The sequence below is a fragment of the Methylobacterium sp. E-045 genome (assembly GCF_022829685.1).
In the GTDB taxonomy this organism is placed as follows: Bacteria; Pseudomonadota; Alphaproteobacteria; order Rhizobiales; family Beijerinckiaceae; genus Methylobacterium.
Window position 1 is genome coordinate 110,591 of the sequence record NZ_JAKSYE010000086.1, and the last position, 181,181, is coordinate 291,771.

The 181,181-nt window shown below is 68.1% G+C and carries 192 protein-coding genes, 1 tRNA gene, 6 pseudogenes and 3 riboswitches (1 of these 202 cut by a window edge); of the genes and pseudogenes, 85 read left to right on the forward strand and 114 right to left on the reverse strand.

Features of this window, described 5'->3' with window-relative positions:
- The 3 genes in view from MKK51_RS15990 to MKK51_RS16000 are tightly spaced (at most 8 nt apart) and all read right to left on the reverse strand, a layout consistent with a single transcriptional unit that may run on beyond the window.
- A protein-coding gene (locus MKK51_RS15990) for a hypothetical protein (protein WP_147842680.1) crosses the window boundary here: on the reverse strand, positions 1-118 show its beginning. It extends 386 nt beyond the left edge of the window; 118 of the gene's 504 nt are visible here — the first part of the coding sequence; the start codon lies at positions 116-118; the stop codon falls past the left edge of the window.
- Between the two features lie 5 nt (positions 119-123).
- A complete protein-coding gene (locus MKK51_RS15995; protein WP_187274963.1) occupies positions 124-282 on the reverse strand; it encodes a hypothetical protein in 159 nt (52 codons plus the stop codon).
- Between the two features lie 8 nt (positions 283-290).
- The gene (locus MKK51_RS16000; RefSeq protein WP_243924974.1) at positions 291-809 is read right to left on the reverse strand and encodes a GcrA family cell cycle regulator; all 519 of its coding nucleotides are present in this window, start codon (positions 807-809) and stop codon (positions 291-293) included.
- Between the two features lie 125 nt (positions 810-934).
- Between MKK51_RS16000 and MKK51_RS16005 the strand changes: the two genes are divergently transcribed.
- Positions 935-1,813 carry a hypothetical protein gene (locus MKK51_RS16005; RefSeq protein WP_147842682.1) on the forward strand — a complete coding sequence of 293 codons (879 nt, stop codon included), beginning with the start codon at positions 935-937 and terminating at the stop codon, positions 1,811-1,813.
- Between the two features lie 56 nt (positions 1,814-1,869).
- A complete protein-coding gene (locus tag MKK51_RS16010) occupies positions 1,870-2,556 on the forward strand; it encodes a hypothetical protein (RefSeq protein ID WP_147842683.1) in 687 nt (228 codons plus the stop codon).
- Positions 2,557-2,631: 75 nt separating this feature from the next.
- Here the strand turns inward: MKK51_RS16010 and MKK51_RS16015 are convergent, their stop codons facing one another.
- On the reverse strand, positions 2,632-2,967 hold the full coding sequence (locus MKK51_RS16015) for a hypothetical protein (RefSeq protein WP_056250418.1): 336 nt from the start codon (positions 2,965-2,967) through the stop codon (positions 2,632-2,634).
- Positions 2,968-3,275: 308 nt separating this feature from the next.
- On the opposite strand from MKK51_RS16015, the gene MKK51_RS16020 reads away from it, so the two are divergent.
- The gene (locus tag MKK51_RS16020) at positions 3,276-3,611 is read left to right on the forward strand and encodes a hypothetical protein (RefSeq protein ID WP_056250420.1); all 336 of its coding nucleotides are present in this window, start codon (positions 3,276-3,278) and stop codon (positions 3,609-3,611) included.
- A 107-nt stretch (positions 3,612-3,718) separates the two neighbouring features.
- Here MKK51_RS16020 and MKK51_RS16025 read toward each other — a convergent pair whose 3' ends face one another.
- On the reverse strand, positions 3,719-3,964 hold the full coding sequence (locus MKK51_RS16025; protein WP_147840812.1) for a hypothetical protein: 246 nt from the start codon (positions 3,962-3,964) through the stop codon (positions 3,719-3,721).
- A 187-nt stretch (positions 3,965-4,151) separates the two neighbouring features.
- Between MKK51_RS16025 and MKK51_RS16030 the strand changes: the two are divergent.
- Together MKK51_RS16030 and MKK51_RS16035 are read left to right on the forward strand one after the other, a co-directional pair.
- Positions 4,152-5,222 (forward strand): annotated as a pseudogene (locus MKK51_RS16030) (IS630 family transposase).
- A 245-nt stretch (positions 5,223-5,467) separates the two neighbouring features.
- On the forward strand, positions 5,468-8,074 hold the full coding sequence (locus tag MKK51_RS16035) for an AAA family ATPase (RefSeq protein ID WP_147840813.1): 2,607 nt from the start codon (positions 5,468-5,470) through the stop codon (positions 8,072-8,074).
- Positions 8,075-8,303: 229 nt separating this feature from the next.
- On the opposite strand, the pseudogene MKK51_RS27575 reads toward MKK51_RS16035, so the two are convergent.
- The 5 genes and pseudogenes from MKK51_RS27575 to MKK51_RS16055 form a co-directional block, all read right to left on the reverse strand.
- Positions 8,304-8,713: pseudogene (locus tag MKK51_RS27575) on the reverse strand (SDR family oxidoreductase).
- A gap of 96 nt (positions 8,714-8,809) precedes the next feature.
- The gene (locus tag MKK51_RS16040; RefSeq protein ID WP_243978896.1) at positions 8,810-9,523 is read right to left on the reverse strand and encodes a hypothetical protein; all 714 of its coding nucleotides are present in this window, start codon (positions 9,521-9,523) and stop codon (positions 8,810-8,812) included.
- 198 nt (positions 9,524-9,721) lie between these two features.
- Positions 9,722-10,387: a hypothetical protein gene (locus MKK51_RS16045; protein WP_147840816.1), complete on the reverse strand. Its 666-nt coding sequence runs from the start codon at positions 10,385-10,387 to the stop codon at positions 9,722-9,724.
- Positions 10,384-10,986 (reverse strand): type II TA system antitoxin MqsA family protein, encoded by a 603-nt coding sequence (locus MKK51_RS16050; RefSeq protein ID WP_147840817.1) that lies wholly within the window; start codon positions 10,984-10,986, stop codon positions 10,384-10,386. Before MKK51_RS16050 ends, MKK51_RS16045 begins: the two co-directional genes overlap by 4 nt.
- On the reverse strand, positions 10,983-11,300 hold the full coding sequence (locus MKK51_RS16055) for a type II toxin-antitoxin system MqsR family toxin (protein WP_187275328.1): 318 nt from the start codon (positions 11,298-11,300) through the stop codon (positions 10,983-10,985). Before MKK51_RS16055 ends, MKK51_RS16050 begins: the two co-directional genes overlap by 4 nt.
- Before the next feature lie 387 nt (positions 11,301-11,687).
- Between MKK51_RS16055 and MKK51_RS16060 the strand changes: the two genes are divergently transcribed.
- The 3 genes from MKK51_RS16060 (at position 11,688) to MKK51_RS16070 (ending at position 16,790) form a co-directional block, all read left to right on the forward strand.
- Entirely contained in the window at positions 11,688-12,086 is a 399-nt protein-coding gene (locus MKK51_RS16060; protein ID WP_243924975.1) for a hypothetical protein, read from the forward strand.
- 139 nt (positions 12,087-12,225) lie between these two features.
- Positions 12,226-13,533 (forward strand): efflux RND transporter periplasmic adaptor subunit, encoded by a 1,308-nt coding sequence (locus MKK51_RS16065; protein ID WP_147840819.1) that lies wholly within the window; start codon positions 12,226-12,228, stop codon positions 13,531-13,533.
- Positions 13,534-13,544: 11 nt separating this feature from the next.
- The gene (locus MKK51_RS16070; protein WP_147840820.1) at positions 13,545-16,790 is read left to right on the forward strand and encodes an efflux RND transporter permease subunit; all 3,246 of its coding nucleotides are present in this window, start codon (positions 13,545-13,547) and stop codon (positions 16,788-16,790) included.
- 222 nt (positions 16,791-17,012) lie between these two features.
- On the opposite strand, the gene MKK51_RS16075 is transcribed toward MKK51_RS16070, so the two are convergent.
- A complete protein-coding gene (locus MKK51_RS16075; protein ID WP_147840821.1) occupies positions 17,013-17,414 on the reverse strand; it encodes a MerR family transcriptional regulator in 402 nt (133 codons plus the stop codon).
- A 99-nt stretch (positions 17,415-17,513) separates the two neighbouring features.
- Here MKK51_RS16075 and MKK51_RS16080 point away from each other — a divergent pair, with 99 nt between their 5' ends.
- On the forward strand, positions 17,514-19,697 hold the full coding sequence (locus tag MKK51_RS16080) for a heavy metal translocating P-type ATPase (RefSeq protein ID WP_147840822.1): 2,184 nt from the start codon (positions 17,514-17,516) through the stop codon (positions 19,695-19,697).
- Positions 19,698-19,701: 4 nt separating this feature from the next.
- Positions 19,702-20,229, forward strand: a complete 528-nt coding sequence (gene lspA, locus MKK51_RS16085) for a signal peptidase II (protein WP_056250438.1) — start codon at positions 19,702-19,704, stop codon at positions 20,227-20,229.
- Positions 20,230-20,376: 147 nt separating this feature from the next.
- On the opposite strand, the gene MKK51_RS16090 is transcribed toward lspA, so the two are convergent.
- From MKK51_RS16090 to MKK51_RS16110, 5 genes are all read right to left on the reverse strand, one after another.
- A complete protein-coding gene (locus MKK51_RS16090; protein ID WP_147840823.1) occupies positions 20,377-21,123 on the reverse strand; it encodes a phosphatase PAP2 family protein in 747 nt (248 codons plus the stop codon).
- Between the two features lie 572 nt (positions 21,124-21,695).
- Positions 21,696-23,609, reverse strand: a complete 1,914-nt coding sequence (locus MKK51_RS16095) for a potassium transporter Kup (RefSeq protein WP_147840824.1) — start codon at positions 23,607-23,609, stop codon at positions 21,696-21,698.
- Positions 23,610-23,680: 71 nt separating this feature from the next.
- Entirely contained in the window at positions 23,681-23,881 is a 201-nt protein-coding gene (locus MKK51_RS16100) for a Na+/H+ antiporter NhaA (protein ID WP_243924977.1), read from the reverse strand.
- Between the two features lie 142 nt (positions 23,882-24,023).
- On the reverse strand, positions 24,024-24,425 hold the full coding sequence (locus MKK51_RS16105) for a DUF190 domain-containing protein (protein WP_147762561.1): 402 nt from the start codon (positions 24,423-24,425) through the stop codon (positions 24,024-24,026).
- Positions 24,422-25,825: a voltage-gated chloride channel family protein gene (locus MKK51_RS16110; protein ID WP_147840825.1), complete on the reverse strand. Its 1,404-nt coding sequence runs from the start codon at positions 25,823-25,825 to the stop codon at positions 24,422-24,424. The genes MKK51_RS16105 and MKK51_RS16110 overlap by 4 nt, the downstream gene beginning before the upstream one ends.
- Before the next feature lie 23 nt (positions 25,826-25,848).
- Positions 25,849-25,921, reverse strand: a riboswitch (Fluoride riboswitch).
- A gap of 192 nt (positions 25,922-26,113) precedes the next feature.
- Here MKK51_RS16110 and MKK51_RS16115 point away from each other — a divergent pair.
- From MKK51_RS16115 to MKK51_RS16125, 3 genes are all read left to right on the forward strand, one after another.
- Positions 26,114-26,719, forward strand: a complete 606-nt coding sequence (locus MKK51_RS16115) for a TMEM165/GDT1 family protein (RefSeq protein ID WP_147840826.1) — start codon at positions 26,114-26,116, stop codon at positions 26,717-26,719.
- Between the two features lie 50 nt (positions 26,720-26,769).
- A riboswitch (Fluoride riboswitch) is annotated at positions 26,770-26,841 on the forward strand.
- Positions 26,842-27,523: 682 nt separating this feature from the next.
- Positions 27,524-29,338: a lanthanide-dependent methanol dehydrogenase XoxF5 gene (gene xoxF5 / locus MKK51_RS16120; protein WP_147840827.1), complete on the forward strand. Its 1,815-nt coding sequence runs from the start codon at positions 27,524-27,526 to the stop codon at positions 29,336-29,338.
- 94 nt (positions 29,339-29,432) lie between these two features.
- Positions 29,433-30,068: a 2,3-bisphosphoglycerate-dependent phosphoglycerate mutase gene (locus MKK51_RS16125; RefSeq protein WP_409565425.1), complete on the forward strand. Its 636-nt coding sequence runs from the start codon at positions 29,433-29,435 to the stop codon at positions 30,066-30,068.
- On the opposite strand, the gene MKK51_RS16130 is transcribed toward MKK51_RS16125, so the two are convergent.
- The 3 genes from MKK51_RS16130 to MKK51_RS16140 are packed head-to-tail and all read right to left on the reverse strand — an operon-like array spanning position 30,058 to position 31,843.
- A complete protein-coding gene (locus tag MKK51_RS16130; RefSeq protein WP_147840829.1) occupies positions 30,058-30,861 on the reverse strand; it encodes a phosphatase PAP2 family protein in 804 nt (267 codons plus the stop codon). The genes MKK51_RS16125 and MKK51_RS16130 overlap by 11 nt on opposite strands.
- Positions 30,858-31,070 carry a hypothetical protein gene (locus tag MKK51_RS16135; protein WP_147762555.1) on the reverse strand — a complete coding sequence of 71 codons (213 nt, stop codon included), beginning with the start codon at positions 31,068-31,070 and terminating at the stop codon, positions 30,858-30,860. The genes MKK51_RS16130 and MKK51_RS16135 overlap by 4 nt, the downstream gene beginning before the upstream one ends.
- A gap of 8 nt (positions 31,071-31,078) precedes the next feature.
- Complete coding sequence (locus MKK51_RS16140) at positions 31,079-31,843, reverse strand: COG4280 domain-containing protein (protein WP_147840830.1); 765 nt, start codon at positions 31,841-31,843, stop codon at positions 31,079-31,081.
- A gap of 148 nt (positions 31,844-31,991) precedes the next feature.
- Between MKK51_RS16140 and MKK51_RS16145 the strand changes: the two genes are divergently transcribed.
- Positions 31,992-32,840, forward strand: a complete 849-nt coding sequence (locus tag MKK51_RS16145; protein WP_187275329.1) for a MurR/RpiR family transcriptional regulator — start codon at positions 31,992-31,994, stop codon at positions 32,838-32,840.
- A 49-nt stretch (positions 32,841-32,889) separates the two neighbouring features.
- Entirely contained in the window at positions 32,890-33,657 is a 768-nt protein-coding gene (locus MKK51_RS16150; protein ID WP_147840832.1) for a hypothetical protein, read from the forward strand.
- 416 nt (positions 33,658-34,073) lie between these two features.
- Here the strand turns inward: MKK51_RS16150 and MKK51_RS16155 are convergent.
- Positions 34,074-34,652: pseudogene (locus MKK51_RS16155) on the reverse strand (STAS domain-containing protein); the annotation flags it as partial.
- A gap of 206 nt (positions 34,653-34,858) precedes the next feature.
- On the opposite strand from MKK51_RS16155, the gene MKK51_RS16160 reads away from it, so the two are divergent.
- The 6 genes from MKK51_RS16160 to MKK51_RS16185 all read left to right on the forward strand — a co-directional run bounded on the left by MKK51_RS16160 (position 34,859) and on the right by MKK51_RS16185 (position 41,298).
- On the forward strand, positions 34,859-35,956 hold the full coding sequence (locus MKK51_RS16160; protein WP_147840833.1) for a YeiH family protein: 1,098 nt from the start codon (positions 34,859-34,861) through the stop codon (positions 35,954-35,956).
- A gap of 44 nt (positions 35,957-36,000) precedes the next feature.
- On the forward strand, positions 36,001-37,197 hold the full coding sequence (locus MKK51_RS16165; RefSeq protein ID WP_243978897.1) for an adenylate/guanylate cyclase domain-containing protein: 1,197 nt from the start codon (positions 36,001-36,003) through the stop codon (positions 37,195-37,197).
- 194 nt (positions 37,198-37,391) lie between these two features.
- Positions 37,392-38,615: a molybdopterin-dependent oxidoreductase gene (locus MKK51_RS16170; protein WP_147840835.1), complete on the forward strand. Its 1,224-nt coding sequence runs from the start codon at positions 37,392-37,394 to the stop codon at positions 38,613-38,615.
- A gap of 11 nt (positions 38,616-38,626) precedes the next feature.
- Positions 38,627-38,965: a c-type cytochrome gene (locus tag MKK51_RS16175; RefSeq protein WP_147762548.1), complete on the forward strand. Its 339-nt coding sequence runs from the start codon at positions 38,627-38,629 to the stop codon at positions 38,963-38,965.
- Positions 38,966-39,149: 184 nt separating this feature from the next.
- A complete protein-coding gene (locus MKK51_RS16180) occupies positions 39,150-40,133 on the forward strand; it encodes a beta-propeller fold lactonase family protein (protein ID WP_147840836.1) in 984 nt (327 codons plus the stop codon).
- 79 nt (positions 40,134-40,212) lie between these two features.
- The gene (locus MKK51_RS16185; protein ID WP_147840837.1) at positions 40,213-41,298 is read left to right on the forward strand and encodes a sulfite oxidase; all 1,086 of its coding nucleotides are present in this window, start codon (positions 40,213-40,215) and stop codon (positions 41,296-41,298) included.
- A 3-nt stretch (positions 41,299-41,301) separates the two neighbouring features.
- On the opposite strand, the gene MKK51_RS16190 is transcribed toward MKK51_RS16185, so the two are convergent.
- Genes MKK51_RS16190 through MKK51_RS16210 form a run of 5 tightly spaced genes read right to left on the reverse strand, consistent with a single transcriptional unit; the run spans position 41,302 to position 44,299 of the window.
- Positions 41,302-41,673 carry a YidH family protein gene (locus MKK51_RS16190; protein WP_056203338.1) on the reverse strand — a complete coding sequence of 124 codons (372 nt, stop codon included), beginning with the start codon at positions 41,671-41,673 and terminating at the stop codon, positions 41,302-41,304.
- Positions 41,670-42,560 (reverse strand): LysR family transcriptional regulator, encoded by an 891-nt coding sequence (locus tag MKK51_RS16195; RefSeq protein ID WP_147840838.1) that lies wholly within the window; start codon positions 42,558-42,560, stop codon positions 41,670-41,672. Before MKK51_RS16195 ends, MKK51_RS16190 begins: the two co-directional genes overlap by 4 nt.
- Positions 42,557-43,366, reverse strand: coding sequence for an anti-sigma factor family protein (locus MKK51_RS16200; protein WP_147840839.1), 810 nt, complete (start codon positions 43,364-43,366; stop codon positions 42,557-42,559). Before MKK51_RS16200 ends, MKK51_RS16195 begins: the two co-directional genes overlap by 4 nt.
- A complete protein-coding gene (locus tag MKK51_RS16205; protein WP_243924979.1) occupies positions 43,363-43,872 on the reverse strand; it encodes an RNA polymerase sigma factor in 510 nt (169 codons plus the stop codon). Before MKK51_RS16205 ends, MKK51_RS16200 begins: the two co-directional genes overlap by 4 nt.
- 43 nt (positions 43,873-43,915) lie before the next feature.
- Positions 43,916-44,299, reverse strand: coding sequence for a hypothetical protein (locus MKK51_RS16210; RefSeq protein WP_147840841.1), 384 nt, complete (start codon positions 44,297-44,299; stop codon positions 43,916-43,918).
- 181 nt (positions 44,300-44,480) lie between these two features.
- Between MKK51_RS16210 and MKK51_RS16215 the strand changes: the two genes are divergently transcribed.
- Entirely contained in the window at positions 44,481-44,936 is a 456-nt protein-coding gene (locus MKK51_RS16215) for a DUF305 domain-containing protein (protein WP_147840842.1), read from the forward strand.
- The gene (locus MKK51_RS16220) at positions 44,933-46,369 is read left to right on the forward strand and encodes a YncE family protein (protein ID WP_147840843.1); all 1,437 of its coding nucleotides are present in this window, start codon (positions 44,933-44,935) and stop codon (positions 46,367-46,369) included. Before MKK51_RS16215 ends, MKK51_RS16220 begins: the two co-directional genes overlap by 4 nt.
- A gap of 225 nt (positions 46,370-46,594) precedes the next feature.
- Here the strand turns inward: MKK51_RS16220 and MKK51_RS16225 are convergent.
- Positions 46,595-47,364, reverse strand: a protein-coding gene (locus MKK51_RS16225; protein WP_147840844.1) for an IS5 family transposase whose coding sequence is annotated in 2 segments (ribosomal slippage) — positions 46,595-47,049 and positions 47,049-47,364 — 771 coding nt in all. Because the reading frame shifts where the segments join, the coding sequence is not laid out codon by codon here.
- 181 nt (positions 47,365-47,545) lie between these two features.
- Between MKK51_RS16225 and MKK51_RS16230 the strand changes: the two genes are divergently transcribed.
- Complete coding sequence (locus MKK51_RS16230; protein WP_187275330.1) at positions 47,546-47,956, forward strand: response regulator; 411 nt, start codon at positions 47,546-47,548, stop codon at positions 47,954-47,956.
- A gap of 170 nt (positions 47,957-48,126) precedes the next feature.
- Here MKK51_RS16230 and MKK51_RS16235 read toward each other — a convergent pair whose 3' ends face one another.
- The 8 genes from MKK51_RS16235 to MKK51_RS16270 form a co-directional block, all read right to left on the reverse strand.
- Entirely contained in the window at positions 48,127-51,294 is a 3,168-nt protein-coding gene (locus MKK51_RS16235; RefSeq protein ID WP_243978899.1) for an efflux RND transporter permease subunit, read from the reverse strand.
- On the reverse strand, positions 51,291-52,796 hold the full coding sequence (locus MKK51_RS16240) for an efflux RND transporter periplasmic adaptor subunit (RefSeq protein WP_147840847.1): 1,506 nt from the start codon (positions 52,794-52,796) through the stop codon (positions 51,291-51,293). Before MKK51_RS16240 ends, MKK51_RS16235 begins: the two co-directional genes overlap by 4 nt.
- Positions 52,793-53,188 (reverse strand): FixH family protein, encoded by a 396-nt coding sequence (locus MKK51_RS16245; protein ID WP_056251379.1) that lies wholly within the window; start codon positions 53,186-53,188, stop codon positions 52,793-52,795. Before MKK51_RS16245 ends, MKK51_RS16240 begins: the two co-directional genes overlap by 4 nt.
- 82 nt (positions 53,189-53,270) lie before the next feature.
- The gene (locus MKK51_RS16250) at positions 53,271-53,666 is read right to left on the reverse strand and encodes a hypothetical protein (protein WP_147840870.1); all 396 of its coding nucleotides are present in this window, start codon (positions 53,664-53,666) and stop codon (positions 53,271-53,273) included.
- A gap of 44 nt (positions 53,667-53,710) precedes the next feature.
- Positions 53,711-54,874 (reverse strand): MFS transporter, encoded by a 1,164-nt coding sequence (locus MKK51_RS16255; protein ID WP_147840848.1) that lies wholly within the window; start codon positions 54,872-54,874, stop codon positions 53,711-53,713.
- A gap of 7 nt (positions 54,875-54,881) precedes the next feature.
- Positions 54,882-56,177 carry an arsenic transporter gene (locus tag MKK51_RS16260; protein ID WP_147840849.1) on the reverse strand — a complete coding sequence of 432 codons (1,296 nt, stop codon included), beginning with the start codon at positions 56,175-56,177 and terminating at the stop codon, positions 54,882-54,884.
- Between the two features lie 36 nt (positions 56,178-56,213).
- A complete protein-coding gene (gene arsC / locus MKK51_RS16265) occupies positions 56,214-56,639 on the reverse strand; it encodes an arsenate reductase (glutaredoxin) (protein ID WP_055959023.1) in 426 nt (141 codons plus the stop codon).
- The gene (locus MKK51_RS16270; protein WP_056251363.1) at positions 56,639-56,986 is read right to left on the reverse strand and encodes an ArsR/SmtB family transcription factor; all 348 of its coding nucleotides are present in this window, start codon (positions 56,984-56,986) and stop codon (positions 56,639-56,641) included. The genes arsC and MKK51_RS16270 overlap by 1 nt, the downstream gene beginning before the upstream one ends.
- Before the next feature lie 47 nt (positions 56,987-57,033).
- On the opposite strand from MKK51_RS16270, the gene arsH reads away from it, so the two are divergent.
- Positions 57,034-57,786, forward strand: a complete 753-nt coding sequence (gene arsH, locus MKK51_RS16275; RefSeq protein WP_147840850.1) for an arsenical resistance protein ArsH — start codon at positions 57,034-57,036, stop codon at positions 57,784-57,786.
- A gap of 517 nt (positions 57,787-58,303) precedes the next feature.
- Here arsH and MKK51_RS16280 read toward each other — a convergent pair.
- From MKK51_RS16280 to MKK51_RS16290, 3 genes are all read right to left on the reverse strand, one after another.
- The gene (locus MKK51_RS16280) at positions 58,304-58,462 is read right to left on the reverse strand and encodes a hypothetical protein (RefSeq protein ID WP_156629667.1); all 159 of its coding nucleotides are present in this window, start codon (positions 58,460-58,462) and stop codon (positions 58,304-58,306) included.
- Between the two features lie 795 nt (positions 58,463-59,257).
- Complete coding sequence (locus MKK51_RS16285) at positions 59,258-60,496, reverse strand: hypothetical protein (protein WP_147840851.1); 1,239 nt, start codon at positions 60,494-60,496, stop codon at positions 59,258-59,260.
- Between the two features lie 802 nt (positions 60,497-61,298).
- Positions 61,299-61,562: a helix-turn-helix transcriptional regulator gene (locus MKK51_RS16290; RefSeq protein ID WP_147840852.1), complete on the reverse strand. Its 264-nt coding sequence runs from the start codon at positions 61,560-61,562 to the stop codon at positions 61,299-61,301.
- Between the two features lie 204 nt (positions 61,563-61,766).
- Here MKK51_RS16290 and MKK51_RS27395 point away from each other — a divergent pair, with 204 nt between their 5' ends.
- Both MKK51_RS27395 and MKK51_RS16300 read left to right on the forward strand, forming a co-directional pair.
- A complete protein-coding gene (locus MKK51_RS27395; protein ID WP_243978901.1) occupies positions 61,767-62,399 on the forward strand; it encodes a hypothetical protein in 633 nt (210 codons plus the stop codon).
- Positions 62,396-63,262: a BRO family protein gene (locus tag MKK51_RS16300; RefSeq protein WP_187275331.1), complete on the forward strand. Its 867-nt coding sequence runs from the start codon at positions 62,396-62,398 to the stop codon at positions 63,260-63,262. Before MKK51_RS27395 ends, MKK51_RS16300 begins: the two co-directional genes overlap by 4 nt.
- Positions 63,263-63,526: 264 nt before the next feature.
- Here the strand turns inward: MKK51_RS16300 and MKK51_RS16305 are convergent, their stop codons facing one another.
- From MKK51_RS16305 to MKK51_RS16330, 6 genes are all read right to left on the reverse strand, one after another.
- The gene (locus MKK51_RS16305) at positions 63,527-63,847 is read right to left on the reverse strand and encodes a hypothetical protein (RefSeq protein ID WP_147840854.1); all 321 of its coding nucleotides are present in this window, start codon (positions 63,845-63,847) and stop codon (positions 63,527-63,529) included.
- 1 nt (position 63,848) lies between these two features.
- Positions 63,849-64,640, reverse strand: a complete 792-nt coding sequence (locus MKK51_RS16310; protein ID WP_147840855.1) for a metallophosphoesterase — start codon at positions 64,638-64,640, stop codon at positions 63,849-63,851.
- Between the two features lie 320 nt (positions 64,641-64,960).
- A complete protein-coding gene (locus MKK51_RS16315; protein WP_147840857.1) occupies positions 64,961-65,560 on the reverse strand; it encodes a hypothetical protein in 600 nt (199 codons plus the stop codon).
- 52 nt (positions 65,561-65,612) lie between these two features.
- Positions 65,613-65,858, reverse strand: a complete 246-nt coding sequence (locus tag MKK51_RS16320; protein ID WP_147840858.1) for a hypothetical protein — start codon at positions 65,856-65,858, stop codon at positions 65,613-65,615.
- A gap of 26 nt (positions 65,859-65,884) precedes the next feature.
- Positions 65,885-67,564, reverse strand: coding sequence for an AAA family ATPase (locus MKK51_RS16325; RefSeq protein WP_147840859.1), 1,680 nt, complete (start codon positions 67,562-67,564; stop codon positions 65,885-65,887).
- Positions 67,565-67,750: 186 nt separating this feature from the next.
- The gene (locus tag MKK51_RS16330; protein WP_187275333.1) at positions 67,751-68,044 is read right to left on the reverse strand and encodes a helix-turn-helix domain-containing protein; all 294 of its coding nucleotides are present in this window, start codon (positions 68,042-68,044) and stop codon (positions 67,751-67,753) included.
- A gap of 136 nt (positions 68,045-68,180) precedes the next feature.
- Between MKK51_RS16330 and MKK51_RS16335 the strand changes: the two genes are divergently transcribed.
- The 7 genes from MKK51_RS16335 (at position 68,181) to MKK51_RS16365 (ending at position 71,374) form a co-directional block, all read left to right on the forward strand.
- The gene (locus tag MKK51_RS16335; RefSeq protein ID WP_056251323.1) at positions 68,181-68,402 is read left to right on the forward strand and encodes a hypothetical protein; all 222 of its coding nucleotides are present in this window, start codon (positions 68,181-68,183) and stop codon (positions 68,400-68,402) included.
- 299 nt (positions 68,403-68,701) lie between these two features.
- A complete protein-coding gene (locus MKK51_RS16340; protein ID WP_147840861.1) occupies positions 68,702-69,061 on the forward strand; it encodes a hypothetical protein in 360 nt (119 codons plus the stop codon).
- Complete coding sequence (locus MKK51_RS16345) at positions 69,058-69,234, forward strand: hypothetical protein (protein ID WP_187275334.1); 177 nt, start codon at positions 69,058-69,060, stop codon at positions 69,232-69,234. Before MKK51_RS16340 ends, MKK51_RS16345 begins: the two co-directional genes overlap by 4 nt.
- Positions 69,231-69,536, forward strand: a complete 306-nt coding sequence (locus MKK51_RS16350) for a hypothetical protein (RefSeq protein ID WP_147840862.1) — start codon at positions 69,231-69,233, stop codon at positions 69,534-69,536. The genes MKK51_RS16345 and MKK51_RS16350 overlap by 4 nt, the downstream gene beginning before the upstream one ends.
- A gap of 252 nt (positions 69,537-69,788) precedes the next feature.
- On the forward strand, positions 69,789-70,580 hold the full coding sequence (locus tag MKK51_RS16355) for a hypothetical protein (RefSeq protein WP_147840864.1): 792 nt from the start codon (positions 69,789-69,791) through the stop codon (positions 70,578-70,580).
- Between the two features lie 97 nt (positions 70,581-70,677).
- Entirely contained in the window at positions 70,678-70,878 is a 201-nt protein-coding gene (locus tag MKK51_RS16360; protein WP_243925038.1) for a hypothetical protein, read from the forward strand.
- A gap of 34 nt (positions 70,879-70,912) precedes the next feature.
- The gene (locus tag MKK51_RS16365) at positions 70,913-71,374 is read left to right on the forward strand and encodes a hypothetical protein (protein ID WP_147840866.1); all 462 of its coding nucleotides are present in this window, start codon (positions 70,913-70,915) and stop codon (positions 71,372-71,374) included.
- A 333-nt stretch (positions 71,375-71,707) separates the two neighbouring features.
- Here MKK51_RS16365 and MKK51_RS16370 read toward each other — a convergent pair.
- The 3 genes from MKK51_RS16370 to MKK51_RS16380 all read right to left on the reverse strand — a co-directional run bounded on the left by MKK51_RS16370 (position 71,708) and on the right by MKK51_RS16380 (position 73,086).
- A tRNA-Gly gene (locus MKK51_RS16370) sits at positions 71,708-71,782 on the reverse strand.
- Between the two features lie 129 nt (positions 71,783-71,911).
- Positions 71,912-72,391: an NUDIX domain-containing protein gene (locus MKK51_RS16375; protein ID WP_243978903.1), complete on the reverse strand. Its 480-nt coding sequence runs from the start codon at positions 72,389-72,391 to the stop codon at positions 71,912-71,914.
- Positions 72,388-73,086 (reverse strand): fumarylacetoacetate hydrolase family protein, encoded by a 699-nt coding sequence (locus MKK51_RS16380; RefSeq protein ID WP_243978905.1) that lies wholly within the window; start codon positions 73,084-73,086, stop codon positions 72,388-72,390. The genes MKK51_RS16375 and MKK51_RS16380 overlap by 4 nt, the downstream gene beginning before the upstream one ends.
- Before the next feature lie 169 nt (positions 73,087-73,255).
- Here MKK51_RS16380 and MKK51_RS16385 point away from each other — a divergent pair, with 169 nt between their 5' ends.
- The 3 genes from MKK51_RS16385 (at position 73,256) to MKK51_RS16395 (ending at position 76,680) form a co-directional block, all read left to right on the forward strand.
- Positions 73,256-74,701, forward strand: a complete 1,446-nt coding sequence (locus MKK51_RS16385) for an FAD-binding oxidoreductase (protein WP_243978907.1) — start codon at positions 73,256-73,258, stop codon at positions 74,699-74,701.
- A gap of 316 nt (positions 74,702-75,017) precedes the next feature.
- Positions 75,018-75,311: a DUF2218 domain-containing protein gene (locus tag MKK51_RS16390; RefSeq protein WP_227435966.1), complete on the forward strand. Its 294-nt coding sequence runs from the start codon at positions 75,018-75,020 to the stop codon at positions 75,309-75,311.
- A 103-nt stretch (positions 75,312-75,414) separates the two neighbouring features.
- Positions 75,415-76,680, forward strand: coding sequence for an aminopeptidase (locus tag MKK51_RS16395; protein ID WP_243978909.1), 1,266 nt, complete (start codon positions 75,415-75,417; stop codon positions 76,678-76,680).
- Positions 76,681-76,711: 31 nt separating this feature from the next.
- Here MKK51_RS16395 and MKK51_RS16400 read toward each other — a convergent pair whose 3' ends face one another.
- The 9 genes from MKK51_RS16400 to MKK51_RS16440 form a co-directional block, all read right to left on the reverse strand.
- Positions 76,712-77,461 carry a DUF1223 domain-containing protein gene (locus MKK51_RS16400; RefSeq protein ID WP_409565696.1) on the reverse strand — a complete coding sequence of 250 codons (750 nt, stop codon included), beginning with the start codon at positions 77,459-77,461 and terminating at the stop codon, positions 76,712-76,714.
- A 4-nt stretch (positions 77,462-77,465) separates the two neighbouring features.
- Positions 77,466-78,485 (reverse strand): lipid A biosynthesis lauroyl acyltransferase, encoded by a 1,020-nt coding sequence (locus MKK51_RS16405; RefSeq protein ID WP_243978912.1) that lies wholly within the window; start codon positions 78,483-78,485, stop codon positions 77,466-77,468.
- 97 nt (positions 78,486-78,582) lie between these two features.
- Positions 78,583-79,608 carry a zinc-binding dehydrogenase gene (locus MKK51_RS16410; protein ID WP_243978913.1) on the reverse strand — a complete coding sequence of 342 codons (1,026 nt, stop codon included), beginning with the start codon at positions 79,606-79,608 and terminating at the stop codon, positions 78,583-78,585.
- Positions 79,609-79,899: 291 nt separating this feature from the next.
- Positions 79,900-80,175: an SH3 domain-containing protein gene (locus MKK51_RS16415; RefSeq protein WP_243978914.1), complete on the reverse strand. Its 276-nt coding sequence runs from the start codon at positions 80,173-80,175 to the stop codon at positions 79,900-79,902.
- Positions 80,176-80,188: 13 nt separating this feature from the next.
- Positions 80,189-80,953, reverse strand: a complete 765-nt coding sequence (locus MKK51_RS16420; protein WP_243978915.1) for an SDR family NAD(P)-dependent oxidoreductase — start codon at positions 80,951-80,953, stop codon at positions 80,189-80,191.
- The gene (locus MKK51_RS16425) at positions 80,950-82,251 is read right to left on the reverse strand and encodes a beta-ketoacyl-ACP synthase (RefSeq protein WP_243978916.1); all 1,302 of its coding nucleotides are present in this window, start codon (positions 82,249-82,251) and stop codon (positions 80,950-80,952) included. The genes MKK51_RS16420 and MKK51_RS16425 overlap by 4 nt, the downstream gene beginning before the upstream one ends.
- Positions 82,252-82,380: 129 nt before the next feature.
- Positions 82,381-83,532, reverse strand: a complete 1,152-nt coding sequence (locus MKK51_RS16430) for a beta-ketoacyl-ACP synthase (protein WP_243978917.1) — start codon at positions 83,530-83,532, stop codon at positions 82,381-82,383.
- Positions 83,529-84,026: a 3-hydroxyacyl-ACP dehydratase FabZ family protein gene (locus MKK51_RS16435; protein WP_227435950.1), complete on the reverse strand. Its 498-nt coding sequence runs from the start codon at positions 84,024-84,026 to the stop codon at positions 83,529-83,531. Before MKK51_RS16435 ends, MKK51_RS16430 begins: the two co-directional genes overlap by 4 nt.
- Positions 84,027-84,100: 74 nt before the next feature.
- On the reverse strand, positions 84,101-84,403 hold the full coding sequence (locus tag MKK51_RS16440) for an acyl carrier protein (RefSeq protein WP_243978918.1): 303 nt from the start codon (positions 84,401-84,403) through the stop codon (positions 84,101-84,103).
- 360 nt (positions 84,404-84,763) lie between these two features.
- Here MKK51_RS16440 and MKK51_RS16445 point away from each other — a divergent pair, with 360 nt between their 5' ends.
- A complete protein-coding gene (locus tag MKK51_RS16445; RefSeq protein WP_243978919.1) occupies positions 84,764-85,888 on the forward strand; it encodes an AI-2E family transporter in 1,125 nt (374 codons plus the stop codon).
- 151 nt (positions 85,889-86,039) lie between these two features.
- Here the strand turns inward: MKK51_RS16445 and acnA are convergent, their stop codons facing one another.
- The gene (gene acnA, locus MKK51_RS16450; RefSeq protein ID WP_313898816.1) at positions 86,040-88,739 is read right to left on the reverse strand and encodes an aconitate hydratase AcnA; all 2,700 of its coding nucleotides are present in this window, start codon (positions 88,737-88,739) and stop codon (positions 86,040-86,042) included.
- 299 nt (positions 88,740-89,038) lie between these two features.
- Between acnA and MKK51_RS16455 the strand changes: the two genes are divergently transcribed.
- From MKK51_RS16455 to ccmB, 3 genes are all read left to right on the forward strand, one after another.
- Positions 89,039-89,257, forward strand: coding sequence for a CopG family transcriptional regulator (locus MKK51_RS16455; RefSeq protein ID WP_243978921.1), 219 nt, complete (start codon positions 89,039-89,041; stop codon positions 89,255-89,257).
- A gap of 424 nt (positions 89,258-89,681) precedes the next feature.
- On the forward strand, positions 89,682-90,338 hold the full coding sequence (gene ccmA, locus MKK51_RS16460) for a heme ABC exporter ATP-binding protein CcmA (RefSeq protein WP_243978922.1): 657 nt from the start codon (positions 89,682-89,684) through the stop codon (positions 90,336-90,338).
- 8 nt (positions 90,339-90,346) lie between these two features.
- Positions 90,347-91,003 (forward strand): heme exporter protein CcmB, encoded by a 657-nt coding sequence (gene ccmB / locus MKK51_RS16465; RefSeq protein WP_056427716.1) that lies wholly within the window; start codon positions 90,347-90,349, stop codon positions 91,001-91,003.
- Positions 91,004-91,343: 340 nt separating this feature from the next.
- Here the strand turns inward: ccmB and MKK51_RS16470 are convergent, their stop codons facing one another.
- Positions 91,344-92,249: a LysR substrate-binding domain-containing protein gene (locus tag MKK51_RS16470; protein ID WP_243978924.1), complete on the reverse strand. Its 906-nt coding sequence runs from the start codon at positions 92,247-92,249 to the stop codon at positions 91,344-91,346.
- Between the two features lie 163 nt (positions 92,250-92,412).
- Here MKK51_RS16470 and MKK51_RS16475 point away from each other — a divergent pair, with 163 nt between their 5' ends.
- The gene (locus MKK51_RS16475; RefSeq protein ID WP_409565703.1) at positions 92,413-93,615 is read left to right on the forward strand and encodes an MFS transporter; all 1,203 of its coding nucleotides are present in this window, start codon (positions 92,413-92,415) and stop codon (positions 93,613-93,615) included.
- A 101-nt stretch (positions 93,616-93,716) separates the two neighbouring features.
- Here MKK51_RS16475 and MKK51_RS27580 read toward each other — a convergent pair.
- Both MKK51_RS27580 and MKK51_RS16480 read right to left on the reverse strand, forming a co-directional pair.
- A pseudogene (locus MKK51_RS27580) lies at positions 93,717-93,929 on the reverse strand (zinc-binding dehydrogenase); the annotation flags it as partial.
- Positions 93,930-94,054: 125 nt separating this feature from the next.
- Positions 94,055-94,945 (reverse strand): LysR family transcriptional regulator, encoded by an 891-nt coding sequence (locus tag MKK51_RS16480; protein ID WP_243978926.1) that lies wholly within the window; start codon positions 94,943-94,945, stop codon positions 94,055-94,057.
- A gap of 124 nt (positions 94,946-95,069) precedes the next feature.
- Between MKK51_RS16480 and MKK51_RS16485 the strand changes: the two genes are divergently transcribed.
- The 3 genes from MKK51_RS16485 (at position 95,070) to MKK51_RS16495 (ending at position 97,214) form a co-directional block, all read left to right on the forward strand.
- The gene (locus tag MKK51_RS16485) at positions 95,070-95,468 is read left to right on the forward strand and encodes a DoxX family protein (protein WP_243978927.1); all 399 of its coding nucleotides are present in this window, start codon (positions 95,070-95,072) and stop codon (positions 95,466-95,468) included.
- Between the two features lie 111 nt (positions 95,469-95,579).
- Positions 95,580-96,617 carry an Atu2307/SP_0267 family LLM class monooxygenase gene (locus MKK51_RS16490; RefSeq protein WP_243978928.1) on the forward strand — a complete coding sequence of 346 codons (1,038 nt, stop codon included), beginning with the start codon at positions 95,580-95,582 and terminating at the stop codon, positions 96,615-96,617.
- Positions 96,618-96,833: 216 nt separating this feature from the next.
- The gene (locus tag MKK51_RS16495) at positions 96,834-97,214 is read left to right on the forward strand and encodes a glutathione S-transferase N-terminal domain-containing protein (RefSeq protein WP_243978929.1); all 381 of its coding nucleotides are present in this window, start codon (positions 96,834-96,836) and stop codon (positions 97,212-97,214) included.
- Positions 97,215-97,244: 30 nt separating this feature from the next.
- Here MKK51_RS16495 and MKK51_RS16500 read toward each other — a convergent pair whose 3' ends face one another.
- Positions 97,245-98,138, reverse strand: a complete 894-nt coding sequence (locus MKK51_RS16500) for a LysR family transcriptional regulator (RefSeq protein WP_243978930.1) — start codon at positions 98,136-98,138, stop codon at positions 97,245-97,247.
- A 104-nt stretch (positions 98,139-98,242) separates the two neighbouring features.
- On the opposite strand from MKK51_RS16500, the gene MKK51_RS16505 reads away from it, so the two are divergent.
- From MKK51_RS16505 to MKK51_RS16525, 6 genes are all read left to right on the forward strand, one after another.
- A complete protein-coding gene (locus MKK51_RS16505; protein ID WP_243978931.1) occupies positions 98,243-99,115 on the forward strand; it encodes an NmrA/HSCARG family protein in 873 nt (290 codons plus the stop codon).
- A gap of 514 nt (positions 99,116-99,629) precedes the next feature.
- Positions 99,630-100,502: a type 1 glutamine amidotransferase gene (locus MKK51_RS16510; protein WP_243978932.1), complete on the forward strand. Its 873-nt coding sequence runs from the start codon at positions 99,630-99,632 to the stop codon at positions 100,500-100,502.
- Between the two features lie 146 nt (positions 100,503-100,648).
- Complete coding sequence (locus MKK51_RS16515) at positions 100,649-101,119, forward strand: regulator (RefSeq protein ID WP_243978933.1); 471 nt, start codon at positions 100,649-100,651, stop codon at positions 101,117-101,119.
- Positions 101,120-101,491: 372 nt separating this feature from the next.
- Positions 101,492-101,737, forward strand: coding sequence for a hypothetical protein (locus MKK51_RS16520; RefSeq protein WP_243978934.1), 246 nt, complete (start codon positions 101,492-101,494; stop codon positions 101,735-101,737).
- Positions 101,738-101,865: 128 nt separating this feature from the next.
- Positions 101,866-102,327: a MarR family winged helix-turn-helix transcriptional regulator gene (locus MKK51_RS27585; RefSeq protein WP_409565698.1), complete on the forward strand. Its 462-nt coding sequence runs from the start codon at positions 101,866-101,868 to the stop codon at positions 102,325-102,327.
- Positions 102,328-102,400: 73 nt separating this feature from the next.
- Positions 102,401-103,597 carry an FAD-dependent monooxygenase gene (locus MKK51_RS16525; protein WP_243978935.1) on the forward strand — a complete coding sequence of 399 codons (1,197 nt, stop codon included), beginning with the start codon at positions 102,401-102,403 and terminating at the stop codon, positions 103,595-103,597.
- 306 nt (positions 103,598-103,903) lie between these two features.
- Here MKK51_RS16525 and MKK51_RS16530 read toward each other — a convergent pair whose 3' ends face one another.
- Positions 103,904-105,343: a PLP-dependent aminotransferase family protein gene (locus MKK51_RS16530; RefSeq protein WP_243978936.1), complete on the reverse strand. Its 1,440-nt coding sequence runs from the start codon at positions 105,341-105,343 to the stop codon at positions 103,904-103,906.
- Positions 105,344-105,702: 359 nt separating this feature from the next.
- Between MKK51_RS16530 and MKK51_RS16535 the strand changes: the two genes are divergently transcribed.
- From MKK51_RS16535 to MKK51_RS16605, 15 genes are all read left to right on the forward strand, one after another.
- Positions 105,703-106,185 (forward strand): MSMEG_0572/Sll0783 family nitrogen starvation response protein, encoded by a 483-nt coding sequence (locus tag MKK51_RS16535; RefSeq protein ID WP_243978937.1) that lies wholly within the window; start codon positions 105,703-105,705, stop codon positions 106,183-106,185.
- 65 nt (positions 106,186-106,250) lie between these two features.
- Positions 106,251-107,327 carry a Nit6803 family nitrilase gene (locus tag MKK51_RS16540; RefSeq protein ID WP_243978938.1) on the forward strand — a complete coding sequence of 359 codons (1,077 nt, stop codon included), beginning with the start codon at positions 106,251-106,253 and terminating at the stop codon, positions 107,325-107,327.
- Positions 107,281-108,384 (forward strand): MSMEG_0568 family radical SAM protein, encoded by a 1,104-nt coding sequence (locus MKK51_RS16545; protein WP_243978998.1) that lies wholly within the window; start codon positions 107,281-107,283, stop codon positions 108,382-108,384. The genes MKK51_RS16540 and MKK51_RS16545 overlap by 47 nt, the downstream gene beginning before the upstream one ends.
- Positions 108,381-108,926, forward strand: a complete 546-nt coding sequence (locus MKK51_RS16550; protein ID WP_243978939.1) for an MSMEG_0567/Sll0786 family nitrogen starvation N-acetyltransferase — start codon at positions 108,381-108,383, stop codon at positions 108,924-108,926. Before MKK51_RS16545 ends, MKK51_RS16550 begins: the two co-directional genes overlap by 4 nt.
- Positions 108,926-109,921 carry a sll0787 family AIR synthase-like protein gene (locus MKK51_RS16555; RefSeq protein ID WP_243978940.1) on the forward strand — a complete coding sequence of 332 codons (996 nt, stop codon included), beginning with the start codon at positions 108,926-108,928 and terminating at the stop codon, positions 109,919-109,921. Before MKK51_RS16550 ends, MKK51_RS16555 begins: the two co-directional genes overlap by 1 nt.
- Positions 109,918-111,093, forward strand: a complete 1,176-nt coding sequence (locus tag MKK51_RS16560; protein ID WP_243978941.1) for an MSMEG_0565 family glycosyltransferase — start codon at positions 109,918-109,920, stop codon at positions 111,091-111,093. The genes MKK51_RS16555 and MKK51_RS16560 overlap by 4 nt, the downstream gene beginning before the upstream one ends.
- Complete coding sequence (locus tag MKK51_RS16565) at positions 111,086-111,367, forward strand: MSMEG_0570 family nitrogen starvation response protein (RefSeq protein WP_243978942.1); 282 nt, start codon at positions 111,086-111,088, stop codon at positions 111,365-111,367. The genes MKK51_RS16560 and MKK51_RS16565 overlap by 8 nt, the downstream gene beginning before the upstream one ends.
- A gap of 38 nt (positions 111,368-111,405) precedes the next feature.
- Positions 111,406-112,674, forward strand: a complete 1,269-nt coding sequence (locus MKK51_RS16570) for an MSMEG_0569 family flavin-dependent oxidoreductase (protein WP_243978943.1) — start codon at positions 111,406-111,408, stop codon at positions 112,672-112,674.
- 337 nt (positions 112,675-113,011) lie between these two features.
- Positions 113,012-113,944 carry a transporter gene (locus MKK51_RS16575; RefSeq protein WP_243978944.1) on the forward strand — a complete coding sequence of 311 codons (933 nt, stop codon included), beginning with the start codon at positions 113,012-113,014 and terminating at the stop codon, positions 113,942-113,944.
- Between the two features lie 161 nt (positions 113,945-114,105).
- A complete protein-coding gene (locus MKK51_RS16580) occupies positions 114,106-114,948 on the forward strand; it encodes a Pnap_2097 family protein (protein WP_243978945.1) in 843 nt (280 codons plus the stop codon).
- Positions 114,949-115,557: 609 nt separating this feature from the next.
- Entirely contained in the window at positions 115,558-115,857 is a 300-nt protein-coding gene (locus tag MKK51_RS16585; RefSeq protein WP_243978946.1) for a hypothetical protein, read from the forward strand.
- Between the two features lie 303 nt (positions 115,858-116,160).
- Entirely contained in the window at positions 116,161-117,423 is a 1,263-nt protein-coding gene (locus MKK51_RS27225; protein ID WP_279601176.1) for a methyl-accepting chemotaxis protein, read from the forward strand.
- Between the two features lie 169 nt (positions 117,424-117,592).
- Entirely contained in the window at positions 117,593-118,369 is a 777-nt protein-coding gene (locus tag MKK51_RS16595) for a heme ABC transporter permease (RefSeq protein ID WP_243978947.1), read from the forward strand.
- A gap of 3 nt (positions 118,370-118,372) precedes the next feature.
- The gene (gene ccmD / locus MKK51_RS16600) at positions 118,373-118,528 is read left to right on the forward strand and encodes a heme exporter protein CcmD (RefSeq protein WP_243978948.1); all 156 of its coding nucleotides are present in this window, start codon (positions 118,373-118,375) and stop codon (positions 118,526-118,528) included.
- Positions 118,525-119,127 carry a DsbE family thiol:disulfide interchange protein gene (locus tag MKK51_RS16605; protein WP_243978949.1) on the forward strand — a complete coding sequence of 201 codons (603 nt, stop codon included), beginning with the start codon at positions 118,525-118,527 and terminating at the stop codon, positions 119,125-119,127. Before ccmD ends, MKK51_RS16605 begins: the two co-directional genes overlap by 4 nt.
- 18 nt (positions 119,128-119,145) lie before the next feature.
- Here MKK51_RS16605 and MKK51_RS16610 read toward each other — a convergent pair whose 3' ends face one another.
- The 3 genes from MKK51_RS16610 to ftsY form a co-directional block, all read right to left on the reverse strand.
- Positions 119,146-119,769, reverse strand: a complete 624-nt coding sequence (locus MKK51_RS16610; protein ID WP_243978950.1) for a septation protein A — start codon at positions 119,767-119,769, stop codon at positions 119,146-119,148.
- 150 nt (positions 119,770-119,919) lie between these two features.
- Positions 119,920-120,237 carry a DNA-binding protein gene (locus MKK51_RS16615; protein ID WP_243978951.1) on the reverse strand — a complete coding sequence of 106 codons (318 nt, stop codon included), beginning with the start codon at positions 120,235-120,237 and terminating at the stop codon, positions 119,920-119,922.
- 87 nt (positions 120,238-120,324) lie between these two features.
- Positions 120,325-121,758 carry a signal recognition particle-docking protein FtsY gene (ftsY, locus tag MKK51_RS16620; RefSeq protein WP_243978952.1) on the reverse strand — a complete coding sequence of 478 codons (1,434 nt, stop codon included), beginning with the start codon at positions 121,756-121,758 and terminating at the stop codon, positions 120,325-120,327.
- 41 nt (positions 121,759-121,799) lie between these two features.
- Between ftsY and MKK51_RS16625 the strand changes: the two genes are divergently transcribed.
- Complete coding sequence (locus MKK51_RS16625; protein ID WP_243978953.1) at positions 121,800-122,525, forward strand: RluA family pseudouridine synthase; 726 nt, start codon at positions 121,800-121,802, stop codon at positions 122,523-122,525.
- Between the two features lie 275 nt (positions 122,526-122,800).
- Here the strand turns inward: MKK51_RS16625 and mtaB are convergent, their stop codons facing one another.
- On the reverse strand, positions 122,801-124,048 hold the full coding sequence (mtaB, locus tag MKK51_RS16630) for a tRNA (N(6)-L-threonylcarbamoyladenosine(37)-C(2))-methylthiotransferase MtaB (protein ID WP_243978954.1): 1,248 nt from the start codon (positions 124,046-124,048) through the stop codon (positions 122,801-122,803).
- Entirely contained in the window at positions 124,049-124,936 is an 888-nt protein-coding gene (gene dapF, locus MKK51_RS16635; RefSeq protein WP_243978955.1) for a diaminopimelate epimerase, read from the reverse strand.
- Between the two features lie 252 nt (positions 124,937-125,188).
- Between dapF and MKK51_RS16640 the strand changes: the two genes are divergently transcribed.
- Positions 125,189-125,899: a GyrI-like domain-containing protein gene (locus MKK51_RS16640; protein ID WP_409565699.1), complete on the forward strand. Its 711-nt coding sequence runs from the start codon at positions 125,189-125,191 to the stop codon at positions 125,897-125,899.
- A gap of 26 nt (positions 125,900-125,925) precedes the next feature.
- Here MKK51_RS16640 and MKK51_RS16645 read toward each other — a convergent pair whose 3' ends face one another.
- From MKK51_RS16645 to MKK51_RS16665, 5 genes are all read right to left on the reverse strand, one after another.
- Positions 125,926-127,590 carry a cyclic peptide export ABC transporter gene (locus tag MKK51_RS16645; RefSeq protein ID WP_243978956.1) on the reverse strand — a complete coding sequence of 555 codons (1,665 nt, stop codon included), beginning with the start codon at positions 127,588-127,590 and terminating at the stop codon, positions 125,926-125,928.
- Between the two features lie 179 nt (positions 127,591-127,769).
- Positions 127,770-128,282 (reverse strand): methylated-DNA--[protein]-cysteine S-methyltransferase, encoded by a 513-nt coding sequence (locus MKK51_RS16650; protein ID WP_243978957.1) that lies wholly within the window; start codon positions 128,280-128,282, stop codon positions 127,770-127,772.
- 114 nt (positions 128,283-128,396) lie between these two features.
- On the reverse strand, positions 128,397-128,858 hold the full coding sequence (locus MKK51_RS16655) for a GNAT family N-acetyltransferase (RefSeq protein ID WP_243978958.1): 462 nt from the start codon (positions 128,856-128,858) through the stop codon (positions 128,397-128,399).
- A gap of 177 nt (positions 128,859-129,035) precedes the next feature.
- Positions 129,036-129,299: a hypothetical protein gene (locus MKK51_RS16660; RefSeq protein ID WP_243978959.1), complete on the reverse strand. Its 264-nt coding sequence runs from the start codon at positions 129,297-129,299 to the stop codon at positions 129,036-129,038.
- A gap of 171 nt (positions 129,300-129,470) precedes the next feature.
- Entirely contained in the window at positions 129,471-130,373 is a 903-nt protein-coding gene (locus MKK51_RS16665) for a LysR family transcriptional regulator (protein ID WP_243978960.1), read from the reverse strand.
- Positions 130,374-130,514: 141 nt separating this feature from the next.
- On the opposite strand from MKK51_RS16665, the gene MKK51_RS16670 reads away from it, so the two are divergent.
- Positions 130,515-131,282 carry a glucose 1-dehydrogenase gene (locus MKK51_RS16670; RefSeq protein ID WP_243978961.1) on the forward strand — a complete coding sequence of 256 codons (768 nt, stop codon included), beginning with the start codon at positions 130,515-130,517 and terminating at the stop codon, positions 131,280-131,282.
- 24 nt (positions 131,283-131,306) lie between these two features.
- On the forward strand, positions 131,307-132,479 hold the full coding sequence (locus MKK51_RS16675; RefSeq protein ID WP_243978962.1) for an aldo/keto reductase: 1,173 nt from the start codon (positions 131,307-131,309) through the stop codon (positions 132,477-132,479).
- A gap of 323 nt (positions 132,480-132,802) precedes the next feature.
- Here the strand turns inward: MKK51_RS16675 and gcvP are convergent, their stop codons facing one another.
- From gcvP to gcvT, 3 genes are all read right to left on the reverse strand, one after another.
- Positions 132,803-135,649 carry an aminomethyl-transferring glycine dehydrogenase gene (gene gcvP, locus MKK51_RS16680; RefSeq protein WP_243978963.1) on the reverse strand — a complete coding sequence of 949 codons (2,847 nt, stop codon included), beginning with the start codon at positions 135,647-135,649 and terminating at the stop codon, positions 132,803-132,805.
- A gap of 373 nt (positions 135,650-136,022) precedes the next feature.
- Entirely contained in the window at positions 136,023-136,385 is a 363-nt protein-coding gene (gcvH, locus tag MKK51_RS16685; protein WP_243978964.1) for a glycine cleavage system protein GcvH, read from the reverse strand.
- A gap of 49 nt (positions 136,386-136,434) precedes the next feature.
- Complete coding sequence (gene gcvT, locus MKK51_RS16690; RefSeq protein ID WP_243978965.1) at positions 136,435-137,565, reverse strand: glycine cleavage system aminomethyltransferase GcvT; 1,131 nt, start codon at positions 137,563-137,565, stop codon at positions 136,435-136,437.
- 50 nt (positions 137,566-137,615) lie between these two features.
- Positions 137,616-137,722, reverse strand: a riboswitch (glycine riboswitch).
- Positions 137,723-137,950: 228 nt separating this feature from the next.
- On the opposite strand from gcvT, the gene nth reads away from it, so the two are divergent.
- Positions 137,951-138,712: an endonuclease III domain-containing protein gene (nth, locus tag MKK51_RS16695; protein WP_243978966.1), complete on the forward strand. Its 762-nt coding sequence runs from the start codon at positions 137,951-137,953 to the stop codon at positions 138,710-138,712.
- 73 nt (positions 138,713-138,785) lie between these two features.
- Here the strand turns inward: nth and MKK51_RS16700 are convergent.
- Together MKK51_RS16700 and MKK51_RS16705 are read right to left on the reverse strand one after the other, a co-directional pair.
- Positions 138,786-139,028: pseudogene (locus MKK51_RS16700) on the reverse strand (type II toxin-antitoxin system RelE family toxin); the annotation flags it as partial.
- Positions 139,018-139,251, reverse strand: coding sequence for a type II toxin-antitoxin system Phd/YefM family antitoxin (locus tag MKK51_RS16705; protein ID WP_243978967.1), 234 nt, complete (start codon positions 139,249-139,251; stop codon positions 139,018-139,020). The gene MKK51_RS16705 and the pseudogene MKK51_RS16700, both read right to left, overlap by 11 nt.
- A gap of 243 nt (positions 139,252-139,494) precedes the next feature.
- Here MKK51_RS16705 and trpS point away from each other — a divergent pair, with 243 nt between their 5' ends.
- The 3 genes from trpS to tam are packed head-to-tail and all read left to right on the forward strand — an operon-like array spanning position 139,495 to position 142,074.
- Positions 139,495-140,565, forward strand: a complete 1,071-nt coding sequence (trpS, locus tag MKK51_RS16710) for a tryptophan--tRNA ligase (protein WP_243978968.1) — start codon at positions 139,495-139,497, stop codon at positions 140,563-140,565.
- A complete protein-coding gene (locus tag MKK51_RS16715; protein ID WP_243978969.1) occupies positions 140,562-141,263 on the forward strand; it encodes a haloacid dehalogenase type II in 702 nt (233 codons plus the stop codon). Before trpS ends, MKK51_RS16715 begins: the two co-directional genes overlap by 4 nt.
- Before the next feature lie 28 nt (positions 141,264-141,291).
- The gene (tam, locus tag MKK51_RS16720) at positions 141,292-142,074 is read left to right on the forward strand and encodes a trans-aconitate 2-methyltransferase (RefSeq protein WP_243978970.1); all 783 of its coding nucleotides are present in this window, start codon (positions 141,292-141,294) and stop codon (positions 142,072-142,074) included.
- 27 nt (positions 142,075-142,101) lie between these two features.
- Here the strand turns inward: tam and MKK51_RS16725 are convergent, their stop codons facing one another.
- Together MKK51_RS16725 and MKK51_RS16730 are read right to left on the reverse strand one after the other, a co-directional pair.
- Positions 142,102-143,790 carry a thiamine pyrophosphate-binding protein gene (locus MKK51_RS16725; RefSeq protein ID WP_243978971.1) on the reverse strand — a complete coding sequence of 563 codons (1,689 nt, stop codon included), beginning with the start codon at positions 143,788-143,790 and terminating at the stop codon, positions 142,102-142,104.
- Positions 143,791-143,924: 134 nt separating this feature from the next.
- The gene (locus MKK51_RS16730; protein ID WP_243978972.1) at positions 143,925-144,578 is read right to left on the reverse strand and encodes a pyridoxamine 5'-phosphate oxidase family protein; all 654 of its coding nucleotides are present in this window, start codon (positions 144,576-144,578) and stop codon (positions 143,925-143,927) included.
- 258 nt (positions 144,579-144,836) lie between these two features.
- On the opposite strand from MKK51_RS16730, the gene MKK51_RS16735 reads away from it, so the two are divergent.
- Together MKK51_RS16735 and MKK51_RS16740 are read left to right on the forward strand one after the other, a co-directional pair.
- On the forward strand, positions 144,837-145,127 hold the full coding sequence (locus MKK51_RS16735) for a type II toxin-antitoxin system RelE/ParE family toxin (protein WP_243978973.1): 291 nt from the start codon (positions 144,837-144,839) through the stop codon (positions 145,125-145,127).
- A gap of 56 nt (positions 145,128-145,183) precedes the next feature.
- Positions 145,184-145,483 (forward strand): helix-turn-helix domain-containing protein, encoded by a 300-nt coding sequence (locus MKK51_RS16740; RefSeq protein WP_243978974.1) that lies wholly within the window; start codon positions 145,184-145,186, stop codon positions 145,481-145,483.
- 185 nt (positions 145,484-145,668) lie between these two features.
- Here the strand turns inward: MKK51_RS16740 and ilvC are convergent, their stop codons facing one another.
- The 7 genes from ilvC to MKK51_RS16775 all read right to left on the reverse strand — a co-directional run bounded on the left by ilvC (position 145,669) and on the right by MKK51_RS16775 (position 151,095).
- Positions 145,669-146,688, reverse strand: a complete 1,020-nt coding sequence (gene ilvC, locus MKK51_RS16745; protein WP_243978975.1) for a ketol-acid reductoisomerase — start codon at positions 146,686-146,688, stop codon at positions 145,669-145,671.
- Positions 146,689-146,715: 27 nt separating this feature from the next.
- On the reverse strand, positions 146,716-147,360 hold the full coding sequence (locus MKK51_RS16750; protein WP_243978976.1) for a TetR/AcrR family transcriptional regulator C-terminal domain-containing protein: 645 nt from the start codon (positions 147,358-147,360) through the stop codon (positions 146,716-146,718).
- A 94-nt stretch (positions 147,361-147,454) separates the two neighbouring features.
- A complete protein-coding gene (locus MKK51_RS16755; protein ID WP_243978977.1) occupies positions 147,455-148,093 on the reverse strand; it encodes a glutathione S-transferase family protein in 639 nt (212 codons plus the stop codon).
- A gap of 18 nt (positions 148,094-148,111) precedes the next feature.
- Entirely contained in the window at positions 148,112-148,477 is a 366-nt protein-coding gene (locus MKK51_RS16760; RefSeq protein ID WP_243978978.1) for a type II toxin-antitoxin system PemK/MazF family toxin, read from the reverse strand.
- Complete coding sequence (locus MKK51_RS16765) at positions 148,458-148,697, reverse strand: MazF family transcriptional regulator (RefSeq protein WP_243978979.1); 240 nt, start codon at positions 148,695-148,697, stop codon at positions 148,458-148,460. Before MKK51_RS16765 ends, MKK51_RS16760 begins: the two co-directional genes overlap by 20 nt.
- A 54-nt stretch (positions 148,698-148,751) precedes the next feature.
- A complete protein-coding gene (gene ilvN, locus MKK51_RS16770; protein ID WP_018044192.1) occupies positions 148,752-149,294 on the reverse strand; it encodes an acetolactate synthase small subunit in 543 nt (180 codons plus the stop codon).
- A gap of 25 nt (positions 149,295-149,319) precedes the next feature.
- Positions 149,320-151,095 carry an acetolactate synthase 3 large subunit gene (locus MKK51_RS16775; RefSeq protein WP_243978980.1) on the reverse strand — a complete coding sequence of 592 codons (1,776 nt, stop codon included), beginning with the start codon at positions 151,093-151,095 and terminating at the stop codon, positions 149,320-149,322.
- A 450-nt stretch (positions 151,096-151,545) separates the two neighbouring features.
- On the opposite strand from MKK51_RS16775, the gene MKK51_RS16780 reads away from it, so the two are divergent.
- From MKK51_RS16780 to MKK51_RS16820, 9 genes are all read left to right on the forward strand, one after another.
- On the forward strand, positions 151,546-153,129 hold the full coding sequence (locus MKK51_RS16780; protein WP_243978981.1) for a sensor domain-containing diguanylate cyclase: 1,584 nt from the start codon (positions 151,546-151,548) through the stop codon (positions 153,127-153,129).
- A 124-nt stretch (positions 153,130-153,253) separates the two neighbouring features.
- Positions 153,254-153,760: a chemotaxis protein CheW gene (locus MKK51_RS16785; RefSeq protein WP_243978982.1), complete on the forward strand. Its 507-nt coding sequence runs from the start codon at positions 153,254-153,256 to the stop codon at positions 153,758-153,760.
- 40 nt (positions 153,761-153,800) lie between these two features.
- Positions 153,801-155,288, forward strand: a complete 1,488-nt coding sequence (locus tag MKK51_RS16790) for a CheR family methyltransferase (RefSeq protein ID WP_243978983.1) — start codon at positions 153,801-153,803, stop codon at positions 155,286-155,288.
- Complete coding sequence (locus tag MKK51_RS16795; RefSeq protein WP_243978984.1) at positions 155,285-155,881, forward strand: chemotaxis protein CheW; 597 nt, start codon at positions 155,285-155,287, stop codon at positions 155,879-155,881. The genes MKK51_RS16790 and MKK51_RS16795 overlap by 4 nt, the downstream gene beginning before the upstream one ends.
- A 55-nt stretch (positions 155,882-155,936) precedes the next feature.
- The gene (locus tag MKK51_RS16800) at positions 155,937-157,607 is read left to right on the forward strand and encodes a methyl-accepting chemotaxis protein (protein WP_243978985.1); all 1,671 of its coding nucleotides are present in this window, start codon (positions 155,937-155,939) and stop codon (positions 157,605-157,607) included.
- Between the two features lie 26 nt (positions 157,608-157,633).
- Positions 157,634-159,931 (forward strand): response regulator, encoded by a 2,298-nt coding sequence (locus MKK51_RS16805; protein ID WP_243978986.1) that lies wholly within the window; start codon positions 157,634-157,636, stop codon positions 159,929-159,931.
- 65 nt (positions 159,932-159,996) lie between these two features.
- Positions 159,997-161,070 carry a chemotaxis-specific protein-glutamate methyltransferase CheB gene (gene cheB / locus MKK51_RS16810; RefSeq protein ID WP_243979001.1) on the forward strand — a complete coding sequence of 358 codons (1,074 nt, stop codon included), beginning with the start codon at positions 159,997-159,999 and terminating at the stop codon, positions 161,068-161,070.
- On the forward strand, positions 161,067-162,803 hold the full coding sequence (locus MKK51_RS16815) for a response regulator (RefSeq protein ID WP_243978987.1): 1,737 nt from the start codon (positions 161,067-161,069) through the stop codon (positions 162,801-162,803). The genes cheB and MKK51_RS16815 overlap by 4 nt, the downstream gene beginning before the upstream one ends.
- Positions 162,804-162,805: 2 nt before the next feature.
- Positions 162,806-164,671 (forward strand): response regulator, encoded by a 1,866-nt coding sequence (locus tag MKK51_RS16820; protein WP_243978988.1) that lies wholly within the window; start codon positions 162,806-162,808, stop codon positions 164,669-164,671.
- Between the two features lie 122 nt (positions 164,672-164,793).
- Here the strand turns inward: MKK51_RS16820 and rplQ are convergent, their stop codons facing one another.
- The 29 genes and pseudogenes from rplQ to tuf all read right to left on the reverse strand — a co-directional run.
- Positions 164,794-165,204 carry a 50S ribosomal protein L17 gene (gene rplQ / locus MKK51_RS16825; RefSeq protein ID WP_243978989.1) on the reverse strand — a complete coding sequence of 137 codons (411 nt, stop codon included), beginning with the start codon at positions 165,202-165,204 and terminating at the stop codon, positions 164,794-164,796.
- Between the two features lie 187 nt (positions 165,205-165,391).
- On the reverse strand, positions 165,392-166,411 hold the full coding sequence (locus tag MKK51_RS16830; RefSeq protein ID WP_018044204.1) for a DNA-directed RNA polymerase subunit alpha: 1,020 nt from the start codon (positions 166,409-166,411) through the stop codon (positions 165,392-165,394).
- Between the two features lie 119 nt (positions 166,412-166,530).
- Positions 166,531-167,406, reverse strand: coding sequence for an MBL fold metallo-hydrolase (locus MKK51_RS16835; RefSeq protein WP_243978990.1), 876 nt, complete (start codon positions 167,404-167,406; stop codon positions 166,531-166,533).
- Between the two features lie 45 nt (positions 167,407-167,451).
- The gene (gene rpsK / locus MKK51_RS16840; protein WP_018044206.1) at positions 167,452-167,841 is read right to left on the reverse strand and encodes a 30S ribosomal protein S11; all 390 of its coding nucleotides are present in this window, start codon (positions 167,839-167,841) and stop codon (positions 167,452-167,454) included.
- Between the two features lie 172 nt (positions 167,842-168,013).
- Positions 168,014-168,382 (reverse strand): 30S ribosomal protein S13, encoded by a 369-nt coding sequence (gene rpsM / locus MKK51_RS16845; RefSeq protein WP_018044207.1) that lies wholly within the window; start codon positions 168,380-168,382, stop codon positions 168,014-168,016.
- A gap of 211 nt (positions 168,383-168,593) precedes the next feature.
- Positions 168,594-169,196, reverse strand: a complete 603-nt coding sequence (locus MKK51_RS16850) for an adenylate kinase (protein ID WP_243978991.1) — start codon at positions 169,194-169,196, stop codon at positions 168,594-168,596.
- A gap of 115 nt (positions 169,197-169,311) precedes the next feature.
- Positions 169,312-170,649 carry a preprotein translocase subunit SecY gene (secY, locus tag MKK51_RS16855; RefSeq protein WP_056251141.1) on the reverse strand — a complete coding sequence of 446 codons (1,338 nt, stop codon included), beginning with the start codon at positions 170,647-170,649 and terminating at the stop codon, positions 169,312-169,314.
- Positions 170,650-170,797: 148 nt separating this feature from the next.
- Positions 170,798-171,295: a 50S ribosomal protein L15 gene (gene rplO / locus MKK51_RS16860; RefSeq protein ID WP_027172977.1), complete on the reverse strand. Its 498-nt coding sequence runs from the start codon at positions 171,293-171,295 to the stop codon at positions 170,798-170,800.
- An 11-nt stretch (positions 171,296-171,306) separates the two neighbouring features.
- A complete protein-coding gene (gene rpmD, locus MKK51_RS16865) occupies positions 171,307-171,498 on the reverse strand; it encodes a 50S ribosomal protein L30 (protein WP_018044211.1) in 192 nt (63 codons plus the stop codon).
- 12 nt (positions 171,499-171,510) lie between these two features.
- Positions 171,511-172,098: a 30S ribosomal protein S5 gene (gene rpsE / locus MKK51_RS16870; protein WP_018044212.1), complete on the reverse strand. Its 588-nt coding sequence runs from the start codon at positions 172,096-172,098 to the stop codon at positions 171,511-171,513.
- 93 nt (positions 172,099-172,191) lie between these two features.
- Positions 172,192-172,554, reverse strand: coding sequence for a 50S ribosomal protein L18 (rplR, locus tag MKK51_RS16875; RefSeq protein WP_018044213.1), 363 nt, complete (start codon positions 172,552-172,554; stop codon positions 172,192-172,194).
- Between the two features lie 12 nt (positions 172,555-172,566).
- On the reverse strand, positions 172,567-173,100 hold the full coding sequence (gene rplF / locus MKK51_RS16880; protein WP_243978992.1) for a 50S ribosomal protein L6: 534 nt from the start codon (positions 173,098-173,100) through the stop codon (positions 172,567-172,569).
- A gap of 22 nt (positions 173,101-173,122) precedes the next feature.
- Positions 173,123-173,518 (reverse strand): 30S ribosomal protein S8, encoded by a 396-nt coding sequence (rpsH, locus tag MKK51_RS16885; protein ID WP_018044215.1) that lies wholly within the window; start codon positions 173,516-173,518, stop codon positions 173,123-173,125.
- Between the two features lie 12 nt (positions 173,519-173,530).
- Entirely contained in the window at positions 173,531-173,836 is a 306-nt protein-coding gene (gene rpsN / locus MKK51_RS16890; RefSeq protein WP_018044216.1) for a 30S ribosomal protein S14, read from the reverse strand.
- Positions 173,837-173,875: 39 nt separating this feature from the next.
- On the reverse strand, positions 173,876-174,442 hold the full coding sequence (gene rplE, locus MKK51_RS16895; RefSeq protein WP_027172974.1) for a 50S ribosomal protein L5: 567 nt from the start codon (positions 174,440-174,442) through the stop codon (positions 173,876-173,878).
- A complete protein-coding gene (gene rplX / locus MKK51_RS16900) occupies positions 174,435-174,752 on the reverse strand; it encodes a 50S ribosomal protein L24 (protein ID WP_018044218.1) in 318 nt (105 codons plus the stop codon). The genes rplE and rplX overlap by 8 nt, the downstream gene beginning before the upstream one ends.
- A complete protein-coding gene (rplN, locus tag MKK51_RS16905) occupies positions 174,752-175,120 on the reverse strand; it encodes a 50S ribosomal protein L14 (protein ID WP_018044219.1) in 369 nt (122 codons plus the stop codon). The genes rplX and rplN overlap by 1 nt, the downstream gene beginning before the upstream one ends.
- 538 nt (positions 175,121-175,658) lie before the next feature.
- A complete protein-coding gene (gene rpsQ, locus MKK51_RS16910) occupies positions 175,659-175,925 on the reverse strand; it encodes a 30S ribosomal protein S17 (RefSeq protein ID WP_243978993.1) in 267 nt (88 codons plus the stop codon).
- Between the two features lie 10 nt (positions 175,926-175,935).
- Positions 175,936-176,151 (reverse strand): 50S ribosomal protein L29, encoded by a 216-nt coding sequence (gene rpmC / locus MKK51_RS16915; protein ID WP_018044221.1) that lies wholly within the window; start codon positions 176,149-176,151, stop codon positions 175,936-175,938.
- A 12-nt stretch (positions 176,152-176,163) separates the two neighbouring features.
- Complete coding sequence (gene rplP, locus MKK51_RS16920) at positions 176,164-176,577, reverse strand: 50S ribosomal protein L16 (protein ID WP_018044222.1); 414 nt, start codon at positions 176,575-176,577, stop codon at positions 176,164-176,166.
- A 49-nt stretch (positions 176,578-176,626) separates the two neighbouring features.
- Positions 176,627-177,367 (reverse strand): 30S ribosomal protein S3, encoded by a 741-nt coding sequence (gene rpsC, locus MKK51_RS16925; protein WP_018044223.1) that lies wholly within the window; start codon positions 177,365-177,367, stop codon positions 176,627-176,629.
- A 10-nt stretch (positions 177,368-177,377) separates the two neighbouring features.
- The gene (gene rplV, locus MKK51_RS16930; RefSeq protein WP_018044224.1) at positions 177,378-177,764 is read right to left on the reverse strand and encodes a 50S ribosomal protein L22; all 387 of its coding nucleotides are present in this window, start codon (positions 177,762-177,764) and stop codon (positions 177,378-177,380) included.
- Between the two features lies 1 nt (position 177,765).
- Complete coding sequence (gene rpsS / locus MKK51_RS16935) at positions 177,766-178,044, reverse strand: 30S ribosomal protein S19 (RefSeq protein WP_018044225.1); 279 nt, start codon at positions 178,042-178,044, stop codon at positions 177,766-177,768.
- Positions 178,045-178,049: 5 nt separating this feature from the next.
- On the reverse strand, positions 178,050-178,886 hold the full coding sequence (gene rplB / locus MKK51_RS16940) for a 50S ribosomal protein L2 (RefSeq protein WP_018044226.1): 837 nt from the start codon (positions 178,884-178,886) through the stop codon (positions 178,050-178,052).
- Between the two features lie 25 nt (positions 178,887-178,911).
- Positions 178,912-179,208 carry a 50S ribosomal protein L23 gene (locus tag MKK51_RS16945; protein ID WP_018044227.1) on the reverse strand — a complete coding sequence of 99 codons (297 nt, stop codon included), beginning with the start codon at positions 179,206-179,208 and terminating at the stop codon, positions 178,912-178,914.
- Complete coding sequence (rplD, locus tag MKK51_RS16950) at positions 179,205-179,825, reverse strand: 50S ribosomal protein L4 (RefSeq protein WP_027172970.1); 621 nt, start codon at positions 179,823-179,825, stop codon at positions 179,205-179,207. Before rplD ends, MKK51_RS16945 begins: the two co-directional genes overlap by 4 nt.
- Positions 179,825-180,568, reverse strand: coding sequence for a 50S ribosomal protein L3 (gene rplC / locus MKK51_RS16955; RefSeq protein WP_018044229.1), 744 nt, complete (start codon positions 180,566-180,568; stop codon positions 179,825-179,827). The genes rplD and rplC overlap by 1 nt, the downstream gene beginning before the upstream one ends.
- A 50-nt stretch (positions 180,569-180,618) precedes the next feature.
- A complete protein-coding gene (gene rpsJ, locus MKK51_RS16960; protein ID WP_018044230.1) occupies positions 180,619-180,927 on the reverse strand; it encodes a 30S ribosomal protein S10 in 309 nt (102 codons plus the stop codon).
- Positions 180,928-181,012: 85 nt separating this feature from the next.
- Positions 181,013-181,181 (reverse strand): annotated as a pseudogene (gene tuf, locus MKK51_RS16965) (elongation factor Tu); the annotation flags it as partial.

Below are 181,181 nucleotides of genomic sequence, written 5' to 3' on the forward strand. Positions count from 1 at the left end.
GCCGGGTGAGCTCCTGCAGCGCGATCTGGCGCCACATCGGATCGCGGACCATCGGGCCAGGATCCGGGACGTAATCCCAGAGGGTCATGAACTCGTCGGCGGGGGGCTGCTCGGGCACGGGGATCACTCCGGCTTGGCGAGGTCGGTGAGCAGCGCCTCGACGTGGGCGCGGTGCTCGGCGGCGAGGCGGTCCGGATCGAGGTGCGGGGGCAGCGCCTCGTCCTCGTCGTCCGGCTCCATCACCTGGTGGTTGTGCTGAAGGTCGATGGCACGGTCGCTCATGCGGCTCATCAGGCGGCCTTCCGGAAAGCGGGGACGTAGGCGGCCTCGCGCGACCTCGGCGCGACGGTCCGGTGCGCCGGGCAGTAGGGCGAGCCGAGATCGGCCGGGTGCCCGCAGGCCGTCGGGTCCAGACGGGGATCGCCGGCGATCCAGCGGCAGACCCCGTCTCGGACGTCGAGGATCGAGACGCGGCGGGACTCCGGCAGGAGAACGTCCGATGCGGCCGGGCGGGGCGCGGGCTTCGGCGGGGGCGGCGGCGCCTTAACCACGAGGGCCTTCGGGGCCTTCCGCGGGCCCTCGTGGGGCTTACGTGCAAGGGGGGTCCTGCTGGCCCCGGGGCCCTGGAAGCTGACGTTCTCGCGCCGCATCCGGCCGATGACCGAGCTGTGGCTACGGGCGATGCCCTCGGCGGCGAGCGTGGCCGAGATGGAGCGGGCGGACACGCCGGCGAGCCACAGCGCTTTGACGCGCTCGACCAGGTCGGGCGACCAAGTGTGGGGATGGAGGGGCATGGGGGTACGAGGCACCGGGGGTCTCCTAGCGAACGCAGATCAACATGCAGCCAATGCACCAGCTTTGTCAACAAGACTATTGGCCGGGCTTATTTCGGAGCATAATCTTGCGTTAACCATTTCCCCTGTGGACACGCCCCATGCCCCGGTTGACCGCTCCCCCGCTCGATTTCGACGGCTTCCCTTGGCGCCACGTCGGCGAGCGCCTCCGCTACGGCCACGCCATGGCGCTCTTCGTCATGGACGAGGCCCCGCAGACCTTCTCGGACGCCTACCGAGCCGAGCGCGGCTTGATGGTCGCGGCGGTCTTCTCCTGGACGGACCGCGCCGGCACCCCGAACCTGCTGCCGTGCTGGTGGGGGATCTCGGCCGAGGACGTGGACGTCCCGGCGCTCAGGGCGGCGGCCGACGCCGCAATCGCTAAGGCCCGCGCCGCCCGTGACGAGGCCAACGCTCGGGCCGAGGAACGCCGGCTCGCCGCGCAGGCTCGCGTCGACGAGATGGCGGGACCGATTCGCGAGCGGCTTCAGGCGCTCGTCGGGGCGGCACCCTGGCAGTTCGGCCGGTCCCTGACGGAGGCGGCCGAGACCGCGCACCGGGCCGAATGGGGGCCCTACGATCTTGAGCGTGCGGAGCGCTGGCTGTCCAACGCCGAGGCCAACCGCGTCCGCGCGGAGCAGAGGATCGGGCGCCCGGCGATGCCGCACTTCTACGCCCGGTCAGAGGACCCGGCGGTGCGCGCTGCGACCCTGGAGGGGCTGCGCTACCTCGCCTCCCTCGACGAGGACTGGGCCGCCATCCAGAACGGCGAGGGTTTCAGCCAGACCACGACCTGGAGCGGTCACGTCCTCGCCGAGCGCGAGGTCCTCGACCGGGGCGAGGCCGCCCACGGGCTCGCGCTGATCTATCAGCACAGGCTGCAGCTGCCCGACGAGCTCTGCGAGCGCGCCCTCGGCGAGGCCCCGGTGCGCCGAGGCCGGCGCCGCCTCCCAGCTGGCGACTTGCTAGCCCCGGCCTGACGATACCCTCGCCCCTGTCTCTCCGTCTCCCTCAGTTCAACTTAGGCAGTCCCGCAATGATCGACCTCAAGAAAATCCTGGCCTTCATCGCCGCTCTCATCGCCGCCATTTTTGGCGACGCCCGCGAGGCCGCCGTGTCCCTGTACGGGGACGTGAAGCGCGTCGCCGGCGTCGCGAAGGCCGCGGTCGACCGCACCGCTACCGCCGTCGGAGCCGGCCTGGAGGGCCCGGCTCGGGGGCTGGATCTCACGGCTTCCGGGATCGGCGGTGTCCTCGGGGCCCTGCTGCCCCGTCCGGCCGTCCACGCGTCCGACGTCGCCGAGGTCGCCCTGGCCAACGACAACCGCGCCGCGGCCGGCCCGCGCCCGGTCGCGCTTGGCCTCGGAGAGCTCGTTATCGCGCACAACCGAGCCGCGATGGACCCGACTGGCCGCTCCGGCAGGGATCTCGCCCCGCTCCCGCGGGACGTCGCATCCTGGCTCGCCGGCCTCGACACTGGCGCCCGGTGCAATCTGGCATTCGTGCCCGCGTTCCGCGTCGAGCAGCATCTCCGCGCCGAGTCCCTCTCGGAGATCCATGGGGGCCTGCCCCTGATGCCGTCCCTTCAGGCGCGCCTTGATGCCGAGGCCCCGAAGCCTCGCCCCGGCGAGTACGACGCAGACGACAAGAGGGTCATTGAGGAGGCCTACAGGCTCCTGGAGACCCCCGAGGCCCACGCCCGCGTCGCCGCCTGCCGCATGTGACGTGTCAGCGACCGAACGACGAAGGGCCCGCCGGTCATCCCGGCGGGCCCTTCGCATGTCTGGGGGGGCTTGAGGCTAGACGAGGCCCTGGCGCCGGGCGGCGGCGACGACCGCGCGCTCGGCCCGCTCGGCCCGGGCCTCGGCCGCCGCGGCGCGCTGCAGGGCGGCCCCGAGGAGGAGGCGGAGCTCGGCGGCCTCAGCGGCAAGGGCATCGGCCTCGGCCTCGACCGCGACGGCATCCCGGCGGGCTTGCCCGAGGCGGCCGGCGAGGCGCGAGACGGCGTGCCGGTCCGTGTCCTGCCGAGCGCGCAGGCCGTCGAAGGCACCCTGGATCGCGGAGTGCCCGAGAGCCAGGCCCTGGCCAACGCGGATGCTGCTGTCGATCGCGAAGCTGCGGGTCTGGTGCGACATGGGCGTCTCTCCTGGCGGGGCGGATCTCACCGCCCAATTCGCGCCTGGGCGGGACTCCCCGTCAACCCGGTGCCACGTGGATCCACATGGGATGGTGAACACCCCGTTTCCGGGGGGGCTGCAGCATGCGTCCTGAACGGATCGCGATTTCGCTCTTGATGAATCGCCGATCATGCAGACTGAAACGCCCAAAAATATGCTGAGGAAATGCTGAGCTCAGCACGACGTGCGCACGAGGGAGTGCCGAGCGAGTGCCGATGCCGTGACATGTCATGGTGCCTTGCACCTCGTCACGGCATCCTACGCCCATGACCGCACCCCGCACCTCATCCTCGGCCGCCCGTGCACGCGAGGCAAACCGCGCCGTCAAGGCGGCCTCCCGCGCCCGGGCGGCGGAGGCGGGCGCGCCCGACCCGGCGACGCTCGACCGCGCGATCGCTGACGGGCTGGCGGTCGTCATCGCAGGCGCGCCCAAGGGGTACCGCCTCGCGAGCCCGATCGACGCGGGAAGGGTTCTGCTGGCGGCGGCCGCCGCGCTCAAGGCCCGCACGGAACGGGCCATCGCGGCCGGAAAGCCGGCGGTCGTCTACCGGCGCGAGGCCGTCGCGACCGCCCTCGCGGCCCGCCTCGGACTGGATCCCTGAGGTCCGGGAGTTCGCAATTCCCGCGTTACACCGGATAGGAGTAACGGGGGGAGGAGATGGCCTGGTCGAAAACACTCGACTGACGCGACGCCCCTTCGGAGGGGTTCTCAGCCCTTGGAGCGCGGCTTCAGCGTCACTTCGAGATCGCAGCCCATCGCGTCGGCCACGGAGCAGAGCCGGGCCCAATGCCAGCCCGCCAGGTGCCCTGCCCTGAGCTCCGTCCGGACGTGGCTGTCCTTCATCCCCTCGGGGTAGCTGAGGCGGCAAGGCTTGGCGGATGGGGCGGCCGGCTTCACCCGCTCGCAGAAGGCCTCGATGGTGCCGGCGTGGGAGACTGCGATCTGCTGGGCCACCCCGTCGCGGGCCCGATCGGCGATCGCCGCGCCCCGGGCGGCGTCGTAGCGCTCGATGATGCGGTCGCTCCGGATGCCGAGGAGGCGGTCAGTGGCTAAATGGCCCGGGCGGCTTGGGCGCGGGCGACCTAGTGCACTGACGCGATCAGAGGATTCACGTGGTGGGTGACGTGTGCGAGTCTGTGCGATGGCTCAGACCGTTTGCGTGCTCCTCGATGACACCGCCCAGTCACAGCTGACCGAGATCGCCGGGGATCGATCACGGCCCCTCAAACACATCCTGCGGGCCCGTATCGTTCTGCTCTCGGCCGAGCGTCTCAACGTACAGGACGTGGCCCGGCAGGCCGGTGTCAGTCGGCCCGCCGTCTGACGCTGGCAGCAGCGCTTTGCTGAGGAGGGCGTCGAAGGCTTGCTGCGCGACAGGACCCGCCCGCCAGGCATCCCACCCCATCCGACCCGAACGGTGGCCAAGGTGCTGGCGCTGACCTGCTCGGAGCCCCCCGGCGAGGTGACCCACTGGACCGGGCGCGCCGTCGCCCAGCAGACCGGGATCTCGTTGCGCTCCGTGCAGCGGATCTGGCAGGCGCATCGCCTGCAACCGCATCGGGTTCGCACCTTCAAACGATCCCACGATCCGGCCTTTGCCGAGAAGGTCGAGGATGTGGTCGGCCTCTACATGGATCCGCCCGCCCATGCGGTCGTGCTCTCCATCGACGAGAAGAGCCAGATCCAGGCCCTGGAGCGCACCCGTCCCGACCAGCCGCTCGGACCAGGGCATCCCGCCGCCCAGACCCATGACTACAGCCGTCACGGCACCACAACCCTGTTCGCCGCCTTGAACGTCTTGGAGGGCACCGTGCTCGGCCGCTGCATGCAGCGCCATCGCCATGGCGAGTTCATCCGCTTCCTGAACGCGGTCGAGGCCGCCGTGCCGGCGGGCAAGGTGATCCACGCGGTGCTCGACAACTACGGCAGCCACAAGCACCCGAAGGTCCGCGCCTGGCTCGCCCGCCATCCGCGATGGACTTTCCACTTCACCCCGACATAGGCCTCATGGCTCAACGCCGTCGAGGGCTTCTTCTCCGCCCTCACACGCCGCCGGTTGCGACGCGGGACCTTCACCGGACTCGTCGACCTGCAGGCGGCCATCAAACGCTACATCGTCGAGCACAACCAAAGGCCCAGACCCTTCGTCTGGACCAAACCCGCCGCTGCCATCTTCGACGCTCTCAACCGAACCCTTGAACCATCCGTCTGAGTCAGTGCACTAGTCGACGGAGCTTGAGTAGCATGGCGCTCCACCAAGAAGGCCATTGACGCTCTATTGCCACGCAAGAAGATAGAGATGCGCTTGAGCCACGGGAACTTCTCCAACAAAGTGGACAAGGCCTACAGGCGGCGTCCCGAGGACTGACGGGTCGGAGCCAGCGACGCCGCCGGCGCCCCTTACGGATCCGAGGGTTCTGCTGCTAAGCTCGAACCCGTGCGGGGGAACGAGTCTCGATGGCGGCGACGGGTTCGGTCTTCGAGATCATCCTGCAATGGTCGAGGAATAAGCCTGACTGGCAGCGGGACGCCCTACGTCGCATAGTGGCCAAGCGCACCCTCGACGCCGACGATCACCAAGAGCTTGCACTGCTCTGCAAGAGGGGATGTGGCTTTCCCGGTATCGAGGTGACACCGTCGCCCTTGGGCGCCGAGCATGTTCCGTCCATGGCCACCGCCGGTGAGAAGGTAGCGCTGACCTCGATCAGGGATGTCATGGGCGTCAATCGGCTCGCTCCCGGCCAGGAACTCTCGTTTGAACCCGATGGAATTACGATCGTCTACGGCGACAACGGGGTAGGAAAATCCGGGTATGCCCGCATCCTGAAGCGGGCGTGCCGGGCACGTTCCCCCGGCGAGATCCTGCCGAATGCCTTCGGCGGCGGTGCCGATGCGGGATCCGCCACGATCGGATGCGTCGTATCGGGCGATCCGATCGCGCCGCTGGCCTGGACCGACGCGGGCTCTCCCCACGCCATCCTTTCCAGCGTCAGCGTCTTCGACCGCGAATGCGGAATGGTCCATGTGCGCGAGAGGAACGAGGTCGCGTTCCGTCCGTTCGGGCTCGACATCCCCGATGAGCTCGCCGGTGTCTGCCAAGCGATCCGCACGGCGCTGACGGCGGAACAGGGGGCGCTTGAGCAGGCGCGGGATTCGGCGTTCACGGAACCCGCGTTCGGGTCTGGGACCCGGGTCGGGCGGCTTCTCGGCGCGCTCGCTCCGGGTACCGACCTCGGACCCCTGGAAAAGCTGTCGAACCTGTCAGCGGAGGAGCGCGCAAGGCTTCGCCGGCTTGAGGAGGACCTGGCCCGCGACCTGGTCCGGGCCTCAGGGGAGCAGCGCGAGCTGGCCCGGGCCGTACGCCGCCTCTCCGAGGAGCTTGATAGGGTCTTCGGGGCGGTGTCGGATGCGGAGCTCGCGCAGCTTGCGGCGCTCGCCGGGACCGCCCGCTCCAAACGCTCCGCCGCCTCGCTCGCGGCCGAACGCGCCTTCGGCGGAAGCGCCCTGAAGGGGGTCGGGGAGGCGACCTGGCGAGCCCTATGGGACGCGGCGCGGCATTACTCGGAGCATGTCGCCTACGAGGGGCACGACTTCCCGCGGACGGACGCGGAAGCGGTCTGCGTGCTCTGCCACCAGCCGATCTCCGAAGGGACCGGGGATCTGAAGCTGACCTTTGAGGAGTTTGTGAAGGCCGACAGCGAGCGCGAGGCGCGGAAGGCCGAGGTCGCCTACGAGGAAGCCCTGGGGAAGCTGTCGGGTCTGTCGCTGCGGATGTCCGGGTTTCCGCTGCGCCGCCAGCTGTCGGTGACCCATCCAGATGTCGCCGCCGCGATCCTGCGCGGGCTGGCGACCGTCCGGCTTCGGCGATGGATCTGCACGCGGGCACTCGCCGACCGCGGGGCGGGTCCAATGCCCGTGGTTGCGGCCGGCATCATCGGCACGCTGACGACTCTTGCGGATGATACGCAGGCCTATGCCAAGGAGCTTCTGACGGCGGTCGATCCCGCCGGTCGGGTACGGCTGGTTGCGGAACGGGACGAGTTGCGTGACCGCGCACTCTTGGAGGCACTGCTGCCGAAGGCGAGGATCGAGGTGGCACGGCTGAGCGAGCTGGCGGGTTTGAAGGACTGCCTGTCCGAGATGGCGACGAATGCCATCACGACGCTCGGCAACACGATCGCCGACAAGGTCATCACGCCGAAGGTCCGCGATCGCTTTCAGGAAGAAATCCAGAAGCTGGCCGCCCACAGGGTGAGGGTCGACATCGTCCGTTCGGGCGGCAGGTACGGCTCCCCGCAGTACCAGGTCCGGCTGTTCGCCAACGAGAGGGCGAAGGTCGGCGAGATCCTGAGCGAGGGCGAGCAGACCTGCGTGGCCCTGGCCGCCTTCCTGACCGAGCTCGCTACCGCGGCTCATGGATCGACGCTGGTCTTCGACGATCCGGTCTCCTCGCTGGACCATCGGTGGCGGCGCAAGGTCGCCGAGCGGCTGGTCGAGGAAGGGGGCGTCCGGCAGATTATCGTCTTCACGCATGACCTCGTCTTCCTGAACGACCTGCATGCGCTGTCAATCGACGGCAGGATCCCGGTCTCCCTGATCTCGCTCACCCACACCTCTGCCGGCGCGGGCGTCGTGAACCAGGGACTGCCCTGGATCGGGGCTAAGGTCCGGGAGCGCCTCGACGCTCTTGAGAAGGACGCACGGGCGGCCAAGGTCCTCTACGACGACAATCGGGATGATGAGTACGGGGCTGCGGCCTCCCACTTCTTCAGCAGGTTACGAAGCACGTGGGAACGGGCCCTTGAGGAGGTGGCCTTCAACTGCGTCATCCAAAGGCACCGCGACTACATCAGCACCAAGGACCTGAGAAAGGTGGCGAGCCTGACCGTTGCCAACGTCGAGGATTTCGCCGCCGGCTTCAAACGGTGCTGCGATCAGACGGAAGCCCACGATCCATCTCCCGGGCGGAACGCTGCTCCCCTGCGCCCAGACGAACTGCTCAAGGCCGTCGGGGACCTGAGGGCCTGGGTGGACCAGCTTCGTGAGCAGCAAAAGGGCGTTTGACGGCCTTCTGTCATCGTCGCCTACCGCAGTAGGTGCCGCGGCCACCTGGTTGAGATCGACGGCGCCCTCCGCCGCGGCAGCCTGGCCCTGCTAGCCCCCGACACCATGCAAGGCCCCTTTCTAATGATCGCCGAGCGGATCCCCGACGCGCTGACCACCTCGACCTTCGAGCGGGATGCCGACCGGAACATCGCAGGCCGCGACGAGCCCTGATGCGCCTTAACGGTTTTCACCTATCAATCGGATTTGGAGGTACGGGCCCCGGCCTACCGCCGATAGGCATCGTGCCAGGAGTGGTCGTCCCACCATCGACGAGAAGGGTGTCGCCGACGATGTAGTCGGACAGGTCGCAGGCTAGGAACGCGATGGCTGAGGCGATGTCCTCGACCCGTCCGATGCGACCATACGGGATCTGCGACACCGCACTGCGCAGATTTTTACCCTGCATCTGGCCCGCGTTAATGCCGGTCCTCACGGCGCCGGGTCGATGGCGTTCACGCGCAACCCGCGCGGGGCGAATTCCTGGGCGAGGGTGCACATCAGCGTCGTCGTGCCGCCCTTCGAGGCCGCGTAATTAACGTGATCGCCCCACGGGATGCAGTCGTGTGACCTGAAGGCTCCCGACGCGATGGGAACCAGCGTCGTCGGCTGACTTCCCGGCTATTGAGCCAGCCCCGGCTTCTGTTCACTTCCGGCCGTTTGTAGTTCGCGCCGATCAGTGTAACAGGCAATTTTTCAAATATCAAAAATCGCCTTTTCATCGTCTATCGAAGGTAACCGGGGGCTCCTAAGCAGTCTCAATCTTTCATGTCTTACATATGCTGCCCTTTCAATTTGTCCTCTTAGTGAACTTTGCATGATTTCACCGGGGACAGTTTCGAGAATATCTGAAATTGTTTGATATTTTATTGGTAAAAACAACCTCTTTTTCAGGACGCTTTTATTGAGAGGTTCCTTCCCCCAATATGTTTTTAAATCACGAATGACAGGCTGGATTTGATCGAGCACGGCTGCTCCGTGTAATCGTGTGAATTCTAAGTGATCCATATCTTGATCGTCATCGTGCATCCGATTTATATCTCTCAAACAACATGCAGGAAATCCGTTTACATACAGATTCGACTCTGGTCTTGACAGACTAAATCTGAGATCAGTTGATATTTCTTGACAGTCAACTATTCCGAATGCGACGGCCTTAACGAGTAGGTCAACATCTTCAGTAAGTCGCTTGGGTCCAATTTTTATGAAAGGTAGCTTCTGTTCTCGCTGATACATACAGGCTTGTACGAAGCCGACAGCATCCAAATCAGAATTATGCCCAGTGAAGATTGCGCGAATTCTGAGTTCGATGTCGGACGGCGCAAGCTGATTTATATCAGCAAATACTCGAGGTTTTTCTATTTCCTCGTGAAATATTTTGTAGAATTCTGCGCTTCCGATACCTATCATGCCATTATTATCTCTCGTTGAGAGTTTCGCGTAGCGAATGCGTGATAATTAGTCCGGGATGGATATGTACAAGTACAATACAATCCGATGAGATAGATCGCGTGACAACGCTTATAGCTTCTTAGATGCGCTTTCATCAAAACCCCGTCACCAAGGTTACAGCAAATCGCCGCGGCACACCGAAACTGATGCCCGGGCTCAGGCCTTGAGCGCCTCGATGCTGTCGAGGAGGTCTGGGCCGCCGGTCCGGCGGGCGCTCCACTTGCGGAAGATCGCGAGGACACTGCGATCGGTGATGCCGTGGCGGGCTGGGTTGTTCTCGTCCAGGACGCGCCGGAGCCGGGCGGGGACGTCGCGGTGCCAGAACTTGGTATGGTTCGGGCCGACCTCGCGTCCGAGTTCCTGGTAGGCGCCGTTGCCCGCCCAGCGCAGGCCCTTGGCGCCGAGCAGGGTACCGATCTCGCTGGCGCGGAAGTCGAGCTTCCGGCCGATACTGCCCGCGGTACAGATGTAGACCACTGCGGACTCCGCGGAGACGGTGGGCAGGTCCGGGGCGGCGCTCTCGCCGCCGACGCGGGCGAAGGCCTCCTCCGCCTTGCCGGTCCGGACGCCGTGCATCTCGGTGACGAGGAGCTCGACGCCGCGGGTGAGCCGCTCAATGAGCTCGCCTTGCCGCTGGAGGCGCTCATCCTGTTCCCGGACACGCGCTAGATGCTCACCGCGCTCGGCGCGGAGGATCTCGTTCTGCTCCCGGAACTGTGCCGCGATGGTCTCTCCCACGTCGCGCCGGAAATCCTCCATATCCGCGAGGGGTTTCCTCGGCGGAAGGTGGTGGAGCACGCCCATGGGAGGCTTCTCGCTCATGCGGCGACGGCTTCCGGGTTCGCGTGGTTACCGTGGAAGGCGTCGAAGGCCGCGTCGGCAGCGAGGGCGGCGAAGCGCTCGTGGTCGATCTCGGTGCGCCGCCCGAGGGCGTCGCGCATGACGGCGTGGGCGCGCTTGCGATCGTCAAGCTCGATCTGGGCGAAGACGCCCTCGGCCTCCGGGTTTACGACCCCGGCCGCAAGCATCTCGCGGCGGGCGAGGTAGGGGTCCCGGGCTAGGGCTCGGATGTAGCGGTCGGCGACCTTGCTCTGAGGAACCTTGCCGCGCTCCCAGCGGGTCCAGGTCTTCGGGCCGGTGGAGAGGATCTGTTCCATGTCGGCCTGGCGGAGCTTGTACTTGAGGCGGATGGCGTTGAGCTCGGCGGCGGACAGGAGCCCGTCCATCTCTCGCACGGCGTTGGCGACGGCGAGCTCGTGCTCGGAGATCTGAGAGCCCTGATAGCTGACGTTCCCGCATTCGGCACAGGCCATGCGACGGTCCTGGATGGCGAGGCTCTTCCCCGACCGTTCGACCACGAAGGGCTCGACGCGCTCGCAGACCGCGATCGCCTCGCAGGCTTGGCAGGCCTCCATCGTCATCGATCGATATCCTTCTTGAATGAGGTGACGACCAGGACGTCAGCGCCGGTGACCAGCAGCTTCAGGAACATCCAGTCGGCGCAGTCGTCGACCCAGATCGAGTAGTAGTCCGACACGGTGGTCGGGTGGTGTCTTCGCGTCGGCTCGGACTTGCTGAAGTGCGCCTCGCCCAATTCCGTCTGGATGATCGCCCGCAGGTCGTCCGTGTCGAGCTTACGGGTCCTGAGCTCTTCGAGGACGGGAGAAAAGAACGAACAGGCCTCCTCGTCGGCGGCGAGCGCGCGGACCTTTGCCAGGGGATTGTGCGGCGTCATCCAGCCTCCAAGAGGTAGCACCATGCTACCCGAACTTCAACCGCGGCATTCTGCTGAGGCTGGCGGCCCGGCTCCCTTGGTTGATCCCCGGTAAGCGTGGCCTGGAGGGTTTTACGCATGGGCCGGTGCGCGGTTCCGTCCCTTCGTGGAAGGGGCCGCCCGTGCCTAACCCAGCTCCATCTTCGGCTTGTCGGACGATCGCCAGGACCGGTTCCAAACTAGGTGCGCAGCATGTCCGATGCCCGGTCCCGCTCCTCGCCGACCTGCTCGGGCGGCCGGGAATCGCGACGCTACGGCGACCCCAGACGCAGAGGGGGGCGACGTCTCCGCGGACGCACCCCCGAGCATGTCGGCATTCGGATAGGCGCCCTGGGACGCCCGTCCGGCATGTACGAGCGCCTCCGGATCGTCCATAAGGCAGTCATGAGCGCGGGATTCCCGATCAGGGCCTACGAGGCGTCGCGCGGCTGGTGGGCGACCGCCGTCCGCCTGCTGTCGTTCGTCCTCCTCCTGGCGCTCATGGCGCCCTGTGCGATTTCCTCCGCCGACGCCCATCGCCTTCCTGATCACGCGCCCGCGTTCGCCACGTCCTCGCATAAGGGTGCGCCGGACCAGCCCGACGGGTGCCCGGCCTGCCATGCGACCTGCGGCTGCCATCTGGCCATTGGCATCGAGGCGTCACCCGGGATTCCGATCGCCACCGCCGGACGCCCGTCCTATGCCACGGCCGACGTCACCGTAGCCTCGATCTCCGCCGGTCGCCTTCCAAGGCCCCCTCGCGCCTGAGGCGGCACCGCCACGGCCGTGGCGGATGCAGACCGGACATCCCAGCGGATGCCGGCTCCTTGAGCGAGCTTGACTTGAACCGGACCGTCGACCCAGCCCCAGGCGGTGACCGCGGTCCTATGCGAACGGCCTCCCTTCCATGCGTGCAATCATATCCGTGGCCCTCCTGGCCATAGGCGTCGCCATCGGCGGTGCCGTCCCCCGCGTGTCCGAGACCGTGCGGGGCGCGCTGGCCGCCGCCGGCCTGTCCTCCACCGCGGCCAAGACTCCGGCGACCAACGCGGCCGTGACCGGGGCGCAGGCCACCAAGGTCGACGGCGACCACAAACACGCCGAGGGCGAGGCGCACGGCCACGACGAGGCAAGCGAGGGCAAGATCAAGATGACGGCCGAGCAGGCCGCCGAGCAGGACATCAAGCTGGCGCATGTCGAGGGCGGCATCCTCTCGCGCCATCTCCTGGTGCCCGGCACCATCACCCAGGACGCCGACCGGATCGCCCGGGTGCCTGCGCGGGTCGCCGGGACAGTGGCGGAGATGCGCAAGCGTCTCGGCGAGGACGTCGCCAAGGGCGAGATCGTCGCCGTCCTGGACAGCCGCGAGGTCGCGGATGCCAAGAGCGACTTCCTCACCGCGACGGTCAAGGCGGATCTGGAAAAGACCAACTTCGACCGGCAGCAGGCCCTCTGGGACAAGAGGATCTCGGCGGAATCGGCCTTCCTGAACGCGAAGGCCGCCTACTCCGAGGCGGGCCTGCGGGTCGATCTCTCCCGCCAGAAGCTATCGGCCCTCGGGCTGAACGCGACCGAGGTCGCCGCCGCGGCCAAGAAGGACGAAACCACTCCGAACTTGTCGTCGCTTCGCCGCTTCGAGCTCAGGTCCCCCCTCGCGGGGCGGATCGTGGAGCGCAAGGTCGACGTCGGAACGAAGGTCGGCAGCGAGGGGGACCCGGCCGACGTCTATACCGTGGCCGACCTCTCCTCCCTCTGGATCGAGCTCCCCGTCCCCACCACCGAGCTGTCCAAGGTCCGCGAGGGCGCCAGGGTGACTATCGTCGGGGGCGAGGACGCTCCCCGCCCCGAGGGCAAGGTCGTCTTCGTCAGCCCGATCCTCAACCCGGAGACGCGCTCGGCCCGGGTCATCGTCGCCCTGCCGAACAAGGACATGTCCTGGCGCCCGGGCACCTTCGTCACGACCGAGATCGAGATCGCCCAGGACAAGGTCGCGGTGCGGCTGCCGAAGTCCGCCATCCAGACCATCGGCGGCGAGAAGGTGGTGTTCGTGCGGACCGAGGAGGGCTTCTCGAAGCGAGAGGTGACCCTCGGCAAGGCGGACGACGATGCCTACGAGGTCGTCGCCGGCCTGGAGCCCGGCGACGAGGTCGCGGTGGCCAACTCCTTCGTCCTGAAGGCCGAGCTCGGCAAGGCCGAAGCCGACCACGACCACTGAGGGCGGCCGCCATGATCTCGAAGATCCTCGACTTCTCCGTCCGCCAGCGTTGGCTCGTGGTGCTCCTGTCGCTGCTCGCGGCCGGGTTCGGCGTGTTCTCGCTGACGAAGCTTCCCATCGACGCGGTGCCGGACATCACCAACAACCAGGTGCAGATCAACACCACTGCGCCCTCGCTCTCGCCGAACGACATCGAGCGCATCATCACGTATCAGGTCGAGACCGCGCTCGCAGGCATCAAGGGCCTGGAATACACCCGCTCGCTATCCCGGAACGGGTTCTCCCAGGTCACCGCCGTCTTCTCCGAGGCGACGAACATCTACTTCGCCCGCCAGCAGGTCGCCGAGCGTCTTCAGGAGGCCGAGGCGGCGATGCCGTCCGGGGTCGAGCCGCGCATGGGGCCGATCTCGACGGGCCTGGGCGAGATCTACATGTGGTCGGTGCACTACGCGAAACCTGCTGAGCGCAAGGTCTCGAAGCCCGGCAAACCCGGTTGGCAGCCGGACGGCAGCTACCTCACACCCGAGGGCCAGAGGCTCTCGACGGAGCTCGAACGCACGGCCTACCTGCGCACGGTCCAGGACTGGATCATCCGCCCACAGGTGAGGACCGTCCCGGGCGTGGCCGGCGTCGACGGCATCGGCGGCTTCGAGAAGCAGTACCACGTCCAGCCCGATCCGATGAGGCTGACGGCCCTCGACCTGTCCTTCGCCGACATCGGGCGGGCGCTGGAGGCTAATAACGCCAACCAGGGTGCGCGCTACCTGGAAGACAACGGCGAGGGCTACGTCGTGCGCGCCGCCGGCCGCTTGGAGAGCATGGAGGACATTGGCTCCGTCGTCGTGACCACGCGCGGCGGCGTGCCGGTCCGCATCTCCGACGTCGCCGAGGTGCGGATCGGGCGCGATCTGCGCACCGGGTCAGGCAGCGAGGACGGGCAGGAGGTCGTCATCGGCACCGCCCTGATGCTCATCGGCGAGAACAGCCGCACCGTCGCCGCCGCGGTCGACGCGCGCATGACCGGCATCCGGCGCACGCTCCCGCCCGGCGTCGAGGTCCAGACGGTCCTCAACCGCACGGTCCTGGTCGAGGCCACCATCCGGACGGTCGCCAAGAACCTGGCCGAGGGCGCGGCCCTCGTCGTGGTCATCCTGTTCCTGCTGCTCGGCAACATCCGCGCGGCCATCGTCACGGCCCTCGTCATCCCGGTGGCGATGCTGATGACCATGACGGGCATGGTCCAGGGCCGCATCAGCGCCAACCTGATGAGCCTTGGGGCCCTCGATTTCGGCCTCATCGTCGACGGGGCAGTCATCATCACCGAGAACGCCCTTCGCCATCTCGCCGAACGCCAAGGGGAACTCGGGCGAAAGCTCGACCTGGAGGAGCGCCTCGCCACCGTGCGGGCCTCGGCCGAGGAGATGATCAAGCCCTCCCTCTACGGGCAGGCCATCATCATCCTCGTCTACGTGCCGCTCCTCACCTTCACCGGGGTCGAGGGCAAGATGTTCGAGCCGATGGCGCTCACCGTCATCATCGCCCTGGTCGCGGCCTTCGTCCTGTCGCTCACCTTCGTCCCGGCGATGATCTCCATCGTCATCACCGGCAAGGTCACCGAGACCGACAACCTCTTCGTCCGGGCGATCAAGGCCGCCTACCGCCCAGTCCTCGGGGCCGCCCTGCGCGTGCCCATGCTGTTCGTCGCGGTCGCCCTGGTGTTGCTTGTCGGGGCAGGCATCCTGTTCAGGGGTCTGGGGCAGGAGTTCATCCCGCAGCTCGACGAGAAGAGCATCGCGTTGAACGCCCAGCGCATCCCGTCGACGTCCCTGTCGCAATCGCAGGCGATGCAGCTGAAGGTCGAGCAGGCCATCGGCCGGTTCCCCCAGGTCGCCTACGTCTTCTCGAAGACCGGGACCGCCGAGGTCGCCTCGGACCCGATGCCGCCGAGCTCGTCGGACACCTTCGTCATCCTGAAGCCGCAAGCCGAATGGCCGGACCCGGACCTGTCCAAGGCCGAGTTGCAGGAGAGCATCGAGAAGGCCCTCGGGGCGCTCGCGGGCAACGTCTACGAGTTCTCCCAGCCCATCCAGCTTCGCTTCAACGAGCTGTTGGCCGGCACACGCGGCGACCTCGCCGTGAAGGTCTTCGGCGATGACCTAGGCGCGATGACCGCGGCCGCGAACCAGATCGCCGGCATCCTGCGCGGGGTCGAGGGCGCGGACGACGTGAAGGTCGAGCAGACGGCTGGGCTGCCGTTCCTGGAGATCGGGATCAACAAGGCCGAGGCGGCCCGCCTGGGCCTGAGCACGTCCGCGATCCAGGACGTCATCGGGGCGGCCATCGGGGGCCGCGAGGCGGGCGTCGTCTTCGAGGGCGACCGGCGCTTCCCCATCGTCGTGCGCCTCAACGACAAGGTGCGCGAGGACCGCGAGGCCCTGGAGAACATCCCGGTGCCGTTACCTCCCGGACCGAACGGGCGCGCCGCGTCCGTGCTCCTGAAGCAGGTCGCGAGCTTCTCGGTGACGGAGGGCCCGAACCAGATCTCGCGCGAGAACGGCCGGCGCCGGGTCGTGGTCACCGCCAACGTGCGGGGCCGCGACATCGGCTCGCTCGTGGCCGAGGCGCAGGACAAGGTAACCTCGGGGGTGTCGCTCCCGGCCGGCTACTACGTGACCTGGGGCGGACAGTTCGAGAACCTGGCTTCCGCCCGCCAGCGCCTGATGGTGGTCGTCCCGGTGTGCTTCTTCCTGATCTTCCTGCTGCTGTTCTCGGCCCTGAACTCGGCCCGGGACGCGCTCCTGGTGTTCAGCGCGGTTCCTTTGGCGCTGACCGGGGGCATCGCCGCCCTATGGCTGCGGGGCATGCCGTTCTCGGTGCCCGCGGCCGTCGGCTTCATCGCCCTGTCCGGGGTGGCGGTGCTCAACGGCTTGGTGATGCTGACCTATATCAAGCAGCTCATCGCCGAGGGACGGCCAAGGCGCGAGGCCATCATGGAGGGCGCCATGACCCGGCTCCGTCCAGTGGCGATGACCGCGCTGGTGGCATCCCTCGGGTTCGTACCGATGGCGCTGGCGACCGAGACCGGGGCAGAGATCCAGCGCCCCCTGGCGACGGTAGTCATCGGCGGCCTCATCTCGGCGACCCTTCTGACCCTCGTGGTCCTGCCGGCCCTCTATGCCAGGTTCGCCGGTGCGGTCGCCCCCGAGAGGAAGGATCGGCCCAAGCCGGTCCAACCGCATCTCCGCGCCGCCGAGTAGGAGGGTCGGCATGAGCAAGAAGGTCGCCCGAACCATCGCCGACTGGGGCGGCGGCGGCCCACGTCGCCGACGCCGCGTCAGGCCCCACGTCCGTCGCGCGGCCGGCCGGGCGTTCGCCCTGGCCCTCATCGCCATCCCGGCCTGCGTCTACGTTCTGTACTGCCTCTGCAACATCGGCGGGAGGACGCACTTCCACCTGATGCCGACGGGGCCGATCCATCCTCAGGACGGATCCCCGTGGGGAGACAAAGCCTCGATGATGCGGCAGTCGGCGACGGACCCGCAGCCGCACTGACCGATGACGTCACGCAGCTCATGCGCCAACCGGGTCAGGTCGGCCAGCTTGCGCTCGACCTGCGCCAGGTGGGCGCGGGCGATGGTGTCGACCTCGGCGCAGGACCGGTCGCGGTCGTCGGCCATGGCGAGAAGCTCCCGGATCTGGTCGACCGTGAAGCCGAGGTCCCGTCCCCGCCGGATGAAGCTCAGGCGGCGCAGGTGCTCCGGACCGTAGAGACGGTAGTTGCCCGCCGACCTTTCCGGCGCCGGCAGGAGCTTCATCTTCTCGTACCACCGGACCGTCTCGACGCGGGTGTTCGTCGCCGCGGCCAGGTCGCCGATGGTCATGGGGGGTGCCTGCGCCATGGCCTTGACCCTGTAGTTGCTACAGGGTGCATGTAGGGCCTCAGACCCTTCGGCGCGAGGCCCGGGTCGACGGAGCTTGCCATGTCAGGGCCAGGAACATCGGGAGCGGTCCCCGCGGGCGCCGCGCTGCGCTACCGCGTGAAGGGCATGGATTGCCCGAGCTGCGCGACCAAGATCGAAACGGCGGTAACCCGCCTGCCCGGCGTCCGCGACGTGCGCGTGAACTACACGGCCCAGGTCCTCGACCTCGTGCTCGACGAGGGCTCGACGCCCAGGGCGGACCTGGAGAACCGGATCACGGGGCTCGGCTATGGCGTCGGGTCCCTGCCGACCGCGGCCGACCTCGCCCGCTCGCAGACGACGGGCATCGCGGCCCCGGCCATCGTCGAGGAGGAGGCGGAGACCCCCGCCTGGCGCAGCCGCAAGGGGCTTTTGGCGCTGGGCATCGCCGTCCTGTTCGCAAGCGGATTTCTCCTGCAGACGGTTCGGCCCGGGCTGGCCGGGGAATACGCCTACTGGCCCGGCGCGCTCCTGGGTCTCGCCTTCTACGGACGCCGCGCCATCGCCGCCGCCCGCAACGGCTCGCCCTTCTCCATCGAGATGCTGATGTCGGTCGCCACCATCGGGGCGCTCGCCATCCATGCCGCCGAGGAAGCGGCGGTGGTGGTCCTCCTCTTCACCGTTGGCGAGATGCTCGAAGGCTTTGCGGCCGGCCGGTCCCGGGCCGGCATCAAGGCCCTCGTGGGCCTGGTGCCGAAGACGGCGCGCCTGGTCGAGGGGGACGGCGCCGTGCGTGAGGTGGCGGCCGCCTCCCTGGTGATCGGCCAAACCGTGCTGGTGCGCCCGGGTGACCGCGTCCCTGCGGACGGCGAGGTCACGGACGGCACGTCGAGCCTCGACGAGTCCCCGATCACGGGGGAATCGGTGCCCCGGCCAAAGGAGGTCGGGGACGCCGTCTATGCCGGCAGCGTCAATGCGGACGGGGCCCTGCAGGTCAGGGTCACCCGGATGCCGTCGGACAACACCGTCGCCCGCATCCTGCACATGGTGGAGGAGGCGCAGGCGTCGAAGTCGCCGACCGCCCGGTTCATCGACCGCTTCAGCGCCGTCTACACCCCGGTCGCCTTCGCGGTCGCCGCGCTGGCGGCGCTTGGCCCGCCGCTGCTGCTCGGCGCCGACTGGGGCACCTGGATCTATCGCGGACTGGCGTTGCTCCTCATCGCCTGCCCCTGCGCCCTCGTGCTCTCGACCCCGGCCGCCATCGCCTCGGGTCTTGCCGCCGGAGCGCGGCGGGGACTGCTGGTGAAGGGCGGCGCCGCCCTGGAGACCATCGGACGGGTGCGTACCGTCGCGTTCGACAAGACGGGGACGCTCACGGCAGGGCGTCCAAGGGTCACCGACGTCCTCCCATTTGCCCCGGACATGACGGATCGCACCCTGCTCGGGCTCGCGGCGACGGTGGAGGCCGGATCGAGCCACCCCATCGCTCGTGCGATCCTCGAACGTACGGAGGCCGACGCCATCCCCCTGCGCCCCGTACGCGATGCCCGTGCGGTTCCCGGCAAGGCCGTCCAGGCCACGGTCGCCGGTCGCACGGTCGCGGTGGCATCCCCGCGCCACGCCGCGACGCTGGCCAGCCTCTCGCCGGAAGCGGAAGCGACGGTGCAGGCCCTTGAGGAAGCCGGCAAGACCGCCGTCGTCGTGGTTCGGGACGGAGAGGCGCTCGGCGCCGTGGCGGTCCGGGACGAGCCCAGACAGGATGCGGCCGCCGGCGTCGCGGCCCTGCGCCGGCTCGGGGTCGAATGCGTGATGCTGACCGGCGACAACCGGCGCACCGGCGAGGCCATCGCCAAGGGCCTGGGACTATCGGTCCGGGCCGACCTGCTGCCGGCCGACAAGCTCGCCGAGATCGGCGCGTTGAAGGAGGTCGGCCCGGTCGCTATGGTCGGCGACGGCATCAACGACGCCCCCGCGCTCGCCTCCGCCAGCGTCGGCATTGCCATGGGCGGCGGCACAGACGCGGCACTGGAGACGGCTGACGCGGCCATCCTCAACGACCGGGTCTCGGACGTGGCCGCCCTCGTGGCGCTGTCCCGGGCGACGCTCGGCAACATCCACCAGAACGTGGCCATCTCGCTGGGGCTTAAGGCCGTGTTCCTGGTGACGACGCTCGCAGGCATCACTGGGCTATGGCCGGCCATCCTGGCGGATACCGGGGCGACCGTCCTAGTGACGGCCAACGCCCTTCGCCTGCTCCGGGCTTGAGCCGATGCGTCTCATACGGGAAAGGGCCGAGGTCGGCGCCCTCGTCGTAATCGCTGTGACCGCGGCGGGCACCGACCTGTGGACCAAGGCGCTGGCGGTCGACAGGCTTTCCGACGGAACCGTGCACGCGGTACTGCCGATGCTCGACCTCAGGCTCGCGTTCAATCATGGCATCAGCTTCAGCCTGCTTCCGGCGCATGACGCGACGTCCCTGGTCGTCCTTCTTGCGCTTCAGGGAATGCTGACGGCCCTCGTTGCCGGGTTGGCATTCCGCGCGACCGGAGCGTCGGAAGGAGTTGGTTTCGCCATCATGACCGGCGGTGCCCTGGGAAACCTCATCGACCGATGTGCGGACGGCCGCGTCACGGACTTCCTCGACCTGCACCCGGCGGAGGTGCATTGGTTCACCTTCAACATGGCCGATATCTGGATCAGCCTCGGGGCCGCCTTGATAGCTTGGGAGGCAGTCGGCAAGCCGGGCCGGCCGAGACCACCAGCGCCGCTTGATCCGGCCGCCCTACGGGCCCCCTAACGGCATCATTTCGGTCGTGCCCGTAATGGTCGGACGGCCTGGCCGCAGGCATCGACGATGCGGTCCTGCTAATCGAACGAATACTGGGATGCGTCCGTTCCTTCAGTCAGGCGGAGGATGCGTTTAGGAAGAACGACGCATGGGGTCCTATGCCTCGATGCCGGCCTCGCCCGCGACATGGTCGGGCTTCTCGACCTTACCGCGTCGCTGGAGCTGGAGGGCCACGACCCAGCACAGGACCGCCCAGGCCGACCCCACGCACCAGCCCGCCAGCACGTCGGTCGCGTAGTGCACCCCGACATAGACCCGGCTCATCCCGACCACCACCGTGAGGAAGACGGCCAGCCCCATGAAGTATGCCTTGAGGCGAGCGCCCGCCGCCACGCGCGTCATGAGGGCACCGAGCGTCAGGTAGGTGACGGCGGAAAGCATGGCGTGGCTGCTGGGGAAGCTGGCGGTAAACACCTGGATGCCGCCGGGGATCTCGGGTCGCGGACGGTTGAAGAGGAGCTTGAGGCCAAAGCTGATGACCGTCCCGCCCAGGATTGAGCCTACCACCAGGACCGCTGCCCCCTGCTTGCGGATCAGGAGCAGGTAGCCTGCCACAGCCGCGATGAGAAAGCAGAGAACCACCATGCTGCCCAGGGAGGTCACGTCCCGGGCCATCTCGTGCAGCCAATCCGGTCCAATCGGACCAGCCGCGCCGGGTGGACGGAAGAAGTGGGCGACGCGGGTGTCGAACCCCATCGTGCCGCCCTCCATGACCTTGTCGGCCAGGAGACCAAACCCGAGGATGAGGGCGGCGACGCAAAACAGCGTCACGGGCAGACCAATCTCCCGTTTGCCGAGGCGCGCCATGATACCGGCACGGGCGGACGGAGAGGATTGGTTCATGCGCCCGAACTCCTGGATCGGTCCCTTGACGGTTGCTGGCTCGGGACACTCACCGCCTCATGCGGCAGAGCCGAAGAACCCGTTCGGATCCTCGCCCGTTCCCCCGCGGTGAGCGGCGAGCCAAGGAGAACCCGCACCTTTGTTGCCCGCAATGGTCGCATCCACGCCGAGATCCCTGCGGAGGAGGACCTGAAACGTCGGATATCGACCCCGAGGCCTAGTGGTCGAAACCTGACGCTTGATACCGTCCGCTTCCGACCCTTCTCGGACCCTCAGAGTGTCCGCTTCCGGGCAGCCTGATAGACCAGATGCTTATGACCGGGATGGGTGGAGAGCAGTCTGGCCGCTTTCGGCGGCGTGCTGTGCTAAGACAGACATAGGTGGCCCTGCCGACCGTGGAAGCACCGCGGTGCTACCGCGCGAACGGACTACGAGCCGAAGTCTGCCGGTCATCCAGGATGGCCAAGAGATGCGTAGGGCGAAGGAAACAGCCTGATCTGACGCGTGGCGAGCACGACCGCCGCTGGCAATGGATCGAAAACAATCTCGACCGCACTCGGACCTCCCCGGGATCAGATGTCGATCCGGGCGCCGATCTCGACGGCACGGTCGACCGGGATGCGGAAGTAGCGGGACGCGTCCGTGGCCGCACGGGCCATGGAGATGTAGAGCCTGTCCTGCCACACCGGCATGCCGGTCTCCGGCGAGGCCACCAGCACCCGCCGCGTCAGGAAGTACGACAGGTCGCCCTTGTCCAGGCCCGCGGCCGCAAGGGCGCGCGGAAGGTCGGGCAGTTCGGTGAACCCGAAGCGCACCGTCACGCAGGAGAAGGCGTCGGACAGCTTCCTCACGGCGACGCGCTCGGCGTCTGCCACGCGCGGCAGGTCCTCGGTGACCACGTGCAGGATATAATTGTTCGCGTGCATCACCCGGTTGTGCCTGACGTTGTGCATCAGGGCCCCTGGGGTATCGCCGGGCGTTCCCGTCAGGAACATGGCCGTTCCCGGCACCCGTTGGATCGAGCCGGTCTCCACCATCCGCGTGAACTCGGAGAGCGGCACGCGCCGACGGTGGATCTCCTCGGCGATCAGGGCCGAGCCGCGCCGCCAGGTCCACATCGCCGTGACCAGGGCGGCGCCGATGGTCAACGGCACCCAGCCCCCGTGCAGGATCTTGAGCGCGTTGGCCGAGAGGAACACCAACTCGATGAGTAGGAACGGCGCGATGACCGCGGCCGCGACCGCAGGCGACCAGCGCCAGACCTTCCAGGCGACGACGAACAGCAGGCAGGCGGTGATGACCATGTCGCCGGTGACCGCGATGCCGTAGGCGGCCGCCAAGCCGCTCGACGACTTGAACAGCACCACCACGAACACGACCGCGACGAGCAACCACCAGTTCACCCGAGGGATGTATATCTGCCCCTTCTCGGTCTCGGAGGTGCGCAGGACCCGCATGCGCGGCAGCAGGCCGAGTTGCATCGCCTGCTGGGTGATCGAGAAGGTGCCGGTGATCACCGCCTGGCTGGCGATGACCGTCGCCACGGTGGCGAGTAGCACCATCGGCAGCAGAGCCCAGGACGGATAGAGCAGGAAGAACGGGTTCTCGGCCCGCTCGGGGTGGGCGAGCAGCATGGCGCCCTGGCCGAGATAGTTCAGGGCGAGCGCCGGCAGCACCAGCCCGAACCAGGCCGCGCGGATCGGCGTGCGACCGAAGTGTCCCATGTCGGCGTAAAGCGCCTCCGCGCCGGTCACAGCGAGGAACACGGCACCGAGCGCCAGCAGGCCGGCCGTGCCGTGGCTCAGGATGAACGAGACGCCGTGGGCGGGGTTAAGCGCACCCAGAATGCTCGGGTCGTCGACGAGGTGGCCCAGGCCGCCCAGCGCCATGACGATGAACCAGAACGCCGTGAGGGGGCCGAAGAAGGTCGCCACCCGCGCCGTCCCGTGGCTCTGCAGGGCGAACAGCCCGATCAGGATGGCGAGGCTGATGGGCAGGACGTACGGGTCGGTGGCCGGGGTCACCAGCTTCAGCCCTTCGACCGCAGAGAGCACTGACATGGCCGGAGTGATGATGGCGTCGCCGAAGAACAGTGAGACGCCGACCATGCCCAGCACGATCACGAACCCGCCGGAATGGCCCAGCGCCCGCTGGGCGAGCGCCACGAGGGACGGCGTGCCGCCTTCGCCGTCGTTGTCGGCCCGCATCACCAGCAGCACGTACTTGAGCGTGACGATGAGGATGAGCGCCCAGAGGATCAGCGAGACGACGCCGAAGACCATCTCGCGGGTCGGCGCGTGCCCCCCTCCGGCGGTGGCGTGGAGGGACTCCTTCAGGGCGTAGAGCGGGCTGGTGCCGATGTCGCCGTAGACTACGCCGACCGAACCGAGCGTCAGCGCCCAGAACCCCGCCCTCGGGCCATGTCCCTCATCGGAGGGCAGCGGGGTCTCGGACTTCGCGAACTCGGTCCTGGCGATTGCGGGCATCCACTGGCTCCACGTCAGCGAACGCGGGAAGCTCGCAAGGCAAGCCTCCAACGGCCTGGGGCCGGGAACGTTCAGGTAACACGAAGACGAATGTCCCCGTTCAGGCAGGCCGTCGCGACGTATGTCTTGAGGACTGAGAAGTAGACGCCCGACCAGCCGGAGTTCGCGATGGCCAGCGCCAGGGCGGCGCTCGCCATCAGGATCAGGCCGCCTGAGGCCTCGCCCCGGAGGACGTTACGCAGGGCCGAGGTCGGGCGAAGGCGCCGCGGCATGGGCATAGATCTCCCGCGCTGGCGGCCCGACCAACGCTGAAGCCTGCCGGTCCGAAGGTCGGACCGCGCACCCATGGCCGGCTATCGCATTCGTTGGCCTATCCGGCAATCCGAAGCCCGGAGCGTCCCGGGACGGTTCATGTCATGCAGCCCGGCCCGCCGCACCGACGCCGACTTGGCTGACGCTCCAGTGCTCCAGGTGCTTGTAGACGATGACCTTGTTCGCGAGTTGGGCACCGTGCCGGCTGCAGAAGCCTTCGAGCTGCTCGCGGGTGCCGATCAGTTCGACGCACATGGTCAGCTCGGGGTTGAGCGACTCGGCGCCGTCGTCCTGGATCGGCCCATGGTTGCTGTAGCCGTGGTGGGACTGGTGGGCGACGGCGTTCATGAGGCCCTCCGCCTTGGCCTGGGCGACGAGCTCCCGATAGAGCGGCTTCGAGCCAGAGAACCACCGGCCCTTGCCGGCGCCGCCGCGCTCGCCCGGCTTCATGTAGATACGGATCATGCCGGTGTCGGCGGCGACGACGCGATGCGATGGGGTCATGACGTCTCCTCGGTGATGGGGCGCTCGGCCAACGGTGCGACGGTCGGCACCCGGCCCGTACGGGCCTGGCGCAGGGTCATGCCGTCCGGGATGTTGGCCGCCGCCGACTTCGGGACCGCGATGCGCTGCGACAGGTAGATGCCGTTGTGACCCGAGCAGAGGTAAGCCAGGAAGCACGCGACGGCGAGATAGACCCCGTGCGTCGCGCCGAAGAGCTCGATGCCCATCAGCGTGCAGGCGAGCGGCGTGTTGGCTGCGCCGGCGAAGACCGCGACGAACCCCAGCGCCGCGAACAGGTCCACCGGCGCGCCGAGCAGCCCGGCCAGGGCGTTGCCGAGCGCCGCGCCGATGAAGAACAGCGGCGTGACCTCGCCGCCCTTGAACCCGGCGCTGAGGGTCACGACCGTGAACAGGATCTTCAGGGCCCAGCTCCAGGGATGGATGTCCGGCCCGAAGAAGGTGTTGATGGTCATCCCGCCGGCGTCGGCGGCCGAGACGCCGAGCCCGAGGTAGTCCCGCGTACCAAAAGCGTAGACGAGGCCGATGACCGCGAGGCCGCCGATCACCGGGCGGAGCGGCCCGTACGGGACCAGGCGCTTCAGCCAACCACCGAGGAGGTGGTTGGCTTCCGCGAACAGCAACCCGACAAGGCCGAAAGCGACGCCGGCGAGCGCGACCTTGGCAAGGAGCAGCGGATCGACGGTCAGGGCCTTCGCGCCGCCGGCGAGGAAGTCCACGTGGTAGAAGCCGTGGTGGATGCCCCATGCCTGGCAGGTCCAGTCGCCGACCACCGCGGCGAGGAGGCAGGGCACCAGCGCGGCGTACTCGACGCGACCGACCGCGAGCACCTCCAGCGCGAACACCGCGCCGGCGATGGGCGTGCCGAAGACTGCGCCGAAGCCGGCGGCGATACCCGCCATCAGGAGGACCCGGACCCCGGCCGCATCGACCCCGAAGAGCTTGCCGAAGGCGCTGGCAAGGCTGCCTCCCATCTGGACGGCGGTACCCTCGCGCCCGGCCGACCCGCCGAACAGGTGCGTGACGATGGTGCCGAGGAAGATAAGCGGCGCCATCCGGAGCGGCACGCCGCCGTCCGGCTCGTGGATCTCCTCGACGATGAGGTTGTTGCCGCCTTCAACGCTCTTGCCGAACAGGTGGTAGAGCAAGCCGACGGCACAGCCCCCGAGCGGAAGCAGGAACAGGAACCAGGGATGGTCGAAGCGCGCCTGGGTGGCCGCGTCGAGGCTCCACAGGAAGGCCGCGCAGAGGGTGCCGACCGCCGCGGCCATCGGCACGAGGATGGCCGACCATCGCGCCACCGAAACGGCATGGGCGTGCCGCGTGCGGACGAACGCCGCGAGGTTCAGGCTGTCGAAGAGATTTTGGAAGGTCGCGCGCATGAGTCCCCCTTGTTGCGGCGCCGCAAAAGGTAGGAGTCATTAGCCCAGGGGGCGGTTTGGCCGAAAGGCCCGGCAGATTCCATTGCCGTGGACGGGAGATGCCTTCGCCTCGCCCGTTCGTCAAGATCCAACTCCCGCGCGCCCGGGCCCCATCCCGAGTGGGGATGGGGCCCGGGTCGTTCGAAAGCATCACGAAAGACGGTGGCTGGTCCAGGGCCCGGGGCATGTCTATGCCCTCCGCGGCCGAGGCCGGCGCGTTCGACGCCGGCCCGGGGCGGAGCGCATCCCATGACCCTTTCCTGGCTCGGAGCCGTCATCACCTTCCAGGTGACCTTCACCGAACTCTTCATCGCCGCGACGGTGATGATGGCCGGGGCGTACCGGTTCGGATGGCGCAGCGTCCTGGCGGGCTCCATCCTCGGCGGGCTGGCGGTGTCGATCCTCGCGGTCGTCCTGCGCAAGGCGGCCTACCTCCTGGCCCTGAACGTCCTGGATTGGATCTCGGCGGTCTTGCTGCTCGGGTTCGGCCTGTACCTGCTCTACGAGTTCATCGACGGGCTCTCGAAGCGCGATGCCGGCACGGCCCCCGGCTCGACGGACGCGAACTGGTCGCGGCCGATCAACGCCGCGGGCCTCGGCGTCGCCGCCTGGGCCCTGGTCGCCGAGGGGCTTGAGATCCTGGTGGTCTGGCTCGGCGTCTCGCTTCGGGAGGGCGCGGGAACGGCGACCCTCGGGGTCGGCATCGGGGTCGTGCTCGTGGCGACCTTGGCTTTCGCCCTCGGCGGCACCGGGATCTTCCGGAAGGTGCCGCCCTACGTCCTCGACGGGGTCGCGGCCCTCATGGTGACGGCCTACGGCGCCTATTTCCTCTCCCTTGCCGTGACCCGCGCGTGATCGGTCGACGAAGGGATTGACCCGGACGACGGATTAATCCACGTTGCCGGACGTGGGATGGGGATGAAGCTCCCCGATAACTGCCGGCCCCCTATGGGCCGGACGATAGCTTCTACCGAGCGCTTCGGCGCGGGTAGAGCTATGTGTTGACCCGCACCGTCACGCTCATGACCGCAACCGGATCGCCGCAAGGCGGCCCCTCATGAGCCGACCGATGACCCTGCCCGATCCAAGACCGTCCTGATGCCCGCCGTCGCCCACCAGGCGCGGTCCGGGCCTTTTCCCGTTCGCGCACGAAAAAAAAGGCGGAGCCATAAGGCTCCGCCGCGACCAGGACACATGCCTCCGAGCGGTCACAAGAATACATGTGCTTAGGTCTAGTCTGTCGCAGGAATAAGGATAGCCACTCGATAGTCTGAGTCAACGCAAAAAAGCGATGTCTCGGAATAATAAAGAGCGGCATCTTTATTTAAAAAACAGCACTATTTGCGCCCCTGATAAAGCCATGGCTTTTTCGGGCGACGTCGTATTGGTTAAATCAGCATCTGCATGATAATGACTGGATAATTCTGTCGCACTTAGAAAATGCTTATTGCGCTGATCTTATAATTCGATACTTCTACCGGCGCTCCACTTGGGCTCCCGGACGATGATCTTGGGGCTCGAGGGGAATGCAGCCCCGGTCCGGGGCCCGGCGCGGAAGCGCGCAGGGCCGACACGTCGCCGCCGACGGACCGGGATGCGGTGAGGAGACCCCTGGCGGACACAACGTCCGGGTTCGAACGCTCAAATGGAGGAACACCTATGAGGAAGATCGCCCTTGCGGCGTCCGTCGCCTACGCCGCGACGCTCCTGCCGGCCGCCATGCCGGCCATCGCGAACGAAAACCTGATGAAGCTGATGCAGGACCCCAACCAGTGGGCGTTCCCGGGCCTCGACTACACGAACCAGCGCTATTCGAAGCTCGACCAGATCAACAAGGACAACGTCAAGAACCTCCAGGTGGCCTGGACCTTCTCGACCGGCGTGCTGCGCGGCCATGAGGGCGCCCCGCTCGTCATCGGCAACATGATGTACGTCCACACCCCGTTCCCGAACATCGTCTACGCGCTCGACCTCGACCACGAGGCCAAGATCGTGTGGAAGTACGAGCCCAAGCAGGACCCGTCGGTGATCCCGGTGATGTGCTGCGACACGGTCAACCGCGGCCTGGCCTACGCCGACGGCGCCATCATCCTGCACCAGGCCGACACCACGGTCGTCTCGCTCGACGCCAAGTCCGGCAAGGTGAACTGGTCGGTCCAGAACGGCGATCCGAAGAAGGGCGAGACCAACACCGCCACCGTGCTGCCGGTGAAGGACAAGGTCATCGTCGGCATCTCGGGCGGCGAGTTCGGCGTACGCTGTCACGTGACCGCCTACGACCTCAAGTCCGGCAAGCGGGTCTGGCGCGCCTACTCCGTCGGCCCGGACGACGAGATGCTCGTCGACCCGGAGAAGACCACCTACCTCGGCAAGCCGGTGGGCAAGGATTCTTCGCTGAAGACCTGGGAAGGCGACCAGTGGAAGACCGGCGGCGGCTGCACCTGGGGCTGGTACTCGTACGACCCCAAGCTCGACCTGATGTACTACGGCTCGGGCAATCCCTCGACCTGGAACCCCAAGCAGCGTCCGGGCGACAACAAGTGGTCGATGACCATCTGGGCGCGTAACCCCGACACCGGGCAGGCCAAGTGGGTCTACCAGATGACCCCCCACGACGAGTGGGACTACGACGGCATCAACGAGATGATCCTCACCGACCAGAAGGTCGACGGCAAGGAGCGCCCGCTCCTGACCCACTTCGACCGCAACGGCTTCGGCTACACCCTGGACCGCGCCACCGGCGAACTCCTCGTCGCCGAGAAGTTCGATCCGGTCGTCAACTGGGCCTCCAAGGTCGACATGGACAAGGGCTCCAAGACCTACGGTCGCCCCCTCGTCCAGGCCAAGTTCTCCACCGAGCAGAACGGCGAGGACACCAACTCCAAGGGTATCTGCCCGGCCGCGTTGGGTTCGAAGGACCAGCAGCCCGCCGCCTACTCGCCGAAGACCAACCTGTTCTACGTGCCCACCAACCACGTCTGCATGGACTACGAGCCGTTCCGGGTGACCTACACCCCGGGCCAGCCCTACGTCGGTGCGACCCTGTCGATGTACCCCGCGCCGAACAGCCATGGCGGCATGGGCAACTTCATCGCCTGGGACGGCGTGAAGGGTAAGATCGCGTGGTCCGATCCCGAGCAGTTCTCGGTCTGGTCGGGCGCCCTCGCCACCGCCGGCGACGTTGTCTTCTACGGCACGCTGGAAGGCTACCTGAAGGCCGTCGACTCCAAGACGGGTAAGGAACTGTACAAGTTCAAGACCCCGTCGGGCATCATCGGCAACGTGATGACCTACACCCACAAGGGCAAGCAGTACGTCGGCATCCTGTCGGGTGTCGGTGGCTGGGCCGGCATCGGCCTCGCGGCCGGCCTGACCGACCCGAACGCCGGCCTCGGCGCGGTGGGCGGCTACGCCGCCCTGTCGAGCTACACCAACCTCGGTGGCCAGCTCACCGTGTTCGCCCTGCCGAACTGATCGGTCGCGAACACCAAGGAGCCTAGGGTGCCGGCGCGGGTCCTCCGCGCCGGCATTTCCCTGTCCGCACCACCCTTCGCCCGGAGCCCGCGTGATCGCCTCCCCAGTACCCCCGCCGGGGCGATGTCTCGTCCTCGTCCGCCATGGCCAGAGCCAAGCCAACGCCGACGGCCTTTTCACGGGACTGCTCGACTCACCCCTCACCGAGCGGGGCCGACAGGAAGCCTGCTCGGCCGGGCTGCGGCTCAAGGACGAAGGATTTCGCTTCGCCTCAGCCTTCACGTCGACCCTCGCGCGGGCCATCGCGACCTCCCGGCTGGCGCTCGATGCCCTGGGGCAGGCCGATCTGGTGCCCCTCCGGGATGCCGCCCTGGACGAGCGCGACTACGGCGACCTCAGCGGCCTTGGCAAGCAGGGCGCCTACGAACGTTTCGGGGCGGAGCGGATCGAGGGCTGGCGGCGCTCCTACAAGGGTCAGCCGCCGAACGGCGAGAGCCTCCGGGACACCGTCGCCCGGGTCGTGCCCTTCCACCTAAGGCATATCCAGCCGGCGGCGATGCGCGGTCCAACGCTGGTCGTCGCCCACGGCAACTCGTTGCGGGCCTTGGTGATGGTGCTCGAAGGACTGGGCCCAAGGGAAATCGAATCCGTCGAGATCGCGACCGGATCGATCCGGGTCTACGAGTTCGGTCCGGATACCACCATCGCATCCCGCCGCATCATCGACTGAGCTCCGGCTCCGTGCCCGTTCCGGATCGAGCCGGTGCGGCCTCGGCTACTTCCCGCTCGATCTCGCCGCGGGATTGAAGCCAGAGGGCGAGGATCCAGCAGGACACCGCCCAGGCCGCGCCCACGCACCATCCGGCGAGGACATCGCTCGGGTAGTGCACGCCGAGGTAGATCCGGCTCAGCCCAACCGCCACCGTCAGGAACACGCTCAGGCCCATGAAGTACGACTTCATACGGCGGTCGGCGCTCCCTCGGGTCAGGAGGACGCCGAGTGTCAGGAAGGTGACGGTTGCAAGCGTTGCGTGACCGCTCGGGAAGCCCGGCGTGAAGACCCGCACCGCGTTCGGGAAGTCCGGCCTGGGCCGGTCGATGCCGTACTTGAGCAAGGTGCTTGCGATTGCGCCGCCGAGGACCGCGGCCACCATCACCATCGCGAGGCCGCGCTTGCGGACCAGCATGAGGTAACCAACGGTCGCGGCCGAAAGGAAGCCGAGGAAGACGAAGCTTCCCAGCGCGGTGACGTCCCGTCCCGTCTCCTGCACCCAGGCCGGTCCTATGGGGATGGCGAGATCCTTGCCCGTTCGAAGCGCGGTGAGCACCGCCAGGTCGAACCGTGCTGTTCCGCCCTCGATCACCTCGTCGGCGAGAAGCCCGAAGCCGAGGAGCAGTGCCACGACGAGGAAGGCGCCCGCCGCCAGCCCGAAGTCGCGCTGCCCCATGCGTGCTAGGAGCGATGGGGTGATCTCGGCGGCCTTGATCTCATCGGTCGCGACCGGCAGCGAGGGCCGGGTCATCGCGGCGCCCCGGAACGCCTGAGGACGCTTTCCACCAGGATCAGGCCTAGCCCTCCGAACAGGAAGATCGCGGCCGATGTCGTGCCGGCCTGTCCGTAGGCGCGCACCAGCCAAGCCGCCCCGACCCAGGCGACGATGGAGGCGGCGAAGCCGACATCGTCCACGACCAATCCCAGGAGTTCGCGAAGGACGGTTCCGAGCCAGTGCATGCGGATGCCTAGAGGTTGGGAAGGGGACGAAGGGCGGCGGCACGTCGACGGCACGTCGGCACGGCCAGAACCGAGAGGCCGAGGAAGCCCGCGGTCAGCGCCGCGACCGCCCAGTCGCCGCCGGGCCAGTCGAGGCCGATGCCCTCGCCGACCCAGAACGCGCCGAAGGCCGACAGGAGGACGCCGACCGTGAACTTGAGCGTGTTCTCCGGCACCATCGACAGGGGGCGGTGAAGCGCGACGCCGAGCGCCACCACGACGATCAGGGCGCCGAGCGCCCCGAGGCTGGCGGGGACCAGGAGTCCCGCCCCGCCCGCACCGACGGCGACGACGATGAAGACGACTTCCAGGCCTTCGAGCATGGTGATCTTGAAGGCGGTGGTCACGGCCACCGCATCCCATCGAAGGCGGCCGCCGCCTCCGGTGCCCAGCGCGGCCGCCTGCTTGCCGTAAGCCTCGTCCTCGTCGTGCAGGGCGATGACCCCGGCGGAGCGGAGGATGGCCTTGCTCAGCCAACGCATGCCGAACAGCAGCAGCAGGCCGCCGACGACGAGTTGTACGTCCCGCAGGGGGATGCGGGTCAGCAGTGGGCCGAAGAGCAGCACGATGGCAAGGAGGACGGCGAGGGCGCCCGCGGCGCCCGCGAGGGCGTTCCGCCAACCCCGGGTCGCGCCGACGGCGAGCACGATGGTGAGGGCCTCGACGAACTCGACGATGGAGGCGAGAAACGCCGCAAGTGCCGTGGGCCATGCATGCACCCAGTCGATGGCCATTCCGATCCTCCCTGCCACTCGACCGCTTGGCCGGACGCGGTTTCCGTCGGGAGGAAATGTCGCTCTTGCTACCGATGTCAACATCATTGTAGAAAATGCTACATCATGGTTCCAAACGGGGCACCACCGACTGGCGGAGTCGAAGCCGATGGCGGACGAGTTCGGCGACACGGTCCGGCGGCTGATGCCATCCCTGTCCCCCGCCGTTGCCCGGGTTGCGGGTTACCTGGATCAGAACCGGGCGACGGTTCTCGCAAGTTCGGCCCAGCAGATCGCCACGCATCTCGCGACATCGGACGCGACCGTGATCCGCGCCGTCCAGGCGCTGGGGTTCGATGGCCTGCCCGATCTCAAGCAGGCGCTCGCCGCCGGACTCGACGGCCGACGGACGCCGGCGACCGACATGCGTCGAACGCTGGCGGAAGTCGGCGCCACCACCGGCGATGCCATCGATGCCGTGCTGGAAGCGCACCGGGAGGGGATGGAAGCGCTCCGGACCGAGGACGGACGCGCGGGTATCCTCGCGGCGGTCACCGCCCTGCATCCAGCGACCCGGATCGGCGTCTTCGGGATCGGCCCCTCCGCGCATCTTGCCCGGTACGTGGCCTTCCAACTTACGCGCTCGGGACGGCAGAGCCTGCTTCTCGATGCGACGGGATGGTCGCTGGCCGACCAGTTGCTGGGCCTGCATGCCGACGACGCGGTCGTACTCCTGGCCTACGGCAAGCCCTACCGCGAGGTGCAGGCCGTGATGGGCGAGGCGCACCGTCTGGGCCTGCCCGTGGTCCTCGTGACCGACACGGAGACCAGCACCATCGCCCGCAAGGCCACGGTCGTGCTGTTGGCCCGTCGCGGCCGCGCGAACCAGGTCGCCCTTCACGCCACCACGCTCGTCGCCCTGGAGGCCGTCATCCTCGGCCTGGCCGCGGCCGACCGCGACACCGCCCTTCGGCAACTCGCCAACCTCGACCGGCTGAGGAAGCTGATCGGGTCCTGAGCGGCAGCCGTGACGCCGCCGACCCATCGACCTGACGGAGGACCCATCCATGGCCGACGACCGAACCGGTATCGAAGTGAGCAAGGTCCCGGAGATCACGCTGGCCTTCTGGGGGATCAAGATCGTTGCCACGACCCTGGGCGAGGTCGGCGGCAACGCCGTCACCCTGACGTTGGGTCTGGGCTACCTCGTCGGCACCCTGATCTTCGCGACCCTCCTGGCTGTCGCCGTGGCGGCCCAGATCAACGCCAAGCGGTTTCACCCGTCCCTGTACTGGGCCGTCATCACTGCGACGACCTTGGCGGGAACGACGATGGCCGATCTCTTCGACCGGTCGCTGGGCATCGGCTACCTTGGCGGGTCGCTATCCCTCCTCGCGCTCGTGCTGGGCTCGCTCGGCCTCTGGTACAGGTCGGAGGGGACGGTCGCGGTCGAGACCGTCGCGACCCCGAAGGTGGAATGTTTCTACTGGCTGACCATCATGTTCTCGCAGACGCTCGGCACCGCGTTGGGCGACTGGATGGCCGACGACACCCCACTCGGCTACAACGGAAGCGCCCTGCTGATCGCCGGCGCCCTGGCCGTCACGGCCGGTCTCTACTTCTTCACGAAAACCTCCCGCACGGCGCTGTTCTGGGCCGCCTTCATCCTGACGCGTCCGCTCGGTGCGACGGTCGCGAACTCGCTCGACAAGCCCTCTGCCCAGGGTGGCCTGGGGATCAGCGACCTGACCATCTCGGTGGTGCTCGCGGCGTTGATGGTCGTATGCGTTCTGGTCGTTCCCCAGAGGGCCGGCCACCATCCGGCGTCGGCTTAGCCTCGACGTTCCGAGGAAGGCCGAGGCGGGAATTTCGCGGGTCGTCGATTTCTGTGCCTCCACCCTTGAGGCAGATCGAGGACCGGCGTCGCTCCCATGTGGGCCTTCCCCCTGATCGCGAAAGCGTCGGGGATACGGTCGCGCGGATCGTCCCGTCCCACCTGACACTCGTCCAACGGAGCGCGATGCGGGGCGCGGCCGCGGTCCCCGGCCAGGGCAAAGCGTTGCGGGCGTCGGCGATGGTGCCGAAAGGCCTTTGGCCGAGAGAGGTCGAGGGTCATCGAGGTCGCACCTCCCGACAAACGCCGCAAACCTGCCGACCCGACTTTCAGACCGCGCACCCGAGGGACCTGTCGCACCGGCGGATGAAGACGGCAGCCCGCATCCGTCCGCCCTTGCGAAGGATGACGCCACGGTCAGTGGCCGCCCACGGCGAAGGTCGCCCCCGGCTTGTCGTGGGTGCCGACGCGCTCGACCATCGTGGCCGTCGCCTCGTTCATGCCGACGACGTCGACCGCGATGCCGTGATGACGGAACTTCAGCACGACCCGGTCGAGGGCGTTGATGGCCGAGATGTCCCAGAAGTGCGCCGCCTGCAGGTCAGTCACGACCGCCCGCAGGGCCTCCTCGCGAAAACCGAAGGCGGCGTGGAAGGCTTCGGCCGTCGCGAAGAAGATCTGCCCGGTGACCTGGTAGGTCCGCACGTCGCCCTTACCGTGGGACGACCGGACGGCGAAGAACCTCGTAACCTTGTGGGCGAAGAACAGACCGCTGAGGACCACGCCGAAAAGGACGCCCTTGGCGAGGTCGTGGGTGGCGACCACCACCGCCACGGTGCCGAGCATCACGAAGCTCGACGCCTTCGGGTGGGTCACCAGGGTCCCGTGCGACTTCCACTGGAAGGTGTTGATGGCCACCATGATCATCACCGCAACGAGGGCGGCCATCGGGATCCGGGCCACGTAGGGACCAAGCACGACGATCAGGAACAGCAGTCAGGATCTATGAGCTTGCTGCGGACACGACGATCACGGCCCGCTGGATCGACGGGTGAATCCGCCTGTCGGCCCCTCACAATGCGTCTCCGCAAACTCTGAAGGGGTCCGCATTTCATCTATTTCAGTGATGAAAAGCATCTAATCATTCCGTTGGAGTGAATGAACGGGACCTGGGATCCTCCGGCATCACATCGGAGCCATCCATGTCCGCGCCCAGACTTTTCTCCCACTCTCGTCCGACGCGTGCCTTGGCCGGCACGAGAGCCATCCTTCCGGGACTGGGCCTCTGCGTGGCGGTCACCGCCGCAGCGATCGGCTTCGAAGCCGCCGAGGCGCACCTGTTCGGTCGTGCCTGGCTCGAAGCCCTGGTGCTCGCGATCCTGCTCGGCAGCGCGATCCGCACCATTTGGACCCCGTCGCAGCGTTTCTTTCCCGGCATCGCCTTCGGGGCCAAGACCGTGCTGGAGATCGCGGTCGTACTGCTCGGCGCGTCGCTCAGCCTCGCGACGATCCTCGCCGCCGGACCGGGCCTGCTCTTCGGCATCGCGGGCGTCGTCGTCGTGGCGATCCTGTCGAGTTACGGCATCGGCCGAGCGCTCGGGCTGCATCCGCGCATGGCGATCCTCGTGGCCTGCGGGAACTCGATCTGCGGCAACTCGGCGATCGCGGCCACGGCCCCGGTGATCGGCGCCGACGGCGAGGACGTCGCCGCCTCCATCGCCTTCACCGCGGTGCTGGGCGTGCTGGTGGTGCTCGGCCTGCCGCTGCTGGTGCCGCTGCTCGGTCTGTCGCCGATGCAGTACGGCGTGCTCGCCGGCCTCACCGTCTACGCTGTTCCGCAGGTCCTCGCCGCCACCGCGCCGGTCGCGGCGCTCAGCGTCCAGGTCGGAACCCTGGTGAAGCTCGTCCGGGTGCTGATGCTAGGCCCGGTCGTCCTGGTGCTCTCCCTCGGCGCGAGCCGGCTGCGCGAGGAGACCGACGAGGCTGCCCCCGGCGTCACCGCCGGCGACCGCCCGGCCCGCGGCGGCCTCGCGATCCACCGCCTGGTGCCGTGGTTCATCCTCGCCTTCCTGGCGCTCGCGGGCCTTCGCTCGGCCGGGCTGGTCCCGCAGGTTGCGCTCGCGCCGATGTCGGAGACCGCCAACGTGCTGACCGTGGTCTCGATGGCGGCGCTCGGCCTCGGGGTCGACGTGCGCAGCGTCGCCAAGGCCGGGGCGCGGGTGACCCTCGCGGTGGTCGCCTCGCTCCTTGCGCTAGGCGCCGTCAGCCTCGGCCTGATCCACGTGCTCGGCCTCGTCTGATCCGCGCTATGGCATCGATCCGAATTCTTGATGAAAGAACTGCCGTGACACGTTCGTCCCAATCTTCGTCCGAGGCGGTCGCGCAGGCGACGGGATGGTTGATGGGGCCGGGTCGCGAAGCGGCGGACGCGGCAGCCCTTCTCGACGGGTTCAGCGCGTGCCTCTCGGGGCTCGGCCTGCCACTGGCCCGCGCCACCACCCACGCGCCGACCCTGCATCCGTCGTTCCGGTGGGTGATGCGCGTCTGGCATCCCGGAGCGTCGAGCCTAGCCCTGCGTCGCCGCCACGGCATCGAGGGTACGCCGACTTTTCACGGCAACACCGTCGAGCACGTGGTCGAGACCCGTACCCCATTCCGATGCCGTCTCGACGGGGATGGGCCGCTGCCGTTTCCCGTGCTGGGCGAGCTTCGCGACGAGGGTCTGACCGACTACCTCATCGTGCCGCTGCGCGCCGCGCGTGGACGCATGGGCGCCGCCTCCTGGGCCACGGCGAGACCGGGCGGCTTCACGCCGATCGAGATCGACACGTTGCTGGCGCTGGTCGGGTCTTTCTCGCTGCTGTTCGAGATCAAGGCGCTCGACGACATGCTCGGCGCGGTGCTGAGCGCCTATGTCGGGCGCGACCCGGCGCGGCAGATTCTGGCCGGCACGGTGCGGCGTGGCGACGTGCGCCTGATGCGGGCCGCGATGATGCTGACTGACTTGCGCGGGTTCGGTGAACTGTCCGACCGGCAGAGCCCAGACTGTGTCGTGGCCGCCCTCAACCGGATGTTCGATGCCATCGTGCCGGCCATCGAGGCGGAAGGCGGCGAGGTGCTGAAGTATATCGGCGACGGGCTACTGGCCGTGTTCGATGCCGATCGCAACGAGGCCGCGGCGCGCCGTGCCGCGTTGCATGCCGCCGAGGCCGCACTCGCTGCGCTTGCGACCCTGCGCGACGGTGACACAGCTGCCTTCGAGGTCGGCGTCGCACTTCATGTCGGGGAGATCGCCTACAGCAATATCGGCGGCGGCGACCGGGTCGATTTCACGGCGATCGGCCGCGATCTCAACGTGCTCGCTCGCGTCGAGCGCCTGTGCAAGACCTACGACACGCCGCTGATCGCCACCGACACCTTCATCGACGGGTTGGCACATGCCCTCGAACCTCTCGGCACCGTCGCCCTTCGCGGTTTTTCAGAGCGTCACGCCCTGTTCGGGCATCGCAGGACCGCGCCCGTCGGCGCGCCGGCGGCGTGACGCCGAGACGGCGTCCTTGATCGTCCCATCGTAGATCGAAACTTCTCAAATCATCGCGTTTGGAGATCATTCACATCGCGAAAGACCGTTGGAAGGAATAAATCGTATCCCGTAGCATCTCCATGGTCGCGAGGAATCGCGACGGGTCCGATGCCCTCGAACGCATCGACGCCGACATTCTTAGGGGAGAGACCATGCACGGACTGGACAGACCGACGAACCGCCGCCTCGTCCTGGGTGGCCTAGGGCTCGGCAGCCTCGGCGCCGCCATGCCGGCCTGGGCGGCGGGCTCGGTGAAGCTTCCGCTGCCGGGCGGCCCGGATGAGCGGGCGTTGACCACGGCCTTTCCGGACAAGGGCGAGATGATCCTGCAGCGCACTCATCCGCCGCTGCTGGAGACGCCGTTCTCGGTATTCGACGAGGGCGTGTTCACACCCAACGACCGCTTCTACGTCCGTTGGCACTGGGCCTCGATCCCGACCGAAGTCGACGCCGGCACCTTCCGTCTTAAGGTCCACGGCCACGTCGATAAGGAACTCTCGCTCTCCCTCGACGCCATCGCCGGCCTGCCCCGCTTCGAGATCGCCGCGGTGAACCAGTGCTCGGGCAATTCACGCGGGCTGTTCGAGCCGCGTGTGCCCGGCGCGCAATGGGCCAACGGCTCGATGGGCAACGCCCGCTGGACCGGGGTGCGCCTCAAGGACGTGCTCGAACGCGCTGGCGTGAAGTCTGGTGCCTTGCAGGTGCGCTTCAGCGGCCTCGACGAGCCCGTGGTCGACGACGCGCCGGACTTCAAGAAGTCCCTCGATCTCGACCACGCCAACAATGGTGAGGTGATGATCGCCTACGCGATGAACGGCGAGCAACTTCCGCTGCTCAACGGTTTCCCGCTCCGCCTCGTGGTGCCGGGCTGGTACTCGACCTATTGGGTCAAGATGCTGTCCGACATCGAGGTGCTGGACAAGCCCGACGACCAATATTGGATGAAGACCGCCTACCGCATCCCGGACGTGCCGGGCGCCAACATTAAGCCCGGCCAGACCGGCTTCAAGACGGTCCCGATCAACAGGATGGTGCCGCGCTCCTTCGTCACCAACCTGACCGATGGCGCCAAGGTGGCGGCCGGAACGCCGGTGGCCCTTCGCGGCATCGCCTTCGGCGGCGATTGCGGGGTGAAGACGGTCGACTTCTCCGGAGATGGCGGAGCGACGTGGTTCCCGGCGCAGCTCGGCGCGGACGAGGGCCCCTACAGCTTCCGCCGCTTCGAGGGCAGCCTACCGGCGCTGGCCTCCGGCACCCACACGATCAGGGTCCGCTGCACCAACACCAACGGCGTCGCGCAGCCCATGGACCGGGTCTGGAACGGCGCCGGCTTCATGCAGAACGGCATCGAGGCCGTGTCCTTCCAGGCCGCTTGAGGAGAACAGCCATGAACCCAATCCGCCCTGCGGCCCTCATCGCCGCGCTCATACTGTCTCCCCTGGTGGCGCTCGCCGCCCCGGCTCCCGAGCCGATGCGCTTCACCTCGCAATCGATCGAATTCCCGACTTCCGACCGAATGTTCCCCGACGGACCGGGGGCCGAGGCGGTCAATAACAACTGCCTCGCCTGCCACTCGGCCGGGATGGTGCTGACCCAGCCCAAGCTCACGAAGGCGCAGTGGACCGAGACCGTGAACAAGATGGTCCACGTCTACAAGGCGCCCGTCGATCAGGCCGACGTGCAGACCATCGTCGACTACCTCACGGCGTTGAAGCCGACGCCCTGAACCCCCGAATCCCGAGGCCGCCGCGCTATTTCGCCGGCCTCGGGGAATAAACCGCGCCTTCTGGCGTCTCCTCAGGGCGATGCACGGCCGGCCCGGCCTTGCACCACGGATTTCCGATTTCGAACCAGCCCTCACGGCAGGCCCCGGCCGCCGAACGAGCGCGCATGCCCGAGAGACCCGCTTCATGACCCATATCCGCACCAGCCTCCGCACCCTCCTCACCGGAGCCGCCTTGCTCCTAGCCCAGGCCCAGCCCGGGTTCGCCGCCGGCTTCGACGGCGCGATCAAGAACAACGCCCTGGCGCTGAACGCCGCCGGGACCGTCGCCGCTGTTTCGAACAGCGAGGAGAGCGCCGTCGTCGTCTACGACGTCGCCAAGGGCACGGTGCTGCGCCGCCTCGACGGCTTCGTCACGCCGCGCAACATCGTGTTCGCGCCGGACGGCGCCCGCTTCTACGTCTCCGACAGCGGCACCGGCCGGATCACGGTCTACGAGACCGCCACCGGCAAGGAGGCCGGCGTTCTCGCCGCGGGCCCCGGCTCGTTCGGTACGGTGCTCTCGGCCGACGGAGGCAAGCTCTACGTCAACAACGAGGCCGCGAGCACGCTGACCGTGTTCGACACCAGGACCATGCTCGCCGAGGCCGTGATCCCCGGCTTCGCGCAGCCGCGCCAGGGCGTGAAGCTGTCGCCGGACGGCAAGACCGTGTTCGTGACGAACTTCCTCGGCGACAAGATCACGTTGGTCGATACCGCTACCAACAAGATCACCGGCGAGATCGCCGGGTTCGACAAGCTGCGCGCCATCTCGATCACCAAGGACGGTAAGACGCTGTTTGCCGCCAACAGCGGCCGCAATACCATCGGCGTGGTCGATGTCGCCGCCCGTAAGGTCACCTCCGAGGTGGCAGTGGGCAAGGACCCCTACGGCGCCGCGCTGACCCCGGACGGGCGCTTCGTCTATTCGGGCAATCTCAAGGACAACTCCTTGTCGGTGATCGACACCGGCACTCTCAAGGTCGTCGCAACGGTGACCGGCCTGAACGAGCCGCGCCAGGCGATCGCGTTCTCGACCGACAACGCCCGCGCCTACGTCCTCAACCGCGACCTCAGCGTCGCCGTGGTGGACCGGGCGAAGAACGCGGTCATCTCGACGATGAAGCCCTGAGGCGACGCGCGCCGGGGGCCTTATCGGTTCCCGGCGCGTTCTCGTCGTCGACACGTCACGAACGCAGGACAAAGACCCCATGCTCGGCCTGTTCCAGCGCAAGGACCGCCTCATCGTCCACGGCAAGGCGCCCTACAACGCCGAGCCGCCGCTCGATCGCCTGCGCGCGACCTTCATTACCGAGCAGGCCGACTTCTACGTCCGCAGCCACGGCGACATCCCGGACATCGACGCCGACAGCTACCGCCTGACCGTCGACGGGATGGTCGCGACGCCGCTCGACCTGTCCGTCGCCGACCTCAAGGCGCGGTTCGCACCCATCACCGTCACGGCAGTAATGCAATGCGCCGGCAACCGCCGGGCCGACATGCTGGCGGTGGCCCCGGTCGCCGGCGACCCGTGGGCGGCCGGCGCCATCGGCAACGCGGAATGGACCGGCGTGCGCCTCGCCGACGTGCTGCGCGCGGCCGGCCTCGACGCGGGGGGCGCACGTCACGTCGCCTTCGAGAGCCACGACCGGATCGCCCATACGGACACGCGCTTCGGCGCCTCGATCCCGCTCGCCAAGGCGCTCGCCCCCGAGACGCTGCTCGCCTTCGCGATGAACAGCGAGCCTCTCGCCCCCGAGCACGGCCATCCGTTGCGCGTGGTGGTGCCGGGCTTTGCCGGTATCCGCAGCCCGAAGTGGCTCGCCCGCATCACGGTGCAGGATCACCCCTCCGACAACCCGATGCAGGCCGACGACTACAAGCTGTTTCCGCCCGACGTGACCGCCGAGACCGCGGACCCCGCCCACGGCATCACCATCGAGGCGATGCCGCTCAACAGCGCGATCTGCGAGCCCGCCCGCGGCGCAGCGTTGAAGGCCGGCCGGCACGCGATCCGCGGCTACGCCATCGCCAGCGACCGAGCGGTCGCCCGCGTCGACGTCTCGACGGATGGCGGTCGCAGCTGGGCGCAGGCCCGGATCGACCGCGATGCGGACGCGCCCTACGCCTGGACGTTCTGGGAGATCGACTGCGAGCTGACGACCGGCGAGCACGAACTCGCGGTGCGGGCCTGGGACTCCGCCGGCCAGACCCAGCCTGCGGCGCCGGACGACACCTGGAACTACAAGGGCTACCTCAGCGCCGCCTGGCACCGGGTGCGGGTCACGGTGGCCTGACCGTCACGCCCAGAGCAGGGCAGTGGCCGCGAGGCCCGAGATCGCGATGAGTAGGGCCGCAACCCCGACGGTGAGGATGCGCGGCATCATCGGGATCTCGGCATGGGCGAGTCGCGCTCGGATCGCCCGGTCCCGCCATGCGGCGCCGGCGAACGAAGCAAGCGCGCAGGCGATCAGCGTGAGCGACAGCACCTTCAGTGGCCAGACCGCCAGCACCTCTCGCAGGAAGCGCTGCGCGGCCAGGCCGACGCCGAGGAAGGCGAGCCCGGTGCGAAGCCACGCCACGAAGGTGCGCTCGGCTGCCAGCACCGTGCGGTCCTCGGCGAGCCTGACCCGCGGGTCGTCGGGGGGAACGGGCTTCGCAGGTTCCCTCATCCGGCAGCCGCCTCCTGGATCAGGTCGAGCAGCGCGTCGGCTGCCCGACTGCGATAGCGCTCCTTGTGGCGCAGCACCCGGAAGGGCCGGCTCGGCAGGGCGAACGCCGCCCGCACCAGCGTTCCGGCCCGTAGCGCGGCGGCGACCACGGTCTCGGACAGGACGGCGGCCCCGCCCCCGGCCTCGACGGCGGCGCGCACCGCCTCGTTCGAGGGCAGTTCGAGCGTGACCCGGAGTTGGGCCGTGGAGAGGCCAGCCTCCATGAGCGCTGCCTCGAAGGCCGAGCGGGTTCCGGATCCCGCCTCGCGCAGCACCCAATCGGCCCCGGCGAGGTCCTCGGGTGCGAGCGCGGTCGCCCCCGCGAAGGGATGTGTTGGGGCAACCACGAGGACGAGTTGGTCCCGCGCGATGGTGGTGCTCGCAAGCGTCGGGTCGTCCAACGCTCCCTCGACGAAGCCGAGTTCGGCCTGCCCGGCGCGCACCGCGTCGGCGGCATCGGTGGTGTTGCCGACCGCCAGCCGGATGGCGATCTCAGGGTAGGTGCGGCGGAAGGCGACGAGGTGGCGCGGCAGCCAGTCGCTGGCGATGGTCTGGCTGGCGTAGAGCGCCAGCGTCCCGCGTCGCAGGCAGCTGAGGTCGGCGAGCACCAGTTCGGCGGCTTCCGCCCGGGCGAGCACCGCGCGAGCCTCGATGAGGAATACGCGCCCCGCCTCGGTGAGTTCGATCCCGCGGCCGACCCGGTGAAACAGCTTCGTCGCGTGCCGCCCCTCGATGTTGGCGATCGCCGTGCTGACCGCCGACTGGACGATGTTCAGCGCCTCGGCGGCTCGCGTCACGTGCTGCCGCTCGGCCACCGCCACGAAGATGCGAAGCTGGTCGAGGGTCACGGCTGCCGACGATCCGGCGCGAGGCCGCGGACGTGCGCATCGACCGCCTGCGCGACGGTGAGCAGCCGGGCCTCGTCGGTACGGCCGGTGACGACGTAGGACATGCCACCATCGACCCAGGAGAAGGCAGCGATGTCGCCCTCTCGGGCGAAGCGGAAGAGCGTTCGCCCATCGCCGTCTCCGACGCGGCTGTAAAGCGTCAGGCGGGTTCCGCGGTCGTCGTCGTACATTAGCATCGCTGCGGATTCAGCGCCGGCCGGCAGCAGCCGCCCGCCCATCAGGCGAAACCCTTGGGCCGCGAGATCGGGGGCCGCGACCGCGTGACCGAGGCGCTTCGAGAGCCACGTCACGAGGTGGGGCTTCTCGTCGGCGCGCACCTCCACCGGATGCACCACCTCGACCACGAAGGTGCGAAAGGCCGCGACCGCGTCCTGCGTCGCCGGTGACTCCGTCACCATCGCCGTTGCGGGTCCGCCGCGCAGGGCATGGCCGACCCAGCCGCCGGCACCGCCGAGCGCAAGGCAGAGCACGGCTGCAGCCGCCATGGGGAACCAGCCCCTGCCGACGAACCGACGTCGCGGGCGAATGTTGGCCACCCGGAGCCGCGCCGGGATCGCCTCCTCGGCGATCGGCGCGAGGCGGGCACGCAGGCGCTCGCGCAGAGCGCGATCCGCCGAGACCTCGGCCGCACGCGCGGGGTTTCCTTTGAGCCATGCCTCGACCAGCGCCTGCCGCTCCGGTTCGAGGCGGCCATCGATCAGGCCGTGCAGGTCGTCCTCGCCGACCGGGCGTGGATCCCCGCTCATTTCACCCTCCTCAAGAGGCCGGTTCGGCCTGTTTCCAGAAAACTTCGCATCCGCGTCCGCGCCCGGCTCAACCGCGACATCACGGTGCCGAGCGGTACGCCAAGCACCTGGGCCGCCTCGGCATAGGACAGATCCTCCACCGAGACGAGGAGCAGCACCGAGCGCTGTTCCTCGGGCAGGGCGTCGAGGCCGGCGAGCACGTCGCGGGCCCCCATCGCGGCCTCCGGGTCGATACCTGGGTCGGGCACCTGCTCCAGCGCTTCCGCGCCGCAATCGACGCCGCGCCGGCCCTGGCGCCGGACGGCGCCGAGGAACAGGTTGCGCTCGATCGTGAACAGCCACGCTCGGAGGTCGCCGTCGCGGCGGCGCCCGGACCAAGCGGACAAGGCCCGCTCCAGGGTGTCCTGGACGAGGTCGTCCGCCGCCTCGCGGTCTCGCAACAGCGCGACGGCGTAGCGCCGCAGGGCCGGGATTTGCGGTTCGATCAGGGCGGCGATCTCGTCCAACGATGCTTCCCGGTCAGAGGGGGCCGATCAAGGCATTCACCGATCAAGGCTTGGCGATGTGCCACGCGCCATTGAGGAAGCCGTCGCCGGTGATGTCGCCGGGCTTGGTGTCCTTGGCAAAGGTGTAGAGCGGCTTGCCCTTGTAGGCCCACTGCATCGTGCCGTCGTCCCGCGTCACCATCGTCCAGTCGCCGCTGGCGGCCGAGCCGGAGGCGGCCATCAGGGCCGGCCAGTTGGTGGCGCAGGGGCCGTTGCACATCGACTTGCCGCCCATGTCCTTGTCGAAGGTGTAGAGGGTCATGCTCTTGGCATCGACGAGCGCCGGCCCCTTGGCGGTCTCGGCCGTCATGGCAGGCGCGGCGGCCTGGGCGGCCAAGGCGGAGAAGGCGACAGCCGCGAAGGCGCCGCGGATCAGCAGAGTGCGCATGGGTGAGGTCTCCCGCGGTCGAGCATGACCGCATCGGGAGGGATGCCGAAGAGGCGCCTCTATTCCACGCGTCTTCTCGACGACAGATCACGAAGGCGTGAACGGGCTCTCAGCCACATCCGCGGAATAAAGCCGCGCCCCAGGCATCCTTCCCATCGACACCGGATCAAAAGGAAGCCGCATGCGCGGAGCACTGGGATTTGCCGTGACGGCGGCGCTGATGGCGAGCGGCCTCGTCGGCGGCCGGATGATGATGCGCCCGACCTTGGCCGCCACCGAGCCAGCGGCAGCTCCGTCTGCGTCCTTCGACGCGATGATGGCGCAGTCGATGGCGCAGATGCATGCCGACATGATGGTCCCGCCCTCGGGCGACCCCGACCGCGACTTCGCCGCGATGATGATCCCGCACCACGAAGGCGCGATCGCGATGGCGAAGGCGGAGCTGCTCCACGGCGAGGATCCGGTCCTGCGCCGCCTCGCGCAGGGGATCGTCGTCGAGCAGGGCCAGGAGATCGATGTGATGCGCCGCGCGCTCGCCGATCGCCTCGCGATGCCGGGTCGGGCCGCCGGCGCCCCTCCCGTTCACCACCATGGCGCGGCACCTGCCGCCGAGATGCCTTCGGAGCACCGCCGATGAAGACCGCCCTGACCGTTCTCGCCCTTGTGCTGCTCTCCGGCTCGGCCTTCGCCGGGCAGGCTCCAGGCCCCGCCTCGGCGCCCGACGTGCCCATCAGCAGCAAAGACCGGTTCTACACCTCCGATCAGTTCTCCAATACGGTCTCTGTGGTCGATCCCGCCGCCAACACCCTGCTCGGGGTGATCCGGCTCGGCGACCCGACGCCGACAAACCTGAGCCCGCTCTATCGCGGGCAGCTTCTGGTTCACGGCATGGGCTTCTCGCCGGACCACAGGACCCTGCTCGCGGTCTCGATCGGTTCGAACTCCGTGAGCTTCATCGACACGGCGACCAACGCGGTCCGCCACACCGCCTATGTCGGCCGCTCGCCGCACGAAGCCTTCTTCACGCCGGACGGCCGAGAGGTCTGGGTGAGCGTGCGCGGCGAGGACTATATCGCCGTGCTCGATGCCGCGACCGCCATGGAGACCCGCCGGATCACCGTACCGAACGGGCCGGGCATGACGATCTTCTCGCCGGACGGCACCTACGGTTACGTCTGCTCCAGCTTCAGCCCCGAGACCGTCGTCATCGACACCAAGACCCACGCCATCGTCGGCCGCGTGAAGCAGGAGAGTCCGTTCTGCCCCGACATCGCCGCCACGCCGGACGGCAAGCAGGTGTGGTTCACCCTCAAGGATGTCGGCCGGACCCAGGTGTTTTCGGCGCGTCCGCCATTCGCGCCGCTGAAGACGATCGAGACCGGGCCGATCACCAACCACGTCAACATCGTCTCGACCAAGGCCGGCCAGTTCGCCTACGTGACGATTGGCGGCCTGAACCAGGTCAAGGTGTTCCGCACCGACGATTTCTCCCAGCTCGCAACGATCCCGACCGGCGCCCTGCCGCACGGGCTCTGGCCCTCGGGCGACGGCAGCCGCGTCTATGTCGGTCTGGAGAACGCCGACAAGGCCGCGGTGATCGACACCGCGTCGAACACGGTGATCGCCGAGGTGCCGATCGGGCAGGGTCCGCAGGGCGTCGCCTACGTCCCGAACGCCGTACCGGAGGGCGACGGAATGCAAAACCTGCAGCCGCTGGGGGCCGCAGGCCAGACCAGTGCGCTGACGCTCGCGGGCAGCGACGGCAAGCCGGCGACGCAGGTCACCCTGTTCGACCAGGGCGTGCTGCAGACGCTGCAGGCCGCGATCACGGGACTGGCGCCGAAGATGCCGTTCGTGCTGGCGCTGTCCGCAGATCCGAAGGGCGCGACCGGCCTGGAGCCACTCGCCGCCTTCACCACCAACCCGGCCGGCGCGGCCATCGTCAACGCGATCGGCCCGATCCGGCAAGTCACCCGCAAGGACGCCGGCCCGAGCCGCCGTTACCTCGTGGTCGCGGCGGGCAAGCCCGGCAAACTCGGCGGCGTCGTGCAGGTGCAGATCACGGATTAATCGAGCGGTGTCGCCAGTCCGGAAGGCGAACATCTCAAACAATGCCTCCGTGACGCGAGCCCAGCCTCGATGTCTGCTTTCGAGAACAGCGTCAGCCCGCTTCTATGGCGTAGTTGGGTCGGATGCGGAATGTCCGCTTGCGGGCGGCCGGTTACCTTCCGCATTCCACCCCAAGCTGACCTCGCGAATGGGTACCAAGCGTCAGGTTTCGACCACTAGGGCGTGTCATCGCTTGAGCCAATCGAGGGCGGCGGCGAGGTAGAGGACGCCCATGAAGCTGACGGCGGTCTTCTCGTAGCGGGTGGCGATGGCGCGCCACTCTTTGAGCCTGGCCCAGAGGCGCTCGACCTGGTTACGGTTGTTGTAGATCCAATCCGGGCAGGCCACGGGCGCTTCGTGGCGCTGAGGCGGGATCGCAGGCCGAGCGCCCATGTCCCAGATGTGTTCGCGAAAGACGTGGCTGGTATAGCCGCGGTCTCCCACGACCCATTTGGGCACCCCCGGCAGTTGATCGAGCAGGGGAACAGCGTGAGGGAGTTCATGGGCCTGACCGGGCGCCAGCCGGAAGGCGATGGCGCGGCCCTGCCCGTCGGCGATCACGCAAGCCTTGGTACTATCGCCGCCACGCGAGCGGCCAAGAGCTTCACGAGCGTCTCGCTCGGCCGCAGATCCCCCCTTTTGGCGGCTCCCGCCGCCTTTTGGTGCGCCCGCACGTTCGTGCCGTCGAGGAACACCATGCCGAGTTGGACGCCGCGTTCCTGCACAAGGTGAAGAAGCCGCTCCCAGACGCCGGCACGCGACCAGCGGATGAAGATCTGGGCGGCCCGCCACCAGGGTCCCAATTCCTCGGGAATGGCCCGCCATTTGGCCCCGTTCTGATGCCGCCAGAGAATGGCCGAGAGCGTGCGCTGCAGATCCTGCGGAGGCGTTTTGGCCTTGGGCCGGCAGGCTTCAACCAGAGGCTCCAGATCAGCCCATTGCGCGTCGCTCAGCATCGTCCCTCCTCCATCAGAGAGACGAAAACGCAAGCCCAGCCAATCTGTTCAGGCGACGACAGGCCCTAGGGGCCCGCATCCACGGGACCTACGGAAACGTCGCCAGGCAACCGGGCTTCAAGGACGCAAAAGAAACCTATGTTATGCGGCAACCTACCGGCCAGGCCGGCCTTTGGTATCCATGCCCCTGCCTGACACCGCCGATGCCCCCCATGTCCTCGTGGTCGACGACGACGCCCTCATCTTGATGGATGTGTCCGACATCCTGGAGGATGCCGGTTTCGTGGTTCTTGAGGCGATGAACGTCGCCCAGGCGATGCGGGTGCTAGACGAGCACCACGGCAAGGTGCAGCTGCTGTTCACGGACGTGCAGATGCCCGGCCCGGACAACGGCTTCGACCTGGCGCGGCGGACGGCCGTGACGTGGCCCCACATCGCCATCGTGGTCGCCTCCGGCAATGTGCGACCTGAACCCGGGGACCTGCCCTATGGGGCGACGTTCATCGGGAAGCCGTTCAGCCCCTCCTTGGTCCGGCACCACGTGCGCGAGACGATGCCGCCGGAGAAGCACCCCGGGCCCCTTCGGAGGTAAGCCCGGGATCGGTTGGCCGGAGCCCCATGCCTCCTCCCGGCTCTCCTCGATCATCGACCGGATGCGAGCGACCCTCGATGTCGGGTTAGGCGAGGTCTTCGAGAATGTCGGAGACCAACCTGCCTACCTTCGGCTCGTCTTCGACCACCAGCATGGTCTCGTCCTCGTTGTCATTCCGCGGCCAAGGGCATCGTGTGCCCCTCGACGGATTCCGGCCGCATGTCGGATCTCGGCAGTCCCCATCCCTTCACCAGCCCGTACACTGCCGGGATCACGACGAGGGTCAGGACGGTCGACGACACCATGCCGCCGATCATCGGCACCGCGATGCGCTGCATGACCTCGGAGCCCGAGCCGGTGCTCCACAGGATGGGTAACAGCCCGGCCATGATGGCGACCACGGTCATCATCTTGGGCCGCACCCGCTCGACCGCGCCGACCATGATCGCCCGCCTCAGGTCATTTCGCGATAGGGGCCGGCCCTCCCGCTCGCACTCCGTCCGGACCTCGGCCAGCGCATGGTCGAGGTAGACCAGCATGATCACCCCGGTCTCGGCGGCGACCCCGGCGAGCGCGATGAAGCCCACGGCCACGGCGACCGACAGGTTGAAGCCGAGCCACCACATCAGCCAGACGCCGCCGACCAGGGCGAAGGGCAGCGACAGCATCACGATGAGGGTCTCGGTCAGGCGCCGGAAGTTCAGGTAGAGCAGCAGGAACACGGTCAGGAGGGTCAGGGGCACCACGATCTTGAGCCGGGCCGTCGCGCGGTCGAGGTACTCGACCTGCCCGCTCCACTGGAGGGTGGTCCCCGGCGGCAGGCTCACCTCGCCGGCCACCGCCGCTCGCGCCTCGGCCACGTAGCCGCCAAGGTCGCGTCCGGTGACATCGACGTAGATGAAGACCGCGAGTTGCCCGTTCTCGGTCCGGATCTGGGTCGGGCCCCGGGTCAGCGCGACCTTGGCGACCTCACCCAAGGGGACCGTGCCTCCGCCCGCGATGGGTACCTGCACCTCGGTCGCGATGGATTGTGGGCTCGACCGGAAGGCGCGCGGGTAGCGAACGTTCACGGTGTAGCGCTCGCGGCCCTCGACGGTGTTGGTCACGCTCTCACCGCCGAGCGCCATGGCGATCACGTCCTGAACCTCGCCGACCGTTAGGCCGTAGCGGCCCAGAACCTCACGGTCCGGCGTGATGTCGAGGAAGTACCCGCCCTGGACGCGCTCGGCATAGGCGCTCGACGTGCCCGGCACCGCCTTCACCACCGCCTCGACCCGGCGGGCGACCTTCTCCATCTCGGCGAGGTCGGTTCCGAGCACCTTGATGCCGACGGGGGTTCGGATGCCGGTGGCGAGCATGTCGATGCGGGCGCGGATTGGCTGGGTCCAGGCGTTCGAGACGCCCGGGAACTGGAGCGCGGCATCCATCTCGGCCTTGAGGCTCGCCAACGTCACGCCCGGGCGCCACTCCGCCTTCGGCTTCAGGTTGACGATGGTCTCGAACATCTCGGAGGGCGCCGGGTCCGTGGCCGTGTTGGCCCGGCCCGCCTTGCCGTACACAGACAGGACTTCCGGGAAGCTCTTCAGGATGGTGTCCTGTCTCCCTAAAAGCTCTCCGGCCTTGGTCACCGAGATGCCCGGCAGGGTGGTCGGCATGTACATCAGGGTGCCCTCGTCGAGGTCGGGCATGAACTCGGACCCGAGCTGCAGGGCCGGCCAGACCGAGGCGCCTAGAACGCCCAGCGCGATCAGGATGGTCAGCACCCGCGCCCGCAGGACGCCGGCGATGATGGGACGGTAGAGCCAGATCAGGAGCCGGTTCACCGGGTTGCGGTGTTCGGGCACGATGCGGCCGCGCACGAACAGGACCATCAGGGCCGGAACCAGCGTCACCGACAGCACCGCCGCCGCCGCCATCGCGAACGTCTTAGTAAAGGCCAGCGGCCCGAACAGACGCCCTTCCTGGCTCTCCAGGGTGAAGATGGGCAGGAAGCTGACCGTGATGATGAGGAGCGAGAAGAACAGCGAGGGACCGACCTCGGAGGCGGCCTCTATCAGGACCTGGACCCGGGGCTTGCCGGGGTCCGCCCGCTCCAGGTGCTTGTGGGCGTTCTCGATCATGACGATGGCGGCGTCGATCATGGCGCCGACCGCGATGGCGATGCCGCCCAGGCTCATGATGTTGGCGCCCAAGCGCAGCGCCTTCATGCCCGCGAACGCCATCAGGATGCCGACCGGCAGCATCAGGATGGCCACCAGCGCGCTGCGCACGTGGAGCAGGAAGACGACGCAGACGAGAGCGACGATGGCGCTCTCCTCGATCAGGGTGCCCTTGAGGGTCTCGATGGCCGCCTCGATCAGGTGCGAGCGGTCGTAGACGGGCAGGATCTCGGTGCCCTTCGGCAGGCTGGCGGCGACTTCGGCGAGGCGCGCCTTGGCGCTCGCGATGACGTCGAGGGCGTTCGCCCTGAAGCGCTGGAGGATGATGCCGCCGGCGACCTCGCCGTCCCCGTTCATCTCGGTGATGCCGCGGCGCTCGTCGGGACCGAGCTCGACCCGGGCGACGTCCTTCACCCGCAGGGGTGTGCCCGCCTCCGTCCTCAGGACGATGCTCCCGATGTCGGCGACGCTCTTGAGGTACCCGCGGCCACGGACGACGAACTCGAACTCGGACAACTCGACGGTGCGGCCGCCGACGTCGGCGTTGCTCGACCTGATGGCCTCCCGGAGCTTGGACATGGTGATGCCCTGCGCCCGCAGTCGGTTCGGATCGACGACGACGTTGTACTGCTTCACGAAGCCGCCGACGCCGGCGACCTCGGCCACGCCCTCGGCGCGGGACGCCCCGAAGCGGACGACCCAGTCCTGGAGCGAGCGGAGTTCGGCCAGCGACCGCTCCTTGGCGACCACGACGTACTGATAGACCCAGCCCACCCCTGTCGCGTCCGGTCCCAGCGTCGGGGTCACCCCTGCCGGTAGGCGCTTGGCCACCGTGTTGAGGTATTCGAGCACCCGGCTGCGGGCCCAGTACGGGTCGGTGCCGTCCTCGAAGATGACGTAGACGAACGAGACCCCGAAGAACGAGAACCCCCTCACCACCTTCGACCGCGGCACCGTCAGCATGGCCGTGGTCAGCGGGTAGGTGACCTGATCCTCGATGACCTGGGGCGCCTGCCCGGGGTACTCGGTGTAGACGATGGTCTGGACGTCCGAGAGGTCCGGGATCGCGTCGAGCGGCAGGGTCCTCAGGGCGTAGAGCCCGGCTCCCACCGCGAACACGGTCCCGATCAGGACTAACACCAGATTCTTTGCCGACCAGGCGATGAGGCGGGAGATCATGGCGCCTTCCCCTCGGCGGCGGCCTGCGGGCCCGGGTCGGGTTTGGGCTCCGAAAGCCCCTGCAGCGCCGCCTTCAGGTTGCTCTCGGCGTCGATCAGGAAGTTGGCCGAGGTCACCACGCGGTCGCCCGCGGCGATGCCGTCGCGGACCTCGACGTAGCCGTCGCCGCGGACGCCGAGCCTGACCGGTCGCGGTTCGAAGCGACCCTCGCCCTTGTCCAGCAGGACGACCTGTTTCGTGCCGGTGTCGATGACCGCGTCGTCGGGCACCGCGACCACCGGCCTGTCGCTGCCGGTGGCGATCGTCACGTCGGCAAACATCCCCGGGCGCAGGTCGCCGTTCGGGTTGGGCATTTCGATGCGCAGACGGGCTGTCCGGGTCCCCATGGCGAGGTGCGGGTAGATCCGGGTCACCGCGCCGGTGAAGACGCGGTCCGGGAACGTCCTGGCGCGCACGGTCGCCATCTGGCCTTCTGCCACGGCCGCCAAGTCGCGTTCGGTCACGTCGGCGAGGACCCAGACCTTGGAATGGTCGACGAGCTTGAACAGCGTGTCGCCGGACTTGGCGCGCATGCCGTCGGAGACGTTGCGCTCGACCACGACGCCGTCGCGGGGCGCCGACCAGGTGATGGTCGAGGGCACTTTTCGGGATCGCTCGATCTCGTCGATGACCTCGGGCGGGATGCCGAGGTTCTCCAGGCGCCGGCGGGCGCCCTCGTAGCCGATGCCGGTGAGGTACTGCGCAGCCGCCGCGTTCATCTCCGGCGAGAACAGGCGCAGGAGCGGCTGGCCCTTGTGCACGTGGTCGCCGGTGGTGACGGCCTCGACCTTCTCGATGAATGCGTCGGTGCGCATCGCGATGACCGAGATCCGGCGCTCGTCCTCCTCGATGGCGCCGGGCGCGCGCACCGGCATCGACAGGACGCGTCGGTCGACGACCGCCGTCCGGACCCCGGTGCGCTGTAGCTTGCCGGGCGAGATTTTCACGGTGCCGTCCTCGGTGTCCTCCCCCTCGTAGACGGGGAGGTAGTCCATCCCCATCGAGTCCTTCTTCGGGGTCGGCGAGGTGTCCGGCAGGCCCATCGGGTTGCGGTAGAAGCGCACCTTGCGGGCCCCCGCAGGCGTGGTGGCCTGACCCATGGCCATGTCGCCGTGCCCGGCGTCGGGCATCGCCTCCGCCTCGTCGGGTTCGTCGAAGCGCACCTCCTCGCTGGCGCGGACGGCGCGATAGTCGCGACCGTCCGCCGTGCGCCTCGGCTCGGAGGCGTAGTCCGGCTTCCCGTCCGGGTCCTGGTAGAAGACGACCGGTCCCGTCGCCTTCGCCGCGACCGATGCCTGTATCGGGGATGCCGGCCGGGGCGTGCTCGGCAGCCAGTGGGTGAACCCGGTCCGCGCCTGCTGGACGAGCGCCGGTACGGGGCTGCCCTCATGCCCCGCGCCATACCCCAGGGCCCCCGCCGCGAGCGCGGCGAGGGTCCCGGCCAGCCATGCCATCCGGCTCACTTGGTGGCCTTGAACACCAGCTTGTTCTCGACGGTGCCGGTCTCGCCCTGAACCTTGGCTCCGAGCGAGAGGCGCCAGCCGCCGGCCATCGTCAGCTTCGCCTTGAACCGGTAGAGGCCCGGCTCCGGCGACGGTAGCTGCTCGATCCTGGAGGTCATCTCCTCCATGCTGTCGGGCGCCATGTCGATGCGCTTGGCGAAGATGACGGCGTTCGGCACGGGCTTGGACGTGCGCTTGTCGACGAGGCGGACGTCGAGGATGGCCTCGCCCTGCTTGGCCTCGTCCTTCACCAGTTGGAACTCGTAGTCCTTGGTGTCGGCCCGGGCCGCGGTGGTCAGGGCGAGACCGAGCAGCGCAGCCGTCAGGGCGCGTGAAAACGATGTCTTGGACACGGTGGATGATCTCCTGAAAACGATGTGACCCGGGCCTTCAGGCGCGCGGGATCGGCCGGCGCAGGCGCCGGCGGCATCGGGTTCAGGCTCGGGGAGGCTCGGTGGGCGGCCCTTGCGACAGGCTGTCGAAGGAGGCGGTGACGGCCCGGGCGGGCCCCTCGATGACGGCAACGCGGCCCGGAAGTCCGACGGCGACCGGCAGGCCGGTGGCGACCTTCGCCAGGCAGAGCGCCATCAGCGGGCAGCCCTTCGAGCAATCGGGCAAGTCCGGCCGCTCCTTGGGGCAACACGGCATCTCGTCCATGGCCATCCCGGCCATGTCGTCCATGGCCTCGTCGGGCATCGCCATGACGTGACCCTGAACGGCCATCGGCGCGCGCATGCCCGCGGCGGCCGCGGATGCGGTCACCGGCGCAAGGGCGAGGCTGAGAACCGCCAGGAGCGGAAGCAGCCTGCGAAGGGCGAGCCAGAAGGTCACCGTCGGACGATGCCACATCGTAGACCGGCGAGGAAGGGACGGGACTACCGGACGCGCCAAAGGGATACGGCGAGCGCGACGTTTGCGAGGGCGAGTACGGAAAGGAGGACATAGGTCGCGTCGGCGCCCGCCTGCGTCAGCACGACGGCCCCGAGGGAGGGCGCGAGCGCCTGCGCCACCAGCCCCGGACGGGCGAGCCGGCCGACGAGCGGGGCGTAGCGCTCGGGACCGAACAGCGCGAGAGGCACCGTGCCGCGGGCAATCGAGTAGATCCCGTTGCCGGCCCCGTAGAGGACGAGCGCCAGTCCGACCACGGGCAAGCCCGCTGCCAGCATCGCGATCCCGGTCGCCACGAGAACCATCGCCGCCGTGAGGGTCCAGAGCGGGTGGTGCCGGCCCTTGCCGGCCATCTCGACGATGCGTGCCCCCACCTGGGCCGGTCCGATCAGGGCGCCGTAGGCCACGGCCGAGGTAAGAGCCACGCCACGGGCCTGAAGCAAGGTGATGAGGTGAACCGAGACCAGGGCCATCACGGTCCCGCCAAGGGTCAGCACCCCGGCCATGAGGAGGAAGGCGCGACGCTCCCGACCATCGAGACGAATGACTGGGCTCGGGCCTGCGGGTCGCGTGATCGGATGTGCGGGGGGCCGGGGGATCGCGAGCAGGACGAGCGGCAGCGTGACCGAAAGGTGCAGCCCGGCATAGGCGAGGCAGGTCCCACGCCAGCCAACCTGTTCGATCAGGAAGGCCGAGAGCGGCCAGCACACCGTGCTGGCGAAGCCGCCCCAGAGGGTCAGCGTGGTGATGGCAGGCCTTGCCTCGGCGCCGTAGAGGCGTCCGAGCGTGGCGAAGGCGGGATCGTACAGTCCGGTGCCCATGCCCAGGCCGATCAGGAGCCACCCCGCGAGGTAAGTCAGCAGGTTCGGAGCGAGGCCGAGGATGGCAAGGCCGACGGCGAGGGCGACGGCCGCGAAGGCCAGTACCGGCCGGCCGCCATGCTCGCCGATGTAGGTGCCGACCCGCGGCGAGGCCAAGCCCGCGACGAGGAGACCGAGGGACAGGCCGCCGATGACCCATCCCAGAGGCCATCCCGTATCCTTCGACATCGGCGCGGCCAGAACCGACAGCAAATAGAACGAGGAGCCCCACGTCAGGATCTGGACCACGCCCAGGGCCGAGATCACGGGCCATCGGCGCGCCGGGGCCATCGGATCGCTACCGGGCGCCGAGCACGGGTAGCCAGAGGGCCAGCGCCGCCAGGGTGACGAGCAGCACGGGCTGGGTGATGACCAGACCCACCCGCATGTACTGACCCCAGGTGATGTGCTGGCCCTTGGTGTCGAGGACGTGCAGCCAGAGCAGGGTCGCCAGACTCCCGATGGGCGTGAACTTCGGGCCGAGGTCGCAGCCGATGACGTTGGCGTAGACCATGAGCTCGCGCATCAGCGGCGAGAGATCCGGAGCCTGCTGGATGGAGAGCGCACCCACGAGCACGCTCGGCATGTTGTTCATGACCGAGGACAGGATGGCGGCGGCGAACCCGGTGCCGATGGTGGCGACGAACGGACCATGGCCCGAGAGCCAGACGAGCCCCTGCGCCAGATAGTCGGTCAGGCCGGCGTTCTTCAGGCCGTAGACCACGAGGTACATGCCGAGGCTGAAGAGCACGATCTGCCAGGGGGCCCCCGTCAGGACCTTGCGGATGGGAATGACGCGGCTGCGGTTGGCCAGCGCCAGCAAGACCAGTGCGCCGGCGCAAGTGACCACCGAGACCGGCACGCCGAACGGTGCCGTCACGAAGTAGGCGATCAGCAGCAGCCCGAGGAGCGGGAAGGCCGCCCGGAAGACCAGCGGGTCCTTGATCGCGTGGCGGGGCGCTTCGAGCTCGGCCACGGGGTACGTGGCCGGAAGGTCGCGCCGGTAGAACAGCCACAGCACCACCAGGGTCGCGGCCAGCGAGACGAGGTTCACCGGCACCATCACGGCCGCGTATCGGCTGAAGGAGATGTCGAAGAAGTTCGCCGAGACGATGTTGACGAGGTTCGAGATGACCAACGGCAGGCTGGTCGAGTCCGCGACGAACCCGCAGGCGACGATGAAGGCCAGCGCCGCCGCCGGCTTGAAGTTCAGCCGGAGCAGGATGGCGAGCACGATGGGGGTGAGCAGCAGTGCCGCGCCGTCGTTGGCGAACACCGCCGCGATCGCGGCCCCCAGCAGGATTACCAGCGGGAACAGCAGCCGTCCCCGACCCCCACCCCAGCGGGCGATGTGCAGCGCCGCCCAGTGGAAGAAGCCGGCCTCGTCGAGCAGGAGCGAGATGATGATCAGGGCGACGAAGGTGAAGGTGGCGTCCCAGACGATGTGCCAGACCACCGGGATGTCCCCGGGGTGGATGACCCCGGTGGCGAGCGCGACCGCGGCCCCGATCAGGGCGCTCCATCCGATCCCGAACCCCTTCGGCTGCCAGATGACGAAGACGAGGGTGACCACGAAGATGGCGAGGGCGAGCATCGGGACCGTTTCTTGTTCTTGGTCTTTCAGGGCGGGTCAGGCGGTAGCGACGCGGCGCCCGTGCTCGTCGACGACGCGCTCGCCATCCTCCTTGACGAACTCGCCCTGTTGGGCGGGAAGGAGGTCGAGGACCGCCTCGGAGGGGCGGCACAGGGCAACACCCAGTGGGGTGACGACCAAGGGGCGGTTCAGCAGGATCGGATGCTCGCCGATGGCATCCAGAAGCTGATCGTCCGTCAGGCTCGGGTCCGAGAGGCCGAGCTCGCCGAAGGGCGTACCCTTCTCACGGAGCAGATCACGGACCTTCACGCCCGCCCGCTCGGCAAGCTGGCGCACCAGGGTCCGGTTTGGGGGCGTCTTCAGGTACTCGACCACGTGCGGCTCGATGCCGGCGTTGCGGATGAGGGCTAGGGTATTGCGGGACGTGCCGCAATCCGGGTTGTGGTAGATCACGACGTCCATCAGGCGGTCTCCGTGCAACAGGCGGCGAGGGCAGCGACAGCCGGGGCGCAGACCTCGGGGCGTCCCTGGCAGCAGTCGCGCATCAGGAACTGGATGAGCTCGGACAGGTCCGGGTAGGCGGCGCTGTAGATGATCGAGCGCCCCTCCCGCCGGGAGGTGACCAGCCCCGAATGGCTGAGCTCCTTGAGGTGGAACGACAGGTTGGTGCCGGACACGCCGACCGCCTCGGCCAGCATGCCGGCCGCCATGCCCTCCGGCCCGGCGGTGACGAGCTGGCGCACGATGCGCAGGCGATGCTCCTGGCCGAGGGCCGCGAAGGCCGCCACGGCTTGCCGTTCGTCCATCATGATGTCAATATCTCAACCATCGTTGAAACGTAGAGGAACGAAACGTCTTGGACAAGCCCCTGCAGCCCTTCGCCGATGGAATGCCGAACCTGAGCGAGGGGCATTTCGTGGTCCCGACGACCGACGCCCTGCACGTGAAGACACCGTTCACCCACGCCCCGCGCTTCCTGATCCTGTACGGATCGCTCCGTGAGCGCTCGTTCAGCCGCCTCCTCGCCTACGAGGCCGCGCGCCTGTTGGAGGCGATGGGCGGCGAGGTGCGGATCTACGACGCGCACGGCCTGCCGCTGCCCGACGACGCCACGGCCGATCACCCGAAGGTCCAGGAACTCCGAAACCTCTCGATCTGGTCGGAGGGCCACGTCTGGGTCAGCCCCGAGCGACACGGCGCCATGACCGGGGTCATCAAGAGCCAGATCGACTGGCTGCCGCTCTCGGAGGGTTCGGTGCGCCCGACGCAGGGGCGGACGCTCGCCGTGATGCAGGTCTCCGGCGGCTCGCAGTCGTTCAACGCGGTCAACAGCCTCCGCGTGCTCGGTCGCTGGATGCGGATGATCACCATCCCGAACCAGTCCTCGGTCCCGATGGCGTACAAGGAGTTCGACGACGCCGGCCGGATGAAGCCGGGTCCGCTCTACGACCGGGTGGTCGATGTCTGCGAGGAGCTGATGAAGTTCACGCTCCTCACGCGCGAGCGATCCGACTACCTCGTCGACCGGTATTCGGAACGCAAGGAGCGCGAGCCCGAAAGGCTCAAGGCCGTCGCCGTCGACATCGGGTTCGTGAAGCGACCCTCCTGATCTGCACGTCCACGCCGACCTCTTCTACGCCATCGCCTCGCCCGGTAGGATAGCGATCCCTATTTCAAGGGCTCCACGACCGTAAGCACAAGAGTCTGAGCGCTGGGGCACGTCGGCCGCCACGATGGCGACCACGGGGGCCGTCTCGTCGGGGCGCCGACGATCGCGACGTGGACGGATCCTTCGCCAACGTCGACGGCGGTCAGCTTCACTAGGCTCAGCTGGAGCTTCCGCATGCCGCCTCGGTCAGCGAGGGGGACCGGACGGAGTGGAGCGTCCCCGAGACGTAGACGAGGTCGCGGACGTCCGTGCCCGGCGCGTCGGCCTCGGCGATGGAGGCGATCGGCTCCGCAGTCAGGAGCAGAAATTTCGCTAGGCATCACGTCCTCCTTGGCCTTGCGCCGAACGAACCCCGCCCAGGTCCGGACGGTCCCGTGCGTCGCTGTCTCCAGCACCGCCACTTCGGAGAGGGTCGACGCGGTCAGGCGGCGAGCGAGGATGGCCAGGAGTGGGATGGTCACGACGCCGCCTTCAAGACGATCGCGTCGACGTCGGCGAAGGCGCCGTCGACCTCCGCGGTGGTGATGGCGCCGGCGCCGATGCCGGCGGCGACCTGGTTGTAGACCGCCAGACAGACGCCAATGTGCCTCCGGATCTGCAGGCTCAGCACCTTCAAGCGGTCGTTCGTGAGGGGCCGATCTACCCCGTCGGCGAACGTCCACGGGTCGCTGTCCTTCCGGGCGTCGAGCAGCGTCGCGGTGACCTCGCTTAGCGTGCGCGTCAGGGCCCGCTCGTTGACGGCGACCGCCCAGCCGTCCCACGTCGTGCCGCCCGCCTCGGCCGCTAGGTGCGCCTCGTATGCGTAGGCCAGGACAGCGGCCGCGTCGGGCGGAGCCGGAGCGTTCGGATCGAGCCAGTAGCCATCGGCCTGTTGGGCCTACCTGAGCCACAGCCAGGCGCCGACCGCGTCGCAGATGACGTCGAGGGAGAGACTAACCATGTGAGATAGCGTGGACCGGGGGCGTTAAGGGGGTGAACGTCACGTGGGGCCCTGAAACATAACACCCCCCGACCCCGGGGGCCGGAGGGTGCGCTCAGGATGTGGTGCATCGCGAGGACGACGGATACGTCGACAGCCTAGAATATACCCCACCGAACAGCATCGGACAAGCAAAAAGAGGGCGAATAACGACGGTCTAGCAAGGGGTAAGCGGCGGTTCTAGACTTGGAACAACGGCGGTCCAGTAGGGGGTAGAGCCATTCCTACGACCCCCCCTGAGCGTCGACGGCCAGCCACATCCAGGGAGGGCGGCGCAGAACGTCACGGTAGTGAGCTACACCAGGGAACGGGGCGGGCGGCAGCGACGGGGAAGGTAGCAGGGGGACGACGGCGGGATGACGACCCGCGGGGAACCAGGAGGCCCGGGCCCAAGGGGACAACGGGGGCCCAGGGGCCCATATGTGGAACCAATCACCCGATTATCGTTGAGGGAGAACGGGTTACAGCGCCGAGAACGCCCGTCAGGATTTCGTCCATCTTGGCCTCCATCCACGGGCCCTTGGAGGCCGGTACGATGAAGCTATCGTGGACGGGCAGGCAGGGGATGGACGCCTTCTCGCAGGCCTTGAGGACATCCACCGCCATGGCGCTGTCTACGGCCATGCAGCGGATCCCACGGTCTGCAGCGATGTCTGCGGCGATGGGGGTGTTCCGCGCCACGACGGCCTTGAGCAGGCCGCGGGTGTAGTCCCAGCCGTGCTCCCAGTCGTCCTTGTCCATAATGGCCGCCGCTGCCGCGTTCATGGTCTTCGCGTTCAAGGCGACGTTGAGGGCGAGCTTGCCCTCGTCACGGGGGAATGTTCCCGTGACGTAGGGATCGTGGCGCAAGACGTGACCACGGGCTGCGTAGAGGATCCGCGGATGGAGGGTGGCGAAGTCCGGCTCGAAGGCCGCCTCGCCGTTGATGAGGAGCTCCCGGCGGCGTCCCTTGGGGAGGTTCTGCCACCATCCGTAGAGCCGGCCGTGGCGGTCCCAACGGCCACGGCCGAACACGCGGTAAACCTCGGGGCTCGGGGTCGGGACGACGCTGGCCCACGTCCCCTTCTCCTTGCGGTCGTTGCGGGCCCGGACAACGCGCGTGGCGTGCTCCCACCCGTCGCCCGTCGGCATCGTGACCGAGACGTTGCCGAGGTAGGCATTGATGCGGTCGAGCTCGGCCTCCAGGCGTCGCGTCTGACGTGTCGGGTCGTAGCCGATGACGTCGCCGGCCTCGTCCTTGAGGATGAGGCGGCAGCGGCGCGTCTCGTACTCGAAGGGCGCGTCGCGGAAGGCGTGGACGAGGTCGGGGGTCGCACGCAGGCGGCTCTGCATCCCGGTGGAGAGGTGGTCGCCAGGGCGGGCCCGGACCTCCTCGATCAGCCCGAGCTCGACGAGTTCAGCCACGGCGGCGAGCACGCGGTCGTAGGTGTAGGGCAGGCCCATGTACCGCGATTGACCGGCGTAGAACGCCTTGCGGCGCGAGTAGCTGACCCAGCGATCCTCGCCGGGCGCCATGTCGGCCGCGATGCACGCGGCCGCGAGGACGCTGCGCCTGGCGACGTCCTGCCTGCGATCGGGGATGTCGGGGATGCCGGCGGCCGAGAGGATGTTCTCCGGGATGCGCCAGTGGAAATCGAGGGCGCGGTCGCGCGCCTGTGCCGTGTTGAGCATGTCGTATCCATCGACACGTCAGGCACCACACCGCCGTGTCGGGACCGATGATCCGCTCGAAATTAGCCTTAGTCTATGGGTCTGTGCTTTGGAGATCCACTGATATACTTCGCGAGACCAGTAGTTCTACCGCCCCGACGGGGTGCATGATCTCACGGGGGTAAAGCATCGATTTCAGCCTCGCCCACGGCCTAACTTCGAGGCACCGGAGGATTCAGCCAACGAGCCCCGTGGACGGCTCCACGGGGCTCTAATGCGGTCGAAAATTTATTTGTGCTCGCATGCGGCCGTCGCCTGATGCCGTGAGGACATATCGAATCCGCGAACAGCTTGGTGAGCTGGTGGCTCGAACTCCTAACCCGATCGGGGTCTACCCGATGACCTCGCGGCGGCCCTGGAGCGGGCCCTGTCGGCCGTGAAGCACATCGACGCCGGTAGGATCGGAGCCGAGGCGTGATGCCCAGTGACCAGGCGTTCCTACTCACCTTCGCAGGCCTGCTGCGAGTCGGCATCCTCGCCGACCCTGTCCCGACCTACCGGGCATGCCGATCGGCTTGCGCCGCCCTTGGGGACGCATCCGTGCCCGTTGACTACACCTGACCGATTCGCGCGGTCCGCTTAGTCCACGAGGAGGATTGGGAGAGTCGGCTGAGGCCCACCCCAACCGCGGCCGCCGTGCGGGCCACGCTGGCGAGCGAGGGCGTGGAGAGCGTCCTGGCACGGTGGGGCGGGCGCTACCGAGGCAAACTCATCGCGGCAGCGAACCGCGCCGCGCGCAGGTCACCGCCCGCCAGACATTCCCTTACGTGTCCGGGATCGGGGGCACGTCCGGAGGCGTCGCCTGCGTGTAGGTGACGGTCTGCACCGTGTAGTCGGGCGTGCCTGAGAAGCTGATGCCCAAGCCGGCGTAAAACCCCATCACGGAGTGGAGCGCGCTCAGGGACGACTTCCTCATCTCGACGGCGACCATGGTCCTCTGGGACAGGCCGACGCGTCGGGAAATTTCGTCCTGCGTCAGGCCGACGAGGGTCCGCGCGGCGCGCAGCTGCATTGGGGAGGGATACACGACGAGGCACTCCGAGCCGGATTCGATGGAAGGCCATTATCACCAAAGCGCCCGAAACGTGCAATGACGGCACATCGACTCGCGTTCTCAGAAGAAGGTGATATCCTCCGATTCGTGCCGACATCGCCGGATCCACTGGCGAAAAAAATGGCCCCGGAAGCGCGCGAACGCCGCCGAGGCCTGGTCAGCCACAGGAGCATCCCCGTGACCGAACCGTGCACCCACCTTACCACCACGACCGCCCCGAACGGTAGCCTCGCCGCGTCCCTCGCCCAGGGAATTTCGCAGTACGCCGAGCGCTTCGAGGAGGCCTCGGTCCTTGAGATCGCGGCGGCCATGAGCGTCGAGGATCCCCACGCGGCGCGGTCGTTCCTCCTGGAGCGCACTGCCGAGCCGGCGTTCCCGATGCTGCGCAGGAGCGTCCTCGGTACGATCGAGCTCCGGATCGAGGCCGCCAAAGCCGCTGCGCGTGACCGCCTCCTCCTGGTGACCGGCGACGACGCGCCGGGCGGGAAGAACGACAAGGCGCGCGAGGCGATCTTCCGCCGGGACCCGGGCGCATTTCTGCCGGGCGCCGAGGTCAGCAAAGTCCGCCCGTTCGCCCGGGCCTTCTGGCACGTCCTGATCGACGGGAAGGACGTGCCCTGCGTCTACGTCTGCCGGGCCGCCGTCGTGAGCGACCTGCACGACATGGTCGAATGCCTGGCCGGGAACAGACAGTACGAGCGGGGCATCGTCATCGGTGCGCCCGAGACCGCACGGGACATCGCCGGCCTACTGCCCCCGAACATCGCCTTCGTGGCCGTACCCCTCGCCACCGACGGGAGGCGCGCGTGAACGCCATCGTCCGCATCCCGGCCGCGCCGGCGATCTCGATCTTCCGCTTCGACAACCACGACATCCGCGTCGTGGAGATCGACGGGCAGCCCTGGTTCGTCGGCGCCGACGTCTGCAAGGCCGCCCGCCTCTCGAACCCGTCCGTCTCGCTCAAGGCGCTCGACGAGGACGAGAGGGCTAAGATCTTCTTAGGGCATCCCCAGGGCGAGGTCCTGGTCATCACCGAGGGCGGTCTCTACACCCTGCTGATGCGCAGCCAGCGTGCCCTCGTGAAGGGCGCGACGGCATGGCGGTTCCGTCGGTGGGCGATGAACGAGGTCCTCCCCGAGATCCGGCGGACCGGTTCCTACGCCGTGGCACCCGCCCCGACGCCGGTCGCGATCCCCGAGGACCTCGACGAGAACAGGGTGCTGAGGAGGATGCTCCTGGCCCGGATGGATCGGGAGGACGCCCTCGTCGAGCGCCTCGTCATCACAGACCAGGAGCTCATCGACACCTCTCGCCAGCTCACCGCCTCGCAGCGGCAGGTACAGCGGGCCCTGCCGGCGGTGGAGTGCGTCGAGCGGTTCACCGAGAGCGAGGATCTCTACAGCCTCCAGGCCGGTGGCAAGGCCCTCGGGCAAAAGCCGAACAAGTTCATCGCTTGGCTGAAGGAGCGCGGCGACCTGTTGGATCTGAACAGGTCGAACCTCCCCCGGCAGGACCTCATCGACCGTGCCCCGTTCCGCGTCCGGATCGAGGAGTACGGCGGCAAGCCCCGTGCGACGCCAAAGATGACGTCGAAGGGCATCCTCCACTACGGACGCGAGCTCTGCGTCTCCGTCGACTGGCGGGCCGCACGGGAGCCCGACCTGTTCGACTGACACCCCTCAGACTCTGAGTGGTGACGAGGGGCCCGGGTGACCGGGCCCCTTTTTCGTGACTGAAATCTGGTGCAGCGAAATGGGAGCGAAGGCCGGTTCGGTATCATTGGCAACCCGGCCCGGGCACGCCTGCGCACGGTTTCGGCACGCTCTCAGCATATTTTCGCGCGTTTCAGTCCGCGCGATCGGCGTTACACCGCGAGCGAAATCCGGCCTCGCTCGTGGAGCGCGCTGCAGCACCCCCCGATCCAGGCGCTCGGTGGCCTACGGGCACGGCCCCCCGGACGGCCGCCGCCGGTACCGGACGCCGTCGTGCAGCAGCACGCCGCTGGGCAGGAGGCTGAGCTCCGCCTCGTAGGGGACCGGCCGGCCCCCGTTGCCGTAGCACCGGGAGGCCGTCACCCGGCCGCCTGAGATCCTCGCCCCGTGGCACTCCATCAGATCGATGCCGACCTCGCCGGGGGCGGGCCCGACGACGATGGCGGGGACGTCGGCCCCCTCGGGGCAGTAGAGGCCCGGGGCGGGCTGGTAGGGGTCCGCCCCGGCCGGGCCAGCGAGCAGGGCGAGGATGGCGAGCGCACGCATGTCAGATCTCCAGGACTAGGGACGGGTCGAAGGCGGGGTTCTCGCCCCGGCGGCCGCGCGGGTTCGCGAGGATGCGGGTCCCACCGATCCGGTAGTCGGCGGACCGGTGGATGTGCCCGTGGATCCAGAGATCCGGGGCGTGCTCCCCTTCGAGGACGCGGCTGCAGTCCGAGGCGTACGCGGCATCGATCGCCTGCAACGGACCCTGCCTGCCCAGCGACGCGGGATGCGGCGCATGGTGCGTGACGACGACGGTCGGGCCCGCGTGCGGCTCGGCTAGGGCGCGCTCGATCCGGCCGAGCTGGGCAACGTGCGCGGCCGCGGCCATCGGTGGCCGGAAAGCGTTCGTCTCGCCCGACGGGAGCCGCGTCCGGATCTGCCGATGATCCCGCATTCCGCCGACGCGGTCCCCGCACGTTGACTGCGCCAACACGCGGAACGGTTCGCCGAGGAGCTCATAGTCCGTCCAGAGCGTGGCCCCGACGAACCGCACGCCCTCGATGTCGAGGGTCTCCCCGACGGCGAGGATGTGAATGCCGGCGGCGGCCGCGGCCTCGCGCCCGCGTTCGAGTTCGCTCTGCCACCTCGACGCGTAGAAGTCGTGGTTCCCGGGGACGTAGATGACGCGCCGCACGAAGGGCACGACGCACGCCGCGAGCCAGGGGATGGACCTCCGCGTCAGGCCGTCGGCGACGTCGCCGGCGATGATCGCCACGTCGCACGGCGGGACGGCCGGGCCCTCCCAGCAGTCGGCGTCGTCGTGCACGTCACTGAAAATCCAGGCTCTCAGCATCCCACCCTCCCACGCACCACGCCGACCCGTCGGCCTCGAACCACACCTGCGCCGCCCGGGTGACCAGGAGGCCGTTCGTCCTAAATCCGGGACACCAGAGCCCGTACCGAAGCCGCTGCGCCGAGGGCGGCCGGTCCCCCTCGGCCACCGTGCCGGTCGCCCACGCGTGGACGTCCCGGGCCCCCGTCCGGAGGCACCGCAGCCTGCCCGCCTCCGACGCCCGGAGGACGACGTCGGCAAGCACGATCGCCGGCACGTGGCCGACGACCCGGCCGCCGACGCGCACGGACCAGAGCCGGCGCGTCAGGTTGCGGTAGACGTCACTTCTTCCCGGCGGCATGGGCGTCGCAGCAGGCCTTCGACCAGCCTCCGTGCCGGATCCGACCAGGCGCTCCGCACGTCTCGCAGATGAAGGCCGACAGGTGCTCTACGCAGTCAACTATAGTGTTGACTTCATTGCGCATCGCCTTCCTAGTCTTGCCTTCGATGGAGTAATACCATCGCGCTTGCGCAAACTTTTCCTTGGTCTGCGTCGTGCGGAATCCCGTCGCGCCGGCCTCGGAGATCAGGCTCGCGCCCGCTTCCCATAGCCACCGCCACCCGCCACCCGAGTACGGCCCGCCGTCCTCGAACGTCCTCGGGTGGCGCGCCCGCAGGGTGGCGTCCCAGTCGTCCGGGACGACGGCGCGGCCGGTCTGCCAGCGCAGGGCGAGGGTGCGCGCCAGGACGCGGAGGACGTCCTGCGCGGGGGGCGGCGCCACTGTCCTGCCGTTGTCCTGCCGGGGGAGCACGCTGCCGCCCGTCCACGTCACGAGGGGACCGTGCGGGGACGGGCTGACGCCGGTGGGTACAACGTCGACGTGCCCGGGATGCCGGCACACGGCGTCGTCGGCTATGACGCGGAATTCGTCGATGAGCATGGGGGTCTCCTGTCAGGATGCGGGGTGGGCAGAGGGGGGCCGCGCGCGGATTTCACGCCCTGTCTCCGCGCGTGCCCGGCAGGGCGTCGACGAGGCGGACGACGCCCTGGACGAGGCGGTCGACGTCGCAGGGCCCGAGGCGGCCGAGGGCCTGCGCCCGCCGCGCCAGGTGGAGTACAGACAGGCCTGAGAACTCGGCCTCCAAGCGGAGGTCGCTCGTCTCCCGGCGGGCGCGCAGGGAGAGGATCGCCTCGTCGAGGGAGGCGGCCGGGGCGGCATTCGGGCGTGCGTCGGACATGGAGGGTCTCCTTCAGTGATGAGGTGTCAGTGGCGACGGGCGAGGGTCTCGCGGCCGTCGAGAAGCGTCGTCACGGCGCGGCGGAGCGGGCGCAGGCTGCCCCCCTTCCACACGCGCGCCAGCAGATGCAGCTCGTCGCCGTCGAGGTCGGGGAGCCAGCCGGCGTCGAGGCCACGCTCGTCGCGGAGCTCGGCGACGAGGTTGGCCGCCGCGACGGGCAGGTCCTCGGCCTTGGGAAGGCCGACGTGCACGACGCGGAAGCGGTCCAGGAGGGGGCCGGGGACGGCTCCCGTCCCGTTGGCCGTCGCCAGGAACTGGGTGCCGCTCAGATCGGCGTTCGTTTCCAGATAGACCTCGTGGAAGGCGCGGCTCCCTACCGGCTCCAGCAGGGCGATCAGGGAGTCCGTGAGGCGCCCGTTCTCCGACCTCGTACCCGCCTTCTCGATCTCGTCGATGATGATTACGGGGTTGGCGACGCGGAGCCGCTGGATCGTCTGCAACGGGACGCTTGCGCGCCCCGTGCTCCACTGGCGCGAGGTTCCTCCGAACGCGGCGTCGGCGACGCCGGCGGCGTTGTAGAGGACGCACGGGATCCCGGCCGCCTCGCAGAACACCTGCAGGTAGCTCGTCTTCCCACTGCCCGGCGGCGACACCGCGAGAGTGTTCCGCAGCCGGGCTACACCCCCGTTGGCGAGGTCCCGCAGCAGCAGCGCGGTGAGGTCCGTGAACCACGGGAACCGCGCGTCGAGCAGCTTGCCGACGGCCACGACATCGACGCCATGGACGAGCGGCAGGGCCTCCCCGGCGAGCGTGTTGAACTCCGCGCGCGGCGTGGACCCCCGCGACGTCCGCGATGAGCCCGTGGTCTCGGAACCGGGTAGGTGGTCCAAGGCCCCCTTGGCTAGGACGACGAGCGTCGGGGTGGCGCGCGCCGCCCGGTCCCTCCAGCCTCCGTCGCCGAGGGGCCAGTCCAGCTGCGCCAGCGCGGCGAGGCCGTCCGCCTGCGCGTCGACCCAGTCCTTGGCGGTGCCGCCGGCGCCACCGCGGGCGAGGTCCTCCTCGATGCCGATCTGCCGGTGCGCCGCCGCGATGATCGCGAGCGTCTCGGCGAATCGGGCCACGTGGTTGTCGTACGGCGCCAGGCTGCTGGCCAGGTCCTCGGAAACGTACCCCGCCTCGTCCAGCTCCTCCGTGGCATCGCCGCAGTATCGAAGGGCGTTCCGCAGGGCGAGCCAAGCGGCGGCGTGATGCCCGTTGGAGGCCGACGCCAGCGCCAGGCGCAAGCAGATCGAGCTGCAGCACGCCGCCGCCTTGGCGGACCCCAGCGCCGCCTGTGCGAAAAGCAGGTCATCCGCCAGCAGCGCCGCGGCGTTCCGGCCCGCGTCCGACGTGGTCTCCGCGTTGGCGTGCCCGCGCAGCGCCGCCTCCACCTTCTGCAGGGAGGCGATGCTGACGTCCCGCCGGGTCTGCCCGAGCTGCCGGACTAGCGCGGCCGGGAGCCGGGGCTCCTCGCCGAGGAACCGGGCGAGAGCCAGGCCGGCGTCGACGCGGGCGTCGTACCGCACGTGCTCGCCGCCGAACGCCTTCGCACGCGGCCCGATGGGAGCCTCGGGCTGGCGGGGCCCCGTCAGGGCGGTGGAGTCGAGGAGCGTGGCACGGGCGGCCTGGACGGCAGCGGCGCGCGCCCGAGAGGCGTCGTCGGTCATGGGGATCTCGCTGGAACGGGAGTGCACGCGGGGCGCGCCGAGCAGGGCTCAGGCGGTCAGGCAGGGCATCCGTTTCGAGCGAGGGCAGATCATCGACGTCATCTCCGGTGTGACGCCGTTATGCGCCAAGCCGGCTCAGGGTGCAAGTTATGTGCAGCCGTTGCGGACCGAGTCGCGTTCCTAGGGTTAACCAAGCCCTAGCGCCGCCTTCAGCGCCGGGCTGCTATCGGCCTCCTCGTCCTGCGCGATGAGGTCGTCGAGGCTGGGCCGGCCCTGGTTGTACGTCGACAGCCGCAGGTCCAGCCCAAGCACATGGAGGCATCGCATCACGCGGTGCATCGATGGCTCCATGCTGTCACCGCGCTCGAAGCGGGACACCCACTCGACGCTGACGCCGGCCTTGGCCGCAAGGGCCCGCTGCGAGAGCCGGCGGTGGCGCCGCGCAAGGGCGAGGGACTCGCCAAGGTCGAAGATGCTCATGCCCTGAGCGTACCTGATCGGCATGCAAGGAACCCCCTGCGACTCAGCCGGCTGCGCGAATTTTCGGACGCCGTCCAGTGGAAATCTTCGATCCGTGGCAGACTCCCATTTGCACGGATTCGATGGGGGAAATGGGATGGCGCAGGTCAAGGAGCTGGGTGGCGAGGCGCCCAAGCGCCACGTCGCGATTGAGGACGACATCGCCGCGGTGCGGGCCGCCCTGCGCGAGGCCGAGGCCTGCACGGACCCCGACGACATCGACGGGATGACGCTCGTCCGGGCGCTCCGGGACAGCCTCGACGGCCTGCTCGCCGAGCAGCGCCGGGCGGCCGAGGCCAAGGCACGGAGGCCGGCATGACCAAGTCTGAGCGCGGCATCCGCCGACAGCTCCGGCGTTCAGGCCTGCCGGCACACGCCATCCCGCGGGCAGCCAGGCGCTTGGCGGCTCAAGCCGACTGCGACGCCTCGGCCGGTACGCTGGAGGCGCTGATCTCCCGCCGGACATGGCGGGAGGGAGATCCTGCGGCTGCGCATGCGGCCAGGTAGGGGGCGGCCATGGGGGCGGAATTCGCCCTCGGGATGCTCGACGCCGGCCGTTGGATCAGCGCCGGGCTGGGCCGTCTCCAGGCTCACGTGAACGGACGGAAGTCCTGAGCCATGCGCATCTACACCGAGACGCCCTTCCGCCTGGCGCCACCCCGGATGGCCGTGGTCCACCCTGAGATAGGGACCGCCTCCTCGCTGCTGGAGGCCCAGCGTGGGGCGTACGATCGCGACGTCGCTCTCATGCGGCACGGCATGCCACGGGAGCTCCTCCCGAACTTCTGGCGCCAGGTCCTGGAGAACCTGGCGACGAAGGAGGCCCGCACCGAGGCGATGCGCCCCTCGATCGGCAAGCCCCTGTCCCGACGCGCCCGGCGTCGCAACCGGGGACGCGTCCGGGTCGCGAAGAACGCCCTGATGCGGAGGTTCACCCCGTCGATGGAGTGGTCCTGGAATAAGAGGGACGCGGCATGACCGAGACAACGACCACCGAGGCAAAGATCGCCGCCGCTCGGGACGCCGTCGACAAGGCGGCCGCCCTGCTGCTCAACCAGGCTGAGGGCCTCGCCATGCTGGCGATGATGGCCCGTCACGCCGAGCGCCCGATGCCCCAGGCGATCGTCCTCAGGATTGTGGGAACGCGATGATCCGGAACTGGCCGGCCGAGCAGGCCTTCTGGTGGAGCGCCGTCGCCGCCGCCACGTTCGCCGGCCACCACGAGGCATTCCGACAGGCTCGCGACGATATGTGGCCGACCCGGCGGGAGGTCGTCCTGCGCGAGGCGGTCGAGGAACTGGTGGGACCGAACGGAGGACCCCCGCCCCCACTCTCGGCGATACCGGAGAAGGTTGGCGGTGTCCGCTTCGCGAGGCGCGTGCACGCGCAGGCCTGGCGGTCGCACCTCGCGGCCAACGCATCGCGGCTGACGCTGGTGAAGGTCACCCCGTGAGGCAGTCCACGATCGACGAGCTCGCCCGGGGGGCAACCCGGACGGTCGAGTGCATCATCGCCGCGGATCCCGGGGACGGCCCGGCCGAGCGGGAGTCCCGGATCCGGGACGCGCTCGCCCGGTGGATCGGGCACACCGTGGAGCGGGAGGCCCGCAACGACCGGCGCCGCGTGGGACGCAGGCAGGCCTAAGGACGGGAACCCTGGACGGGGCGTCGCCAGCCCGCGAGAGTGCCTCAACCTCGGGGGGCAGATGGCGAGACAGGACAAGCGCGCGCGGCTGAAATCGATCGTTACGGACGGGACGATGGCGATCCCGGAGGTCGAGGGAGAGTGGCACCACGACCCCTATCGAACCCTCTGGGTCGAGGTCTCGAACCTCAAGATGGGACAGGCCGTCTCCACGGACTACGGGACCATCAGCCGAACACCTCAGATCTCCGGGATGGCCACGATCCGGAGGGACACCGTCCGGCTCGCGGGATGGGGCGACACCTGCCGGGTCTTGCCCGTGACGATCCGGCCCGCCATCCCCCAGGAGGACGGCAACGGCTACACCCCGTTCACCAGCGTGCTCGGCTTCATCGCCGGTGACTGGGAGTTCAAGAGCGAGGATGCCTGGTTCCTGGAGTGCTGGATCCCCGAGATGGACATGGCCGCGATGCTCGCGGCCTACCGCGCTGGCGAGATGCCGTCGTTCCACCTCGGCGTGAAGCTCGATCTCTGGATCATGAAGGGCGATGAGCACACGCCGCCCGGCTACGGGGTCACCTGGTATCTGGCTCCCCACGCGGACCACGCGAGCGAGAGCCCAGAGGTGGCCCGCGGCACGGTCCGCCATCTCAGCTGGAGCGATGCGCCGCAGCCGAAGGTCGACGAGGATGATGGGGTGCCGGAACAGGGGCCGCCGCCTCAGGCTCCCGCGGATCCCGCCCCCAACCTGGATGCCGCCAACCTCACCGCAGCGATCGACCGCCTGCGCTCCACCGTTCTGCAGGTCGGCCTCGGCATCGGGGTCGCACTGGTGGTCAGCTGGTTCGTCTGACTGAGGGCCGAAACGTCGCGTCCAGGGATCGACTCCCGCACCAATTTGTTCTTCATTCGTTCTCATATGCGAATCAATGGAGGTCCTCGTGGACGAGATGGAGCGGGCCTACATGGAGGCCGCCGACGGCGACGCGAGGGACGCCCTGAGGCGGGCGCCTGGTGACGCCCTGATCGAGATGGCCGAGCTCTCGGGGCAGGTCTCCCGCGGCTTCGTGCGGGCCCAGCGGCCGGCGGACCTGGCGAGGAAGCTGGGTCCGGAGCGCCGGGCCCGGGAGGCCGCCCGCTCCGCCGGCTGACGGGCGGTTAACGGCTCGCCCGCATCATGCGGACATGCCCGACGCCAAACCCGAACCCATCATCGAGACCTTCACCCGGGTCGACGCTCCCCCCGGCGAGATCGTGTTCACGCCCCTGCCGGTTGGCGAGCTCGCCGGGCACGCGCTGTTCCTGGCGTCCCAGCTGTCGAACGTGAACCGGAAGCGCGTGGCCAAGGAGGCCTGCGCGGCCTGGGTCGCAACGTCGGATTGGTTCAGGCGGCAGACGCCGGACGCCCTCGTGGTGTGGTTCAAGCCCGGCCCCCCCGGGTACGACGGCGTGTACCTGACGCCCGAGAAGGGGGCCAAGAAGCTCAAGCCCGCCCCAGCCGTCATCCTGCTGCGCGACGGGGCCTACCGTCTCCTCGACAAGCGGGAGATCGCGGCCGCGGTCGGGCCGCTGCTGGAAGCCCAACCCGAGATCCTCGCGCCGCCGGATCCGGAGGACCTTGAGGATCTCGGCAGGCTCGCCCCCTGACGCAGGATTTAGCCGCCCGCGGGAATCCGGGTGGCCGGCGCCGAAATCCCTCGATCGGCTGAAAACCGTCCATGTGCGACAGCGCACACGAGGTCGGAAATTCCTGGCTTGGGACTGTCCATGGCGCGTGAGAGCGTCGGCCTGCGACCGAATGGCCGGCCCCGTTTCAATCGGGACCGCCGATCGCCTTCCACCCTGCCGGGCCCATCCCGAGCGGAGTTTTAGCCCGTTTCGGGACCAATTACGGGACCACACCCCCAGGAACGCAAAAGGCCACCCGAAGGTGGCCTCTGCTAACGCGCTGTAATCGCGTCCAAATCTGTCCGAGTGAATTGGAGCGGGCGAAGGGATTCGAACCCTCGACCCCAACCTTGGCAAGGTTGTGCTCTACCCCTGAGCTACACCCGCTCACTATGCCGAGCCGCTGGAGGAGAAGATCCGCCGGCGGCCCCGGACGGCGTCTCTAAACAACATTCCGACGGGCGTGGCAAGGGCTGTTTTGCGGTTCTTTTGCCGGCGGGCAACTTTCCCGCGTCCTCACCACGTTGCCGCCGGAGGGCGCCCATGGATGATTTCATCGAGGCGCTGTCGGGTGGCTCGCGTCGTGGCTTCAGGCAGAGCGTCGAGAGCAAAAAACTCGCGCTGCGCGATTTCCCGGTCGGGCGCCTTCGATCCGCGGAGGGCGAAGGCGGGAGCAACGTAGACGGCGATGTGGTCGCGGCCCGCGGCAGCGGTGCTGCGGTAAAAGCCGTGCAGGCGTAGCGTATCCGCTGCCTCCACCACGATCTCGGCCTCCTCACGGAATTCGCGAACCATGGCCTCGACGGCGTTCTCGCCAATTTCGACGCCCCCGCCGGGCAGGTGCCATCCCCCCACATAGGTGTGGCGTACCAAGCAGACGCGTCCCCGCGGGTCGAGGGCGATGCCACGCACGCCAAGGGTCATTCCACGGGTGACGAGGGCGCCAAGCTGGAACAGCCGCTGGACGAGCGGCCGGTCGAGGAGGTTTCCCATCATACGACGTTGAGGCGAATGGCACCGAAGCCCTCGATGGCCGCCTCCATCACCTGTCCGCGCTCGACTGCGCCGACGCCCGAAGGGGTGCCGGTGAAGATGAGATCGCCGGGATGGAGCTCGAAATAGGTGGACAGGAGCGCGATCTGGTCGGCGACGGACCAGATCATTTCCGACAGGTCGCCGGTTTGGCGAGGAATGTCGTCTACGGAGAGGGCAATGGCACCGCGCATCGGATGTGCGCGACCTTCGACTTGGTGGAGTGGTCCGATGGGAGCCGAGGCGTCCGCCGATTTGGCAAGATCCCACGGGCGGGCAAGGCGCTTGGCTTCGTCCTGAACGTCGCGCCGGGTCATGTCGAGACCAACGGCATAGCCGTAGACGTAATCGAGCGCCTCGGCCGCGGGGATGTCCCGCCCGCCGCGTCTGAGAGCCGCGACGAGTTCCACCTCGAAATGGTAATTGGCGGTGCGCGGCGGATAAGGATGGTCCACCGGCTCCACCCCCGGGACGATCTGAAGCGCGTCCGCCGGTTTCATGAAGAAGAACGGCGGCTCGCGGTCGGGATCCTTCCCCATTTCGCGGGCATGAGCGGCGTAGTTGCGTCCGACGCAATAGACGCGGCGCACGGGGAAAAAGTCCTCACTGCCCACGATGGGCAGGGTGATGCGGGGAGGGTTCGGGATCACGGACAGCATCGGTTGTGCGCCCCCTGTCGGTTTGCTCGGATCGGTTGCGGGGCGGATTCGCGCCCTGCAAAGATGGTTCACGATCCTTATCATAGGAGGAGAGCCCGCCGCCGCCATCGTGACGGTCCGGCCTCGCCTGCTTCGCGTTACCTTTTCGATCTCCTGCCTCGAGCTTCCCGTGACCGCATCCGCCGATCTCCTCCCTCGTCTCGTCGGGCGCTTGGGAGAAAAGCATGTCCTGACGGCGCCCGCGGACATCGCGCCTTACCTCGTGGAATGGCGCGGCCTCTTCCACGGTAGCGCGCTCGCCGTCGTCCGCCCGGCCGATACGGGCGAGGTCGCCTTCGTGGTTACAGCCTGTGCCGAGGCCGGAATCGCCATCGTCGCCCAGGGCGGCAATACCGGATTAGTCGGGGGCGGAGTACCTCACGGCGGGATCGTCCTGTCCCTGAACCGCCTTTCGCGTATCCGCTCTATCGATCCTCTGAGCGCCAGCATCACCGTCGAGGCCGGCGCCCGGCTCGCCGAGGTTCAGGCAGCGGCCGACGAGCAAGGGATGCTGTTTCCCCTGTCGCTGCCCTCTGAAGGATCATGCACGGTCGGCGGTAATCTCGCCACCAATGCCGGCGGAACCGGCGTTCTCGCCTATGGCAACATGCGTGATCTCGTCCTTGGCCTCGAAGTGGTGTTGGCCAACGGCCGGGTCTGGAACGGGCTGAGCGCACTGCGCAAGGACAATGCGGGCTACGACCTGAAGCACCTGTTCGTTGGATCAGAAGGAACACTGGGAGTTATCACGGCTGCGGTGCTGAAACTCTATCCCAGGCCTTCGTCACGGGCAGTCGGCTTTGCCGGCCTGTCATCCCCGCAGAACGCTCTGGCCTTGTTCGATGGGCTGAAACGGGCGTCTGGACAGGACCTGACGGCATTCGAGTACATTCCGCGCTTCGGCCTCGACATCGTATTGAAACACAGGCCTGCATGTCAGCGCCCCCTCCCCGGCGATCACGTGGCCTACGTGCTCGTCGAGATGTCCACGACGCGCACCGGGGCAGAGGCCCTGGACGGTCTCGAGGCGGCGCTTGCCGCTGCCATCGAGGATGGCCTCGTAGAGGATGCTGTCATCGGATCGAGCGAAATGCAGAACGCGAGCTTGTGGGCGCTTCGCGAAAACCTGTCCGACGTTCAGTCGCTCGAAGGCGGCTCGATCAAGCACGACGTCTCGGTGCCGCTCTCGTGCCTCGCCGATTTCCTAGATACGGCGATCGCGGCATGCGAAGCCGAGATGCCGGGCCTGCGTGTCTGCGCGTTCGGGCATTTCGGCGACGGCAACATCCACTTCAACCTCAGCCAGCCACCCGCTATGGAAAAGGCCGCCTTTCTGAAGCAATGGGAGCGCTTCAACAGGATCGTTCACGACATCGTGCATCGCATGGGCGGGTCCATTGCCGCCGAGCACGGCATCGGCCTGATCAAGCGAGATGAACTCGGCCGTTACGGCGATCCGGTCGCTCTGGACCTGATGCGTCGGCTCAAGCTCGCACTCGATCCAAAGGATCTCCTGAACCCCGGGAAGGTCGTCGCGTTGTCGGCAGACCCTCCGCAGACGCTTCCGCCCAATTGAGGGTGGTAGGGGATGTGACTTCGCCTTAGGGGCGCTCCGCTCACTCTCCGCGTTGTTCACGCGCCCCATTGTGCGACGCACAAAAAGGGACCACAATCCGCTTCGCGACGCGCCATAAATCGGCTTCGAATCCCGGTCTAAAGCGTGATTGCAATGAGATTGCTTCATGGGTGCGCTGCAGCGTCTTATGGTGGCGTTAACGGTCCTGACCTCTTCATGAGAGGCGGATTGCGCTCTCGATGACGGACTGCACAGCTAAATGACGACCATGCGCCGGCTGTGCCCATGGATTTCAGGGACCGAAGGAGACCAGACGATGCCGACCTCGCAGGCGAGAGTTCCTACCGCCGAGGCAAGCCGCTACCTGAAGCAGCTCTGCCGCCATTGGAGCCATAAATTCCCCGTGGAAGCCACGGAAGCGGCCGGTACGGTGCCGTTCGGCGAGGATCGGGTCTGCACGTTCCAGGCAGAGGCCGATGCTTTGCTGATGCGCGTCGCGACTCCCGATCCGGCCGGTCTGACCCGCCTCGAAAACGTGGTGGCCGACCATCTGATGCGTTTCGCCTTCCGCGAAAATCTCGGTGAAATCACTTGGTCGCGTGCGGCCTGACCGCTTCGCTGCGAGCCTCGCGCTTGAATCGCCGTCACGAATGCCGATCTTGCTGAGCGCCGTCCCCGCAGCTTATGCGGGGTGGAGTTAAGGAGACAGGGTGATGACGACGAGCACTCGGGCTGACACGACCGGCCTCTCCTTCGACGAGCGGATCGGCCGCCTCGCCGAGGTGGCGGTCCGCATTGGGCTCGGGCTCAAGCATGGCCAGGAATTGGTGATGACGGCGCCGCTCGAAGCCGCGCCCCTCGCCCGCGCAATCACCGCTGAGGCCTACAAGGCCGGCGCGTCCCTGGTGACCACCTTCTATTCCGACGATGCAGCGACCCTGGCGCGCTTCGCCTACGCGCCCGAGGACGCGTTCGATACTGCGGCCGGCTGGCTCTACAGCGGCATGGCGGAGGCGTTCCGCAACGGAGCCGCTAGGCTCGCGATCGCCGGTGACGATCCATCGTTGCTGGCCGGGCAGAATGCACAGAAGGTCGCCCGCGCCAATCGCTCGCGCTCGAAGGCCTATGTGCCGGCCCTCGAACTCATCGCGAACTTTGCCACCAACTGGACGATCGTCTCGGCGGCGACTCGCCCTTGGGCGCGGACCGTGTTCTCGGATTGCCCCGAAGACGAAGCCCTGGCCCGCCTATGGGACGCGATCTTCACAGCGTCGCGTGTCGATGGATCCGATCCGGTGGGCCAGTGGACGGCGCATAACGATGCTCTCCACGCCCGCACCAAAATCCTCAACGAGCATCGCTTCGCGGCTCTGCGGTTTCAGGGGCCGGATACCGACCTCACCGTCGGCCTCGCCGACGATCATGAATGGTGCGGTGGTGCCTCCGTCTCGCGCAGCGGCATCTTGTGCAACGCCAACATTCCCACCGAGGAGGTGTTCACCACGCCACACAAGTCGAGGGTGGACGGCTACGTGGCCAGCACCAAGCCCCTGTCCTACCAGGGTACGCTGATCGATGGCATCCGTGTCCGGTTCGAGGAAGGGCGAATCGTCGAGGCGACGGCCCGCACGGGCGGCGACGTTCTCGCGCGCGTGCTCGACACAGATGAGGGCTCACGCCGCCTCGGCGAGGTTGCCCTCGTGCCGGCCTCCTCCGCCATCTCGGCTTCCGGGCTCCTGTTCTACAACACCCTCTACGACGAGAATGCTGCGAGCCACATTGCCCTGGGACAGGCCTATAGCAAATGCTTCCGCAATGGAGGTGAAGGCTTCAGCGAGGATGACCTTGCGGCACGTGGCGCAAACCGCAGCCTGATCCATATCGACTGGATGATCGGCTCAGCCGAGATCGATGTCGATGGCCTCACCGCCGAGGGCCGCGCTGTGCCGGTGATGCGGGCCGGAGAATGGGTCGGTTGAGGCAGCGAAGGACGTCAGCGGCCGTGCGTGCTTAGAAGCCCGGCCCCTTCGTTGCGCCAAGAATTCGGGCGGGATGGGCCAGCGTCCCGCTTTGCAGAACGACGACATAGCCGTCGGCATTGCCCGAACGAGCGAGGTTGCGCGGGAGATCGAAATGCGCGGCCTGGCCCATCCAGGCTCCGACCCTGTGCATCCCGCGCACCACGTTGACGTAATCCACCACCTGCCCCTTGTTCTCGCCATGCGCGACCGCTGTCCTGTGTCTGCGCAGGATGGGTAGCAGCCAGACCTCGCCGGTGCCGCGTCCGGGGCCGATATCGATGGCGATACGGTCCCCCTGGTCCGTTGCCTTCACCGATACGGTGAGGCCGCTCGCCTGCCGTGCCGTGCGAAGGCTGTGGTCGAGGAATGCCCGGTCCGACCTGACCGGGGAGGGCTCGCCGTTGACGATGGCCTGGGGTGTGAACAGCTGGCGCTCGCCATGGCTAAGAGCATACGCGCGCTGTCGCTCGGTAAAGGCTGGGGTCGCGAACTCGTCCTTCCACCCGAGATAGTCCCAGTAGGTCACCGGCAGGGTCAGGGCGATGACGTCAGGCTGCTGAGCGTAGTCCCCCATCATCCGCGAGGCCTGCTGGCAGGCGCTGCAGCCTTGGCTGGTGAAGAGTTCGATCACCGCGCGGGGCGGCTCGGCGCGTGCCGGGGCCGCCATGTGCGAGAGGCAAGGTGTTAGCGCGAGAAGGCTCAGCGCGGAACGGCGCAGGCATGCAACGGATCGGCCCATATGCCTATGTGACAGCGCCTTCGCTCGGAACGGAAGTCACGTTGCCTTGATGGGCCGTGGACGGATCCGACTGTTTCGGTGGGACAACCTTGGGCTTTGGCAACATGTTTGGACGCCAGCGCCTGTGCATCCACAACCATTGGCCGGGATTGTCCCGGACCCATTCCTCCACCACGCGGGTCATCGCCTGCATCGCACCCTGCACGTCGATCTCGCCCTTGGCATCGCGGGGCAGGTCGAGGGGTGGGGTGAGTTCGAGATGGAAGCGGGCGTTGTCCTTGCGCACCACGCGGACTCCGTGGACGGGGCATTCGTAATGCTTGGCGAGCTTGGCGAGCAGTGGGTTTACCAGAACGGGCCGTCCAAAGAACTCGACCACCACGCCGCGGGTGAAATGCTGATCGATGAGCTGGCCGAGATGGCCGCCGCGCTCCACGACGCCCTGCATCGAGAACACAGCGCCCTGCCCCGCCGCCGCTAGCCCGCCCATAGTCTCGCGGCGCACCTCGGCAACGAGGCGGGCCGATGCGATATCGTTGGGCGGCCGAAAAATCGCCGTAGCCTCCAGCCCGTAGCGAGCGGCGCAGATCGCCGGCAATTCCCAGTTGGCGAGGTGGGCGGCGAAGATCAGTCCCGGCTTGCCGTCATCGCGCAAGGCTTCGAAATGTTCCGCCCCGGCAACGGACATGCGCTGGCTGGCCGGATCGGCGGGGTCGACATCGAACAGCGTGGCGAGATGGGCGTATTCCGCCCCCGTCCGGCCGAGATTGTCCCAGGCCTCGTGAGCCAGCCCCCTGATCGCGGCTTCATCCTTCTCGGGGTAGGCGGCGCGGAGGTTCGCCAACGCGATGCGGTTCGCCGGCAGGAACGGCCCCACCCTCCGCGCAATTGCCCCGCCGATCCGGCTCGCTCGCTCGGTCCCCAGCATCTGCGCCAGCCAAAACAGGCAGCGGACCAACGGGATCATAGCGATCCCCGCCATCCGGGGTAGATGGCGGTTCAGGACGAGGGCAAGACGCAGCACGAGACTATCCGGAAATGGCTATCTTGCTCGTGTAGAACATTTTTTGGAGAAGGGGCAGCCTAAGGTGAATGCGAGCCATGCTTGCGCCAACGATAGGTCAATCGATCGCCACAAGGATTTTCCCGAACACCTTGCGCGATTCCAAGCGTTCCAGCCCCTGTGAAAAGTTCGCGAGAGGCAGCACCGTATCCACCACCGGCGTAATCCCGTCGGCCATCTTCGACAGGGACTGGCGGATGTTGGCCATGGAGCAGCCGAACGAGCCGGTAATGCGGTATTGCTGCTGGAATAGCTGCATGAGGTTCATGGTGGTGGAGACGCCGGAGGTGGAGCCGCAGGTGACAAGGCGGCCGCCTCGCTTGAGGCACAGGAGCGAGCCGTTCCAAGTGTCGGGACCGACATGCTCGAACACCACATCGACGCCCTTTCGCTTGGTCAGGCGGCGGACCTCGCCCTCGAAGCGCTCGTCCCGGTAGTTGATCACGTGATCGGCGCCGAGGGCCTTCGCCATCTCGCCCTTGGTGTCGTCGCCCACCGTGGTGAACACGGTGCAGCCAATGGCCTTGGCCATCTTGATCGCGGCGGTGCCGATGCCCGAGCCGCCAGCATGGACGAGGATGCTCTCGCCGGGTTCCAGCCTGGCATTGTCGAACAGCATGTGCTGAACGGTGCCGAAAGCGATCGGCGCACAGGCTGCGTCGGTGAAGCCCACCCCATTGGGCACCTTAATCACGAGACGTGCCGGCATGGTGACGCGCTCGCGCGCGAACCCGTCGATATGGAAACCCATGACGCCGGAGACGTCCTCACACAGGTTGTCGCGCCCTTCCCGGCAGGCCTTGCAACGGCCGCAGGTCTGCGCGCCATACATCACCACGCGGTCGCCCTCGCGCAGATCCGTCACGCCCTCGCCGACGCTGACGATCTCGCCCGAGGCTTCGGCTCCCACCGTGAGCGGCATCTTGCGTTTGGCGAAGGCCATGCCGCGAAAGCCCCAGACATCGATGAAGTTCAAGCCCACCGCGCGCACGCGGATCTGAACCTCGCCCGCTCCGGGAGCGGCAGGCGGATCGACCTCGCCGAGGCGCAGGTCGCGGTCACCGAAGAGTTGGAGGGCTTGCATCGTTCTCGTCTCTCGTCGGGCGTTTCGGACCCCGAACCTCCTTCGCACCACCGCGTCCTGAGGTGCCCGCGACAGAGGGCCTCTAAGGAGGGCTTTCAGGGCCCGCATGCGATCTGGAGCCCTCCTTCGAGGCCTCCGCAATGCTCCGGCACCTCGGGAATGAGGGATCGGAATGGATAAGAGTGCCTCACACAACTCCCGATCACAGTCGGTTCTTGCGCTGATCGTGACAGTGCGGCGGGAGTTTTGTGGGAGACACTAGCCGCCTTATCGACTGAAAGCCGTCCCGGCTCAATCCGGCGCAAGGTAGCGCCGCCGCGCCCAGCCGAGGATCGGGCCGGCCTTGACCCGGCACCATGCGAGGCCGCTCGGCGTCTCGTTTGTGCAGCCGAAGCCTCGCAGGCGTGCCCCTTCAGGTGCTTGGCCGAGCACGGGCGCCGTGGCGTCCGGAGTCTCTCGGATGCTCAAGGCGTCACCGCGCGGCAGGCCATCGACGCGGAAGGCGCCGGTCTCGGCAACCGCCGGAGCCGTTGTCAGAGCCAGCGCCAGGATGAGACGGAAGCGCAATGGATTATCCGTTTCAGGTCCGGTGGACGCCCATCATCGCCGTCAGCCCGCCATCGACAGGCAGAACCGCGCCGGTGATGTAGGCCGCGCCGTCTCCCATGAGGAAGGCCACCAGTGCCGCGACTTCCTCTGTCTTGGCGAAGCGTCCGGAGGGAATCTGTTTCTCCATGCCGGCACGGTGCGCGGCGTAGGGGGCCATCATCTCAGTGTCGATGAAACCCGGTGCGATGACGTTGACCGTCACCCCACGCTTGGCCGATTCGATCGCCAGTGTCCGGCAATAGGCGATCAACGCACCCTTCGTCGCCGCATAGGCGGCATTGCCCGGATTGGCCTGAAGGGCCGCCACCGAACCGATGGCGACGATGCGCCCGGAGCGTCCACGGATCATGCCGCGCACCAGCGCCTTCGCGATGCGGGTCAGCGACCAGAAATTCACCTGCATCGCTGCCTCGGCCTTGTCCTGCGCCATCATCGCGGCCAGCACATCGTAGGATTGGCCGGCATTGTGGACGAAGCCGTAGAACGCTTCCCCCTCCTGGGCTTCGCTGAAAGCCTCCACGGCATTGCGGTCGGCGAGGTCGAGAGGGTGCGCGGTGATCGCCCGTACGGGATTGGCCTGGGTGAGTTCCGCGACGAGGCGTTCCGCCGCCTCACCCGATGAGCGAAAGGTAAAGGCGACGTCGTAGCCGGCAGATACGAGCGCCCGCACGATGGCCGAGCCGAGGCCGGAGGCGCCGCCGGTGACGAGAACGCGGCGGGTCGTTTCCGTCGTCATGCGGGCTCGTCCCCGAGGACGAGGCAGGTGTTCTGCCCGCCGAAGCCGAAGGAATTCGACAGGACGCGGCTGACGCGGGCGTCGCGGGCCTTGGTCACCACGTCAAGCGATAGTGCCGGGTCCGGCACCACGTAGTTGATTGTCGGCGGAATGCGGCCATGGGCGATGGTCAGGAGCGAGATCACCGCCTCGATGGCCCCCGCGGCGGTCAGCGTATGGCCGATCATCGACTTGTTCGACGAGATCGGCAGGGTACGGATCCGTTCACCGAAGACGGCGGCGCAGCCCAACGCTTCCATCTTGTCGTTCTCCGGCGTCGATGTGCCATGGGCATTGATCGTGTCGATCAAATTCGGCCCGGTGCCGGCATCGTGCAGGGCTGCGCGGATGGCGGCGATACCGGGCGCCCCGTCCGGGCTCGAACGGGTACGGTGGAAGCCGTCGCCCTTCTCGCCGCAACCGAGGACGTAGCCGAGGATCCTCGCGCCCCTCGCCCGCGCGGCCTCAGCGTTTTCGAGGACCAGGGCGGCGGCCCCTTCCCCCATGACGAAACCGTCGCGATTCTTGGAGAACGGCTTCGAGGCTCCCTCCGGTGGATCGTTCTGGGTCGAGAGCGCGGACAGCAGTGAGAAGCGAATCAGCGATTCCGGATTTACCGAACCATCGGTGCCGATGCACAGAGCCGCCTGCATCTCGCCCCGCCGGATCGCTTCGACGCCGAGTTGGATCGCGGTGGCGCCGGAGGAGCAGGCGGTGGAGAGCGAGATCGGCGACCCCTTGGTTCCGAACCGGTCGGCGATGTTGTCGGCCACGGTGGCGAAGATGAAGAGGTCGTGCCAGGAATCGAACCGTCCGCTCGATGCCGCTCGCTGAAGGTCGGAATAGGTGATGTCCCCGTTCTGGCCGGAAGCCTGTGCCAGGGACTGACGCTGGGGCCATTCCATCTCCACCGGCGGCACGGCGATGAACAGGGCGCCGGGAAAATTGCCCTTCGTGCCGATGCAGGACTGGATGATCGCCTCCTCGGCCGCTTCCTCGGCGAAGCGTTGCGACAGGGCGGGCGCCACGAGCGGGTCGGTATCGAGGAAGTCCACCGTGCCGGCGATGCGGGTGCGCAGGCCGTCGGTGGGGAAACGGGCGATGCTGTGGATGCCGGACCGGCCGGCGGTGAGGGCGGCCCAATTGTCGGCCTGCCCCTGCCCGAGGGACGTCACGATGCCGAGGCCCGTCACCGCGACCAGCGGCCGGCCATGGCTATCACGGAAGCTCTGTGAATCGCGGGGAGAGGAATTCGTCATCGCGCCGTCTTGCTATCGTTTCCACCGAACGGCCTTGAAGAAGCTCCGCCCCGAACTTTCGGGCCGATCGATCACGGTTGCACCCGTCTTAACGGAATTTCGGTGAGCTGACAGCCGCTTCCCTGCCGGTCACGACAGCGCGCTCAACCGGACCACGCCCTCACCGCGGCGATGGCCCACGGTGGTAATCGCGACCTCGCGCGCCCTGCCTTCCGAGATGAGCACTGCGGCGAGTGCCGCTCCCAGCGGCGCCGTGACTTCGAGCGAGTGGCCGGCGAGGTCTCCGAGGGCGGTAACCGGCACGCCCGGCGCGAGTTCGTCCAGGACTCCGCGCTCCTCGGTGGTGATTCCCTCAACGCCGGTGGCGCCCGAGATCACGAGATCAGGCTTAGGACCAGCCTTGCCCCACAAGGCCGTGAGGCTGCGCTGTACGCTCCCTGTCTCGCGTCGGGGACGATCGCTCTCCACCGGGAGCAGGCGGGCGAAGATCCTCGCATCGCGCGCGGCGGCGGTTTCGGCCGCTTCCAGCATGAGGAACGCGGCAGTGCTTCCCAGGATGAAGCCGGCCTCACCTTCACCCTCACGCTCGAAGACCGGCCGGAAATCGCCCTTTCGCAGGTATCCGCCCATCTCGTGGACGACCAGAACATCGGGGCGTTCCGCGCTGTAGGAGCCGCCCACCAGCATCGTGTCGATCTGGCCCGAAGCGATGCGGCTCTGAGCATTGCGCAAGGCATCGACGCCCGAGGCTTCCTCGCCCATGAACGTGCGGGAGGCGCCGGTGACGCCGTGAACGATGGCGATGTTGCCGGCGAGCAGGTTCGAGAGCTGGGCCAGGAAGAGGGTCGGGCGCAGGTCGTTCTGCAGGTGCTCGTTGAGATAGGCACCCGGATCGGCAGCGTCCCGCAGGCCGGTGAGGATCGCGCCGTCCACCGCCGTATCGCGCTCGCCGCCGCCGCAGGCGACGACGAGGTGCATCGCCGACTTGAAGATCGCGTCCTGTTTCACCCCAGCTGAGTCGAGGGCGAGTCCGGCGGCGTAAACGCCGAGACGCTGCCATGCCTCCATCTGTCGCTGGTCCGACTTCTTGGGGATCTGTCCGTCGAGGACCAGCACTGGGGCGGGATGGACCGGATAGGGCGCGAAGCGCTCCGTATCCACCACCTTCGGGCTGTCCGCCACAAAGGCTTCGAGGTGGGCGGTGACCCCCTCGCCGGCACAGGAGACGAGGCCGATGCCGGTGACGACGACGTCGCGCTGGCTCATGCTGGTCTTGCTCATGCCGGAACCGCCCCGCCGGGGGGCGCCCCCGATGCGATGGCACGATCCATCAGGCCGATCCGCTGGGCGCGCTCGCGCATGGGCGCGTCGAGCCCTTCGGGAAATGGCATCGTCCGGAACCGCAGCTCGGCATCGGCCAGCGGCTTGCCCTCGTGGCGGATCGAGGCCTTTGTCACCGCGTAGCCGGAGCCGTCATGCTCCAGGCTCGCCTGCACGACGAGCGTTGCGCCGGGGCCGACGAAGGAGCGGAACCGCGCCTTGTCCACCGCCATCAGGAACGGCATCTGCACGAAATCGAGATGGGCGAGGAGCAGGTATCCGGACGCCTGCGCCATGGTCTCGGTGAGCAGCACGCCGGGCACCAGGGGATGGCCGGGAAAGTGTCCCTCGAAGACCGGGCTTTCCATCGGCACATGGGCCAGGGCCTCGATCCGGCCAGCGGCCTTGTCGAGACTCGTCACCGTGTCGATCATCTCGAAATATTCGAGGCGCATGGCGTCAAAGGCTCCGCTGGGGACTAGAGGCTCCGCTGGCCTCTCGAGTGCTGGCCCGGGGCCGGGCTCGCCCTTCAGGCCTTGGCGGCCTTCTCGGCCACCAGCGCGTCGATGCGTGCGCAGAGGTTCTTCAGAACGAAATACTCCTCAGCCGGCACCTTGCCCTCGTTGACCTCCTGGGTCCAACGCTCCAGCGGCAGCTTGATGCCGAAGGCCTTGTCCACCGCGAAGGCGATGTCGAGGAAGGCGAGCGAATCGATGCCGAGGTCTTCGATGGCGTGGCTCTCGGGCGAGATGGTCTCGCGCGGGATGTCGGCGGTGTCGGCGATGATGTCCGCGACGCGGTCGAACGTAGCGGTGGTCGGCTGGTCAGACATGCGTTCTCGCCGTTTTCATCTCTATGGCGCGCCCTGGCGGGTCCGCTATCGGACCCTGTGGTGGGCGCGGCCGGTCCGAGGCTGGCGCGTGAACCCGGCGCCCCCCGGGTCGCGCAGCATGCCCCCGAAGCGGCGTCGCGCCGCTTCCGATCGAAGGCGGTCCCTTACACGAGGGGGGGGTGGCGGGCAACCTTGGCCGCGCTCGCGCCTTCGTGCGGTGCCGCATCAAGCCGGACCATTCCGTGATCGCGCCCGCTGACCTACATGCGGGCGCACGCCCTGCCGGTCGCGCGCGCCCATCGCTTCCTCCCGAGATGCGGCGCGGGACATGCTCAGCAAGGCCGTCAGAAGGTAGCGAGAATGGAAGTGCCCTTTTCCCCCGCCGGTGCCGCGGAGCCGCCGGTGGACCGCCGCAGCCGCGCCCAGGGAGGCGCGCGCATTACCCTGGTCCTGGCGCTTTCCGCCCTCGGCCTGTGGGTGCTCCACCCGTTCCTGCCGGCGCTGGCCTGGGCCGTGATCCTCGCCATCGCGCTGTGGCCGCTCTACGCGAAGGCAGAGCGACGTTGGCCGCCGGGCGGCCACAACATCCTGCTGCCGAGCCTGTTCACCCTGGCGGTGGCCCTGGTCTTCCTCGCGCCCCTGGTGGTCCTTGGGGTCCAGGCGGCGCGGGAGGCGCACGACGCGATGGCCTGGGCAAAGTCGGCGGAGCAGAACGGCATTCCCGTACCTGAATTCGTGTCCCACCTGCCCTACGGCGCGGCCAGGATCAGCGCCTGGTGGAGCGAGACTCTCAGCCATCCGTCCGCCGGTTCCGAAATCCTGCACAAGCTCGACAATGCGACGACGATCGGCCTGACCAAGAGCCTCGGGGCTCAAGTGGTTCGCCGGGTTGTGCTATTCGGGTTCACTCTGCTGACGCTGTTCTTCCTGTTCCGCGACGGACGGGGACTCATCGCCCAGTCGCTGACGGCGAGCGCCCGCCTGTTCGGCCCGCGCGGCGAGCGGGTGGCGCGCCAGATGGTCGCCTCCGTCCACGGCACCGTCGACGGGCTCGTCCTGGTCGGCCTCGGCGAAGGCGTTCTCCTTGGAATCGTTTACTATTTTGCGGGCGTTCCGCATCCGGTCCTGCTCGGCGCGCTGACGGCGGTGGCGGCGATGATCCCGTTCGGAGCGCCGCTGGTCTTCGGTATCGCCTCTCTGATCCTGCTCGCCGGCGGCGCGGTGATCCCGGCGGCGGTGGTCGTGGCGGCGGGCTTCGTCGTCACCTTCGTCGCCGACCATTTCGTCCGGCCGGTGCTGATCGGCGGCACCACCCGCCTGCCCTTCCTCTGGGTGCTCCTCGGGATCCTCGGCGGCGTCGAGACGTTCGGCCTGCTCGGCCTGTTCCTCGGCCCGGCGGTGATGGCGGCCCTGGTGCTGCTGTGGCGGGACTTCACCGATGGGGACGCGGCGCAGGCCGCATCCCGAGGCCCCCGCGGACCGTAATTCGGCCCGCCGGCAACCGCCATGGGCCGGCCCGAACGACCGCCATCGGACGGTGTTTCGAAGAATTACGAAGCCGGCTCAGATTCCGGTGGGATATCCGGGTCGGAAGGCCCCTCCCTCGAGCGGGAGGGGCCTTCCTCGCATCGTGGCCTCAAGCCGCCAGGGAGCGCAGGACGTAGGGAAGGATCCCGCCGTTGCGGAAGTATTCCAGCTCGTCGAGCGTATCGATCCGGCAGGTGAGCGGTACCTCCGTCTTGGTACCGTCGGCGGAGGTGATCTCGGCGATCATGGTCTGGCGCGGCTTGATGTCGCCCGAGAGGCCGAGGAGGCTGACGGTCTCGTCGCCCTTCAGGCCGAGGGACGCCCAGGACGTGTCGCCCTGGAACACCAGCGGCACGATGCCCATGCCCACGAGGTTCGAGCGATGGATGCGCTCGAAGCTCTCCGCCACCACGGCGCGGACGCCGAGGAGCTTGGTGCCCTTCGCCGCCCAATCGCGCGACGATCCGGTGCCGTATTCCTTGCCGGCGAAGACCACGAGGGGCGTGCCCGATTCGGCGTATTTCTGGGCGGCGTCGTAGATGTACATCCGCTCGCCGGAGGGCTGGAACAGGGTCCAGCCGCCCTCGACCACGTTGCCGTTCTCGTCCCGGACCATCTGGTTCTTGATGCGGATGTTGGCGAAGGTCCCGCGCATCATGACCTGATGGTTGCCGCGGCGGGTGCCGTACTGGTTGAAGTCCTGCACCCGGACCTGATGCTCCTGGAGGTAGGCACCGGCCGGCGAGGCCGCCCGGATGTTGCCCGCCGGAGAGATGTGATCGGTGGTGATCGAATCCTGGAACAGGCCGAGGATGCGGGCATCGACGATGTCGGTGATCGGCGCCGGCGTCTTGGTCATGCCCTCGAAATAGGGCGGGTTCTGCACGTAGGTGGAGGTCGAATCCCACTTGAAGGTCTCGGCCTCGTTGACCTCCACGGCCTTCCAGTAATGGTCGCCGCCGAACACGTCGGCGTAGCGCGACTTGAACAGGGTCGAGGTGATGTTGGCCTCGATGAATTCGGCGACCTCCGCCGTGGAGGGCCAGATGTCGGCGAGATAGACCGGCTGGCCGTCCGAGCCGATGCCCAGGGGCTCGGTGGTGATGTCGATCTGCATCGAGCCTGCGAGGGCGTAGGCGACCACCAGCGGCGGCGAGGCGAGGTAGTTGGCGCGCACGTCGGGGTTCACCCGGCCCTCGAAGTTGCGGTTGCCCGAGAGCACGGCCGCCGCGACCACGTCGTTGTCGTTGATCGCCTTCGAGATCGGCGCCGGCAGCGGGCCGGAATTGCCGATGCAGGTGGTGCAGCCGAAGCCCACGAGATTGAAGCCGAGAGCGTCGAGGGGCGCCTGCAGGCCCGCACTCTCCAAATACTCGGCGACCACCTGGGAGCCGGGCGCCAGGGAGGTCTTCACCCAGGGCTTCGAACGCAGGCCCTTGGCGACGGCGTTGCGGGCGAGCAGCCCGGCGCCGATCATCACGCTCGGGTTCGAGGTGTTGGTGCAGCTCGTGATCGCCGCAATCACCACGTCGCCGTGGCCGATATCGTAGTTCGCCCCCTCCACGGGGTAGCGCTTGGCGATGTCGGCGGCCTTCTTGAACTCGGTCTCCATGGACTGGGCGAAGCCCGGCTTGGCGCCGTCCAGCAGCACCCGGTCCTGCGGCCGCTTGGGGCCGGCGAGCGACGGACGCACGTCGCCCAAGTCGAGGGCGAGGGAATCGGTGAAGACGGGGTCCGGGGTCTGCGCGTCGCGCCACATGCCCTGCGCCTTGGCATAGGCCTCCACCAGGGCGATCCGGTCGTCGGCGCGGCCGGTGACCTTGAGGAAGTCGATGGTCTTCTGGTCGATGGGGAAGAAGCCGCAGGTGGCGCCGTATTCCGGGGCCATGTTCGAGATCGTGGCGCGGTCGGCCACCGCCATGTCGTCGAGGCCGGGGCCGTAGAACTCCACGAACTTGCCGACGACGCCCTTCTTGCGCAGCATCTGCGTCACGGTGAGCACGAGGTCGGTGGCGGTGGTGCCCTCGGGCAGCTTGCCCGACAGCTTGAAGCCGACGACTTCCGGAATCAGCATGGAGAGCGGCTGGCCGAGCATCGCGGCCTCGGCCTCGATGCCGCCGACGCCCCAGCCGAGCACGGCGAGGCCGTTGACCATGGTGGTGTGCGAATCGGTGCCGACGAGGCTGTCGGGATAGGCGAGCTCGGTGCCGTCTTCGGTCTTGGTCCAGACCGTCTGCGACAGGAACTCGAGGTTGACCTGGTGGCAGATGCCGGTGCCGGGCGGCACGACCGAAAAGTTGTCGAAGGCCGACTGCCCCCATTTCAGGAAGGTGTAGCGCTCGCCGTTGCGCGAATATTCCAGGGCCACGTTGTCGGCCAGGGCCTTCGGGGTGCCGAACTCGTCGACGATGACCGAGTGGTCGATGACGAGGTCGACGGGGACCAGCGGGTTGATTTTTTGCGGGTCGCCCCCGAGGGCCACCATGGCGTCACGCATGGCCGCCAAGTCCACCACGGCGGGCACGCCGGTGAAATCCTGCATCAGGACGCGGGAGGGGCGGAACGCGATCTCGGTCTCGACCTTGCCGAGGTTGCCGAGCCACGCGACGGTGGCGGAGATGTCGTCCTTCTTCACCGAACGGTCGTCCTCGAACCGCAGCAGGTTCTCGAGGATGACCTTCATCGAGAAGGGCAGCGCGGTGGCGTCGGCGAGGCCGGCCTGCTCGGCATGGGGAATGGAGTAGTAGGTATAGGACTTGTCGCCGACGGTGAGGGTCTGGCGGGAGTGAAAGCTGTCGAGTGATGCCACGGCGGATCTCTTCCTCACGAGCGGTTGTCGAACACGCGCAGGCATGACCTGCGCCACGAAGTCGTGTTCGGCTGGAGCGCTTCTAAAAAAAGCGCGCGCCGCTCCGGGGGTGCCCGGACAGGATGTTGCGCGACGAGCGATTTGGACGCTCGGGACTCGCGCGGCGCAGCCTGCCCTCCGTATAGAACACTTCGAAACTGGCCGCTACGCCCTGCCGTGACACGCGTGCGGGAGTGTCGGGCTTCGCGTGGACGCGGGGGCGGGCTCGGGTTAAGCAGGCGGCCATGCCGGAGCATTCCATGATCGCCTTTCGCCTGCCCCCGGAAATCGAAGCGCATATGGATGCGCAAGGTCGGCGGACAGGCCGAGGCGCGCGTGAAAACGCCCGCGACGCGATCTTGGATCACCTTGAGGATCGTGCGGACGTTCACATCGCCGAGCGGCGGCTTGCCGACCTGAAGACGGGGAAGAGCGACTCCGTTCCCCTCTCGGAACTCCTGGCTCGGTACGCCTTGTGATCGCGGCCATCGCGCACGATCCTCTTACCCTTGCGATGCAGGGGGTTGCTCCATCCACGAAACTGTCAACGAGTGAGGACCCTCACGTCGGTATGAGGCGCGACGGGCGCCCTCTCCTGGCTACGGCATTCACACGTCTCGCGGGCCGCTCGGGTCCCCTCTCCTGGAAGGAGAGGGACAGGGTGAGGTGTGTGACCTCTGCGGAGATGGACCACACCTCACCCCAGCCCTCTCCTTCCAGGAGAGGGAGTTCCGCTGCGCCTCATGCGAACCCTCCTGGATCGAGGGAACGACTGTCGAGCAGATGCACGAATCCAGTAGCCTTCCAGGCGAGGGAACTCGCGCCGCCCGCACGAGACGTGAAAGCCGCAGATGCCGTGAGCAGTTGGAAGCGTACCTTTGCCGTCGGCCGGCAGGGATCTCCGTGCGGCTGACCGCCACCAACCTCGCCGCCCGCCGCTCCGGCCGCCGCATCTTTTCGGGTCTGTCCTTCGCCCTCGGCCCCGGCGAGGCACTGATGGTGACGGGACGCAACGGCGCGGGAAAATCGACCCTGCTCAGCGTGCTCGCCGGACGGCTGAAGCCCGATGCCGGCACCCTCGCGGTCGCCAATATGGGCGAGGCGACGCTTCCCGAATGTCTCCACGTGGTCGGCCATCGCGACGGGTTGAAGAGCCCGCTGACGGCGGAGGAGAACCTCGTCTTCGCCCGCGACCTCCTCGGCGCGCCCACCGCGAGTCCGGCCGAGGCGCTGAAGGAACTCGGCCTCGGCCATGCCCTGCGGCTACCGGTGGCCTACCTCTCCGCCGGCCAGCGCCGCCGCGTCGCCCTCGCCCGGCTTCTCGTCTGCCGACGCCCGCTCTGGCTCCTCGACGAGCCGACGGCGGCCCTCGACACGGCCTCCCAGGCCGTGCTCGCCGGATTGATGGCCCGGCACCGGGCCGAGGGCGGCCTCATCGTCGCTGCCACCCACCAGTCCCTCGGCCTGGACGATGCCCGCGAGTTGCGCATCGACGCGGCGCCGAAGCCGGCATCCCCCTCGCACGACGCGTGTCCGGCCGCCTCGGAGGTGTGGTGGTGATCCGCGTGATGCGCGCCCTCATCGCCCGCGACCTGCAGCTCGCCGCCCGCGTGGGCGGCTCGGGCGCCCTGTCGCTGGTGTTCTTCCTGATGATCGTCGCCCTGGTGCCCTTCGCCCTCGGCCCCGACCTCAACCTGCTCTCGCGCATCGGTCCGGCCATCCTCTGGCTCGCGGCGGTGCTCGCCACCCTGATCGGCCTCGACCGCCTGTTCCAGGCCGACGAGGAGGACGGCTCCCTCGACCTGATGACGGGAGCCCCCGCCCCCATGGAGATGGTGGTGCTGGCCAAGGTCGTGGCCCATTGGCTCACCACCGGCCTGCCCCTGGCCCTGGCCTCGCCGCTCTTCGGCCTGCTGGTGGCCCTCGACGGCACGGCCATGGGCGCCACCGCCCTCACCCTGCTGGTGGGGACGCCGGCGCTCACCTTCATCGGCGCGGTGGGGGCCGCGCTCACCGCCTCGATCCGTCGCGGCGGCCTGATCCTCGCCGTGCTCGTCCTGCCGCTGATGATCCCGACGCTGATCTTCGGCGTCTCGGCCACCGAGGCGGCGTCCGGCGGCACGGTGCCGTTCACGACGCCCCTGCTGATCCTGTCGGCCCTCAGCCTGATCGCGGCGGTGATCGGGACCTTCGCGGCGGCGGCGGCCTTGCGCTGGTCGGAATAGGAACGCCCGGTCGAGGGATCGGGGTGCCCGACCCCGGTCCGGACGGTCTCCTTATCCACTCCAGTGGTGAAAATCCGACGTTTGGTACCCGCTGCCGGGGCTGCTTTCGACCCATAGGAGGCCCTGCGATGGTCCACTTCCGGGTCGCTTGGTAGGCAAAGCCCTACGACTGGAACGGGTGGATTTTTGTCGGTCCGCTTCCGAGAGGATGGGTCGCAGGAACGAACGTTTGCCCGGGGAACGCGAGGGGGCCACTCCACGCACAGATCGGTCATCATGCCGAACGCAGATGCCCTTTTCGCAAGGAGAGAGGCCGTCTTCGGGTCGACCGGATGGTCGTTCAATCTCGTTGCGCGCCCGTGGCGACGAGCCAGTCGACGAATGCCGTGAGGGTCGACGTCTTGTCCGCGTCGTTCGGAACGAGAGCCACGTAGCCGGGGCGCGGGACGACGATCTCCGGGAACGGAGCAACGAGCCGTCCGGACGCCAGGTCGCCGGATAGGACGGGCAAAGGCCCGAGGCCGTAGCCGAGCCCGTCCGCCGTCGCCTGCAGCGCGACGAAGTAGTGGTCGAACGTCCGGCGGATGCTCGTATCGGGGGGAAGACCGGCGGCGGCGAGCCAATCGCTCCAATCGCCCGGCCGCGTCTCGCTCGTCAGCAGCGTGGCGCCTTCGAGGTCGTGCGGGGTGCGCAGGGGGCGGGCAGTGAGCAGGGACGGACTCGCCACCAGGGTGTTGGCCTCCCGGAGGAAGGGGACCGCGCGGTAGGCGCCCCAGGGATGGTGCGCCCCCGTTCCGATGCGCGGTTCGCGCCGGACGGCGAGGTCGAAACCGCCGCGCAAGGCATTGTGCAGGGTCGTCGTCGTCGTGACGACCACCTCGGCCTCCGGTCGCGCCGCGTGAAAGCCGGCCAGGCGCGGGATCAGCCAGCGCATCGCGAAGGTCGTGGGCGTGCTCACCCGCAAGGTCCGTGGCGCGAGGGGCCGGCCGCAAATCTCGGCCGCCGCGTCGAGCCTGTCGAAGGTGAGGCTGACGGCTTCCGCGAAGGCCCGGGCTGCGGGCGTCGGGACGACCCTCCGACCGACCCGTACGAACAGGCGCTGGCCGAACCACGCCTCCAGCACGGCGACCTGACGGCTGACGGCTCCGTGGGTCAGGCCGAGTTCAGCCGCCGCGGCGGCGTGACTGCCCGCCCGGGCGGCGACCTCGAAGACGCGCAGGGCATGGAGGGGGGGAAGACGGCGCATCGGACCTCCGTTTTCGCATCCGTGAGTTTAGCGCACGGGTAGCGTGAGTCGAACGGTCCTCATCGCGGGATCTTCACGGGTGTAGCCCTCCCGTTATTGGTTGCTGGCAGCCGTGGACGGGGGATCGATGTCGACGACTATCGCGGGATCCGACGACGGGGCCATGGGCCCGACGGACGGGGCGGGCGACAGCCGCGCGCCCCGGCGGACGCGCACCCTCGCCACGATCGGCGTCAATCACGCCCTGCACGACGGCTACACCGACCTGATCTACGTTCTGCTGCCGGTCTGGCAGGCCGAGTTCGGCCTCGGCTACGTCGCGCTCGCACTGGTGCGCTCGCTCTATGGTGGCGCGCTGGCCGGCCTGCAGATGCCCGCCACGACCCTGGCCCGGATGCTCGGTGCACGCGTTGTTCTGATCCTCGGCACGTTGCTCGGTGCGGGCGGCTACGCGCTGGCTGGTGCATCGGGTGGTCTTGTCGGCCTCTGCGTCGCCCTGGCGCTCTCCGGCGCGGGCAGCAGCACCCAACATCCCCTCGCCTCGGCGGTGATCGCCCGGGCCTACGGGAAAGAGGCAAGGGGACCGCTCGGTACCTACAACTTCGCCGGCGATCTCGGAAAGGCAGCGCTACCCGCACTCGCCGGTTTCCTTCTCGGCCGCGTCGACTGGCGCTTCGTGCTCTGGCTCGCTGCCGGCCTTGGGGGTGTCGTCGCATTCGGGGTCGCCATCTTGCTGCCCCGTGAGCCCGTCCCGCGCGAGGAACCGTCGGAGCGCACCCAAGCGGCCGTGCCCGGTGACCCGTCGACGGGCCAGACCGGCTTCGGGCTCCTCGTGGCAATCGGCATGCTCGACAACGCCGCACGGCCGGCCTTTCTCGTCTACCTGCCGTTCCTGCTGCAGGAGAAGGGAGCGGTCCTCGCGACAGTGGGTGTCGCGTTCGGCCTGACGGCCGTCGGCGGTGCGTTGGGCAAGGCGATCTTTGGCCGGCTCGGGGAACGCTTCGGGGTGGCGCGCTGCGTGATCCTCTCTGAAGCAGGCACGGCGGTCGCAATTCTGCTGGTCATCGCGCTCCCGCTCGCCCCCGCCCTCGCGGTCCTGCCCCTCCTCGGCCTGATGCTGAACGGAACGTCCTCCGTGCTCTACGGAACCGTGCCGGAACTCGCCCCGCGCGGTCGCGTCGAGCACGCCTTCGCGGTCTTCTACACCTGGACGTTGGGAGGCAGCGCGCTCGCGACGCTCCTGCTCTATGGCCCGCTGGGCGATGCGGTTGGACCGCGTTGGGCCGCTGTCGCGGCCGCGGCCACGGCCTTCGCCGTCGTCCCGATCATGCTCGTTCTGTCGCCGCACCTCGCAAGGAAACCCTGAACTCTGTCCAAAACCCCGATGCCGCCGAGGGCGACCGCTGTCGCCAGACGCGCGGTGTCGGGCCTGGTCGACAGGAAGACTCCACGCTGGCCTTGCGGCGTACACGATTCCAGATCAGGCGTGGCGATGCTGACAAGGAGGCCGTCGGGCGACAGGAGCCCCCAGGACCGGTCCACGACCACCCCGCCGACGAGATCGGCGACGAGATCGACGTCGCGCACAAGCTCCTCGAAGCTTTGCTGCCGATCGTCGATCACCGCGTCCGCGCCGAGGGCCCGGACCATGGGAGAGGCTCGTGGTCGAGGCCGTGGCATAGACCGTCGCGCCAGCCGCCTTCGCGAACTGAACGGCGAAGCCGTCTCATCCAAGAGACGCTCGACGAGTTCCCGCCGTCCCCCAAGCCGGACCGATACAGCGACCTAGACGATGAGCCCCCGGTTCACAGGGTGGCTAGCTTTGCAATCAGCCATCGGCCCGCCGGGCCCGGTGGGCGCTCGATGGGGTAGACGGCCCACATCGGTAGGAACAGGCCGCCCTTGGGCAGGGCGGCGATGTCCAGCCGAACGAGTTGGCCGCCAGCCAGATCATCCTTGACGACGTCGAGGGGCATCCCACCCCAACCGAGCCCCGAGCGCAGGAAGGCGTGCTTGGCCCCGAGATCCGCCAACCGCCAGGTCTTCGGTGAGAACACGCCGAACTCGCGCCCCTTGGTCAGCTCGCTCCGGTCGGTCAGCACCAGTTGGACATGCTCGGCCAGGTCGGACGTCGGGATCGTCCCGGTTCGGCGGGCGAGCGGATGCGCGGGCGAGGCGACCATCACCAACTCGATCTGGCACAACGCCTCGCGCGCGAGCTCGGGGGGCAGCAGGGGCGTGGCGCCGGCGACCGCGAAAGCGCAGCGTCCGTCGAGAACCGGCGCGATCACCGCGCCCAGGGTCTCGACCTGGATGCGCAGGGGGGGCGTGGGGAAGGCTGGCTGGAACGCGGCCACGGCGGCCGTCAGCACTTGGATCGGGAACAGGACGTCGAGCACGATGCTGACCTCCGGCTCCAGGCCGCCGGCGAGGTCCCGGGCGTGCGCCTTGAAGGTCTCGGCGGCCGCCACGGTCGCACGGGCATGGGCCAGCAACACGCCGCCGGCCTCGGTCAGGACCGGATAGCGGCTGGAGCGGTCGAACAGCTTGATGCCGGACTGAGCCTCAAGGTTGGCCATCGATTGGCTGACAAGGGACTGCGCGCGCCCGAGCTTGCGCCCGGCCGCCGAGAAGCTGCCGGTGTCGACTGCGGCGACGAAGGTCCGCAACTGGTCGAGGGTGAGCTGATCGAGCATCCATCTGTCCAGGTGATGGGACGCATCGAAAGATAGAGGCTTCGAGGGGGGATGGAAGGAGCCTAGGACTCTTGCTCACAGCCAAGCCGCCTCCGCGGTCAACCTTCTCGAACGGATGTCCGTCATGTCCCAGACCCTTACGGCCTCGACCGCCCCGTCGCGCAAGCTCAACATCGTCGCCTGGTCGCTGCAGGTGCTGCTCGCCCTGGTGTTCCTCGCCGCCGGCGGCGCCAAGCTCGCCGGGGTGCCCATGATGGTGCAGGTCTACGACCTCATCGGTGTCGGCCAGTGGTTCCGCATCGTCACCGGCCTCGTGGAGGTCGCCGGGGCCGTCGCGCTGCTGATCCCCGGATACGCCGCCCTTGCTGCCCTCTGGCTTGCCTGCACCATGGCGGGCGCCATTCTGGCCCATCTCACGGTCCTGCCCACGCCCGCAGCTCCGGCCGCCGTGCTGTTTGCCCTGACGGCGACCTTGGCCTGGCTGCGCCGGGATCAGATCCTCGCGGTTCTCGGTCGCCGCTGAGCCCTTGCCGACCGGGAGGTCGCGGCCGCCCGCCTCGGCCTCCCTCGTCCAAGGACGAACGACCCAACAGGTCCCCTTAGGTCCCGCGTTACGCAGCACAGGCCATCCGCCATGGAAATCGGCATCGACAGCTTCGCCGTCACGCTTCCCGACCTAAAGACGGGTCGCGCTGTCACGGGGACGGAACGGATGGAGCGGCTGCTCGACGAGGTCGAGGTCGCCGACCGCGCCGGGCTCGACGTCTTCGGCATCGGCGAGCACCATCGGGCGGAATTCCTCGATTCCGCCCCCGCCATCATCCTCGCGGCCGCGGCGGCGCGCACCAGCCGCATCCGCCTGACGAGCGCCGTCACGGTGCTCAGCGCCGCCGATCCGGTCCGCGTCTTCCAGGAGTTCGCAACCCTCGACCTGATCGCCAAGGGGCGGGCCGAGATCGTGGTCGGGCGCGGTTCCTTCGGCGAGGCCTACCCGCTCTTCGGTTTCGCCGCGGAGGATTACGATGCGCTGTTCGTCGAGAAGCTCGACCTGCTCCTGTCGCTGCGCGACCGGACCCACGTCACATGGCGCGGCCGTTTCCGCCCGGCGCTGACCGGCCAGGGTGTCTACCCCCGCCCGCACCAGAGCAGGCTCCCGGTCTGGATCGGCGTCGGCGGGACCCCGGCTTCCTTCGCCCGCGCGGGTACCCTCGGCTTGCCCCTGATGGTCGCCATCATCGGCGGCAGCTTCCAGCGCTTCCGGCCCCTGGTCGACCTCTACCGCGAGGCCGGACGTCAGGCCGGCCATGACCCGGAGACCCTAAAGGTGGGCGTGCACGCGGTCGGTTTCGTCGCCGATACGGACCGGGATGCCCAGGAGGCGTTCTTTCCGGGATGGGCGCAATTGTTTGGGAAGATCGGGGCGGAACGCGGCTGGCCGAGCACGGACATGCGCGAGCAGTTCGAGGCGATGTGCGGCCCCTACGGCGCCTACCTCATCGGCTCCCCGGAAACGGTCGCGGCTAAGGCGCTTGCGGCCAGCGAAGCGTTGGGGGGCATCTCCCGCCTGACGTTCCAGATGAGTTCGGCGATGCAGGAGCCCGACGCCATGCGGCGGTCGATCACGCTGCTGGGCACCGAGGTGATCCCAAGGGTCAAGGCGCAACGCGCTTAGCGCATTTTCAAGCGAGGTGGATGCCGGCTCGCGTGAAGAAAATGCGGCTACACCGCAGGTTAGAGCATTTTCCGCGATCCAGAGATTACGGAAAATGCTCTCGACCGCGTGATTCACAACGGCGCCCACGGCATGGCCGGGCCTGCGGCCTGACATCACCCGCCCGGCCGATGACCGCCGGGAAGACCAAATCATCAATCCCAGGGACGTACGACCATGACCGATGCCACGTTCAAGCCGACGCTCTACCTCAAGGCCGGCTGCCCGTTCTGCCTGAAGGTCCGCCTGTTCCTGCTCGAAACCGGCCAACTCGACCAGGTCGTCCTGCGGGAGTTCGTGCCCGGCGACGATGAGGAGGCCGCGATCCGCGCGCTGCTCGCACCCGTTGTCGAGAAGGTCACCTTCCCGACGGCCGAACTCACGCCTGGCCGGTTCACGACCGAGTCCGACGCCATCGTCGCCCATTTCGCCGATCTGGCCGGCGTCGATCCCGACGCCCTTCCGACCTACCGGTCCTATCTCGACGGGGTCTACAAGAGCATGCAATCGCTCTTCCGAGAGAACCTGCAGCTCAAGAAACAGGCGCCCTCGGCCTGATCCCCGGCCACCTGCATCCGGCCTGCCCCGTCATCCGCTGATATGGGCGGCCAGTTCATCGGCGGTTCCCATCGGAAACGCTTCCTTGAGGTGGTCGACGAAGGCGGACACCCGCGCGCTCAGCAGCCGCCGTGACGGGTAGAGGGTCCAGAGGGCGATCTCAGGTCTGTCGAGATCGCCCCAGAGCACCAACCTGTCGGCAGCCAGGTCATGGCTGACGAGGGAGATGGGAAGGCGCCCGGCGCCGACGCCAGCCAGGACGGCATCGCGGACCATCATCAGCGATGGAAGGCCGAGGACGGGCTCGGCGGTGATGCTCGACTTGCCCGCCGGTGATCTCATGGGCCAGGTCATGGAGCCCCCCATCGACCCGCGTACGACGGCGGGCACGGCCGCATCGCCCTCCGGCCGCGGCAGGCTCGGAGCCGCCACGACGACCAGACGGTCCCTCAGGAAGATGCGTCCGACGAGGCTCTCGTCCGGATCGGGATTGACCCGGATCGCGAGGTCATAGCCCTCCTCCACCATGTCGACGGCACGGTCCTCCGTGGTGACCTCAAGTCGGACCTCGGGGTGCTTCAGGGCGAACCCCGCGGCGAGCTTCCCCATCGCGGACTGGGAGAAGAACACGGGCGCGCTGACGCGCAGCCGGCCCCGTGGCTTGCCTCCGCCCGAAGCGATGACCGCCGCCGTCTCGTCGAGCTCCGTCAGTAGCACCCTCGTCCGCTCGTGGAGCGCCCGGCCTTCCTCGGTCAGCTTCAGGACGCGTGCCCCGCGTTCGAAAAGGCGCAGGGCAAGGCTGGCCTCCAGTTCCGCGACACGGCGGGACAGAGTCGCCTTCGGGCGTCCGGCGGCGCGGGCAGCCCGTCCGAAGCCACCATGCCGGGCGACGAGGTTGAAGTCGGCGAGGGCGAGGAGGTCCATGTGTTCCACCAGCGAGACGGACTGTCTTAACAGGCGATCTCCCGGATCGCGAGTGGATCGAGCATCTTCTGGATGTCCCTAGAGGCAAACCAGGAGTTACCCTTATGACCATTCTCGTTATCGGCGCGACCGGCACCGTCGGCGGCCATGTCGTCGAACACCTCGTGAAGCGCGGCGCCCACGTCCGCGCCCTGGTTCGGGACATCGCGAAAGCCAAATTGCCGGCGGGCGTCACTGCGGTCCAGGGAGACCTGCTCGACGTCGACGCCATGCGGAACGCCCTGTCGGGCGTCTCCACCCTGTTCCTGCTGAACGCGGTGGTGCCCGACGAGGTCACCCAGGCCCTGATCGCCCTCAACCTCGCCCGCGAGGCCGGGATCGAGCGGATCGTCTACCTGTCGGTGATTCACAGCGACCTCTACGTGAACGTGCCGCACTTCGCGGGCAAGTTTGCGGTCGAGCGAATGATCGAGGCGATGGGCTTCCACGCCACCGTCCTGCGCCCGGCCTACTTCATGAACAACGATGTCATGGTCAAGGACGTCGTACGCGACTACGGCGTCTACCCGATGCCCATCGGCGCCAAGGGCCTCGCGATGGTCGACGCCGCCGACCTCGGGGAGATCGCGGCCCTCGAACTCATCCGTCGCGAGCAGGCCGATACCCCGCTCCCCTTCGAGCGGATCAATGTCGTCGGTCCCGAGACGCTGACCGGTTCGGACGTCGCCGCCATCTGGTCCGACGTCCTGGGCCGCCCGATCAACTACGGTGGCGACGACACCGCTGCCTTCGAGCATAACCTCCGGCAGAAGCACGTGCCGGTCTGGATGGCCTTCGACATGCGCCTGATGTGCGAGCGCTTCCACAGCGTCGGAATGCTACCCGACGCCGGCGATGCCGACCGCCTCACCGCGATGCTGGGCCGCCCGCTGCATTCCTATCGCGACTTCGCTACCCAGGCCGCGGCGATCGCCTGAAATCTCCTCGCGAAACATCGAGGTCGGCGACCCATGGGCCGCACAGGCTTCGGTCTCGCGGACTATATCCCGGGCAGCCTTGCGGTCCGGGTCGAGTCCAGCTCTTTAGGCGTTTCGCCCGTCGTTTCGTCGCGATGGGCGGGAGACCGGCCAAACGCTCGCCTCGGGGCGGGGGGCAGGGTCCGCTCCCCACCTTTGGCATAAGCCGGGAACGTCCGCTGATCGGTTGCCCGGCGAGGCAGAGGCTGGCGACATCCATGATCTGCATGGTGCTCCCCCGCGAGTCCTGATTACGAACAAATCATGAACGTATGTGATACGTTCCGTCTAGCCGTCACGCTTGTCCGGCAAGGCATATTCCGATGCGGCCGGCTTGTCCGAATGAGACGCCGATTCAGCCATGGTGTGGGACGGAGTGGTCATCGGAGCCTGCGGCAGGTCCGCCCGGCGCGGAACGTCGGTTTCCGCCAATGGTTCGGGTCCCCGGGGAACGGTTCCCCGGAGCGCCACGGCCTTGCAGGCACCAACATCAGGACTTCGTTTCCTCGTCGCTGAAAGCGAGCCCCCGGAGGCCCGTGAGAAGCGCCGCGACAGCGTTGGGCGCTCATCTGGAGAGACCTACGTCGAAATCCTGGGCCGCCTTGCGCCAGGCGCCTTTTGCCAGCGCGTCATGCCCGCTGACGCGGACAGTACCCTGCCGGAGGGCGAGAGCCTGGGGGGATACGATGCCGTTTTCCTCTCCGGTTCGCCCCTATCGCTCTATGAGGACACACCGGAGGTCAGACGTTCACTCGCGTTCATGGGCGCGCTGTTCGCTTCGGGTACGCCATCCTTCGGGTCCTGTGCGGGGCTGCAGATGGCGACCGTTGCCGCCGGCGGCACTGTCCGGCGGAACCGGAACGGTCCGGAGGCGGGCTTCGCACGGCGGATCGTCGCGACGGATGCAGGGCGGTCGCATCCGATGCTCAAAGGCAGACCCGGCGCCTACGATGCGCCGAGCATTCACACGGACGAGGTCGAGACCCTTCCGGGCGGGGCCACCCTGCTCGCCCTCAACCGGTCCACCGTGGTTCAGGCCGCCGAGATCCGGCACGACGGAGGCACGTTCTGGGGCGTCCAGTACCACCCGGAGATTGGCCTCGACGAGGTGACGGGGGCCCTTCGGCGGCAGGCCGACGATCTGATCGAAAGCGGGCTGGCACGTAACCGGCGCGAGGTCGAGGAACAGGCGGACCTCGTTGAAGCCCTCCACCGCGAGCCCGGCCGGCGCGACCTCGCGTGGCGACTGGGGCTGGACGACCAGGTCGCGGATGAGGGCAACCGGCAGGTCGAGATCGCCAACTTCATTGAGGCGCTCTCCATTCCGATGCGAAACGCCAGACGGTGACATGGCCGCCCGACCCGGTGAGGTGTCCGGAAGGGCGGTCGCATCGATCCGCCGTCGGGGACGTTGCCCCATCACGAGCCATCCGACGCGGCGGAAAGCCGTGCGTCGCCCACGAGCGCCCGGATGGGGGAACGGAAGGAAACTGGATGCCCAACCCTATGTTCGACGAGAGCAACATCACCTGGCGGACGCTCGACTGGCTCCCGCATATCGCGTTCTTCGTCTACAAGGTCGACGAGGGAAACCGCATCGTCGACGTCGTGTTCAAATTCGCCGCGAACCAGCGCGTCATGCTGCACCGGCACAAGAGCCCCTACGTGACCCTCGTGATGCAGGGGGAGCTCAGGTTCTACCGCGAGGACGGGACCCTGAAGGAGATCCGTCCGACGGGCAGCTACGTCTCGGGCGTGGCGAACGGCGACCCGCATATGGAGGGCGGCGGCGACGAGGACGCCATCGTCTTCTTCAGCAACCGCAACATCGAGGACGCGCTGTACGAGTTCCTCGACGATGCGGGCAATCCCGTCCAGGTCCTGGGCATCGCCGACTTCAAGGCCCAGCTTGAAGACCAGATCGCGACGGGCACCTTTGCGAAGGTCACCGCCAGGGCTGCGTAGCAATCCAGAACACCGGGGGTGCGGAGGCAGCCTCGGTGTTTTCGCTCGCGATCACCCGGCGTCGCAGGCGATGCCCATCGCATACCCATGACCACCGCCGGGGCATGAGCTCCTGGTCGGTTGGAACCACCACATCGGCAGGGGGATCGCTTCCGACCCGACCGGTGCCCGATACGAGTGGCTACCAGGCGCTAGAGCACTCTCCGCCGAAGTGGATGCCGGTTCGGCGAAACAGAGTGTGACACAATAAGGATCCAGAGGTGTGCCCCGACCCAACGTGGTCGGGCGCAGCTCTAGGGGTGCAACTGCCAAGCCGCCGAAAGCGTTTTGGACCCCGCATCCGGGTTTGGCCGGATGCTGGTAGGATCAATCATGTTGATACGTTTTGGGCTGGGCATCGTGCTCGCCAGTTTCATGACGGGCGCTGCCTTGGCGGCTCCCATGTCACCCGAAGAGAAGGCTGTCTTGCAGCAGCAGTGTGCAGGGGACTTCACGACCTTCTGCGTCGGCCTGCCGCCAACCGACGGTCCCGAGACGCAAGCTTGTTTCCAGAAGAACATGTCCAAGTTGTCGCCCGGGTGCCAAGCAGCGATCAAGGCCTACCAGAAGAAGGGCTGAGGCTTGACATAGATTCTCTTCCCTAGGAGCGGGATAGTTGGAGTCGTACCGGCTTCAGGCCGATCTGGACTGGAGCCGGTAGCCGACCGGATCGTTTGAAGAGTCCGACACCGCAAAAAGCGAGCAGCATGCAAAACGGTGTCACGAGATCCGACTATTCATGCACATGTGAGGACGCGCCGGGCTTCCTCGCGAACCATGTCGCCCGTCTTTTCATTCGTGCCGTCGACCGTGATCTGGCCCCCCTTGGGCTCTCAGTTGCTCAAATATCGCCCTTGCTCCTGCTGTCCGCTCAGGGCCCCCTTCTGCAGCGCGACCTCGTTCGTCAATCTCCCAACGGGCAACCCGCAATGGTTGCGACCCTTTCGCGCCTGGAGAGGGCCGGCCTGATCGAGCGGCAACGGCACGAGGGGGACGGACGTGCAGCGTTGATCGCGTTGACAGCTTCCGGACATGAAGCCGTCAAAGCGGCCAGCTCCGCGTTGGCGTCCGGAAATGAAACAGCGTTGTCGGGCTTTGCGCCGGCCCAGCGCGAGTTGGCCGTCGAACTCCTCAAGCGGATGGCATCCAACCTCGAACGGTCCCGCTAAATATATCACTGTTGATATAAATGAGCCTGACCCTAGATCCCTCCTGGTACCGCCCCAGCGGCAGGAAGGACCCATGGCCCATCGTATCCTCGTCACCGGCGCCAGCGTCGCCGGTTCAACCCTCGCATGGTGGCTCGCTCGTCTCGGGAATGAGGTCACGGTCGTGGAACGAGCCCCCGAGTTCCGGGACGGGGGTCAGAACATCGACGTGCGCGGCGTTGGCCGAGAGGTGTTGCGCCGGATGGGTCTGGATGAGCTCGCCCTCGAACACGGCACGGGCGAAGTCGGAACGGCGTGGGTCGACGGAGACGGCCGTATCGTCGCGAAGTTCATGACCGACGAGATCGGCGGCGACGGACCGACGGCCGAGATGGAAATCCTACGCGGTGACTTGGCGCGTCTCCTGTTCGAAGCCGCGCGGGACACCGCAAGCTTCCGTTTTGGCGACAGCATCAAACATATTCATGATGACGGAGACGCAGCGACCATTACGTTCGCAAGTGGCCTTACGGAGCGGTACGACGCTGTCGTGGTCGCGGAGGGCGTGGGTTCGACGACGCGCGAGCTCGTTTTCCCCGGGGAGAACGACACGCGCTGGATGGACCTGACCATCGCCTATTTCACCATTCCGCGGGTCGCCGACGATGATCGGCTGTGGCGCTGGTACAATGCGACGGGGGGCCGGAGCGTGTCACTGCGCCCCGACCGGAAAGGCACCACGCGGGCGATGCTGTCTGTCCAGCAAGCGCCGGCTGGTGAGCAGAGCTGGGATGTCGGTCGACAAAAGGCCTTCCTGCACGAGCGCTTCGCCGATGCCGGATGGCAGTCTCGACGCGTCCTTACCGGCCTGGGCTTGACCGAGGACTTCTACTTCGATGTCTTGCGCCAAGTCCGCATGCAACGCTGGTCGAAAGGCCGCGTCGTACTGACCGGCGATGCGGCTTGGTGCGCCACGCCGCTCGCTGGCATCGGCACTACCCTCGCCATCACCGGCGCCTTCATCCTCGCCCATGAGCTGTCGCGGACCTCCGATGTCCAAGCTGGCTTTGCAGCCTACGAGCGAGCGATGCGTCCGATGGTCCAGCAAGCCCAGGGCGTCCCGAAAATCGCTCCCAAGTTGGCGAACCCGGAGAGCAGGCTCGGCATCCGACTGCTTCACGGTGCCCTACGCGTCGCCAGCACCCGTTTGGTCCGTAGGGTCGCGGGCAAGCTTTTCTCTCGCCCTCCCAAAGCGCCCGACCTCTCGGCATACGAAAGCTCGGTACGTTAGGGGCCAGACGGACAATCCTCATTCCACCCCAAGCCGAAGATGTCGGACGTCCGACGAATAGCCGCTTTCGGGACGCGCCAATGGCGGGCGCTACGGCTGGCATGAGTCCGGAATCGTCCGTCCGTGCCAGGACCGAGAGGATGAGAGCATTTTCAAGCGAGGTGGATGCCGGCTCGCGTGAAGACAATGCGACCACACAGCAGGCTAGAGCATGGTCCGTGATCCGGAGATCACGGACCATGCTCTAGCATTCTGCTCGTCTGTTCAACGTGCCGATGTGGCCCGGGCGCCAGGCTGGCAAGCCGCTCAGATGTAGGACGACGCAAGCGCCGGCGAGCCTTCCAGCGCGTGCGCGAGCACTTCCAGGCCCTGGGTGATCTGCTGCCGGGTGGAGGGGCCGCCAAGGCAGAGGCGTACCGCCTCCGGCGGCGTTCCGGCGACGCAGAACGGGTCGCTGGCGACGACGCCGAGCCCGGCGGAGCGCCCCTGACTGGCGAAGGCCGAGCGGGTCCAGCCCTCCGGCAGCGTGATCCAGACGTGGAAGCCGTGAGGGTCCGCGGTGTAGGTCCCACTGGGAAGCAGCGCGGTCGCGATGCGCTGGCGCGCGGCGGATTCCTCGCGCACGAACTGGACCACGGCATCCGCCGTGCCGTCCATGATCCATCGTGTCGCCAGCGTCGTCGAGATCGGCGAGGCCATGACGGTGGCGGCCCGCAGGGCGCCGGCCAGCGGCAGGGCGGAACGGGCGCTCGGGGCGACGAGGTAGGCGAGCCGAAGGCCCGCGCCGAGGCACTTGGCGACGCCGGCCACATAGTAGGTGATCTCGGGCGCCAATTCGGCGAAGCTCGGGGGCGGCGCCGGGCAGATGCGCGCGTAGGCGTCGTCCTCGATGATGGTGACGGCATACCGGCGGGCGACCGCGATGATGGCCTCGCGCCGCGACCGGGACAGGGTCGCGGTGGTCGGGTTCTGCAGTAGCGGATTCAGGTAGATCGCCTTCGGCGCGACCTTGGTACAGACAGCCGCGAACCCATCGGGGTCGACGCCATGCCGATCCATAGGCAGGTCGACGAGGCGCAGCCCGAGATGCGCCGCCAGCGAGCGAATGCCCGGGTAGGTGATGCGTTCGGCGCAGATGGCGTCCCCCGGACGGCCGATCTGGCCGAGCACGCCGAACAGGGCGCTGTGGGCGCCCGGGCAGATGAGCAGGCGCTCCCGCGGCGCGACGATCCCGCGCCCTTCCAGCCAGAGCAGCGCCGCTTCCTTATCCTCGTCCGTCCCGCCGAAGCCTTGGTAGCGCAACAGGTTGGTGAGATTGCCGGAGAGCTCCGCGAACGAGGCCTGCATCCGCGCCTGCAACGCCGGTACGTCGGGCTCCGGGGGCAGGTTCATCGTGAAGTCGACCGGGCCGACCCGTGACCCATCCTTGAAGGACGGGGAACGGGCCGGGCGAACCGGGTCGATCACGAAGGTACCCTGGCCGACGCGCCCCTCGATCAGGCCGCGCTTGTGGGCCTCGACATAGCCGCGCGAGACGGTCGTGAAGTTGAGGTCGAGAGCCTCGGCGAGGGCGCGTTGGGTCGGGAGCCGGGTGCCGACCGTCAGGCGTCCGGTCCGGATGTCGTCCGCCAACGCCTCGGCGATGGCGAGGTAGTGGGGCTTCCCCCAACGCTTCAGGTCGGGCGTCCACGTCCCGCTCACGACATCCGAAGGCGTCAGGCGCCCGACTCGCGTTGCTGAGGTCATCCATTCTCCAAGCACGCCATCAAGATGCGATCAATGCCTGATTGTATGTGTAGCAAGCTCCGTACCGTACGGGAGGCCCAAATGGCCTACAGGATCGATACATACAATACTATCAATCTATGCAGTCAAACTGGGCATGGCGTGATGCTCTCTTGTGCATGTGCCGCTCTGGTTTCCAGTCCGTGACAGGTGTCTTGGACCACGGCGGCATGGACATTGATCGCAACATTGAATGGATTGAACTTGGGGTCATTGATGGTTTTATTGATCGGCCTTCGTTGGCACGTCGCTTGCCATGGGGGGATGTGACCACCCGAGGCTTCGGCTGACGCGGTCCAACCCATCACGGAGTGAGATCCATGCCTGCAGTGAACCGCGAACCCCACAAGAAGGGCGACGTCCTGGTCGATTACGAGGAGAAGGTCTTCGAGGACGTGAAGGCGGAGCCGGGCCAAAAGGCGCTGGTCACCTTCCATACCGTCGCCTTCGAGGGCTCCATCGGCCTCGTGAACCTGCTCCAGGCCACCCGCCTGCAGCGCAAGGGCTTCGAGACCTCGATCCTGCTCTACGGCCCCGGCATCACCCTCGGCGTGCAGCGCGGTTTCCCGCGGCTCGGCGACGAAGCCTTCCCTGGCCACCTGAACTTCAACAACCAGCTCGAGAAGTTCATGGCCGAGGGCGGCAAGGTCTACGCCTGCCGGTTCTCGACCCAGGCCCTCTACGGCCACGGCGAGGCCGCCTTCATCGAGGGCATCCGCATGATCAACCCCCTCGATGTCCTCGACTGCGTGCTCCTGCACAAGCGTGACAACGCGGTGATCATCGACACCTGGACGGTCTGACGACCACGCCGCCGCCCCCGGCGGCCGCGCGCGACGTGGCCGCCGTCACAGCCGGAGGATCATCCATGTCTGAGAACCGGATCGTGCGGGCCGCCGCCGTCCAGATCGCCCCTGACCTCGACCGACCGGACGGCACGCTCGAACGGGTGCTGAACGCCATCGACGAGGCCGCCGCCAAGGGCGCCCGCTTCATGGTCTTCCCCGAGACCTTCGTGCCCTACTACCCCTATTTCTCGTTCGTGCTGCCGCCGGCCCTGCAGGGCGCGGAGCACCTGCGCCTCTACGATCGGGCCGTGACGGTGCCGGGACCCGTCACCCAGGCGGTCTCCGCCGCCGCGCGCCGCCACGGCGTCGTCATCGTGCTCGGCGTCAACGAGCGCGACCACGGCTCGCTCTACAACGCGCAGCTCATCTTCGATGCCGACGGCATCCTGAAGCTCAAGCGCCGCAAGATCACCCCGACCTATCACGAGCGCATGATCTGGGGTCAGGGCGACGGCGCCGGCCTCACCGTGGTCGACACCGCGGTCGGCCGCGTCGGGGCGCTGGCCTGCTGGGAGCACTACAACCCGCTCGCCCGCTACGCCCTGATGGCCCGGCACGAGGAGATCCACGCCGCCCAGTTCCCGGGCTCCCTGGTCGGCCAGATCTTCGCCGACCAGATGGAGGTGACGATCCGCCACCACGCCCTTGAGGCGGCCTGCTTCGTCGTCAACGCCACCGGCTGGCTCACCGACGAACAGGTGGCGCAGGTCTGCCCCGACGAGCGCCTGCGCGGGGCCTGCCGGGGCGGCAACTGCACCGCCATCGTCTCACCCGAGGGCAAGCACCTCGCCGACCCGCTCAGGTGCGGCGAGGGCATCCTGATCGCCGACATGGACCTCGCGCTGGTGACCAAGCGCAAGCGGATGATGGACTCGGTCGGACACTACGCCCGGCCCGAACTCCTCAGCCTTCTCCACGACGACCGCCCGGCCTCGTTCGTGCACCAGCCGACCCGTTCGCACCATCAATCCCGGAGCCTCGACCATGAGCAGTTCCCCGCTTCCGACGAGCCTTCCCACGCTTCCGCCGGTCATGGCGGGCCTGGTCGGGATGCCGACGGAACGCCTGATCAACGCGTTGCAGTCCTACGGCGTTAGGCTCGCCGACACCCGCGCCGGGGCGCCGAGCCGCCGCGGCGGTGCCGGCCCCTCCGACCACAAGGCGATGACCATCGCGGGCCGCACCGTGATGGTGCCGGTCCATACCGAGGCCGCGTTCGACTCGCCCTTCCTGGTGCGCCGCCCGGACCTCGACGGGGTCTCGGTGATCGAGCACGACGGCGCGGTGATCGGCCGGGTGACCTTCCCGGGCAAGCCGCGCTTCTACGCGCTCTCGACCTTCGACGGGGTGCCGTATTCGCAGATCGCCGTGCTGCACGGACGCGACGTCCTCGCGACCACGGTGCTGCAGACCTGCATCCGCTACGCCAGCCGCACGAAGACCTGCCAGTTCTGCTCCATCGGCCAGTCCCTTGCCGCGGGCCGCACCGTCGCGCGCAAGACCCCCGAGCAGCTTGCCGAGGTCGCCCGCGCCGCCGTTCTGCTGGACGGCGTCAAGCACATGGTGATGACCACGGGGACACCGAACGCCATCGACCGCGGAGCCGCCATCCTCTGCGAGAGTGCGTTCGCGGTGAAGGCCGCGGTGGACCTGCCGATCCAGGCGCAGTGCGAGCCGCCGGACGACGACCGCTGGTTCGACCGCATGAAGGCGTCGGGCGTCGACGCGCTGGGCATGCACCTGGAGGCCGTCACCCCCGAGGTCCGGGCCCGGATCATGCCCGGCAAGGCCAGCGTGCCGCTGGAACGTTACTACGACGCCTTCGCGGCGGCGGTCCCGGTCTTCGGGCGGGGCCAGGTCTCGACCTACATCCTCGCCGGCCTCGGCGATGCGCCGGAGGCGATCCTCGCCATGGCCGAGCGCCTGGTCGGCATGGGCGTCTACCCCTTCGTCGTACCCTTCGTGCCGATCTCGGGCACGCCGCTGGAGAGCCACCCGGCACCGTCGCCGGATTTCATGCACGCGATCCTGCAGCCCCTCTCCGACATGCTGGGGCGGGCGAATCTGCGCTCTACCGACATCAAGGCCGGCTGCGGCCGCTGCGGCGCCTGCTCGGCCCTCTCCACCTACGAGCGCGCGGGGGTGGCGGCATGATCCTCGAACCCGTCGCGCCCTATCGGCCGAGCCATTTTCGGGTGAAGTTCGCCACCGCCCCCTGGGAGCGGCGCGCTTGCGCTGCCCTGCGCCGGCAGGTGTTCTGCACCGAGCAAGGCATCTTCGCGGATGATGACCGTGACGCCATCGACGGGCATGCGATCCCGATCTGCGCCCTCTCCACACTCGGCGGGGATGCCGACGCGGTCGTCGGCACCGTACGCATCCACGAGGTGGCGGAACGGCCCGGCGAGTGGTGGGGATCGCGGCTGGCCGTGGCCAAAGCCTTCCGCGGCACGGCGGCCCTCGGGGCCGGGCTGATCCAGGTCGCGGTCTCGTCGGCCCATGCACGGGGTTGCACGCGCTTCCTGGCGCACGTGCAGGACCGGAACGTGCCGTTGTTCGAGGCCCTGCATTGGGAAAGCCTCGATTCAGTGGAGCTCCATGGTCGCCTTCACCACCGGATGCAGGCCGACCTCGCGGCCTATCCGCCGATGCACGACCCCGAGCACGGGCTCGTCACGTTCCGCAGGGCCGCGTGATGACCGCGGCCGTCGACCTCAAGACCCTGGCAGGCCAGATCCGGGATGCCCGTGGTGTCGCCCATAAGCGCGACATCGATGCCGTCGTCACGCGCCTCGGTCTGGGGGGGCGCCACACCGCGGTGCCGGTCGGAGACGATTGCGCCGCCATTCCCGATGGCGACGGCCACCTGCTGCTGGCCATCGAGGGCTTCATCGACAGCTTCGTCTCGGCCGATCCGTACTTCGCGGGCTATTGCGGGATCATGGTCAACCTCAGCGACGTGGCGGCCATGGGCGGGCGCCCGCTCGCGGTGGTCGATGCCCTGTGGAGCCGGGATGCCGCGGCGGCGGATCCGATCCTGGCCGGCCTGTCGGACGCGGCCGCGCTCTATGGCGTACCCGTCGTCGGCGGTCATACGAACACGCGTTCGGAGACCGGGAACCTTGCGGTCGCGGTGCTCGGCCGCGCCGGCCCCCGCCTGCTGACGAGCTTCGATGCGGCACCGGGCGACGACCTCGTCGCCGCCATCGACCTGCGCGGCCGTTTTCGCGAGCCGCACCCGTACTGGGACGCCTCGACCGGGGCGCCGGGCGAGCGTCTTCGCGGTGACCTCGCCTTGTTGCCGGGGCTCGCCGAGGACGGCCTTTGCCGCGCCGCCAAGGATATCAGCATGGCGGGCGTCGTCGGCACGGCGCTGATGCTGCTCGAATGCTCGACCGTCGGCGCCGTCATCGACCTCGACGCGATCCCGCGCCCCGGCGACGTTCCGATGGCGCGCTGGCTCAACGCCTTCCCGAGCTTCGGTTACCTCCTGAGCGTGCGCCCCGACCACACCCCGGCCGTCCTCGCGCGCTTCGCCGAGCGGGGCATCACGGCCGCCAGGATCGGAGGCATCGACGCGAGCCGGGTCGCCCGCATCCGGGATGCCGGGGGCGAGGAGGCCATGGTCTGGGACTTCGTGGCCAGCCCGCTGATCGGCTGCGGCCGGGATGATGGGGGACCGGTATCATGACCGGCCTGCGCATCGCCCTCCTGACCCACTCCACCAACCCACGGGGCGGCGTCGCCCATTGCCTCGCCCTCGCCGAAGCCCTGTGCGGGCTCGGGCACGAGGCGGTGGTCCACGCCCCCGACCCGTCCGGTCGCGGCTTTTTTCGCGATGCCGCCTGTCCGACCGTATCCGTCGCCGCCCGCCCCGTTGCCGGCGACACGGTCGACCTCGTGCGGACGCGCATCAACGACTACCTGATGCACTTCGGGTCGCCGGCGGCCTGCGACTTCGATGTCTTCCATGCCCATGACGGCATCGGTGGCAACGCGCTCGCGACCCTGAAGCATCGGCGCCTGATTCCGGGTTTCGTTCGCACCGTCCATCACCTCGACGCCTTCGCCGAACCGCAACTTGCCGATTGGCAGGATCGCTCGATCCAGGAGGCTCGGCGCCTCCTCTGCGTCAGCCACGGCTGGACCGAGCGCGTCCGGTCGGACTTCGGTGCATTGCCGGAGGTCGTCGGCAACGGCGTCGACCTGGCTGCCTACCGGCCCACGTCCGACCTGCGGGATGCCATGGTTCGGGAGCGCTGGGCGTTGGGCGGCGGTCCCATCGTCCTGAGCGTCGGCGGCTTCGAGGAGCGCAAGAACACCCTTGGCATCATCGCGGCGTTCGCGCGCTTGCGTGAGCGCCATTCCGGGGCCAAGCTCGTCATCGCTGGCGGTGCCTCTCTGCTCGACCACGCCTCCTACCGCGCGCGGTGCCATGCGGCCCTGACCGCCCACGGTCTCGCGGCAGGGTCGAGCGGTCCCGTGATCGAGACCGGTCCGGTCCCGCAGGCCGACATGCCGGCCCTCTACCGTGTCGCCGACATGCTCGCCTTTCCGTCCCTGAAGGAAGGGTTCGGCCTGTGCGTGTTGGAGGCGATGGCCTGCGGCACCCCGGCCATCGTCTCCCACCGGCCGCCCTTCACCGAATACCTCAGCGACGGCGACGCCCTCTTCGTCGATCCGGCCGACCCCGACGACATCGCCCGCGCCATGGCAGCCGCCCTGGTGCCGGACACGCGCGACCGACTGAGGGGAACGGGCTTCGCGTGCGCCGCCGCCCATTCGTGGCGGGCCTGCGCCGAGCGTCACCTCGACGCCTACGCGGGCTGCGCCCGCATGAGACAGGAGCCGATCCATGCCTGAGATGCACTTCCACGTCCGCTGGCCCGACGGTCGGCGCGAGGCCTGCTACTCGCCCTCCCTCGTGGTGAAGGACTTCCTCGCGCCGGGCGAGAGCTACGCCGTCGACGAGTTCGTCGAGAGGACCCGCACCGCCCTCACCATCGCCAGCGAGCGCGTGCGCGTGAAGTACGGCTTCGCCTGCTCGTCCGCCCTGGACCAGCTCGCCCGGATCGAGGCCGCCGCGAAGCTCCAGCCCTGCGACGGGCGGGTCACCGTCGAGACCTTCGAGCCCTGAACCGGGCCTCCTTCCAGCAACCTCACGGAGTGAGAGCCATGACGTCCACCCCCCGTCACGTTCCCGTTGCCGTCGTCGGCGGCGGCCAGGCCGGCCTTTCTGTCAGCTACCACCTCAAGCAGCGCGGCATCGAGCACCTCGTCTTCGAGAAGAACACGGCGGCCCACACCTGGTCGACGCAGCGCTGGGACACGTTCTGCCTCGTCACGCCGAACTGGCAGTGCGACCTGCCGGGCCACCCCTATGACGGGCCGGAGCCGGATGGGTTCATGAAAAAGGACGAGATCGTGGCGTATCTCAAGGCGTTCGTCGCGAAGGTGAACCCGCCGATCCGCGAGGGCGTCTCGGTCACCCGCGTCGAGCGGCGGGAAGACGGCATCTTCTCGGTTCAGACCTCGGAGGGGGACTACACCGCCGACGAGATCGTCGTCGCCTCGGGGGGCTACCACATGCCGATCATCCCGCGCATGGCCGAGAAGCTGCCGGGCTCGATCACGCAGATCCATTCGAACCAGTACCGCAACGCCGCCCAACTGCCCGAGGGCGAGGTGCTGGTCGTCGGGTCCGGTCAGTCCGGCGCGCAGATCGCCGAGGACCTGCACCTCGCCGGGCGCAAGGTGCATCTCGCGGTCGGCGACGCACCCCGCTGCGCCCGGTTCTATCGGGGTCGGGACGTCGTCACCTGGCTCGCCGATATGGGCTACTACGAGATGACCGTCGACAACCATCCGCTGCGCGACGGGGTCCGCGACAACACCAACCACTACGTCACCGGCCGTGACGGCGGACGCGACATCGACCTGCGCCGCTTCGCCACCGAGGGCATGAAGCTCTACGGCCTGATGGAGGATTACCGGGACGGCAGCCTGCGCTTCCGCGACGACCTCAAGCGCTCGCTCGACGGCGCCGACCGGACCTACAACGGCATCAACGCGGCCATCGACAAGTACATCGCCGAGACGGGCATCGAGGCCCCGGCACAGGAGCACTACACCCCGGTCTGGGAGCCCGGCGAGCCCGTCACCAGCCTCGACCTCGACGGCTCCGGCATCACCGCCATCGTCTGGTGCATCGGCTTCACGCCGGATTTCCGCTGGCTCGACGCCTCGGTCTTCAATGGCTCCGGCAGCCCGAAGCACAGGCGCGGCGTCACGAACGAGGAGGGCATCTACTTCATCGGACTGCCCTGGCTGAATACCTGGGGCTCCGGGCGTTTCGGAGCGGTCGGTCGCGATGCCGAACATGTCGTCCAGGCTATCCAGCAGCGCCTCGGCACCGAGCGGTTCGCCTTGAAGTTCGCGGTCTGAGGCCGGCCTTCACGGCCGTCCGGGTGCCCCGAGCGGCACCTCCGCGAAGACTTCTCCGAGTTCTTTCTCCCCCGAAGCCCATGAGACCGTTCAAACGCCGTAGCGCTTGTGCCGTCCAGGCAACACAACATAACGCCAAGCATTGTCGAAGTAAAATTTGGTAGACTAAAAATGATTTAGAAGTAGAATATAAGCACTGTTGGATATGCATACAAATTGTGTGTCGATCCAGTCAATCAAGATAAGCATCCAAAAAATCGCCGTTACGCCGCCGACGCCGATGTTTCACGGCGAACGCTTGCGGCTACCCGATGCGCATCTGAAAAGGGGATTGACGATGTTTAAGAAGTTCGCGACCGCGGCGGGGGCGTTCGCCGCAATCACCCTGGGCGCGACCGCCTCGTTCGCGCAATCCACCACCATCCCGGGCGAGCAGGTGGGTCTCGCCGTCGGCGCGCCGCTTCCCGAGGGCATCTACGCCATCGACACCTTCATCTATCGCCGGAACGACACCCGGTTCTCGACGGATACAGCGATCAACGTGCCGGTCCTGGTCTGGTCGACGGGCTTCAGGCTGTTCGGCGCCAACGTCCAGCCGCTGCTCGCCCAGCCCACGGTGTTCGGGTTCCCGCACAATCCGGGCGGCCTGCCGAACCGCGACTTCTCGGTCAATGTCGGAACCCTGGTCGGATCGATCTTCGCCTGGGATCTGGGAAACAACTTCGGCGTCAGCTACCTTGCTGCCGTTCACCTCAACGATCTCGATGGCGGCCGCGGTCTGCCGCAATTCAGTTCGAACACCTACCGCCAGGGTTTCGCGGCCAGCTACACCGGCGACGGCTGGAACCTCACCTCCAACCTCACGCACAACCTCTACGACTCCCCCGGTCGGTTCGCGGGGGCCGCCGGTCGGGCGATGGGGCCGCTCTACCTCGCCGACGCTCTCCTGCTCGATCTTACGGCGACCAAGAAGTTCGGAAAGTTCGAGATCGGCGCGGTCGCCTACGGGGTGACGGACCTGCCCCTCGGCGGTCGTGACTTCGCGCTTGCCTCCGCGCAGGGCTACACCCGCGCCGGACGCTTCGCGGTCGGTGGCCTCATCGGCTATGATTTCGGGCCCGTCACGGCGCAGCTGATGGTCGCCCGCGACGTCGCGGTCCGGACCCGCGGCACCGAATCGACCGATGGCTTCATCCGTCTCATCGCCCCGCTCTACAGCGCGACGAAGGCTGCCGAGCCGATGCCCGTCAGTCTCGTCCGCAAGTATTGATCCTTGATCGCGCGACCCTGGCCACCCTCGCCCGGGTGACGGGGACGCAACCGCGATCGAAGTGAACATCCTTCCCAAGGACCCCGCTTCGATAGGGGCCGGGTGGTCCAGTCTCAACAGCGACCGCCACCCGGTCCCGCCCTCCATGCCGGAGAAGGTCGATGAGCTTGCATATGCGGTTGGCGGCTGCCGGCTCGCCCCTCTCGGACGCGTCCAGCTACGTCCTGGGCATGCCGCATCTTTGCCCGAACGGCCTTTCGGAGAACTGGCTCTGGAAAGAGTTGGGGCATCGTCATTGGAATTTGATTGCCCAGGCCTACGGCAGGGCGGCGGCCGGGTTCGGTCCCAAAGGCGGCCAGCCCATCTACGCCGCGTTCCGAAACATCTCGCTGCATGGCGGCGACCTTGGCGGCGTGCGTGAGAACGACAGCTTGGATGTACGCTCGACGATCACGAGCCTCTCGGAGACCCGGGTGGTCAGTCGCCACGTCGCCGCGTGCCGGGACCGATTGATCGCGGACGTGGAGATGACATCCGTGTTCGTGAGACGGCAGGCCGAAGGCGTGAACCGCTCCATCATCCGCGTGAGGATCGAGGGGCCCGGAGGCGCTGAACCTTCCGGGGAAACTATGGCCTCGCACCCCTCCTACAGTCGCCGTGCAACGTCGGCCCAGGACACGTTCGTCGACGAGCGCGAGGTGGGCACCATGGCCATCGAGACATGCCCGCACTTGGACTTCAACGGCGCCGGCCTCCTATACTTCAGCAGCTTCATCGCGGCGGTGGATCGAGCCGAGTGGCACCTCGTCGGTAAACGGTCAGGGCTTCTTGCGACCCGAGAGCGCCGGGCAGTGTTTTACGCGAACATCGAGGTCGGTGATGACCTCACCGTACGCATGCTGACCGCGCAGGACGGCACAGCGTGCCGTCATCGTGCGCTGCTGAGCGCCTCGGTGGATGGCAAGCTCCTGGCTGAGGTCGTGACCGACCGTATGATGGCGTGATCTTACTTCATGCTCGATTCTGACAATTTCGTTGATGCCGGGTAGATCCCAACGATGTTGTGCTGACCTTTCACGTCCAAGCATCGTTTCCAGGCTCACGACCCATCACTGGCACTTCGAGAGAGGGCCGTGCTCAGCGCGTGTGTCCGGGCACAGATCCGGTCTTTTCTCATGAGCCTCGCCATTGATCGAGGAGCATCAGAAGAAACGTCCGCTATCGGGGCTGACGTAGATAGTCTCCTACGACTTAGATGAATCGGATGCGGAACGTCCGGTTTCGACCGCCCCACTGAAGCCCGCTTCCCATCCATCTCGGATGTCAGGGATGGGTACCATCCGTCGGATTTTGTCCACTAGAGCGGCGCCCGGCCATGGTGGGTCGGGGCACATCTCTCAGCCTGTGTTGTGCCGTGCTCTGTTTTCGCCCGACCGGTGTTCGCTTCGGCGGCAAGCGCTCCAGTCGTGATGCGGGTCTCTTGGCTTGCAGATGACTTAGGCAAGGAGAGGCCGTCACGTCTCGACCAGAGGGATGCCGATATACTCGTCGCGGAACGGAAATATTAAGGTCTGGTGGTGGATGGTATGCCTCCCTCCCCGGACGGACCTCGAATGAGTTCGGCATCCATCTTCGTATCCGGTACCGCCGCCCTTGTCCTGCCGCTCCTCGTCGGGATGCCGGGCGCCGGCGGCCCCGTCCTCGTGGTCGGCGCGCCGGGCTCCGGAACCGCCGGCATCGCCGCCATCGTCGCGCGGGCGGACGGTGCGCTGCTGCGTGAGACCCTCGTCCCCTGGATCGCGCTCGCGCGCTCGGACTCCGCGGATTTCGGCGGGCGTCTGAGGCATGCCGGAGCCTGGCTGGTGCTCGACGCGTCCGCTCTCGGCGGATGCCTCGGCGGACAGCGCACCTGAACGTTTCGAAGACGACCGTGAGACCGACGATGACGACGACCGCGACACCCTCCGCCCGGGGCCTTTCCCCAAGCCTCCCGCAGGGCAACCTTCCGGACTCGATGCTCGACAGGATGCGGGCCGGGTCGGGGCGTGTCCTGATCGGTTTCCTCTGGTTCAACGCCGCGGTGATCGCCATCGCGGTGTTCCGGCAGGGGGGGGCAGAGCCTGCCCACGCTGGGGGCGGCCCTGGTCCTGGCCGGACTGCCCTCCTGGAACTATCTCCGCCACCGGACCGGATCCGTCACCCGGATCGCGTCGAGCATGGCGCTGGCGGGCCTCGTCGCCGTGCTGGTGGCGGTTCTCCGGCAGGAGGCCGGCAGCCCGACGCTGCAACTCGACATGCACATGTACTTCTTCGCCTGTCTCGCCGCGGTGGCGGCCTGGCTCGATTGGCGAGCCCTCCTCGCCTATGCGGCCGTCGTGGCCGTGCACCATCTCGCCTTTTCCCTGGCAATGCCGAGCCTCGTCTTCCCGGATGGCGGGGGCCTCGACCGGGTGCTCCTTCATGCCGGGATCCTCGTGGTTCAGACCGGCGTGCTGGTATGGCTGGTCTCCCGCCTGCAAGCCGGGCTCGCCGCGAGCGATGCGCTCCGGCGCAGCGAGAGCGACCGCGACGAGGCGGAAGCGCTCCGGGCCGCCGCCGAGGCCGGCGCACGGCGGGAAGCCGAGCGCGGCGTGCAGATGCGGCAGGCGGTCGACGTCTTCAGTGCCTCCGTCGCGGGGATGACCGGTGCGGTCGAGGGGGCGCTGACCACCCTGGAGGCCAGCGCCGGGGGGCTGGCGGGCTTCGCCGACAGGACCAGCCGGGACGCGGGACTGGCGACCGAGGGCGCGGTCCGGGCGGTGACCACCATCGGGTCGGCGGCCGCCGCCTGCCATGGCCTCACCCAGGTGGCCGACGAGATCGGCCACCATCTCGACGCCACCAGCACCGTGACCCGCGCGGCGGCCGAGTATGCCCGTCGCACCGGCGAGACGGTCGGCGCGCTCACCGGCGCGGTGGAGCGCATCGGCTCGGTGGTGGCCACGATCCGGTCCGTGGCCGGGCAGACGAACCTGCTGGCCCTCAACGCCACGATCGAGGCGGCGCGGGCCGGCGAGGCCGGCCGCGGCTTCGCGGTCGTGGCCGCCGAAGTGAAGCAGCTCGCCGAGCAGACCGCCCGGGCCACCGAGGAGATCGCCAGCCAGATCGCCGATGTCGAGCGCGCGGCCGAGCACGCGGCGGCTTCGATGCGCGCCTTCGCCGGCCGTATCCATGAGATCGAAGGCAGCACCGAGGCGATCGTGGCGGCGGTCGCACGCCAGCGCGGCGCCCTCGCGGAGATGGACGACCACGTGGCCACCACCGTGCACGAGGCGGACGCGGCGGCCGGCCACGTGCGCGCGGTCTCCGACGTGCTCGGGACCACGACGGAGGTCGCGGTCTCGGTGCGGGACTCCACCGATGCCGTGCGCGTTCAGGTGGCGGTCCTGCGCGGCGCCACGGCCGATTTCGCGCGCACCCTCGACGGGCTCGCGGCCTGAGCGCTCGAGGCGGCAGGCAGGGCGCGGCGGCACAGGCCTGCTCTCGTCGGAACGAGAGGGGCGGAACGGCGCGAGCCTCCGCCTATCCCGAAGAAATGATGGGCCCGTCCGGCCTGCGCGTAACGCCCGCATTGATGCTGCACCGCACCTTGGGCTAGTTCCACGAACCATGTGGACACGTCTTGCCCATCCCGGTCACTTCCTGCGCTGGACCGGCCCCGTGATGCCCTGGCTCGCGGGGCTCTCCGCCGTCCTGCTCGCCGTCGGCCTCTACCTCACCTGGTTCGTCGTCCCGCCCGACTACCAGCAGGGCGAGACCGTGCGGATCATGTACATCCATGTGCCGGCGGCCTGGCTCGGGGCGTTCTTCTACGGGTCGATGGCGCTCTCGGCCATCGGCACCCTGGTCTGGCGCCATCCCCTCGCGGACGTGGCGCAGCGCGCCGCCGCGCCGATCGGGGCGGCCTTCACCCTGATCTGCCTCGTCACCGGCTCGCTCTGGGGCAAGCCGATGTGGGGGACCTACTGGGTCTGGGACGCGAGGCTGACCTCGATGCTGATCCTGTTCCTGATCTATTGCGGCATCATCGCCCTGTGGCGCACCATCGAGGACCCGAACCGGGCGGCGCGCGCCATCGCGATCCTGACCCTGGTGGGGGCCGTGAACCTGCCGATCATCAAGTTCTCGGTGAACTGGTGGTCGACGCTGCATCAGCCGGCCTCGATCATGCGCATGGGCGGCTCCAGCATCGATCCCTCGATGCTCTATCCCCTGCTCGAGATGATCCTCGCCTTCACCCTGCTGGGGATCACCCTGCATCTCTATGCCATGCGCACCGAGATCCTGCGCCGCCGGGTCAGGGCGCTCACCATCCGCGAGGCCGAGCGCCTCGATGCCGATCTCCGTCCGGCCCGGCCCCTCGGCCAGGCGATCCAGGGACTCTGACCGATGGGTTCCCTCGGGCCGCATGCCGGCTTCATCCTCGGCGCCTACGCCTTCACCGCCCTCGTCATCGGGGCCTTGATCTGGCGCTCGCTCAGCGATCACCGGGCGCAGAAGCGGGCCCTGGCGACCCTCCAGGGCGATGCGGGAGAGCGGGCGTGAGCGCCACGTCCCCGTCGGCCCCGGTGCGCCGGTCGCTCCTCGTCATCGCGCCGCTGGTGATCTTCGCGGCCCTGGCCCTGGTCTTCTTCATCCGCCTTCGGTCCGGCGCCGACCCGGCCGCGATTCCCTCGGCGCTAATCGGGCGGCCGGTGCCGGCCTTCGCCCTGGGACCCTTGCCCAACCTCGTCGGCGGGGAAGGCCAGGCCATCCCCGGCCTTTCCAGCGCCGACCTCAAGGGCCGGGTGACGGTGGTCAATTTCTGGGCCTCCTGGTGCGCCCCCTGCCAGATCGAGCATCCGCAGCTCATGCGCCTCGCCCGCGAGCCGGGGGTCAACCTCGTCGGGATCGACTACAAGGACGCTCCGGAGAACGGCCGCCGCTTCCTGTCGCGCAGCGGAGTGCCGTTCCAGGCGGTGGGCATGGATTCCACCGGCCGCACCGGCATCGATTTCGGCGTCTACGGGGTGCCGGAAACCTTCATCATCGGCCCCGACGGCGTGATCCGAGACAAGCTCGTGGGCATCGTCACGGCAGAGAATTATGCGGCGGTGCTCCAGAAGATCCGCGCGGCGGAGACGATGACGGCCGCCAGGCCCTGATCCGCCGACGGGCTTCGCCTAGATTTCGGGCTTCGCCCCTTCCTTGCGGTCGTAGCGCAGGAGGAGCGGGGTCTGCGACAGGGCGAACAGGATGGTCAGGGGCATGATGCCGACCACCTTGAAATTGGCCCAGAACGCGTAGCTCTGCGTCCGCCAGACGACCTCGTTGATGGCGGCCAGGGCCAGGAAGAACACGCCCCAGCGGAAGGTGAGCTTGCGCCAGCCCTCGTCGGTGAGATCGAAGACCGAATCCAGCACCACCGACAGGAGGGACTTCCCGAACAGCAGGCCGCCGAGGAGGATGGTGCCGAACAGGGCGTTCACGATCGTCGGCTTGATCACGAAGAACGTCTTGTCGTGCAGCGCCAGCGCCATGCCGCCGAAGACGAGGACGACGATGCCGGAGACCAGCGGCATGATCGGCAACCGCCGCAGCACCGCGAAGTGGATGGCCAGAGCCACCGCCGTCGCCACCACAAAGACCCCGATGGCCAGGAAGGTGCTGCTGTCCTCGCTCAGGCCGAACCGCGTGCCGAAGGAATTGAGCAGGAAGAACAGCACCAGCGGCCCCATTTCCAGGGCGAGCTTCGGCACCGGGGCGAGATGGCGGCGCGGCGGTACGGATTCGACAGGCAGGGTCATGATCGGTGAACGGCTCGTGCTTCGACGCGCCGGGACACGACGCGGCGCCGGGTGGGAGGCCGGATGTAGGACAGTCGCCCCGGCTTTCCTAGCGCGTGAGGGGGCGCCAAAGATCGACCGGGGGGCTCCGCAGGCAGATTGCTGGTGGTGTCAGCGGCCCGCCGCCACCGCGAGCTTCAGACCGGCGGCTCTCTGAACCGTGGTGAGCACGGCGAACAGGTTGCTCGCCGTCGGGTTGCCGGTCGGGCTCAGCATGCGCATCAGGCTCTTAGACGAAGAGCCTGTTTCCATGGCCAATCGTTCGAAGCCGATGGTTGCGTTGATGTAGTCGCGCAGGACTGCCTTCCCCGTATCGAGTTCTCCGGCCAGGAACTGATCCACCGCTTCCGTCAGCAAGGCTTCCCGGAATGCCGGGTCACGCTCGGCACGCGCTTTCACCGTTTCTTTGAAGCTGCGCGTCAGGTTCACGGTGTCTCCTCCGCCTTGCGCCGCTCGTACTCCGACCAAGACGGCAACGGAAGTCGGGTGGGCGCCAGCGTCGATCTCGCGCTGCGATCACTCCTCCTCCAGCCCCGCGATGGCCCGCGCGAAGTCACGCGCGGCGAAGGGTTCGAGATCCTCGACGCCCTCGCCCACGCCGATGAAGTGCACCGGGAGGCCGAACTTCGCCGCCAAGGCCACGAGGATGCCGCCCCGTGCGGTGCCGTCGAGCTTGGTCATGACGAGGCCGGTGACGTTGGCCGCCTTGGAGAACAGCTCGACCTGGCTCAGGGCGTTCTGGCCCACCGTGGCGTCGAGGACGAGGAGCACGGCATGGGGCGCCTCGGCGTCGATCTTGCGGATGACGCGCAGGATCTTCTCCAGCTCCGCCATGAGCCCGGCCTTGTTCTGGAGCCGGCCGGCGGTGTCGATGAGGAGCACGTCGGTGCCCTCGGTCCTGGCCCGCTGGAAGGCCTCGAAGGCGAGGCCGGCGGCATCCGCTCCCTGCGCCCCCGCCACCACCGGAACCCCGGTGCGCGTGCCCCAGACCTTGAGCTGCTCGATGGCCGCGGCGCGGAACGTGTCGCCCGCCGCGAGCATGAGGCTGTGCCCCTCCCCCTTCAGCTTCAGGGCGAGCTTGCCGATGGTGGTGGTCTTGCCCGCGCCGTTGACGCCGATCATCAGGATCACGAACGGCTTCTTCGTCGTGTCGATGGTGAGGGGGATGGCGACGGGAGCCAGCGCCCGTTCCACCTCGGCGGCGAGGATGGCCCGGACCTCGTCGGGGGAGATTCCCTTCTCGTAGCGGCCCTTGCCCACGGCTTCCGAGATCCGCATGGCGGTGTCGATGCCGAAATCGGCCTGGATCAGGGCGTCTTCCAGTTCCTCCAGGGTGTCCGCCTCGAGCTTGCGTTTGGTGAACAGGCCGGTGACCCGCTCGGACAGGGCCGAGGAGGTGCGCTTCATGCCCCCGGTGAGACGGCTCCACCAGCCGCGCTTTTCGGCCGTGGGTTCGGGGGCGGGTTCCGGGGCGGGCTTAAATTCCGGGGCGGGCTTGGATTCTAGGGCGGGCTTGGGTTCGGGCGCGGGCTGCGGCGCGAAGGCGACCGTCGTGGTGTCGGCCGTCTCCGCCCCGCGCGCGGGATCGTCTCCCGCCGTCCCGGCGGGCGGGCGCTCGTCGGCGCCCTCGATCGGTTGGAGATCCGCACCCTCGATCTCGTCGGGCGTCGCGTTCCTGTCCGGGTCGGCGGGGGCGGGTTCGCTGGGAGGGAGCGGGATCGCCGAGATGTCGTCAGCACCCGTCGCGAAGTCGGGCTGGCCTTCGGAGGCCGAGGCGGGGGATGCGATGGGGGGCGATGCCGGCTCGATCGCCGCTTCTTGTTTCGGCTCGGGTTTCGGCTCCGGCTTCGGATCGGGCGGCTGGACCGGCACCGGCTCGGGCGGCCAGGCCTCCTCCTTTTTCCCGAACATCCGCCGCAGCAACCAGCCCGGCCTCTTGTCTTCGCTCATACCCACTTGCTCCCCCGACCCCGCATGAGTAGCGCAGGGCGATGCCTTCAGCCGATGTTCCCGTGGATCACCCCATAACAGACATAGGCGCGCGCCTCCTCTACCGCGATGCCCTTGTCCTCGTCATCGACAAGCCGGCGGGGTTGCCGGTCCATCCCGGCCCCAAGGGCGGGGAGACGCTGACCGACCATCTCGACGCCCTGCGCTTCGGCCTGCCGCGCCGTCCCGAGGCCGCCCATCGGCTCGACCGCGACACCTCGGGCTGCCTCGCCCTGGGCCGTCACGCCAAGGCCCTGGCCCGCCTGAACAAGCTGTTCGCCGCGAGCGGCACGGTGGGCAAGACCTACTGGGCCATCGTCGAGGGCGGTCCCGCCGAGGACGAGGGCCGGATCGACCTCCCCCTCGCCCGCCGCTCGGACGACCCGCGCTCGTGGTGGATGAAGACCGACCCGGCCGGAGACCCGTCCCTGACCACATGGCGCATCCTCGGCCGCTCGCCGGACAGGAGCCTCGCCTGGCTGGCCCTCAGCCCGGTCACCGGCCGCACGCACCAGCTGCGCGTCCACTGCGCCGCCATGGGCTGGCCCATCCTCGGCGACACGATCTACGGCACCGCGCCGCGCACGGGCGGGTCGGGGCTGCAGCTCCATGCCCGCGCGCTGACCCTGCCGCTCTACCCGAAGAAGCCGGCCATCACGGTCGAGGCGCCCGCGCCGGGGCATATGCTGGGACGGATGGAGAGGTGCGGGTATCAGGGGGCTGCGTGATGCGCGGTTCCTTCTCCCCATTGCCGGTGAAGGTGGCCCGCAGCCAAGTCGGATGAGGGGAGCCACGGTACCAAGCGTCGCGCTGCCCCTCTCCCGGTCGCTCCGCGACCACCCTCCCCCGCAGCGGGAGCTACGATATTCACGTATCTCACGGGATGCGCGGGCCCCCTCTCCTTCCAGGAGAGGGAGCCCGGCGCGCCTCATCTCGAACTCTCTTGAACAGAGGAAGCAGACGTCGAGCAGACGTGTAAATCCGATAGCGCAGAGGGGGTGGGTTACTCCGCCGCGATCAGCACCCGGCCGTCATGGCCGGCGATCGCCACGGCGCGCAGCTCGCCCGCCGGCGCGTCCGCCGCCAGCCGGACCGGGGTGAACCCTTCCGTGCGCCCCATCCCGCCGCGCTCGGTGAGCACGCGGTGCGTCCGGCCGACCTCTCCCGCGAGATGCGCCGTCAGCGCCGCCGCCCCCGCCTCGCGCAGACGGGCGGCGCGTTCGCGGATCACGTCTCCGGCGACCGGCGGCATCCGCGCGGCCGGCGTGCCGGGGCGGGGCGAATAGGGAAACACGTGGAGATGCGTCAGGCCGCATTCGGCCACGAGATCGAGGGAGCGGACGAACTGCTCCTCCGTCTCCGTGGGAAAGCCCGCGATGAGGTCGGCCCCGAAGACGGCGTCCGGACGCAGCCGCCGCACGGCCTTGCAGAACCGGATCGCGTCGTCGCGGCCGTGCCGGCGCTTCATCCGCTTCAGGATCAGGTCGTCGCCGGCCTGCAGCGAGAGGTGGAAATGCGGCATCAGCCGCCTCTCGCCGGCGATCGCCTCCATCAGCGCCGCGTCGGCCTCGATGGAATCGATGGAGGACAGGCGCAGGCGCGCGAGGTCCGGCACGTGGCGCAGGATGGCCTGGACCAGCCGTCCCAGGCTGGATGACTGAGTAAGATCCCGGCCGTAGGCGGTGAGATCGACGCCGGTGAGCACGACTTCCCGACCGCCATGGTCGACGATGCGGCGGACCTGATCGACCGCATCCTCCAGGGCCACCGAGCGCGAGTTTCCCCGGCCGAAGGGGATGATGCAGAAGGTGCAGCGATGGTCGCAGCCGTTCTGCACCGGCACGAAGGCACGGGTATGCCCGGCCACCGAGGCGATCCGCGTCGGCGCGGCGTCGCGCACCGCCATGATGTCGTCGATGGCGAGGCGGGGCCTCGGATGCGTGGCGGGCAGCCAGGTCCCGGCCCTGGTCTTGGCGTCGTTGCCGACGATCCGGGCCACTTCCGGCATCGCCGAATAGGCCTGCGTCTCCACCTGCGCGCCGCAGCCGGTGACGACGATCTCGGCCCCCGGCCGCTCGCGGGCGAGCTTGCGGATCGCCTTGCGGGCCTGGCGCCCGGCCTCCGCCGTGACGGCGCAGGTGTTGACGAGAACGAGGTCGCCCTCCGTCCCCGCCGCCTCGGCATGGCGGCGCATCACCTCCGATTCCACCGTGTTGAGGCGGCAGCCGAAGGTCAGGGTCTCCACCGCCATTCAGTCCATCCGCTCGAAGATCTCGGCGGGCAGGACGCCTTCCCATTCGAGGGCCACCGGGCCGGTCATCAGGACGTGGTCGTCGGCGCGCCACTCGATGACGAGGTCGCCGCCGGGCAGGCTCACCGTGGCATGGCGGCCGATCATGCGCAGGCGCGAGGCCGCCACCAGCGTGGCGCAGGCGGCGGTGCCGCAGGCCAGCGTCAGCCCGGCGCCGCGCTCCCAGACCCGGAGCTTGATCGTGTGCGGGCCCGTCACCTGCGCCAGGGAGATGTTGGCGCGCTCGGGAAAGATCGGGTGATTCTCCAGCATCGGGCCGAAGCGGCCGAGGTCGTAACCGTCGGGATCGTCCTCGATGAAGAACACCGCATGGGGGTTGCCCATGTTCACCGCCCCCGGCGAATGCAGGACGGGCGCGTCGATGGGGCCGATCTGCAGCTCGATCCGCCGCGTGTCGGGGAAGGGTTCCGCCAGCGGGATCTCGTCCCACGTCAGGCGGGGGCGGCCCATGTCCACGGTGAAGGAGGCCTGCGCCTCGCGCTTCACGCCGACGAGCCCGGCCCTGGTCTCCAGGGTGAGGCGACCGCTCTCGGCGGGCCGTGCCATGGCCGGGTCGTCGAGCATGGCGTAGGCGACGCAGCGGGTGCCGTTGCCACAGGCGCCGGATTCCGACCCGTCGGTGTTGTAGATCCGCATGAAGCCGTCGGTGCCGGGCTTGCGCGGATCGTGGATGACCATGAGCTGGTCGAAGCCGGAACGCGGGTGGCGGGCGATGGCGCGGGCCTCCTCGGCGCTCACGACCAGCTCCGTGCCGCGCAGGTCCAGCACCACGATGGCGTTGCCCGCCCCGTGCATCTTCAGGAACCGTCGGTTCGCGAGCCTCGTCATGATCGTCTGCGCTTCGTTGTCCGAACGTGGCATCCGGCGGGGCATCCCGCCGGAAGGCCCCGCATATAGGACAAAGCGCCGGGCCGCGCACGCGGGCTCCGCTCGGGGGAGCGTTGCACAAGGGACGCGCCCGTCACGTTCCTGCGCGCGATGCGGGTTGGCGCCTCGCAGGCGGGCGGCTTCGTCCCTATTTTAAGGCTTCGCGATTCAGCCGTACGATTCGTCGCGGCGTGCGATCTCCGGAGCGTTGCCTTGACCCGTCATCGTCTATTGCCGCTCGTCAGCCTCGCCGCCGCTTTGGCCGTCTCCTCCGCCCTCGCGCAGGAGCCGTCCTCGCCCGCGACCGCCAATCCCCTGCCGACCACGACGGCGCCGGATCCGGCCAAGCCCGCCCCGGACGCGCCGGCTCGTCCGGTGCCGACCCAGGCGCTCCCCGCCGCGCCGGCACTCACGCCGGGACCGTCGCGCCCGACCCTGGTGGAGACCCCCGGCGACGCCAACGACGTGGACGAGGTCTCCCTTCCCCCCAAACCCGCCGCGATCCTGGCGGGTCGGGCGAGCTGGGAGGAGGCGGTGCCGGCCCTGAAGGCCGCTTTCGCCAAGATCGAGGAGGCGCTGGCCAAGGACGGGATCACCCCCGCCGGCCGGCCGCTCGCGGTCTTCGCCAAGACCGACGACGACGGCTTCCAGTTCGACGCGATGATCCCCATCGCCTCCATGCCGGACCCGAAGCCCGCCGAGACCGGCGGCCTGCGCTTCGGCACGACCCCCAGCGGCAAGGCCCTGCGCTTCCCGCACAAGGGCTCCTACGACGAGATCGACGGCACCTACGAGACCCTCACGGCCTATCTCGACGCCAAGGACGTGGTGGTCCAGGACCGGTTCATCGAGGAATACGTCACCGACCTCAACGACAAGGCTGACGAGAAGCTCGACGTGAACATCTACGCCCTGCCGAAATAGGCGGCGGCCCCCTCGAGCCGTGCCGCTCAAGCCGTCCCGGCCGGCCGGGGTGCTTCCAGGATCGCGCCGTCCTTGAGGTGGATCACCCGGTCGGCGGCGTCGAAGTAGCGGTCGTCGTGGCTGATGACGATCAGGGTCCGGCCCTCGCGCCGCAGGGCCGGCAGCAGCTCGGTGTAGAACAGGCGCCGGTAGGTCGGATCCTGCTCGGCGGCCCACTCGTCGAGGACGAGGACCGGGCGCCCTTCGAGATGGGCCTGGATCAGGGCGAGGCGCTTCCTCTGCCCGGCGGAGAGGTCGGTGGTGGAGAAGGCCCCGTCCCGGATCGTCACCTTGTGGGCAAGGTCCAGGGTTTCGAGATAGGCGTCCGCCGCCTCCGGTTTCGCCCCGGCGGGCAGGATGAGATCGTCGAACAGGTAATAGTCGAAGAACACCGCCGAAAAATGCTGGCGATAGGCGTCCCGCGTCTGTTCCGTCACCGGCGCTCCGTCGAGGAGCAGCGTGCCGGTCTGGGGCGGGTACAGGCCGAGGATCAGCTTGATCAAGGTGGTCTTGCCCGAGCCGTTCTCGCCGACGATGAACAGGATCTCCCCCCGCCGCACGGTGAGGTCGACGGGGCCGAGGGTGAAGCCCGGCCTGCCCTCCGCCGCCGGGAAGGTGTGGCTGACGCCGCGAAGCTCGATCCTCTCGATGGACGCAGGCGTCTGCGCCCCGTCCGGCGCGAGCAGGTTCGGCTCGGAGGCGGTGCGCCCGGCCGAGAATTCGGCGATGCGCTGGTAGGCGATCCGGGCCCGGCCGATCTCGGGCAGGATGGCGAGGATGTAGGTGACCGGGAGCTCGATATAGAGCAGCACCAGGACGAAGCCGGAAAGGACGGCGTTGTCGATCCCGAATGTCGCCTTGTAGGTCACGATGGCGGCGATCGTCGCGAACAGGGCGAGTTTCTTCGTCAGGTGGGAGAATTCGAAGAGCGTGTCGCTTCGGAACCGGTTGCGGCGAAGGTCTTCGATGGAGGAGGCCAGGGCCTCGTCCCGCAACCGCATCCGGCGCTGCCGGTTGAGCCGCAAGTCCCGGCTGCCTTCGGTCAGGCTCTGGAAGTGCTTCTGCATCGTGTCGACGAGTTCGCGGCGCGTGCCGTAATGGACCATGGCCCGGCGGCGCAGGACGTTCTCCGCGTAGCTGCCGAGGCCGAAGACCAGCAGGGTGATGGCGAAGAGCGGGGCCGACAGGGTGAGCATGTAGACGAGGCATCCCAGGGTCACGCCGCTGTGAATGATCAGCCCGGACAGCATCGAGACCGCCGTCGACAGCGTGGCGGCATCCGTGTTCAGCGAGGCGAGGACCTTGTGGCGGCCGAGCTGCTCGATGCGGTCGATGGGTGCGGTGAGGATCATGTCGGCGAGATCCTGGTTCAGGCCGGCATTGATGCGCCCGCTCGCCAGGGCGCTGCCGAGCCCGGAGAGGAGGGACCCGCCCACGCCGAGGAGGACGAGGCCGAGGAAGACCGGAACGAAATTGTCGGCGAGACCGCCCTCCGCGTGGATGGCCGTGTTGACCTTGGCCAGGACCGTCGCCGTGGCGAGGCCGCTCAGCGCCCCGATCGTCGAGGAGGCGGCGACGAGGGGCCAGATCGGACGCAGCAGGCGCAAAGCATCCTGGCCGAGTCCGCCCAGACGATCGTCCGATCCCGCCATCGATCCCTCCGGTCCAGCCCCAGGCACCGTCGCCGGGCCGCTCGTCAGGCGGATACGTCAGGAACGGAATGTGCCGAAAGTCGAAACACGCAGGGCGTGTCTGCGGCCGGGCCGGCTTGTCGGCGCGGCGAGGATGTGGAGAATAGCGGCATCCCCAAATCGAACGAGTCGCGCCGGGCTCAGAGCAGGCTGAGCTGCGCCGGGACCGCGGAGGCCGTCCCGCGCTCCAGGGCGAGCAGCCACCGTTTCGTGTCGAGGCCGCCGGCAAATCCCGTGAGGCTGCCCGCCGCGCCGATGACGCGGTGGCAGGGAACCACGATGGGGAGGGGGTTGGCACCGTTGGCGGCACCCACGGCGCGGCTGGCGCTCGGACGGCCGATCCGCCTGGCCAGCTCGCCGTAGCTGATCGTCTCGCCCGGCGGGATGCGGGTGAGTTCCTCCCAGACCGCGAGCTGGAACGGCGTTCCGCGTGGATCGAGTGCAAGGTCGAACCGGGTGAGTCGGCCTTCGAAATAGGCGCTCAATTGCCGCCGGGCCTCGGCGAAGGCCGTATCGTCCCGGCGCCAGTCCGCCCGGGGTGTCACCGCGCCCTTGCCGGTGGGAAAACCGATGCAGGCGAGGCGTTCATCCCGGCCTGCGAGGACAAGGGGACCGATGGGGCTGGGCAGGATCGTGTAGCGCGTCTCGGTCATGGCATCCGATGGGTGTTGACGCCTGAGGGTCGGCGGGAGCCTTGAACGTCTGCGGTGGGTGGAAAATGGGAAGGCGGCTTTCCCTCGGCTAAGCACGAAGAGGAGACCGGCCAATTAGCTGATATCAAGATGGAGAAACTGATTGAAGTCGCTCTGCCTGTATGAACCGAAAGGTCCACCGTTCACGAAACCTCGACGCCGATACAGTTCGAGGGCGGGTTCAAACGCGGTTCCACTGCCCGTTTCAAGGCTCAGGCGTCGGACTCCGCGCGCCGAGGCGGTGGCGATGATGGTTTCGAGGAGTGCCGCGCCCGCTCCCATCCGAAGGAAATCTGGATGGGGCCGCATCGACTTCACTTCCGCCGTGCCGTCCGCCGCCATTTTCAGGGCTCCGACGCTCGCTACTCTTCCGTCCCGCCGCGCTGTCCATACGGTCACGCTCGGATCTTGCAGGCCTGAAAGGTCCAGCGCGAAGACGCTGCCGGGCGGTGAGGACGCATGCATACCCGCGAGATGGAGCGCCAGTAACGCGCGCGTTTGGTCATTTGAGAGATCATCCCGTTCAATGTCGAACATGATGTCCCCAACCCTTCGTCTTGCAAGCGTCCCGGCAAGATGTCTGCTTAGAGAAGGGCCGGCAACCCGCACGAAGGGCAGCGTCGGGTCGAAAGCAGCCCCCTCTCGATGCGACCAAGCGTTCGGTCGCGCGCCCGCTCCCGCCACGACGGGGCGGGAGCGGGCAGTGCGCCGCCCCTACTCGGCCGCCTCGCTATAGGCGTCCACCGGCGTTCCGCGCGGATCGAGATCGAGGTTGAACCGGGTGAGTCGGCTTTCGAGATAGGCGCTCAATTGCCGCCGGGCCTCGGCGAAGGCCGCATCGTCCCGGTGCCAGTCCGCCCGGGGTGTCACCGCGCCCTTGCCGGTGGGAAAACCGATGCAGGCGAGGCGTTCATCCCGGCCGGCGAGGACGAGGGGACCGATGGGGCTGGGCAGGATCGTGTAGCGCGTCTCGGGCATGGCATCCGATGGGTGTTGACGCCTGAGGGTCGGCGGGAGCCTTGAACGTCTGCGATCGGTGGGGAGGAGACCTTGGCCTTCCGGCCCGAAGGGGACGTCCCGCATCGGACCCAATCCCACGTATGGCGACGCTCCTGCAATGCTCGGATGCCGACGTTCGATGTGCGAACGTTATGGAGCCGATGACCGAAACCGTAGGGCCTCGACCAGCAGGGCGAACGCCGGCGTCGGCTGGCGGCGGCTCGGATAGTACAGGTGGTATCCCGGCATGGTCGGGGACCAGTCGGCCATGATGCGGACAAGGCGCCCGTCCTCGACTTGGTCCCGCACGACGTCTTCGGGCAGGAAGGCCAGGCCAAGGCCTGCGACCGCCATGTCGACCATCAGTGTGATGGTGTTGAAGGTCAGCTGCCCCTCGGGACGCACCCGGACAGATTGGCCCTGCTTTATGAACGGCCAGACATAGACCCCGCCCGAGGTTGGCAGCCGCAAGTTGATGCAGGCGTGCTCGGTCAGATCCTGCGGCATGCGTGGACGGCGACGCTTCTTGAAATAGCCCGGCGACCCGACGAGCGCCTGACGGAAGTCCGGACCGATGCGGACACCGATCATGTTCTTGGCCACCTGCTGGCCAAGGCGCACGCCGGCGTCGAAGCGGTCGGCGACAATGTCGGCCAGTCCGTAGTCGTTCGTGATCTCGACCTTGATGTCCGGGTAGTCCGGCAGCAGCCGCGCCAGGGCCGGAGACAGGATCGTGTCGGAGGCATGCTCGACCGAGGTGATGCGCAGGCTGCCCGACGGCTTCTCGCGCAGCGCCGTCAGGTCGGCGAGCCCGGCCTCGATCCCATCGAAGTGCGGGCCGACCGTTTGCAGCAGCCGCTCGCCCGCCTCGGTCGGCGCGACGCTACGGGTCGTCCGGGTTAGGAGACGCAGGCCGAGCCGGGCCTCCAGGGTGCGGATCGTGTAGCTCAGCGAGGGCTGGGAAACCCCGAGTTGGGCTGCCGCCTTGGTGAAGCTCCGCTCCCGTGCGACCGCCAGGAAGGCGATAAGGTCGGTGACGGTCTCCCGCGCCATTCATAGTCCTCATCTATAGGTGCATGCGGGGTTTACCATCTAATCGCGCGGTCGCGCATTTCCTAGGTTCCGTTTGAACACGACGGCACACAGGCGATTGCGGGGCTCCTCCCGTCTCTCGCCCGGGCGAGGGACCGGACGATGAACCCGACCTACAACTTCAAGGGGCAGGTCGCCCTCGTCACCGGCGCGAGCGCCGGCATCGGGCTGGCGACCGTGCGGGCCTTCGCCGAGGCCGGCGCCTCCGTCGTTCTCTCCGACATCGACGAGGTGGCCTTGCGCCGCGAGACCGACGCGCTCACCGCAGCCGGCCACGAGGCCATCGCGGTCACCTGTGACGTGACGGACGAGGCGCAGGTCGCCGCCCTGGTCGGGCGGACCGTAGCCACCTACGGACGCCTGGACATGGCGTTCAACAACGCAGGCATCGCGGGTCCTTCGGGCGACCTGACCGACGAGACGGCGGAGGCGTTCGACGCGGTCAACGGGATCAACCTGCGCGGCGTCTGGGCCTGCATGAAGCACGAGCTCGTGCAGATGCGCGCCCAGGGCAGCGGCGCCATCGTCAACTGCTCGTCGCTCGGCGGCCTCGTCGGGCAAGCGCGCCGTGCCGCCTACCACGGCACGAAGCACGGTGTGATCGGCATCACGAAGAGCGCCGCGATGGACTACGCGCCACGCGGCATCCGGATCAACGCCGTCTGCCCGGGCGTGATCGACACGCCGATGTTCTCGGCCCTGCTCGAAAAGACCCCGGACGCGATGAAGGAGGTCACCCGCGACCAGCCCATCGGTCGCCTCGGCCGACCGGACGAACTCGCGGCGTCCGTCCTCTGGCTGCGCAGCTCCGCCGCCAGCTTCGTGATCGGCGTCGCCTTGCCGGTCGACGGCGGCTTCGTCGCCCACTGAGTCCCCCGACCCGAGGAGACGACCATGAGACGGATACAGTCCGAGGATGGAGCGCAAGCGGAGGGCCGCCGAGGCCCGAGCCGCCGCGACCTACTCGCGAGAACATGCCTCGTCGGCGCGGTGCTGGTCGCCGGCCGCCCGTCATGGGCGGCGTCGGACCAGCAGAGCGGCAACACCACCCAAGGCGCCGATGGGCGCAAGACAGGAATCGGAAAAATGGGAAAACGGAAGCTCGGTACGCTTGAGGTCTCGGCCATCGGCGCGGGATGCATGAGCATCAGTGCCAACTACGGACCGGCCACCGACAAGGCCGATGGTATCAAACTCATCCGTGCCGCCTACGATAAGGGGGTGACATTCTTCGATACGGCCGAAGTCTATGGCCCCTACGTCAACGAGGAGCTGGTCGGCGAAGCCCTCGCGCCTATCCGAGACAAGGTGAAGATCGCTAGCAAATTCGGCTTCAAGATCGACGGGACGATAGGGCTCGATAGCCGTCCGGAGCGAATCAAGCGTGTCATCGAGGAGTCGCTGAGGCGGCTGCGGACCGACCATCTCGACCTGTATTACCAGCACCGGGTCGATCCCGGCGTTCCTATCGAAGACGTCGCCGGAGCGGTGAGGGACCTCATCCAGGAGGGTAAGGTGTTGCATTTCGGGTTGTCGGAGGCGGGCCCTCGTACGATCCGCCGGGCTCATGCCGTCCAACCCGTGACTGCCGTGCAAAGCGAATACTCCCTGATGGAGCGTTCGCCCGAACGCAACGGCGTTTTCCAAACATGCGAGGAGCTCGGCATCGGCTTCGTGCCATGGGGACCTTTGGGGATGGGCTTCCTGTCGGGCAAACTCAACGGCGAGACGAAGCTCGACCCTAAGACGGACCTGCGGTCCGGGTTCTCTCGCTTCAGCCCTGAGAGTCTGAATGCCAACCAGCCTCTGATCGACCTCATTCGGAAGATCGCGGAGAAGGAAGGAGCCAAACCGACGCAGATTGCCTTGGCTTGGGTGCTGGCGCAGAAACCCTGGATCGTGCCGATCCCCGGCACCAGCAAGTTAGCCCACCTCGACGACAATGTTGGTGCTATCGACGTCGATCTGTCGGTGGAAGATCTTAAAGAAATCGATGTGGCTCTGTCCGCAATCACCATCCATGGCGGTCGCATGAACCCAGAGCAGATGAAGTCGGTAGAGCCGTAGCAATACCGCTCAAATCCTTCTCCCGGCCTCACGGAGCGGCCTGAGGGCCGCTTTTTGGGTCTTCGATCCCATTGTGCCCACCGGTTCGGTCTTCCGGCGTAGATCTTGTCGGCAACCGAGGTCTGCTTTTTCCATCCACGGAGCTGACGGCAGACCGGCAGAGACCCACCCGACCAAGTCGTACGCCCTCGTCCGCCCCGCTGCCTCGGAGCGGACGTTCCGACCTCCCGCAACAGGTCGCCAGGAGCCCCCTCTCGATGCGACCAAGCGTTCGGTCGCGCGCCCGCTCCCGCCCCGGTCGGGACGGGAGCGGGCGAAGCCTCCTACTCGGCCGCCTCGCTATAGGCGTCCACCGGCGGGCAGGAGCAAACGAGGTTGCGGTCGCCATAGGCGTTGTCGACGCGGTTGATCGGCGGCCAGTACTTGTCCATCCGCAGGCTCCCCGACGGGAAGCACGCCGCCTCGCGGGAATAGGGCCGCTCCCAGGGGCCGATCAGGTCCGCCACCGTGTGCGGCGCGTGTTTCAGCGGGTTGTCAGCCCGGTCCATCCGCCCCTCCTCGATGGCACAGATTTCTTCCCGGATCGCCAGCATGGCGTCGCAGAACCGGTCGATCTCGCCCTTGGTCTCGGATTCGGTCGGCTCGATCATCAGGGTGCCGGCCACCGGCCAGGACATGGTCGGCGGGTGGAAGCCGCAATCGATCAGGCGCTTGGCGATGTCCTCGACGCCGATCCCGGCCGATTTCTGGAAGGGCCGTACGTCGATGATGCATTCATGCGCCACGCGGCCCTGCGCCCCGGCATAGAGCACCGGATAGGCCCCCTTCAGGCGGCTGGCGATGTAATTGGCGTTGAGGATCGCGATGCGGGTCGCCTGGGTGAGTCCGCGTCCGCCCATGAGCAGGCAGTAGCTCCACGAGATCGGCAGGATCGAGGCCGAGCCGTAGGGTGCGGCCGAGACCGCACCTTCCTCGGCCGTCCGTGGATCGGAGGGCAGGAACGGGATCAGGTGCGCCTTGACGCCGATCGGGCCCATGCCGGGGCCGCCGCCGCCATGGGGGATGCAGAAGGTCTTGTGCAGGTTGAGGTGGCTGACATCGGCGCCGATGTCGCCGGGGCGGGCGAGGCCCACCATGGCGTTGAGGTTGGCCCCGTCGAGATAGACCTGGCCGCCATGGGCATGGACGATGTCGCAGATCTCGCGGACCCGCACCTCGAACACCCCATGCGTCGAAGGGTAGGTGATCATGCAGGCCGCGAGGTTTTCGGAATGCAGCTCGGCCTTCTTCGAAAAGTCCTCCACGTCGATGTTGCCGTGCCGGTCGGCGCCCACCACCACGACGCTCATGCCGCACATCTGGGCCGAGGCCGGGTTGGTGCCGTGCGCCGAGGACGGGATCAGGCAGATGGTGCGGTGCCCCTCCCCCCGCGACCGGTGATAGGCGCGGATGGCGAGCAGGCCGGCATATTCCCCCTGCGCGCCGGAATTCGGCTGCATCGAGATCGCGTCGTAGCCGGTGATCGCGCAGAGTTTTTCGGAGAAATCGCGCAGGAGCTCGTGGTAGCCCTCGGCCTGATCCGCCGGCACGAAGGGGTGGATCTCCGAGAATTCCGGCCAGGAGATCGGCAGCATCTCGGCGGTGGCGTTGAGCTTCATCGTGCAGGAGCCGAGCGGGATCATCGCCCGGTCCAGCGCCAGGTCGCGGTCGGCGAGGCGGCGCATGTAGCGCGTCATCTCGCTCTCGGCCCGGTTCATGTGGAAGATCGGGTGGGTGAGATAGGCGGAGGTGCGGACGTTGGCCTCCGGCAGGCGCGGGGCGGGCCAGGCCTCGTCGTAGGCGAGGTGGTCGCCGCCGAAGGCGCGCCACACCGCCTGGACGATGTCGGGCCGGGTGCGCTCGTCGACAGTGATGCCGATGCGGTCGGTGCCGACCTTGCGCAGGTTGATGCCGTTGGCCACGGCGTTGGCAAGGATCAGGCCCTGGAACGCCCCGACCCGGACCGTGACGGTGTCGAAGAACGTCTCCGACTCCACCGCGAAGCCGAGACTCTCCAGGCCCTGCGCCACCCGCACCGCGTCGCGATGGACCCGCGCGGCGATGGCCTTCAGCCCGCGCGGCCCGTGGAACACCGCGTACATCCCGGCGATGACCGCCAGCAGCACCTGCGCGGTGCAGATGTTCGAGGTCGCCTTCTCGCGGCGGATATGCTGCTCGCGGGTCTGCAGGGCGAGACGATAGGCGCGGTTGCCCCGCGCATCGACGGAGACGCCCACGAGACGGCCCGGAAGGGTGCGCTTGTGCGCGTCGCGGGTGGCGAGGTAGGCGGCGTGCGGGCCGCCATAGCCCATGGGCACGCCGTAGCGCTGCATCGTGCCGACGGCGATGTCGGCCCCCATCTCGCCCGGAGGCTTGAGGAGGGTGAGCGCCAGGGGGTCGGCGGCCATCACCGCCACCGCGCCGGCCGCGTGCAGGCGGGCGATGATCTCCGAGAAATCGTGGATGGCGCCGCAGACGCCGGGATACTGGAGAATCGCGCCGAAGACCTGCGCGGGGTCGAGATCGGTGGCGGGATCGCCGACGACGATCTCCCAGCCCAGCGGCGCGGCGCGGGTCTTCAGGACGGCGATGGTCTGGGGCAGGCATTCGGCATCGACGAAGAAGGCGGACTTGCCGTTACCGGCGATGCGCGAGGCCATGCCCATGGCCTCCGCCGCCGCCGTGGCCTCGTCCAGCAGCGAGGCGTTGGCGATGTCGAGCCCGGTGAGGTCGCAGACCAGGGTCTGGAAGTTCAGCAGCGCCTCGAGCCGGCCCTGGCTGATCTCGGGCTGGTAGGGCGAATAGGCCGTGTACCAGGCCGGGTTCTCGAAGATGTTGCGCTGGATCACCGGCGGCATCGTGGTGCCATGGTAGCCCTGGCCGATGAGCGAGACGAGGAGCCGGTTCTTGTCGGCGATGCCGCGCATGTGCTCCAGCACCCGGCGCTCGGTGAGCGACGTGCCGAAATCGATGCGCTCCGCCTGGCGGATGTCGGCCGGCAGGGTCTCGTCCACGAGGCCGTGAAGGCTCGGCGCGTCGACCACGGCGAGCATCGCCTCGATCTCCCCGGCGGTGGGGCCGATATGGCGGCGGTTGGCGAAATCATAAGGGTCGTAGCGGTCGTTGGGCATGATGGGCCTCGGAGGTCTCGAGAGGTTCGCACGCATCTCCCTCCCCCCTCTGCGGGGGAGGGTGGCCCTCGCGTCAGCGAGGGTCGGGAGAGGGGAGCGCCAGTTCCGGAGAGGTCGCCCCCTCTCCCGCCCGCTCCGCATCGGTTGCCGGGTTCACCCATCTGCTCGACGGTTGTGCCCTCTTTCCAAGAGGGTTTGGCATGAGGCGCGACGGGCTCCCTCTCCCGTTTGGGAGAGGGTTGGGGTGAGGGGCGTGGACTCCCCGAAAAGGTCACACACCTCACCCTGTCCCTCTCCTTCCAGGAGAGGGGACCCGAGCGGCCCGCGGGATGCGTGAACATCCTGGCCCGCAGGGGGGGAGGGTCAGTCGGTGCTACTTCGCGAACTCGGCGTAGGCCGCCTCGTCCATCAGCCCGTCGAGCGCCGAGACGTCGTCGAGGCGGAGGCGGTAGAGCCAGCCGGCGCCCTGCGGGTCGGTGCCGACGCTGGCCGGATCGGACACGGCGGCCTCGTTGACCTCCGTCACCTCGCCCGAGACCGGCGCGAACACGTCGGAGGCGGCCTTCACCGATTCCACCACCGCCGCCGCCTCGCCCTTGACGAGCTTGGCGCCGACCTTGGGCAGTTCGACGAAGACGAGGTCTCCGAGCTGCTCCGCCGCGTGGGCGGTGATGCCGATGGTGGCGATGTCACCGTCGATGGCCAGCCACTCGTGCTCGTCCGTGAATTTCAGCATGTTTCGCTCCGTGAAGAGGTGTGGGGGGAAGTCGGCCGGGGGCCGGGCGTCAACGGCGCTTGAAGCGTGCGGGAACGAAGGGAAGCGCCACGACCGAGACCGGCAGGCGCCGGCCGCGCACCTCCGCGTAGAGGCGGGTGCCGGGCGTCGACAGGGCGGCGGGAACGTAGCCCATGGCGATGGGGGCCTTGAGGCCGGGGCTGAAGCCGCCGGAGGTGACGCGGCCGATGCTCTCGCCGGCTTCCTCGGCGAAGAGCGCGGCCCCTCCCCGCACCGGGGTCGGCCCCTCGGGCAGCAGCCCGACGCGCCGTGATGCGGGACCGTCGGTGATCTCCGCCAGGATGCGCGCGGCGCCGGGAAACCCGCCCGCCCGCGCCCCGCCCGTGCGGCGGACCGGCTGGATCGCCCAGGTCAGGCCGGCCTCCACCGGGCTGGTGGCCGGATCGATATCGGAACCGTGCAGGCACAGGCCCGCTTCCAGGCGCAGGGAATCGCGGGCGCCGAGGCCCACCGGTTCCACGTCCCCGTCCTGGAGCAAGGCCTCGGCCACCATGTCCGCCGCCTCTTCGGGCAGCGAAATCTCGAACCCGTCCTCTCCGGTATAGCCCGAGCGGCTGACGATGGCGGCGGCCCCGAGGATGTCGACCACCCGCACGTCGAGGAAGCGCATGGCGGCGGTCTCCGGGGCGAGGCGCGCCAGGGCCTTCTCCGCCAGCGGCCCCTGGAGGGCGAGGAGCGCGCGGGGCAGCACCGCGATCTCGCACAGGCCGGTGAGATGGGCCCGGAGATAGGCCTCGTCGGCGAGTTTATTGGCGGCGTTGACGACCAGGATCAGGCTGTCGTCGAGGCGCGCGACCATGAGGTCGTCGAGGATGCCCCCGGTCTCGCCGGTGAGGAAGCCGTAGCGCTGCCGGCCCGGCGCCAGCCCCGACACGTCGATGGGGAGAAGGGTTTCGAGGGCGCGGGCAAGGTCCGCCATCCCGCCCGGACCCGGCTTCAGCTGGATCTGGCCCATATGCGACACGTCGAACAGCCCCGCCGCCCTGCGGGTATGGAGATGTTCGGCGATCAGGCCGGCCGGATAGTGCAGCGGAAGGGCATAGCCCGCGAAGGGCACCATGCGGGCCCCGTGGCGCAGGTGGAGCGCGTGGAGCGGCGTGCTGGAAGCATCGAGCGGCATCTGGTCTTCCCATGACAGAACGCGTCCGGCCGCTCGATCGAGCGATCCGGCTACCCCCATCTGTCACGGTTACCTGAGAGCTTCTCCCGACCCGGCGAGGGCGGGATTTCTCCTTCGGTGGACGCCCGCTAAGGCGCCTCTCTCCAGATTGTCAAAACGAAGCGGTGATTGTGCCTGAGAGTTTCCGGGGGTGGTTGCTCCGTCGGCGCCATGACCGGATCAGACCGGCCTGGGCTCTCCCGCTTCGTCATTCGCTGACGGGCTGAACGTCTCATGTCGGAAGAAGCGGCGCAAGGCCGCAGGTTTCAAAGACAGGATTCTGTGTCTCACCCGGCAGGGGTCGGGTCGGGTGGAACCGCCGGGACTCGCCGGGGATTCGCCTGTCATGGCCATCGCATCCGGGCACGACCTCGCCGGCCCCCGCCCCCGGCAGACCAAGCGCTCCCCCGACCTCGCCGACGCGAGCCTCAGCGACAAGGCGCTGGAGATCCACCGCCGGCTCTGCCCGGTCTACGGCTGCCCGATTCCCTATTTCCACAGCCTCGACCCCTTGAGCGAGCTCGTCTCCTCGCTGCTCTCCCATCGCACCCGGAACGCCGAGTCCGGCCGCGCCTTCAAGGCGCTGCGGGCGCGGTACCCGGACTGGGCCGACGTCGCGGCGGCGCCGGTGGAGGCGATCGAGGCGACGATCTCCGGCGTCACCTGGCCGGAACTGAAGGCGCCCCGCATCCGCGCCGTCCTGGCGGCGGTGGCCGAGCGTCACGGCGCCCTCTCCCTCGATTTCCTGAAGGAGATGGAGGTCGATGCGGCCCGCGCCTGGCTCGAGGCGATCCCCGGCGTGGGCCCGAAGACCAGCGCGGCGGTGCTCTCGTTCAGCCTGCTGCGGATGCCGGCCCTGCCGGTGGACAGCCACCATCACCGGGTGGCCCAGCGCACCGGCCTCATCGGCCCGAAGGTCGATGTCGGTCCCTCGCACCCGATCCTGCGAGCCCAGCTGCCGGCGGAGTGGAGCGCCCAGGATCTCTACGACAACCACGAGATCCTGATGCTCCACGGCCAGGCCGTCTGCCACCACCGCAATCCGACCTGCGGGACCTGCGTGTTGCTGGACATCTGCCCGACCGGGCAGGCGCGGGAGCGGGGTTAGGCGGAAGCAGCGATGCCCCCGCGCGGCGGCTTGACCGCTTGGCGGCTCCGTACACCGCGCTTCGCTCCCGCTTTCCGACCGCCACCACCGTTACAGTGATGCTGGTGTCGTCGACACGATAGACGAGCCGATAGCCCGCCGACCTGAGCTTGATCTTGTAGCAGTCCTTCAGGTCGGCATCGCGGAGCTTGTCCGCTTCGACCCTCGGGTTCAGCAGACGCTCCGCCAGCTTCTTCTTGAACTGGACCTGAAGCGTCTCGCCGAGCTTCTGCCATTCCTTGAGCGCGGACGGCAGAAATTGGAGCTCAAAGGGCATCCAGAGTGACCCGAACGGGCACTTCCCCGGCGCGCGCTTTCACGATCGTCGCCAGCACGTCGTCGTCGATGGCGTCCATCATGGCCTCGAAGGTCTCCGGCGGGACCATGTAGCCCATGACGCGGTTGTGATTCAGGATCGCCACCGGTGCTCCGTCGGCGCGGTTCATCACCGATGTCGGACTCTTCTTCAATTCCGACACACTGACCGCCACATCGGCCATGACACTCTGCAGTTGAGCGTCCATTCACCACCTCACTGCCTGCCGCCTCCCTGGAACGGCCGAGGCGATCGGACTTCGATACCAAATTTCGTACGCGAATTCGATTGTTTTGGTGTCCGGCACGACCTGTGCCGCCGATCCGTGCACCTTGACCGCCTTTGGTGAGGCGTTCAGAACGCAAGCGCCGATGCCCAAACCAAGCGCCGGCGTCTCCCTCGCCATCACGCACAGGAACCACGCGCGATGACCGCGTTCACAGAGCTCGTGTTCTCGGGCGTCCAGCCCACGGGCAACCTGCATCTCGGCAATTACCTGGGCGCCATCAAGCGCTTCGTGGAGATGCAGGAGCGCGACGCGCAGTGCCTCTACTGCGTCGTCGACATGCACGCGATCACCCTGTGGCAGGACCCGGCCGCGCTGAAGGGACAGATCCGCGAGGTCACGGCCGCCTTCCTCGCCGCCGGCATCGACCCGAAGCGCAGCATCGTCTTCAACCAGAGCCAGGTGCCGGCCCATGCCGAACTCGCCTGGATCTTCAACTGCGTCGCCCGCCTCGGCTGGCTCAACCGCATGACCCAGTTCAAGGACAAGGCCGGCAAGGACCGCGAGAACGCGAGCGTCGGGCTCTATGCCTATCCGGTGCTGATGGCCGCCGACATCCTGGCCTACCGCGCCACCCACGTGCCGGTGGGCGAGGACCAGAAGCAGCATCTCGAACTGACCCGCGACATCGCCCAGAAGTTCAACAACGATTTTTCGGACTCCATCGCGGCCCATGGGCACGATGCGGGCGAAGGGTTCTTCCCGATCACCGAGCCGCTGATCGGCGGCCCGGCCGCCCGCGTCATGTCCCTGCGGGACGGGACCAAGAAGATGTCGAAGTCGGATCCGTCCGACAATTCGCGCATCAACCTCACCGACGAGGCCGATGCCATCGCCGCCAAGGTGCGCAAGGCCAAGACCGATCCGGAGCCCCTGCCCTCCGAGACGGCGGGCCTCGCCGGTCGCCCCGAAGCCGACAATCTCGTGGGCATCTTCGCAGCCCTGAAGGGAATCACGCGCGACGACGTGCTCGCCGATTTCGGCGGCGCGCAGTTCTCGGCCTTCAAGGGCGCGCTGGTGGAACTTGCCGTGGAGACCCTGGCACCGATCGCCTCCGAGATGAAGCGCCTCGTGGCCGATAGCGACTACATCGATTCGGTCCTCGCCGACGGCTCCGAGCGCGCCGAAGCCATCGCGGCGCCCACCCTCGACGCGGTCAAGGACATCGTCGGCTTCGTTCGGCGCGGGCCGCGCCTCACGACGGTGCGGTGATGATCCAGGCGCTGGTCTTCGACGTCTTCGGGACGCTCGTTGACTGGCGCTCCGGGCTCGCGCGGGAGGCCGCGCGCCTGCTCGCGCCCTACGCGCCGGCGCTCGATGCCGGCGCCTTCGCGGATGCCTGGCGCGGCTGCTACGGGCTGTCGCTGGAGCCCGTGCGCTCAGGCGCGCGCGCCTACGTCGATCTCGACACAATCCAGGCCGAGTCACTCCCCGACGTGCTGGTGCAGTTCGGCATCGTGGGCGTGCCCGAGGACGTGCGGCGCGAGCTGGTCCAGGCGTGGCACCGGCTCGACGCCTGGCCCGAAGTGCCGGAAGGCATGCGCCGACTGCGCGAGCGCCACCTCCTGGCGCCCAATTCGAACGGCCATGTCCGGTTGATGGTGGACCTCGCCCGGCGTAACGGCTTGATCTTCGACGCGATCCTGGGCGGCGGCTATTCGCGCGACTTTAAGCCGAAGCCGGCGCTCTACCGCGACGCGGTGGCGGCCTTCGGCTTCGCCCCGGCGGAGACCCTGATGGTCGCCGCCCATTCGAACGATCTCGCGGCTGCGGCGAGCCATGGCCTGTCCACCGCCCATATCGCCCGGCCGCACGAGCACGGGCCGGCCGGCGGCGAGACCGCGCCCAGCGTCCCGGTCACCTACGCGGCCCGGAACCTTATGGATCTGGCCGATCAGCTCGGCTGCTGATGGTATGACAAAAGGGAGGGAACGCACGATGGCCGATTGGAACCCCGCCCTCTACACCCGCTTCGAGGACGAGCGCACCCGTCCGGCGGCCGAGCTCTTGGCCCGCGTGCCCCTCGAAGCCCCGCGCCTCGTCTACGATCTCGGCTGCGGCCCCGGCAATTCCACCGCGCTCATCGCGGCGCGGTTCCCCGACGCCGAGGTGATCGGCCTCGACACCTCGCCGGCCATGCTGGAGAGCGCGCGGCACCGCCTGCCCCGCCTCGCCTTCGCGCAGGCCGACGCCGCGACCTGGATTCCCGAGCGCGCTCCGGACCTGATCTACGCCAACGCCGTGCTGCAATGGCTGCCCGACCATCCGGTGCTCCTGCCCCGGCTCCTCGGCCTCCTGGCACCCGGCGGCGTGCTCGCCGTGCAGATGCCCGACAACCTCGCGGAACCTTCGCATCGTCTGATGCGCGAGGTGGCGGGTGCCGGTCCCTGGGCGGAAGCCATCGGCGACCCGGCCGTGGCGGGGCGGCTCGGGCGGATGCTGGAACCGGCCGGTTATTACGACCTGCTGGCGCCCCTCGCGGCGGAGATCGACGTCTGGCGCACCGCCTACCACCACCCGATGGCGGATGCGGCCGCCATCGTCGACTGGGTCAGCGCCACGGGCTTGCGGCCGTTCCTCGATCCGCTGGACCCGGACCAGAGAACCGGGTTCCTGGCCGCCTACGCGGCCGCCATCGAGGCCGGCTATCCGCCCCGCAGCGACGGGCGGCGCCTCCTCGCCTTCCCGAGGGTCTTCATCGTCGCGCGCAAGGGGGCCTGACGGACCGCCCGGCGCTCGCGGTGCCGGTCAGCTCGCCCGCACCACCACCTCCACGAGGTTGGTGCCCCCCGAGCGGATCCCGGCCTCGATCGCCGGGGCGATGTCGGCGGCCCGGGTCACCCGCCGCGACGGCACCCCCATGGAGGTGGCGAGCGCCGGAAAGTCGATGCGCGGTTCGGTGAGGTCCATGGCGATGAAGCGGTTGGCCCGCACCGAGGCATAGTGCGACTGCCCCTTCATGAAGGTCTTCAGGATGTTGTACTCGGCGTTGTTGATCACCACGAAGGTGACCGGCAGCTTCTCGTGCGCCGCCGTCCAGAGCGCCTGGGGCGAGTACATCGCGGCCCCGTCGCCCACGACGCAGACCACGGGCGCCCGGTCGATGCCGAGCGAGAAGCCCACCGCCGCCGGCATGCCCCAGCCGAGCACGCCGCCGCGCATCGCCGCGTATTGGTGGACGGCGTCACTGTTCAGGAAGGTCCGCAGGTGGGTGAGCGTCGCGGGCGCCTCGTCGATGATCGTGATCTGCGCCCCCACCGCCCGGGCCACCTCGCGGGCGGCCACCAGCGGCGCGATCACCGGATCCTCGAAGGCGGCGTCGGCCGCGTCGGCCAGCGTCGCCCGCCGCTCGTCCCGGGCCGTCTCCGCCTGCGCGCGCAGCACCGCGTAGGCGGCGGCGCGGTCGGCCACGCGCGGGGCCAGGAGCGGCAGCAGCGCGTTCAGGGAAGCCTGGATGTCGCCCACCGTCGACAGGCTGGTGGCGTAGGTGCGCCCAAGATCGCGGACATCCGCCGAGAGCTGGAACACCTGCGTTCCCGGCGGCACCGCGGAGACCTCCGAGTACAGAATGGTGATCAGCGACTTGCCGCCCAACGCGAAGACCGCGTCGTAGCGCCCCAAAATGTCGGCGATGGCGTCGGCCCGGGTCGGCAGGTTGCCGGCCCAGAGCGGGTGGGCGGTGGGGAACGGAATGTGGGCCGGCCAGGACGAGCCGTAGACCGGCGCCGACAGCAGGTCGGCCAGGGCCACCACCTCGGCGGAGGCGTCCGAGGCGTCGATCTCGTCGCCGGCGATCAGCGCCAGGCGGCCCGGCGCGATGCCGGCGAGCAGGCTCGCGAGCCGGTCGAGGGAGCCTGCCACCGCCCGCTGGTCGATGGTCGAGGTCTCGCCCGCCGGGGTCGTGGTCATCGCCTCCATCACGTCCATCGGCAGGGACAGGAAGACCGGACCGGACGGGGCCGCTCCGCAATCGTGGAAGGCGCGGCGCAGGAGCACCGGGATCTGGTCCGGGCTGGTGACCTCGCGCGCCCATTTCATCACCGGATCGGCGATGGCCACGAGGTCGCCCATCAGCAGAGGGTCGGAGAGGGCGTGGCGCAGGTCCTGCTGTCCGGCGGTGACCACCAGCGGCGTGCCGCTGACCTGCGCGTTCCACAGCGCGCCCATGCCGTGGCCGAGGCCGCCGGCGGTGTGCAGGTTGAGGAAGGCGGGCCGGCGCGCCCCTTGCGCGTAGCCGTCGGCCATCGCCACCGCGGTCGCCTCCTGCAGGGCGAGGATGTAGCCGATGTCCTGCGCCTCGGTGAGCGCGTCGATCAGCGGCAATTCGGTGGTGCCGGGATTGCCGAAGATGTAGCGCACGCCCTCCGAGCGCAGCACGTCCAGCAGCAGCTCGGCGCCCCTGCGGCTCCCGGCGGCGTCCACGGTCTCGATCGGCATGCGCAGGCCCTCCTCCGCCCCCCGGCGGAATCACGGCGAAGCTAGACCATGGGCACGCGGCCCCGAAGACCCGCGGCCCCGAAGACCCGCGGCCTCGTCCCGGGCAACGAATCCGGGACGAGGCCGCGGCGCCCTCAGCTCTCGCCGCGCGCCACCCGTTCCTCGTATTCCGGCAGGGCGAGCCGGCCTTCCTTCTCGACCCGTGCCTTGTCCTCGTCCGAGATCACGTCGCCGACCATGTCGAGGCGCTTCCACAGGGCCAGCGGCGTCTCCTTGTCCGGCTGCGGCACGTATCGGTTCTGCGAAACCTTCTGGTACTTGTGGATGTAGCGCGGGCAGTTGACCCAGGCTTTCGTCACCTCGATCTTCACCAAGTACTTGGCCTCGGTGTACTCGGCCATCAGCGGATCGTCGCGCAGCATCCGGGCGTGTCCCTGGACGCGGACCCGGTGCGGGGTCTCGAAATCGATGAACAGCAGCCCGACCTTGGACTGACCCTCGATGTTGCCCATCGAGTACCACATGCCGTTGCCGTCGAGCCCCGGAAAGACCAGCGTGTTGGCGTCCAGCACCTTCACGAAGCCGGTCGCTCCGCCCTTGTAGGAGACGGTGGGCATGCCGTCGGGATCGACGGTGGACAGGAAGAACATGTCCCGGCTGCCGATGAAGGCCGCCTCGTCGGGACCGATCTGGTCATGGACCCAGCCGGTATCGAGACGCTCGGCGAGCTTGACGGTGTTGTATTCTTCCTGAAGCGCGCGATGCTCGTCGTAATAGAGCGATGCCATGCATGTCCTCCAACCTTCGGCCGCTCTCAGATGGGCGACCGTTGCCGGCATGATCGCCGGGTTTTCTTGAGAGTACAACGGGGGCCCGTCTCTCCCCTCCGCGTTCCGAACCATCGACCGTCGGTCCGGCTCCCGCGTTGGAAGATAGCATGCGTCATTGACGTATGATTGCCGTTGGGATAGACAATCGGCATGCCCTCGCCCTTGCATACGGTCGCGGGAACTTCCGAGTTCGTCAGGGATGCGGATGCCGAGCGCATGCCGGCCGCGACTCGGACGGCGCTCAAGGGCATGCTCGCCGCGAACCCGGAGGCCGGTGATCTCATCGTCGGCTCGGGCGGTATCCGCAAGGTGCGGGTTGCTGGCCGAAGCAAGGGCAAGAGCGGCGGTTATCGCGTGCTCGCCGCTTATGTCGGACCCGATGCGCCGGTCTACCTCCTGGCGGTTCTCAGCAAGGGGGACCGAGAGAATTTTTCGCCGGCGGAGGTCCAGCAACTGGCTCGGCTCACGGCCTCCATCAAGGCGCATTGGCGGAAGCGTCGGACGTGACGCACCGTCATCCATACGGCAAAGGGCATCGCCCCCTCACAGGAGCAAGGTCGATCATGGGCAGGGACATTTTCGAGCGGACCGTTTCGGCTCTGCGTGAGGCCGAGGATCATGCCCAGGGAGGGATGCCGGCCGGCCTCATCGTTCACGTCCCCGAGACGGTCGATGTCGCCGGGATCCGCAGGCGGACCGGCAAGGCACAGCCGGCCTTCGCCGCGAGCATCGGCGTGCCCGTCGCGACGCTCCGGCAATGGGAGCACCAGCGGCGCCAGCCCCAGGGGCCGGCACGCGTACTCCTGGCTCTCCTCGACAAGAATCCGCGCCTCGTCGAGGAGACGCTGGGACATGTGCCGTGACGGCAGGCGGGATCGGGGCGTGTCCCATCGGGAGAGGTCGCGCCCTCTCCCGGTCGCTCGGCCACCACCCTCCCCCCGGAGAGGGGGGGAAAGTTTCGCCTACGAAAAAGCCGGCCCCGCTTTCACGAGGCCGGCTTCATCCCTGATGGGCAGCCGGGCGAAGCCCGGCTGCTACTCACAAAAAATCAGTTCTTGGACTTGTCGACGAGGGCCTTCTCGGAGATCCACGGCATCATGCCACGGAGCTTGGCGCCGACTTCCTCGATCGGGTGACGGGCGAGCTTGGCGCGGGTGGCCTTGAACGAGGTCTGGCCGACCTTGTTCTCCAGCATCCAGTCGCGGGTGAACTTGCCCGACTGGATGTCGTCCAGCACGCGCTTCATCTCGGCCTTGGTCTCGCTCGTGACGATGCGCGGGCCGGTGACGTATTCACCGTACTCGGCGGTGTTCGAGATCGAGTAGTTCATGTTGGCGATGCCGCCCTCGTAGATGAGGTCGACGATGAGCTTCACCTCGTGGAGGCACTCGAAATAGGCCATCTCGGGGGCGTAGCCGCCTTCGACCAGGGTCTCGAAGCCGGCCTTGATCAGCTCGACGAGGCCGCCGCAGAGCACGGCCTGCTCGCCGAACAGGTCGGTCTCGCACTCTTCCTTGAAGGTGGTCTCGATGATGCCGGCGCGGCCGCCGCCATTGGCCGAGGCGTAAGAGAGGCCGAGGTCGTGGGCGTTGCCCGACGCGTCCTGCGCGATGGCGATCAGGGTCGGCACGCCGCCGCCCTTAAGGTACTCGCCGCGCACGGTGTGGCCGGGGCCCTTGGGGGCGACCATCAGCACGTCGAGGTCCTTGCGCGGCTCGATGAGGTTGAAGTGCACGTTGAGGCCGTGGGCGAACAGGAGGGCGGCGCCCTGCTTCATGTTGCCTTCCAGCGACTCCTTGTAGATGTCGCCCTGCAGCTCGTCGGGGGTGAGCATCATGACGACGTCGGCCTGGCGGGCGGCGTCGGCGACGTTCATCACCGTGAAGCCCTCGTGCTCCGCCTTCTTGGCGGTGGCCGAGCCTTCGCGCAGGGCGATGACGATGTCCTTCACGCCGGAATCGCGCAGGTTGAGGGCGTGGGCGTGGCCCTGGCTGCCGTAGCCGACGATGACGACCTTCTTGCCCTTGATCAGGTTGAGGTCGGCGTCACGATCGTAATAGACCCGCATGGTTGGATGTCCTCTTCGCGTGGGGTGTCAGGGTCGGGCCTGGCCGTAGAGGGCCAGGAACTGGTCGACGGCGCGGGCCGCGTCGCGTCGGATCTCGGCGGCGTCGAGGTCGAGCGCATCGCCGAGGAGAAGTCGGATCTGGACGTCGCGCCCGACCAGGCCGAAGAAGGTCCGGAAGGCGGTCTCGCTGTCCTCGAAGGCGAGGAGCCCGGCCGTACGGCCCGCCTCCAGCACGGGCTTGACCCGCCCGCCGATGGCCAGCCGCCCGTTCGCCAGCACGATGGCGCCGAGGTTGCCCTTGCGCGAGCCGGCATGCGCGATGGCGATGCGGTTCAGCACCACCGAGGTGCGGCCCGCGATGACGTCGAGCCAGGTCACGGCGAAATCGAGCAGGCGATCGCGTAAGGCTGCCGCATCGAGCGCGCCCGCCGCGTCGCGCCCCGCATGGACCCGCGAGGCCTGCCAGCGCACTGTAGCGGTGAGCAGACCGTCCCGGTCCCCGAACCATTTGTACAGGGTTTCCTTCGAGCAGCTCGCCCGGCGCGCCACCGCGTCCATGGTGAGCTGGTCGCCCTCCTCGACGAGGAGGCCGAGCACGGCATCGAGCACCGCCTGCTGGCGGGCCGAAGGCGCCTCGTGCACCGTCTCGTCGCGGGGGATCGTCGCGCTCATGCGTCCGGGAAAACCAGTACCGTACCGTACGGTACGCGGCGGCATAGGCCGATTTGCCGTCCCGAACAAGAGGCGGCGTGCCCGTCGTCGCGCCTTATTCCGGCAGTTTGAGGCCTTCGCGGGCGAACACCGCCTGCACGGCGGGACGCGCCGCCATGGCGCGGGCATGCTTAGTCCAATGGGGAAAGCGCTCCGCCATGTCGAAACCGAGCGCCGGGCCGCGGCCCCAGGTCCAGAACAGCAGCAGGTAGGGATCGGCGACGCTATAGGCCTCGCCGGCGGCCCATCCGCCATTGGAGAGCTTGACCTCGGTCATCGTGAAGAGGTCGCCGCAGGTCTCCGCGCCCTTGGCCTGGATGCCCGGAAAGGCCGTCTCGTCGTTCGTGTAGCGCTCGGCCCGGCGGATATGCGCGTAGGCGATGTGATGACCGGTCGAGAGCCAGCCGAGCCATTCGTCGACCCGCGCCCGATCGCGCGGCGCCTCGGGCCACAGGCCGGCCTGCGGGTGGCTGCGCGCGATGTGGCGCAGGATGGCGGTGTTCTCGGTGAGCACCCACCCGTCCTCGACCAGCGCCGGGACGCGGCCGCGCTCGTTGACGGCGAGGTATTCGGGCGCCCGCTGGTCGCCCTTGGCGAGGTCGAGCCGCACGGTCCCGTAGGACGCGCCGGTCTCCTCCAGGGCGATGTGGGAGGCGAGGGAACAGGCGCCGGGGGCGTAGTAGAGGGTGGTCATGACGTCCTTTCGACGTGGTCAAGAATCGAGGCGGAGACCGAGCAGCGTCGCAACTGTGCGTCTGACATCATCCAAGACATCTGGAGGTACCGTCCCGATCTTCCGGAAGCCCCGCATCGAGCGGTCCACACAACGGATTTGATCGCACAACACGGCCCCCGCCACGCCGAGGCCATCCGGCAGGACGACCTTGGTCGGCCAAGCCGTGACATTCGATGTGACGGCGCAGACGATCGCCGTTGCATTCCGTTGATGGAAGCCTCGGGCGGTGAGGACGAGCGCCGGCCGAACCCCCGATTGTTCGCGACCAAGTGTTGGACGGAAATCGACCCAAACGATATCTCCGGCGTCCGGGAGGGCCGCCTCACCGGCTCCAGTCGTCATCGATGATCTCCGCGCCGACGTCAGGACCCCAATCCACGGGTTCGGGTCGGTTCGCCGGGCCGAGGCGATCCATTTCGGCGAACATTTCTTCAAGAGACGGCACAAGACGGCGTGGGTTGATCTCTACGATCTGCCCATCGCTCAATCCGTGCTCGTGTCCCATCCTTGCAGGAAACCGGATGACGAACTCATCGCCTGTCTGGGTCACCTTGGCCTTCATGGCGCACGACCTCTCGTTTAGCGCCGGCACTCTACCACCGTCGGCGAAAAAGCCTCACATCGCCTCCGACCCCCGCCCCATGGCGGCGATCCCCGTGCGGGAAATCTCCACGAGGCCGATCACCGTCATCAGGCCGATGAAGCGGTCGATCTCCTCGGTGGTGCCGGTGACCTCGAACACGAAGGAGTTCAGGGTCGCGTCGAGGGTCTTGGCGCCGAAGGCGGCGGCCAGGGTGAGCGACTCGGTGCGGTGTTCACCGGTGCCCGCCACCTTGACGAGGCAGAGCTCGCGCTCGAGGGCCTTGCCCTGGAGCGTGAGGTCGACCACCCGGTGCACGGGCACGAGCCGGTCGAGCTGCGCCTTGATCTGCTGGATCACGGCGTCGGTGCCGGCGGTGACGATGGTGATGCGCGAAATGTGGCGCGCCACCTCGGTCTCCGACACCGTCAGGCTCTCGATGTTGTAGCCGCGTCCCGAGAACATCCCCGCGATCCGCGCGAGGACGCCCGGCTCGTTGTCCACGATGACGGCGAGGGTGTGCCGGTTGATGGGCTCGACCCGGCCGGCATCGGGGTAGTGCGTGTTCATGGCGTTCATGGACCTGTCTCCTCGGTGCCGTCGGTCAGACCAGCATCTTGCCTTCCTCGGAGATCACGTCGCCGAGGTCCATTCCGGTCTCGCCGAGGTAGTCGGAGAGCAGCATCTCGTTGTGCGCCTTGCCCGACGGGATCATCGGGAAGCAGTTCTCTTTCTTGTCGACGATGCAGTCGAAGATGACCGGGCCGTCATGGGCCAGCATCTCGGCGATCGCCCCGTCGAGCTCGCCCGGCTTGTCGCAGCGCATGCCCTTGGCACCGTAGGCCTCCGCCAGCTTGACGAAGTCCGGCAGGCTTTCCGAATAGCTCTGCGAATAGCGCGAGCCGTGCAGCAGCTCCTGCCACTGGCGCACCATGCCCATGTACTCGTTGTTCAGGATGAAGATCTTGACCGGCAGGCGATACTGCACGGCCGTCGACATCTCCTGGATGTTCATCAGGATCGAGGCTTCGCCGGCGATGTCGATGACGAGACCGTCCGGATTGGCGAGCTGGGTGCCGATGGCCGCGGGCAGGCCGTAGCCCATGGTGCCGAGGCCGCCGGAGGTCATCCAGCGGTTCGGCTCCTCGAACTTGAAGTACTGCGCCGCCCACATCTGGTGCTGGCCGACCTCCGTGGTGACGAAGGTCTTCCGGTCCTTGCAGGCCTCGTAGAGACGCTGCACGGCGTATTGCGGCTTGATGATCGTGCCCGACGGCCAGTAGGCGAGGCAGTCGCGCGCCTTCCACGTGCGGATCTTGGCTATCCACTCGTCGAAGCGGCCCTGGTCGGGGCGCTTGGGCAGGGCCTTCCAGGCCGCGAGCATGTCCTCGAGCACCGAGCCGCAATCGCCGACGATGCCCACATCGACCTTGACCACCTTGTTGATCGAGGAGGCGTCGACGTCGATGTGGATCTTCTTCGAGAACGGCGAGAACGCGTCGAGACGGCCGGTGATGCGGTCGTCGAAGCGCGCCCCGACGCAGATCATCACGTCGCATTCGTGCATCGCGAGATTGGCTTCGTAGGTCCCGTGCATGCCGAGCATGCCGAGGAACTGCGGGTTGGAGGCCGGGAAGGCGCCCAGACCCATCAGGGTCGAGGTGACGGGAAAGCCGGTGACCTCCGCCAGCTGGCGCAGGAGCGCCGAGGCGTGCGGGCCGGAATTGATGACGCCGCCGCCGGTATAGAGGATCGGCCGGCGCGCGCCGGCCATCAGCTCGACGGCGGCCTGGATCGCCTGGGCATCACCCTTGAAGGCGGGGCGGTAGGTCTTGTGGCCGTTACGGGTCGGACGCTCGTAGATCCCGCTGGCGAACTGGATGTCCTTGGGCAGATCGACCACGACGGGACCCGGCCGCCCGTTGGACGCCACGAAGAAGGCCTCGTGCAGGATGCGCGGCAGGTCGTCGATCGATTTGACCAGGTAATTGTGCTTCGTGCAGTGGCGCGTGATGCCCACCGTGTCGCATTCCTGGAACGCATCGGTGCCGATCAGGTGCGTCGGGACCTGGCCGGTGATGCAGACGAGGGGGATCGAATCCAGCATCGCGTCGGTGAGCCCGGTGACGATGTTGGTGGCGCCGGGGCCGGAAGTGACGAGGACGCAGCCGACCTTGCCCGACGAGCGGGCATAGCCCTCGGCCGCATGCACCGCGCCCTGCTCGTGCCGGACGAGGACGTGCTTCAGTTCTTCCTGGTGGAAGAGGGCATCGTAGATCGGCAGCACGGCGCCGCCCGGATACCCGAACAGCGTATCGACACCCTGATCCCGGAACGCCCGGATGACCATTTCGGCCCCGGTCATGACCTCGCCGCTCATCGTCCTGCTCCTAAAAAACTGATTGAACCCCGTGTCAAACGTCTCGTCGCGGCAACAAAAAAGGGCCCCGAAGGACCCTGCAAGCGCCACCATCCGGATCACGACCCCTGTATCAGGGTCGCCCGGTTGGTGGCGCTTCCGTTACGATAAGGATGACCCGCATGGGAAAACCGAAACCTCGTCGTTCGTCGATCTGACGAATCGTAAACTCGTGACCGGTTGTTTAAACAGATCCGAGGAGCCGGTCAACGCCGTCCGGAGCAAGATAATGCCTCGGGCGGTCACGGTGACGAGGCCTGTCGGTCCTCGCGACGACAATCCTCGCGGATTCACTCCCTTAGCGTTTGCTGGCCTACGATCGGCGGACGAGGGGCTCAAGGCACCGAGGGTCGGGGGTTTGTCGCACGCGACCCCGGACTCCCTGACGTCGATCGTGCCGCACGGCTTCTCATGAACTTCAAGCTACGCCTCGGCCGAGTCACATGGCCTGCCCGGACCGGGATCATCCTCGGTATCCTCGCGCCGGTCGGCATGCTGATCACCACGGGGGTGATGCTGCTCGACCTGCGACGGGACGCCTGGGACAAGGCCGAGCAGACCTCGCGCAACCTGCTTCAGGTCATCGAACGCGACATCGCCCGCAATTTCGAGATCATCGACCTCTCGATTCAAGGCGCCGTCGACGGCCTGAACGCCAAGGGCATACGCGACGTCAGCCCCGACCTGCGGCAGCTCATCCTCTTCGACCGCGCTGCCGGCGCCCGGGACATGGGGGTGATGCTCGTCCTCGACGAGAACGGAGACACGGTCATCGATGCCGCGTCGGTGACGCCGCGCAAGCTCAACAATTCCGACCGCGATTACTTCAAGGCGCACAAGGCCCGGGCCGACCTCGGCCTCTCCATCAGCCCTCCCGTCGTCTCGCGCCTGTTGGGCAAGCCGGTGCTCGTCCTGAGCCGCCGCATCAACAAGCCGGACGGATCCTTCGGCGGCATCGTGCTGGGCTCGCTGAGCCTGTCGTATTTCCATGGGCTGTTCGCCCGCATCGGTCTCGGCCGGCACGGTGCGATCAACCTGTATCGTACCGATGGCATGCGGATCGTCCGCCATCCTTATCTGGAGAGCGACATCGGCAGCTCCATCGCCGGGACGCCGACCTTCGAGCGGTTCCGGCGGGAGGGACGCGGCAGTTTCGTGGGGACATCGCCCCGCGACGGCAGCGAGCGGCACTTCGCCTTCGCCCGCATCGGCGACTTCCCGTTCATCCTCAACGTCACCCTGTCGGCTCACGAGATCGAGGCGGAGTGGCGCTGGAAGGCCTTCGTCATCAGTCTCATCGTGGTGCTGCTGTGCGGCCTGACCATCGGCCTCTCCCTCCTGTTCTGGCGGGAACTGCAGCGCCGCTCCGCGATCCAGGCGGAACTGGAGCGGCTGTCTCTGACCGACGTGCTGACCGGATTGCCCAACCGTCGCGCGTTCGAGGAGATGCTCGCCCGGTTCTGGACCAGCGCCCGCCGTCAGGGAACGCCGCTCTCTCTCCTCGTCGTCGATGCGGACCACTTCAAGCGTTACAACGACCGTCATGGTCATGCGGTCGGAGACAGGGTGCTCCAGGGTATCGGGGGCCGCCTGTCCGCCAGCCTGCATCGTCCCGGGGACGTCGTCTGCCGCGTCGGAGGTGAAGAGTTCGTCCTGCTGCTGCCCCATGCCGATGGAGCCGCCGCCCTCGGCGTGGCCGAGCGCGTGCATGCGCACATGGCGACCCTGTCGGTCCCGACGGCGGGGATCGAGGCGGGCGCGATCACCGTGAGCGTCGGCGTGGCCAGCGCCGTGCCCGAAGCGGGCGGCTCCATGAATCCGCCCGACATGAATCCGCCCGACATGAACCCGTCGGACATGGACCCGTTCGACCTCTACCGGCGGGCCGATGCCGCGCTCTACGAAGCCAAGGCCGCCGGCCGGAACCGGACCTGCTGCGCCGCTCCGGAGGTGGCGCCGCATCGGCGGGCGGCGCCACACGGCGTCGAGGGCTGACCCGGCTCCGCAGGGAGGGCCGGTGGCGGAGCGAGAACGCCGGTCGGGGGAAGCCGAAACCATTTGCGTGGTTCTCCGGCATCGTCCTATCTGGGCGACCCTCCCATCATGCCTTCCGGGACCGATGCCCCCGACCGCGACGACGGCCTTCCTGATCCTCGACGTGGCGGGCACCGCCTGCGCCCTGGCCCGGACCTGTGTGAGCGAGGTGCTGCCGCTTCCCCGCCTGCACCGGCGATCCGCCACGGCGGGCATGCTCGCGGGGTTCCTCAACCTCGGCGGTGCCGCGGTTCCGGTGATCGATCTCGCGCGGCTCCTCGGGCTGAGCGAGGCGGCGGCCGATCCCGATGACGTGGATCGCCATCTCGTCCTCGACGCGGCGCGGTCCACCGCCTTCCTGGTCGACCGCGCCGAGGCCCTCGTCGTCGTTCCCGATTCCGAGATCCAACCGGCGGACGAGACGCGCAGCCTCAACGGCTGCGTGGTCGCCGGGTTCGAGCGGGGGCGCGGCCACGTCGACGTGCTGAGCCTGGCCCGCCTTCTCACGCAAGAGGAGCGTGTCCGCCTCGATGCCCTCACCCGCGCGGCGGCCGAGCGGCTGTCCGGGCTCGACGCGGCGACGGCCCCATGAATGGCCCCATGAACGGCCCCATGAGCGGATCGGCCGTCCGATGACGCGTCCGGCCAAGGCTGGTCCCGAACGCGATCCGACCTTCGCCGCCCTCAAGGCGAAGGTGATCGCCCGGACCGGGCACCATTATTACGTCGACAAGGACGACCTGCTCTTCGACCGCCTGCGCAAGCGCTTCAAGGCGTGCCGGCTCGCCGATTCCGCCGCCTATCTCGCCCATCTCGACGCCGAGGCCACCGGCCCTGCGGAATGGGCCGCCCTCGAGGCCGAGATCACCATCGGCGAGACCTTCTTCTTCCGCTACGCCGAGCAGTTCGCGGCCCTGCGCGGGACGATCCTACCCGGCCTGATCGCGGCGCGCGCGGAGACGAAGACCCTGCGGGTCTGGAGCGCCGGATGCTCCACGGGGGCGGAGCCCTATTCCATCGCGATCCTGCTCCACGAACTCCTCGGCGACGACCTGCCCCGCTGGCGGATCGCCATCACCGGCACCGACATCAGCCACGAGGCCCTGGCGACGGCCCGCGCAGCGGTGTTCGGGCGCTGGGCCCTGCGCACCCTGCCGCCCGAGGAACATGCGCGCTACTTCGTCCTCGGCCCCTCGGTGCCGGGGATCGCCCGCGAGGGCAGTTTCACCCTGCGGCCGGAATTCCGGCGGATGGTGCGGTTCGAGCGCCAGAACCTGATGAGCCTGATCGACGGTTCCGCTCCGCCCCCCGCCGCCGGGTTCGACCTCATCCTCTGCCGCAATGTGCTGATCTACTTCCAGGCCGAGGCGGTGCTCGGCATCGTGCGCGGGCTCGGCCATCGCCTCGTTCCGGACGGCTGGCTCCTGATCGGCCATGCCGAACCGAACCCGGCCTTCGCGGCCACCCTGGAGCCGGTGAACCTCCCCGGTACGGTGGCCTACCGCCTGCCGACGACCGCGCTCCCCGTCGAGCCGCCGCCGGTGCCCGAGACCGTGGCGACCGCCGTCGGCATGTCCGTTCCCGAAGCTCCGGCGCCCGAGGACGACCCGCTTCCCGTCTTCGCCCCGATCCCGGCCCCGATCCCGGCTCCGATCCCGGTCCCCATCGCGGACGCGCCCGCCCCTGCGATCGAACGGGCCGAGCCCGAGGATGTCGAGGCGGTGCTGGCATCGATCCGGGCGCTCGCCGATTCCGGGCAGATCGCGGAAGGATGGCGCAGGGTTCAGGCCGCCCTCCTGGCCACGCCCGCCGATGCGCGGCTGCACTATTACGACGGTCTTCTCGCCTACGACCTCGGCCGCGAGGCGGAGGCGGAGCGGGCCCTGCGCGGGGCGCTCTATCTCGACCGCACCTTCGTGATGGCGTATTACCAGCTCGGTCTGCTGCTCGGTGCCCTCGGACGCGAGGCCGAGGCCCGTCGGGCGTTCGACAACGCCGTCCGTTTCGGCCGCGACCAGCCGCCCGACACCCTCCTCCGCGAAGGCGACGGGCTGAGCGCCGGACGACTGGTCGAGAGCGTGGACGCCGCCCGCCTGCGCATGAGGAGCTCCGCATCGTGATCGCACCGGCCGCAGGGGACAGTTCCGACGATCCGCGTATCCGGAGGCTGCTGGACGAGCGTACGTCCGCCCTCGCCAGCCGCGGCCTCGACATCGCCCACCATGCGGTGACCCGCCCGTTCCTGATCTGCGCCGCCGGGGACGACCGCTACGCCCTGCCCCTGGACTCCGTCGTCCAGGTGGTGCCGGCGCGGACCTACACGCCCGTTCCGGGGGCGCCCCCGGAGCTCCTCGGCCTCATCGCCCTCTCCGGCCGCGTCGTCAGCGTGCTCAGCCTCGCGGGCGCCCTCTCGCGTCCGGTCCCCTCGCGGGCGGAGTCCTCGCGGGCCGACTCCTCGACGGCGACGGGCCACATCCTCGTCCTGCGCGGCGGCATCGCCCCCGTCGCCCTCGCCGTCGACCGGGTTCTCGCCGTCGCGGACGTGGACGGCGCGCTCACGGCCGAGCCGGCCTCCCTGGGCGGTTTTGGTGCGGATGCGGTTTCGGGCTATGCACCGGCTCCCGGCCCGGAGGCCGCCCACCAGGGCGGAGAGGCCGGCTTCGTCGTCATCGATCTGCCGCGTCTCCTGCGGCGATACCTGCCTCAAGGCTGACGGTCAGGCTCCCCCCGAGCCTTGCCCGTCGAGCGGTTTCGGAGCGTCGCCCAGCGTGTCGATCTCGATCGGAAAACGGATCCTCATCGGCTTCGTCGCCATCACCCTGGTGATGGTGGGGCTCGGCGTCTATGCGCTCGGCCAGATCGGAGCCGTCCGCGACAACACCGCGATGATCGTCGCGCGCGACCTCACTATCGCGCGCAAGCTCGACGACCTCGGCAACAAGTCGCGCGACCTCGGCAGCCTTCGCCGCAACGGCGTCATCGCGGCGCTGATGCGCAACCGCCCCGACGGCGAGATCGCCGCGATCGTCGATATGTGGCGCCGCGTGGCCTCCGAGTCGGAAGCGATCCTGGTCGATACCGTCCGCACCGCCGACGGCTATGCCGCCACGGCTCCCTCTCCCGAGCGCGCGGGGATCTGGAAGCGGCTCGGCGAGGCCGCCAGCGCCGCCGCCGGGGATCTCCGGAAGCTGCGTACCGCCAGCGAGGTGCAGCTCGCCGCCATCTCGGCCAAGGACGTCGAGGGGGTGGAAGCCCGCAACGACGATCTCAACCGCATCCAGGACGAGTTCCTGCGCGATCTCGAGCGCACCCGCGACCTTCTCGACCAGGGGATCGATGCCGGCCAGCGCCGCTCCATCGACATCTACGAGCGAAGCTTCGTCGCCATCGGCCTCATCCTCGTGCTCTGCGTCGTCCTGAGCATCGTCGTCACGGGCCTCATCCGCCGGGGCGTGGTGAGGCCCCTCGAAGAAGTCATGGCCTTCGCCGAGCATGTCGGGTCGGGCGACCTGACGCGGACGCTCGCGCGCACCGGCTCCGACGAGATCGGCCGCCTGGCCTCGACCCTGAACGCCATGGTCTCCGGCCTCGCCGACCTCGCCCGCACCAACCGGGCGGCCACCTCCGACCTCAACGCCGCCGCCGCCGAGATCCGCGCCTCCGCCCAGGAGCAGGCCGCCAGCGTCGAGGAGCAGTTCGCCGCCGTGCAGGAGACCGCCGCCACGGTCGACGAGATCACCCATTCCGGCGCCCAGATCGGCAAGCGGGCGAGCGAGGTGATCGCCACCGCCCAGTCCACCGCGCAGATCTCGCGGGCCGGCCTGCGGGCGGTTGCGGATACGGCCAAGGCCATGGATTCCATCCGCGAGCAGGCCGAGGCGGTGGCCGGCAACATCGTTTCGCTCAGCGAGAAGACCCAGGCGATCGGCGAGATCATCACCACCGTCAACGACATCTCGGAGCGGACCCACCTGCTGGCGCTCAATGCGGCGATCGAGGCGGCGGCCGCCGGCGAGAGCGGCCGGAGCTTCGCCGTCGTCGCCTCCGAGATGAAGTTGCTCGCCGACCAGGCCAAGGCGGCCACCGCTCAGGTGCGCACCATCCTCTCGGAGATCCAGCGGGGCATCAACACCTCGGTCATGCTCACCGAGGAGGCGGTCAAGCGCACCATGACCGGCAAGGCCCGGTCGGACACGACCCAGCGGACCATCGAGGAGATCACCGCCAAGGTCGAGGAGAGCGTCCAGACCTTCCAGCAGATCGTCGCCTCCACCAACCAGCAGCAGCTCGGCATCGAGCAGGTGATGGGCGCCCTCCAGAACATCCGGCAGGCCAGCCAGCAGACCGCCGCCGGGACCCGCGAGGTCGAGGCGGCCTCCGCCAATCTCACCGAACTCGCGCAGGCGCTCCTGACCCTCGCCGACCGGTACCGGCACTGACGGGAGAGACCGGGCGCAGCCGACCGATGGACATCCGCCAGCAGCTCCTCGCGGCCTTCGAGGTCGAGCATCGCGAGCACATCGATGCGATCCGCGCCGCCCTGGCCGGTGCGGCCCGGGACGTCCCTCCCGACTGGAACGACGTGTTCCGCCGGGCGCACAGCCTGAAGGGCGCCTCGCGGGCGGTGGACCTGCCCAGGGTCGAGGCCGTGGCGCATCGGCTCGAGACCCTGTTCGAGCGGATCGTCGCCGGCGACGCCGCCCTCGACCGCGACGCGACGGGGGCCGTCCACCTCGCCCTGGACCGGATCGAGGCCTATGTCGCCGCCCTCAAGGGCGAAGCGGATCCGGCCATGCCGGCCGACGCGCTCGCGTCCCTCGACCGCTGCCTCGCCGGCCCGTCCCCGGCTCCCGCCGAACCGCCGCCGGTCCGGTCGGATTCCCCGGCGGCCGGCATCCCGGCGATCGCACCGCAGCAGAAGCCCGCCGAACCCTCCGCCGATGCGGGAGCGCTCCTGCGCGTGCCCGCCGACGCGGTGGAGGCGATGACACGGGCCTCGCATGAATTGACCAGCGCGCTCGGCGCGGAATCCGTGGTGGCGGAGGGACTGGCGAAGCTCCAGCGCGACGCCGCCGCCCTCGGTCGACGGGCCGAGACCCTTCGTGGTGTCGAGACCCTTCGCGGTGTCGAGGCCCTTGGCGGGGCGGAGGCCCGTAGCGGCAAGGGCCGATCCGAGCCGGGGGCGGATGCGTCCGGCCTCGACGCCATCCGGACGGAGCTGCGCGCCTTCGAGACGGCCCTCCTCGCCCTTGCCCGCGACGCCGCGATCCTCGCCCGGACCCGCACCGGAGCGATCGCCGCGGCGGAAGCCGCTTCCACCCGGATCGGACGCGAGGCCGAGCGCCTGGCCCTCGTGCCGGCGGAGACCGTGTTCGGCGCGTTTCCACGGGCGCTCCGCGACATGGCGCGCGAGGCCGGCCGGGAGGTCGACGTCGTGACGCGTGGTTTCGACCTCCCCGTCGACCGCGCCATGCTTCAAGCGCTGAAGGACCCGGTCCTCCACGCCCTGCGCAACGCCTTGAGCCATGGCGCCGAGCCGCCCGAGCAGCGGGAGCGCCGGGGCAAGCCGCCCGCGCTCTCGATCACCCTCGACGTCGCCGTGCGCGGCGGTCGCCTCGTCATCGGCATCCATGACGACGGAGCCGGGCCGGACCTGCGCGCCATCGAGGCGACGGCGCGGGCGCGCGGCCTGATCGGCGGCGCCGATGGCGATCCCGATTCCTTCCTCGCCCTGGTGTTCGAACCCGGCTTCTCCACCGCCTCCGCCGTCGACACCCTGTCCGGGCGGGGCATCGGCCTGTCCGTCGTCGCCGACACGGTCCGGCGTCTCGGCGGCAGCGTCCGCCTCGAACCGCGGGTCCCGGCGGGGACGTCGCTGATCATGCATCTGCCGTTGTCGGCGGCGCGGCGGACCCTTCTCCTGGTGGATGTCGGCGCCTCGATCTTCGCCCTGCCGAGCGCCAGCGTGGAGCGCCTCCTGCGCCTCGACCGATCGAGCCTCTCCTCGGCCATGGGCCGGACGATGGTGCGTCTGCCGAGGGAGGGCGGCGAGGATCTGTCCCTGCCCCTGGTGGACCTGGCGAGCCTCGTCGGGGTGGCGGGCGAGGACAACCGTCCGGGCGAGGGCCGCCCGATGACGGCGGTGCTGATGCGCGCGGGCGGCCGGTCCTGGGCGGTGCGGATCGATGCCCTGCGCGATGTCCGCAACCTTCTCGTCCTGCCGGCGCCGCCCATCGGTGCGGACCCGCGTCTGATCTCGGGCACCGTCGTCCTGGGCGGCGATACGCCGGTCCTCGTCCTCGATCCCGATGGCCTCGCCGGGCGGGCGGGCGAGGTGAACCGTGCCGCGCCGGAGCCTGTCGGCGAACCCACCGGAACAGCCGCGCCCCGGCGACGTTCGACGATCCTGGTGGTCGACGATTCCATTACCACGCGAACCTTGGAGAAGGGCATTCTGGAATCGGCGGGCTACCGCGTCGTCGTCTGCGTCGACGGGCAGGACGCCCTCGACCGCCTGCGCGCCGGCATCGAGACGGTGGATCTGGTGGTGGCCGATGTGGAGATGCCGCGCCTCGACGGGTTCGGGCTGCTGAAGGCCCTGCGGGCGGACGAGGCCTTCTCCCGCCTTCCCCTGATCCTGATGACTTCGCGGGGGGATGCCGACGATGTCGCACGGGGGCTCGCTCTCGGCGCCGACGCCTATCTGACGAAACAGACGTTCGACCAGCGCCAGCTTCTCGACACGATCGGGCAATTATTGTGAGTGACGCCGAACAGACACCGATCGAGGTTCCGCCGGCGACGAGGCGGGGGGCTCCCGTGCGCGTGATGCTGGTGGAGGATTCCCTCGTGGTCCGCGAGCTCCTGCGCCATATCGTGGGCCGCGACCCGCGCCTCGAAGTGGTGGCCGCCGTCGCGTCCGGCGAGGAGGCCCTGGCGGTGCTTCCCAATGCCCGCCCCGATGTCATCTCGATGGATATCCGTCTCCCCGGCATCGATGGTCTGGAGACGACCCGCCGGATCATGGCCGAGCAGCCGACGCCCATCGTCGTCATCGCCGATTCGGTGGAGGATTCCTCCCTGCGCATCTCCATGAACGCCCTGCGCGCCGGTGCGCTCTCCGTGGTGGAAAAACCGGTGGCGACGACCCATGCCGGCTACGACGCCGTCTCCGCCGAGATCTGCACGCAGTTGCGGATCATGGCCGAGGTGCCGGTCATCCGCCGTCGGCCGATCGGTGCGGAATGGGCCGGGCGCCGGTCGGCGCCGCTGACGTCGTCGGACCTCGCCGCGCCGCCGGCGGCGTCGGAGGCCGCCAGCGTCCTGGCGATCGCCGCCTCCACCGGCGGCCCGCCGGCCCTCGCCCGCGTCATCGGCGGGCTGCCCGACGGGTTCCCGCTTCCCGTTCTCGTGGTCCAGCACATGGGGCCCGCCTTCATGGAGGGCTTCGCCTCCTGGCTGAACGGCGTCGTGTCCCTGCCGGTGAGGCTCGCGGCCGATGGCGAGCGGGCCGAGCCCGGACATGTCTACGTGGCGCCCGGCGACCGCCATCTCGAATGGGCGCCCGGGGGATACCTCCGTATCTCGGATGCGGCGCCCGTGGGGGGGCAGCGCCCGGCCGCCACCGCCCTGTTCTCCTCCGTGGCCCGCCATGCCGGCGCGCGCGGCATCGGCGTCCTTCTCACCGGCATGGGCGAGGATGGCGCCACCGGCCTCCTCGCCATGCGCCAGGCCGGGGCCCAGACCGTGGCCGAGCACGAGACCACCGCCGTCGTGTACGGCATGCCGGCCGCAGCGATCCGGCTCTCGGGAGCCTCCGCGATCCTCCCCCTCGACCAGGTCGCCCCCCATCTCGTCCGCCTCGCCCTGCCCGGCCTCGTGGCGAAGGACCCCTTCGCATGAGCGGTCCCGGCAGTCCCGACGGCACCCTCCCCCGGCCCCGGATCCTGCTCGTCGAGGATTCGGAAACGCAGGCGCTGGAACTGCGCCTTCTTCTGGAGAGCCACGGATTCTCGGTGGAGCGCTGTCCCACGGCGGAGATGGCCCTCGATCATCTCAACACCCGCCTCCCCGATCTCGTCGTGGCCGACCACCACCTGCCGGGCATGAACGGCGACGAGTTCACCCGCCAGCTCCGCCTGTCGCTCCGTACCCGCGCCCTGCCCCTGCTGATGCTCACCGGCGCCCGCGACGGCGAACGCCAGGGGCTGGAGAGCGGCGCCGACGCCTATGTGGCGAAATCCGCCGACCGGGACATCCTGATCCTGCGCATCCGCGCCCTCCTGCGCGAGCGCCACGGCGGCAGCGCCCCCGGCGACGGGCCGGGCGTGTCGGCCTTCCGGCGCGGCCGCGTGCTCGTGGTCGACGGCAGTGCCACCTATCGCACCTTCCTCGCCGGCCTTCTCGCCCATGAGGGCCACGAGGTCCGGACCGCCGCCACCCACGATGCCGCCCTCGCCGCCCTCAACGAGGCCGATGCCGCGTTCGATTGCGTCACCATCGACCTCCTCGGCCCCGCCTATGACGGCCTCGCCCTGTGCAGGGCCATCGACCGGCGCCGGGCGGCGGGGATCGAGGCGCGGGAGGCCGGCGCGCCGACCTTCCACCTCGTCGGCATCGCCGGCAGCGCCTTGGCCAAGGACTTCCTGGTGGAAGCCTATGCCGCGGGTGCCGACGACGTGGTCTCGAAGGCCGACGGCGAAGTCCTCGTCATCCGTGTCCGGGGCCTCGTCCGGCGCAAGCTCCTGGAGGAGGACGACCGCCGCATCGCCGGCGAGTTCGGTGCCCGTGAGCGCGCCCTCGAACGCGCGCGCGCCGAGGCGGAGGCGGCCGAGGCGCGTGCCGCCCTGGCCGGCGCCCTCGAACAGGCGAACCAGGACCTCGCCACCGCCAACCGCAAGCTCACGGATGCCCAGGCCAAGCTGGTCCAGGCCGCCAAGATGGCGTCCCTCGGCGAGCTCGTGGCCGGCATCGCCCACGAGATCAACAATCCCCTCGCCTTCATCCTCGCGCATCAGGGCACGGTCGAGCGCCTGCTCGGCGAGATCGCGGACTCCGAGGCGGAATTCGCGTCGCACCGGGCGCTGGCCAAGTGCCGCGACCGCGTCGGCTCCATGCGCATGGGCCTCACGCGCATCCAGGATCTCGTCCTCAACCTGCGCAAGTTCTCGCGGCTCGACGAAGGCGAGCGCACCCTCGTCAACGTCCCCGAATCGATCGAGACGGTGCTCGCCCTGATCCAGCACAAGCTCGGGACGCGCATCGCCGTCGAACGCGACTTCTCGGGCCGGCCCGAAATCCACTGCACGCCCGCCCTCCTCAATCAGGTCGTCATGAACATTCTCGGCAATGCCGCCGATGCCATGCCGGAATCCGGCACCATCACCATCGTCACGCAGAGACTGCCCGACACCGACGTGATCCGGATCAGCGATACCGGTCCCGGCATTCCCGAAACCCTGCGGGAGCGGATCTTCGAGCCGTTCTTCACAACGAAGCCCGTGGGCGCGGGCACGGGCCTTGGGCTCGCGATTGCATACAGCGTGGTACAGGCGCATAGCGGCTCGCTCAGCGTGGAGACGGCCGAAGGAGGGGGAGCCTGTTTCGTGATCGGCATTCCGCGGCAGGCAGCGTAGACATGGTCAAAGGCACGATCCTCGCCGTCGATGACGAGCCGGACATCCTGATCGCCCTCGAAGACCTGTTCGAGGACGATTACACGGTCGTCACCACGACGAAGCCGTCCGAGGCCCTCGAGATCCTCAGGGCGAGCCCGGACATCGCCGTGATTCTCTCCGATCAGCGCATGCCCGGCATGACCGGCGACGTCATGCTGGCCGAGGCACGGGCGTTCCACGACGCCCAGACGATCCTGCTCACCGGCTATGCCGATATGAGCGCCGTCATCGCCGCGCTCAACCGGGGTGGCATTACCGGCTACGTCACGAAGCCGTGGGATCCGGTCCTGCTGCGCTCCACCGTCAGCCAGGCCTTCGAGCGCCACAGCCTCGCCCGCGAACTCGCCACCGAGCGCGCCCTGCTGCTCGGGCTCCTCGACAATGCGGAAGACGCCATCGCGTTCAAGGACAAGGAGGGGCGCTTCGTCCGCCTCAACGCACGCAAGGCCGGTCGACTCGGCCACACCGTCGCCGAGTGCCTCGGGCGCACCCGGGAGGAGATCGAAGGCACGCCGGGGGGCGAGAGCGCCGCGCGCGAAGCCGACCGGGCCGCCATCGCGAGCGGAAGCATCTCCGAGACGGTCTCCGCCGAGGGACCGTTGGGGGCGGAGCGCTGGAGCCATGTCACCCGCGTGCCGATTCGTGGCGCCGCCGGAGCCATCACCCACCTCGCCACCATCGAGCGGGACGTCACCGAACAGAAGAACCTCGAAGCGCGGCTGCGCCAGTCGGACAAGATGCAGGCGCTGGGCACCCTCGCCGGTGGCATCGCGCACGACTTCAACAACCTTCTCACCGCGATCCTGGGCAGCCTCGAACTCGTCGGCCCCAAGATCGTCGATCAGCCGCGGGTCCAGCGCCTGGTCACCAACGCGACGCAGGCCGCCCAACGCGGTGCCTCACTGACGAAGCGCCTCCTGAGCTTCAGCCGGGCGCGTGACCTGCGCCCCCGGTCGGTGGACGTGAATGCCCTCGTCGCCGGGATGGACGTGCTGCTGGGCGGGAGCCTCGGCGGGCTCGTGACGGTGACCACCGATCTCGACGCCGCCCATCCGGCCGCCCGGGTCGATCCCGACCAGCTGGAACTCGCCATCCTCAACCTCTGCATCAACGCGCGCGACGCCATGCCGGACGGGGGATCGATCGCCATCGCCACGGGCGCGGTGACGGTGACCGACGATCCCGACCTGGATGCGGGCGAGTACGTCACCGTGACGATCACCGATTCGGGCATGGGCATCCCGCCGGAGATCCTGGCGCGGGTCTGCGAACCGTTCTTCACCACCAAGTCGGTCGGCCAGGGCACCGGCCTCGGCCTCGCCATGGTGTTCGGCCTCACCCAGCAGTCGCAGGGCAAGCTGCGCATCACGAGCGAAATCGAGAAGGGCACGAGGGTCGAACTGTTTCTCCCGCGCGCGGACCTCGCCGAGGAGCGCCCGCCCCTCGCCACCGTGACGGCGCCACGCGCTCTGAGCCCGGCGCGTATCCTCGTGGTGGACGACGATGCCGAGGTCCGCCACGTCACCGCCTCCTTCCTCAACACCTTCGGCTACACCGAGACCGAAGCGGCCGACGGCGCCGCGGCGGTGGCCCTGCTGGAGCGCTCCTCCTTCGACCTCATCGTGGCGGACCTCGCCATGCCGGGAATGACGGGCGTCGAACTCGCGGAGATCGTGCGCCGGCGCTGGTCGACGGTCCCGATCCTGATCGTGACCGGTCATGCCGAGGCGATCCCGATCCCCGAGGACCTGCCGGTCCTGCGAAAGCCCTTCGACTCGGCCGATCTCGCCGCCCTGGTGTCGGGGATGCTCGTCGCCGCTGAATGAGTTCCTGCGTGGCCTCTCGGTCCGCTCCCGGTGGGGGACAGGGCCGATGGGCCGGCCGGAGCGGTCAAGAAAAAAGGCGGCCTCTCGGCCGCCTTTTCGTCGTCAGATGGGGGAGCTGAGGCTTACGCCGCGTCGGAGACCTGCGACGGACCCGAATCCAGGCCACGGGCATCCACGTCACGATCGACGAACTCGATCACCGCGAGGGGAGCGTTGTCGCCGTAGCGGAAGCCGGCCTTCATGATGCGGCAGTAGCCGCCCGGACGGGCGTTGTAGCGCGGGCCGAGGACGGCGAAGAGCTTGCGGACCATGGCCTCGTCGCGGATCTGCGACATGGCGAGCCGGCGGGCATGCAGGCTGTCGGTCTTGCCCAGCGTGATCAGCTTCTCGATGACCGGACGCAGGTCCTTGGCCTTCGGCAGCGTGGTGATGATCTGCTCGTGCTTGATCAGCGCGGCGGACATGTTGGCGAACATCGCCTTGCGGTGTTCGGTGGTGCGGTTGAAGCGACGACCGCGAAATCCATGACGCATCTGGCTGTTCCTTGCTTGACTGGCCGCCGTGCCACGGTACGGCCGAGCGCCCCAAGATCGGGGCTGTTCATTCCGCATGACCCCGCGGCGGGATTCTTCGGGAGTTCGCGTCGCGCGAACCCCCGTCGTGTGGACCAAACCGGCGGCGCAGAGTTGCGCCGCCAAGTCATGCCCGAGGCAGCGAGCCTCAGTAGTGCTCTTCGAAGCGCTTGGCGAGATCTTCGATGTTCTCAGGCGGCCAGCCGGGGATGTCCATGCCGAGGTGGAGGCCCATCGCGGCCAGGACTTCCTTGATCTCGTTGAGCGACTTGCGGCCGAAGTTCGGGGTGCGCAGCATCTCGCCCTCCGACTTCTGGATGAGGTCGCCGATATAGACGATGTTGTCGTTCTTCAGGCAGTTCGCCGAACGGACCGACAGTTCGAGCTCGTCGACCTTCTTGAGCAGCGCCGGGTTGAAGGGAAGCTGCGGCGCGAGCGGCTGCGCCTCCTCCTTGCGGGGCTCCTCGAAGTTCACGAACACCTGGAGCTGGTCCTGGAGGATGCGCGCGGCATAGGCCAGAGCGTCCTCCGGCGACACGGCGCCGTTGGTCTCGATCGTCATCGTCAGCTTGTCCTTGTCGAGATCCTGGCCCTCGCGGGTGGTCTCGATGCGGTAGGACACCTTGGTGACGGGCGAGAACAGGGCGTCCACCGGGATCAGGCCGATGGGCGCGTCTTCGGGACGGTTGCGCTCGGCCGGGACGTAGCCCTTGCCGGTGGCGACGGTGAATTCCATCCGGATCTCGGCGCCGTCGTCCAGGGTGCAGATGACGAGTTCGGGATTGAGGATCTGGATGTCCCCGACGGCGGCGATATCGCCGGCCGTGACGGTGCCCGGACCGGTCTTGCGCAGGGTGAGGCGCTTGGGCGCTTCGGTCTGCGACCGGATCGCGATGGTCTTGATGTTGAGGACGATGTCGGTGACGTCCTCGCGCACGCCGGGGATCGACGAGAATTCGTGCAGCACGCCATCGATCTGGACCGAGGTCACGGCCGCGCCCTGGAGCGACGACAGGAGAACCCGGCGCAGGGAGTTGCCGAGGGTGGTGCCGAAGCCGCGCTCGAGGGGCTCGGCGACGACGGTGGCGACCCGCTTGGGGTCGTGCCCGGTCGAAACCTGGAGCTTGTTCGGCTTGATGAGCTCTTGCCAGTTCTTCTGTATGACCACGGTCCTACCTCTCGCACTTCCGACACGAGCCACTGCAGTGGTCGGTCCTTGAGCCCTTCCCGTGCATCGCCTTGCACGGCTCGGTCTCGAAAATCATGTACCCGCGACGCAGCGGGCGGTTAGTGGGCCGCGACCCAGAGTTCCGGGACGAAGCTGTAGGCCCCGCCCTCTCGCGCCACGTAGCCGAGCGCCGGGAATTCCAGATGCCCGCCGGTGACGAAGGTCCTCTCGCTCGAGACCTCGTCCAGCATCCGCTTGCGCACCGCCCTGGCCCGTTCCGGATCGACGTCGAAGACTATCGTGGCCTCCGGACGCTTGAACTGGATCGCCGGCAGATGGACGATGTCCGCCCACATCAGGAGGGACGCCGAGCCCGAGACGATGCGAAAGCCGGTATGACCCGGCGTATGCCCCGGCAGGGGAACCGCCGTGATGCCCGGAAGGACCTCGCCGTCGGTCATCGTCCGCACGCGACCGGCATAGGGGGCCACCGCCTTCTGCGCGTTCTCGAAATACGGCCGGGCTCCCTCGGGAGCCCGTGAGATCGCATCGTCAGCCAGCCAATGAGCGCTCTCGCCCCGATGCAGGACGAGTTCCGCGTTGGGATAGGCTGCCGAACCGTCCCGGTGGATCAGGCCCCCGGCATGATCGGGATGGAGATGCGTGAGCAGCACCGTCTCGATGTCGTCGGGGCTGACACCCGTCGCGGCGAGGGCCGCCGGGACCCGACCGAGCGTGTCGCCGCCGAAATGGCCCATGCCCGAATCGATGAGGATGGGTTTCCGGCCGGGCGCCTCGATCAGGTAGGCGTTGAGCGTGATCCGAGGAGCCTGCGCACGAAAGCCGGCCGCCTGAAGCGAACCGGCCTCGTCCGACCCGATCCCGGTGACGAGATCGAGGGAGCCTTGAAGGTAACCGTCATTCAGAACGGTGACGGTGAGATCGCCAAGGCTCCAGCGTAGAACGCCGGGGAGCGCCTTCACGGCATCGGGCACACGTTTCTCCGCTTTCACACCAGAGGGCCGACCGACGAAACGGACTCAGACGCGACGACGCTTGCGCGGACGGCAGCCGTTATGCGGGATCGACGTCACGTCACGGATGGAGGTGACGGTGAAACCGGCGGCTTGCAGCGCGCGGAGCGCCGATTCACGACCCGAACCCGGACCGGACACCTCGACCTCGAGGGTCCGCATGCCGTGCTCGGAGGCCTTGCGGGCCGCGTCCTCGGCGGCGACCTGGGCGGCATAAGGGGTCGACTTGCGCGAGCCCTTGAAGCCCATGGCGCCGGCGGACGACCAGGAGATCGTGTTGCCCTGCGCGTCGGTGATGGTGATCATCGTGTTGTTGAACGAGGCGTTCACGTGGGCGACGCCCGACACGATGTTCTTGCGTTCGCGGCGGCGAATGCGGGTTGCTTCCTTGGCCATTGTCTCTCGTCTCGTCCTTCAGGCGCGCCCGTCATTCCAGGCGCTCGGGATTCTCTTGCGGTGTGGCGGCGCGGCTTGGGATGACCGTGCCGCCAGACGGGCTGCCGATAGCGGGCCACCCGGCGCGACAGAAGGGAGGCAGAGCGAAGCACTGCCTCCCAATTTCAAGAAATTACTTCTTCTTGCCGGCGATCGGCTTCGACTTGCCCTTGCGGGTGCGCGCATTGGTATGCGTGCGCTGACCGCGGACGGGCAGGTTGCGGCGATGACGCAGCCCACGGTAGCAGCCGAGGTCCATCAGACGCTTGATGTTCATCGACACTTCGCGGCGCAGATCGCCCTCGACGATGTAGTCGCGGTCGATCGTCTCGCGGATCGACAGCACCTCGGCGTCGGTCAGCTGGTTCACGCGGCGCTCGGCGGGGATGCCGACCTTGCCGGTGATCTCTTCGGCCTTCTTCGCGCCGATGCCGTGAATGTACTGGAGCGCGATGACGACGCGCTTGTTGGTCGGGATGTTGACGCCTGCGATACGGGCCAAGGTCTCACTCCATTGGGCGCTCGGACGCTGCGGTCCGGCCCTGCTGTGTCACGCGCGTCCGGTGGAGGCCGGCCCCTGCGCGCCGCCCATAACGACAAATCGGCCCGCAGCGCCTCTTGAACCAAGGCACTCCAGACCCATCACGCATGGACGAATAACGGCCTGCTAGCGCGGGCCGACGATATTGTCAACGTCCACCGAGCCGATGATTTCAGGAGGCGGTGGTGCTGGCCAGAGGCTCGAGGAGAGCCATCACGTCGTTCGTCACCTCGTCCACCGGCTTCATGCCGTCGACGGTGCGAAGCATGCCGAGGCTCGCATAATAGGCCGACAGAGGCGCCGTCTGCGCGCGGAAGGCGGCGAGGCGGGTCTTGAACACTTCGGGCGTATCGTCCTTGCGGACGGGTTCCCCGCGTGCGGCGGTCTCGGCCGCGCGCTTGGCGATGCGCCCGACCAGGATCTCCTCGTTCACGGCGAACTCGATGACGGTGTCGAGCGACAGGTTCTTCTCGGCCAGCATCCTGTCGAGAGCGGCGGCCTGGTCCACCGTGCGGGGGAACCCGTCGAGGATGAAGCCGGGGCGGGCATCCGGTTCCTCGATCCGGTCGGCGACGATCCCGACCACGACGGAATCGGGCACGAGCCCGCCGCTCTCCATGATCAATTTCGCTTCGAGGCCGACGGGCGTTCCCGCAGCCACGGCCGCGCGCAGCATGTCACCCGTGGAGAGCTGCGGAATGCCGAAACGCTCGACGATCCGGGCCGACTGGGTTCCCTTACCGGCTCCAGGTGGTCCGAGCAGAATGATCCGCATAGCGTCGTTGTCCTCGTCCGGTAGCCGCTTCGGGCGTTATGGTTCTGGCGTTCAGGGCGCAGGGAGGCGATGCCGGCCGGCACCGCCCTGGTCGATCGGCTTCGTCACGGGTGCCTCACCGGCGCCGGGTGGCGCCGCGCAGCTTCGCCTTCTTGACGAGGCCCTCATACTGGTGGGCCATCAGATGTCCATGGACCTGGGCCACCGTATCCATCGTCACGGAGACGACGATGAGGAGGGAGGTGCCGCCGAATCCGAGGCTCGCCGATGCGTAGGAGGCCAGGATCTCCGGCACAAGGCAGACGAAAGTCAAATACAGGGCGCCGATGAGGGTGATGCGCGTCAGCACCTTGTCGATGAATGCGGCGGTGCGCTCGCCCGGACGGATGCCCGGAATGAAGCCGCCCTGCTTCTTCAGGTTGTCCGCCGTCTCCTGCGGATTGAAGACCACCGCCGTGTAGAAGAACGCGAAGAAGATGATCAGCGCAGCGTAGAGGACCATGTAGAGCGGACGGCCATGGCCGAGATAGGTCGTGATCGTCGCCAGCACGCCGGTGCCGCCGTTATTGGCGGAAAAGCTCGCCACGGTGGCGGGCAGCAGAAGCAGCGACGAGGCGAAGATCGGCGGAATCACGCCGGCGGTGTTCAGCTTCAGCGGCAGGAACGAGGTCTGGCCCTCGTACATCCGGTTGCCAACCTGGCGCTTGGGGTAGTTGATGAGGAGCCGGCGCTGAGCCCGCTCCATGAACACGATGAAGTAGACGAGGACGATGGCCGCGAGGCCGACGCCCAGGATGACGGCGGCCGACAGCGCACCGGTCCGGCTCAGTTCCAGCGCGCCGACGATGGCGGTGGGCAGATGGGCGACGATGCCGGCGAAGATGATGAGGGAGGAGCCGTTGCCGATGCCGCGCGACGTGATCTGCTCGCCGATCCACATCAGGAACAGGGTTCCGCCGGTCAGCGTGATCACCGTGGACAGGATGAAGAACGGACCCGGATCGATCGCGGCACTCGAACTCTGGAGGCCGAAGGCGATGCCCCAGCTCTGCACCAGCGCCAGCACCACGGTGAGATAGCGGGTGTACTGGTTGATGACCTTGCGGCCGGATTCACCCTCCTTCTTCAGCGTCTCGAGGCTCGGGATCACCGAGGTGAGGAGCTGAATGATGATGGAGGCCGAGATGTACGGCATGATGTTGAGGGCGAAGATCGCCATGCGCTCGACGGCACCGCCGGAGAACATGTTGAACAGCCCGAGGACGCCGCCCGCCTGCTGCTGGAAGTTCCGCGCGAACTGCTCGGGGTCGATGCCGGGAATCGGGATGTAGGTGCCGAGGCGGAACACCACGAGCGCACCCAGCGTGAACCAGATGCGCTTCTTGAGCTCGTCGGCCTTGGCGATGGCCCCGAAATTGAGGTTCGCGGCAAGCTGCTCGGCGGCTGAGGCCATGGCACCCGTTCCTGAATCGATCCAGATGGGGGGTTGAAGCACCCCCGAACAAACTGAAACGGCGGCCACGCGCAGGTCGCACGGGCCGCCGCTCAGAGCTTCGACTTAAAGTCTGCCCCGACGCTACGCAACAGCGGCGTCGGAAGACTTATTCCGCGGAGGGCTTGCCGCGGGTGGAGATGCCGGCACCGTAAGCGACGTTGACCGTGCCGCCGATCTTCTCGACAGCCTCGACCGCCGACTTCGACGCGCGGGTGACCTCGAAGGAGAGCTTCGCGGTCAGTTCGCCGACGCCGAGGAGCTTCACGCCGTCACGGGGACGCGCGATGATTCCGGCGGTGACGAGGGACTCCACCGTGACGACCGCCGAAGCGTCGAGACGGCCGGCATCGACAGCCTGCTGGACGCGGCCGAGATTCACCTCGTTCAGGTCCGTGGAGTACAGGTTGTTGAAGCCGCGCTTGGGCAGGCGACGGTGAAGCGGCATCTGGCCGCCCTCGAAGCCCTTGATCGAGACGCCGGTGCGGGCCTTCTGACCCTTGACGCCGCGACCTGCGGTCTTGCCCTTGCCGGAGCCGATGCCCCGGCCGACGCGCATCCGGTTCTTGGTTGCGCCATCGTTGTCGTGGATTTCGTTCAGTTTCATGATGCCCTCCCTCAGGCCGCGTCGTCGAGGACGCGCACGAGGTGGTGCACCTTGCGGATCATTCCGCGCACGGAGGGAGTATCCTCCAGCGTGGCCACCCGGTGCAGCTTGTTGAGCTTAAGGCCGATCAGCGTCGCGCGCTGGTCGCCCTCGCGGCGGATCGGCGAGCCGATCTGCTCGACGCGGAGAGTCTTCGTTGCCATTGCACCCTCCCCTTAAGCGACTGCGGCTTCGGACAGGTCGGACGGATCGGCATCGCGACGGCGAGCCTGAAGCGTCGAGACCTTGAGACCCCGGCGGGCCGCGACGGCGCGCGGGCTGTCCTCGTTCTTCAGCGCCTCGAAGGTGGCGCGGACGAGGTTGTAGGGGTTCGACGAGCCCAGCGACTTGGCTACGACGTCCTGCATGCCCAGCGTCTCGAAGACGGCGCGCATCGGGCCGCCGGCGATGATGCCGGTCCCCTGCGGGGCGGCGCGCAGGATGACCTTGCCCGCACCGTGGCGTCCGTAGACGTCGTGGTGGAGGGTACGGCCCTCGCGCAGGGCGACACGGACGAGACCGCGCTTGGCAGCTTCCGTGGCCTTGCGGATGGCTTCCGGCACTTCGCGTGCCTTGCCGTGGCCGAATCCAACACGACCCTTCTGGTCGCCGACGACGACGAGGGCCGCGAAACCGAAGCGACGGCCGCCCTTCACCACCTTGGCGACACGGTTGATGTGGACGAGCTTGTCCACGAATTCGCTGTCGCGCTCCTCGCGCTCATCGCGGCGGCCGCGGCCACCGCCTTCCCGTTCACGTGCCATGTTTCAATCCTGTCTCACTGACGCGGGCGGCGGAGCCCGCTCGCTTGATAGCTTGTCCGAGGGACGGCCTGTGCCGTCCCTCCCCGCCTGGTCTTAGAACTCGAGGCCACCCTCGCGGGCGGCGTCGGCGAGCGCCTTGACGCGCCCGTGATAGATGTAGCCCGATCGGTCGAAGATCACCTTGGTGACTCCGGCTGCCTTGGCGCGCTCGGCGACGAGCTTGCCGACGGCCGCGGCCGCCGCCGTATCGGCGCCGGTCTTCAGGCCCGAGCGAAGATCCTTGTCGAGGGTCGAAGCGGCGGCGAGGGTCTTGCCCTCGGCGTCGTCGATGACCTGGACGTAGATCTGCTTGGAGGAACGGAACACCGAAAGCCGGGGCCGTCCATTCGCCGCCGCCCGCAGCGCGCGGCGCACACGCGCCTTGCGGCGGTCGAGTGCATCGATTTTGCGTGACATGATGGCCGGCCCTTACTTCTTCTTGCCTTCCTTGCGGAAGATGAACTCACCCGCGTACCGCACGCCCTTGCCCTTGTAGGGCTCGGGACCGCGATAGTCGCGAATCTCGGCTGCCACCTGTCCCACCACCTGCCGGTCGATGCCGGAGATGACGATCTCGGTGGGCTTGGGCACCGCGATCGTAATCCCGACCGGGATCGCGTACTCGATGTCGTGGCTGTAGCCGAGGGAGAGCTTGAGGGCCTTGCCGGCCATGGCGGCACGATAGCCGACGCCGGTGATCTCGAGCTTCTTCTCGAACCCCTTGGAGACGCCCTCGACGAGGTTCGCCACCTGGGCCCGGGAGGTGCCCCACAGCGAGCGGGCCTCCTTGGTCTGGTTCTTGGGCAGCACCGAGACGGCACCGTCCTCGAACTTCACGTCCACCACACTGGGGACGACGTATTTGAGCTCACCCTTGGAGCCCTTCATCGTTACCGTCTGACCGGTCACCGTGGCCGTCACACCGGACGGGACGGGAACGGGCTTCTTGCCTACGCGAGACATTGCCTTTCCTCCAAGTCCGAGATCAGAACACCTTGCAGAGCACTTCGCCGCCGACGTTGCGCTCACGCGCCTCGTGGTCGGCCATGACGCCCTGCGGGGTGGACACGATGGTGACGCCGAGGCCGTCGGCGACGCGGGGAAGTTCGGTCACGGCCGAATAGACGCGGCGGCCGGGCTTCGAGACGCGCTGGATCGAGCGGATGACGGGCTGGCCGTCATAGTACTTGAGCTCGATCGAGAACTCGGTGCGGCCGTTGCCGAAATCGGTCGTGGCGTAATCGCGGATGTAGCCCTCGGCCTTGAGGACGTCGAGAACGCTCGCACGCAGACGCGAGCCGGGCGTCTGAACGACGTTGCGGCGGCGCATCTGGCCGTTGCGGATGCGGGTGAGCATATCACCCACGGGATCGTTGACCATGGTGTCTGCTCCTTACCAGCTGGACTTGACCAGACCGGGGATGAGACCCCGATTGCCAAGTTCCCGAAGCGCCACGCGCGAGATGCCCATCTTGCGGTAGAAAGCGCGGGGACGTCCCGTGATGCCGCAACGGTTGCGGACCCGGGTCGCCGACGAGTTACGGGGCAGTTCCGCGAGCTTGAGGCGCGCTTCGAAGCGCTCCTCCATCTCGAGGCCTTCGTTGTTGGCGGTCGCAAGGAGGGCCTTACGCTTGGCGGCGAACCGCTTCACCAGTTCCTTGCGGTGGTTGTTCTTCTCGACTGAGCTTTTCTTTGCCATGTCTCTCTCCAGTGTCCGCGTCTAAGCGCTTTTCAGCCCTTACTGCCGGAACGGGAATCGGAATTGCGAGAGGAGCGCGCGCGCCTCGGCATCGGTGCGAGCCGACGTCTGGATCACGATGTCCATGCCCCAGGTGGCATCGGCCTTGTCGTAGGAGATCTCGGGGAACACGAGGTGCTCCTTGAGGCCCAACGCGTAGTTGCCGTTGCCGTCGAACGAACGGGGGTTCAGGCCGCGGAAGTCACGAACGCGCGGGAGCGCGATCGTGATCAGGCGGTCCATGAACTCGTACATCCGGTGCTTACGCAGGGTGACCTTGCAGCCGATCGGCATGCCTTCGCGGACCTTGAAGGTCGCGATGGCCTTACGGGCCTTGGTGATGACCGGCTTCTGGCCGGCGATCAGGGCAAGGTCGCCGGCGGCGACGGAGGCCTTCTTGGAATCGGCGGTGGACTCGCCGACGCCCATGTTGATCACGATCTTCTCGATGACCGGAACCTGCATGGGGTTCTTGTAGCCGAACTCTTCGATCAGCTTCTGGCGAACGACCTCATCGTAGTGCTTGCGCAGACGAGGGGTGTACGCGTCGTTGTTCTTCTCAGCCATCGATCAGATCCCCCGAGCGCTTGGCGAACCGGACCTTGCGGCCGTCGTCGAGAATGCGGAAACCAACGCGCGTCGGTTGACCGTCCTTGGGGTCGGCAATCGCGATGTTGGACAGATGAATGGCGGCTTCCTTGGAGATGATGCCGCCTTCCTGGTTCTGCGTCTGCTTCTGGTGCTTCTTGACCAGATTGACCCCGCGCACGAGCGCACGGTCTTCCTTCGGCATCACCTGGATGACCTCGCCGGAGCGACCCTTGTCGCGTCCGGTGAGAATGACGACCTTGTCGCCCTTCTTGACCTTGGCAGCCATCACAGCACCTCCGGAGCGAGCGAGATGATCTTCATGTGGTTCCGGGCGCGCAACTCGCGCGGCACGGGTCCGAAGATACGGGTGCCGATCGGCTCTTTCTGATTGTTGATCAGGACAGCGGCGTTCTTGTCGAACCGGATCACGGATCCGTCGGCGCGCTTCACTTCCTTGGCGGTGCGAACGACGACGGCTTTCATGACGTCGCCCTTCTTCACGCGGCCGCGGGGAATGGCCTCCTTCACCGAGACGACGATGATGTCGCCGACTCCGGCATACTTGCGCTTCGACCCGCCGAGAACCTTGATGCACATCACGCGACGCGCACCAGAATTGTCGGCGACGTCCAGATTCGTCTGCATCTGGATCACGAGAGTGACCTTTCCTTGTTTCAGACGGGTTTCCGCACACGGACGGTATTGTCCGGCGGACGACGTCTGATGGGGATCTGATGTCCCCGGCTCATATAGAAGGACCGCGCATTCGGCGTTTCTCAACGCCGGCGCGGTCGCCGCGGTCCAAGGGTGCGAACACCCTTTTGCATGTCGCGAAGGACGGCCTGTTACTATAGAGGCCCGCCCCGTGCAAGAGCAAAGACGCGCCGCCGCCACGACAAGAGCGGTCCGCATGCCCCGACGGGACCGGTAGAACCAGCGGGTTCGCGACCCCACCGTGGTTTTTCCCAAGGGCCGCACGTCGACGCGTGGGGAACGGTCATGTCGGCCGCCAGGCATCACGGCCCTTGGCGGCGGACCGGCATCGCGTGATTCGACTGCGGGAGCCCAGGAAGGCCGGTCGCGTCGATCGAGTCACCTCGCGATCGGCAGACCGTCGTCCAACGGTCCCGGATCGCCGACGCAAAAAAGCGGGCGCAGAAGCTGCGCCCGCTCTAACGACCCTGCATGGGGCTCACGCTTCGGCGGAAGGTGATTCCGCGGCGGCTGCGCCACCTTCGATGAGCCTCCAGGTCTTGGTCTTCGAGAAGGGACGGCATTCCTCGATCGACACGGTCTGGCCGACCTTGGCGACGTTGGTCTCGTCATGGGCGTGGTAGTTCTTCGACCGACGGACGGTCTTCTTCATCACCGGATGGGTGAAGCGACGCTCCACCTTCACGACGATGGTCTTCTCGCCCTTGTCGCTGACGACGACGCCCTGCAATACGCGCTTCGGCATGATGTACTCCTCAGGCCTGCGCGGACTTCAGCGTCTTCTGACGCTGGAGAGTGCGAACGCGGGCGATATCGCGGCGGACCTCACGGACCCGTGCGACGTTCTCGAGCTGGCCGGTGGCGCCCTGGAAGCGCAGGTTGAACTGCTCCTTCTTCAGGTTCAGCAGCTCATCGTTCAGCTGATCGGGCGACAGGGCGGCCAGATCCGACTGTCTCTGTGACGACTTCATGATCCCCTCCCCTTAGTCAGCGATACGCTGAACGACGCGCGTGCGGATCGGGAGCTTCGCCGCACCGAGGCGCAGGGCCTCCTTGGCGATGTCCTCGGCGACGCCGTCGACTTCGAACATGATACGTCCGGGATGCACGCGGGCAGCCCAGAACTCGGGTGCACCCTTACCGGAGCCCATGCGGACTTCGGTGGGCTTTGCCGTGACCGGAACGTCCGGGAAGATCCGGATCCAGACACGGCCCTGACGCTTCATCTCACGGGTGATCGCGCGGCGGGCCGCCTCGATCTGCCGTGCGGTGACGCGCTCGGGCTCAATGGCCTTCAGGCCGAACGTCCCGAAATTGAGGTCAAAGCCGCCCTTGGCCGCACCGTGGATGCGACCCTTGAACTGCTTACGGAACCTGGTCTTCTTGGGTTGCAACATGGCAGCCTCTCAACACCTTCTATGGCTAACGGGCATACGCGATCACGCCTCAGGCGTGTTCGCGCCGGCCGCGCTCGCGGCCACCCTCGCCATCGCGCTCGCGACGTCCGCCCGAACGGCCGCCTTCTTCCTGAGCGCGCTTGTCCTGCGCCATCGGGTCGTGCTCAAGGATTTCGCCCTTGAACACCCACACCTTGATTCCGCACGTCCCGTAGGTCGTGAAGGCGGTCGCCACGCCGTAGTCGACATCCGCGCGCAGGGTATGCAGCGGAACGCGACCTTCGCGGTACCATTCCTGGCGAGCGATCTCGGCGCCGCCGAGACGGCCGGAGCAATTGATCCGGATGCCTTCGGCTCCGAGACGCATGGCCGACTGCACGGCGCGCTTCATGGCGCGACGGAAGGCGACACGACGCTCGAGCTGCTGGGCGATCGAATCGGCCACCAGGGTGGCATCGATCTCGGGCTTGCGCACCTCGACGATGTTGATCGTCACGTCGGCCTTGGTGAGGGTGCCGACGAGCTTGCGCAGCTTCTCGATATCCGCGCCCTTCTTGCCGATCACCACGCCCGGACGACCCGAGTGGATGGTGACGCGGCACTTCCGGTGCGGACGCTCGATGACGATCTTCGAGACCGCCGCCTGCTTCAGCTGCTTCATGAGCGCGGCGCGGATGGCCACGTCCTCATGCATCAGCTTGGCGTATTCGCCCTTCTGGGCGAACCAGCGGGAGTCCCAGGTCCGGTTGATACCGAGCCGCAGACCGATCGGATTGACTTTCTGGCCCATCAGGTCCTCCTCACGCCGCTTCGGCGGTCGGGACTTCGCGCACCACGATGGTGAGGTTCGCGAAGGGCTTCAGGATGCGGGCGCCGCGGCCACGCGCACGGGCGTGGAACCGCTTGAGCACGAGCGCCTTGCCGACGAACGCCTCGGAGACGACGAGATCGTCGACATCGAGGTCATGGTTGTTCTCGGCATTGGCGATGGCGCTCTCGAGGCACTTCTTGACCTCACGGGCGATCCGCTTGCGGGAGAATTCCAGGTCGGCCAGAGCCGACTCGACCTTCTTACCGCGGATGAGTTGCGCAACGAGATTGAGCTTCTGGGGGCTCACGCGCAGCATGCGCGCGACGGCCTTCGCTTCGTTCTCGGGGAGCGCGCGGGGGGTGGCTTGCTTGCCCATCTCAGCGCCTCTTCGCCTTCTTGTCGGCTGCGTGGCCGTGGAAGGTACGGGTCGGCGAGAACTCGCCGAATTTGTGACCGACCATCTCCTCGGACACGTAGACCGGGATATGCTTCTGTCCGTTGTGCACACCGAAGGTGAGCCCGACGAACTGCGGCAGGATCGTGGAGCGACGGCTCCAGATCTTGATGACTTCGTTGCGGCTGGATCCGCGAGCGGTCTCAGCCTTCTTGAGGAGGTAGCCGTCGATGAACGGCCCCTTCCAGAGCGAGCGTGCCATGAGGGTTACTTCTTGCGGTTGTGACGGCTGGCGAGGATGAAGACGTCGGTCCGCTTGTTGGAGCGGGTCTTCTTCCCCTTGGTGGGCACGCCCCAGGGCGTGACCGGGTTACGGCCGCCCGAGGTACGACCCTCACCGCCGCCGTGCGGGTGATCGACCGGGTTCATGGCAACGCCGCGGACGTGCGGGCGCTTGCCGAGCCAGCGATTGCGTCCGGCCTTGCCGAGGGAGATGTTCATGTGGTCCGGGTTCGACACCGCACCGACACTGGCGAAGCAGTTGCCGTGGACCAGGCGCTGCTCACCCGAGTTCAGGCGCAGGGTGACGTAGCCCTGGTCGCGTCCGACGATCTGAGCGTAGTTTCCGGCCGAACGGGCGATCGCGCCGCCCTTGCCGATCTTCAGCTCGACGTTGTGGACGATGGTGCCCACCGGCATGTTGCCGACCGGGCCGGCATTGCCCGGCTTGATGTCGACCTGCTCGGCGGCAATCACCTTGTCGCCCGGCGACAGGCGCTGGGGAGCCAGGATGTAGCTCTGCACGCCGTCGGGGAAGGTGATCAGTGCGATGAACGCCGTGCGGTTGGGATCGTACTCGATCCGCTCCACCGTGGCGGCCACGCCGAGCTGCTCACGCCGCTTGAAATCGACGTTGCGCAGGGTGCGCTTGTGTCCACCGCCGCGGAAGCGGACGGTGATGCGACCGAGGTTGTTACGGCCGCCCGAGGACGACTTGCCCTCGGTGAGCTTCTTGACCGGCTTGCCCTTGTAGAGCTCACGGCGGTCGACGAGCACGAGCTGGCGAAGGCTCGGCGTGACCGGTTTGAATGTCTTCAAGGCCATCGGCTTGATCCTAACGCTTTTCGTGTCAGAGCCCGGTCGTGACGTCGATCGTTTCACCCTCGGCGAGGGTCACGATCGCTTTCTTCACGTCCGAACGCTGTCCGCGAAGCCCGCGGAAAATCTTCTTCTTGCCCTTGGTGACGAGCGTGTTCACGCCGGTCACCTTGACGTCGAACAGCTTCTCAACCGCTTCCTTGATCTGCGGCTTGGTAGCCTTCGGGGAGACCCGGAAGACGACCTTGTTCTGCTCGGTGAGGTTCGTCGCCTTCTCGGTGATGACCGGGGAGACGATGATGTCATAGTGGCGCGGATCGGCACTCATTTGAATCGCGCCTCCAGCGCATCGATCGCTGCGCGCGTCAGCACGAGCTTGTCGCGACGCAGGATGTCGTAGACGTTGATGCCCTGAACCGGCAGGACATCGATCTGCGGGATGTTGCGGGCGGCGCGACCGAAGTTCACGTCGACCTCGGCGCCGCTGATGATCAGCGCGCTGGACAGGCCCATCTTCTCGAAGCGCTCGACCAGGTTCCTGGTCTTGCCGTCGGCGAGCGTCACGTCGTCCACGATGATGAGGGTCTCGGCCTTCACCTTGGCGGAGAGGGCGTGACGGAGGGCCAGGGCGCGGACCTTCTTGGGCAGGTCGTGGGCATGGCTGCGCACGACCGGGCCGAAGGCGCGTCCACCGCCGCGGAACTGCGGAGCGGAGGCGGCGCCGTGACGTGCGTTACCGGTGCCCTTCTGCTTGTACAGCTTCTTGCGGGTGCGGTTGACGTCCGAACGGTTCTTGACCGCGTGGGTGCCGGCCTGACGCTTGGCCAGCTGCCAGCGCACCATGCGCTGGAGCAGATCGGCGCGGGGCTCGAGACCGAAGATGGTCTCGTCCAGGTCGATGGACCCGGCGCCGTCGCCGTCGAGAGTGGTGATATCGAGCTTCATCACGCGTTCTCCTCGGAAGCGGGAGCCTCGGGAGCCGGAGCTTCGGTGGCGGGAGCAGCGGAGGAACCGTTCTCACGGAACTTGCCCGGCTGCGGCACGTCGGCGGGGAGCTTGCGCTTCACCGCGTCGCGGATCTGGATCCAGCCGCCGGCGACACCAGGGACGGCGCCTTCGACGAGGATGAGGCCACGCTCGGGATCCGTACGCACGACGCGCAGGTTCTGGGTCGTGACCCGGTCGACGCCCATGTGACCGGGCATCTTCTTGTTCTTGAAGGTCTTGCCGGGATCCTGACGGCCACCGGTCGAACCGATCGAACGGTGCGAGATGGACACGCCGTGGGTGGCGCGAAGACCGCCGAAGTTCCAGCGCTTCATACCGCCGGCGAAGCCCTTACCCGTGGTCGTGCCCGTCACATCGACGAACTGGCCGGGGATGAAGTGGTCGGCGGTGATCTCGGCGCCGACCGGGATCAGCGCATCCTCGGACACGCGGAACTCGGCGAGCTTCTGCTTCGGCTCGACCTTGGCGACCGCGAACCGGCCGCGCTCGGCGGCCGACACGTTCTTCACCTTGGCCTTGCCGACGCCGACCTGAAGGGCGACGTAGCCGTTCTTCTCGACGGTACGGTGGGCAACCACCTGGCATTGATCGATTTTAAGCACTGTCACGGGGACATGTTCGCCTGCATCCGTAAAGATGCGGGTCATGCCGACCTTCTGTGCAATGACGCCTGAGCGCATAGGTGTCTCCCTCGCGCGATTCTACGGTAAGCTCTAAATCCCCGCGGGACTTAGAGCTTGATCTCCACATCCACGCCGGCGGCGAGGTCGAGCTTCATCAGCGCGTCCACGGTCTGCGGCGTCGGATCGACGATATCGAGGACGCGCTTATGGGTGCGCATCTCGAACTGCTCGCGCGACTTCTTGTCGATGTGCGGCGAGCGGTTGACGGTGAACTTCTCGATATGCGTCGGCAGCGGGATCGGACCACGGATGGTCGCGCCGGTGCGCTTGGCCGTCGACACGATCTCGCGGGTCGAGGCATCGAGGATGCGATGATCGAACGCCTTAAGGCGAATGCGGATATTCTGACCGTTCATGACCTGAAACCTTGGCGGGACTTAAGAAGGGGCGGGCGCGAGGACCCGCCCCTCTGTCGATCCCAGCAGACTGAGCGTACCGAACTTAATCGTTGATGGCGGCGACGACGCCAGCGCCGACGGTGCGTCCGCCTTCACGGATGGCGAAGCGGAGCTTCTCTTCCATGGCGACGGGGACGATGAGGGTGACGTCCATGGTCACGCTGTCGCCGGGCATCACCATCTCGGTGCCCTCGGGGAGCACGCACACGCCG

Coding starts and splice junctions, on each gene's coding strand:
- MKK51_RS16130 (WP_147840829.1), bottom strand. CDS start 30,861: ATGACCCGGCCCTCGCTGCCGGTCGCGACCGATGAGATCAAGGCCGCC.
- MKK51_RS16675 (WP_243978962.1), top strand. CDS start 131,307: ATGAGACGGATACAGTCCGAGGATGGAGCGCAAGCGGAGGGCCGCCGA.
- rpsC (WP_018044223.1), bottom strand. CDS start 177,367: ATGGGCCAGAAAGTCAATCCGATCGGTCTGCGGCTCGGTATCAACCGG.
- rplV (WP_018044224.1), bottom strand. CDS start 177,764: ATGGGCAAGCAAGCCACCCCCCGCGCGCTCCCCGAGAACGAAGCGAAG.
- cheB (WP_243979001.1), top strand. CDS start 159,997: ATGCTGGTGGAGGATTCCCTCGTGGTCCGCGAGCTCCTGCGCCATATC.
- MKK51_RS16610 (WP_243978950.1), bottom strand. CDS start 119,769: ATGACCCTGCCTGTCGAATCCGTACCGCCGCGCCGCCATCTCGCCCCG.
- MKK51_RS16315 (WP_147840857.1), bottom strand. CDS start 65,560: ATGCTCATCGACGAATTCCGCGTCATAGCCGACGACGCCGTGTGCCGG.
- MKK51_RS16505 (WP_243978931.1), top strand. CDS start 98,243: ATGACCATTCTCGTTATCGGCGCGACCGGCACCGTCGGCGGCCATGTC.
- MKK51_RS16850 (WP_243978991.1), bottom strand. CDS start 169,196: ATGCGGATCATTCTGCTCGGACCACCTGGAGCCGGTAAGGGAACCCAG.
- MKK51_RS16055 (WP_187275328.1), bottom strand. CDS start 11,300: ATGACGCCGCACAATCCCCTGGCAAAGGTCCGCGCGCTCGCCGCCGAC.
- MKK51_RS16075 (WP_147840821.1), bottom strand. CDS start 17,414: ATGACCATCGGCGACCTGGCCGCGGCGACGAACACCCGCGTCGAGACG.
- arsC (WP_055959023.1), bottom strand. CDS start 56,639: ATGGACGTCGTGATCTACCACAACCCGGATTGCGGCACGTCCCGCAAT.
- MKK51_RS16285 (WP_147840851.1), bottom strand. CDS start 60,496: ATGCTCAACACGGCACAGGCGCGCGACCGCGCCCTCGATTTCCACTGG.
- MKK51_RS16150 (WP_147840832.1), top strand. CDS start 32,890: ATGGCCGACGACCGAACCGGTATCGAAGTGAGCAAGGTCCCGGAGATC.
- MKK51_RS16380 (WP_243978905.1), bottom strand. CDS start 73,086: ATGCTGTCCGTGATCCCGAACCCTCCCCGCATCACCCTGCCCATCGTG.
- rplE (WP_027172974.1), bottom strand. CDS start 174,442: ATGGCTGAGAAGAACAACGACGCGTACACCCCTCGTCTGCGCAAGCAC.
- MKK51_RS16535 (WP_243978937.1), top strand. CDS start 105,703: ATGCCTGCAGTGAACCGCGAACCCCACAAGAAGGGCGACGTCCTGGTC.
- MKK51_RS16140 (WP_147840830.1), bottom strand. CDS start 31,843: ATGGCCATCGACTGGGTGCATGCATGGCCCACGGCACTTGCGGCGTTT.
- MKK51_RS16105 (WP_147762561.1), bottom strand. CDS start 24,425: ATGACCCCATCGCATCGCGTCGTCGCCGCCGACACCGGCATGATCCGT.
- MKK51_RS16740 (WP_243978974.1), top strand. CDS start 145,184: ATGGGCAGGGACATTTTCGAGCGGACCGTTTCGGCTCTGCGTGAGGCC.
- MKK51_RS16215 (WP_147840842.1), top strand. CDS start 44,481: ATGCGCGGAGCACTGGGATTTGCCGTGACGGCGGCGCTGATGGCGAGC.
- MKK51_RS16115 (WP_147840826.1), top strand. CDS start 26,114: ATGACCCTTTCCTGGCTCGGAGCCGTCATCACCTTCCAGGTGACCTTC.
- MKK51_RS16260 (WP_147840849.1), bottom strand. CDS start 56,177: ATGCTCGCCCTCGCCATCTTCGTGGTCACCCTCGTCTTCGTCATCTGG.
- MKK51_RS16735 (WP_243978973.1), top strand. CDS start 144,837: ATGCCGGCCGCGACTCGGACGGCGCTCAAGGGCATGCTCGCCGCGAAC.
- lspA (WP_056250438.1), top strand. CDS start 19,702: ATGCGTCTCATACGGGAAAGGGCCGAGGTCGGCGCCCTCGTCGTAATC.
- rpsK (WP_018044206.1), bottom strand. CDS start 167,841: ATGGCCAAGGAAGCAACCCGCATTCGCCGCCGCGAACGCAAGAACATC.
- MKK51_RS16350 (WP_147840862.1), top strand. CDS start 69,231: ATGATCCGGAACTGGCCGGCCGAGCAGGCCTTCTGGTGGAGCGCCGTC.
- MKK51_RS16785 (WP_243978982.1), top strand. CDS start 153,254: ATGCCCCCGACCGCGACGACGGCCTTCCTGATCCTCGACGTGGCGGGC.
- MKK51_RS16480 (WP_243978926.1), bottom strand. CDS start 94,945: ATGCTCGATCAGCTCACCCTCGACCAGTTGCGGACCTTCGTCGCCGCA.
- xoxF5 (WP_147840827.1), top strand. CDS start 27,524: ATGAGGAAGATCGCCCTTGCGGCGTCCGTCGCCTACGCCGCGACGCTC.
- MKK51_RS16305 (WP_147840854.1), bottom strand. CDS start 63,847: ATGCGTGCGCTCGCCATCCTCGCCCTGCTCGCTGGCCCGGCCGGGGCG.
- MKK51_RS16355 (WP_147840864.1), top strand. CDS start 69,789: ATGGCGAGACAGGACAAGCGCGCGCGGCTGAAATCGATCGTTACGGAC.
- rpmC (WP_018044221.1), bottom strand. CDS start 176,151: ATGAAGTCGTCACAGAGACAGTCGGATCTGGCCGCCCTGTCGCCCGAT.
- MKK51_RS16645 (WP_243978956.1), bottom strand. CDS start 127,590: ATGGCGGGATCGGACGATCGTCTGGGCGGACTCGGCCAGGATGCTTTG.
- MKK51_RS16340 (WP_147840861.1), top strand. CDS start 68,702: ATGCGCATCTACACCGAGACGCCCTTCCGCCTGGCGCCACCCCGGATG.
- MKK51_RS16515 (WP_243978933.1), top strand. CDS start 100,649: ATGCCCAACCCTATGTTCGACGAGAGCAACATCACCTGGCGGACGCTC.
- rplD (WP_027172970.1), bottom strand. CDS start 179,825: ATGAAGCTCGATATCACCACTCTCGACGGCGACGGCGCCGGGTCCATC.
- MKK51_RS16320 (WP_147840858.1), bottom strand. CDS start 65,858: ATGTCCGACGCACGCCCGAATGCCGCCCCGGCCGCCTCCCTCGACGAG.
- MKK51_RS16445 (WP_243978919.1), top strand. CDS start 84,764: ATGGAAGTGCCCTTTTCCCCCGCCGGTGCCGCGGAGCCGCCGGTGGAC.
- MKK51_RS16210 (WP_147840841.1), bottom strand. CDS start 44,299: ATGCGCACTCTGCTGATCCGCGGCGCCTTCGCGGCTGTCGCCTTCTCC.
- rpsS (WP_018044225.1), bottom strand. CDS start 178,044: ATGGCACGCTCGCTCTGGAAGGGGCCGTTCATCGACGGCTACCTCCTC.
- MKK51_RS16755 (WP_243978977.1), bottom strand. CDS start 148,093: ATGACCACCCTCTACTACGCCCCCGGCGCCTGTTCCCTCGCCTCCCAC.
- MKK51_RS16270 (WP_056251363.1), bottom strand. CDS start 56,986: ATGATGGACGAACGGCAAGCCGTGGCGGCCTTCGCGGCCCTCGGCCAG.
- MKK51_RS16790 (WP_243978983.1), top strand. CDS start 153,801: ATGACGCGTCCGGCCAAGGCTGGTCCCGAACGCGATCCGACCTTCGCC.
- MKK51_RS16100 (WP_243924977.1), bottom strand. CDS start 23,881: ATGCCGCGGCGCCTTCGCCCGACCTCGGCCCTGCGTAACGTCCTCCGG.
- MKK51_RS16170 (WP_147840835.1), top strand. CDS start 37,392: ATGCACGGACTGGACAGACCGACGAACCGCCGCCTCGTCCTGGGTGGC.
- MKK51_RS16220 (WP_147840843.1), top strand. CDS start 44,933: ATGAAGACCGCCCTGACCGTTCTCGCCCTTGTGCTGCTCTCCGGCTCG.
- MKK51_RS16815 (WP_243978987.1), top strand. CDS start 161,067: ATGAGCGGTCCCGGCAGTCCCGACGGCACCCTCCCCCGGCCCCGGATC.
- MKK51_RS16705 (WP_243978967.1), bottom strand. CDS start 139,251: ATGGCCGATGTGGCGGTCAGTGTGTCGGAATTGAAGAAGAGTCCGACA.
- MKK51_RS16440 (WP_243978918.1), bottom strand. CDS start 84,403: ATGTCTGACCAGCCGACCACCGCTACGTTCGACCGCGTCGCGGACATC.
- MKK51_RS16520 (WP_243978934.1), top strand. CDS start 101,492: ATGTTGATACGTTTTGGGCTGGGCATCGTGCTCGCCAGTTTCATGACG.
- MKK51_RS16595 (WP_243978947.1), top strand. CDS start 117,593: ATGTGGACACGTCTTGCCCATCCCGGTCACTTCCTGCGCTGGACCGGC.
- ccmB (WP_056427716.1), top strand. CDS start 90,347: ATGCGCGCCCTCATCGCCCGCGACCTGCAGCTCGCCGCCCGCGTGGGC.
- rplX (WP_018044218.1), bottom strand. CDS start 174,752: ATGGCTGCCAAGGTCAAGAAGGGCGACAAGGTCGTCATTCTCACCGGA.
- MKK51_RS16145 (WP_187275329.1), top strand. CDS start 31,992: ATGGCGGACGAGTTCGGCGACACGGTCCGGCGGCTGATGCCATCCCTG.
- tam (WP_243978970.1), top strand. CDS start 141,292: ATGGCCGATTGGAACCCCGCCCTCTACACCCGCTTCGAGGACGAGCGC.
- MKK51_RS16160 (WP_147840833.1), top strand. CDS start 34,859: ATGTCCGCGCCCAGACTTTTCTCCCACTCTCGTCCGACGCGTGCCTTG.
- rplF (WP_243978992.1), bottom strand. CDS start 173,100: ATGTCTCGCGTAGGCAAGAAGCCCGTTCCCGTCCCGTCCGGTGTGACG.
- MKK51_RS16765 (WP_243978979.1), bottom strand. CDS start 148,697: ATGAAGGCCAAGGTGACCCAGACAGGCGATGAGTTCGTCATCCGGTTT.
- MKK51_RS16310 (WP_147840855.1), bottom strand. CDS start 64,640: ATGCTGAGAGCCTGGATTTTCAGTGACGTGCACGACGACGCCGACTGC.
- MKK51_RS16040 (WP_243978896.1), bottom strand. CDS start 9,523: ATGATAGGTATCGGAAGCGCAGAATTCTACAAAATATTTCACGAGGAA.
- MKK51_RS16185 (WP_147840837.1), top strand. CDS start 40,213: ATGCTCGGCCTGTTCCAGCGCAAGGACCGCCTCATCGTCCACGGCAAG.
- rplC (WP_018044229.1), bottom strand. CDS start 180,568: ATGCGCTCAGGCGTCATTGCACAGAAGGTCGGCATGACCCGCATCTTT.
- MKK51_RS16805 (WP_243978986.1), top strand. CDS start 157,634: ATGGACATCCGCCAGCAGCTCCTCGCGGCCTTCGAGGTCGAGCATCGC.
- MKK51_RS16575 (WP_243978944.1), top strand. CDS start 113,012: ATGTTTAAGAAGTTCGCGACCGCGGCGGGGGCGTTCGCCGCAATCACC.
- MKK51_RS16200 (WP_147840839.1), bottom strand. CDS start 43,366: ATGAGCGGGGATCCACGCCCGGTCGGCGAGGACGACCTGCACGGCCTG.
- MKK51_RS16065 (WP_147840819.1), top strand. CDS start 12,226: ATGCGTGCAATCATATCCGTGGCCCTCCTGGCCATAGGCGTCGCCATC.
- MKK51_RS16540 (WP_243978938.1), top strand. CDS start 106,251: ATGTCTGAGAACCGGATCGTGCGGGCCGCCGCCGTCCAGATCGCCCCT.
- MKK51_RS16820 (WP_243978988.1), top strand. CDS start 162,806: ATGGTCAAAGGCACGATCCTCGCCGTCGATGACGAGCCGGACATCCTG.
- MKK51_RS16375 (WP_243978903.1), bottom strand. CDS start 72,391: ATGATGGGAAACCTCCTCGACCGGCCGCTCGTCCAGCGGCTGTTCCAG.
- MKK51_RS16475 (WP_409565703.1), top strand. CDS start 92,413: ATGGGCCCGACGGACGGGGCGGGCGACAGCCGCGCGCCCCGGCGGACG.
- MKK51_RS16060 (WP_243924975.1), top strand. CDS start 11,688: ATGTACGAGCGCCTCCGGATCGTCCATAAGGCAGTCATGAGCGCGGGA.
- MKK51_RS16365 (WP_147840866.1), top strand. CDS start 70,913: ATGCCCGACGCCAAACCCGAACCCATCATCGAGACCTTCACCCGGGTC.
- MKK51_RS15995 (WP_187274963.1), bottom strand. CDS start 282: ATGAGCGACCGTGCCATCGACCTTCAGCACAACCACCAGGTGATGGAG.
- MKK51_RS16530 (WP_243978936.1), bottom strand. CDS start 105,343: ATGACCTCAGCAACGCGAGTCGGGCGCCTGACGCCTTCGGATGTCGTG.
- rpsQ (WP_243978993.1), bottom strand. CDS start 175,925: ATGCCGAAGCGCGTATTGCAGGGCGTCGTCGTCAGCGACAAGGGCGAG.
- MKK51_RS16330 (WP_187275333.1), bottom strand. CDS start 68,044: ATGAGCATCTTCGACCTTGGCGAGTCCCTCGCCCTTGCGCGGCGCCAC.
- MKK51_RS16425 (WP_243978916.1), bottom strand. CDS start 82,251: ATGACGAATTCCTCTCCCCGCGATTCACAGAGCTTCCGTGATAGCCAT.
- MKK51_RS16400 (WP_409565696.1), bottom strand. CDS start 77,461: ATGGGCCGATCCGTTGCATGCCTGCGCCGTTCCGCGCTGAGCCTTCTC.
- MKK51_RS16570 (WP_243978943.1), top strand. CDS start 111,406: ATGACGTCCACCCCCCGTCACGTTCCCGTTGCCGTCGTCGGCGGCGGC.
- MKK51_RS16725 (WP_243978971.1), bottom strand. CDS start 143,790: ATGCCGATCGAGACCGTGGACGCCGCCGGGAGCCGCAGGGGCGCCGAG.
- MKK51_RS16325 (WP_147840859.1), bottom strand. CDS start 67,564: ATGACCGACGACGCCTCTCGGGCGCGCGCCGCTGCCGTCCAGGCCGCC.
- MKK51_RS16660 (WP_243978959.1), bottom strand. CDS start 129,299: ATGCCCGAGACGCGCTACACGATCCTGCCCAGCCCCATCGGTCCCCTC.
- MKK51_RS16395 (WP_243978909.1), top strand. CDS start 75,415: ATGACGACGAGCACTCGGGCTGACACGACCGGCCTCTCCTTCGACGAG.
- ccmD (WP_243978948.1), top strand. CDS start 118,373: ATGGGTTCCCTCGGGCCGCATGCCGGCTTCATCCTCGGCGCCTACGCC.
- MKK51_RS16175 (WP_147762548.1), top strand. CDS start 38,627: ATGAACCCAATCCGCCCTGCGGCCCTCATCGCCGCGCTCATACTGTCT.
- MKK51_RS16045 (WP_147840816.1), bottom strand. CDS start 10,387: ATGAGCGAGAAGCCTCCCATGGGCGTGCTCCACCACCTTCCGCCGAGG.
- gcvP (WP_243978963.1), bottom strand. CDS start 135,649: ATGCCCAACGACCGCTACGACCCTTATGATTTCGCCAACCGCCGCCAT.
- MKK51_RS16360 (WP_243925038.1), top strand. CDS start 70,678: ATGGAGCGGGCCTACATGGAGGCCGCCGACGGCGACGCGAGGGACGCC.
- rplQ (WP_243978989.1), bottom strand. CDS start 165,204: ATGCGTCATGGATTTCGCGGTCGTCGCTTCAACCGCACCACCGAACAC.
- gcvT (WP_243978965.1), bottom strand. CDS start 137,565: ATGCCGCTCGATGCTTCCAGCACGCCGCTCCACGCGCTCCACCTGCGC.
- rplR (WP_018044213.1), bottom strand. CDS start 172,554: ATGTCACGCAAAATCGATGCACTCGACCGCCGCAAGGCGCGTGTGCGC.
- MKK51_RS16110 (WP_147840825.1), bottom strand. CDS start 25,825: ATGCGCGCGACCTTCCAAAATCTCTTCGACAGCCTGAACCTCGCGGCG.
- MKK51_RS16470 (WP_243978924.1), bottom strand. CDS start 92,249: ATGCGCCGTCTTCCCCCCCTCCATGCCCTGCGCGTCTTCGAGGTCGCC.
- MKK51_RS16560 (WP_243978941.1), top strand. CDS start 109,918: ATGACCGGCCTGCGCATCGCCCTCCTGACCCACTCCACCAACCCACGG.
- ilvN (WP_018044192.1), bottom strand. CDS start 149,294: ATGAACGCCATGAACACGCACTACCCCGATGCCGGCCGGGTCGAGCCC.
- MKK51_RS16345 (WP_187275334.1), top strand. CDS start 69,058: ATGACCGAGACAACGACCACCGAGGCAAAGATCGCCGCCGCTCGGGAC.
- MKK51_RS16485 (WP_243978927.1), top strand. CDS start 95,070: ATGTCCCAGACCCTTACGGCCTCGACCGCCCCGTCGCGCAAGCTCAAC.
- ftsY (WP_243978952.1), bottom strand. CDS start 121,758: ATGAGCGAAGACAAGAGGCCGGGCTGGTTGCTGCGGCGGATGTTCGGG.
- MKK51_RS16550 (WP_243978939.1), top strand. CDS start 108,381: ATGATCCTCGAACCCGTCGCGCCCTATCGGCCGAGCCATTTTCGGGTG.
- MKK51_RS16585 (WP_243978946.1), top strand. CDS start 115,558: ATGAGTTCGGCATCCATCTTCGTATCCGGTACCGCCGCCCTTGTCCTG.
- MKK51_RS16775 (WP_243978980.1), bottom strand. CDS start 151,095: ATGAGCGGCGAGGTCATGACCGGGGCCGAAATGGTCATCCGGGCGTTC.
- MKK51_RS16430 (WP_243978917.1), bottom strand. CDS start 83,532: ATGAGCAAGACCAGCATGAGCCAGCGCGACGTCGTCGTCACCGGCATC.
- rpsJ (WP_018044230.1), bottom strand. CDS start 180,927: ATGAACGGTCAGAATATCCGCATTCGCCTTAAGGCGTTCGATCATCGC.
- MKK51_RS16670 (WP_243978961.1), top strand. CDS start 130,515: ATGAACCCGACCTACAACTTCAAGGGGCAGGTCGCCCTCGTCACCGGC.
- MKK51_RS16490 (WP_243978928.1), top strand. CDS start 95,580: ATGGAAATCGGCATCGACAGCTTCGCCGTCACGCTTCCCGACCTAAAG.
- MKK51_RS16020 (WP_056250420.1), top strand. CDS start 3,276: ATGACCGCACCCCGCACCTCATCCTCGGCCGCCCGTGCACGCGAGGCA.
- rplO (WP_027172977.1), bottom strand. CDS start 171,295: ATGAAACTGAACGAAATCCACGACAACGATGGCGCAACCAAGAACCGG.
- ilvC (WP_243978975.1), bottom strand. CDS start 146,688: ATGCGGGTCTATTACGATCGTGACGCCGACCTCAACCTGATCAAGGGC.
- MKK51_RS16230 (WP_187275330.1), top strand. CDS start 47,546: ATGCCCCTGCCTGACACCGCCGATGCCCCCCATGTCCTCGTGGTCGAC.
- MKK51_RS16235 (WP_243978899.1), bottom strand. CDS start 51,294: ATGATCTCCCGCCTCATCGCCTGGTCGGCAAAGAATCTGGTGTTAGTC.
- MKK51_RS16580 (WP_243978945.1), top strand. CDS start 114,106: ATGAGCTTGCATATGCGGTTGGCGGCTGCCGGCTCGCCCCTCTCGGAC.
- MKK51_RS16730 (WP_243978972.1), bottom strand. CDS start 144,578: ATGGCATCGCTCTATTACGACGAGCATCGCGCGCTTCAGGAAGAATAC.
- MKK51_RS16495 (WP_243978929.1), top strand. CDS start 96,834: ATGACCGATGCCACGTTCAAGCCGACGCTCTACCTCAAGGCCGGCTGC.
- rplB (WP_018044226.1), bottom strand. CDS start 178,886: ATGGCCTTGAAGACATTCAAACCGGTCACGCCGAGCCTTCGCCAGCTC.
- MKK51_RS16420 (WP_243978915.1), bottom strand. CDS start 80,953: ATGACGACGGAAACGACCCGCCGCGTTCTCGTCACCGGCGGCGCCTCC.
- rpsN (WP_018044216.1), bottom strand. CDS start 173,836: ATGGCAAAGAAAAGCTCAGTCGAGAAGAACAACCACCGCAAGGAACTG.
- MKK51_RS16455 (WP_243978921.1), top strand. CDS start 89,039: ATGATCGCCTTTCGCCTGCCCCCGGAAATCGAAGCGCATATGGATGCG.
- MKK51_RS16655 (WP_243978958.1), bottom strand. CDS start 128,858: ATGTTCGACATTGAACGGGATGATCTCTCAAATGACCAAACGCGCGCG.
- MKK51_RS16255 (WP_147840848.1), bottom strand. CDS start 54,874: ATGGCCCCGGCGCGCCGATGGCCCGTGATCTCGGCCCTGGGCGTGGTC.
- MKK51_RS16035 (WP_147840813.1), top strand. CDS start 5,468: ATGGCGGCGACGGGTTCGGTCTTCGAGATCATCCTGCAATGGTCGAGG.
- MKK51_RS16435 (WP_227435950.1), bottom strand. CDS start 84,026: ATGCGCCTCGAATATTTCGAGATGATCGACACGGTGACGAGTCTCGAC.
- secY (WP_056251141.1), bottom strand. CDS start 170,649: ATGGCCTCAGCCGCCGAGCAGCTTGCCGCGAACCTCAATTTCGGGGCC.
- rpsE (WP_018044212.1), bottom strand. CDS start 172,098: ATGGCACGTGAACGGGAAGGCGGTGGCCGCGGCCGCCGCGATGAGCGC.
- mtaB (WP_243978954.1), bottom strand. CDS start 124,048: ATGGCGGTGGAGACCCTGACCTTCGGCTGCCGCCTCAACACGGTGGAA.
- MKK51_RS16760 (WP_243978978.1), bottom strand. CDS start 148,477: ATGACGACTGGAGCCGGTGAGGCGGCCCTCCCGGACGCCGGAGATATC.
- MKK51_RS16945 (WP_018044227.1), bottom strand. CDS start 179,208: ATGAGTGCCGATCCGCGCCACTATGACATCATCGTCTCCCCGGTCATC.
- MKK51_RS16410 (WP_243978913.1), bottom strand. CDS start 79,608: ATGCAAGCCCTCCAACTCTTCGGTGACCGCGACCTGCGCCTCGGCGAG.
- MKK51_RS16780 (WP_243978981.1), top strand. CDS start 151,546: ATGAACTTCAAGCTACGCCTCGGCCGAGTCACATGGCCTGCCCGGACC.
- MKK51_RS16750 (WP_243978976.1), bottom strand. CDS start 147,360: ATGAGCGCGACGATCCCCCGCGACGAGACGGTGCACGAGGCGCCTTCG.
- MKK51_RS16335 (WP_056251323.1), top strand. CDS start 68,181: ATGGCGCAGGTCAAGGAGCTGGGTGGCGAGGCGCCCAAGCGCCACGTC.
- MKK51_RS16005 (WP_147842682.1), top strand. CDS start 935: ATGCCCCGGTTGACCGCTCCCCCGCTCGATTTCGACGGCTTCCCTTGG.
- MKK51_RS16050 (WP_147840817.1), bottom strand. CDS start 10,986: ATGACGATGGAGGCCTGCCAAGCCTGCGAGGCGATCGCGGTCTGCGAG.
- MKK51_RS16015 (WP_056250418.1), bottom strand. CDS start 2,967: ATGTCGCACCAGACCCGCAGCTTCGCGATCGACAGCAGCATCCGCGTT.
- trpS (WP_243978968.1), top strand. CDS start 139,495: ATGACCGCGTTCACAGAGCTCGTGTTCTCGGGCGTCCAGCCCACGGGC.
- nth (WP_243978966.1), top strand. CDS start 137,951: ATGGCCATCGCATCCGGGCACGACCTCGCCGGCCCCCGCCCCCGGCAG.
- MKK51_RS16525 (WP_243978935.1), top strand. CDS start 102,401: ATGGCCCATCGTATCCTCGTCACCGGCGCCAGCGTCGCCGGTTCAACC.
- MKK51_RS16625 (WP_243978953.1), top strand. CDS start 121,800: ATGCCTTCAGCCGATGTTCCCGTGGATCACCCCATAACAGACATAGGC.
- MKK51_RS16650 (WP_243978957.1), bottom strand. CDS start 128,282: ATGACCGAGACGCGCTACACGATCCTGCCCAGCCCCATCGGTCCCCTT.
- MKK51_RS16180 (WP_147840836.1), top strand. CDS start 39,150: ATGACCCATATCCGCACCAGCCTCCGCACCCTCCTCACCGGAGCCGCC.
- rplP (WP_018044222.1), bottom strand. CDS start 176,577: ATGTTGCAACCCAAGAAGACCAGGTTCCGTAAGCAGTTCAAGGGTCGC.
- MKK51_RS27225 (WP_279601176.1), top strand. CDS start 116,161: ATGGCGCTGGCGGGCCTCGTCGCCGTGCTGGTGGCGGTTCTCCGGCAG.
- MKK51_RS16135 (WP_147762555.1), bottom strand. CDS start 31,070: ATGCACTGGCTCGGAACCGTCCTTCGCGAACTCCTGGGATTGGTCGTG.
- MKK51_RS16010 (WP_147842683.1), top strand. CDS start 1,870: ATGATCGACCTCAAGAAAATCCTGGCCTTCATCGCCGCTCTCATCGCC.
- MKK51_RS16555 (WP_243978940.1), top strand. CDS start 108,926: ATGACCGCGGCCGTCGACCTCAAGACCCTGGCAGGCCAGATCCGGGAT.
- MKK51_RS27585 (WP_409565698.1), top strand. CDS start 101,866: ATGCAAAACGGTGTCACGAGATCCGACTATTCATGCACATGTGAGGAC.
- rpsH (WP_018044215.1), bottom strand. CDS start 173,518: ATGGTCAACGATCCCGTGGGTGATATGCTCACCCGCATCCGCAACGGC.
- MKK51_RS16190 (WP_056203338.1), bottom strand. CDS start 41,673: ATGAGGGAACCTGCGAAGCCCGTTCCCCCCGACGACCCGCGGGTCAGG.
- MKK51_RS16095 (WP_147840824.1), bottom strand. CDS start 23,609: ATGCCCGCAATCGCCAGGACCGAGTTCGCGAAGTCCGAGACCCCGCTG.
- rpmD (WP_018044211.1), bottom strand. CDS start 171,498: ATGGCAACGAAGACTCTCCGCGTCGAGCAGATCGGCTCGCCGATCCGC.
- MKK51_RS16090 (WP_147840823.1), bottom strand. CDS start 21,123: ATGAACCAATCCTCTCCGTCCGCCCGTGCCGGTATCATGGCGCGCCTC.
- MKK51_RS16390 (WP_227435966.1), top strand. CDS start 75,018: ATGCCGACCTCGCAGGCGAGAGTTCCTACCGCCGAGGCAAGCCGCTAC.
- MKK51_RS16565 (WP_243978942.1), top strand. CDS start 111,086: ATGCCTGAGATGCACTTCCACGTCCGCTGGCCCGACGGTCGGCGCGAG.
- MKK51_RS16665 (WP_243978960.1), bottom strand. CDS start 130,373: ATGGCGCGGGAGACCGTCACCGACCTTATCGCCTTCCTGGCGGTCGCA.
- MKK51_RS16080 (WP_147840822.1), top strand. CDS start 17,514: ATGTCAGGGCCAGGAACATCGGGAGCGGTCCCCGCGGGCGCCGCGCTG.
- dapF (WP_243978955.1), bottom strand. CDS start 124,936: ATGACGAGGCTCGCGAACCGACGGTTCCTGAAGATGCACGGGGCGGGC.
- MKK51_RS16545 (WP_243978998.1), top strand. CDS start 107,281: ATGCCGACGGAACGCCTGATCAACGCGTTGCAGTCCTACGGCGTTAGG.
- MKK51_RS16070 (WP_147840820.1), top strand. CDS start 13,545: ATGATCTCGAAGATCCTCGACTTCTCCGTCCGCCAGCGTTGGCTCGTG.
- gcvH (WP_243978964.1), bottom strand. CDS start 136,385: ATGCTGAAATTCACGGACGAGCACGAGTGGCTGGCCATCGACGGTGAC.
- MKK51_RS16500 (WP_243978930.1), bottom strand. CDS start 98,138: ATGGACCTCCTCGCCCTCGCCGACTTCAACCTCGTCGCCCGGCATGGT.